The sequence below is a fragment of the Pseudomonas sp. GW821-FHT04D07 genome, assembly GCF_059420225.1.
Genome location: NZ_JBWKTH010000001.1, coordinates 409,828 through 638,308, shown reverse-complemented (window position 1 = coordinate 638,308; position 228,481 = coordinate 409,828). Strand labels below are relative to the sequence as shown.

Here is a 228,481-nt window from a genome sequence, read left to right as displayed (position 1 = left end):
ACATGTCGCGCAGACGCGGCATGTTGCCTTCGAGTGCATCGCGTACCCCGGCGTGGGCGCTGATGAAACTGATCTGCGTCGGCTGGTCGGCCGACATGTTCACCTTGATATCCAGGCGCCCGAGCTCGGCGGGTTGCAACTGGATTTCCGCCGACTTGAGGTTGGCGCTGGAAAGGTACATGACCCGATTGACCACTTCCTCGCTCCAGCCGCTCTGGTGCATCGCCAACGGCTGGTTGACCGGCAGCGCATTCGCGCTCTTGGGCGTGGGCGCCTGGGTCAGGGCCGCCAGACGATTGGCGAAGTCATCGACCCGGGTATCGCTGGAAGCGCTCTTGATATCCTTGAGACCGTCATCGATCAGGGTCTTGAAGGATTTGTCGCCCCCCTGGTCGCTGCTGCCGGGATCGCTCTTCTGATCCAGCATCGTCACGACGTTATTGGCCTGGTTCTGCGCCAGTGTCGAATCAGTGGCGTTGGTGTTGCTGTTGCTGTTGCTGTTGTCGCTGGACTTCGCCGCGGTCTGGCTGCCGCTCGAGACGTGACCGCCCTGCTCCATGGCCAGGCGTACCGCTGGCAGATTGTCCAGCGGGTCCGCGGCCGGATCGAAATCATCGCCCGCGGTCGAGGCCTTCGCGTTAGCCGGTGCGGTCGCGGCGCTGACCGCTGCCGCCAACGGCGCCTGGACCACTGCCGGATCGACCGCTGCCGCCGCGGCGGGAGCCGGAGTCGGCGGGGTCGCGGCAGCCTGGAGCAGCGCCGGGTCCAGGCTCGGGTCCGGCGTCGCCACGGCGACCGGAGTATCGGTCGTGGTGCTGGCGTCAGCGCTGGAAGCGGTCTTGTCGTCGGACTTCGAGGTATCGGTCGAGGCCGTCGTGCCGTCGGTCGCGGTCGCGGTCTTGTCAGAAGCGCCCTTGTCATCGGCGGACGCCGTCTTGCCATCTACCTTGGTGGATTTGTCGGCAGGCAAGGATTTGCCGCTACCGGCAACCGGCGACTGCGCGGCGGCATCCTGGTTGTTGGCGTTACTGGCCGGCGCGTCCGGCTTCGACGGCTGCACAGGGGCCTTGTCCGCCGTCGACTTGAGCGGATTGAAGGCGACCTTGACCGGATTGCTCTGGGTGCTCTGGTAGACCTGCGCAAAGCTGAAAGCATTGTCCTTGGGCGGCGCGAAAGCGGTCGGCGCAGGCATGACAGGGTCTGCCTGCGGCTTGACGGCAGCATTGGCCTGGAGGAGCGAATTAGGGACGAGTGACATTATACGGTCTCCGCTGCACAGGGGTCGTAAGTACAGTGCAAGGAGCAATAGCAAGGTTCGGGCCACATTGCCCGGACGGGTCAGATGCAACCCATCCAGGCACCGGGCCCATGCGGCTAAGGCCGGACCGGAAAGCGCTCGCGCTCGGTTTCGTAATAACGGCGCACCAACTCATATTCATGGTCGATCTGGTGGATCAGTTCTTCGACACCCACCAGCGGCAATTGCCCGGCAAGCTGTTCCAGTTGACGACAAAGCTCGGCCAGGCGCAGCGCGCCCATGTTGCTGCTGCTGCCCTTGAAACTGTGGGCCGCCGCTCCGAGGTCCACGGCATTGCTCGCCTGGTGCAACTGCCCCAGACGTTTTCTCGAATCGTCGAGAAAGGTATCCAGCAACAGCGGATACTCATCCTCCATGATGTCCTGCAATGCACTGAGTGCATCACGGTCCAGATGCTCCATATCGTTGTCCACTTGATCGCTCCCTGCTCCTGACCTGCGAATTATGCCTGAGCCTCCCACGAAAACTCCACGTGGGCACTGCGCCCATTGTCCGACCAGCAGGCATTGCGACCGAGCTGGCGCACCAGCCCGACACCACGCCCGGACAGCCGGTCGACCGCCACGGGACGCTCCATCACCTTCGCCACGTCAAAACCATTGCCACTGTCATCGACCTGTACGCTCAACCGCCCGCCCGCCCCCAGGGGGATCACTTGCAGGCGCACCCGCACAAAGCCTTCCTCCAGTTCGAGCAGACGCCGATTGCGCTGTTCATAGTATTGCGCAAATCCTTTCACATCGCGCTTGAGGCTCGAATCCAGGCCGAGCACACCATGTTCCAGGGCGTTGGAGTAGAGCTCGGCGAGCACGCTGTAGAGCGCGCCGCTCTGCGTACGCAAGCCATGCACTTCCATCAGCAGTTGCAGCATGTAGGGTAATGGATTGAAGCGCTTGAGGCTGGCCGCGCGGAACTCGAAGCTCACCGACCAGTCCAGCGGGCAGGACTCACCGCTGTCGGAGTAGACCATGGCGTTCGGCAACTGCCGCGTCGGTGCCGGCAGGCTGACCTGGACCATGCTGACATCGTCGCGAGCCTCGCCGCGAAAGCGGTGCAAGGCCTCCTGGATATCCTCGAACAGGCGATCCGGCTGCCGATTGGCCGCGAAGACCTCGTGCAGACGCTCCACGCCAAATAACTGCTCGTCGCTGTTACAGGTATCGATCACCCCGTCGGAGAGCAGGAACACCCGGTCACCGTGGGCCATGGGGTAGACATCGGTGCGGTGGTCGAACAACTCGGCTCCCAGCACCCCCAGCGGCAGGTGCTGGGCCACCAGCGGCTGGCGCTCCCCCGTGGCGAGCCGGTGCAGGTAGCCGTCCGGCATGCCGCCATTCCACACTTCCACCACTTGGCGCTGCGGACTCAGGCAGACAAAGGTGGCGCAACAGAACATGTCCACCGGCAGGATGCGCTTGAGCTTGGCATTCATCTCCCGCAGGGTTTCCGGCAGGCCATAACCCTTGGCGGTCATGCCGTAGAACACTTCCGCCAGCGGCATCGCCCCGACCGCCGCCGGCAGGCCATGGCCGGTGAAGTCACCGAGCAGCACATGCATGTCGCCGGCCGGCGTATAGGCCGCCAGCAACAGGTCGCCGTTGAATAGCGCATAGGGTGATTGCAGGTAGCGGATATTCGGCGAGCTAAGGCAGCCGGCGTGGGCCACCTTGTCGAACACAGCCTTGGCCACCCGCTGCTCGTTGAGCAGGTAGTCATGGTGCCGGGCAATCAGGTCGCGCTGTTGCAGGACGGTGTCCTGCAGGCGCCTGAGGCGGTCCATGGCCTTGATCTTGGCGCCGAGAATGACCTGGTTGTAGGGTTTCGCGAGAAAATCGTCGCCGCCGGCTTCCAGGCAACGCACCAGTCCATCGACTTCGGTCATGGAGGTCAGGAAGATGATCGGCACCAGCGACTCGCCGGCCAGCACCTTGATCCGCCGCGCCGCCTCGAAACCGTCCATCACCGGCATCATCGCATCCATCAGCACCAGCTGTGGCCGCTGGGCCTCGAACAAGGCCACGGCCTCCGCGCCGTTGCTGGCGGTCAGCACCCCATGACCCTGGCGCCGGACAATACTCGAAAGCAACAACCGATCAGCCGCGCCATCTTCGGCGATCAGTACCGTCAGCGACTCCGCTCCCGACTGCATGAAGGTCAGCCGATGTCGAAGAGTTTGTCGAAATTGGAGATGGCGAGAATCTTGCGCACATCCGAGTTGCTGTTGATCACTCGTACATCGGAATGATCACCACCGGCGTGATCGCGCAACAAGAGCAACATGCCCAGCGCCGAACTGTCCAGATAGGTCGCTTCCTTCAGATCGACCACAATGGACGACGGTTTCCTGGCAAGCCCCTCATAAGACTCACGAAATTCCTGATGCCGACCAAAATCAAAGCGCCCCTTGATGGAGATCGTCAATTTTGCGCCATCGGGCGATACTACTGCGACTACAGCCATGATACTGCTTCCTTGTCAGTGGCGACGTGTACAAGGTTTAGCACCCCGCCGAAGGTAGGGCAACCGTGAGCGTCAAAATTCCTGCAGATCAATACGGACTCTGCCGCGGCAAACGCTGGGACAACTCATCCAGCAACTTCTGTTCACGCTTGTCTTCCAAATGGCGCGCCTCGTCGACATAACGTTGCACCAGTTTGCGCAAGCCTTCGACCCGGGCATAGGCCTGCTGCCAGGCCTCGCGCGCCTTGTCGAGATTGTTCTGGTGCCAGGCCAGACTCTGGCGCTGTTGGCCAACCGCCGTGTCCAGCTGGGTGAGAAACTGCTGGTAACCCAACAACCATTGGCCGGAGACCCCGAGGCTGCCACGCTGGATCCACTGTTCCTGGTATTCGAGGCGAAAACGCTCGAGATCCTCCAGCTTGTTCTGCGCGACCCGCACCTGGCCCTGGAAATAACCAAGGCGTTGGACTGCCGTGCGCTCGGTACTTTCGGCCATATCGACCACCGGGGCCAGGCGCGCGGCGCGACTCAGGGCCATGATCGATTAACCGCCCGCCGCGGGAGCGAAGATCGACGCCAGATGCGCGCCGCTTTCACCCAGGCTGATATTGTCGTTCAAGCCCTGGCGCAGGTACTGCACCATCGCCGGCTGCAGGGCAATCGCGGTGTCGGTCTCACGGTCGCCGCCAGCCACATAGGCACCGACGCTGATCAGGTCGCGGCTCTGCTGATAACGTGACCAGAGCTGCTTGAAGTGCTGGGCGCGACTCATATGCTCGGGACTGACCACCGCGGGCATGACCCGGCTGATGGAGGCTTCGATATCGATCGCCGGGTAATGGCCTTCCTCGGCCAGGCGCCGGGACAGGACGATATGCCCGTCGAGCACGCCCCGCGCCGAGTCGGCAATCGGGTCCTGCTGGTCATCGCCTTCGGACAGCACGGTGTAGAACGCGGTGATCGAGCCACCGCCGGCCTCGGCGTTGCCGGCACGCTCCACCAGCTTGGGCAGCTTGGCGAACACCGACGGCGGATAACCCTTGGTTGCCGGCGGTTCGCCGATAGCCAGGGCGATTTCCCGCTGAGCCTGGGCGAAACGGGTCAGGGAGTCCATGAGCAACAGGACGTTCTTGCCCTTGTCGCGGAAATACTCGGCAATCCGTGTGCAGTACATGGCCGCGCGCAAACGCATCAGTGGCGCGTCATCCGCCGGCGACGCCACCACCACCGAACGCTTGAGACCTTCTTCACCGAGGATATGCTCGATGAATTCCTTTACCTCGCGACCCCGCTCGCCGATCAGGCCGACGACGATAATGTCGGCCTCGGTGAAGCGGGTCATCATGCCCAGCAGCACACTCTTGCCCACGCCGGTACCGGCGAAGAGCCCTAGGCGCTGGCCGCGGCCCACGGTCAACAAACCATTGATGCAGCGAATGCCCACGTCCAGCGGCTGGCTGATGGGATTGCGGTTGAGCGGGTTGATGGTCGGACCGTCCATCGGCACCCAGTCCTCGGCCTTCATCCCACCCTTGCCGTCGAGGGCACGGCCGGCACCGTCAAGCACCCGCCCGAGCATGCTCATACCCATCGGCAGGCGCCCGGTATCGGCCAACGGCACGACCCTGGCGCCTGGTGCTATGCCGGCCACGCTGCCCACCGGCATCAGAAACACCTTGCCGCCGGAAAAACCCATCACCTCGGCCTCGACCTGCACCGGGTGATAGCTGTCGTCGTTGATCACCATGCAGCGTGCGCCCATGGCGGCGCGCAAGCCCTCGGCTTCGAGGGTCAGGCCGACCATGCGCAACAGGCGCCCTTCGAGGATCGGCTGCCCAGGCAAGTCGATGGCTTCGGCGTAGCCGCTCATGCGCTTGCCGAAGCTGGTGCGCTCAAGACGCATCGGACAGGTCCGCTTCGGAAACCGTGGCCAGCGCTTCCTCCAACTCCAGAGCCATGTCTGGCATCGCCGGGTGCAGGGATTGCTCGTGGAGTTGATCGAACAGTTGTCCGATGGCCTTGCTGATACGGGTTTCGATGGTTGCATCGATCCGGCTGTGCTCGGTTTCGATCCGGCAGCCACCGGCCAGCAGGGCCTCGTCCTCGACAATCCGCCAACTGGCCTCGTGGCGCTCGCGCAGAGCCTTGATCTGGTCGAAATCCTGGGGGTTGATGTACAAGCGCACATTGTCGGCGCCCAGCGGCAACAGCTTGAGGGCTTCGCGCAGGACATGTTCGATCTGGCTGGAATCGGTCTTCAGTTCACGCTGGATGACCTCGCGGACCATGTGCTCGACCAGGCCCACCAGGCTCTGCTCGATCTGCCGGTCCTGCTCGGCGATGGGCGCGAACAGATTGCCCATCAACACTTCCAGGGACTTGAGCTTGGCGCTGAGAGCGACTTCCGCTTCCTGCCGCACCTTGAGCTGGGTACTGTGGAAACCTTCGCGCTCGCCCACGGCGAAGCCTTCGTTGTAGGCTTCCTGGCGAATGCTTTCGAGTTCTTCGAGGGTCAGCGGCTGGACTTCCTCCAGCGGCACTTCCTCCATCTCGAGCGGTGCTTCTTCCACCGGCTCCGGCTCGGGTGCTTCGACATGCGGGTCGAAGCTGGGCAGCGACCAGAGGTCAAAACCACCCACGTCCCGGGCGCGGATCAGATCGGTTGGATCAGTCATGGCTTGATCCTTAGATCATCTCTTCGCCGCCCTTGCCACCGAGCACGATTTCTCCGGCTTCGGCCATACGGCGGGCGATGGTAAGGATTTCCTTCTGCGCGGTCTCCACGTCGCTGACGCGAACCGGACCCTTGGCTTCGAGGTCGTCGCGCAGCAGTTCCGCCGCACGCTTGGACATGTTCTTGAAGATCTTTTCCTTGACGCCTTCATCCGAGCCTTTGAGTGCAAGCACCAGCACGTCGGAAGACACTTCGCGCAGCAGCGCCTGGATACCACGGTCGTCGACATCGGACAGGTTGTTGAAGACGAACATAAGGTCTTCGATCTGGGTCGACAGGTCCTCGTCGACTTCGCGGATCGAGTCCATCAACTGGCCTTCGATCGAGCTGTCGAGGAAGTTCATGATGTCCGCGGCACGCTTGATACCGCCCAAGGTGGTACGGGCCGCGTTGGAGTTGCCGGAGAACTGCTTCTCGAGAATCTGGTTGAGTTCCTTGAGCGCCGCCGGCTGCACCGTGTTCAGCGACGAGACCCGCAGGATGATGTCCAGGCGCACCTTGTGATCGAAGTTGTTCAGTACTTCGCCGGCCTGGTCGGGGTCGAGGTAAGCCACGACGATCGCCTGGATCTGTGGGTGCTCGTAACGGATCACGTCCGCCACCGCCCGCGGCTCCATCCACTTGAGGCTGTCCAGGCCGCTGGTATTGCCGCCCAACAGGATCCGGTCGATCAGGCCGTTGGCCTTGTCTTCGCCCAGGGCCTGGGTGAGCATCTTGCGTACGTAGTCGTCGGAGCCGACGCCCAGGCTGGTCTGGTCGCCGACGATCTCGACGAACTCGCTCATGACCTGTTCGACCTGCTCGCGGTGCACGTTGCGCATCTGCGCCATCGCCACGCCGACCCGCTGGACTTCCTTGGGACCCATGTGGCGCAACACTTGTGCAGCATCAGTGGAGCCCAGCGACAGCAGCAAGATCGCGGCTTTGTCGACCCGGGTCAGCTTCTGGTTGACGGCGGCGTTATTACTCATCGGCGTTAATCCACTCTTTGACGACCTGTGCCACACGGCCCGGGTCTTCGGCTACCAGACTCTTGATGGCGTTCAGCTGTGCGTCATAACCTTCGCTCGGACTCGGCAGCAGGATGCTTTGCGGACCGCCCAGGCTGACCCGGTCGTTGGCCAGCTCGCCATCCAGGCCGCCCATGCCGCCCAGTTCGACGTCGCCGCCGAAACCGGCCAACTGCTTGCCCTTGCCGCCACCGGTGATGTTGTTGAGCACCGGACGCAACACACCGAACACCAGCACCAGGATAAACAGCACACCCAGTACCTGCTTGACCACATCCCAGAACCAGGGTTGCGAGTAGAACGGAATATCGGCGATCACTTCACCGCGCTCGGCGGAGAATGGCACGTTGATCACGCTGACGCTGTCGCCGCGACTGGCGTCGAAACCGACGGCGTCCTGGACCAGGCGAGTGAAGCGCGCCAGTTCGTCGGCGTTCCACGGTGCACGGGTGGTTTCGCCATTGGCCGGGTTGATCTTGACCTGGTCGTCGACCACCACCGCCACCGACAGACGAGTCACGCGACCCTGCTGTTGCTTGGTGTGGCTGATGGAGCGATCCAGTTCAAAGTTCTTGGTCGATTGTTGACGCTTGTCCGCCGGATACGGCGCCAGCATCGGTTGGCCGGTGGCCGGATCCATGATCTGCTGGCCATTGGCATCAAGCAATGGCTGACCAGCAGCAATGGCCCCGGTCGAAGCGCCAGCACCGCCAGTGGTCTGCGGTGCGCTGGCCGGACCTGGCGGCTGGTTGCTCAAGGCCCCCGGCACGCCTTGCGGGCCATTGCTGGCGGTGCGCTGTTCGGTGGTCGATTGCTCGCTGCGCAGCGCCGGCTGGTCAGGGTTGAACTGTTCGGAGGTCGACTCGACGGCGCTGAAATCCACGTCGGCGGAGACTTCGGCCTTGTAGCGGTCGTTACCCAGCACCGGTTGCAGGATGTTGTGCACCCGCTGGGTGAGCATGCTTTCCACACGCCGGCTGTAATCGAACTGCTTGCCGGCCATGCTCAATTCGGAGTTTTGCGCCTGGTCGGAGAGCAGGTTGCCCTTCTGGTCGACGACGGTGACCTGCGACTTGTTGAGCTCCGGAACGCTGGTAGCCACCAGGTTGATAATGGCAACCACCTGCCCGGGTTCCAGGGAACGACCGGAATACAGTTCGACCAGTACCGAAGCACTGGGTTTACGCTCATCGCGCACAAACACCGAGCTTTTCGGGATCGCCAGATGCACGCGGGCACCCTTGACGTTGTTCAGGCTGGAAATGGTCCGGGCCAATTCGCCTTCCAGGCCGCGACGATAACGGGTCGCCTCCATGAACTGGCTGGTACCCAGGCCCTGGTCCTTGTCGAGAATTTCAAAACCGATATTGCCATCGCTCGGCGTCACGCCAGCCGCGGCCAGCTTGAGACGGGCGCGGGAGACGTCATCGGCCTTGACCAGCAGCGCGCCGGAATTCGGCTCGACGGTGTAGGGAATATCCGCCGCCGCCAGGGTTTCCATGACCTGCTTGGCATCCATACCGGCCAGGCTGCCATACAGCGGCCGGTAGTCGGGCTGCTGGGACCACAACACCACGGCAAAGCCGATCGCCACGCTCGCCGCCAGGCCGACCATCAGGCCAACCTGACGGAGCATGGTCATTTCGGAAAGATTTTCCAGAAAGGACAACCCGAACAGCGGCGGTTTACCGTCTGTGGGGCCGGACTTGGCCGGTACGTTATCGGCGAGAACTTCTGCCATGACTGTTTACGTCCCTAACCCTTAAACCGGCATCTGCATGATGTCTTGATACGCCTGGACCAACTTGTTGCGCACCTGGGTCAAGGCCTGGAACGAGACGCTGGCTTTCTGCGAGGCGATCATGACGTCAGTCAGATCGACCCCGCTCTTGCCGATTTCGAATGCGGTGGACAGCTGGCCAGAGGCTTGCTGCACGTCGTTGACCTTGTTGATGGCATTGCCGAGCAAATCGGAGAAGCTGCTACCGCTGACTTCCGGCGCGGCCACGGCCGATTTGGGTTGAGCCATGGCATCCATTTGCATGGAGCGCATGTCCAGCATCAATCGATTAAATTCAACACCCTGGCTCATGAACGTCTCTCTCCGGCGACCTGCAATTTTTTGACACTTGTGCAGCAGTTAGTGAAGGGTTAGCAACAAGGGTGCCAGCTCCTTGTCGTCCTCGAACAAAATCCGATACACGACGCGCGAGCCTGAATCGACTTACGTGGCAAACAGATAGGCTTCGACATCCATTCCGGCATCGCGCATCTGCGCCAGTTTGTAGCGCAGCGTACGCGGGCTGATACCCAGTCGCTCGGCGGCTTCCTTGCGCCGCCCGCGCTCGGCGCGCAGGGTGTCGATGATCATCTGGAATTCACGCCGACGCAGGTCGTCGCCCAGGCCACCCGCCTGCTCCCCCGCCACCGCCTCGGCCCCTACCGGCTCACCGACAGACTGCCTGGCGGTCACCACGAGCCCTGGCATGGACACCGCGCCAACCGGGCCGACCAGGCAGAAATCCTCGGCCTGGATCAACCCGCCCTGTTGCAGGATCAGCGCCCGCTGGATCGCATTGTCCAATTCACGCACATTGCCCGGCCACGGATAACCGATCAGGCAGGCCTGCGCCTGGGGTGACAGTCGAACAGTTGCATGTTTCATTTTGGCGCTGTGCTTGGCAAGTAGACGTTCGGCCAGTGGCAGAATATCGGCGGTACGCTCGCGCAACGGGCGCCAGGCCAACGGAAAAACCGACAGGCGATAGTAAAGGTCTTCACGGAAACGCCCCGCCGCCACTTCCCCGGCCAGGTCCCGGTTGGTGGTAGCCACCACGCGGATATCCAGGCTGATCGGTTTGCGTGCACCGACCCGCTCGACCTCGCGCTCCTGGAGCACGCGCAACAGCTTGGCCTGGAGACCCAGGGGCATTTCGGAAATCTCATCGAGCAGGAGGGTCCCGCCATCGGCTTGCTCGAACTTGCCAGCCTGGGCCGCGATGGCGCCGGTGAACGAGCCCTTTTCGTGACCGAACAGGGTTGCCTCAAGCATGTTGTCGGGAATCGCCGCGCAGTTGATGGCGATAAACGGCTGACTGGCACGCGGCGATTGCTGATGGATATACCGCGCCAGCACCTCCTTGCCGGTGCCGGACTCCCCTGATATCAGCACGGTCGAATCACTGCGCGCGACCCGTGCCGCCAGCTCGAGCAACTGCGCACTGGCCGGCTCCGAAGCGATCGGCCCCTCACCGTCCACCGCGCCCGACTGTCCCAGGGCATGCCGCGCCACCAGGTCGAGCAGGGCCTTGGGCTCGAATGGCTTGACCAGGTAGTCGGCCGCACCCTGGCGCATCGCATCCACCGCCCGCTCCACCGCCCCATGGGCGGTCATCAGCAATACCGGCAACTGCGGCTGGCGCGCGCGCAGCAGGCACAGCAACTGGTGGCCATCCATGCCCGGCATATTGACGTCGCTGATCACCAGGCCGAACGACTCCGCGGCCACCGCCTCCAGCGCTTCCTCGGCCGAACCGACCGCATGGAAGCTATGCCCGGCCAGCAGCAGGGTATCGGCCAGCGCTTCGCGCAAGGCATGATCGTCCTCGACCAGCAGGACCTTGAGCAGCGGTTTCATTCTTGAGCCTCCATGGCGCCGGGAATCAGCGGCAGGCAGACCATCGCACAGGTGCCACGCCCCGGCCGTGAATGTAATTGCATGTCGCCCTGATGCGCCCGGGCAACGGCCTTGACCACGGCAAGACCGAGGCCGGTACCGGTGGTCTTGGTGGTAAAGAAGGGTTCGCCCAGGCGCGCCAGCACCGCCGGCTCGATACCCGCGCCGTTGTCGCTGATGCACAGGCGCAAGGTGCTGCCACGGGCGTATAGGTGCACCTTCAAGCGCACCGCGCCGGTGCTGGCCTGCTGGGCATTTTCGATCAGGTTCAACAGCGCCCCCACCAGGGTGTCGCGGTTGCACAACAACTCGCCGACATGGCTGTCGCACTGCCAGCGCACGACGGCGCCCTGGACATGGGTCTGTGCCGCGGCTTGCAGCGCCTGCATCAGCACTTTGGGTGTCAGCCGGTTGGTTAGCGGCAGTTCGCCACGGGCGAATACCAGCATGTCGCGCACCTGGTGCTCCAGTTCATGCAGGCGCTCTTTCAAGCGCCCGGCAAAACGCTGCTGGGTCTCCACTGGCAAAGCCTGTTCGGTGAGGTGGCTGGCATAGAGCAAGGCCGCCGAGAGCGGTGTGCGGATCTGGTGCGCCAGGGACGCGACCATCCGCCCCAGCGATGACAAGCGCTCATGCCGGGCCAACTGATCCTGCAGGCGACGGGTTTCAGTCAGGTCGTTGAGCAGCACCAACTGGCCCGGCTCCGCATCCAGCGAACGTGTGGAGATCGACAGGCGCCGACCATCCTTGAGGGATATTTCATGACCGTCGTCTTCACGCGGAGCGAAGCAACGGCCGATCACCTGGCGCCAGAGCTCGCCGACCAGTGGCAGGCCGAGCAGCTCCCGGGCCGCCGGATTGGCCTCACTGACAATGCCATGGGAATCGATGACGATGACCCCGCCCGGCAACAGGTCGAGCAGGTTCTGCAGACGATTGGCCAAGCGCTCTTTTTCCGCCAGTTCCGCCATGCGCTGGGCGCTGACCACGGCCAGCTCGCCCTTGAGCTCGGTGACCCGGGCTTCGAGCAGGCTGTAGGAATCGTTGAGCTGCGTCGACATCTGGTTGAACAGCGAGAAGGCCTGCTCCAGGCCCAACCGACCGACCTGCTCGACGGACGACGAGGATCCCGTGGTTTCAGGGACAGGTGACATCGGGGCGGCTTGGGGCATGGTGCTCTCTCGCTTGGCTGACCGTCATTTAAACGGAACGTTACAAGAGACTTAGCAATACCCGTGCCGAAAAAAAATCAGCCACTTTTCAACAGGTTGAAAAACAGGCGTCAATCATCCGCCTGTTCATCGCCCTCGCGACGGCTCATCCCGTACTTGCGCATCTTCTCCACCAGGGTGGTACGACGAATACGCAGGCGCTCGGCGGCGCGGGCCACGATGCCATTGGCGTCGTCCAGCGCTTGCTGGATCAGCCCCTGCTCCAGACCACCGAGGTAGTCCTTGAGGTCCAGGCCTTCGGGCGGCAGCATCGCCGAGGTGGTGAAATCCGGGGTATGGCCATTGATCGCGACCCGCTCTTCGAGGTCACTGCGCAGGCTGTCCACCAGTTGCTCATCTTCGTCATCGACGTAGCGGAATTTCTTCGGCAACTCGGCGACACCAATCACCCCGTACGGATGCATGATCGCCATGCGCTCCACCAGGTTGGCCAGTTCACGGACGTTGCCCGGCCAGGCATGACGGCACAGCGACATGATCGCCGCCGAGTTGAAACGGATGGAGCCGCGCTTTTCGTGCTCCATGCGCGAGATCAATTCGTTCATCAGCAACGGAATATCTTCGACCCGCTCACGCAGCGGCGCCATCTCGATGGGGAACACGTTCAGGCGGTAGTAAAGGTCTTCGCGGAAGCTGCCGACCTCGATCATGCTTTCGAGGTTCTTGTGGGTCGCCGCGATGATCCGCACGTCGATGCTCTGGGTCTTGTTGCTGCCCACGCGCTCGAAGGTGCGCTCCTGCAGCACGCGCAACAGCTTGACCTGCATCGGCAGCGGCATGTCGCCGATCTCGTCGAGGAACAGCGTACCGCCGTTGGCCAGTTCGAAACGCCCGGCACGGCTGGTGATCGCCCCGGTGAAGGCGCCCTTCTCGTGACCAAACAGCTCGCTTTCCAGCAACTCGGCCGGGATCGCCCCGCAGTTGACCGGTACGAAAGGCGCGTCACGACGCTTGGAGTGATAGTGCAGGTTGCGCGCCACCACTTCCTTGCCGGTGCCGGACTCGCCGAGGATCAGCACGCTGGCATCGGTGTCGGCCACTTGCTGCATCATCTGGCGCACATGCTGGATGGCACGGCTGGTACCGACCAGACTGCGGAACAGGTTCGGCTCGCGCTGCCGACCGCGCTCACGGGCCTGGTCGTACATCTCGCGATAGACCTGGGCACGATGCAGGGAGTCGAGCAGCTTGCTGTAGCTGGGGGGCATTTCCAGGCTGGACAACACCCGGCGGCGTTGGTCTTCGGGCAGGTCGGCAGAAGAAATATCACCCAGGAGCAACACCGGAAGGAACTCATCCCAGGTTGAGAGTGTCTTAAGCAAGCCAGTCACTCCGCTCGCGGCGTTGACAGTCCCAAGCAGGACACACAGCACTTCGCGACTGGACGACAAAGAGCCGACCATCTGCTGCCAGTCATCGCTGGTGCAGGAGAGATTTTCTTCGCCGAGAAAATTTAAGATCACCGCCAAGTCGCGGCGGCGAACGCTATCGTCATCGATCAGCAGAATTTTGGTTTCACGCCACATGCAATAGCAACTTCCCTAGTCAACTCGATGCCCGGTATGGGTGGGGCAAGCTAGACATCCGAGGCCGGACAGGGCCTCCAAGGACGACTGAAATCTGGAAACAGCACTAGTTAAGTCAAAAAAGCGTACATAGTCAAATTTATGGCGCAATACGGTTCGATTAACCCAACATTAACCGAACAGATGGTAAACCTTTGCGGCGTTCCTTGCTTGCTGGATCTTCGACATCTCATCGACTATCGACTGACGTTCGCTCATCGCCGCTTCCAGCAGCAGGCGATAGACGTGCAGCAATTCTTCCAGTTTGGCGCGCAGCGCATCCTCATCCAGGCCAGTCTCGCCGAGCACATCTTCCATGCAAGCGCGGCATGCCAGGTCCAGCTGGGTGATGGCCTCCCAATCACGCTCGGCCAAAGCCTTTACCAGGGCTTCGCGGGTTTCTTCGATACGCTGCAGTACGAGACTCATGGTACACTCCTTAGAACTGCGGACCCGGCGCGGTGATGGCGTCCCAACCTTCCTTGACTGTGGTGAGCAGACCGGCGACCTCGTCCAATATCTGAGGGTCCGACTTGATATTGGCTTGTGCCAGGCGCGTCATCATGTAGGCGTACAGATTGTCCAGGTCACCCAGCGAATCCGCCGAGTTCTCCAGATCCAAGCCTTCGCGCAGACCACCGACGATGCCGATGGCCTTGCCGATGGCGACCCCCTTGGCGGCGATGTCCTTGCGCTCGATGGCGCCTTTGGCCTGGGCAATGCGATCCAGGCCACCTTCCATCAACATCTGCACCAGACGATGAGGACTGGCCTCGGAGGTCTGCGCCTGGGCTCCCACCTTCTGGTATTGCCGAAGGGCTAGCATCGGATTCATGTTCTACCTCATTGCCACTCAAGGGTTCGTATAAGCAGTGTATCGCCTTTGAATCAGAAAACTTTAGACCCGAAGAACAAAAACCCGGCACGCGCTGGACGCGGCCGGGCTTTTTCCTGGCACTGACGCTGAGACTTAGCCCGACTTCTGCGCGTTCAACGAGGTAAAGAACGACGTAATGCTGGTGGCGGTCGCCTTCAACTGCCCGACAATCAAGTCCATGGCGTTGTACTTGGCCGTCAGGGTAGCGGTCATGTTGGTGACATGCAGATCCAATGCCGCCTGCTGGCTGGTCAAGTCGGAGGCCTGGGTCTTCAGGCTGTTGCTGCGCTGATCGAGCACCCCGCCGGTCTGGACATAGGGAGTGATTGCCTTGGTCATCCGCGCCAGCAGACCGTCCGCCCCCGCGTTGGCGGTGGTACCGGTAAACAGCGCCTGCACCTGACCGCTCAAGCCATCAGTGGTCATGGCCCGGGTAAACGTAGTGCTGTTGAAGTTCAACTGCCCCGTGGTCTGATCAGTCGCCACACCCAGTTGCGAGAGCACCGCCAACTGACTGCCCGGCCCGGGCGTAGTGAGCACACCGCGTACAGCGGCGATCAGTGAGCGAGGCAGTGAGTCGCCGGTGAAAGCCGCCGAAACGGTTGGCTTGCCATTGGCATCCAGGGTGGCCTTGGTCAGGGTGTTGATCGTCGACATCAGGGTGTTGTAGGCACTCACGAACGTCTGGATCGAGGTCTGCAGACCTGTAGTGTTAGTGCCTACGGAGATGGTGGTAGCAGTGGGCGTGGCGGTGCCGGCACCCGCACTGGGTGCCACCAGGCCGAACGTCAGGCCACTGATCGCATTGCTGACGGTATTGCTCTTGCTGGTTACAGCCAGGCCATCGACGGTCAGATTCGCATCCTTGGCGAGCGCGCTGACCGCTCCCGAACTCGAGGCCAACGGCGGATTGGGCATGACCTGGGTGCCGTCGATCGCCAAGCCCGCGATACCACTGACCACCAGGTCGGACCCCGTCCCCGTGGTCGTCGAACCGATCACCAGGCGCGAACCGTTCGAGTCGGTCACGATGTTGGCCGAGATACCGTTGCCCGACAGCGTCGAGTTGATGGCATCGCGCGTCGTTTGCAAGGTCGCATTGGACCCAATGGTGACGTTGTAGTTAGTGCCATTTTGACTGATAGTCAGGGTACCACTCGGAATGGCACTCGTCGCACCGCCGGCAAAAGAAGCACTGGCAACTTTCGAACTGGTGGCGAGGTTATTGACGACAACGCTGTAGCTACCCGCCACCGCCGAGTTATCGGTGGTCGCAGTCAGGACCGAGGTGGCCGACGATGTCGCGGTAAACCCCGTGAACTGAGGATTGGTCGAACTGTTGAGGTTGGTCAGCGCGGTCTGGAATGTCGTCAGTGCACTCTTCAGCGAGCCCACGCCGGAAAGCTTCAGCGTATTGGTCGATGTCTGGCTATTGATCTGCACCTGCTTGGCCGACTTGTCGGCGTTGACCAGCGCGGTCACGATCGAACTGATATCCAGGCCGGAACCCAAGCCCGTACTCGTTGAAATTGGACTTGCCATGTCTACTGTCTCCTCACAATTTGCTGCCAGTCTTTTGACCTTTGCCAGCGCCCGAAGAACTTGAACACACTATTCATGCCAGCTGTCAGGCTTTCGCGTCGAACAATACGCTACCGGCCGAGCTCAGGCTATCCGCCAGTTTCAAGGCTTCTTCGGAGGGGATCTGTCGAACCACCTCGCCGCTCTCGCTGGCGATCACCTTGACCACGACTTGCCCGGAGTGCTCGTCAATGGAAAATTCCAGGTTGCGCCTGATCGATTGAACGAACTTCTCGATATCCTGTACAGCCTGCTTGAGTCTATCGGAAGAATCCGAATCCTTGCTGGTGGCCGAAACAGCTTTCGCCGTATCCGCCTGAGGCGCCGCAGCTGATTTATCGGCAACAGAGCCCGAACCGGTTGGAGTAACCGCCGGGTAAGACAGATTAAGCTTTACACTCATGTCCATGTCCATCACCTCTCAACGTGAAAAAGCGAGAGAGCGCGGCAAGCACACTCTCCCGCCCAAACTCATTCCAAAATTACTGAAGCAGCTTCAGTACAGAGGAAGGCAGTTGGTTGGCCTGGGCCAGAATCGAGGTGGAAGCCTGTTGCAGGGTCTGGCTCTTAGTCAGCTGAGCGGTTTCAGCAGCGAAGTCGGTGTCCTGTACGCGGCCTTGTGCGGCGGTCACGTTCGCGGTCACGTTCTGCAGGTTGGAGATGGTGCTGGTCAGACGGTTCTGCGAAGCACCGAGGTTGGCGCGGGTAGCACCGATGGCGGCGATTGCAGCGTCGATCGCGGTGATTGCGTTGTCGATGTTCGAAGCGGCGGCTGCCGAAGTAGCACCGGTCAGCATCACAGTACCGCTACCAACCGACAGGCTGACGGCGTCGAACTTGGAGCTCAGGGTCAGGTTGATCTGGTTGGCGGAACCGGTGTTGGAGCCGACTTGCAGGGTAACGACACCTGCCGAACCGTCCAGCAGGTTTTTGCCGTTCAGCTGGGTAGAGGCGGAGATACGAGTCAGTTCGTCCGACATCTGGGCGAATTCGCCGTTGGTCGCGGTCTGGTCAGCGGTACCGTTGGTGCCGTTACGGGCCTGAACAGCCAGTTCACGCATACGCTGCAGGATGTTGGTGGACTCTTGCAGTGCGCCTTCAGCGGTCTGCGCCAGGGAGATACCGTCGTTGGCGTTTTTTACCGCAACGTTCTGACCACGAATCTGGCTGGTCATGCGAGTGGCGATCTGCAGGCCGGCGGCGTCGTCTGCGGCGCTGTTGATTTTCAGGCCGGAAGACAGGCGCTGCATGGAGGTGGACAGAGCACTGGCTGCACTGTTCAGGTTCTTTTGAACATACAGTGAAGTTACGTTGGTGTTTACGGTTAATGCCATGACGAAATCCTCGTTGGTTGGGTACTGCGGCTTTCCGGCCCTGGCAAGCGCCGGGTGTGGCCTAGAGAACCTTCGTAATAGTTATCGTCGGGATAGCAGGTTGCTTGAGGGCTTTTTTCAAAAATTTTGCTAGCACACTGCCACACCTTGGAAAACAAGGGCTTGCGCCCCACCAACGAAAAAAAAATGACGTCAGGGAACTGCCGCTGACTCCAGCAACACCACCAGTTCGTACTCCATCCAGTCGGCCAGCCCCAACCAGTCCTGCGATTCCTGGCAAGCCAGCATGCAGGTCAGCAGTTGCGTCCACTGTTGCCGGGACTCCTGCGAAGCACCTTCCAATACTCCTTGAGCCGCGTCGAAGACCTCGACCATATCCAAGGCCGCCTCCACATCGCGACCCAGACGAAACAACCTGGCGCACCCACGGGCACCTTCGATGCATTGCGCCAGTCGACTCATTGCACGAACTCCTGGTCGAACCCGGCGCCGACGATCCGTGCCCCCGCCCGGCTGCTGTTGAGGAAACTCACGTGCGGATGACGGGCGATATAGCGTTCCAGTTCGACGAGGTAGCGACGGAAGTTCAACTGCGTCCTGACCCGTTGTCCATGGCCGTCCAGCACCCAGTGTCGTGCCAGGTCGACACCGGGGCCGAGGTCGCCATCCTTCCAGCCCGCGTGGGTCCTGTTCATCGGGAAGGCGAAGTCAGCGCCAAACAGCGTGATGCGGGCCGCACCCATCTTCACCGCCAAATCGACCGCCGGGTGCAGGACACTGCCGCCGACGAACAGCAAGCCTCTATGGAGCCGATCGCGCACCGGGGCATAGATCGGGCTGATGGAATAGCCGCCGTAGCGCGGGCCTTTCCAGGCTTGCAGGACCTGGGGATCGCTCATCGGCATATAGACCAGGGGAATACCGTCGGACGCTTCAGGAGGCAAGTGCCGGAAACCGATGCGCCGGTCAATGCTGACCACGATATCGGGCCTGATCCCGTGCTCACGCAGCGGCCGATAGGCAGTGTCGACGCTGATGAGCAATGGCCGGTCCGGTTGCCGGCCAATTGCACGCAACCGCTCGAACTGCTGCTCCAGCGTCGGCCCGGTGCCGATCACATAAACGTGCTGACCCATCCGGGTCGAGAACAGCTCGGCCACATCGCGATCGGCACCAAACACCTCGCGAGTGTCCTGCAGACGTTGAACAATTTCCGCGGACCGCGGATCGAACTCGCGGTTATTGAAGGTCAGGTGCACTTCCCCGACCAGACGATCACGCATCCGCGCATTGAAGTCATCGGCCAGCACCAATTCGGCCGGCAAGGCGAAAAACGGCAGGAGAATCTCGGGATGGTCGGCGGCGTAGCTCAGTTCGACCCGTGGATCACTCAACCAGGACTGCTGGTCCAACAACCCCAGCACCAGCTTGAACAGAGCCCCGTTGAGGACATGAACACACAGACGCTTGAGTGTCGGCAGCTCCAGCAGCACCTGTTGCAGATCGCCCAAGCCCACCCCATACAGGTGCAGCATGGGGCTGTCCGGGGGCAGGCTGACCGCCTGCAGGCGCGCCTCGGCGACACGATCATGCCGGCTGGTGAGCTGAATGCCGCCCACGCTCAGGGTCGAGCCCAGCCCCTCCACCAGCTCGACCGGCAACGACTCGCTGTCCTCGGCCAATAGGCGCGCCAGCAAACCCGGCCAACGGGCACCAATGACTTGCAGGTTCTGCTCGAAACTCTCGCTCATGCCGCCTCACTCAACATCCGCGCAAAAAAAAGGCGCTCAAGGTTATCTCACCTGAAGCGCCCTTTTGCGACCTTATGCAATCAACGCCGATGAATAATCGCCGAGCCCCAGGACAAACCCACGCCAAAGCCACTGAGGGCCACGCGCTTCCAGGTCGAGTCGAGGACATGTTTTTCCAGCAACAGCGGAATACTCGACGACACCGTGTTGCCGGTCTCGACCATATCCTTGATGAACTTCTCGGGCTCGCCCTCGAAACGCCGTGCCACGGCATCGACAATCGCCGCGCTGCCCTGGTGAATGCAGAACGCATCGATATCGTCCGCCTGCAAGCCGGACTCCTCGAGCAACTCGTGCAGGTGCGCCGGAACCTTGAGCAGGGCGAAGTTGAACACCTGGCGACCGTTCATGAAAAATACGCCGTTGCTGACCTTCAGGTGCGGCGCGCCGGACCCGTCGGTGCCGAACTTGGCCTTGCCCAACTGCCAGGGCGCGTCTTCACCCATCCAGGTGGCCGTCGCCGCATCACCGAAGAGCATGGTGGTGTTGCGATCTTCCGGGTCGACAATCTTCGAATACGGGTCGGCGGTCACCAGCAAGCCGTTCTTCAGGCCCGCGGCTTCCATAAAACCCTTGATCGCGTAAATGCCGTAGACATAACCGGAGCAGCCCAGGGAGATATCGAATGCGGCCACGCTGGTGGGCAGGCCAAGCTTGTCCTGGACGATGGCGGCGGTATGCGGCAGGCCTTCCTCATCACCGTTCTGGGTGACCACGATCAACACATCGATGGATTCGCGCTTGAGCTCGGGATTGCGGGCGAACAGCGCGTTCACCGCCTCGACACACAGGTCCGAGGTTTCCTGCTCATCATCCTTGCGGGGCAGGAAGGCCGAACCGATCTTGCCCAGGATGAACGCTTCATCCTTCTCGAATTTTGCACCTTGTGCGTAATTGTCCACGCCGGCTACAGGCACGTAGCTCGCAATGCTCTTTATGCCAATCATTACGGCTTCCCAATAATAAACAGCTGAAAACCCTCGCTCACCAGAACCGAGGGCTGCCGACAAACAGAGATTTGACGCCGCCCACGGAGGGGCGGCTGCCGGAAGAACAAAAGGCTAACACCGGACCGGTCATGAGCCAGGCGCCATCTTCCAGGTCAATACAATACAGTGAAGATGCGCGTTATGACTCGCAGGTCACGCTATTTTGCCGAATCATCCCTACAAAGGCTTATTCAACCAGCGACCACGCCAGTGGCGTGCCGCGCTTGAGGGCCTGCCGGGCGCTGCGTCCGAGCACGGCGTCGAGATGCTTGGGCGCCAGTCCCAGGCCGGGGCGGATCGCCCGCAGATTCTCGGCGCTGAAGGTTTCCCCCGCCGCCATATCGCGGGTGACATACAACGAGCGGCGATACACCAGGGACTTGCGTTCGGCCTCGGTGACGCCATAGTGCACCTGCCCCAGGGCTTGCCAGGCCCGTTCGGTCTCGACGACCAGGCTGGCCAGTTCCGCGGGTTCCAGGGAAAAACTCGAGTCCACACCGCCATCGGCCCGATCCAGGGTGAAATGCTTCTCCACCACCGTCGCCCCCAGCGCCACCGCCGCCACCGCCACCCCCACGCCCATGGAGTGATCGGACAACCCGACCTGGCAGCCGAACAATTCGCGCAGATGAGGAATGGTCCGCACATGGCTGTTTGCCGGGCTGGCCGGGTAGGTGCTGGTGCATTTGAGCAGCACCAGGTCCTGGCAACCGGCGGCCCGGGCGGCGCGTACGCTTTCATCGAGCTCGGCGACGCTGGCCATGCCAGTGGAAATGATCAGCGGTTTGCCGGTCGCCGCCACGCGCCGGATCAATGGCAGATCGGTGTTTTCGAAACTGGCGATCTTGTAGGCCGGCACGTCGAGGCTTTCGAGAAAGTCCACCGCCGTTTCATCGAAGGGCGTGGAAAACGCCAGCATGCCCAACTCCCGGGCGCGGGCGAAGAGCGGCGCGTGCCACTCCCAGGGCGTATGGGCCTTTTCATACAAGGCATAGAGCGACGAGCCGGCCCAGAGGCTGGCCGGGTCCTGGATGAAGAACTCGCCTTCGTCCAGGTCCAGGGTCATGGTGTCGGCGGTGTAGGTTTGCAGCTTGAGCGCATGGGCACCGGCCTTGGCCGCCGCCTCGACAATCCGCAGCGCCACCTCCAGCGACTGGTTATGGTTGCCGCTCATCTCGGCAATGATGAACGGTGGCGCGTCCGGGCCGATCACCCGCTGGCCGATCTTGAAACTAGTCATGGTGCTGATCCTTTACCACACGCTCGAAACGGCAGGTCGACTGGACATAGCCGCCGTGACGGAACAATTCGATGGAAGCCGGGTTGTCCGGCAGTACCTGGGCGTCGATTACCGTCACCTGCGGCCAGTGCTCGCGCACAGCGGCTTCGCCACGGGCCAGCAGTGCCCTGCCCCAGCCCAGGCCGGCACGGTCCGGGAACAGATACAGCGAAACTTCGGCGCGACTGCCCGCCAGATCGTAGCGCAACACACCCACCGGGCCATCCGCGGCCTCGGCGATCAGCAGCAGACGCCCGGGGTCGAGCAGGCTCGCGGCCAGCCAGGCCTGATGCGCTTCCCAGACGATGGGCTCGGGACTCAACGAGGCACGCCGCACCGACTCGGTATTACGGCCGTCAAACAACAGCCGCGAATCCTCCACCGTGGCCGGACGCAAGGCCAGGCTGGTACCGGCCAAGGCCACGGCGAACCGCCGCGCCCCCAGCCCATCCACCAGACGCCGCGACTGTGCGGCCAGGCTGCGCCGCAGGCTGACATTGCCCAGGAGAAAAACGATGGCCTGCCTGAGGCTGTCGACATCAACTTCTTCACTGCGCCCCAAATAGACATGCGCCCCAGCCCCAGCCAATCGCTCGGCATTGGCCTGCTGATTGTCCGCCACGGCGATACACAGGGTCGGCAACCCCAGCGCCGCCCGCTCCCAACTGGTACCGCCACCGGCACCGATAAACAGGTCGGCACGCGCCATCAACGCCGCGAAGTCGCTGACGAATGTCTGCAACCGCCAGTGTGGACGATCCACCACCATGACCTGCATCTGCGCCAACCTCGGGTTGGAGGTCCCGGCCACGAAGTCCACTTCCAGATCCTTGAAGTCCGCGAGAGCCAGCATGGCCTTCCAGGTCTCGCCCACAGCATCCAGCCCGCCGAAGTTCACCAGCAGCCGATTCGGCCGGGCCTTGATTGGCAGGGGATCGCGCCGGAACTCATCGCGAATCAGCGCGTAACGCGGACCGAACAGATGGCGACAGGGTTGCACAGTACGTTGGGCGTATTCGGGATCGTTGGCGGTGAAGTTCTGATCGAACAGGATATCCACCGCATGCCGGCGGTTGTTCAAGTCATCGATGGCCGCAATCTGGCGCGCCCATTGACGAGCGGCGGCCTGCCACTGATGGTCAAGACCGTAGTGATCGACCACGATCCAGTCGAAAGCCGGCTCTGCCGCCAGCCATACGCCCAAGGCGGCGATATCCGCCTGCCAGGGCAAAGGTGCCTCGATACCCAGCGCGAGGTTTTCTCCCGGGTAGCCGGCAGGCAACACGAATGCACGAAATCCTTCCTGGGCAAGGCGAGTCAATGCATTGCCGGGCAATTCCCGACAGGCAAATACCACCTCGGCACCACTGTCGCGCAGGACCCGGGCCAGGGTCAGGCAGCGTGCGACGTGCCCGCTGCCGATGACTGCCGAGGCATCGGCGCGAATCAGCACTCTCATGATTGCAACTCTCCACCCGCCTTCAGCGCGGCGTAGAGATATTCGGCCCGGCGCCAGTCTTCCTCGGTATCGATATCCTGGACCAGATGGCGCGGCAACTGCACCGGCAGGCTTTTCTCGGAAAACAGCAGATCCCCGCGCAACCAGGCCTCGCGGCGTCCCCAGTAGAACTGCCCGGCGTCCTGAAACGCCGGCGGCAGGTCCTGGGAGCGGGTCTGCCGGTATTCGGGATACAGTGACGTCAATGCCCCGTCCCCGGTCAGGGTCAGCGCGCGCTGGATCGGAAAACCGAACTCACAAACCGAAAAGGCGAAAGACTTGTCGGCATGCCGCTCCAGCAACGACAGGCCTTGGCGCAGAAAGCGCGTTTGCAACAACGGTGCGGTGGCGTAGATGCAGCAGGCGTAATCGAATGCCGATCCCGACTGTTCGAGTGTCTCGATGGCATGCACGATCACCGCGGCCGTCCCGGTGAAATCATCGGCCAGCGTCGCGGGCCGCACAAATGGCACCTGCGCACCGTGAGCCCGAGACAGCGCAGCGATCTCCGGGTCATCGGTGCTGACCACCACCTGGTCGAACAATCCCGATGCCAGCGCGACACGGATCGAACGCACGATCATCGGTTCGCCGTGGAACAGCTTGAGGTTCTTGCGCGGGATACGCTTGCTCCCACCCCGCGCCGGAATGATCGCGATTGCGCTCAAGAACGCTTTTCCAGCAGAAACCAGTTCACATCATCGATGGGAAACTGTGGATCACGGTGATAACCGAAGCCATAGTCGAGCAACTGCAGATCAGGGTAGCGATTGAGCATTTCCCCCGCAAAATCACGCTTGAACAACTTGCCGCTGTTGCCGCGGTAAGTCACCTCGACCGGTGCCGGGCTGTAGTACTCGCAAATCAGGATATAACGATGGCTCAGTTCGTAGAGCTGCTCATAGGCGGCCGGCAAGAGCTCCGGCGCCAGATGAATCAACACACCCTTGCTCAAGGTCAGCTGCCAAGTCCGCTCGCGGGGGAAGTCGAACAGCGAACCGAGCCAGATATCGGCGATCTCCAGCGCCCGGGCCTGGGTATGGGCGCTGGCATTGATCTCCACGCCCTGCAACGCACAACCGGGCAGCAGTCGATGCAGCGCCTGCAGATTGTTGCCGGTGTTGGTCCCCAGCTCCAGCAGGCTTTCGATACGATCGGTGCGCGCCAACGCCTTGGCAAACAGTGCCAGGTTGGCAGCGATCAGCGACTGCCCCTGATTGCGGGCCACATATTGATCACCGAAGTCGCCGCGCCAAAAATGCTCTTGTTCACTCAGTTCACGCATGTCTTGCCCTTGAGTTTGCTGATGACGCCTGCCCCAGGACCTGGCTCAACTGCGCCACGACGTAATCCTGCTGTTCTTCGGTCAGGTCAGGGAACAAGGGTAGGCTGATTGCTTCGCCGAAATAGCGCTCGGCTTCAGGAAAGTCGCCCTCGGCAAACCCCTGCTCCTGGTAATAAGGCTGCAGATGCACGGGGATGTAATGCAGGTTGACGCCGATTCCAGCGGCCCTCAAGGCTTCGAACACCTCGCGTTGAGAGCTCTGGATATGCTCAAGCTGCAAGCGCACCACATAGAGATGCCAAGCCGATTCGGCCCCCGGCTGATTGAATGGCAAGGTGAGCGCCAACCCGGCCAGCAGCCGGTCATAGCGTGCCGCCAGTTCACGTCGCTTGGCGACGAACTCATCGATCCGGCTCATTTGCGAAAGGCCGAGTGCCGCATGCAGGTCCGTCATGCGGTAGTTGAACCCCAGCTCCAGTTGCTGGTAGTACCAGAGCCCGTGGTCCGGCACCTTCATCTGTGCCGGCTCGCCCGTGATGCCATGGCTGCGCAACCTGCGCAGGCGAGCGGCCAACTCCGGATCGTTGGTCAGGACCATGCCGCCCTCGGCCGAGGTGACGATCTTGACCGGGTGAAAACTGAAAATCGTCATCACCGCGTGGTCGCCACAGCCCACCGGACGCCCAAGGTAACCAGCGCCTATCGCATGAGCCGCATCTTCGATCAGGGTAAAGCCATAACGCTCGGCGAGCCGGGCAATGCTCTGCATGTCACAGCTCTGCCCGGAAAAAGCCACCGCCACGACCACCTTCGGCAACTGCCCGTTCAACTCGGCAGCCTCGAGCTTGCGTGCCAATAAACCGGCATCGAGGTTCAGTGTCAGCGGGTCGATATCGACGAAATCCACTTCGGCCCCACAGTAACGCCCGCAGTTGGCCGATGCCACGAAGGTATTGGGGCTGGTCCAAAGGCGGTCGCCCGGCCCCAGCCCCGCCGCCAGGCAGGCGATATGCAGGGCGGCCGTGGCATTGCACACGGCAACCGCAAAGTCCGCCTGGCAGTGTGCGGCCACGGCGCGCTCAAACCGCTCGATGGTCGGCCCCTGGGTCAGCCAGGGCGAATTGAGGACCGCAACCACCGCATCGATGTCGGCCTGATCAATATTCTGACGCCCGTAGGGAATCTGATAAGGCATCATGAGCCTGACTCGACACAAGAACCGGCCAACCGACGCCGATAACGGGTGATGAGGTTGAGCATGTCGCACCTCCTTTTGGTTTTTCCGTCGAACCTAAGCCAGCCATTGCGCCCAATCCACACGGCTCTCGCCGCGCAAGACAAAGCCCTTGTCGGTCAAGGCAAGATTCCTGTTGTACGCCTGGTCCCCCTCGAACACATGAGTCCATTTTTCGCGAAGCGCTTCAAGCGCTTGCGGGTCTTGCGGGACGGTCCCAGGATTCAGAATCTGCACCTGCGGCGTCCATACCGTCAGATAGCCTGCGTACCCGGCTTTCAAGCACAGGTCAACGTCACCGAAAGACTCGGCAAAGGCCTCTTCGTCCAGCCCACCGACAGCGCCGTAAACCTCCTGACGAATCATCAGGCAGGCGTAAGAAACGGCACTGTAATTCTGCTCGATCAGCAGACGCTGCAGATACCCTGCAGCCTCTTTGTCTTCTCCGACACCCGGCGAGCCTACCCCGCCCTCGACGCCAAAAATCAATCCGGCCTGGGAGACCTTGCCGTCACGATCAAAGAGCTTGGCGCCCACCACACCGACCTCCGGACGCAATGCCTGATTGAGCAGGGACTCGATCCAGTTCGGATTGACCACTTCGCTCTCGGCCGACAGCAGCACCAGGTATTCACCCTGGGCCTGTTGACAGGCGGCGTTATACAACGCGGATAAGCCCAGGCGCTGGTCAGCCCGCAGAACACGGACTTTAGCGTTTTGCTGCGCCAGACTTTCCAACCAGTCATTCGTCGAGGCGGATTGGCTCTGATTGTCTGCAACCAGCACTTCGTAATGGGTATACCGGGTTCGCAACAGGATACTGGCCAGGCAACGCTGCACGTCGGACACGTTGTCCTGACTGGGCACAATGATCGACACCAGGGGGCGCTCGGTATGGCGATAGTCTACATAGTAGGTCCCCGGTATCGCCGAGGTGACCTGAGCCTTGTAGCCGCGCTTGGCAAGGTGCCGAATCAGCGACTGACGCTCCTGGGCGTTTTCCTGCAGCTCCACCGCCTGGCTGATCACCAGCGGCTCATCCAGGTGGGCCATGCCCGCCATTCCGCCCTGCTCGATAATCCTCAGCAACAGATCGAATTCAAGGGCCTTGCTGAAATCCGCGGAGTAGCCACCCACTTCCAGGAAAACATCGCGGCGAATCAGCCAATGGCGCGCCATCAATGCAGGAACACTTTGCAGCAGGTCAAGGTTGAAGCCGGAGCGGAACACATCCACCAACGCACCATCGGCCTGACGCTGAATCTCATCGGTAGCCACTGCACGGGATTGAACGTCATCCAGCAACTCCAGGCTGGCTCGTAACAAACCGCTGGAGGTAAATTCATCACCGGCCTCGACCAACATCAACCAGTCGCAGGTCGACTGGCGAGCAGACTGGTTCAGCTTGTCGACATAATTACCCTGGGTTACCCGGATAAAGTGCAAGGTGTTTTGCGCCGTTGTCGTTGCCAGGGGTTCGCCGGTGGTCAGTACCACGATCTGGAACGCCTTGCAGTGCCCCTCCAGCAGACTGTCCAGGGTGACCTGCAACTTGGCCACGTCACCCTCGAGATCAAGCACCATAAGACCGAACCGTGGCCCGCCTTGATGCGCTGCCAGCCAGTTTGCACAGGCCTCGACCTGCTCAGCTCCGGGTTCACGCGCCTTCAACCAGTCGAGCAAACGCCCAGAGCGGGTCGACTCGAAAGTCCGACGGTTGTTCGGGTCCGGCAGTGTGCCCAGCCGCTCGGCCCAGAGCGCCATTTTCTGCCCATCTTCTTCCTCCCCCAGTCCCTCCAGCTGCAGGGCCAGGCGCTTGATCAGGTGTCGATCGAATATGTTGCAGTCGTGAGCTTGCCACAAGCGATCAACGACGGTCTCGTCGGTATCGTTATTGCGCGGTCGCATGAGGTCGTACTGACGCCGCCATACACCCTCCAGCCGCTGAAGCTGGACACGTCCTGCCGGCATCGCGTGGAGCAGGAACTCGATATGGCTCAATTGATCGAAAAACACCTGATTGTAGAAAGGCATCTCGACATACTGTTGAGGACCGAAACGTCGATCCGGCTCTTTCGTGGCGCTGTTCCAGTGGGACTCGAAAATGATTTCGGCGGTCAAGGCACGTCGAGAGATGAGACTGTCAGCCATCGCCTCGAAAGCCTGAAGTGCAAATTGCTTGCCCTGCTCCAGATCGAGGCCCGGAATAGCATCGGGCAACGCCGCCAGAAACTCAGCGAAAGACTCTCGTTCAGCCACCGACTTGGCATCGGTATAAGTCAGGGAGAAATAAACGTCGGTCTTGTGCTCTGATTGTATGTAGTTGATTTCACGTACTACATAGGGAATCGGCAAGATCCGCGCCTTGGCTCTGGCCAGCATATAGTAGGAATGACCGATCTCCTGCCACTCGAACTTTGCGTCGCTGGGCATGGACGCGTACCAGTCGCGAAACAATGACGTACGATGCACGGCATAAAAAGGTGGAATGAACTGTCCCATAAAGTCCATGACCCGATCCTGCGGCCGATCGGACGAGTAGTCTTCACAGACTTTCTTGTCACGACGGTAGTACGTCACGCTGTTGGCCAACGCCAGGTACATCAGGCAATAACCATGACACATGCCGTAGTCCGGGTTTTTCTCCAGGAAAGCCACGGACTGCTTGAGGGAGTCATGTATCAGAAAATCGTCATCGGCGGCAAACACGATGTACGGCGTGGTGACCTGGGCGATACCGTACACGACCTTGGCCTGGGCGTCCCAGTAGCCGAACTGCGGCAGGTGCAGGTAGTCGACATTCTCAAAACCATCGGCCACACCGTCACTCGCCTGAACGGACGAGTCCAGCACAATGATCCGGCAAGGCATCGGGCTGTAGAACTCCAGAGCCCTGCGCAGGAACGCAGGCCGGTTGTGAGTGATGAGCACCACCGTCAACAGTTCGTTCAATGGTTGAGCGTGTTCGGAACTGTACTTGCCTTGCATAACTTTCCCCGCAGTCGGTGGGTTGACTGATGAACTGAACGATGGAGCCCTGACCAGGACGGCTGCGAAGCGCTATATGCCCATCACAGGCTCAGGGCGTGCCAGAGAATTGGCTTGGGCCTGAAGTAATGAGGGAGTGATTGCAGGAAACGCGCCAGCTCGTGCGCCGGCAAGGATTCGGGGAGGGGGATCGTGATAGGCAAGTGACGAAAGCACCCCCCTTGTGGGGTGCAGGGTTTCGCGGCGATAGCAATAAGGTTACTTGTGCTACCCGACAGCCGTTTGCTGGCAACTGCCGGGCAGCCTGTGGATCAGTCCGCCAGCCAGCCATGCTCCCAGTACCGTACATTGTCGCCACGCAACATATAGTCGCGCAGCACGATCTCACGCAATTCATCGCCCATGCGGTAGCTGGCGTCGGGATCGGACAGATGCATGCGAATGGCCTTCAACCACTCGTCAGTGGTGTTGGTCTTGATCTTCGTGCACGGCAGATACCCGGTGTAGGCCTTGGTATCGGTACAGATCACCGGATAACCGCAGGCGCCGTACTCCAGCAGACGCAAATTGCTCTTGCAGTCGTTGAAGATATGGAACTCCAACGGCGCCAGGGCCAGGTCCAGGTTCAGGCTCGCCAGCTTCGCCGGGTAGATATCAAGTCCGATGACCCCATGAAATTCATGCATGTAGGGGCGCAACTCTTCCGGACACATACCGAAGAAAACCCAATCCACCTCATTGGCCAGCTCCTTGACGACATCGGCAATGATCGCCAGATCACCGGCGTGACTCGTGCCTCCGCCCCAGCCCACACGCGGCTTTTTCGAGGTACGACGCAGGTTGCGCAACCCGGTCCACAGATCCGTAGCCAGCATGTTCGGCACGACGCGGATATCGCTGTGCATGGAGGACAAGGCATCGGCCAGCGGGGCCGTGGACACCACCACTCGGTCGCACAGGCCAATGCCACGCCGTACCAGACGTTCCATCTCCATGTGATCGGGTAGGTTGCGAATGTGTCCGTTCTTATGCGGAACATTGATCACATAATCATCCAACTCATAGACGCGCCGGGCCTTGCTGTAGGCCTTCAGACCGAGGATTTCATCAATCGGCTGCGCGGCGTAACGACCCTGCAAAACGATAACGTCAGGAGACTGACGCTCGACCTCGAAGATCGACGGCAGGTTGTAGTAGGTACGCCCCACTGCGCGGCCCGCCGCTTCCAGCTCGATCAGCGGTTGGGTGACCCGGTAGTGGCCGACGGCGGAGGCATTCACCGGCAGCGCCATGATCCGCGGTAGGTAGCGGGCGGAAAAAGGAGTCCATCCCGAGCGCAGGCCCGGCTCCAGACTGAAGCTTGAGCCCCCCAGACTGTCCAGCGTCAGGCTCGGGTTATAAGCCGGGTCGCGGGCGACGATCGGTAACCAGCGCTTGTAGAACGTCTCTTCCTCCTGAGTCCGCAGTGCCTGTTGCTCGGGCTCCAACGTTACAACCGGCTGCGCGCCCATGGCCAACTGCGCATAAGGGGTCCAGACCACCAGATGACCGCTTTGACCGACTCGCAGGCAAAGATCAACCTCGTTGAGGGCCTGAGTGAAATGCGCCTCATCCAGACCGTCCAGGCGCTCGAACAGCGCCTTGCGGATCAGCAGGCAATCGGCACCCACCGCACTCAGGTCATGTGCCACTTGCAAACGGTACATGTAGCCGCCGGCCTGCATCGACTCACCATAGAACGGCATGCCTGCCGGGCCGCGCAGACCGAGAATCAGCCCCGCATGCAGTACACGCCCCTCCGGGCTGAACAGTTTGGCCCCCACCACCCCCACTTCCGGACGCTGGCCATGACTGAGCATTTCATCCAACCATGAGGGCTGGGTAATCACGGTGTAGGGGTTGAGCATCAACAGATACTCGCCACGCGCCTGCCTGGCCGCGAAGTTACGAATGGCCGCCGCATTGCCCTGCTGCGAATACTCCAACACACGCAGGCGCTCGCTGCCCAACTGTGCCATGCCGGACAGCCAGATCTTGGCCTCGGCGCTTTCACTGCCATTGTCCACCAGCAACAGCTCGTATTCACTGTAGGCGGTTTTCTCCAGCAGGCTCTCGACACAGCGCTGCAACGCCGCACACTGATCCTTGCTGACGATGATGATCGACACCAGCGGCCGCGCTTCATGCAGATAGTCGATACGATTGAGCAGTCGGCCATCGCTGCGGTGGATCTCGTGCTCGATCCCCAGACGTCGCAGATGCGCCTGCACCACCTGTGGATTGAGTTCGACGAGTTCAGGTAACGACAACCATTTCGACAGCGAGAATGTCGACTCCAGTTGAATCTCGGCAATGTGCTCCACCACCTGCGTACCGTCACTTTCGACCATTCGCCACAACAGGTCGTGGGGAGCCAGCTCGCCGCACTGCACATTGAAGCCGCCGAATGCCAGAAAGGCTTCCTGTTGGAACGCCAGGGCTCGTCCGACATAGGGGTAGCTGCGCATCAGGTCCAGGTTGAAATCCGGCTTGAACACCGGCTCCGTCGACTCCCCCTCGCGCAAACCGCCCTCATCGCTGTAGATGCAGCGGGCATTCGGTGAAATCACGATACGCTCGGCCAACACCAACAAGGCCGGCTCCGGCAGACGATCGCCGGCGCGCAACAAGTAGAACCAATGAGCCTCATCAAGCTGTGGCAGAAGTTCGTTCAACTGTTGACGCCAGTCTTCCTGCAACGGCAGGCTAAATACCCGCCCGTCAAGCGACACCTCGGTGCAGGCACTGGACAACACCAGCGTCAGCTGTGGCGCGTAGAGCTGAGCGGCGAGACTCTGCAACGTCGCTTCAAGGTTGGCGCTGCCACCTGGCTCATCAATGACAACAGGTACGATTTTCGGCTGCCAGGACCAGGCGGCCAACGTGTCCGGCAACAACTTGCGCTGGGTCCCGGACAGGTTACGACACGCTAGCCATTCACCATACAACTGGGCAAAACTCTCACTGGCGACCCCAACCCGCCATTGTTGAGTGGTTTGCCGGGTGCCCAGGGTCCGGCTCAGGGGATACTCTTCCCAGACACGAGGCTCCACACCGGCAGTCACCAAGGGCACATAACGCACCCAGCCGGGGGCCGGCGCTTTCTCACCGCTACGCGCCTTGAGCATTTGCAGTATCCACTGCATTTCCGTCGCAGCGGCGTCCCTCATCGCCTGCTGGCGATTCATACGCTCGGGGTACAGGCGTTCGATACTCAGGACATTGTTCGAAACCACCAGGTTGCCACGCCGGAACAGGCAGATGTACAAAGCCAGGTCCAGCGAAGCGACAAAACAGTGCCCGGGCTGAGTCAGGGCCGGCAGCAACTCGACCAGGTCCGCCCGCCGAAACAGCGCGCTGGTCAGGCCACCGAAGAAATTGACCGGGAAGTTCTCGCAGATGGCCAGCAGGTCCTCAGCCTTGAACAAGCCAGACACTGGAGACAGCGGACCGTTTTCCAGGCGCGCGGGCAACTGGAGGTCGTCGGCATCCCAGAAAAACCGTTGGCCCATTACCAGATTGACATCATCGTGCTCGACGAACACCTGCGCCTGCTGTTCGATAATGCTGGGCAGCAACTGGTCATCATCCAGCAGAAACTTGATGTACTCGCCCCGCGCCAGATCCAGGCACGCCTGCAAGTTGCCGATATAGCCCAGCGGCTGAGGGTTACGCCTGTAGTGCAGGGTCTTGTCGCTCTGCTCGCCGAGTGTCTGCACCGCCGTCTCGATCTCATCGCCGAGACTGTCATCGCACACGATGATCTCCAGGTTGGCATATTCCTGGGCCAGGGCACCGCCCAGGGCCCGGGAGAAAAACCGTGGATTGGAAGCAGGAATGACAAGGCTGACAAGCGGGATCGAGTTCACGGCGGGGCTCTCAAGCAACGGGAGCGCCCCTGTGCGGCAGCGCCCCTGAAACCGCTGGTCACAGCGGCGGGTATACGACAGTTACAGCCATCGGGCGCTTGCACGCCCGACCCGGATCAGATTTTGTTGAACAGACCCAACTGGTTGATTTTGCTGAACGCCAACTGCGCCGCCTGCAACATGGTCTGCTGCAGGGTCAGGCGGGTCATGACCGCCGCCGGGTCGGAATCGCGAATCGCCGATTGGCTGGCGGTGTTGGCCAGGACCAGGCTCTGGTTGGTGGCGCTCTGGTCGTCCAACGCCTGGCCCCGGGAGCCGATCGAGGTCACCGCGCTACCGGCCTGGTTCATCGCACTGGTGATGTTATTGATGCCAGCGTTCATCGTGGCCAGCAGCTTCTGCTGGGCAACCGGGTTGCCATCGGCCGGGGTGTTCAGCGCCGTGACCATCTGGCTCAGCGTATCGAGGATATTCTGGGTCTGGTGGTTGTTGGGCTGAACCACAAACTGGTCACCGGCCGCCGGTGCACCACCGAAAGTCAGGCTGACACCCGCTGCCGTCGCTGTCGAGCCGGCCATGACGCCCGAGGACACCGGCCTGCTGCCGGCCGAGATCGGCGCCGCATAGAGGTCATAGGCCGTGGCGCTGGTGAACTTGAGGATCGCCCCGCCAGCAGGAAAGGTGCTGTTGTAGGCGGCAGCATTGGTGGTCGTGGCCGCAGTCACCACCGCCACCGAAGGATTGCCCGCGCTGCGCGAGGTATTGAAGGTATCCGGCTGCGCGGCCAGGGTGAAGGTATGCCCGGCAATCACCGGGTCCGGCACATCGCCGGGCTTGAGGTTGATGTTCAAGCCCAGGTCCACGCCCCGGAAGCTGACGGTCTGGTTCGCGCCGTTGCTATTGCTGATCACACCGTTCTGGCTGGCTTCGGCCGTGACGTCAATACCACCGGCATCGGTGATCTTGATCTGGGTACTGCTGAGGAAACTGATGGTATACGGCTGGCCGCCGCTGAACTTGGCATCGTAGGTCGCACTGTTGCTGATCAGGCCGTTGGACAGGGTCACCCGCCCGTCGTCCACGGCGGGCGCGGTCATGGTGGACAGGGTACGGCCCGTGTTGATCGACTGCTGGAAAGCCTCCCAACCGGTGATGTTGCTGGGCACCGAGGTGTTCTCGCCAATCGCCAGGTTCAACTGCGACTGATCGCCGTTGTAGCTGTAGGTACCGTCCGAATTGGCGGTGTACGCTGGGGAACTGGTCTTCGAGCCGCCGAACAGGTAGTTGCCGTCGGCGTCCTGGCTGTTCATCAGGCCCAGTATTGTCTGCTGGACCTGACTGAGTTCCTGGGCCGACGCCTGGCGATCGGCATCGGTCTGGGTGCCGTTGTTGGCGGCCAGTGCCAGCTCGCGGGCACGCTGCATAGCGCTTTGAATCGAAGTCAGAGCGGTCTCGGACTGGCTGTATGAACCTTTCAGCGAGCTGATGTTAGTCCCGTATTGGGTCAACGCCGCACTCTGCTGACCCAGTTGCAACAACCGCGCCGCGCCCGCCGGGTCGTCGGCGGCGGTGTTGACCTTGACCAGGCTGCTGGCCTCGGCACTGGTCTTGAGCGTGTCGTTGTAGCCGCGCTGATAGTTGGCGGCCGTGGTTTCGTAATACTGGGCGGTGGAAATGCGCATGGATCACGACTCCTTAAAGGCTGCTGATCAGCGTGCTGAAGATGGTTTGCGCGGCCTTGATGATCTGCGATGCCGCCGTGTAGTACTGCTGGTACTTGACCAGGTTGGCGGACTCTTCGTCCAGGTTGACGCCGGACAGAGAGTCGCGGGCCCCCTTGGCGGTGGTCAGGATCGTCGTCGTGGCCGTGTTATCCGAGGTCGCCGTGGCCGCCTTGGTGCCGACGTTGGAGACCAGCGTACCGTAGGCATCGGAGATACTGCTGCCCTTGCTCGCGGTATTGGTGCCCACGGTCTGCTTGGTTTGCAAGGCGATCATCGCGGCGCTGTTGCGGTTGTCCGAAGAGCCGGCGCCGGTCATGGACATGGTGAAGCTTTCACCGGTTTTCGGGTTGCCGCTGACCGTGGTCTGAACGGTGAAGGTCTTCTGCACGCCGAAGGCGTCCAACACAGGAGTACCGGTGGAGTCGACCATGTTCACTTTCAGGTTCAGGGTGTTGGCCTGCCCCGGCACGATGGTGCCAGCACCCATCACGTTGCCCTGGGCATCGGTCAGGGTGTAGCCCTGAGTGCCCGCTGCGGCAGCACCGAAGACGATCTTGGCTGGCGTTCCATATTTGATGGCATCCTGCAACTGGGCGTTGTTCGTTGCATTGGCGGTGCCCAATTGGTCGACCAGGGTCGGTTGGGTATAAGTGCCGCCATTGTTGGCACTGGTGACACCCGCCAGCGGTGCCGCCGCGGCGATGTTCTGCGCGTTGGTCATCACGGTCTGGATGTCGCTGGCGCCGCTACGGGTCGGGGTCACCTTGAAGGTGTCGCCGGCACTCATTGCACCGCCGCCATTGAGACTCAGGGTGATCCCGTCGATCACCGGTGGCGGCGTGGTGGTGGTGCTGAAGGCGCCCATGGCGGTGCCATCCGAGCGCGTGACGCTGTAGTTGGTCGCGCTACTGAAGGTCACCTGGTAGTCGTTGGTGGTCAACGCGCCGGTATCGGCGATGTTCACGTTCAGGTTGCCGGAACCGGCGCTGTTGTTCGCGCTGGCGATACTGCGCTGGCTGACCAGGGTCGCACTGTTGATATCGTTGAAGATCGCCGAACCGAAGTTGCCGTTCTTGTCGATGCCCTGGGCCTGCTGCTTGTTCATCTGGTCGGACGTGACCATGGCAATGCGCCCCAACTCGTTCATCGACGGGTCGAGCACATCGCTGCGGTAGCGCAGCAGGCCACCGATCTCGCCGCCGGTCACGGTGGAGGTGATATCGACGGTACTGGTGCCACGATCCAGCTGCAACGCCGACTGGCTCGGGTCGTTCTTGCTCGGCACGGCGGACAGGGTGTTGGTGCTGTTGCCCATCACCAGCGGCTGGCCGCTGCCGATGTAGACGTCATAACTCGAACCGCGCTCGACCACCTGGGTCCCGACCAGCTGGGACAACTGGCGAACCGCCTCGGTACGCTGGTCCAGCAGGTCGTTCGGGGCACCGGCGGCGGTGGTCACCTTGGAAATCTGGTCGTTGTACTGGGCGATGGTGGTCGCCAGCTTGTTCACCTGGCCCGCCATGTCCGACAGGTTGGTGTTGATCCCGGTGTTCTGGGCGCTCAACTGCTGGGACAGGGAGTTGAGTTTGTCGCTCAACGCCTGGGCGCTGGTCAGCGTGGTCTGGCGCGACGCATCGTCCGTCGGGGTGGTCGACACGCTTTGCATCGAACTGAAGAACTTCTGCAACGAAGCGGTCATGCCGGTGTTGGTATCCGACAGCATGGCGTCGGTCGGCGTGACCTGGGCCAGGTACGAGGACGAATCACTGTTGAGCGAGGTCGAAGTCTGCAACTGCGCATCCAGGTAGGCGCTGTAGACCCGGCGAACATCCGCCAGGGTCGTACCGGTACCGATGAACACGTTACCGTATTTCTGCGAGGCAGAGCTGGTCTGCACGGTCTGCTGACGTGAATAACCGGCTGTATCAACGTTGGAAATGTTGTTACCGGTGGTGTTCAAAGCCGTCGAGGCCGTGTTCAACCCCGTCATACCGATATTGAGCAAGCTCATGATTCAGACCTTATAAATTCGTGGAAGCGCCCGCCGCAGCGTAGTTCTGGTAGCTCTTCATCTGTTTTGCTATTTGCGAAATCTTGCTGGCGTAGTCCGGGTCGGTGGCATACCCGGCCTTTTGCAACTCGCGTACAAACTGTTCCGGTTTATCGGCCGACTTCAGCACATCTTGATAGCGATTATTGCTTTGCAGCATGGTCACCAGGTCGTGGAAGCTGTCCTGGTAGGAGGCATAGGAACGGAAGTCCGCCGTCTCCTTGACCATCTGGCCATTTTTGAATTCGCTGGTGATGGCGCGGGCCTGCGGCCCCTGCCAACTGCTGCCGGCCTTGATGCCGAACAGGTTGTGACTGCTGCTGCCGTCCTGCTGGCGCATGACCGATTTGCCCCAACCAGTTTCCAGGGCCGCCTGGGCCACCAGGTAACGCGGGTCGACACCGATACGCTTGGCCGCCTGCTCTGCCATCGGCAGCATGGTGGCGACGAACTCGTCGGGCGAGTTGAAGGCGTGCTTGGCCGGCGCCAACGGCGGCTGGGCCACGGCGCGACCGTAGATCTGCAGGTTCGCGGCCGGCACGTTGCTCAAGCGGCGGGTGGCCTGCCCCTGGAGCACGGAATCGCTGGCGGCGCTGTTGCGCGCCGGCAAGGCCTGGGTGTTGAGCGTCGCCAGGCTGCCGTCGGCCGACGGCACCAGCCCGGCGACCAGGCGATCGGTCAGTTTGCTCGGCAAGGACAGGCGGCGCTGATTGATCTTGGCCATATCGTTGCGCAGGCTGCCGTCGCTGCTGTGGATCGGACTGGCGACCCGCGAAGCCCACAACGGCCGCTGACCATTGGAACGCACGAACGGCGAAGCCGAGGTCGCCGTCGTGCTGGTGCCGGCACCGACCGGGGTCTCCACCGGGGTTTCGGTCGCCAGCGTACCGGCCGGCGGCCCGACCTTGAGCCCGCTCTCGGAAGGCCGCGACGGCTTGTTCTTGGACATCTGGCGCACCAGCACATCGGCCAGACCGATACCACCACCCTGGCGCGACATGGTCACGGCCAACTGATGGTCGTACATTTCCTGGTACTGCTTGGTCGCCGGGGTATTGAGCGGGTTGTCCTTGGCCAATACATCACTGGCCGAACGCGCGGACTTGAGCATTTCACCGATGAACAGCGACTCGAACTCCTGCGCCACCTTGCGGATGTTGGCGTCGCTGTCACGCTTGCCGACCTTCAGGCTGTTCAGTCGGTTCAGGTCACTGTAGGCACCGGAGTCGCTGGTACTTGCCAGCCCGCTCTTGCGCATGTCCACCATATCGACGACCTCAAATCACGATCAGGTCGGCTTGCAAGGCGCCGGCCTGTTTCAAGGCTTCGAGAATCGCCATCAAATCGCCTGGCGCCGCCCCCACCTGGTTCACCGCACGGACGATCTCGTCCAGGGTGGTCCCCGGGCCAAACTTGAACATCGGCTTGGCTTCCTGCTGGGCATTGACCCGCGAACGCGGTACGACCGCCGTGGTACCGTTGGACAGCGGCCCCGGCTGGCTGACGATCGGGTCTTCGGTAATGGTCACGGTCAGGCTGCCGTGGGTCACCGCGGCCGGCGACACCTTGACGTTCTGGCCGATCACGATGGTGCCGGTGCGCGAGTTGATGATGACCTTCGCCACCGCTTGGCCCGGATCAACCTCAAGGTTTTCCAGCATCGACAGGTAGTCGACCCGCTGGCTCGGGTCCAGCGGCGCGGTGACGCGGATCGAGCCGCCGTCGATGGCCTGGGCCACGCCCGGGCCGAGCAGGTCGTTGACCTTGTCGACCACCCGCTTGGCGGTGGTGAAGTCGGAACGGTTGAGGTTCAGGGTCAGGCTGTTGCCCTGGTTGAAACCACTCGGCACCGCGCGCTCCACGGAGGCCCCGCCAGGAATGCGACCGGCCGACGGAACGTTGACGGTGATCTTCGAACCGTCCGCGCCCGAGGCATCAAAGCCGCCTACCACCAGGTTGCCCTGGGCAATGGCGTAGACATTACCGTCGATACCCTTGAGCGGTGTCATCAACAGGGTGCCGCCGCGCAGGCTCTTGGCGTTACCGATCGACGAGACAGTGATATCCACCACCTGCCCCGGCTTGGCGAACGCCGGCAGATCGGCGCTGATCGATACCGCCGCGACGTTCTTCAGCTGCACGGTACCGGCATTGCTCGGCACCTTGATGCCAAACTGCGAGAGCATGTTGTTGAAGGTCTGCAAGGTAAACGGTGTCTGGGTGGTCTGGTCACCCGAGCCATTGAGACCGACCACCAGGCCATAACCAATAAGCTGGTTGGAGCGCACGCCGGAAATACTGGCGATGTCCTTCAACCGCTCGGCCTGGGCACCGAAAGCGCTAGACATCAGCAGCACAGCCACCATCAGATGCTTGAGATTGAACATGGTCATAGCACCTAGAAAGGCCAGAGCGGGCTGAGGAAGAAGCGGTCGAGCCAACCCGGTTGGCTCGTATCGGCAAAGGCTCCGGTACCCGAGTAGGTGATGCGAGCATCGGCCACGCGCGTGGACGGAACGGTATTGTCGGTGGCGATATCATCCGCCCGGACCAGTCCGGCGATGCGCACCAGCTCATTGCCGGTGTTGAGGGTCAACCACTTCTCGCCACGTACGGCGATGATGCCGTTGGGCAGCACGTCAGCCACGGTCACGGTGATAGAGCCGGTCAGGCTGTTGCTCTGCGCGGCCTTGGACGAACCGTCGGTGGTCTTGGTACCGCCATAGCCGACACTCAGGTTCGCATTGCCGCTGGTCACCGCCGAGCCGAAGAGCGTGGTCAGGCCAAAGTTGTTGGCATCTTTCTTCGACAGGTCGGAGTTGGCGTTCTTGCTCGCCTGAGTGGCTTCATTAAGGGTAATGGTGACAATGTCACCGACCCGGAAAGCCTTACGGTCGCCATACAAGTTCTGCTCGAAACCGGCCTGATAGATCGAACCGTTGTTCGCCGCCGCGGGCAATGGGGTGCGCGGCATCACCGGGGCGTAATACGGGTCATTGGGCTTGGGCGGCGGGCTCATACAGCCGGCCAACAGCGCCATCGCGCTCAACGCGAGCATGGAAAACAACCGATTCATGACCCTATTACCTCACGGTGTTGCAGGCGCCCTTCAGGCCGCCTCATAGACTTGATTACAGGTTCTGTGCGACGTACTGGAGCATCTGGTCAGCGGTGGAAATCACCTTGGAGTTCATTTCGTAGGCACGCTGGGTGGTGATCATGTTGACCATTTCTTCCACGGTGCTGACGTTGGACGTTTCCAGGGTGCTCTGCTCGGTGGTGCCGAAACCGTTGAGGCCCGGGGTGCCGACTTGCGGCGCGCCGCTGGCGGCAGTTTCCAGGAACAGGTTGCCGCCCTTGGACTGCAGGCCGGCCGGGTTGATGAAGTCGGCGGTCTGGATATTGCCGATCACTTGCGAAGTCGGGCTGCCGGCGACGGTGATAGAGACCGTGCCGTCCTGGCCGACGGTGAAGGTCTGGGCGTTGTTCGGGATGATGATCGCCGGCTGCAGGGTGAAACCGCTGGCGGTGACGATCTGCCCGGTGTTGCTCAGGTGGAAGGTACCGTCACGGGTGTAGGCCGTGGTGCCGTCCGGCTGCAGGATCTGGAAGAAACCGCGGCCGTTGACGGCCATGTCCAAAGGCTGGTCGGTGGTTTGCAGGCTACCGGCAGCGAAGTTCTTCTGGGTGCCGACGATCCGCACACCTGTACCCAGTTGCAGACCCGACGGCAGTTCGCTGTCCTGGGTCGACTCGGCACCCGGCTGACGCTTGATCTGATAGAGCAGGTCCTGGAACTCGGCGCGATCACGTTTGAAACCGGTGGTCGAGACGTTGGCCAGGTTGTTGGAAATAGTCGTCAGGTTGGTGTCTTGTGCCGCCAAACCTGTTTTTGCAACCCATAGAGCCGGAAGCATTCTGTTCTCCTTCGCGCGCCTGTTTTACGGCGCTACGTTCTGGTGATTAGCTGTTCTGCAAGACCCGAGCCATAGCCGTGTCATCTTCTTTGGCCGTGTTCATCATCTTGATGTGCAATTCGAACTGTTTGGACAGGGCCAGCACCGAGGTCATTTCCTCGACGGCATTGACGTTGCTGCCGACCAGGAAGCCCGAGACCACCTTGACGTTGGCATCGACCGGCGCAGTCGTGCCGTCTTTGGTATGAATCACGGCATCCGGCCCCTTGACCATGTTCTTGAGATCCGGATTGACCAGCTTGATGCGATCGACCTCCGCCACCACCCGCGGCCCCTCGCCCATGGCACGGATGCTGATGGTGCCGTCCTCGCCCACTTCGATCTTCGACTCGGGCGGCACGGCAATCGGCCCGCCGTTGCCCATGACCGGCATGCCGTTGCCGGCACGCAGCACCCCGAGGGCGTCAATATTCATGCTCGCGGTGCGCACGTAACCTTCGCCGCCATCAGGTGTCTGCACGGCCACCCAGCCGTCACCGGCCACTGCCACGTCGAGATCGCGACCGGTCTCGACCATCGGACCCGACGCGAAATCCGTGCCCGGGCGCTCGGACATGGCATAGGCACGCGACGGAAAGCTGTCACCGAACACCGGCATCGAACGGGCCTGTTCCAGGTCACGCTGAAAACCGTTGGTCGAGAGGTTCGCCAGATTGTTGGCATGGGCCTTTTGCGCCAGGGCATTCTGCGCCGCACCGGTCATTGCCACGTAAAGGTACTTGTCCACAGTCTTTCCTCTTCCTGACGGACGTTTGCCGCCACCGCTGTACGGCGAGAGGCGCAAGCAATTTCCGAACCAACTTGTTTTTTGACGCCGGACAAGCCGCCAGGGCGGGAGTTTGAGTACCTTTCGCAGGCTTTCAAGGTCTTGAGGGCAGACGAAAAAACGGCGCGGTTATGCCGCTGGCGGCAAATGTCGGTCGCGCTCCCCAGTGCCGCGGACGCCAGAAAAACCACCCTGGAATAGAACTTGCCAGCCAACCCGGCATACGGTGACCAACGTAAAGTTTGTCCAGCGATTGCCTACACCCAGAATTAGCCACAGTATTCAGGAGAGCTGACGCGAACCTGTGCAGCGTCGATTGCCAGATCAACATCTGGATGCCGGTCTACACCATCGCCCCGAACCAGACTATGATGATCAACGTCGGCCACTTCGAAAAGCCGGTGCTCAATACCTCGAAGGACTGGAGCCTGAACGACTGGATCAACAACCAGCGGCACAAGACGTATGCGATCAACCGTTCGATCGTCGGTTTCGACACCTTCGAAGGCTTCACCAGCATCAACAAGGATGAGGACCCGGCCGACATCAACGAGAACATGTTCTCCGACACCGACCAGTCGCTGATCCAGGACATGATCGATGCCAACGACCTGCTGCGTCCGGTCAACCGCATCCCGCGCTGCGAGCTGGTCAAGGGCGACATCTGCAAGACCGTGCCGGAGTTCGTCAAGTCCCGTCCGGACCTGGTGGTGGCCATGCTGATCCTCGACACCGACCTCTACGAGCCGACCAAGGTTGCCCTGGAAACCTTCCTGCCGTACATGCCCAAGGGCGCCATCGTGGTCCTCGACGAGGTTGCCTACCGCAACTTCCCGGGCGAAACCAAGGCCCTGCGCGAAGTGTTCGATATGAACAAGATCGAACTCAAGCGCCTGCCGTTCGACTCGTGCGTGGGTTACTTCCACATCTGACAGCGCCGTGAAAGCAATGCCTGACACTGGCGTTGTTTTCGACGACGTCCTGTACCTGTAGGAGCCGGCTTGCTGGCGATAGCAGTGGTGAATGTGACATCGCCATCGCCAGCAAGCTGGCTCCTACAGGGTTCGCGACCCGTTCAAGATATCCCGCCTACTCGCCCTTGAGTACGTCATAGGCCTTCAGTTTGTTGGCAATGGTCGTATGGGAAACCCCCAGGCGTTTGCCCAGCAAGCGACTGCTCGGGTGCTCCGAGTACAGGCGCGCCAACACCGCCCGCTCGAACCGACCGACAATCTCGTCCAACCCACCTTCCAGGGAAAACTCCCCCAGCGGCTGGCGCACGCCATAGTCCGGCAAGCGGATATGCTCGGCCTTGACCACCCCACCCTCGCACAGGGAAACCGCCTGGAACAGCACGTTCTCCAACTGCCGGACATTACCCGGCCAGTGATAGTGCGCCAGGCGCTCCATCGCCGCCGGCGCCAGCTTCGGCAACGGGCAGCCGATCTGCCGACTGGCCTGGTCGAGAAAATGCTCCACCAGCGGGGTCAGCCCATCCAGACACTCGCGCAAGGGTGGAATATGCAGGGACAAGACGTTGAGACGGTGATACAGGTCCTGGCGAAACTCGCCCCGCGCGCACAGTTCCGAGAGGTCGACCTGGGTCGCGCAGATCACCCGCACATCCAGGTACACCTCCTCGTCGCTGCCGACCCGACGAAAACCGCCATCCTGGAGAAAACGCAATAACTTGACCTGCAAGCGCGAGCTCATCTCTCCCACCCCGTCGAGGAACAAGGTGCCGCCAGCCGTCAGTTCCAGCAAGCCGAGCTTGCCCTCGGCCCGCGCGCCCTCGAACGCGCCGGGACCGTAGCCGAACAGTTCGGTTTCGGCCATGGACTCCGGCAAACCGGCGCAATTGAGTGCCATCAACGGCGCCTGCCCGCGTGGACTGGCCAGGTGACAGGCCCGCGCCAGTAGCTCCTTGCCGGTCCCGGTCTCGCCTTCGATCAGCAACGGTGCATCCAGTGGCGCCATGCGCCGGGCCTCACGGACCACCGCGGCCATGACTTTCGAACTCTGGAAAATACTGTCGAAGCCGCGCAGCTCCTGCTTGCGCACGTTGTAGATGCGCTCGCCGACCTGGTCGGCGCGATGCAAGGTCAGCACCGCGCCGGCCATTGCCTCGCTGTCATCGTGCTCCGACTGCAACGGGGCGATATCCGCCAGGAAAACGTCACCCTTGATCTTGACCCGCAGACCATTGATCCGCGACTTGTTGGCACGGACCAATTCCGGCAAGTCGAAATCCGGCGCATAACGCGCCAGCGGGATGCCCGGCACCTCGTCGACCCGGACCCCGAGCAACTGCGCCGCCGCCCGGTTGGCCGCGACAATCGAGCCGCCCATGTCGATGGACAGCACCGGAAACTCCAAGGCCCCGAGCAAGGCGTTGAGCTCCATATGCCGACGCTCGCTGGGCATCAAGCCGACGCGTTTGACACCAAACACCCCGGCAATGGTTTCGAACTTCGGTCGCAGGGCCTGGAACTGCAGGTTGATCAGATTCGGGCAGTGCAGATAGATGGCATTACCTTGATCGCCGCCGACCTCACCACGGGCGACGTTGATGCCGTAGTCCACCAACAGGTTGAGAATGTCGCGAAGAATGCCGATGCGGTTCTGGCAGTGCACTTTGATACGCATGGTAAGGCTCGAAAAGGGTGATGGCCGGGACACGCATGCTCCTACAAAAAGCAGCACTTTTTTCAGTACCCCGCAGTTAGTCGTAAAGATTATGTTACACAAACTCGCCTTATCGCCACATCAAAACGCTTTACGCATCAACAAAATGCAAATTCGTAACGTTTTATTTACGAAATAGAGCAATCCACCCTGCCCTTGGCCGCCTGACCCCGGATGCGCACCGGCCCTCAACGGGTTAACACTAGGGCCATCGCTGCACATAACAAGAACGAATCCCCTAGCAGGAGAGCTGTATGAAGCAGACGCACTACGTGGCTCGCGAGCCTGATGCGCAAGGTTTTATCGACTACCCGGCCGCCGAGCATGCCGTGTGGAATACCCTGATCACTCGTCAACTGAAAGTGCTCGAGGGTCGCGCGTGCCAGGAATACCTGGACGGCATCGACAAACTGGCCCTGCCCCACGACCGGATTCCGCAGCTCAGCGAGATCAACCAGGTGCTTGGCGCCACGACCGGCTGGCAAGTCGCCCGGGTGCCGGCGCTGATTCCATTCCAAACCTTTTTCGAGCTGCTGGCCAACAAGCAGTTTCCGGTGGCGACGTTCATTCGCACCGAAGAAGAACTCGACTACCTGCAAGAACCGGATATTTTCCACGAGATCTTTGGCCACTGCCCGCTGCTGACCAACCCCTGGTTCGCCGAATTCACCCACACCTACGGCAAGCTCGGCCTGCAAGCCAGCAAGGAACAACGGGTATACCTGGCGCGCCTGTACTGGATGACCATCGAGTTCGGCCTGGTGGACACCCCGCAAGGTCGGCGCATCTATGGCGGCGGCATTCTCTCCTCGCCGAAGGAAACCGTGTACAGCCTGTCCAACCAGCCCGAGCATCAGCTGTTCGACCCGCTGGAGGCGATGCGCACGCCTTATCGCATCGACATCCTGCAACCGCTGTACTTCGTCCTGCCGAACCTCAAGCGCTTGTTCGACCTGGCCCACGAAGACATCATGGGCATGGTCGAGCGCGGCATGCAGTTGGGTCTGCACGCACCGAAATTCCCGCCCAAGGCCGCCTGATCCGCGACTTTGCCTGGTACGTGCGGCTTTCTCGAACCGACGTTTTCGAATAACGTATTCGAACGGCGTCCTTGAATAAAAAAACCATTTCAGGAATCCACCATGAACACCTTGAACCAAGCCCACTGCGAAGCCTGCCGTGCCGACGCCCCCCAGGTCAGCGACGAAGAACTGCCGCTGCTGATCAAACAGATTCCGGACTGGAACATCGAAGTGCGGGACGGCATCATGCAACTGGAGAAGGTCTTCCTGTTCAAGAACTTCAAGTTCGCCCTGGCCTTCACCAATGCCGTCGGCGAGATTTCCGAAGCCGAAGGCCATCACCCGGGTCTGCTGACCGAATGGGGCAAAGTCACCGTCACCTGGTGGAGCCATTCGATCAAGGGCCTGCACCGTAACGATTTCATCATGGCGGCACGCACCGACGAGGTCAGCCACGCCGCCGAGGGCCGTAAATAATGCATTTCGACGCCATTGCGCATGTACCCGGCGACCCGATTCTCGGGTTGCTGGAGGCTTATGCCCAGGACCCCAATCCGCGCAAGTTCGACCTGGGCGTTGGCGTCTACAAGGATGCCCAGGGCCTGACCCCGATCCTGCAATCGGTCAAGCTGGCCGAACAGCGGTTGGTGGACGAACAACGGAGCAAGTCCTATATCGGTGGGCATGGCGACCTGTGCTTCGGCAGCCTGCTCAACGAGCTGGTGCTGGGCGCCGACTCACCGCTGATCGCCGCCCAGCGTGTCGGTGCGACCCAGACCCCGGGTGGCACCGGCGCCTTGCGCCTGAGCGCCGACTTCATCGCCCACTGCCTGCCGGGCCGGGGCATCTGGCTCAGCGATCCGACCTGGCCGATCCACGAGACCATCTTCGCCGCCGCCGGCTTGAAGATCAGTCACTACCCTTACGTCGACAGCGACAACCGCCTGAATGTCGAGGGCATGCTCGCCGCCCTGGAACAGGTACCGCAGGGTGACGTGGTGCTGCTGCACGCCTGCTGCCACAACCCGACCGGTTTCGACCTGTCCCACGACGACTGGTACAAGGTGCTGGACATCGTCCGCCGCCGCGAACTGCTGCCGCTGATCGACTTTGCCTACCAGGGCTTCGGCGATGGCGTGGAGCAGGATGCCTGGGCGGCGCGGTTGTTTGCCCGGGAACTGCCGGAAGTGCTGATCACCAGTTCCTGTTCGAAGAATTTCGGCCTGTACCGCGAGCGTACCGGCGCGCTGATCGTCTGCACCGGCGACGCCGAGAAACTGCTGGATGTGCGCAGCCAACTGGCGGCGGTGGCCCGCAACCTGTGGTCCAACCCACCGGATCACGGCGCGGCGGTGGTTACCAGCATTCTCGGCGACCCCGAGTTGAAGAGCCTGTGGGCCGATGAAGTGGAAGCCATGCGTTTGCGTATTGCGCAACTGCGCAGCGGCCTGGTGGAAGCACTGCAGCCCCATGGACTGGCCGAGCGCTTCGCGCATATTGGCGTGCAGCGCGGCATGTTCTCTTACACCGGCCTGTCACCGGCCCAGGTCAAACGTCTGCGCGACGAGCACAGCGTGTATATGGTCAGCTCCGGCCGGGCCAATGTCGCCGGTATCGACGCGACGCGCCTGGATGCGCTGGCGCAGGCGATTGCCGCGGTCTGCAAGGACTAATGTAGGAGCGAGCTTGCTCGCGATGGTAGCCCAGGCGCCGCGAGGCATCAGGCTCTCCGCGTCATCGTTGACGTCCATCGCGAGCAAGCTCGCTCCTACAGTCCTCGCGATCAAACCAGGCTTGCTGAACGCACAAAGCCCCGCGCCACACTCACACGCCCTTCTCGATCAACTGCCCGAACGCCTCGAGCTCGCCCCTCTCCAGGTCCGAGACCAGGATGAAGCGCAGGTGATCGCGTCGCCACGACACCACGTTGTAGCCCCGCAGCGACAGGCTCTCCCGAGCCCGATCAGCCTCGGCCGTCGGCAGGATAAACAGATTGATGGTGTGCTTGGCATGCCGATACGCCAGCGCGGCGGCGGTCTGGTGTTGCAGATAATCCAAACGACCACCCAGCAGCGGATAGCCCTGCGCCGCATAGTCGAAGACCGGTGGCGCAAAGTCGAGCTTGCCGGTAAACCAGGGTTTCACCGTATGCCGGTCGGACGACACCACATCGTTCAAATGCTCGGCCATCAACGAACGCACATGACTGGACACCGCCTCATCCAGCCAGGGTTGCTCGGCGGACGGCGTCACCACGTAGAGCATCAGTGCCAGGCTCAACACCAGGGTTGAAAACACTGGCGCCCACCAGCGCCCCGATAGTGCCCGCAAGCCCTGAATGAAACCGCTGCCCGCCGAGGGACGCGCCGAGACAGCGCTCAACAGGCCCCGGCTCAAGGCCTCGGGTGCGCGGTAATAGGGAGCCTGCATCTTGACGTCGCCGATCAGTTGACGAGTCTGCTCGTGCAGCCGCGCGCACTCGGCGCAACCCGCCAGGTGCCCGGCCACTCGCGCCGCGGTCGCGGCGTCCAGTTCATGGTCAAGATAGCCATGGATCAATTCATTACAGGTCTTGCAGTCGAGGTCATTCATAAGGGTGCAACTTCAGCAGTTCGCGCTTGAGCATCGCGCGTGCCCGGGCCAGCCGTGACATGACGGTGCCCAAGGGAATATCGACGATTTTCGCTATGTCCTTGTAGGGCATGTCTTCCAACTCCTTCAGGACAATCACTTCACGGAACACCGGCGCCAACGCCAGCAATGCCAACCGGACCTGGGCGGCCTGCTGGGCCCGAATGATCTGCGACTCCGGCGTGCACCCATCGGCCAGCGCCGGGTCGTCCTGCAACCACTCTTCGTCGAGGGCCACCCAGCGCGACCCCATCGAGGCCTTGAGCCAGTTGTAGCTTTCATTGCGGACAATGGTCAGGAACCAGGCCTTGGCATTGCCGTCGATGAAACGGTGCTGAAACTTGAACGCCCTGAAGGCACTTTCCTGGACCACATCCTGCGCGGCGCTCTCACTGTCGGTGAGCCAGCGCGCGAGGTTATAGGCCGCATCCAGATGCGGCGCAAACAGCGCCTCGAATCGCTTCATAGTGGCTCCGATACCTTTGTCCCTATAACGGTGAAAGCACTGGTTTTATTCCCGGAAGATTTTTTTTATTTTCCTGGAATAAAGCCCCGCGTCGCCCGGTTTTACAGATGTGAGCTCAATCACTGTAGACCGCCAGCGAGGGCGTTCCCATGGACCTGCACCCAACACCCCACGACAAACGTACCGACGGCCCGCTCGACCCCGACCGCCGGACCCTGCTCAAATGCTCGGCCTGGGCCGGCGCGGGGGTCCTCTGGGCCCTGAGCGGCGGTATTCCGCGGGCCTTTGCCCTGGACCAGAATGGCCAGCCCACCGATCCGGCCGCGCTGGCCGCGAATTTTCACTTCGTGCAAATCAGCGATTCGCATATCGGCTTCAACAAGGAAGCCAACCCCGAACCGGTGAAGACCTTGCAAGTGGCCATCGACAAGGTCATCGCGCTGCCCAAGCGGCCGGCGCTGATCCTCCACACCGGCGATATCACCCACCTCAGCAAGCCGGAGGAATTCGACACCGCCGCGCAACTGCTCAAGGCCCTGCCCGCGACCGTGCACTACGTGCCGGGCGAGCACGATACCCTCGACGAGGGAGGCGGCCAACTCTATCTGCAGCGTTACGGCAAGGGCACCAAGGGTAACGGCTGGTACAGCTTCGACGACCATGGCGTGCACTTCATCGCGCTGGTCAACGTCTTCAACTTCCAGGCCGGCCATGAAGCCAACCTCGGCGCCGAGCAGATCGCCTGGCTGGCCGATGACCTGCGGGCGGTGGCGACGAGCACGCCGATCGTGGTGTTCACCCATATTCCGCTGTGGACCATCTACCAACCCTGGGGCTGGGGCACCGAGGACGGCGACCAGGCCATTGCCCTGCTGCGCAAATACGGTTCGGTGACCGTGCTCAACGGGCATATCCACCAGGTGATCCAGAAGGTCGAAGGCAATATCACCTTTCACACCGCACGCGGTACCGCCTACCCACAACCGGCACCGGGTGCGGCGCCGTCACCGGGGCCGATGACGGTGGCCGCCGATCAGTTGCGTAATTACCTGGGGATCACCGATGTCCGCGCGACACAAGGCGATCACCCGTTGGCATTGATTGACTCGACATTGATTTAGGAGAACAGGTGAATGAAAAGACTTTTGCACGGGCTGGCACTGGTTTGCCTGACGGTCTCGATCCCGGTGTGGGCGCAAGATGTGAAAATCGATATCAAGGAATTCATGTTCGGGCCCAAGGACGTGACGGTCGCGCTCGGTACCAAGGTCACCTGGGTCAACGACGACCAGATCCCCCATACGGTGGCCGAAACCCACAAGCTGTTCCGCTCGGCCGCGCTGGACACCAACGACAGTTTTTCCTATGAGTTCAAGACCGCGGGCACCTATGAGTATTTCTGTGCCCTACATCCGCAGATGATTGGGAAAATCATCGTCACCCCTTGACCGTGTAGGAGTCGACTTGCCGGCGATGGCGTCCGCAAGATCGATGCAAGACTTGCCGGCCTCATCGCCGGCAAGCCGGCTCCTACAGGATTCGCATTCCACGTTGCCAAAGTACCTGCCCTGACGAATGGCAGTCGAACACGGGGCGAAAAAGTCTTTCTGTCATTTTCACTGCTGTATCCTGCCCAGGCTTTTTTAAAAGCGCGGATCTACCCAGCGATTTAAAAAACAGACCTTGCGAGGAGCGACGACGATGCATGAGATACCCAACTTCCCCTTCCCAAGCCTGCACGAGACTGAGCAGAAAAACCCGCCACAAACCGCTGCCCAGCAGCCGGTAAACAACGAGGCCGCAGACAGCCTCAAGGCCGACAGCGAAGACTGAACGCTTGCCCGACCGGTCGCGTGAAAGCCCGTTCCCTGGTGTTTTTCACGCCGCCGGATATATTCGCCCCTCCCGAGCTTTTTTCGATTTAACTCCCCTGCAACCCACCCCACGCCGTTATCATAAGCCTCCTATCTTTCTTCTCCGCGGCAACGGTGGTTCTTGTCCATGTCAGATACACAGCGCCCCCTGGCGGTCACGCTGCAAGTCGTTTCCATTGTCCTGTTTACCTTTATCGGTTACCTGAACATCGGCATTCCCCTGGCCGTGCTGCCGGGCTATGTCCACAGTGACCTGGGCTTCGGCACGGTGATCGCCGGGCTGGTGATCAGCGTCCAGTACCTGGCGACCCTGTTGAGCCGTCCCTACGCCAGTCGGGTCATCGATAACCAGGGCAGCAAGCGCGCGGTGATGATCGGCCTGGCCGGCTGCGGCCTGAGTGGCGTGTTCATGCTGCTGTCGAGTTTCCTGCAAAGCCTGCCGTTGCTGAGCCTGACCAGCCTGTTTATCGGCCGCCTGGTCCTGGGCAGCGCGGAAAGCCTGGTGGGCTCCGGCTCCATCGGCTGGGGCATCGGCCGGGTCGGTGCGGCGAACACCGCCAAGGTAATTTCCTGGAACGGCATCGCCAGCTACGGTGCGCTGGCCATCGGTGCGCCGTTGGGGGTATGGCTGGTCGGTCAGCTCGGCCTGTGGAGCATGGGGGTGAGCATCCTGCTGCTGGCCGCGCTGGGGCTGTTGCTGGCCTGGCCGAAACAGGCGGCACCGATTGTCGCCGGCGAGCGCCTGCCCTTCCTCCATGTGCTCGGCCGCGTGCTGCCGCATGGCACCGGCCTGGCCCTGGGCTCCATCGGCTTCGGCACCATCGCGACCTTTATCACCCTGTATTACGCCACCCAGCACTGGGCCAACGCGGTGCTCTGCCTGAGCCTGTTCGGCGCCAGTTTTATCGGTGCGCGACTGCTGTTCGGCAACCTGATCAATCGGCTCGGCGGCTTTCGCGTGGCGATCGCCTGCCTGTCGGTGGAAACCCTGGGGCTGCTGCTGTTGTGGCTGGCGCCGGACGCCCACTGGGCATTGGCCGGGGCGGCGTTGAGCGGGTTCGGTTTCTCGCTGGTGTTCCCGGCGCTGGGGGTGGAGGCGGTGAACCTGGTGCCCGCCTCCAGCCGCGGTGCGGCGGTGGGTGCCTACTCGTTGTTCATCGACCTGTCGCTGGGCATTACCGGGCCCTTGGCCGGGGCAATTGCGGCGGGCCTGGGCTTTGCCTCGATTTTCCTGTTCGCCGCCCTGGCGTCGTTTTCCGGGTTGCTGCTGAGTCTTTATCTCTACCGGCAGGCACCGAAACAGCGAGCGGCACGCGACAAGACCTGAGAACTGCTCGTAATCTCAAGAACGCCATAACCCCTGTAGGAGCCAGCTTGCTGGCGATGAGGCCCTTGAGGCTTGCATTGATCATCCGGCCGCCATCGCCAGCAAGCTGGGCTCCTACAAGGAACGTGACAGGATCTAGAAATCGATCTTGCCGCGTCCGGCCTTGATCGCACCGCGCTGGGACTTGCCTTCCAGACGGCGCTTCTTCGAGCCGAGGGTCGGCTTGGTCGGGCGGCGTTTCTTCTCCACCTTGGTGGCACTGAGGATCAGCTCGACCAGGCGCTCCAGGGCATCGCTGCGGTTCTGCTCCTGCGTCCGGTATTGCTGGGCCTTGATCACGATCACCCCTTCGCTGGTGATGCGACTGTCGCGCAGGGCCAGCAGGCGCTCCTTGTAGAACGGCGGCAGGGACGAAGCCGGAATATCGAAACGCAGGTGCACCGCGCTGGAGACCTTGTTGACATTCTGCCCACCCGCGCCTTGGGCGCGAATGGCCGTCCACTCGATCTCGGCATCGGGCAGATGCACATTGTTGGAAATCACCAGCATTTGAAAAGCGTCCGACATCAGGGTGTTCAGGATACCTGATCTGCACTGCGGCGAGCCGGTTCGCCCACGCCCCAACCGTGCAGAAACAACAGACCCGGCGGCCGCCGGGTCTGTTCTTGCAACGGATATGAAACCTACTTCACCGCCAGCAGCGCCTGCTGGGTACTGCGCCGATTCTTGATGCCGTAGCAGACCCACATGAACGCCACCCAAACCGGAATCGCGTACACCGAGACCTGGATGCCCGGAATCAGCAGCATGACGCCAAGGATGAACACCACGAACGCCAGGCACACATAGTTGCCATAGGGGTACCACAGGGCCTTGAACAGCGGGCGCTGTTGGGTCCGATCCATGTGCTGGCGGAACTTGAAGTGCGAGTAGCTGATCATCGCCCAGTTGATCACCAGGGTCGCCACCACCAGGGACATCAGCAATTCCAGGGCCTGTTGCGGCATCAGGTAGTTCATCAGCACCGCGATAAAGGTCACCAACGCCGACGCCAGGATCGAGCGCACCGGCACGCCGCGTTTGTCGATCTTGGCCAGCGCCTTCGGCGCATCGCCCTGCTCGGCCATGCCCAGCAGCATGCGGCTGTTGCAGTAGGTGCCGCTGTTGTACACCGACAGCGCCGCCGTCAGCACCACGAAGTTGAGGATATGCGCCGCGGTGTTGCTACCGAGCATCGAGAACACCTGGACGAACGGGCTGCCGCTGTAGGCGTCGCCCGAGGCGTTGAGCGTGCTCAGCAGGCTGTCCCAAGGGGTCAGCGACAACAGGATCACCAGGGCGCCGATGTAGAAAATCAGGATCCGGTAGATCACCTGGTTGATCGCCTTGGGAATCACGGTTTTCGGCTTGTCAGCTTCAGCGGCGGTAAAACCGAGCATTTCCAGGCCACCGAAGGAAAACATGATGATCGCCATGGCCATCACCAGGCCACTGACGCCATTGGGGAAGAACCCGCCGTGTTCCCACAGGTTGCTGACCGAGGCCTGCGGACCGCCGTGGCCGCTGACCAGCAGGTAGCTGCCCAGGGCAATCATGCCGACGATTGCCACCACCTTGATAATCGCGAACCAGAATTCCGCCTCGCCGAAGACCTTGACGTTGGCCAGGTTGATTACATTGATCAAGACGAAGAACGCCGCCGCCGAGACCCAGGTCGGCACATCGGGCCACCAGTAGTGAATGTACTTGCCGACCGCGGTCAGCTCCGACATGCCCACCAGGATGTAGAGGATCCAGCAGTTCCAGCCCGACAGAAAGCCGGCGAAACCGCCCCAGTACTTGTGGGCAAAGTGGCTGAACGAGCCGGCAACCGGTTCCTCGACGATCATTTCGCCCAACTGGCGCATGATCATGAAGGCGATAAAACCGCAGATGGCGTAGCCGAGGATCATCGACGGACCGGCGGATTTCAGCACCCCGGCCGAGCCCAGAAACAGGCCGGTACCGATGGCGCCACCGAGGGCGATCAATTGGATATGACGATTTTTCAGGCCGCGTTTAAGCTCGCCCGAAGCAAGGGGTGTATCAGGGGTCATGCGTCACCTGTTTGTTTTTATCTGTGACGAAATCGAACCCATCGCGCTTGTGACGCGATGGAGTGAACAAGGCGGGTAGCCTTGAGTGCATGGGCCTTCGGGGCATCGCAAGGCCACCGTCGAAAGCCACAAAAATGCGCGGGTACGCAGTTGAGTCACAGGTAAAACGCCGCGCATTGTACACCGCCAGACCGCCACTGGCAGGCATCCGCGCATCTCACCGTCCCTGGCGCGGGAGGACAAGGGGCGTTTTCGCGACAAAGAAAAATCCTATAGAGCCTCTCGGCAACTATTCCTTACGCCAGCGCAAACCTGGTGTTTATAGGCGCCTTTGCTGTCCAGGTCGTCAGATTTTCCTGACAAACTGTCACGTTTTCTTGCCAATAAAGCCGTGCGCAGCCCTGTTCGAAAATGGACAGACGGCCTGTTTAGCTCGGGCTTTGGCAGGTGAACTCGCCCGCCACCCAGCCCTGGAAGGACTCGACCATCAGCCGGTAGACCTAAGGGGTCGTGGCACATGGGAGCGGGGTTTTGAGCAGTGTCGGCCAGAGCCTGGCCCAATCACTTTCATGGCTCATTCCCGGCACGATTTGGCGCTGCGCGCAGACACCGGCCGTGGCGCTGACAAAACGTTGCGCGATCACATCGGGAACGACGCTGTCATCGGCACCGCTGAAATGTAGCTGCGGGATAGACGCGACCTGGCGCGCAACGTCGATGGCATTGAGCGACTCCGGCATCGCCGACACGTGATGCAGGCGATTGACTTCGGCATGATCAAGGTTGCCGGCCACGGTACGCAACGAGGCGACATCGCTACGCCTGGCCGCAATCAATACCGCCAGGGCACCACCACCGGAGTAACCAATCAGCTGGATACGCTGCCCCGGTACTTGGGCGGCATAGTGCGTCACGGCCTGGTTCATGGCCACGACCACTTCCTCGGCAAAGCGCTTTCGGGTCCAGTAGGCTTTATCACAGCGCGGGTTGAGCGCCAGCGGCGTGAATTGACAGGGGCGTGCCAGGTACACGACGTTGGCCGCCGGGTCCGCCGCCGCCAACGCCAGGCCCTCGGCCTGATGCGGTGTCGGATTTTCCGACGGGACGGTACGCGAGCGCCAGGCCATGCCGTCGCCCTCGATATACACGCTCAGAGGCAAGTCAGGTCGGGTTATCCGGAAGAAACTGGTCAGCAAGAACCCCTCGGCCTTGAACTCTCCATGCTGCAAGTGACCGCTCTGCGCCATGGCGTCGGCATGCCGGTTCGGATCGGCGCAGCCTGCGAGCATTGCCGCCATCAGGCACACACTGACAAACACGGCCGACCGCGGCCAGCGCGCACTTGAATCCCTCATGACGCAGTCATTCCCAGCGCCGCCAGCAGCGGCCCAAGTTGTTCGGCATGCGCGCGCCAGCGACCTTTCGAGGTTTTGTAGAGGGGCTGGCGCACCTGATTGACGCTCGCGGTACGCACCACACGTTGGGTCTTGTGGAAATCCAGGCAGGCCTCGTCCCAGGGCAGGTCAATGAAGTCGATCAAGCGCTTCGCCTGTCCTTCCAGATCGTCAACCACCGCTTCGTAGTCCACTTCAATAAAGGATTCAGCGGGTAGCCATTGGCGCCAGTGAGCCATCAGGGCTTGGTAGTCACGATAGAAATGCCCCAATTCGCTCTGGTCGTAGCTGAACAGCTGCTCACCGCTGAATTGCTTGCTGTAACAGGACAGGCAGGTATCAACCGGGTCGCGACGACAGTGAATGATCCGTGCGCCGGGCAGGATCAACGGAATCAGGCCGGCATAGATAAAGTTGGCCGGCATCTTGTCGACCAGGCGATCCCGACCGTCGGCCAGGGGCTTGATACGCTGAAGATAGTCATGACCGATCCTGGCCAGGTCCTGCGCTGAGCAGTTGAGCAGGCTTTGCGGGAAAGCCCCCTGGTTTTCCACCGCCAGGCGTAACGACGAGAGCTCGCCCGCGCCTTGCACTTGCGGATGGGAGGCCAGGATCTGCTCGACCAGGGTGGTGCCGGAGCGCGGCATGCCGACGATGAAGACTGGCAGCGACGATGCCACGCCCTGCCCTTGGTGCGCAGTCTGAAAAGACTGGCTGAAGACCTCGGCGATGCGCTGCATCCACTGCTGCGTGGCGTGGGAGTCAAAGCTGAAGGTAGAACGCTTGAGTCGGTTTGCCTGATCCAGATGATGGAAGGCTTGCACGGAATCACCCGTGTCGAGATACGCCTTGCTCAGGGCGAAGTGGGCCCCCAGCTTATCGGCCAGTGACAGGCCCTCCCCGCGCACCAGCCCGGCCTCCATGAGCGCGATATCGGCATCGTCGGCCTTGAAGGTTTTGCTGTCCGAGCGACCGGTCAGCGCCCGGATCGACCCCGGAAAGGCCCTCAATACCTGTTCAAAGGCCACCGCGGCCTCTTCCTTGCGACCCACTTCCAGGAGCAGTACGGCCCGCGCAATCAGTGCTTCTTCGGTCACCGAGCCGGGTAATGACGCCGCCTGGTCGAAATGCGCCAGGGCCTGATCGTGCAGACCGACGGCCTGTAGCGCATTGCCCATGGCGTTGTGGACACTGGCGTCGTTGGGCGCCAATGCCAGCGCTTGCCGGGCGCAGTTCAGGGCCTCGTCGAGGAGTCCGCCCTTTTTCAAGACCTCGGCGCGCGCGGTAAGACCGCCGACATGCTGGGGGGCGAAGCTGTGCAGGGTATTCAACCAGTGCAACGCATCGCCGTGGTGCAAGCGCTGCGTTTCGGCTTCGGCGATATTCAGGTACGCATCGATCAGCCGGGGGTTGAGTTCGATGGCCCGTCGTCCGGCCGCCACCGCATCGTCGAAATGCCCTTGTGAACTCAGCAAGAAAGACAGGTTGCTGTATACCTCGGCGTAATTCGGGTCGAGGGTCAACGCCTGTTTGTAATGCCACTCGGCACGGTCCGGTCGATCCAGGCGGCGATAGGTATTGGCCAGATTGTTGTGGGCTTGTGGCGCCTCGGGGCGCAGGGTCACGACGCGTGTCAAACATTCGAGGCTGTCGTTCAGCTTGCCGCTTTCCTGCAGGATGATCCCCAGGTTGCTCCAGGCATCCACCAGCGCGGGATCCAGCGCAACGGCCTGGCGACCGGCCTGTTCGGCCTCGACCAGCAGGCCTTGTTGTCGGCACATTTCGGCCAGGTTACTGAAGTAGACCGCGGGTGCGCTCTGTATCAGGCAGGCCTGGCGCAGGTAGCTGATGGCCAACTGCGGCCGCCCCGTGGCGTGAGCAATCAGCCCGAGCAAATGCAGGGCATCGCTCGATTGTGGCCATTTCGCCACGATGCGCTGACACAGTTGCTCGGCCTGCTGTGCCTGACCCGCGTTCCAGTGTTGATGGGCCAACGTCATGGCTTCGGCAAACGTCAGTTGTGGGGTACCGGAGTCTGTCGGTGTACCGCTCATACGGAACCTTATAAATAGAGAGTGGAAACTGTTGTGCAACGGGTTTTGGTTCCTATCCGCTGCCGACCGAAAGATAAACGCCCATTGTTCATCACTGAACAATGGGCGTTATCCGATCAGCACAATTTAACGGATCAGAAGGTCCAGCGCACCTGCACATCACCGGTATTGGCGGTGTAACCACTCGCCGCCTCCAGGGTGTACTTCGCCGACAGGCTGAGGTTTTCGCTGCGCAGCAGGGTCACGCCCAGTGCCAACACCCCGGTGTCGGCGACCGGTTTCGCCCCCGCGCTGGTGAAGCTGGTGGCGCCCGAGGTATCGGCGGCGTAGTTGGCGACCGATTGCAGGCCGTTGTCGTGGTACTCATGCCGCCAGGTCAGTTGCGCCGAAGGCACTACGCTGCCGTAGGACGTGGCGAAGGAACGTTCCAGCTTGGCGCCGAGGTCGCTTTTCAGCGAGTTGGAATTGCTGGCGTCCAGGTGCAGCGCCGCGCCATTGCCGCCGCTTTCGGTGTAGCTGTCCTGGCGCAAGGTGCTGTAGGTCAAGCCGGCAATCGGTGTCAGGATGACGTTGGCCATCGAGGCGCCGAGGTCGATCGGGTAGCCGGCTTGTGCCGAGGCAATGTACTGCATGCCATCGTGTTGGCCTTTAGCCGCGCCATTGAAACCGCTGAAGCTGATTTCACGCTGGGTATCGTACTGATGCTGGATGGCACCCAGCGACAGGTCCAGGTACCACGGCTGGCCCTGGTAGCTGGCATAACCGAACAGGCCGTAGGACTTCACGTCGGCGGAACTGCCGCTGTTGTCGCCGTCGTTGTTCACCGTGGTCTTGGTGTAGCTGAACAGGCCGCCGGCGCGCCAGCTGTCGTTGAGCGCGGCATCGGCGCCCAGCAGGAAGCCGCTGTAGCGGGCGTGGTAGCCGGCAATATCGTCGCGCTCGCCCAGGCGCGAACTGCCACCGAAGGCCTGACCCCAGAGCCCGGTGTTGCGGGCGCTTTCACCGGTGGCCACACCGCTGCCGGCGCTGTCGTTCTGTGCGGTGCGCAACCCATCGAGGTGCGCCGCGGCGACATTGAGGACTTGCACGGTGGAGGCGGTGGACGCCTGGGTGGCGGCGCTGCTGTTCGCGGTCGGGCTCAACTGGGCCCCGGCGTGGTTGCCGGCGGCCGAAGAGTCGAGGGCCGCGGCGGCGTTGAACAGGTTCATCAGACCGGCATCGACACCGCTGTAATTGAACAGCCCGGTCAGGGGGGCGTTGCTGTTGGCGCTGGAGGCCTGATTGATCGGCGTGGACCCTGAAGAAGCCGTCCCCAACGTCACCAACAAGTCGGCATTGGCACCATCGGCCACACTGGTGCCTGCTGCGTTAAAACCCGCAACCGTGTAGTGCAGGCTGTCGGCGTTGTAGTTCGTCCCCGTGGAATTGGCTTGAATCACCACGTAGCGTTGGCCTTGGGCAAAACCATAGCTGCCCAGCGTCTTCAGGCCGATCGTGGAACCCGAAGCGACGTTCGCGCTGCCGGACACCACCAGGCGCCCGTAGCCGCTGTCGGTCGCGACATTACCGGTGGTCACGGCATTGTTGGCCACGCCGAAGATCAGGCTGGCGTCGCTGCCCTGGGTGTAGTTGCCGTTGATAAGGATAGTGTTATTGACCTGCAGCGTGGCCGCCAGGTTAGACACCGTATGGGTAGGGTCACCCGCAACGTTGATGTTGTCATTGAGCAACAGGTTGCCAGAGCCGAATACCAGGTTCGAGAAACTACTGGTGATCTGACCAATGTTGCTGGCGCTCACCCCCCCGACGCCGGCGCCGGTCAGGATGCCGAACACCGAGCCTGTACCGCCATTGATCGTCAGGCTCTGTGTGGCGTCATTGCGGATCGCGCCGGCGATGGTCCCGGAGTTGGTAATAGTGCCCAGGGTCCCGGTTGAAATGTTGTAAAGGGCGAATTGATTACCCGTGATGGTGCCGCTGTTATTCAGTGTCCCGATGCTGCCGGAGTTGTAAATACCAACGTTGCCACCAGAGATACTACCGCCAGTCTCATTGTTCAGCGAGGTGATGGTACCGTAGTTACCAATACCATTGTAGCCACTGGAGATACTGCCGCTGTTGCTCAGTGTCCCGATTCTGCCGCTAGGGGTGTTGCCAATGGCAGAGGAGCTACCAGCGACAATGGTGCCGCGGTTGCTGAGCGTCCCGATGCTGCCGGAGTTGCGAATAACAGTGCTGCCGGCTGAGATAGTGCCGCCAGTGTTATTGTTCAGCGAGGTGATGGTACCGGTGTTGTTAATGCCAACACTGCCGCCAGAGATAGTGCCGCTGTTGCTCAGCGTCCCGATGCTGCCAGAGTTGAGAACCCCGTTACTGTTGCCATGGAGGGTGGTCCCCACCGGGTTGTCCAGTGTAGGGATCGTACTGCTGTTGTTAATACCATCCGAAGGAACAACGGCACTGACCTGGCCCGCGGCCAATGCCGACCCAATGGCGATGGCCAGGACCGTCAAGCGGCCAGGTGTGCGAAAGGGTGAGTGTTTGAACGAGTGCATGTGATGTTTCCCCCGGTTGTAAGGAACGGGTCGTTGCGACTTTCGGGATCAACCATGCGAACCGCACGTCCTCCTGAATCACGACCTGACTGGCAGCTTTTTAGGCTCTAGGTTTTTTGCTGGCATTTTGCCAGGCGTTACCGGAAGCACTTGACCGTGCGTCTCAGTTTTTGAACTTTTTTTGAACCTGAGAGCCGCGTTGCGCTAACGTGTGGCGATTGAGGTCTTGGCGGAAAGGATTGGATGGATAGCACCACGATCAAAAAGCCTTATGGTGGTCCATTGCCTGCTCTCGAACTCCAGCACCATCACTTCAATGTCAGTGGTGAGTCAGTCCCTCGGCAGTTGCTGGCCTGGCGGGAGCGGGTCAGTCATGTCATCGACGTGCTGCCTTCATTGGCACAAGTCGAACTGCCGTTCCAGGGGGCCATCGATCGATACGATTTCGGCCCTGCACGCTTCACCAACTGCCTCAGCGACAGCCTGCTGCTCGATCGGTCAGTGGCGCGTATCTCCACGGATACCCAGCGCGATTATGTCTTTCAGGTATTCACCACGGGCGGGATCGACTCCGTTGGGAGGGGCGGTCTGTCATGCGGTCGAAAGCATTCGACCGCCAGTATTTTTGCCATCGATCTGAATCAGCCGATACGCATGCAACGTAGCGCTTGCCAGGTGCTGACCTTGGTCGTGCCCCGGCCGGTTGTGGATGCAGTCTTCCCCCATGCGGAAGCCATCCACGGCAGAGCGTTTGAAAACAGCGGGCCCTTGATGCAGTTGTTCATCGAGCAGGTGCTGGCGTTTTCCAGAAACCTTCCCAGGCTAAGTGCACGTGAAGCGGACAGCACCTTCAATGTAAGTGTGCAACTGCTGCTCGCCGCGCTTGGCAAACAGACCAAACTCAGCGGCAATGCACGTGCCGCGGTGCGCGCGGCCATGTTCGACAAAACCCGACGTTATGTTCAGGCCAACCTCCATCGAGACTCACTATCCCCCGAAAGCGTGTTGAAAGCCTTGCAATTACCCCGCCCTACGCTCTATCGCCTGTTCGAACATGAGGGAGGACTCGGCGCCTATATCCGCAATCGCCGGCTGCGCGAGGCGGCCGATGAGCTGGTCAAATTCCCCAACCTGCCGGTGCTGGATATCGCTTATGGACTGGGTTTCAAAAGCGCTTCGGACTTTAGCCGAGCCTTTCGTCGGATCTACGAAATGGCCCCCCAGGATCTGCGGTTCATCGCGGCGCAGCGTCTGCACAATAGTTCGCGGACCTGATCGAACGTAATCGTTGAAGGCTGTCTGGAAACAGGATCAGTGCAAACAGACTGATACACATGACCGCCAACAGATACCAGGCAGGCGCCATTGGATTGCCGGTCACGCCGATCATCCAGGTCACGATAAAGGGGCAAAAGCCGCCAAAAATCAGGGTTCCCAGGCTGTAGATCGTCGAAATGGAAGTCGCCCGATAATGACGCGGAAAGGCTTCCAACATCATCACCGTGGTGGCGGCGTTGCTACACAGCAACAGCAGCGAATAGCCACCGATGAGCAGCAATGAGAGTGGCTCGCCAATCCCTGTCGTCAATAGCAGGAAAACCGGGTAAACCAGCACAATGCTGCTGATCATCGTCAAATACTGGATCGGCTTGCGCAGGCGCTGCCGGTCGGCGATGCGGGCCAGCAGTGGCACGCCGATGAAAACCAGGGTACTCGACAAGCAGGCGGATAGCAGGCTGACGGTCGCCGGCATATGCAGTGTGCCGACCAGATAGATGGGCATGTAAAACACCAGTATATAAATGCCCGCTGTCGGTGTTGCCATCAACAGGATGCCTAGCCAGAACGGCCGCGAGTACCGTACCAGGAGTGTCTTCATAGCCGGGCGACGGGGCTTTTTCATCGCCGCGTCAGGCATTTGCCGACGGAGGTACCAGCCGACCGGTCCGATCAACAGCCCGACAACAAACGGAATGCGCCAGCCCCACTGGAACAATGCCTCGGGGCTCAGCAGCAGCGTGGTAAAGGCACCGACCAGAGCCCCTGCCAGCGCGGCGGCAGCCTGGCTCGCCGCACGCCAGCTGACCCCATAACAACGATTCTTCCGCGCGGTCAGCTCCATCAGCACCACCGAGGAAACACCAATCTCGCCACCCACCGCGAACCCCTGCAGCAGCCGCGCGGCGACGATCAGTAGCGTGGCCGCTGGCCCTATAACGCTATAGGGCGGCGCAAATACCATCAGCGCGGTGCCCAGCGTCATCAACGCAATCGAGCAGGTCAGGCCCGCCTTGCGCCCTTTGCGATCGGCCAGTTGCCCCATGAACAACGCGCCGATCGGACGCATCGCGAATCCGGCACCGAAGGTGAGCAATGACAGCAACAGCGATGCAAATGCGCTGTCGGAAGGAAAAAACAACTTACCGATGGCTACAGCCGAAAAGCTGTAGACCGTGAAATCATAAGTCGCCAAGCCATTACCGATAGCGGCGGCGAGGGCCACGCGCTTGTTGTGCGCACGGGTCTGTGCTGACAACTCAATCAATGACGCTGGAGCCTGTGGAGAGACTGCGGAATTTTGCATTTTCCCTGCCCTTGGACAGCATTGAACATCAGAAAATGCTCACTTCAGCCTCCTTGCCATGAACATACGTGCGGGTGTATGGCGATTGTCCGGGTGATGCCGGTCTTCCCTTGCGAATCAGCTACCGATGCAGCCTGGATACCCGGACGGAAAATAAATGTCAAATTGACATCACCGCCAAAAAAACAAAGCCCCATGACCTCGGTTGGTCATGGGGCTGCGGGCATGCTGGCGATAAGGCCCGTGAGTCTTGCATCGCCTGATCGGCCGCCATCGCCGGCAAGCCGGCGCCTACAAAGGTTGCGGCGTTTCAGGCGTGCGCTTTACTCAGGCTTGCGCCGCCCGAACCCCGGACGCTGGCCGGAACCGGCCGGTGCGCCACGGCGCTTGCCCGACGGCGCGTCCTTGTCCAGCACCAGGCTTGGGCGCCTGGACTTGGGGGCCGGCTTGGCCGGACGCTTGGTGTCCGCCGGGCGATCCGCCACTGGCGTACCACGTGTCGACTCACCACGACCACTCGCCGGACGCGGGGCACGCGGTGCGCGCTCGCCGTCCTGACGCGGTGCCGGCTTGCGTGCTGGACGCTCGCCTTCGATCCGCGGCTCGCGCTCGCTGCGTTCGGCAGGTGCGCCAGCGGCCGGACGCAGGGTCCGCACACGCTCGCCCTTGCCCACCGGACGGGAGGACTTGCGCTGCATACGTTCCAGCTTGTCCTTGCTCTTGGCATTGAGCTGCGGCATGGCAACCGGCGTCAGGCCGACCTCGGCACTGAGGACATCCACCTCGTACTGGGTCATTTCACGCCAGCGGCCCATCGGCAGGTCGGAATTGAGGAACACCGGACCGAAACGCACGCGCTTCAGACGGCTGACCACCAAGCCCTGGGATTCCCACAGGCGACGCACTTCGCGGTTACGGCCTTCCATCACCACACAGTGGTACCAGTGGTTGAAACCCTCACCGCCAGGTGCTTCCTGGATATCGGTGAACTTCGCCGGGCCGTCTTCGAGCATCACGCCGGCCTTGAGCCGGGCAATCATCTCTTCATCCACTTCGCCACGGACACGTACCGCGTACTCGCGGTCCATTTCGTAGGACGGGTGCATCAGGCGGTTGGCCAGCTCACCGTCGGTGGTGAACATCAGCAGGCCGGTGGTATTGATGTCCAGGCGGCCGATATTGATCCAGCGGCCTTCTTTCGGACGCGGCAGCTTGTCGAACACGGTCGGACGGCCTTCCGGGTCGTCACGGGTGCAGATTTCGCCGTCGGGTTTGTTGTACATGATCACGCGGCGAACCGATTCGGACGCCTCTTCGCGCTTGATCACCTTGCCATCGATGGTGATGGCGTCATGCATGTCGACGCGCTGGCCGAGGGTGGCGTCTTTGCCGTTGACCTTGATTCGGCCTTTGCTGATCCAGCCTTCCACGTCGCGGCGCGAGCCGACGCCGATACGGGCGAGGACCTTCTGCAGTTTTTCGCCTGCTGGGCCGATTTCCTGGTCGTCTTTCTGGTTGATATCACTCATCTGGGCACCTCCCGGTGTGTCGATTCAGGCCTTGGCCTGAAGAAATTGAATCTGTTGCCTGGGCGAAGGGATCGCCGCGGGGGCGCGAATCATACGCCGATGTCGGCCATTATGCACTCACCGGATCAATCATCGAGCAGACGGCGTTCCTGTTCGATCGCCTCGGCCAGGGCCAGGGCCTCGGCTTCTTCATCCGTCAGTTGCGGCCGGCCAGCGGCCTTGTCCAGGGCCGCGACCGCCGCGAGCAACTGTTCCCGGGCCTGCTGGGCGCCGACGCGATCCGCCTCCTCGGGGGCTGCGGGCTCTTCGACTATTTCCGCCTCTGCTTCCAGCGCTGCGTCGGCCTCAACTACCTCGTCGGCCTCAACCGCCACACCGGGCTCCACAGGCTCAACCTCTTCAAGCCCAGGTTGCCGAGGCAACAACTCGCCCGCTGGCACCATCGCGCCATCGCGAAGCAAATCATCGAAGTCCGTCTTGATCCCTTCTTCCATGGAGTCCAGCTCCAGCAACAGGGTATGGAAACTGGTCTCCTCCTTCGGCGCCTCGGCACCCTCCGGATCAATACTGGCATCGGCCAGGGCCTGCAGGCTCGCGGGTACCGGCGCGTCCTCGACATCGAGCATCGGCTCGGGCTCCAGCTCCCGCAATTCGGCCAGCGGCGGCAGGTCATCGAGGTTCTTCAGGTTGAAGTGATCGAGAAACGCCTTGGTGGTGGCGAACATCGCCGGTTTGCCCGGCACCTCGCGGTAACCAACGACCCGAATCCACTCGCGTTCCAACAAGGTCTTGACGATCTGACTGTTGACCGCCACACCACGCACATCTTCGATCTCACCGCGGGTAATCGGCTGACGATAGGCAATCAGCGCCAGGGTTTCGAGCATCGCCCGGGAATAACGCTGCGGACGCTCTTCCCACAGCCGCCCGACCCAGGGGGCGAATTTCTCGCGCACCTGCAGGCGATAGCCGGAGGCTACCTCGCGCAGTTCGAACGCCCGGCCTTCGCAGGATTTGGCAAGGATCGTCAGGGCTTTCTTGAAGACCGGCGGCTCGGGTCGCTCGCCCTCCTCGAACAGCTCGAACAGCCGCTCCAGGGATTGCGGCTTTCCCGAGGCCAACAGAAAGGCTTCAAGCAGCGGGGCAAGCTCGCGGGGTTCACTCAGGTTCATGGATTGTGCTCGTTATTCAGCGCGCGCCCGCACATGGATCGCCGTAAAGGGTTCATTCTGCACCAGTTCGACCAGGGATTCCTTGACCAGCTCAAGAATCGCCATAAAGGTCACCACCACCCCCAGCCGTCCTTCCTCGGCGGTAAACAGCTCGACAAAGGGCACGAAGCCGCCGCCCTTGAGGCGCTCCAGCACATCACTCATGCGCTCGCGCGTCGACAGCTGCTCGCGACTGACCTGGTGGCTTTCGAACAGGTCGCCACGGCGCAGGACTTCGGCCATGGACATCAACACCTCTTCCAGGCTCACCTCCGGCAACAGCTTGCGTGCCCGGGCCTCGGGGGCATCGAGCTTGGGCACCAGCACATCGCGGCCGACCCGGGGCAAGGTGTCGAGGCCCTCGGCGGCGCTCTTGAAGCGTTCATACTCCTGCAGGCGACGGATCAGTTCGGCCCGTGGGTCGTCCTCTTCCGCCTCGATTTCAGCCGAACGCGGCAGCAGCATCCGCGACTTGATCTCGGCCAGCATCGCCGCCATCACCAGGTACTCGGCTGCCAGCTCCAGGCGCACCGACTTCATCAGTTCGACATAGCCCATGTACTGGCGGGTGATTTCCGCCACCGGGATGTCGAGGATATCGATGTTCTGCTTGCGGATCAGGTAGAGCAGCAAGTCCAGCGGGCCTTCGAAGGCTTCGAGGAAGACTTCCAGGGCGTCCGGCGGAATATACAGGTCCAGCGGCATCTCGGTGACCGCCTGGCCATAGACCAGGGCGAACGGCAATTCCTGCTGGGCATCGGCCTGGCTGTCGACGATTTCCACGGCGGACATTCAGGCCTCGACCATGAACGGCGCGGGATCGCCACAGCCGACACGGACCACTTCCGGCTCACCATCAGCCAGGTTGATCACGGTCGACGCCTTGATCCCGCCGAAACCGCCGTCGATTATCAGGTCGACCTGATGCTCGAGCAACTGGCGGATCTCATAGGGATCGATCATCGGATCGGTCTCGCCGGGCATGATCAGGCTGACGCTCATCAGCGGCTCGCCCAGCTCTTCGAGCAGCGCCAGGGCAATCGGATGGCTGGGGATACGCAGGCCGATGGTGCGCTTTTTCGGGTGCAGCAACAGCCGCGGGACTTCCCGGGTGGCATTCAGGATAAAGGTGTAGGGCCCCGGCGTATGGGCCTTGAGCAGGCGAAACAGGCCGGTATCGACCTTGGCGAACAGCCCCAGTTGCGAGAGATCGCTGCAGATCAACGCAAAGTTGTGCTTATCGTCCAACTGCCGCAAACGGCGCACCCGCTCGACCGCATTCTTGTCGCCGATCTGGCAACCAATGGCATAGGACGAATCGGTGGGATAGATCACCACCCCACCCTTGCGAATGATTTCCACCGCCTGTTTGATCAGGCGCGCCTGCGGGTTTTCCGGATGAATCTGGAAAAATTGACTCACATTTTCTACCTGTTCAGACGACGGCAGTAGGTTGCTCATGTTTGAAGCGACACCAGAGTGGCGGCAGATCTTCAGGAACCGGGCGGTATTCACCGATTTCGGACCAGCCTCCAGGACCATGGAAATCACTGCCGGCACTGACCAGCAGCCCGAACTCACGGGCAAGGATCGCCAGACTGCCTACCTGCTCGGCGGGTTGATGCCCATTGACCACCTCGATAGCGTGGCCACCTGCTTGAATATAGTCCGCAATCAACTTGCGGCGCTTGCTGCGGGTGAAATCGTAGTGCCATGGATGGGCCAGGCTGACCCAGGCGCCTGACTCGCGCAGGGTTCCGACGGTGTCTTCCAGGGTCGGCCAGTGCAGCTTGACATCCCCCAGCTTGCCCGCGCCCAGCCACTTGCGAAAGGCTTCGGCGCGATCCTTGACGAAACCTTCGCGCACCAGGAAATCGGCGAAGTGCGGACGCGCCGGGGCATTGCCACTATCGCCCAGCGCCTGCTGGATCGCCCGTGCGCCTTCCAGCGCGCCGGGCATGCCCTTGAGCGCCAGCTTGCGGCTGATTTCCTCGGAACGCAGCCAGCGGCCCTCGTGCAAGCGGGCGATGGCCTCGACCAGTGCCGGTGCGTTGACGTCGAAGCCGTAGCCCAGCACGTGGATGGTCGCGCCGCCCCAGGTACAGGACAACTCGACGCCGTTGACCAGCCGCATGCCCAGCGCCTGCGCCGTCGTACGGGCTTCGGCCAGGCCTTCGAGGGTGTCGTGATCGGTCAGGGCCAGGACCCGCACGCCTCTCTCGTGCGCACGGGCAACCAGGACCGCGGGCGCAAGGGCGCCGTCGGAGGCCGTGCTATGGCAGTGCAGATCGATTTCCACGGGAATTGAATAACCTCTAGGCGGCGCTTTCGCTGGCAATGATGTTTGTTATTATGCCGTCACATCCTGCTTCTGGCTGCCACTGTGAAACAATTCATCGATTTCATCCCGCTCTTCCTGTTCTTCATCGTCTACAAAATCGAACCGAGGGTGATGGAGATCGCCGGCCACAGCCTGACCGTGGGCGGTATCTACAGTGCCACGGCGATGCTGATCATCAGTTCCCTGGTGGTCTACGGCACCCTGTTCATTACCCAACGCAAACTGGAGAAGAGCCAGTGGCTGACCCTGATCGCCTGCCTGGTCTTCGGCAGCCTGACCCTGGCCTTCCACAGCGAAACCTTCCTCAAGTGGAAAGCCCCGGTGGTCAACTGGCTGTTCGCCCTGGCGTTTGCCGGCAGCCACTTCATCGGTGACCGCCTGCTGATCAAGCGCATCATGGGCCACGCCCTGAGCCTGCCCGAGCCGATCTGGACTCGCCTGAATCTGGCCTGGATCGTGTTTTTCCTGTTCTGCGGCGGTGCCAACCTGTTCGTCGCGTTCACCTTCCAGCAGTACTGGGTCGACTTCAAGGTGTTCGGCAGCCTGGGCATGACCCTGCTGTTCCTGGTCGGCCAGGGCATCTACCTGTCCCGCCACCTGCACGACAGCGACCCGACCATCCCGAAAACCGAGGACTGACATGCTCTACGCGATCATCGCCACCGACGTCGAAAACTCCCTGGACAAACGCCTGGCCGTGCGTCCGGCGCACCTGGAGCGGCTGCATCAGTTGCAGGCGCAAGGACGCCTGGTCCTGGCCGGCCCGCACCCGGCCGTGGACAGCAACGACCCAGGCGCCGCCGGTTTCAGCGGCAGCCTGATCGTCGCCGAATTCGACAGCCTGAGCGCGGCCCAAGCCTGGGCCGAGGCGGATCCGTTCGCCACCACCGGGGTCTACGCCCACGTGTTGGTCAAGCCGTTCAAGCAAGTCCTGCCATAAATTTCTCTCCTCGCGATGAACCTTCAGGGTTCATCGCGGCCCAATCGCTCATTATTCTCGTTCAGCAGCCGACAACCTGCCCAATGCCGATTGGAATCAGGAGTTTGCGATGCGCCAAGGTCCGTTGTTGCTGCTAGTGGTCATCTTGTCGATAGGGGCCGCCGCCCACGCCGAAGAGAGTCAGGGTTCGAGTAACTCCACACCCCTGTCCTTGAGTGCCGGTAGCCAGATCACCGATTTGCAGCAACGCTTGAAAGAAAGCGAGCGACAGCGAGAAGAGTTGAGCCAACAATTGCAGAGTGCCGACGCGATGCGCGAAAGTGCCCAGCTGAGCCGCCTGCGCCAGGAAAACCAGCGCCTGATGCTGCAACTCAAGGAAGCCCAGGCCAGTGCCGGCCCACGCCTGCTGACCGATCAGCAGCAATGGTTTGTCACCGGTGCGGGAGTTGCACTCCTGGCCCTGCTCTGCGGTATCTTCGCCAGTGGCGGACGTAGACAACGTCGGCAATGGCTGAATTGAGCAGGCCATTAGCGATCCGTAATCGAGAGAGTCATGAGCGACCTGTTACTGATAGACGATGACCAGGAGTTGTGTGAACTCCTGACCAGTTGGTTGAGCCAGGAAGGCTTCCAGGTACGCGCCTGCCACGATGGCCAGAGCGCGCGCAGGGCTCTGGCGGACAGCGCCCCGGCCGCCGTGGTGCTGGACGTGATGCTGCCCGATGGCAGTGGCCTGGAACTGCTCAAGCAGTTGCGCAACGATCACCCTGAGTTGCCGGTGGTGATGCTCTCGGCCCGTGGCGAGCCGCTGGATCGCATCCTCGGCCTGGAACTGGGCGCCGACGACTATCTGGCCAAGCCCTGCGACCCCCGGGAACTGACCGCGCGCCTGCGCGCCGTGCTGCGCCGCAGCCACCCCGCCGCGACCCCGAGCCAGATGGAGCTGGGCGACCTGTGCTTCAGCCCGGTGCGGGGCGTGGTCACCATCGACCAGCAGGACTTCACCCTTACCGTCTCCGAAAGCCGCCTGCTCGAAGCCCTGCTGCAGCAACCCGGCGAGCCCCTGGACAAACAGGAATTGGCGCAGATCGCCTTGGGCCGCAAGCTGACCTTGTACGATCGCAGCCTGGACATGCACGTGAGCAACCTGCGCAAGAAAATCGGCCCGCACCCGGACGGGCGCCCGCGCATCGTCGCCCTGCGCAGCCGCGGTTACTACTACAGCCTGTAAACCCCTACCACCCCGCCTTTGACCACAGACTGTAGGAGCGAGCTTGCTCGCGATAGACGTCAACGATAACGCTGGGCACCTGATTCCCCGCGGTGCCCTGACGACCATCGCAAGCAATCGAGCGTCGACCGGCTGCTCCTACAAGAGTCGGCGTTGCGAGTCAGGCAAGTGTCAACCCGCGACAAAAACGTCTTTACTCAAGCTTTACCCTCCGCTGACCGCCGCTGACCTTGAACTCCTTAATCTGTACTCATCCGGACTGACCGGAATCGAGACAAGGAGAAACACCATGCGCAAGACCCTGATCGCCCTGATGTTCGCTGCCGCACTCCCTACCGTGGCCATGGCCATGCCTGAAGGCAGTGGCCCGATGGGCGGCCCGGAATACGGCCAGCATCATGGCAAAGGTGGCTTCCAAAAACTGGACCTGACCAAGGAACAGCGCCAGCAGATCCGTAAACTGGTGGGTGAACAACGCCATGATCGCAAGGCAATCGCCATCAAGTATCTGGAAAAGCTCTCGCCTGCCGACAAGGCTGCCTTCAAAGGCGAACTGGATGCCGCTCACCAGAAGACCCAAGGCCAGATCCGTGCCTTGCTGACGCCTGAACAGCAGAAGACCTTCGACGAGATGCAGAAAAAGCAGGCCGAGCGCCGTGCCGAATGGACCGAATTCAAAGCCTGGAAGGCGCAGCAACCGCAAAAAGCGCAATAATCCGCTTATGCTCCAGCCCGACGGCCAACGCCGCCGGGCTTTCTTCGTTTGTACTCTTTGGTTGAGGATTTGCTGTGCGATCACTGTTCTGGCGCATCCTGGCCAGCTTCTGGCTGGCCATTGCCCTTGTCGCGGGCCTATCGATTCTGCTCATGCACATCCTCAACCAGGACACCTGGATTCTCAGTCGTCATCCGGGTTTGAACAGCCTGGCCGAAGAGTGGACGCAGACCTATGAAAGCCAGGGCGAAGAAGCCGCCCAGGCGATTCTGGAACAGCGCAAGCAGCGTTATCACATCGATGTGCAGGTGCTCAACGAAGGCGGCGACCCGCTGGTCCGTGGGACTTTTCCACGCCGGGCCGCGGCCTTTGAAGCACGCCAGAACAACGATGACCGCAAGCTGCCCTGGCGCCGCCTGACGGTCGAGTACACCAGCCCGAAAAGCGGCGAAACCTACCTGCTGATCTACCGCATTCCCCACCCGGAACTGGACGCCTGGCACCGCGAAAGCCTGCTGCGCCCCCTCAGCGCCTTGGGGATTGCCCTGGTGGTGCTGACCTTGTTCAGCCTGCTGGTGACCTTGTCCATCACCCGCCCCCTGAGCCGCCTGCGCGGCGCCGTGCATGACCTCGGGCAGACGACTTATCAGCAGAACAGCCTGGCGAAACTGGCGGCGCGGCGCGATGAGTTCGGTGTGCTGGCCAAGGACTTCAACCTGATGGGCGCGCGTCTGCAAAGCCTGATCGGTAGCCAACGCCAACTGTTGCGGGATGTCTCCCATGAATTGCGTTCACCGCTGGCACGCCTGCGCATTGCCCTGGCCCTGGCCGAACGCGCCGGCCCTGAAGAACGCGAGCGACTCTGGCCGCGCCTGACCCGTGAATGCGACCGGCTGGAAGCGCTGATCAGCGAAATTCTCACCCTGGCCCGGGTCGACTCCGACCAGGCCAGTGCCGAAGAGGTCGACCTCACAGCACTGCTCACGACCTTGCAGAAGGACACCAACCTCGGCTGCCCGGAACAGCCGGTGCGCTTCGACGACGAACCGCCGCTGAGCTTCAAGGGGTGGCCGACCATGATCGAACGGGCTGTGGATAACCTGCTGCGCAACGCTCAGCGCTTCAATCCCGAGGGCCGGCCCATCGAACTGCACGCGCAACGTCAGGGTGAACGCATCGAAATCAGCGTGCGCGACCATGGCCCCGGTGTGGAACCCGCGCACCTGGCGCAACTGGGCGAGCCCTTCTACCGGGCGCCCGGACAGACCGCCCCGGGCCACGGCCTGGGACTGGCTATTGCCCGGCGGGCGGCGGAACGGCATGGCGGCAGCCTGATACTGGCGAATCATCCCGAGGGAGGATTTATCGCCAAACTGGATCTGCCTTTGGAACCTGGAGCGCAGGTTTAATTTCAAGCCGACCAGGCGCTGACAAACTCCGTCAGATCGACCTTCGGTGGCTGGCGCAGTTCGTTCTGCGGCGTGCCCAGGTACAGGAAGGCGATCACTTCCTCGTTGTCGCCCAGCCCCAGGCCCTTGGCCACATGGCGCGAATAGGACAGCTCGCCGGTGCGCCACACCGCGCCGATTCCCTGCGCATGGGCCGCCAGCAGAATGCCGTGGGCCGCGCAACCGGCCGCCAGCAACTGCTCGGACTTCGGCACCTTGAAGTGCTCCTGCAAACGCGCCACCACCACAATCAGCAACGGCGCGCGCAAGGGCATGGCGTGGGCCTTGTCGATGGCCGCCGGGGTCGCCTCGCCCTCTTGCAGGCGCACCGCCTCGGCCAGCAGGCTGCCCAATTGCTCACGGGCCGCGCCTTCCACGGTGAGGAAACGCCAAGGCCGCAGTTGCCCATGATCCGGGGCGCGCATCGCGGCGGCGAACAGAATATCGCGCTGGGCCTGGGTCGGGGCCGGATCGAGCAGGCGCGGTGCGGAAACACGGTTGAGCAAATTGTCGAGAGCCTCCATCGGCCACCTCCACTGGAAAATGATCGGGCTATTCTAGCCAGATCCCGGGCGGCCGTGCCGGTTTACATGACCGGGGTCGCGGGTAGAATGGCGCCCTGCCCCTTTCCCGAGCTTATTTCATGGCGATGCCGACCCTGCGCATCATCGGTTTCATCATCGGCATCTTCCTGATTACCCTGGCCGCCAGCATGGTCATCCCCATGCTGGTGCTGGTGGTCTTCGAACGCACCGGTGACCTGCCGGCTTTTCTCTGGGCCAGCACCATCACCTTTCTCGCCGGCCTGGCACTGGTCATGCGCGGTCGCCCGGCGCAGGTGCACCTGCGCCCCCGGGACATGTACCTGCTGACCGTGTCCAGCTGGGTGGTGGTGTGCATTTTCGCCGCGCTGCCCTTTGTGCTGACCCTGCACACCAGCTACACCGATGCCTTTTTCGAAAGCATGTCGGGTATTACCGCCACCGGCTCGACCGTGCTCAGCGGCCTGGACAGCATGTCCCCGGGCATCCTGATCTGGCGCTCGCTGCTGCACTGGCTGGGTGGGATCGGCTTTATCGGCATGGCGGTGGCGATTCTGCCGCTGCTACGCATCGGTGGCATGCGTCTGTTCCAGACCGAATCCTCGGACCGTTCGCAAAAGGTCATGCCGCGCTCGCACATGGTGGCGCGCCTGATCGTCACCGCCTATATCGGCATCACCCTCCTCGGCAGCCTGGCCTTCTGGTGGGCTGGCATGAGCCTGTTCGATGCGATCAACCACGCCATGTCGGCGATTTCCACTGGTGGTTTCTCCACCTCGGACCAGTCCCTGGCCAAGTGGCGCCAACCGGCGGTGCACTGGGTGGCGGTGCTGGTGATGATTCTCGGCAGCCTGCCGTTCACCCTCTACGTGGCAACCCTGCGCGGCCATCGCAAGGCGCTGCTCAAGGACCAGCAGGTGCAGGGTTTGCTTGGCTTGCTGCTGGTGACCTGGCTGGTGCTCGGCACCTGGTACTGGTGGACCACCCACCTGCACTGGCTCGACGCCCTGCGCCATGTGGCGCTGAACGTGACCTCGGTGGTCACCACCACCGGATTCGCCCTCGGCGACTACAGCCTGTGGGGCAACTTCTCGCTGATGCTGTTTTTCTACCTGGGCTTCGTCGGCGGTTGCTCCGGCTCGACGGCCGGAGGGATCAAGGTGTTCCGTTTCCAGGTGGCCTATATCCTGCTCAAGGCCAACCTCAACCAGTTGATCCATCCACGGGCGGTGATCAAGCAGAAATACAACGGTCACCGTCTCGACGAAGAAATCGTGCGTTCGATCCTGACCTTCTCGTTCTTCTTCGCCATCACCATTTGCGCCATCGCCCTGGCCTTGTCGCTGCTCGGCCTGGACTGGATGACCGCCCTTACCGGCGCCGCCAGCACCGTCTCCGGCGTGGGGCCAGGCCTGGGCGAAGTGATCGGACCATCCGGCAACTTCGCCACCTTGCCGGATGCGGCCAAGTGGATTCTGTCCCTGGGCATGCTGCTCGGTCGGCTGGAAATCATCACAGTGTTCGTTCTGTGTATTCCCGCATTCTGGCGTCATTGACCGAAGCCACCGCCCCCAACAGCCGCGCCCGATACTCGCCAGGCGTAACCTCGAACCAGCGGCGAAAGGCGCGGAAAAAGTTGCTCGGATCGGCAAACCCCAGCAGGTAGGCGATTTCCAGCAAGGTCATGCGCGGCTGCGCCAGGTACTGCTCGGCCAGCTCGCGACGGGTGTCATCGAGGAGTGTCTGGAAACTGGTGCCCTCTTCCTGCAAACGCCGCTGCAGGGTGCGCTGGGACAGGTGCAGGGTCTGTGCCACCATTTCGCGCTTGGGCTCGCCCTGAGGCAGCAGGCGGCACAACACCTGGCGCGCCTTGTGGGTCACCCGGCTTTCGGAGAAGCGCGCCAGGTATTCACCGGCGAAACGATCGTGGAGCAAGGCCATGGCCTCGTTGGCGGTCGGCAGCGGCGCCTCCATGTCGGCCTGCTCGAAGATCAGCGCATCGTAGGGTGCGTTGAACACCAGCGGCGCATGGAACACCTCCTTGTAAGGGCCGATATCCTCCGGCTCCGCGCCCTGCACCAGGACCTTGCGCGGCTGCAAGGTGCGCCCGCTCAGCCAGCCACAGAGTGCCAGGGCGCAGGCCAGGGAAGCCTCGGCGCTCTGGCGGGTGGGCGGCAGGTGGTCACCGTGCACCGTCAGGATCAGCGCATAACCTTCAGGCAAAAGACGAAAGCTCAGGTCGGCACTTTCCGCGATGATCCGCTGATAACGCACCAGGCGCCTGAAGCCCTCGGCCAGGGTCTGGCTGGACATCAGCGCATAGCCGGCGACATGAAAGGACGCCGGGCGCACCACCCGGCCCATGTTCAAGCCAATCGCCGGGTTACCGGAAAGCTCCACCGCACGCTGCCACAGTCGCGTAATCGAGTCCTGGGGAAAGCGCGCATCGGGATCGTCGAGCGCCGCGTAATCGAGCCCCAGCTGCCTGAACAGGACACGGCAATCCAGGCCATCCATCTCCAGCGCCTTGACAATCCCCATCGCCCAGCTTGCAGAAGTCGTTCTCTCGCTCATGGCCTTTTCTTGCATGATAAGTCGCATATGACGACTAGTGGCCTAAGGATACTAAAGTGGCGCCTATTGTCACTGGTAGCCGCTGTCAATCACTCTAGACTCAAATAAGCTCCCCGTGGAACCCTCCGTGGGCGAGCTCGCCAACGCGGAGAGTAACCCGTGGAAAACATCAGAAAATTCAACAGCTTCGCAGAATTTTACCCCTACTATCTGAGCGAACATGGCAACAGTACCTGCCGTCGGTTGCATTTCGTCGGCACCAGCCTGGTGATTTTTTTCCTCGCCCTGGCCATTGGTCGCGCCGCGGGAGGGTTCCTGTTGGCGGTGCCGATCGCCGGCTATGGCTTCGCCTGGGTCGGACATTTCTTTTTCGAGAAGAACCGCCCGGCCACCTTTGAACATCCTTTCTACAGTCTGCTCGGCGATTTCGTCATGTTTCGCGACATGATCCTCGGCAAGGTGCCGTTTTAGGCCCGGGAAGCCAGCAAAGCGTCCTGTGCAGCCACTGCCAGGACGCCGGCAAGCCCTAGACTGGGACCGGCATCGATAAAAACCACAAGAGGACAGCCGATGACCGGACAAGCCCGCTTTACCCATATGCAGGACGGCACCCAGGCCGATTGGGCGGTGATTGCCGCTGACTTCAGCGCCTACGCCCGGCAACTGCCGGCGCGGATCCTGACCCACCTGAAGCTGCTGGAAGGTGATTTTGGCGGTTTTCCGGTGGATCGCCTGACCCACTCGTTGCAAACCGCCAGCCGGGCCTGGCGCGATGGCCGGGACGAGGAGTACGTGGTCTGCGCGCTGCTCCACGATATCGGCGACACCCTCGGCTCCTACAATCACCCGGATATCGCCGCGGCGATTCTCAAGCCCTTTGTCAGCGCCGAAAACCTGTGGATGGTGGAAAAGCATGGGATTTTCCAGGGCTACTACTTCTTCCACTACCTGGGGATGGATCGCCATTTGCGCGAGCAATTTCGCGAGCACCCGCAGTACCTGGCAACGATCGAATTCTGCGCCAAGTACGATGCCGCAGCCTTCGACCCAGACTACGAGAGCCTGCCCCTGAGCTTTTTCGAACCGCTGATGGAGCGGGTGTTTGCCCAACCCCGGCAATCGATCTACAAGGCCGCGATGGTGCCCAACCAGACGGCCTGACGCGCCCTACCCCAGCTCGGCAACTTTCTCCAGTTCCAACTTGAGCTGCGCCTCTTTCGCCTGGGCATCGGCCAGACGATACAGCTCGATGGTGCCATCCCAGTGTTCGATCAGGGCGGTGCAGGACTCGACCCAGTCGCCACAGTTGAGGTATTCCACCTCGCCGACCTTGCGGATCTCGGCGTGGTGGATATGCCCGCACACCACCCCGTCGAGCCCGCGTTTCACGCATTCGTGGGCGATGGCCTCTTCGAAGTCGCTGATGAAACTGACCGCGGTCTTGACCTTGTGCTTGAGGTAGGCCGACAACGACCAGTAGCCATAACCGTAGCGGGCTCGCCAATGGTTCAGCCAGCGGTTGAGGGTCAGGGTGAACTCGTAGGCCGAATCGCCGAGAAACGCCAGCCAACGGTGATATCGGGTGATCACGTCGAACTGGTCGCCATGGATCACCAGCAGCTTGCGGCCGTCGGCGGTGGTGTGCACCGCTTCATCGACCAACTGGATATTGCCGAGGATCAGCTTGGAGTAACGGCGCAGGAATTCATCATGGTTGCCGGTGACATAGATCACCTCGGTGCCGCGCTTGCTCATGGTCAGCAAGCGACGGATCACGTTGGTATGCGCTTGCGGCCAATACATGCCGCCGCGCATCTTCCAACCGTCGATGATATCGCCCACCAGGTAGATACGGTCGGCCTGATAGCCCTTGAGAAACTGCGACAGGTGTTCGGCCTGGCAGTCCCGGGTCCCCAGGTGCACGTCGGAAATCCACAGGGTTCGCACACGCTGCTTACGGCTGGGTTTGGCGAGCTCCGCACGGGTCATGGGCATTCTCCGGATTTTTCCTGAGCTTGCACCGGGGTAGTTAATAGTCCATGACAGTCACATGGCAATCCTATGACAACCGCCTGGACGGCAAGCGGTGTAAACTGCGGCGATGCCAAGGAGACCGCGATGGGACCGATCCTGACCCTGCGCCACTACAGCCGCGACCTGATTACCCACAGCCACGCCCATGCGCAGCTGGTGTTCGGCCTGTCCGGACTGCTCGACTTCGAAATCGAGGGCCACGGCAGCCAGGTGGTGCAGCAAAGCGTCGCGGTGATTCCCAGCGAGGCCCATCATGTCTGCGCCAGCCCCAACGGCAGCCGCTGCCTGGTGCTGGATGTGCCGGACCAACACTGGTTGCTGAGCACCCTGGGCGACCACGCCGACGCCAGCCGGCGTCTGCTCGACAGCCCCGGGCCGCGAACCCTCGATGCCGCCCAGAGCCAACTGGTGCAGTGGCTCGCGGCCAGCCCGGTGCAGGACCCGCTGATCGCCCAACAGGGCGCGGTGCTGCTGCTCGCCAGCCTGAACAGCCCCGGCCCCCACCCGCTCGGCGGCAAGCGCCTGCCCCTGGCCGCCCTCAATGCGCATATCGATCGCCACCTGGCCCACCCGCTGCAGGTGGCCGACCTGGCGCGCATCGCCGACTTGTCCAGCGCGCGCCTGCATACACGCTTTGTCGCCGAATGCGGGCAGACGCCCATGGACTATGTGCGCAGTCGCCGCCTGCATAACGCCCTGGGACTGCTGCGCGAATCGGCCCTGCCGATCGGTGAGATCGCCAGCCGCGTCGGCTACCAGTCGCAAAGCGCCTTTGCCGCCGCCGTGCTCCGTGAGTTCGGCCGTACGCCCGGCGCGCTGCGGCGCGAGTCCTGAGACAAACGACAGCAGGCACGCGACAGACAGGCGCAGCGACCGCCCTCTAGACTGCGGTTCTGCCCGTCACTGTATTCAAGGACCGCCATGACTCCCCGTACCGCCCTGGGCGCCCTGCATATCGGCGCATTGATGTTTGGCCTGACCGGCGTGTTCGGCAAACTCGCGAGCGCCGCGCCGGCCATCATCGTCTGCGGCCGGGCCATCTTTGCCGTGCTCGCCCTCAGCCTGTTCGCCCGTCTGGCTCGCAGCCAGCGCTGGCAACCGTTGCAGTCGCGGGACTGGCGGCGCCTGCTGCTCAGCGGCCTGCTGCTGGCCGGGCACTGGGTCAGCTTTTTCATCGCGGTAAAAGTCGCCGGCGTGGCGGTGGCGACCTTGGGTTTCGCCAGTTTCCCGGCCTTTACCGTGATCCTCGAGGGGCTGATCTTTCGCGAACGTATCCGCTTCAATGAAATCTTGCTGGTGGTGCTGGTCAGTATCGGCCTGGTGCTGGTCACCCCCGACTTCGATCTCGCCAGCCAGGCCACCGGTGGACTGCTCTGGGCCGTGCTTTCCGGCCTGTTGTTCTCGCTGCTGTCGCTGGCCAACCGGGCCGGCTCCGGGCGAATTCCCGCGGTGCAGGCGGCGTTGTGCCAGAACCTGGTGGTCGCCGCCTGCCTGCTGCCCTGGGCCGCCCCAGCCCTGGCGCAAGTGCCGGCGCTGGACTGGTTGTGGATCGGCCTGTTGGGGGTGCTCTGCACCGGCTTGGCCCACAGCCTGTTCGTCGCCAGCCTCGCGGTGATCAAGGCGCGTACCGCCGCGGTGGTCTTTGCCCTGGAGCCTGTGTACGGGATCACCGCCGCCTGGCTGCTGTTCGGCGAAAACCCGACGCCGCGCATGTTGCTCGGTGGTGCCCTGATCATTCTCGCCATCGTCGTGTCCAGCCGTCTGGGTGCGGCGGCCGCGCCCCGGGAAAGCCAGGAAGCCGCGCCAGTTCATTGACGAAAAGCCAATCCGCCTATACTGGTGACATCCGCAACAGTTTGCTGTCGTTCACGGAGATCAGGGTTTCTCGACGACAGCGGCAGTGATTCCCCCCTGAATCGACTCGATTCGAGCGGCCCTCCCCATCAACATGTTGGAGGGTTTCATCCATGGACATCGTCAGTCTTTTGATTCAAGCCATCAGCGGCGCCGTGGGCGGGAACGTGGCCGGTTCGGTACTGGAGAAATACAACCTGGGCCCGCTCATCAATTCCATCCTGGGCATACTCGGCGGCGGCCTCGGCGGACAGCTACTCGATCTGGTCACCGGCGGCAGCATAGGCGGTAGCAGCGGCGCACTGGACCTGACCTCGATCCTCAGCAGTATCGCCAGCGGCGGCGTGGGCGGTGGGGTGCTGATGGTCATCGTCGGGCTTATCAAGTCGAAGCTGAGCCCGTCGTAACCGCGCGCCTATCGGGGCCGGTCGTTGTGCCCGAGGTCGCGCTCGGGGTCGATCCGGTCCCGTACCCGCTGCTTGAGCACCTTGGCTTCCGGAAAGCCACCGTCCGCCTTGCGCTCCCAGATCTGCACCTCGTCGCAGGTGATCCGGAACACCCCGCCGGTCCCCGGCTCCAGGGCCACCTGGCCAAGCTCGTCGGCGAAAGTGCTGAGCAGTTCCTGGGCCAGCCAGGCGGCGCGCAGCAGCCATTGGCACTGGGTGCAGTAAGTGATGACGATGTGCGGTTTACCTGCGGTCATGGGAGTTCTCTCTGGACAAGGCCCTGAGCGAAGGACGGAATACCTGGATCCTGGGCGGGCGTGATAGACGCGCCCAGGATCAGGCCGAAGAGCTCACCCCGCGCCTACGCCCAGCAGTATCAGCGAATGCTCGCCAGCAGGGTGCGAGCTGTTTGCTTCAAGGGTTCATCGCCTTCCCGGAGCAGCTCGTGGAGCAGTTGGCTGGCATGGTCCAGGTCGCCGACATTGATGCAGGTTTGCGCCTGCTCCAGCTTGCTGGCCGAGGCGTGCTCAAGCTCCAGGCTGTCGAAATCCACTTCCAGGGGTTCGATGTCCAGGGGCTCGGGGTCGTTCATGAAACCGTCGAGAAACACGTCATCCAGTGAATCCCCGTCCTCCGGCAAGCTTAACTCCACTTCGCGCACAGGTGCAGGCTCTGGCTCGGACTCAAGCTCGGAAAAATCACTGAGGAACTGCTCGTCCGGTATCTCGAACACTTCCGGCAGCTCATTGAAGCTCTTGGTGAATATCGGCTCGGGCTCAGGCTCCAGCTCGACAGGCAAAACCGGCTCGTCAGCGTTCTTGCTGCGGGACTGCGGCGTATTGTCGAACGGGCTGAGCAGGTCCCAGTCGGCGTCCATGGACAGGTCATCGAGGTTGAGCTGGAATTCGTCCTCCAGCGGTTTTTCCGCCGCCGGTGCGCTTGCCGCTGCCGGCTCGGCCGGCTTGTTCCAATCTGCCGCCAATACCGGCGCGGCCACTGCCACGGCACTGACCACCGCCAGAACCGGTGCTGGGGACGCGGCGGCTGGAACTGGGGTGGCGGCAACGGTTTGCAGCTTCGGATACTTGGCGCGCAGCTCCTGCAGAGCCGACTCGCTGAACCCGGCCTCCAGCAGATTGCGCTCTTCTGTCGCATACGCCGCACTGTCACCCTGCTGGGCCAGCACCTCCAGCAAGCGCAGGCGCAAGTCCGTACGCTCGGGCTCCTTGAGCATGGCCTCGCGCAGAATGCCCGCCGCCTCGCTGAAGCGACCGTAGGCGATGTAGATACTCACGCCTTCAAGCGCGTCCGGCACCTCACTGGACTGCCGTGAGGCCGCCGCCACCGGTGCCATCACCGGCTCGATCCGAGTCGACGCGGGAGTCGCCAGCTTGGTCGGCGGGGCCGGCGTTACCACACGACTGACCATCGGTTCCGGAACCGGAGCCGCCTGCGGCACAGCCTCGGGCGCCTGTTCAGCCTGCTGGCGGTTGCGCCGCAGGATAAAGGCCACGGCCAACAGCGCGATCAGCAACAGCACCGCCGCCCACAGCAGCCAGTTCGGACCATCGGAAGTCCCGGCAGCCGGGGTCGGTAGCACGACCGGAGCGGCCACCAGCGCCGGAGCCGGCGCAGCAGCCTTGGCCTTGAGTTCGGCGAGTTGCGTCTGTAGTTCGACGGCCTGTTTCTGGCTGCCGGCAATCAGTTCGTCCTGGGCCTTCAACCTGACCTGCAGATCCTCGACAGTCTTCTGCAACTGCTGGTTTTCCAAGGCGGACTTGGCCAGTTCCTCGGCATTTTGCAGCGTCTCGGCCGCCAGCGCAGCCGGGGTCGGCGGGGTCGCGGCGGCAGTGCCCGTGGTGGCCCCAGGCATCGCGGAAGACGCCGGGGCCGCAACCACTGCAACATCCGGCAGCAACAAGCTCTGGCCGACCCGCAAATGGTCGCTTCCAGGATTGAGCGCACGAATGCCCTGGGACAGTTCATTGACCGAAACCTGGCTGCCGGCGTCACGCAGTCGTTTGGCAATTCCCCAGAGATGATCGCCCTTGACCACGGTGTAGCGCTTGCCCTGCACGGCCGGCGGCGGCGGAATACTCGCCACAGAGGCCGATGGCTCCAGGGCGGCGCTGCGGGCCGGCAGGCTATAGCCCGCTGGCAGGTTACCCGGCGGGTCGAGCAACACGGTGTATTCGCGCAGCAAGCGTCCGTTGGGTCGGTTGACCTGCACCAGGAAATTCAGGAAAGGTTCGCTGACCGGCTTGTTGCTCTGCACTTGGATAACACTGCTGTTACCCCGTAACACCGGGGTAAAGCGCAGGTCATTGAGGAAGAACACCCGCTCGACGCCAGCCCGGGCGAACTCCTCGGGTGTCGCCAGGCTCACCGAGAGCTCGCCTTCGGCCAGGTCGCCCGGTTCGATCAAGGTGATTTCCGCGTTCAGCGGCTGGTTGAGCGCCGAATGCAGGGTGATATCCCCCAGGCCCATGGCCGGGGCCAGCACCGAATACAACAACCCGCCGGCCAGCACGGCCAACAGGCGAGCCCGGTTCAAGGAGGATTTTCCAATGGAGCACCGCAACGCGGACTGCAAACTCTCGAGCATGAGCATCCCTTAACTGGCGTGACGGCCCGCGCGCGCTGGCCGGACACCGACACAATACACAGAACCTGTAACTCTTATAGTCTGCCGCCTGAAGATTCTCCAAGCCCGGCAGCCCGGGAATACCTCAGGATTTTTCCAGATTGGCCAGGATCCGGCTGTGGACCCGCATGCAGATCCGCAGTTCTTCATCGTCGACACCGACGAACAGCTCATGACGCAAGGCCGTGGCGATGGTCTCGATCTGTTCAATCAGGGGCCGTGCCGAGGCACTCAGGACGATTTTCTTCGCGCGCCGGTCTTCCAGCACTGCCTGGCGCTGGACCAGTCCCTGGGTTTCCAGACTGTCGAGCAGGCGTGCCAGGGTCGGCCCTTCAACGCCGACACTCTGGGCCAGCTCACGCTGGGTTGGGGCCTCGGTAAACCGTGCCAGGTGCAGCAAGACCAGCCAGCGCGCCTGGGACAAGCCCAGGCCCGCCAGACGGCGATCCAGTTCCGCGCGCCAGCCTCGGGACATGTGCGCCAACTGCATGCCAAAACGGTGTTCATCGGTCAACGGCATAAAACACTCAGGGTTAGACTTAAAATAGACAAAACTAATTATTAGTCAGCTAAGCATGGCCCATGCCCAGAGGCAAGGTCTGCTCAGCGCTGAATCGTTACTTGTCGTGAATAGAACAATGACCGGGGACAATACCGACCTCACATTTCAAATTCCGCCTGCAAGGCGGCCCGCACGCAATACAGAACCCCTTCCGGCACACGCCCGGCAAACAGCTCGGCAATGGCGGTCACCGGGGGCAATTCGCCTTCGCCGTCGAGAAAGGCGTCCTGGATTTCCCCCAGCAGGTCTTCCGGCAAGTCCAGTGCCTGCTCCAGCGACAGTTGCTGGCGGCCGATGGCTTCGGCCAGCAAGGTGTAGACATTCTTTTCCGAGCACTGCAACTGCCCGGCAATCTGCAACGGCGTCATGCCGGCCCGGGCCAGGCTGATCAATTCGTGACGGATATCGGCCACCGTCTTCGGAGTCTCGGCCTCCCCGCCCAGCACTTCGAGGAACGCCTCGCCGTAACGCTCCAGCTTGCGCGCGCCGATACCGCTGACCTTGGCCATTTCCGCCAGGGAAGTCGGCTGGCTGCGGAGCATTTCCAGCAAGGTGGAGTCGGGAAAAATGACATACGGCGGCACGCCATGTTCCTGTGCCAGCCTGCGTCGCAGGGCGCGCAGGGCTTCCCACTGCTCACGCTCCTCGCCACGCACCAGTTGGCTGGCGGGGCTGGCGGAAACGCTTTTGGCCGTGGTCTGCGGCTTGAGGTCGCGGCGCAGCTCCAGGCTCACTTCACCCTTGAGCAAGGGGCGGCAGCTATCGCTCAGGCGCAGGCCGCCGTAGCCTTCCAGGTCGATATCGGCCAGCCCGCGGGCCACCAGTTGGCGGAACAGGGTGCGCCACTCGCCTTCGGCCAGCGCCTTGCCGACGCCGAACACCGTCAGGTGCTGATGACCGAAACTGCGCACCTTGTCGTTTTCCTTGCCCAGCAGCACATCCACCAGGTGCCCGACACCATAACGCTGGCCAGTGCGGAAGATCGCCGAGAGCGCCTGGCGTGCCGGTTCGGTGGCATCCCAGGTCTGCACGCCATCGACGCAGTTGTCGCAATGCCCGCAGGGTTGCGGCATGTCTTCATCGAAATAGGCGAGCAGGGTCTGGCGACGGCAGCGGGTTTCTTCGCACAGGGCCAACATGGCGTCGAGCTTGTGGTGCTCCAGGCGCTTGTGCCGCTCGTCCCCCTCGGAGTTCTGCAGCATCTGCTTGAGCATCACCACATCCTGCAAGCCATAAGCCATCCAGGCATCCGCCGGCAGCCCGTCGCGCCCCGCCCGACCGGTTTCCTGATAGTAGGCTTCCAGGGACTTGGGCAGGTCGAGGTGGGCAACAAAACGCACGTTGGACTTGTCGATGCCCATGCCGAAGGCGATGGTCGCGACCATGATCAGGCCTTCCTCGTTGAGGAAGCGCTTCTGGTTGGCGGCCCGCACATCGCTGGCCAGCCCGGCGTGGTATGGCAGCGCCGGATAGCCCTGCTCGCAGAGCATCGCGGCGACTTCGTCGACCTTCTTGCGCGAGAGGCAATAGACGATCCCGGCATCGCTGCGCCGTTGCGAAAGGAACGCCAGCAACTGCTTGCGCGGCTGCTCCTTGGGCACGATGCGGTAGAAGATATTCGGCCGATCGAAGCTGGACAGGAAACGCTCGGCATTTTGCAGGTGCAGGCGATTGACGATTTCTTCGCGGGTCCGCTTGTCGGCGGTGGCGGTCAAGGCAATGCGCGGTACATTCGGGAACAGCTCGGCCAACTGACCGAGTTGCAGGTACTCGGGACGGAAGTCGTGCCCCCATTGCGACACACAATGGGCCTCGTCGATGGCGAACAGGGCGATCTCGAGGTTCTGCAGGAACGACAACATGCGCGGCTGCACCAGGCGCTCGGGGGCCAGGTAGAGCATTTTCACCTCGCCACGACGAATCCGCGCAGCCAGGTCGCGTTGCTGCTCGGCGCTCAGGGTCGAGTTCAGCGCGGCGGCAGCCACCCCCAGTTCCTCGAGGGTCGCAACCTGATCGTCCATCAGCGCGATCAACGGCGAGACCACCACCGTCAGACCCTCGCGCAGCAACGCCGGGACCTGGAAGCACAACGACTTGCCGCCACCGGTGGGCATCAGCACCAGGGCATCGCCGCCATTGGCCACGCGCTCAATAATGGCACCCTGGCGACCACGAAAGCTGTCGTAACCGAAGATGTCCTTGAGGACGCGTTGAGCCTGTTCGAGCATAGCCACTCCAAAAAATCACCGAAACGCCTACTCAAAGGCTGGTCGAAGATTCACCAATTTCACGAAAAAATCCGTAAGCAGGCATTTCTTGAACCGCCACAGGGTCAGCAGCGCATCACAAAACGCGGCAGTATACCCGAGCGTCCGACGGCAATGGGCGATGCCGGTCGGTTAAGGGAATTCAGTGCTTGCTGGCCTGAGGGCTCAAGAACGCCTAGAATTGCCTATCGTTTATTCCCAAGGTAGCCTTCAATGTCCTTCGCTGAGCAACTCACCCGCCTGCAAGCCTTCCTCGACGCCGACGAGCTGCACGAAGAAGCGCTGGACTATGTGGCCGCCCACGGCTACCTGACCGCGTTGTCGATCTGCGCCGAGATCGTCCCCGAGCGTGAATGGATCGACGCCCTGTTCGCCGAGGAGCCGCACTACAGCGACGCCGCCCAGCGCGAAGAGATCGAAGCCACGCTGATCCAGCTCAAGGCGCATATCGCCCGCCAACTGGCGTCCGATGAGGAATTCGAACTGCCTTGCGACCTGGACCTGGGCGACGACCCGGACGATTCCGAGCTGCGCGGCTGGTGCATCGGTTTCATGGAAGGCGTGTTCCTGCGCGAAGAAGCCTGGTTCGAAACCGCCGAAGACGAAGTCAGCGAGATGCTCCTGCCGATCATGGTCGGTTCCGGCCTGTTCGACGAACAACCCGAGTTCGCCGATATCGCCGCCGACGCCAACCTGATGGACGACATGATCGTGCAGATCCCGGAAGCCCTGACCGCGTTGTACCTGCTGTGCAACGCCCCGGACGAAAAACCGGCGATCCTCAAGCCACGTCATCACTGACCACTGAGCCGGCGGAATGGAAGCCGGATTCTGTGGGCGCAGGATTTACCGGGACGCCGGACCGCCGCGAAGAGGCCCTCAAGGCCTCCAAAAGCTTCGCGGGCAAGCTCCGCGCCCACAAGTTACCCGGCGCCTTGCAGATTCAAGCATCCCGAATTGTCGGGTGCCCTTGCCCGTGATTGCGTAGAAAAGTCTCCTCGCCCATCGCCCGGATCTGTCCTTCGATCAGCGCCTCGAACGGCCGCAGCAACGCCGCGAACGAAACTGGTGCTTCAAGGGTTTCCAGCGCCTGGACAATCGCCTCCAGCGTCGACAACGCGCCCGGCTCCGGTGCCTTGCGCAATCGATAGCGCGACACCGCCCCCGCCTCCAGCATCACCCGTGGCAACGCCGCCAGCAATGGATTGAGATACAGCATCTTGCGCGCCTTGCGCCAGGTGCCGTCGGGCACCACCAGCAACAGCGGCAGCTCGCTCGACGCGGCCGCATAAGCCTGCAAGGGTTGCACAGCATCTCCCGGAAACAACAATTTCGCCTCGTACCCTGGTTGCCGCAGCCATTCGGCCAGGTCCTCGAACACCTCCCCCACCCGCAACTCGGCATTGGTCAAACCCAGCACCGCCAGCCGGGCGGTGTTCAAGGCATGATTGACCTCACTGGGGTGCTGCAATAGCAGCACCCGGGTGCGGCTGTCCAACTGCGGGATCAGCGCGCACAAGCAATGGCTTTCAGGACGCAGGCAGCGTTCACAACGGGCTCTGGACATTGATAGGTACCGATCAGGGCTGGTTGAGCTGCGCTTTGAGCAGGTCGCGGAAGGTCTGGATCAAGGGTTCGCGACTGCGGCCCCGGCGCAGGATCATCGAGAACGGCGCCTGGTAGCCGAAGGTCGCCGGCAGCAGTACCCGCAGATCACCCTTGTCGGCCCAGGGTTGCGCGTAGTGCTCCGGTAGGTAGCCGATATAAGCGCCGGACAATACCAGGATAAGCTGTGCCTCCATACTTTCCACGGTCGCCGCACTGTGCTTGAAACCGTGGCGCGCCAGCTCGGCCTGACTCCAGTAACCACGTCCGACCATGCGTTGCTGGGTGATCACCTGTTCCGGGATGCGCCGTTCGTTGTACAGCGGATGGCGATTGCTGCAATACAACCAGTGCTGCTCGCGGTATAGCGGCTGGTAGACCAACCCGCTCATGCGCGTGGAGAAAGCGCCGATGGCCAGGTCCAGGCGATTGTCCTGTACACCGAGTTGCAATTCGTAGGGACTCATCACCGACAGGTGCAGGTGCACCGCCGGGTGCTCCTGGCTGTAGGCGCCGATGGTCTCGGCCAGCGGCAATGCTGGCTCGCTGACCGTGGAATCGATCACGCCGAGGTTCAAGGTGCCGCGCAATTCGCCCTTGAGGGCCGCGGCGTATTGCTCGAAACCTTCGAGTTCGCCCAGCAGGCGCAGGGTTTCCTGGTGGAACAACTCGCCCTTGCTGGTCAGGCTGAAACCACCACGCCCGCGATGACACAGCACCAGGCCCAGGGACGCTTCAAGCTGGCTCATGTAGGTGCTGATGGCCGACGTCGAGAGATTGAGCTCCTGCTGGGCATTGGCAAAGCCCTGGTGCCGGACCACGCTGACGAAGATGCGCAATAGTTTCAGGTCGGGTAAAGCGTTGGCCATGGGCACTCCGGTTGTGGGGCGTCAGTTAGGGCCTCATCGCGAGCAATCGAACGTCGACCGGCTGCTCCTGCGAAAAGCAGCGCCAACCACTGTAGGAGCGGGCTTGCTCGCGACAGGTCGCGTGGCGACCGGCAAAAGTCTACCGCCACCTCGCCCATTAGTTTAGAAAAATCTGAACTAACTATTTGCCGTCAGCGATTCTTCCCGGGCGGTGCCTTTCGCAGAATCGCCCCCCTGATAACCAAAATAAATGATGAGGCTTACCCGTGGACAAGATTCTTCACCAACCACTGGGCGGTAACGAAATGCCGCGCTTCGGCGGTATCGCCACCATGATGCGCCTCCCGCACCTGCAATCGGCCGCCGGCCTCGACGCCGCGTTTATCGGGATCCCGCTGGACATCGGCACCTCGCTGCGCGCCGGGACCCGTTTCGGTCCACGGGAAATCCGCGCCGAATCAGTGATGATCCGCCCGTACAACATGGCCACCGGAGCCGCGCCCTTCGACTCGCTGTCGGTGGCCGATATCGGCGATGTAGCGATCAACACCTTCAACCTGCTGGACGCCGTGCGTATCATCGAGGAAGCCTACGACGCCATCCTCGAACACCCGGTCGTCCCGCTGACCCTGGGCGGTGACCACACCATCACCCTGCCGATCCTGCGCGCTATCCACAAGAAGCACGGCAAGGTCGGCCTGGTACACATCGACGCCCACGCCGATGTCAACGATCACATGTTCGGCGAGAAGATCGCCCACGGCACCACCTTCCGCCGCGCCGTGGAAGAAGGCCTGCTGGACTGCGACCGGGTGGTACAGATCGGCCTGCGCGCCCAGGGCTACACCGCCGAAGACTTCAACTGGAGCCGCAAGCAGGGCTTCCGTGTGGTCCAGGCCGAAGAGTGCTGGCACAAATCCCTCGCCCCGCTGATGGCTGAAGTGCGCGAAAAAGTCGGCGGCGGCCCGGTGTATCTGAGCTTCGACATCGACGGCATCGACCCGGCCTGGGCGCCCGGTACCGGCACCCCGGAAATCGGCGGCCTGACCACCATCCAGGCGATCGAGATCGTCCGTGGTTGCCAGGGCCTCGACCTGGTCGGCTGCGACCTGGTGGAAGTCTCGCCACCCTACGACACCAGCGGCAACACCTCGCTGCTCGGCGCCAACCTGCTGTACGAGATGCTCTGCGTACTGCCCGGCGTGACCCACCGCTGAGGAGTCGCCATGAACCACCGTGACCAGGTACTCAAGGCCGCCGCCGAGCTGGTGGCCGCCTTCGCCGCCAACGATCGCGAAGCCTACTTCGCGGCCTTCAGCGAAGATGCCAGCTTCGTCTTCTACACCCTCGAACAGCCCCTGCTGTCACGCGACGCTTACCAGGCGTTGTGGGATAGCTGGCGTGCCGAGGATGGCTTCGAAGTGCTCGCGTGCACCTCAAGCAACGCTTTTGTCAGCCTGCAGGGCGACGTGGCGATATTCATTCATGACGTCGCCACCGAGCTGCGCATGCAAGGCGAGCTTCTCTTTAGCCAGGAGCGCGAAACCATTGTGTTTCGCCAACAACAAGAACGCGGCCGATGGCTGGCCTGCCACGAACACTTATCAGCGACACCCCAAGGACTGCCCTCCTCTTAGCCAACGCTGATAGCCCTCACAGAAGATGAGGACAGCGCAATGATCGGAGCGATCATGAATAAAAACAACAATGAAAAAAGCCTTAGCAACATCGAAACCAACGGGGTCGAACAGATCCCCGACCACGAACGCGATGCCCGACCCAGCGACCTGTTTCGCCTGATTTTCGGCGGTGCCAATACCTTTGCCACCGCCGTGCTCGGCAGCTTCCCGGTACTCTTCGGCCTGTCCTTCCAGGCCGGTGTCTGGGCGATCGTCCTGGGCGTGGTGCTCGGTGCGTTGATCCTCGCGCCCATGGGCCTGTTCGGGCCGATCAACGGCACCAACAACGCCGTGTCCTCCGGTGCGCACTTCGGTGTGCACGGTCGGATCGTCGGTTCGTTCCTGTCGTTGCTCACCGCCATCGCGTTCTTCTCGCTGTCGGTGTGGAGCTCGGGGGATGCGTTGATCGGTGGTGCCAAGCGTCTGATCGATATGCCTGAAACCGACCTGACCCTGGGCCTGGCCTATGGCCTGTTTGCGATCCTGGTGCTGACAGTGTGCATCTACGGCTTTCGCTTCATGCTGTGGGTCAACCGCATCGCCGTGTGGGCCGCAAGCCTGTTGTTCCTGCTCGGGATCTTCGCCTTTGCGCCGACTTTCGACAGCCACTTCGCCGGTACCGTGGCGATGGGACAGGCGGGGTTCTGGGCGGCCTTTATCGGCGCCGCGCTGGTGGCCATGAGCAACCCGATTTCCTTCGGCGCGTTCCTCGGTGACTGGTCGCGTTATATCCCCCGTGAAACCTCGAAAGCCCGGATCATGCTGGCGGTGATCGCGGCGCAGCTCGCCACCCTGATTCCGTTCCTGTTCGGCCTGGCGACCGCCACCATCGTCGCGATCAAGGCACCGGACTACATCACTGCGAACAACTACGTCGGTGGCCTGCTGGCCGTCTCGCCGACCTGGTTCTTCCTGCCGGTGTGCCTGATCGCGGTGATCGGCGGCATGTCCACCGGCACCACCTCGCTGTATGGCACCGGGCTGGACATGTCCAGCGTGTTCCCACGGCTGCTGTCGCGGGTCAAGGCAACCTTGCTGATCGGCGTGCTGTCGATTGCCTTCATCTTCATCGGACGCTTCGCGGCGAACCTGGTGCAGAGCGTGTCGACCTTCGCCGTGCTGATCATCACCTGCACCACCCCATGGATGGTGATCATGATCATCGGTTTGCTGGTGCGTCGTGGCTACTACTGCCCGGATGATCTGCAAGTCTTCACCCGCGGCGAAACCGGCGGTCGCTACTGGTTCAGCCACGGCTGGAACTGGCGCGGCCTCGGCGCCTGGATCCCCAGCGCGCTGGTGGGCCTGTGTTTCGTCAACCTGCCGGGGCAGTTCGTCGGCCCGCTGGGCAACCTGGCCGATGGCATCGACATCAGCCTGCCGATCACCCTCGGGCTGGCGTCGCTGATGTACCTGGCCCTGCTCAGCCTGTTCCCGGAAACGGCAGAGGTTTATGGACCGCTGGATGCGCGCAGCCAGGGTGGCAAAACGTTGAAGCCTGGAATGCGCCAGGCGGCCTGACCCTGTAGGAGCCAGCTTGCCGGCAATGAGGCCCCGGCGCCTTGCCGCGCATGCTTGGCCACCATCGCCGGCAAGCCGGCTCCCACAAAAACCAACGCGCTCAACTACCTATTGCTTCACCATAAAAAAGATAATCGGAGACACGCCTTCATGGCTTTGGATCTATTGGTTGTACTCATTTATGCCGCTGGCATGCTCGTGCTCGGTTACTACGGCATGCGCAAGGCCAAGACCCACGAAGACTACCTGGTGGCCGGGCGTAACCTGGGCCCGACGCTGTACATGGGCACCATGGCCGCCACGGTACTCGGTGGGGCATCCACCGTCGGCACCGTACGCCTGGGCTATGTCCACGGGATTTCCGGCTTCTGGCTCTGCGCCGCCCTGGGTTTCGGCATCATCGCGCTGAACCTGTTCCTCGCCAAACCGCTGCTGAAGCTGAAAATCTTCACCGTGACCCAGGTCCTGGAGAAACGCTACAACCCCATGGCCCGCCAGGCCAGTGCGGTGATCATGCTGGCCTACGCGCTGATGATCGGCGTGACCTCGATCCTCGCCATCGGCACCGTACTGCAAGTGCTGTTCAACCTGCCGTTCTGGCTCTCGGTGCTGCTGGGCGGCGGTGTGGTGGTGGTCTATTCGACCATCGGCGGCATGTGGTCGCTGACCCTGACCGACATCGTCCAGTTCGTGATCAAGACCGTGGGCCTGATGTTCATCCTGTTGCCGATCTGCCTCTACCGCGTCGGCGGCTGGGACCAACTGGTGAACAAGCTGCCGGCGAGCAGCTTCAGTTTCACCACCATCGGTTGGGACACCATCATCACCTACTTCCTGATCTACTTCTTCGGCATCCTGATCGGCCAGGACATCTGGCAACGGGTGTTCACCGCCAAGGATGAGAAAGTCGCGAAATATGCCGGCAGTGTCGCCGGGGTCTACTGCATCGCCTACGGCCTGGCCTGCGCCCTGATCGGCATGGCCGCCCATGTGCTGATTCCGGACCTGGCCAACGTCAACAACGCCTTTGCCGCCATCGTCAAGCAATCGCTGCCCGACGGCATTCGTGGCCTGGTGATCGCCGCAGCCCTGGCGGCCATGATGTCCACCGCCAGCGCCGGCCTGCTGGCCGCCTCCACCGTGCTGACCGAAGACCTGCTGCCGAAACTGCGTGGCGGCAAGCAGTCGAGCCTGGGGATCAACCGCCTGTTCACCTGCCTGACCGGGATCGTCGTGCTGGCTATCGCCCTGGTGGTCAGCGACGTGATCAGCGCCCTGACCCTGGCCTATAACCTGCTGGTGGGCGGCATGCTGATTCCACTGATCGGGGCGATTTTCTGGAAACGCGCCACCACCAGCGGCGCCATTACCAGCATGGCCCTGGGCTTCATCACCGCCCTGGTGTTCATGCTCAAGGACGGCCTGGATGCCAACACCCCGATCTACTACAGCCTGGCCATCGGCCTGATCAGCTTCGTCGTGGTCAGCCTGCTGCCTCCACGTCCGGCCAGCGTAGCCGCCAGCGCCATCTGACAGTGCAGTGACTTCAGCGGGGGCGACGTCGGTTGTCGCACCCGTTTTTTGCCTGTCCCCCCGCACTGAGCAACCCTGCTCCCGCCCAGAAGGATGAACGGTCAAATCCCTCACAGAACTTGTGCTGTACTGGCCTATAGCGACTACTTTCTTGGTTAACAAGAAAGTACAAGGATCGCTAGCGTCAGCCCTGACAGCGATCGCCCTGCCCCAGGAAAGGGTCAAACAATAAGAAAACTTTCCCCGAGGCGTTTATGAACAGACTCGAGATTCATCCGCACAGCTGCCATTCCATCGCGGAGCAGTTGTCGTTGCAATGGCCGCAGGATCCCTCCCAGCCGCCAAAGCAACAGGGGAGACCGCAGGCATGAAAAGAGCCGATATTCGCAAGATCGTGCATGACTTTATCAGCCTGCGGCTCGACGACCCGCAGGCATTCGCTGACGATCAGACCTTGCAGGCATTGGGATTGGACAAACAGGACATTGAAGACCTGATGTTCCATCTTGAAGATGAGTTTGATCTGACGGCGTTTACCGAAGAGGAAGACCGCTTGCTCAAGGAAGCGGTCACAGTCAACGACCTAAGTCGTTTCCTACAGAAAATCGCCCGACATTGAGCGACGCAAACGCCGCTGAACCGGGTTGCCCGCGAAGCCATGGGTAATCTGGAGGGGCGTTTCGCGGCGGTGCGGCGATCCGACCAGCCCCGCGCCCACACCGACCGCGTTATCCAGTCAGAAGACTGCGACCCACCCGCAGGCGCTTACCGACGTGGCTGACGGCGACGGCGATCATCGTCGGTACGAATAGGTACCGGCTGCAGCGGTGGTTCGATCAAGCCAAGGGCAACACCGAGGTCATGGAGCCAAGTTTGCAGTTTGTCTTTCATATAGCCCCCTTCAGGGTAATGCGAGCGACGGAGTTCTGTAGCCGCTTCACACAGATCATAGCCCTAAGTCCTACGCAATGCTGTCCCTTGCAGCAGGATCTTTGATTTAAATCATGGCAAAACGCTTCAAGCCGACGCACGGAACTCTTCGGCACTGTTTGCCAGCGGCAACAAGGCGTTTTTCTGCAGCTCGATCCAGGCCGCCAGATTGGCGCCGACCATCCCCTTGCGCCACATCAACCAGGTGGTGGCGCTGGCAAAAGGCTCGGCCAGTCGATGCACCGACACGCTTTCACGCCCTGGCAGGCTGGCCAGCATCGACTCGGACATCATCGCCACGCCGGAACCGGCGGTGACACAGGCGAGCATCCCGGGATAGGACTCGATCTCGATGGCCCGGCCCATGCTCGCGTGATAGTGGCCGAACCAGGCCTCCAGGCGCAGGCGGTAGGCACAGCCACGGCGAAAGGTGAAGACCGGCTGCCCCTGCACGTCCAGGGCACTGCGCACCGGCGGGTGATCGGCCGGGCAGATCAGCACCAGGGTTTCATCGCAGAACGCAATACCGTCGAGCCCGGCCAGTTGCAGCGGGCCATCCACCAGGGCGGCATCCAGGCGCCCGGAAACCACGCCCTCGAGCAATTCGCCGCTGGGCGCGGACTGCACCTGCAGGTTCACCTCGGGATAAGTACGGTGATAACGCGCCAGCATCGCCGGCAGGTAAATCGCCGCGGTGCTGTACATGGTGCCCAGCACGAAATCCCCCGCCGGCTGCCCGCCGCGCGTGGCGGCCTGGGCCTCGTCATGCAAGGCGAACAGCCGGCTCGAGTAATCGAGCAGGACCTTGCCGGCCGGAGACAGTTGCAGGCGCTGGCGCTCACGCAGGAACAGTTCGACCCCCAGTTGCTCCTCAAGCTGCTTGATCCGCGTGGACAGGTTCGACGGCACCCGGTGCAGGCGCTCGGCGGCGCGGGTGATGGAGCCCTCCTCGGCCACGGCCTGGAAGATCCGTAATTGGCTGAACTCCATGACCATCTCCAAAAATGAACAAGTTACTCACTATTATTCATTTTTAAAGAAAGTCAATCAGTCCTAGCCTGACGGTCATCGCTCTCTGCCTGGAAATGACGCCATGTCCCCCCTGATTCGTCTGACCGCCTGCTTTGTCGCCCTGATGATGGCCATGGGGGTGGGCCGTTTCGCCCTGACCCCGCAATTGCCGCACCTGATCAGCGAGGGCCAGATCGACCTGACCGCCGGTGGCCTGATCGCCGCCGCCAATTACCTGGGCTACCTGCTGGGCGCGGTGGATGCCCTGTTCGCCCGGCGCGCGCAGCATGTTCGCCTGCGTCTGCTCGCCGGCCTGTGGTTATGCGTGCTGCTGACCCTGGCCTCTTCCTGGGCTCACGGGTTCTGGTCGCACTGGCTGCTGCGCTTCGGCACTGGAGTCGCGAGTGCCTGGGTGGTGGTCATGATCACCAGCCTGAGCCAGCCGCTGGCCCACGCCGCCGGGCGACCACGCCTGGGGGCCTGGGTGTTTGCCGGCCCCGGCCTGGGCATCATGCTCACCGGCCTGCTGGCGCTGGGTTCGAACCTGCGGGGACAGAACTCGTCGACCCTGTGGCTGGTGTACGCCGGCGTCGGCCTGCTGATGTTGCTGCTGATCCTGCCCTTCCTGCCGCTGCCGAATACCACGCCCGTGACCACCGCCACAGCCGCCCCCGTGGCCACGGACAGCGAGCAGCAGCCGATCGGTCATCTTGGCCTGCTCTATGCCCTGTATGGCCTGGGCTACATCATTCCGGCGACCTTTCTCTCGCAGATGGCCAATGCCCGCTTCCACGGGCAATGGCAGGCCGATCTGTTCTGGCCCAGCTTCGGCCTGGTCGCGGCCCTCGGCGTGGTGTTGGTGAGCCTGCGGCGCGCCAAACCCGACAGTACCCGGCGCTGGCTGATGGCGACCCTCTGGTTGCAGGCCGCCGGGGTCTTCGCCTGCCTGTTGTCGAGCGGTCTGGGGTTGGTGCTGGGGGTGATTCTCTGCGGCATGCCGTTCCTGGCCTGCATGCAGTTGGTCATGCAGCGCTCACGGGAACTGGCGCCTCACGCCACCCATCGCAATGCCGGGCTGCTGACCGCCTGCTTCGCCATCGGGCAACTCTGCGGGCCGCTGCTGGCAGCCTTGAGCAGCCACTTCAGCGGTGGCCTGCAAGCGGCCCTGATCGTGGCCGGCAGTGGCCTGGTGCTGGCGGGGTTGGTGGTGTTGCGGCCGGTGCCGACCGCGGTGCCAGGGGCGACGCTGGTGCAACGCTGATCATCGCAGGGCCGCAACACCGGGTTGCGGCAGGCAGGACAGCTGCGCTGTCCATCGCCGGCAAGCCGGCTCCTACAAGGATGCTGTTTCAACGCAAAATAACCTCAAGCTCGGTCCTGTAGGAGCCGGCTTGCTGGCGATGGCGTCAACTCGGGCAACACCACTCGTCGGGCCGGGCTCAGCTCAATTCGATGCGATCGGCATGGATCACAATCTGCCCTTGCTTGTAGAGCGCACCAATGGCCTTTTTGAAGTTGCCCTTGCTGACCCCGAACAAGCCACTGATCACGGTTGGATCGCTCTTGTCGCTGACCGCCAGCACACCGTTGTTTTCACGCAACTTGGCGAGGATCTTGCTGTTCAGGCTGCCGGAAGCTTCCTCGCCCACGGGTTGCAGGCTCAGGCTGATCTTGCCGTCGGGGCGAATCTCCTTGATAAAGCCTTTTTCTTCTTTACCGGCTCGCAGGAACTTGAACACTTCGTTCTTGTGAATCAGGCCCCAGTGCTTGTTGTTGATGATCGCCTTGAAACCCATATCGGTCGCTTCAGCCACCAGCAGGTCGACTTCCTGGCCGAGCACGTAGCTCGCCGGAGTCTTGTCCAGGTAGCGATCCAGGCGGGCCGTGGCGGTGATACGACGGGTATGCTTGTCGAGGTAGACATGCACCACGCAATAGTCACCGGCGCTCAACTGGCGCTTCTCTTCGGAATACGGCAACAGCAGATCCTTGGGCAATCCCCAATCGAGGAATACACCGATACTGTTAACTTCCTTGACTTTAAGACTGGCGAATTCTCCGACTTGAACTTTGGGTTTTTCCGTGGTGGCAATCAACTTGTCAGCACTGTCCAGATAAATGAAAACATTGAGCCAGTCTTCATCTTCACTGGGAGTATCCTTGGGGATATAACGGTTGGGCAGAAGAATCTCGCCGTCCGCGCCACCGTCCAGATACAAACCGAAATTAGTGTGTTTAACCACTTGCAAGCTGTTATAACGCCCGACTAAAGCCATTTCCAATACCCTCATTGCGTGGCTGGCATTCTACCCGAGTTTGACGGCGCTGTTTCACAGCGCTTGCCACCTGCTGAAAAGCCCTCTGCAAGGCTTGATTTTCAAGGGTTTGCCGACAAAAGCCTGGCCGTTCGTCAGACCGCCGGCGGCGCTCACCCTTGAAAACCTACCCTTTCGCGGAAAATATCGAGGCCTGGTTGCGAGTTAAAACAGTAGCTTAGCCAACAATAACAAGGCCTACGCGCAGCTATTGCGAACACCCCTTACCTTTGCGCTGGATATTTATCAAGCAATTGTCAAGCCTTTCAGGTAGAATGATCGATCCAGTTAATATCTACACAGGTTAATGGCCGCCATGCGCGTAAAAGCATCGAACAGCAAAGCAAAGCCCGCTCCAGCCGTTGAAACCAGCGATTCGATCAACGAGCAAATTGCAGCTTTCCTGAAATCCGGCGGCGAAATCCAGCAAATTGCCAAGGGTGTCAGCGGCCAGACTTTCGGTCCGTCGAAACAGATCACCCTCGGCAAGAAGTAATTCCCTCCGCGCAACACCCAAGCCACTCTGCGCTTTGAACCTCAAGGCGCAGGGCTGAAGCGACACTCCCGCCCCCGCTGTACACACCGCGCCGCTCGATCCGCGCGCGAGCCGCTGTGCGCGAGCATCCGCCTGTCGTCATCGCTGGTAACCATTGCGCGATTGAACCACTGGCCGCATAAGCGTTCCATGGAGAAATGTCCTCAGCAGGATTCATCCATGTCGCACCGGCTGACCGCCCTCTTCTGGCTGCTGCTTCTGAGCCTGGCACTCGCTGCCTGCTCGCGGGTCAGCCTGGCCTACCGCAACCTCGATGTGATCATCCCCTGGACCCTTGGCGACTACGTGGACATGAACCGCGGACAGAAGGACTGGTTCCGCGAGCGCCTCAAGGAGCACCTGCACTGGCATTGCACCACGCAATTACCGAACTACCTGGACTGGCTCGACCGCGTGCGGCAGATGGTCGAAACCCGTCAGGTCACCGATGCCAGCGTGCAGGCCCGCACCGCCGAGGCCCGCCAGGCCATTGCCCAGGTGGCACGGGCCGTCACGCCTTCGGCGGTCGAACTGCTGCGGGGCCTGAGCGATCAACAAGTGGCCGAGATGAGCCAGGCCTTTGCCAAGGACCAGCGTGAGCATCGAGCACAATACGTGGAGCCGCCCCTCGACGAACAGATCCGCAACCGCGCCGAGCGCATGAGCAAACGCCTCAAGGGCTGGCTGGGGCCATTGAGCCTGAGCCAGCAACAACGCATCACGGCCTGGTCCGCCAGCCTGGGGGAGCAGAACCGGCTCTGGGTGGCCAACCGGACGAACTGGCAGACGCAATTGAGTGAAGCCGTCGAACAGCGCCAACGCGCGGACTTCGCGCAACGGATCGAACAGTTGCTGCAAGATCAGGACAGCCTGTGGACCGCCGAGTACCGTCAGGCCCACGAGCGCTCGGAGCGAGCCACTCGTAGCCTGTTGGTGGAGCTGATGGCCGAGAGCAACGCCGACCAGCAGGAGCGGCTGCTGAAGAAAATCGACGAAATGCGCCGGAACTTCTCGGAGCTCAAGTGCCTGAAAACCGCTCAGGCCAAGTAAAGAAAGACCTCCGCCTGGCAAGCCGGCTCTCACAGCGACCACGCGGATCAGCTGTTCCGGCAGGGGACACTGTTCCTCCCGTCCTCCCTAGAGGCTGTCGCTGGTGGAGAACCCGCCACCGCTCCCGGAGGAACTGGACGAGCTATCGGAATTGGAGCCGCCCGACGAACTGCTCCCGAAGAAGCCGCCTGAGCTACTGTGCGAGCGACTACCCCGACTGCTGCTCGGACTGGTAGTGCTGCGTGGGCTGGGGGCAACCTGGATGAACTGGCGACGGTTATCCACCTCACTCACCACCTGGGAGAGTGATATCGCGCCCTGCATGAACCCGACGAGCAGCCCATCAATATCCACATTCCGATAGTCGTAGCGGGAACTGATCAGCCCCCCCGACTGCAACGCACGCTCCAATTGCCGGGCTCGCTCATAGCTCTCCTCGACGTCCCGGCACTGCCGCTCCAGAGACGGCACGCGCAGCTGTAGCACTTCCAGCTCAGCGCGTAAATCACGCACCCTGCGCACCAGTTCGTCATCCTGCGAACCCTGGGTCTGTCCGGCCAGTTGCTCCAGGCTCACGTCCGTCATCTCGGCCAGTTGCCGGGACAACAGCTCGGACGCCTGGGCGAAAAACTCGTCGCGCTTGCTGGCATATGGCGCCAGACGCTGATGAATCATATTGGCCTGCGCCTTGCCCGCTTCCAACGCCTGCTGCGCTTGCCGCTGACGCTCCTGCAACAGCGGCATATCGCTGGCGGACAGGGCACTTTGATGCAGTCGCGCGCGCTCGGCCTCCTGGGCCGCGCGGTTCGCCCGACGCTCCTTGCCCAGCGCTTCATTGGCGCGCTGCATGGCCAACAGCGTGCGCTCGGCGGCATTGTTCTGGGTGAAATTGCACAGACGCGCCACCCAACGGTCCAACCCACGCCAGACAAACTTGCCGACATAAGCATCGGTACCGAATCCGCGCTCGCGAAGGTAGACATAAAACCGGTCGGCCTGGAAGGCCTGGAGCTTGAGCCAGCACTCATCCCGCAGTTCCTTGTAGGACTGCTCGTCGGCAGCGCAGACCAAGGCGGCCTGTTGCTGGTAGCGGAGGTCTTGCTCGACTTGTTGATCGAGGCCGCCGGCCAAGGTCTCCAGTTCTTCGGCCAAGCTCGCCAGTGCCTGCAACTGCCCGGCAATGCCCTCCTCCACCTGCGTCAGGTCCTGACGCAGAGCGGCCTCGGCCTGCTCGCGCTGGTCGAGCAGGCGCTGGACCTCGGCGGAAAGCGGCGCAGCGCCGGACAACTGATAATTGGCAATATGCGGGAAGGCGTTGCCGATCCCCTGCTGCAGGCGCAACGCCTGATCGTGCGCGGCGGACAACTCAAGCTGCAGTTGGCGCAGCTGGGCCTCATGGTTCCGGGAGTTGTCACGTAGGGAGGCTTCTATGCGGCTCGCGTTCATTACCACTCCAGGATGTAATCAGGTTTGGTTTTGACCGGTCCTTTGACGAATGCAAAGGACAGCGAGTTGGCCGCCTTTTTCCCCATCAGGCGATCATCGACGAGACCATCCGCCAGCTTGTCGTTCCGGGCCGTCTGATAGGTGGCCTGATTGACCCGCACGCCAAACATCGAGGCATAACGCCGCTCTCCGGTCTCGACGCTGCTGATCGGCAGCGCGACCACATTGCCCGCGGCGTCGAGCGCCTCGACCAGCAGGTACCAGCTCTTGCCTCCGGTCGGATCAAAATTGCGTTCAACCATTGATTTCTCACCGGTACGGCTGACCACTTCCAGGGTCAAGGGCGTCGCTGCTACCGTCCGCAGCTGCTCGACCTCCTTCAGGGCCTGCTCGGCAGCCGTTGCATTCAGGTCCTTGATGGCTTGGTCGACCTTGGCAAACAGTAGCTGGAACTGCTCGCCATCGGCCTGGCTCAAGCCCATCTTGCGCACCTGGTCCCGTGCGCCTTGCCGTTGCGTGAACGAGGGCCTGATCGCGCTCGCTTGCGCATTCAGCGCATCCAACTGAGTCGCCAGCGCCTGCAAATCGGCACTGTCCTTCTTCAGACTATCGATCGCCGAGTCGACCCGTTGGGAGTCTTGCCCACGACTCTGCTCAGTGACCTGCAGCGGCAGCGTGACCTGCTCTACCGCGCGGGCCTTCTCCAGCAACGGCCCGGCCTGTTCGAGTAGCCGTTGTGTCGCGGGCATATTCGCAACCAGCGCGTCAGCCCCCAACGTGGAGAGCCGTTTTTCCAGTTGCTCGCGCAACCCGATATGGCCGGCAATCAGCTCCCGAGCCTGATCCACTCGAATCTGCGCACCGCGCACCGCTGCCCGAGCAAAAAACCCCGAGACCGGCGTTGCAATCAGCACCAGCCACAGGCCCACCCCCAGCACAGTCACCGTGGGCAGCAGCCAGCGACCGCGATTAATGTAGGCCCGCGCCAGCAACCTGGCCAACGCACCGATCGGCGCCGAAGCCTGATAAGTCAGGCGGTTGGCAAAAAAGTTGCGAACGCCCTCTTCGACCAGAGCGTCCTCCACCTCGACGCCCTTGGCCCGGTAAAACTCGCGAATCTGCTCGGCCACCCGCAGGCGATGCTTGGGCAGGTCCAGCTGTTTCTGCAGTTCGGCCTGGCTGAAACGCATCTCGTCGATCAGCGCCATGGCCCCCATCTGCTCGGTGAGGGAGACAAGGTTGCTCACTTCAGATCCCCTTTTGCAGGAGCGCGCTGAAGCGACGCTTGCTGTCCTCGGTGATCGACTCGATTTCCGCCGCCGCCGCCGAGGACTCCTTGCGCAGCTCCTGGATCAGGCTCAGGCTGCTGGCCTGGAAGTCCACTACGGCCTCGGCCAGGGCCTTGACCGAACTGGCCTTCAGGGTCGAGCCGTAACCGGCCTTGAGCGCCGCATTCAACTGCTCGCCGCCGACCTTGGCCTGGATCTCGAGGCTGGAGTTGATCCCCTGGTTCATCGCATTCAGGGTGTTGGTCACCTCGGCCAACCCACCGGACGAGGTAAAGCCCGCCGCCAGTCCGGTCAGGACAATCTCGTTGGTGGCGAAAAAGCTGACGGCACGCTGGTACAACCGCTCTTTCACGCTGTGGTACTGGCTCAGGCGCGCGAACACCAGTTCGGCCGCGTTGTAGGCGGTCTTCAGCTGATCGGCGATATCGGTGATGATCTGGTAGCGTTTGTCCTCGTCCTGCAGGTCACGCAAGGCAACATCCCGTGCCAGCTCAAGCTTGGCCCGTTCGCTGGCGTCCAACTCGGCGCCTTCCAGGGCCGCCCCGGCCTCGGTCAAGCCCTGGCGTCCGCTTTCCATCTTCGCCTGGGCGATTTTCTGCACCTCGCAGGCATCCACCTCGGCTGATTTCATCGCCAGGCGGTAGTCCTGATAGGCCTCGAGAATCAGGGTTTCCAGCTGGATCTGCTCATTGGCCGACTTCGCCACATCCAGGTAGTTCTTGCGAATGCTCTCGAAGCGATCCGGAATCGAGCCGCGGCGCATATTCATCCAGCCCAGTTGGATGCGTTCAGAGAATTGCAGCTTGCCGTCGGCCATCCACTCCATCATCTGCCGGGCATCGGTCTGGATCGAATCGAAGCTGGCGGCGATATCGGCATAGCGGGTGCTGACATCCATGCTCTGCAACTTGTCGCGGACCACGGCGTTGAACACCGTGGACTGTTGCAGGGTGGCGGCGATGGCGGTGACTCGGGTGGCGTCATACACCGACACCTTGTCCAGCAGGGCCAGTACCGGGGCATTCTGGTCCGGAAAAGTGATGCCGATGGAGCGCAAGGCAGACATGGAGCGTTCGAGGTAGTTCATGAGCATATCCCTATATGGAGCCTTCCTGGGCTCCAACATCCTGCCGACGTGAGCGCGAAATACTAACAGAGCAGCGTAATCTTTTACCAAAGAGCCATTACCGCCCCGTGGCTTGAAGGACAGTGGCGGGGCGATGCCTGTGGGAAAAAATTCCCTACTTGAGCAAGGTGCTTTTGTGGGAGCGGTGCTTGCCCGCGAAAGGGATGCCACGGTTTTTCAGATACACCGCGTTATCGTTCTTCGCGGGCAAGCACCGCTCCCACAAAAAATGCCAATGCCCCGATCAGTCGGGGCATTGGCAGGGAGGCAACCGCTGTTCTGCGTTCTCACGCAGCCGGTGGCGGGTTATTCGGCAGCCGGCGCTTCCGGCTTACGGCGCTTGAGCGGCGCCATGCCGTCCTTGCTGACCAACGACAGGGCATCGGTCTTCGGTCGGTTGGCGATCTTGCGCTTGGTCGGGGCCTTGGCGGCCGACTTCTTCTTGTCACCCTTGACGTCGGTCTTTTTCTTTTTCACGCCTACAGCCTTGCCCGAAGCCTTGACCTTCTTCGGTCCGCCGTAGGTGCCTTTGACTTCCTTGATGGTCCGGCGCTCGAAGCTCTGCTTGAGGTAGCGCTCGATGCTCGACATCAGGTTCCAGTCGCCGTGGCAGATCAGCGAGATCGCCAGGCCGTCGTTACCGGCACGCCCGGTGCGACCGATACGGTGCACGTATTCGTCGCCGCTGCGCGGCATATCGAAGTTGATCACCATGTCCAGGCCGTCCACGTCCAGGCCGCGAGCGGCGACGTCGGTGGCCACGAGGATCTTCACCCCGCCCTGCTTCAGACGGTCGATGGCCAGCTTGCGGTCCTTCTGGTCCTTCTCGCCGTGCAGCACGAAAGCCTTGTATTCCTGGGCTACCAGGCGGCCATAGATACGGTCGGCCATGGCCCGGGTATTGGTGAAGACAATGGCCTTCTGGTAAGTCTCGTTGGCCAGCAACCAGTTGAGAATCTGCTCTTTGTGCTGGTTGTGGTCGGCAGTGATGATCTGCTGGCGCGTGGTGTCGTTCAGCTGGCTGACCGCATTGAGCTGCAGGTGCTCGGGGTTGTTCAGAACCTTGGCGATCATCTCGCGCAGGCCGGAACCACCGGTGGTGGCGGAGAACAGCATGGTCTGCTGGCGGTTCGTGCATTCTTCCACCAGGCGCTGTACGTCTTCGGCAAAGCCCATGTCGAGCATGCGGTCGGCTTCGTCGAGCACCAGCACTTCGACTTCTTTCAAGTCCAGGTTACCGGCGTTCAGTTGCTCGATCATCCGCCCCGGGGTGCCGATCAGGATGTCCGGCACCTTGCGCAGCATCGCCGCCTGGACCTTGAAGTCCTCACCGCCGGTGATCAGGCCGGACTTGATAAAGGTGAACTGGGAGAAACGCTCGACTTCCTTGAGGGTCTGCTGGGCCAGCTCGCGGGTTGGCAGCAGGATCAGGGTCTTGATGCTCACGCGCACCTTGGCCGGACCAATCAGGCGATTGAGGATCGGCAGGACGAACGCGGCGGTCTTGCCGCTACCAGTTTGCGCCGTCACCCGCAGGTCACGCCCCTGCAACGCCAGCGGAATGGCCGCGGCCTGCACCGGCGTTGGCTCGACAAATTTAAGCTCGGCCACGGCTTTGAGCAGGCGTTCGTGCAGGGCGAATTCGGAAAACACGGGTGCTACCTCGAAGAAATACAAAATATCAGCGGCATAGGGTAACGGTTTCGAGCGCCGAGGCCGAGTTTCTTTGTGAAAAGCGCGACAAACAGCGCGGTTTTTGTGCGCTGAATGCACTGGCGCGACGATATTCGGTCGGGGTCTGGCTCATCTCCACGCGAAAGTGCCGATTGAAATTGGAGAGGTTGCAGTACCCCACCTCGAAACAGATCTCGGCCACCGACATCTGTGTCTGCTGCAACAAACGACAGGCGCGCTGGACCCGGAGCTTGCGCATCAGGTCGATAAAGCCGTGCCCGGTAATACGTTTGAAAAACCGTGAAAAGCCCGGCTCGCTCATCCCCAACTGCCCGGCGATCACCGACAGCCGGACATCGCCGGTCAGTTCTCTGAGCAGGTAATCGAAAGCTTTATGGATACGCTCGGAGCTTTTCGCATCCAGAGCAGGCATATAGCAGGTGCTGGCCAGACAGCACGCCTCAGTCGCCGGCGCACTCGCCAGGGTGTTCAGCAGTTGCAGGAACATCAGCAAACGCGGCAAACCCTGGGCAGGACCGATGGCCTCCAGTAGTCGTGCCGCTTCAAGCGCCGTTTCGCCGGTAAACTCCAGGCCGCGCCGGGCACGCTCGAACAACACCTGCAACTCGCCAAGTTCAGGCAGGGCTTCACGCAGGGCCAGCAGCGCCGCGCCGTCGAATTGCAAAACCACATCGCGCCCCAGCAGTTGCTCTCCCGGCGCCAGGTCGCCCATCCAGTCATGGGGCAGGTCCGGCCCCATCATCGCCACGTGGCCAGCGGCAAACGCACCGATGTAATCACCCGCTACCAGTTTGCCGCTCCCCTGGCGAATCAGGTGGATTTCGTATTCGGGATGATGATTCCAGCGTGCAAGCGCATAGGGGTAGTCGTGCTCGTACCAGCGAAAACTGTGTTCCGGCTGCGGCAGGATGACTTCCAACTCGGCTGGAGGCTGCTCGAATAGCGCGGCGCGGCGATCAGGCATGGTTTGCCCCTTTTTATAGTTCTGAACAGCAACATAGCCGGATCAAACCCAGTTCGCTACTCAACGCATCACCTATAACTGGTACTTTTTTGATCCGGTCGGAGACAGGCCGGCACGATTAAAAAAGTACCGATTTCTCGTCCTCAATGCGTTTGTTGCGCCCTCTGCGAGCTGGTGTAATCCAATCGTCCCCTGCTGCGGTCCATCACGTTTTTGCCCAGCCGCGGCTTACAACAACAATAATAGTTCCGCGCCACCGGCGTGGAGTGGAGAGCATTATGAAGACCCGCCATCACGCGCTCATCCTGTCCGCAGGTTTGTCTTTGGCCTGTGCCGCCCAAGCCGCCGAAAGCATCACCATCGCGACGGTGAATAACAGCGATATGATCCGCATGCAGCGGCTCTCCAAAATATTCGAAGAGCAGCACCCCGAGCTCAAACTGAATTGGCTCGTGCTGGAAGAGAACGTCTTGCGGCAAAGGCTGACAACCGACATTGCGACCCAAGGCGCACAGTTCGACGTCTTGACCATCGGCACTTACGAGACCCCGCTGTGGGCCGCCAAACATTGGTTGGAGCCGATGAAGGACCTGCCGGCAGCCTATGACGTCGCCGATATCTTCCCGGCGGTGCGCCAGGGCCTTTCGCTCAACGACACGCTCTATGCCCTGCCCTTCTACGGTGAAAGCACGGTCACCTATTACCGCACGGACCTGTTCAAGCAGGCCGGGCTGAGCATGCCCGAACATCCGACCTGGACCCAGCTCGGCGAGTTTGCCGCCAAGCTGCACCATCCCGATAAAGAGCAATACGGCCTGTGCCTGCGTGGCAAGGCCGGTTGGGGCGAGAACATGGCGCTGCTGAGCACCCTGGCCAATACCTTCGGGGCGCGCTGGTTCGATGAGCAATGGCAACCCGAATTGACGGGACCGGAGTGGACCGCCGCGGCCAACTTCTACGTCAACACCCTCAAGCATTACGGCCCGCCAGGCGTCTCAAGCAATGGTTTCAACGAAACCCTGGCCCTGTTCAACAGTGGTAAATGCGCCATCTGGGTCGATGCGAGCGTCGCCGGCTCCTTTACCACGGACCCGACGCAAAGCCGGGTCGCCGACACGGTGGGCTTCGCCCCGGCGCCGGTCGAGGTCACGGATAAAGGCGCGTCCTGGCTGTATGCCTGGTCATTGGCAATACCCGCGACCTCCCAGCACAAAGAGGCCGCCAAGGCGTTCATCACCTGGGCCACATCGAAAGACTACATACAACTGGTCGCCGACAAGGATGGCATCACCAATGTGCCGCCGGGCACCCGCATCTCCACCTACAGCGATGCCTACCTGAAGGCCGCGCCCTTCGCCAAAGTCACCCTGCAGATGATGCAGAACGCCGACCCTGCCCACCCGTCGGCCAAGCCCGTGCCGTATGTCGGTATCCAGTACGTGACGATTCCCGAGTTCCAGGCCATTGGCACCTCGGTGGGCAAACTGTTTGCCGCCGCGCTCACCGGCCAGATGTCGGTCGAGCAGGCGCTGAGCGCTGCGCAAATCGCTACGGTCAAGGACATGAAGCGCGCGGGCTACCCGAAAAAATAGAGGCCGACGGTCAGCCGCGGCGCCTGGCAGCGGCTTGATTGAACAACCTGCAATGCCCCACCGGGCAATTCACTTTCGCGAACGGGAAGCACATCTGATGAAACGACTTGAAGGAAAAAGCGCGCTGGTGACAGGGTCGGCCCGAGGCATAGGCCGCTCATTCGCCGAGGCCTACATCCGCGAAGGCGCCAGCGTGGCGATCGCCGATATCAATCTTCAGCGCGCACAGGCCACGGCCGTCGAACTGGGCCCAATGGCTTACGCGGTGAAGATGGACGTCACCGATCAAACCTCTATCGAGGACGCCATTGCCGCGGTGGTTGCCCAGACTGGCAAACTCGACATCCTCGTCAATAACGCCGCGCTGTTTGATTTGGCACCGATCAGCGAGATTACTCGTGAAAGCTACGAGCGCCTGTTCTCAATCAACGTGGCCGGCACTCTGTTTACCCTGCAAGCCGCCGCGAAGCAGATGGTCGGCCAAGGTCATGGCGGCAAAATCATCAATATGGCCAGCCAGGCCGGCCGTCGCGGTGAAGCGCTGGTCGCGGTCTACTGCGCGACCAAGGCGGCCGTGATCAGCCTGACCCAGTCCGCCGGACTGAATCTCATCAAGCATAAGATCAACGTCAATGCGATCGCGCCCGGCGTGGTCGATGGTGAGCACTGGGATGGCGTTGATGCCCTGTTCGCCCAGCATGAAAACCTCCCCCCGGGAGAAAAGAAGAAGCAGGTGGGAGCGCAGGTCCCCTATGGCCGGATGGGCACCGCTGAAGACCTGACGGGAATGGCAATTTTCCTGGCCTCGGCGGAGAGCGACTACGTGGTTGCACAAACCTACAACGTCGACGGGGGAAACTGGATGAGCTGATATCGGCGGCCGCCCTCGATCAACATCCCCTGCTGCAAACCGGGCTGGGCCTGGCGCTGTTGCTGATCGTGGCGTTGCTGCTCGGCCGGGTCGCGCGTTATGTGATCCTGCATGCCGCCCGGCTGCTCGGACGCCAACCGGCGCTGCACTGGGTCAACGATCTGCTGCAGAACAAGGTGTTCCATCGTCTGGCCCAGACCACGCCCTCGCTGGTGATCCAGTTCGGCCTGCACCTGGTACCGGAGTTGAGCAAGAACTGCCTGATCTTCTTCGGTAATATCGAGCTGGCCTTTACCTTCCTGTTCCAGGTACTGGCCATGAGCGCCCGGCTCAATGCCCTGCTGGATATCTACGCACGCACCGAACACGCCCGCACGCGCTCGATCAAGGGTTATGTGCAGTTGGCGAGGATGGTGCTGTTCGTGTTCGGCGCCATCGTCATCGTCGCCACCCTGATCGACCGTTCGCCACTGTTGCTGCTCTCGGGCCTGGGCGCCATGTCGGCGGTGATCCTGTTGGTCTACAAGGACACCCTGCTGTCCTTCGTCGCCAGCGTGCAGTTGACCAACAACGACATGCTGCGGGTCGGCGACTGGATCGAGATGCCCCAGGTCGGTGCCGATGGCGATGTGGTGGACATCACCCTGCACACGGTCAAGGTGCAGAATTTCGACAAGACCATCGTCTCGATCCCGACCTCAAGACCTGGAACGAGGCCCAGGGCGTGCCGCTGGAAATCTACTGCTTCACCCGCACCACCGTCTGGGCCGATTACGAGCGGATCCAGGGGGATATTTTCGACTACCTGCTGGCGGTGCTGCCAGAGTTCGGTCTGAGCCTGTACCAGCAGCCGAGCGGTAACGACCTGCGGGCCGGGATGTTGCCAGCGCTATTGGGCGCCAGCCATATTCCCGAGCCGCGGGAGCATGCGCTCTAGGCCCTGAGCGGACGCGCGCCCAGGCGGCTGACCCACACCGCCGCGAGGATCACCAGGCCACCGAAGAACAGCCGCCCCAACGGCTCATGCTGGTTCCAGATCAACAGATTGATCAGCAGCCCCACCGGCACATGCAGATTGTTCATTACCGCCAGCGTGGCGCCATTGACCAGGCACGCACCCTTGTTCCACCAATACATCCCCAGCGCCGTGCTGACCAGCCCGAGGAACACCAGCACGGCCCATTGCAACGGGGCCTCGGGCAGGTAGTTGGCCTTGCCGAACAACAAAAACGCCGGCAACGCCACCGCCAACGCGCCCAGGTAGAAATAGCCGAAACGCCGGTAATGCGGCAGGTCGCTGGGGTGCCGCGCCACCAGGTGCTTGTAGAGCACTTGCCCGGCGGCATAAGTGAAGTTGGCCAGTTGCAGCAGCAGGAAGCCCATGAAGAAATCCGGATTGATCCGGTCGTAGCGGATCACCGCCGCACCGGCCACCGCCACCAATGCCGCGAGCAAGGCCCAGGGGTTGAAGCGCCGGTTCAAGGCATCTTCGATCAGAGTCACGTGCAAGGGCGTGAGAATGGTGAACAGCAGCACCTCCGGCACCGTCAGCACCCGGAAGCTCAGGTACAGGCAGACGTAGGTGACGCCGAACTGCAAGGCACCGATCAGCAGCATGCCGCGCATGAATGCCAGCTCCACCTGGCGCCAGCGGGTCAAGGGAATGAACACCAGGCCCGCCAGCAGCACCCGCACCAGCACGGCGAAGTAGCTGTCGACATGACCGGCCAGGTACTCACCGATCAGGCTGAAGGAAAATGCCTGGAGCAGCGTGACGAAAAGTAGATAACCCATGAATGCCTCACCAATGTTGTCGCCCGCCCCGCCGTCTTGTAGGAGCCAGCTTGAACTGGCGAGGGCGATTGTCCAGGCGAGGGCGATGTCGGCCATCAGATCGCATCGCCAGCAAGCTGGCTCCTACAGGTTACGTGGGGATTTCAATATTCCATGCGGGCTTGCCGCTGAATGGCCGCGACCTTAGCGACTTTCCGCCGCACAAGGAATCCGGGGCGAAAAAAAACCCGATCGGGCTGGGCGGCCGGATCGGGTTGCATGCACTCAGGGAGCAACCAGTGCAAAGGGAGGTTCGCGCGTACAACTTGAAGGGGCTACTTGAAGATCTGTTGCTGACCACACTAAAACAATCGGCGATTAGCTGAACATTAAGCCTTCAAGCCACCTGGGCGATCCGCGCCTTGGCCTGGTTCAGGCCTTTCTCCTGGAAGTCGCCACCCATGTTCAGGCCTTCGGCGTGAATGAAGGTGACGTCGTGGATACCGATAAACGCCAGTACCTGGCGCAGGTAGGGTTCCTGATGATCGTTGGTGCCACCGGCATACAACCCGCCCCGCGCGGTCAGGACATAGGCTCGCTTGCCAACCAGCAGACCTTGCGGGCCGGTGTCGGTGTACTTGAAGGTCAGGCCGGCCCGCAGCACATGGTCGAGCCAGGCCTTGAGGGTGCTCGGGATCGCGAAGTTGTACATCGGCGCGGCCAGCACCAGCACGTCCGCCGCCAGCAGCTCGTCGGTCAGGTGGTTGGAGCGCTCCAGCGCCGCCTTCTCGATGGCCGTGCGCTGCTCGGCAGGCTTCATCCAGCCGCCCAGCAAGTGGCTATCCAGATGCGGCACCGGATCGCTCGCCAGGTCACGGACGCTGATCGGATCGCTCGGGTGGGCGGCCTGCCATTGACCGATGAACTGCTGGGTCAACTGACGGGAAACCGAGTCTTGCTGGCGGGCGCTGCTTTCGATGATCAGTACGCGGGACATGGGATGTAGGCTCCATCGCTAAGGGTTGTAAGTCGATGGAGTGAAGATTAAACAGCACTTAGCCGATAAAAAAGCCGAAAAAATGACTACAACCTATCTATAAATTTGTTGATAGGCGGAGCATGCTTGGCAGAGTGCTCCTCCGGTTTCATTTCGCCGTGCAGGTCAGGTCCAGGCGCAGCCGGATAATGCTGCGGGTGAATTTGACGCTGGCATTCTTGCTCTGCCCGGCCGCCAGGTCGAGCTTACGGGTCCGCGGGGCTTCGGGCCCATTGCGGAAGACCACCGTGCACAGGGCATCGGTTTTCCCGTAGTTGTTCACCTCAATGGTGCCGATATCCGTATCGGTATCGAAGGTCTTGTAGTCGATAGCGAGACCGTTGAGTTGTTTTTCGACTTCGATGGGATAAGCCCATGCCGTCAAAGGCAGCATGGCCAGCAACACACAACAGATTTTTCTCATTCGGCAGTCTCCATTAAGGACCGCCAGCTTAGGACAAGAGGAGCCCAACTTGAAAGCGCCCCGCGTGACCCTTGATCAATGGCGAACGCTGCAGGCCGTGGTCGATCACGGTGGCTTCGCCCAGGCCGCCGAAGCCCTGCACCGTTCGCAGTCGTCCGTCAGCTACACCGTGGCCCGCATGCAGGATCAGCTCGGCGTGCCGCTGCTGCGCATCGACGGGCGCAAGGCCGTGCTCACCGAGGCCGGCGGCGTGCTGCTGCGACGCTCCCGGCAACTGGTGAAACAGGCCAGCCAGTTGGAAGACCTGGCCCACCATATGGAACAGGGCTGGGAAGCCGAAGTACGCCTGGTGGTGGACGCCGCCTACCCCAATGCCCGCCTGGTCCGGGCGCTGACCGCGTTCATGCCGCAGAGCCGTGGCTGCCGCGTGCGCTTGCGCGAAGAAGTGCTGTCGGGGGTGGAGGAAGTCCTGCTCGAAGGCGTCGCCGACCTGGCCATCAGCGGCTTCAATATCCCCGGCTACCTGGGCACCGAGATGAGCGCGGTGGAATTCGTCGCCGTCGCCCACCCGGAACATGCCCTGCATCGCCTGCAACGTACGCTGACCTTCCAGGACCTGGAAAGTCAGCTGCAGGTGGTAATCCGTGACTCCGGCCGCCAGCAACCGCGCGATGTCGGCTGGCTCGGCGCCGAGCAGCGCTGGACCGTCGGCAGCCTGGCCACCGCCGCCACCTTTATCGGCAACGGCCTGGGCTTCGCCTGGCTGCCCCGACACATGATCGAACGGGAAATCCGGGAAGGCCTGCTCAAGGTGCTACCGTTGGATCAGGGCGGCAGCCGCCACCCGACGTTCTATCTGTACTCGAACAAGGACAAACCCCTGGGGCCGGCCACGCAGATTCTTGTCGAACTGCTGCGCACCTTCGACACCGCGCCGCTGGACGCCCCCTTCGCCGCTCCCCAGCAAGCCTGACAGGACATTGACCGATGGCCTATTTCGAACATGAAGGTTGCACGCTGCATTATGAGGAGTACGGCCAGGGCACGCCGGTGCTGCTGATACATGGTCTCGGCTCCAGCACCGAGGACTGGGAAATGCAGGTGCCGGCACTGGCCGCGCAGCACCGGGTGATCGTCATGGACATGCGCGGCCACGGTCGCTCCGACAAGCCCCGCCAGCGCTACAGCATCGCCGGGTTCAGCGCTGATGTAATAGCCCTGATCGAACACCTGCAGCTGGATCATCCGCACTTGGTGGGCCTGTCCATGGGCGGAATGATCAGTTTCCAGCTGGCGGTGGATCAGCCGCACATGTTCAAGAGCTTGTGCGTGGTCAACAGCGCGCCCGAGGTCAAGGTCCGCAAGCCCGGCGACTACCTGCAATGGGCCAAGCGCTGGAGCCTGGCCCGGCTGCTGGGCCCGAAGCGCATCGGCAAGGCCTTGAGCGTGATGCTGTTTCCCAAGCCCGAACAGGCGCCATTGCGGCGCAAGATGACCGAGCGCTGGGCAAGAAACGACAAATGTGCTTATCTCGCCAGCTTCGATGCCATCGTCGGTTGGGGTGTCCAGGAACGACTTGCACGGATCCTCTGTCCAACCCTGATCGTCAGTGCAGACCATGACTACACACCGGTCGCCCTGAAGGAAAGCTATGTCAAACTGATGCCCGATGCGCGTCTGGTGGTGATCGCCGATTCACGCCACGCCACGCCACTGGATCAACCCCAGGTCTTCAACCAAACCCTGCTTGAGTTTCTAAGCGCAGTCGAAACCACCACCCAGGATCACTGAACCATGCTGAAAAAAATCGCCCTGTTCACCGGCTCCGTATTGTTCGCCGCCAACCTGATGGCCGCCACCGAAGCCGTCAAGGCGCCCCATGTGCAACTGGTGACCACCAACGGCACCATTGAGATCGAGCTGGACCCGGTGCATGCGCCGATCAGCACCAAGAACTTCCTCGCCTACGTGGACAGCGGTTTCTATAACAACACGATTTTCCACCGGGTGATTCCGGGCTTTATGGTCCAGGGTGGTGGCTTCACCGCGCAGATGGCGCAGAAGCCGACCCAGGCGCCGATCAAGAACGAAGCCAGCAACGGCCTGCACAACGTGCGCGGCAGCTTGTCGATGGCGCGGACCTCGGATCCGAACTCGGCCACCAGCCAATTCTTCATCAACGTGAAGGACAATGACTTCCTCGACCCGGGCCGCGATGCCGGTTATGCGGTATTCGCCAAGGTGGTCAAGGGCATGGATGTGGTGGATATCATCGTCAATTCGCCGACCACCACCAAGCAAGGCATGTCGGACGTGCCGTCGGACCCGGTGTATATCAAGTCGGCCAAACGGATCGACTAATGGCAGGCGCAAGCTTCAGGCCGGCTGCCTGTGGCTTGCGCCGCTTCATCTTCAAGGAGAGCCCGCCTGACGGGCGTCAGAACCCATGCTCTATCGTCGTTTTGAACAACTGATCGATATCTTTCGCGACGCCCCCACTGCCGCTCCGCCGAACACCGTTCTGCCCTTCTACCTGTATTACCTGCGCCAGGTCTGGCCGAGCTTCGCCGCGCTGTTGATCGTCGGCTTGTTCGCCGCGCTGATCGAAGTGGCGCTGTTCAGCTACCTGAGCCGGATCATCGACCTGGCCCAGGGCACGCCCAATACCGAATTCTTCCAGGTCCATGGCCGCGAGCTGCTGTGGATGGCCGTGGTCGCCCTGATCCTGCGGCCGATCTTCTTCGGCCTGCACGACCTGCTGGTGCACCAGACCATCAGCCCGGGCATGACCAGCCTGATTCGCTGGCAAAACCACAGCTATGTGCTCAGGCAGAGCCTGAACTTCTTCCAGAACGACTTCGCCGGGCGCATCGCCCAGCGCATCATGCAGACCGGCAACTCGCTGCGTGACTCCGCCGTCCAGGCCGTCGACGCGCTCTGGCATGTGCTGATCTACGTCATCAGTTCCCTGGTGCTGTTCGTCGAGGCGGACTGGCGCCTGATGATCCCGCTGCTGATCTGGATCGCCGGCTACATCGGCGCCTTGTACTACTTCGTGCCACGGGTGAAGGCACGCTCGGTGATCTCCTCCGAAGCCCGCTCGAAACTCATGGGCCGAATCGTTGATGGCTACACCAACATCACCACCCTGAAGCTGTTTGCCCACACCCGTTTCGAGCAGCAATACGCCCGTGAAGCGCTGGTCGAGCAGACCGAGAAAACCCAACTGGCAGCCCGCGTGGTGACCAGCATGGACGTCGCCATCACCAGCCTCAACGGCCTGCTGATCGTCACCACCACAGGGCTGGCGCTGTGGCTGTGGACCCAGTCGCTGATCTCGGTCGGCGCCATCGCCCTGGCCACCGGTCTGGTGATCCGTATCGTCAACATGTCCGGCTGGATCATGTGGGTGGTCAACGGCATTTTCGAAAACATCGGCATGGTCCAGGACGGCCTGCAGACCATCGCCCAACCGGTCAGCGTCACCGACCGCGAACAGGCCCCACACTTGGCGGTCAGCCAGGGCGAAGTGCGCTTCGAGCATGTGGACTTCCACTACGGCAAACGCAGCGGGGTGATCGGCGACCTCAACCTGACGATTCGTCCGGGGGAGAAAATCGGCTTGATCGGTCCATCGGGTGCCGGTAAGTCGACCCTGGTCAACCTATTGCTGCGGCTCTATGACCTGCAGGGCGGGCGGATCCTGGTGGATGGCCAGAACATCGCCGAAGTCACCCAGGAAAGCCTGCGCGAACGCATCGGCATGATCACCCAGGACACCTCGCTGCTGCACCGTTCGATTCGCGACAACCTGCTCTACGGCAAGCCCGACGCCAGCGACGCCGAACTCTGGGAAGCGGTGTGCAAGGCCCGCGCCGATGAGTTCGTCCCGCTGCTGTCGGATGCCGAGGGCCGCACCGGCTTCGATGCCCATGTCGGCGAACGCGGGGTGAAACTGTCCGGCGGCCAGCGCCAACGCATCGCCATTGCCCGGGTGCTACTCAAGGATGCACCGATCCTGATCATGGACGAAGCGACCTCGGCCCTCGACTCGGAGGTGGAAGCAGCGATCCAGGAGAGCCTGGAAACCCTGATGGAAGGCAAGACCGTGATCGCCATTGCCCACCGCCTGTCCACCATTGCCCGCATGGATCGACTGGTGGTCCTGGAAAATGGCCGGATCGCCGAAACCGGCAGTCATGCCGAGCTGCTGGCCCATGGCGGGCTGTATGCCCGCTTGTGGCAGCACCAGACCGGCGGGTTCGTCGGCATCGATTGAACCCTGGCCGGCCTGGAGAGGACGGGTGAGCGATCAGGCCTGCCGGTAAGGCAGCGCCGCCCTCGCCTCTTCGGCGTAGGCCAGAATCCCCAGCCGTTCCTGCGCGAGGAAGTCCTTCACCGCTGTCCGCAGCCCCGGATGACGCAGGTAGTGCCAGGAGTGGGTGATCACCGGCTCGAAGCCGCGAATCAGCTTATGCTCGCCCTGGGCACCGGCATCGAAACGTTGCAGGCCCTGGGCGATGGCGTAGTCCATGCCCTGGTAGAAGCAGGTCTCGAAATGCAGTCGGTCGAACTCCGCCAGGCAGCCCCAGTAACGCCCGTAGAAACTGCCGTCGCCGATCAGGCTGAAAGCCATGGCCACAGGTCGTCCGCCCTGCTTGGCCAGGACCACCCGGATCGACCCGGGCATACGCTCGGCCAGCAGGCTGAAGAACTCCCGGGTCAGGTAGGGCGCCTGGCGGCGCACGGCGTAGGTATTGGCATAGCAGGCGTAGACAAAGTCCCACTGCGCCTCGCTCAACTCACGGCCTTCCAGCCATTGGAAATCGAAGCCCTGCCCGGCGACCTGCTCGCGCTCCTTGCGCATCTGCTTGCGCTTGCGCGAGCTCAGGGTATCGAGGAAGTCCTGGAAATCGCGGTAGCCGCGGTTCTGCCAATGAAACTGGCAACCGTAACGCTGCAGCCAGCCGGGTTGTTCGCCCAGGGCCGCATCGGCCAGGGTATCGGTGAAGTTGATATGGGCGCTGGAGAGTTCTTCGATCTCCAGGTAACCCGGCAGGGCGGCCAGCAGTTCGAAACCATCCTCGGCCTTGGCCGCCAGCAACCGCGCGCCGCTGACCGGGCTGAACGGCACGGCGGTCAGGAGCTTGGGGTAGTAGGCGATGCCCGCCCGCTCACAGGCCTCGGCCCAGCCGTGGTCGAACACATACTCGCCATAGGAATGCCATTTGCGATAACTCGGCAAGGCCGCCAGCAGCCGACCGTCTTGCACATGCAGCAGATGCTCCGGCTGCCAACCCGAGTGCGGGCCGAGACTGCCGCTGTCCTCCAGGGCGCTGAGGAACCCATGGCTGAGAAATGGCTGGCCATCCGGCACCAGCGCATCCCATTGCTCGGCAGCGACCTCAGAGAGGCTTTGCAGACGTTGTAACGACATCGATATCCCCAGGCAGGTGCAACACGCAGAGCGAGTATCGCGCAAGTGAGGCAGGAAGGGCGACCGGTAGAACGGAAAACCGATATCGACCGCGGAGGCTGTCGGGAAAGGAATATTAAAATCTATTTCATTGGACTTGAAAGTCGCCTGGGAACACCATTCCGGAAGGTTCCAGAACAGCGGCCGGGCTGTATTGCTGGGGCCTGGAGCCATACCAGTCAGTCAAGGTCGAGCACGGTTTCTGTAGGAGCTGGCTTGCCAGCGATGGCGGCGGCGAGTCTTGCATCGTCATCGCTGGCAAGCCAGCTCCTACAGGTTAGGTGGCGTTTTCAACAGGTGCAGTTTCTTATCCTGGCTATCGTTGGAAAATCGGAGAACGCAGAACCGCTGGGCGTGTCCAAAAGCCGGACAAAAAAAACGCCCCGCGCGACAGAGCGTCGAGCGGGGCGCCAAAAGAGCGGAGCTTACAACAGTGGAATCGTGTAGCTGACGATCAGGCGGTTTTCGTCCTGGTCGGTGGAGGCAACGGCGGTGCTGGTACGCCACATGGCGTTTTTCCAGGCGAAGCCGAGGTTCTTGAAGGTGCCTTCAGGAATCACGTAGGACAGGCTGATATCGCGTTCCCACTCGCTCTGGTTGCCAGCGGTGTTCTGGATATTGTCGCCGTGCAGGTAGATGATACCGGCGGTCAGGCCAGGTACGCCGACCTTGGCGAAGTCGTAGGCGTAGCGAGCTTGCCAGGTACGCTCGCCGGCACGGGCGAACTTCTGGATCTGCATGTCGGTGATGGTGCTGTTCGACGAGCCGTCACCCTGGTTCAACCATGGGAAGTCGCTGTCGCCTTTGGTGTACTGATAACCACCACCGAAGGTGTGACCGGCAACCGAGTACAGGGCCAGGTAGCTGTACAGGTCGTTGTCGACCTTGCCAGCGGTTTTGGGGGTGTTGTCTGGGAAGTAGCCGGAGGTGAAGTAGCCGGAAGTGTTGCCGTTGGCACCGTTGTCGCGGCTACGGTAGTAGCGCAGGTCGCTTTTCAGCACGCCAGGACCGATCGCCCAGTTGTGTACCAGACCCAGGAAGTTCTGCGAGTAGAAGTCTTTCAGCTCGCCGTAGTAGTACGAAGCGACCAGATCTTTGGTGATCTTGTAGTCGGCACCCGCGTACAGGAACTTGTTGCTGAACTTGCCAGTGTCGTAGTTGGAGCTTTTGTTGGCGCCAGCGATGGACAGGTCCGCGTCGTTACTCGAGTTACGGCCCTTGGCCTTCTCGACTTGGCCGAGAGTCAGGGTCAGGTCCTTGATCTCGTTCGAAGTGATCTGGCCACCGGTGAAGGTTTGTGGCAGCAGACGACCGTCGTTGTACTTGATTACCGGGTTGTTCGGCAGCAGCGTACCGATCTTCAGTTCGGTCTGCGAGACTCGGGCTTTACCGGTCAGACCCAGGCTACCGAAGTCATTGACCGCCTTGACAGGGTTTTTACCGCTGGTGGCTTCGGTCGGGAATACTGTACCGCCCGAGGAGCCCGTGGTCGCACCGTTGGAACCGCCACCGGTATCCAGTCGAATACCTTCCAGGGCGATCACATCAAGGCCGAAACCAACGGTGCCTTGGGTGTAACCGGAGTTGAAGCGCAGATCGAAACCTTGACCCCATTCCGAGGCCAGGCTCTGAGCGGGTTTATTGCTACGGTTATCGGTGTTGATGTAGAAGTTACGGATACCCAAAGTCGACGTAGCGCCGTCAATAAAGCCTTTCGCATCAGCTTGCCCGTCGGCATACGCCTGTTGGGACAAAACCCCTACGGCCACTGCCAGGGCCAAGGTGCACTTGTTCATTGTTTCGCTCCTCTTGGATTCAAACTTTTTCGGGTCTTTTCGTGGCGTCCGTTGCCATCACGCGGGTGCGCAGCCATTGCCGGGGCCTGACCTGCTTTGTTGGGAGGGAATCTTGGCGTGGGGTTATTTCAGCGCAGTTGCCAGGAGATTAAGGTTTTGTGACAGCGGAACTTTTTTCACCTCGCACAACCTCGTGCAAAGCCCCGGTCTAAGGGGCTTTGGCGAAAAAATAGTGGCTTTTTAGTACTAGGACTTTCCAGCATCCTGGCGCTGTGCGGCCAGTTGTGCGGACAAGGCTTCGAGATTTTCGACCGGCGGTTCGGGCATTTGCTTCAGGGTGGCCTGCATCAAACGCATCTGCCGGATAAAACGCCGGCAATTGGGGCAGAACATCAAGTGATGGCGCACCATCAGGCGCTCGCGAAAGCTCAACTGGCCATCGAGATAGTCGCTGGAACGCGCCACTTGTTCCTTGCAGGTCAGCATTCGCCGGTCTCCTCAAAATGCTCCACGGTCGCGAAAACCTTCAGGCGTGCCCGGTGTAGCAGCACCCTGACATTGGAGAGCGAGATCCCCAGAAGATTACAGATCTCCTCCAGCTCCAACCCTTGGCGTTCACGCAACAACAGGACACTGCTCTGCAGCTCGGACAAGCTCAACAGCGTATGTTCCAGGCACTGGCGCAGCTCATCCTCGCTGAGCAGGGCCTCTGGGGTGTCCTCGTGCCAGGCGTGTGGCGCCAGGGCCCAGTGGCCGTCAGCGGCAAAGCGTTCGTCGCCGATGGTGCCGTGGGGCGACGGCAGGTCATCCAGCAGCACTTCACGACGGTTCTGCTTATAGCGATTCTTCGCCGCATTGGCCGTGATGGTCAACAACCAGGTCTTGAGGCTGGAGCGCCCCTGGAAACCCGCCAGGTTGCGCACCACCGCCAGCCAGGCATCCTGGACCGCTTCATCGGCCTGGCGGCTGCCGACAATGGCATAGGCAACTGCCCGCATCGCACTCTGGTAGGTACTGACCAACTCCTTGTAGGCCCGTTGTTCGCCTGCCAGCAAGCGCTCAAGCAGTTGAGTATCGTCCATCGCCGCCATTCACAACCTCGTTTTCAAGATCCACGTCAACTCAGTCATGCAGCAACGCACTCCTGCAGGAGCAGAGCCTGCCGGGGCGCCGGACCGTCGCGAAGGGGCCATTGAAGCCGCTAAAAGCTTCGCGGGCAAGCACCGCTCCCACAGTTAGGCGGCGTTCTCAATATTCCACGTCCAATTGGCCGGCATGGGCAAGCCCAGATCCTGCAATCAACGCTTGCGCAGGATCACGCTACCGATCGAATAACCGGCACCGAACGAGCTGAGCACGGCCAGCGAGCCCGCCGCCAGGTCGTCCTGGTTCTTGTGGAAGGCAATTACCGAACCGGCCGAGCTGGTGTTGGCGTAGGTATCGAGAATCACCGGCGCTTCTTCCTCCGTGGCCTCGCGTCCCAGCAGCTTCTTGACGATCAGGTGGTTCATGCTGAGGTTGGCCTGGTGCAGCCAGAAGCGCTTCACATCGGCGATGTTCAACTGCTTCTCTTGCAGGTGCGCGGCAATCAGTTCCGCCACCATCGGGCAGACGTCACGGAACACCTTGCGACCCTCCTGGACAAACAGCTTGTCCGGGGCACCGATACCCTCTTCCGCCGCGCGGTTGAGGAAGCCGAAGTTGTTGCGAATGTTATTGGAGAACTGGGTCAGCAGCTTGGTGCCGACAATGTCGAATTGATAGGGCGAAGTCGCCAGGTCAGCCCGTTCCAGGATCACTGCCGTCGCCGCATCACCGAAAATGAAATGGCTGTCGCGGTCGCGGAAGTTCAAGTGACCGGTGCAGATTTCCGGATTGACCATCAGGATCGCCCGGGCCTGGCCCAGTTGGATGCTGTTGCTGGCAGCCTGGATGCCGAAGGTCGCCGAGGAGCAGGCGACGTTCATGTCAAAGCCGAAGCCCTGGATACCGAGGGCTTCCTGGACCTCGATGGCCACCGCCGGATAGGCCCGTTGCAAGTTCGAGCAGGCAACGATAACACCGTCGATGTCCGCCGCAGTCTTGCCGGCGCGTTGCAGGGCCTGTTCGGCGGCCCCGACGGCCATCTGACAGAGGATCGACCACTCGTCATTGGGGCGCTCGGGCAGACGCGGACGCATGCGCCGCGGATCGAGAATGCCGTCCTTGTCCATGACGAAACGGCTCTTGATACCGGACGCTTTCTCGATGAACGCGACGCTCGACTCGGTCAGCGCCTGAACGTCGCCGCACTCTATGGCGGCGGCGTTTTCAAGGTTGAACTGCTGCACATAGCTGTTGAAAGACTGCACCAGCTCCTCGTTGGAAATGCTGTTGGCCGGGGTGTACAGGCCGGTGCCGCTGATGACGACGTTATGCACGCTCGTTCCTCTATTCTGTTCAGGCAGAAGGCATTGGCACATTCGTACCAATACATAAAAGGGCCAATCCCGTCAAAACGGCAAAGGGCCTGGAGTCGTTTTCTTCCGACCCGGTCGGGCAAGCAGCGCTCGAACCGTGGAATCGGCATTTATAGCCGTCAAGTGTGCCATAAACATTGGGATTTGGCCCCTAGGGCCGAGATCAATGAAATACAACCGAGCTCCCGCGAACCCGGTCGAAAAAACCGCGCGTCAAGCGTCGACCTGGCTCCATTGCTTGCCCAGGCGCTTGTCCGAAATCGGCGCCTTGGTTCCCAACTGCTGGGCAAACAGCGACACCCGATACTCCTCCAGCCACCAGCGATACAGCTCCAGTTGCGGGTCGCGCTTGCCTTCCTGGGCATGCTTGGCCGCGCGGGCCTGGTACTGGGCCCAAAGCCCTGCCAGTTCAGTGCTCCAGACCCGGTCCTTCTGCACTTGGGCCGGCAGTTTTTCCAGGCGCAACTCGATGGCCTTGAGGTAACGCGGCAACTCCTTGAGCCAGGCACCCGGCGTCTGCCGGACAAAACCGGGATAGACCAGTTGGCTCAACTGCTGCTTGATGTCATTGAGTGCCACGGCCTGGGCCAGGTCGATCTTGCCCTTGAAGCGTTTTTGCAGGCCGTGCCAGAGCTTGAGCGTCTCCAGGGTCAGGCGGGCCAGGCGCTCGGCATGCTCGGTCCAGGCGCCACGCTTGCGTTCAGCCAGCGACGCCAACCCGACGCCATCACGCGGCAGGTTGTCTTCACCTTCCAGTACGCAACTGTCGAGACTCGCCAGCAGGATATCTTCGACCAGGGCCTCGACCCGGCCCAGCTCGCGATAGAGCAAGCCCAGCTCGGTCAGCCCCGGCAACTTGCCACGCAGGAACTTCGCCGGTTCGGCCAACTGCTGCACCAGCAAGCGCTGCAGCGCCCGGCGATGCTGGAACTCGGCTTCTGCCGGCGTGGAGAAACGCCCTTCCTTGACCGTACCGCCCTCTTCCACCAGCGCCGGGTACACCGTCATCGACAGCCCGGCGATCTTCTGCTGGGTGCTCTGGGCCACCGCGGCGAATTCCTTGGCCTGTACCGGCTGCTGGCTTTTCGCGGTCAGCGGTACGGCCAGGGCCGCCTGGCTGGCTTCGGCAAACCGAGCGGTCAGTTCGACCAGGTCACGACCTTCGCCGAGGAACTTGCCCTGGGCGTCGACAATTTCCAGGTTCATCCGCAGATGGTTTTCCACCTGCTGGGCCGCCTCGGCCCAGGCTTCATCACTGACCCGCGCACCAGTCATGCGCAGCAGCTCACGGCCCAGCGCCTGGGGCAGCGAGCCGGCGGCAAATTCGATCCGTTGCAGCGCCGCCTTGACGAAATCCGGCACCGGCACGAAGTTCTTGCGCAAGGCCTTGGGCAGGTTGCGTACCAGGGCGATGCACTTGGCCTCGATCACCCCCGGCACCAACCACTCCAGGCGCTCGCCGGGCAGGGCCGGCAACAGCGGCGCCGGCACCCGCAGGGTCACGCCATCACGCGGGTGGTTGGGTTCGAAGTGATAACTCAAGGTCAGGGCCAGGTCGCCCAGATGCAGCGTGTCCGGATAGTGCGCGGCAGTGACTTCGCTGGCTTCGCGGGCGAGCACATCCTCTTCACGCATAATCAACAATTGCGGGTCTTTCTGGCTGTTGACCCGGTACCAGCTGTCGAAGGTCGCGGTCTGGTGAATTTCCGCTGGCAGGCGTGCGTCGTAGAAGGCGAACAGGGTTTCTTCGTCAGCCAGGATATCGCGACGGCGGGCCTTGGCCTCCAGTTCGTCGAGTTGTTCGAGCAATTGCTGGTTGGCGCTCAGGCACTTGGCTTTCGACTGAATCTCGCCGCGCACCAGCCCCTCGCGGATAAACAGCTCGCGGGAGGCGACCGGCTCGATGGGACCGAAGTGCACCGGACGGCGGCCGACCACGATCAGGCCGAACAGGGTGATCTGCTCGAAGGCCACCACCTGGCCACGCTTCTTCTCCCAATGCGGCTCGAAGTGGTTTTTCTTGATCAGGTGCCCGGCCAGGGGTTCGATCCAGTCCGGCTCGATCTTGGCGACCATCCGCGCATAGAGCTTGGTGGTTTCCACCAGTTCGGCGGCCATCAACCATTGTGGCCGCTTGCGCCCCAGGCCCGAAGACGGGTGGACCCAGAAACGCCGCTGACGTGCCCCCAGGTAGTCGCCGTCTTCGGTCTTCTGGCCGATCTGACTGAGCAGCCCGGACAATACCGCCTTGTGCAGCTTGGGATAGTCCGCCGGCTCCTTGTTGACGCTCAACTGCAGGTCGCGGCAGATCAGGCCCAATTGCCGGTGAGAATCACGCCACTCGCGCATCCGCAGGTAATTGAGGAAGTTCTTCCGGCACCAGTTGCGCAACGCACTGGCGCCCAGGGCCTGGCGCTGCTCCTCGAAACCACGCCAGACATTGATCAACCCGGCAAAATCCGAATCCACGTCCTTCCACTGTGCGTGGGCCTGGTCGGCGGCCTGCTGGCGCTCCGGCGGACGTTCACGCGGATCCTGCACCGACATGGCGCTGGCGACGATCAGTACTTCCTGCAGACTGCCGAGGGTGGCCGCCTCCAGCAACATGCGGCCCATGCGCGGGTCCACCGGCAGGCGCGCCAGTTGCCGGCCCAAGGGTGTCAGCTGGTTCTCGCGATTGACCGCCGAGAGTTCCTGCAACAGGTTGAAACCGTCGCTGATGGCCTTGCCATCCGGCGGCTCGATAAACGGAAACGCAGTGATTTCGCCGAGCCGCAGGTGCAGCATCTGCAGGATCACCGCCGCGAGGTTGGTGCGCAGGATCTCCGGGTCGGTAAATTCCGGACGGCCATTGAAGTCGTCCTCACTGTACAGACGGATGCAGATACCCGGCTCGACCCGCCCACAACGGCCCTTGCGCTGGTTGGCGCTGGCCTGGGATACCGCTTCGATCGGCAGGCGCTGGACCTTGGCGCGGTAGCTGTAGCGGCTGATCCGCGCCGTGCCGCTGTCGATCACGTAGCGGATCCCCGGTACGGTCAGCGAAGTTTCCGCGACGTTGGTCGCCAGCACCACGCGCCGCCCCGGATGGGACTGGAAAATCCGCTGCTGCTCGGCCGGCGACAGCCGTGCATATAAAGGAAGAATTTCGGTGTGCTTGAGCTGGGCCTTGCGCAGCATGTCCGCGGCATCGCGAATTTCCCGCTCGCCGGGCAGAAACACCAGCACATCCCCTGGGCTCTTGCGCTCGCTACGCTCGAACGCGGCGATCTCGTCGAGCGTGGCGATAATCGCCTGATCCACGCTCAGGTCTTCCTCGACGCTGTTGCCCTCTTCATCCTGTTGCGAGGTCAGTGGGCGATACCAGGTGTCCACCGGAAAGGTCCGTCCGGACACTTCGACAATCGGCGCATCGTTGAAGTGTTTGGAAAACCGCTCCAGGTCGATGGTCGCCGAGGTGATGATGACCTTCAGGTCCGGGCGCCGGGGCAACAGGGTTTTCAGGTAGCCGAGCAGGAAATCGATGTTCAGGCTGCGCTCGTGGGCTTCGTCGACGATGATCGTGTCGTAGCGTTCCAGGTAGCGGTCGTTCTGGGTTTCCGCCAGGAGGATACCGTCGGTCATCAGCTTGACCAGGGTATTGGCCTCGCTCTGGTCCTCGAAGCGCACCTGATAGCCAACCAGCGCACCGAGGGGAGTGGCCAACTCGTCGGCAACCCGGCTCGCGACACTGCGCGCAGCGATCCGGCGTGGCTGGGTGTGACCGATCAGGCCATGCTGGCCACGGCCGATTTCCAGGCAGATCTTCGGCAACTGGGTGGTTTTACCCGAACCGGTTTCGCCGGCGATGATCAGCACCTGGTGCTTGAGCAACGCCTCCTTGATCTCGTCGCGCTTGGCGGCGATCGGCAGGCTGTCGTCATAACGAATCAACGGCACGCTCTTGGCGCGGGCCGCGACCTGGGCACAGGACGCCTGCATCCGCTCGACCCACTGGGCCAACTTGCTTTCGTCGGGCTTTTTGCGCAACTCAAGCAACTGCCGCCGCAACCGGTGGCGGTCGGCAATCATGGCCTGGTCGAGGTTTTTCAGCAGCTGGTCGATAGCGGGCGATTCGTCAGTCATCAGGTACGCAAAGGTCGTCTATTTAGGCAGGCGCGGATTGTCGCAGATTTGCGCTGAAAAATGATGCCAACTGCGTTCCCGAACACTCCCGACGGCTTATTCGTTATCCCAGTCCTTGCGCCGGTACGGAAACACATCGATCACCTTGCCCGCCCGAATCGCCTCTTGCAGGCTTTTCCAGTAGTCGGCGTTGTACAACTCACCATGCAACTGGTCGAACAGCCGGCGTTGCGCCATGTCGGCGAACAGGAAGGGCGGGAACTCCTCGGGGAACACGTCCAGCGGCCCGATGGAGTACCAGGGCTCCGAGGCCATCTCATCCTCGGGCGTTCGCGGCGCGGGAATATGCCGGAAGTTGGCTTCGGTGAGAAAGCAGATCTCGTCGTAGTCGTAGAACACCACGCGGCCATGGCGGGTCACGCCGAAGTTCTTCAGCAGCATGTCGCCGGGAAAGATATTCGCCGCGGCCAGCTGCTTGATCGCCAGGCCATAATCCTCCAGCGCCTCGCGAACCTGGGCGGCATTGGCGTTTTCCAGATAGAGGTTCAGCGGGGTCATGCGCCGTTCGGTCCAGCAGTGGCGGATCAACACCGTGTCACCTTCGACCTGCACCGTGGACGCGGCCACCTCGAGCAATTCCTCCAGGCACGCCGGCTCGAACTTGCTCAGGGGAAAGCGGAAATCGGCGAACTCCTGGGTATCGGCCATGCGCCCGACCCGGTCGACGCTTTTCACCAGGCGGTACTTCTCGATCACCGTGGCGCGGTCGACGTTCTTCGACGGCGAGAAGCGGTCCTTGATGATCTTGAACACGGTGTTGAAGCCCGGCAGGGTAAACACGCTCATGACCATGCCGCGCACGCCCGGGGCCATGATGAAGCGGTCGTCGGTGTTGGCCAGGTGATTGATCAGCGCCCGGTAGAACTCCGACTTGCCGTGCTTGTAGAAACCAATCGAGGTGTACAGCTCGGCAATATGCTTGCCTGGCAGGATACGCTTGAGAAAGCCGACAAACTCCGCCGGCACCGGCACATCCACCATGAAATAGGAACGGGTGAAGGAAAAGATGATCGACACCTCGGCTTCGTCGGTGATCAACGCATCGATCTGGATACCACGCCCTTCACGGTGCAGCACCGGAATCACCAACGGCCATTGTTCATCATGGGTGTAGATGCGCCCCACCAGGTAGGCGCCCTTGTTGCGATAGAGCACAGAGGAGAACAGTTCGACGCTCAGTTCAGGATCCTTGCACACCCAGTCCGGCAGGTTTTCCCGGAGCTGCGCTTCCAGGCGCCGCAGGTCACCCGGCAAATCAGCATAGGCCTCGCTGAAGCGGTAGTCGGCGAAAATCTGTTCGAGCATGCCCGACAATTCGCCCTGGGGCCGGTAGGTCCGGGTCTGCGCCGCCCGCGCCCGATGCAGCGAGGGCCGGGTGGTGTGGATAAACATGCAACCGTCGCTGATCAGGTCGTGGCTGAACAACCCGCAAAAGGTCGAGTTGTACCAGGTCTCCGCCAGCTCATCGTCGAAACGCAGGTCGATCAGGCTGATATAGGCGCTTTTCACCAGGGGCCAGAGCGTGACATCGAGCAAGGTACTTTCATCGAAGCCGGCGCGTAGCCGCGCATTGACCTCGCCCACCTTCTCTTCGTACAGGCTGATGCGCGCCGCCGAAGCCACCTGCGCTTCCTGCCAGCGGGCGCCTTCGAAACGGCTGCGGGCACCGTCGGTGATCTGGCGAAAGTGCTCGCGGTAATCGTCGAAGCCATCGAGGATCATGTGGGCGATATCAGCGGCCGGCCATGGCTGCGGCATAGTGGAACCCCTGCGCTATTGTTCGAAATTGTTCTCTCGCGACGCGCTTGAGCTTAGAGGCCAACCCTCGGGCAACGCAACCATTGCCTTGCCAGTTACATGCGGTGACACTTGCCCGCCCAACCCTGCCAAGGAAGCCACCGTGAGACCCGTCGATATTCTGCGCATGTTCATGCTGGCCGCTGTCTGGGGCGCCAGTTTCCTGTTTATGCGAATCATTGCTCCGGTGCTCGGCGCCTTTCCCACCGCCTTTTTCCGTGTCTCGATTGCTGCTGTCGGACTGCTGGTGATCCTCACGCTGATGCGGGTCAATTGGGACTTCAAAGGCAAGTTCAAGGTCTGCCTGATGCTCGGTGTGATCAACTCCGGGCTGCCGGCGACGCTGTACTCGGTCGCGGCGCAAGTGCTGCCGGCCGGCTATTCCTCGATTTTTAACGCCACCACACCGCTAATGGGCGTGCTGATCGGCGGCTTGTTCTTCCATGAAAAACTGAGTCTGAACAAGCTGCTCGGAATTTTCCTCGGGTTGTTCGGCGTGGCGGTACTGACCCGTGCGGGCCCGGTGACCTTCAACCTGGAATTGCTGATGGGCGCCGCGGCGTGCCTGCTGGCAACCACCAGTTACGGCTTCGCCGGGTTCCTCACCCGCCGCTGGCTCGACCATCAAGGTGGCCTCGATCCACGGCTTTCGGCCATGGGCAGCATGTTTGGCGCGACCTTGGTGATCTTGCCGTTCTTCGGTTACAGCGCCATCGCCCATCCGCCGGCGAGCTGGGGCGGGATGAGCGTGTGGCTGTCGCTGCTGGGCCTGGGCCTGGTGTGTACGGCGTTTGCCTACATCATGTATTTCAAGCTGATCAGCGATATCGGCCCGGTCAGGTCGATGACCGTGACCTTTATGATTCCGGCGTTCGGGGTGTTGTGGGGCGCGCTGTTTCTCGATGAGCCGCTGTCGATGGCTCATGTGTATGGTGGGGTGTTGATTGCGCTGGCGTTGTGGCTGGTGTTGAAGCCCGGGGCGGCGTTGAAGGCGGCCAGTGGGGCTGAGCGCTAGTCATCTGACGATCTCCAGGTCCCCTTCGCGGGCAAGCTCCGCTCCCACAGGATCGCGTCACGCCGCAAATTCTCGGTCAGACACGGACACTGTGGGAGCGGAGCTTGCCCGCGAAAGGGCCGGAACCGGCGCAGCAGCATCCGGCCACCGCACCCATTAGCGGCGTTTAGCCAGCCCTGCGGAACACAAACACCAACCCGACGATAATCAGCCCCATCCCGAGCATGCTCAGCAGCGCCAGGCGGTTGCCGAAGATCAGGTAATCCATCACCGCCGTCACCGCCGGCACCAGATAGAACAGGCTGGTGACATTGACCAGGTTACCCCGGGCAATCAGTCGATACAGCAACAAGGTCGCCAGCACCGAGACCACCAGCCCCATCCACAGCACTGGCAGGATAAAGCCGCTGCCGGTTTCGAAGTGGAACGGCTGGAACGGCACGAAAACCCCGCACAGCAACAACCCGGCCAGATACTGCACCGGCAGCGTGCCCAAAGGGTTATCGGTGATGCGCTTCTGCATGATCGAGCCCAAGGTCATGCTGGCCAGGGCCAGCAGACCGAACAGCATCCCGGCCAGGGACATGCCGGCCAGACCGATCCCCTGGTAAACCACCAGGATCAGCCCGACCAATCCCAGTCCCAGGCCGAACATCCGACTCCAGGAACGGCGACGCTCCATCAGCACCGCCGTGAGGATCGGTTGCACCCCCATGATCGTTGCCATGACCCCGGGCGTAACCTTCAGGTCCAGGGCCAGCAGATAGAAAATCTGATAGGCCCCCAGCAACACCATCCCGGTCGCCGCCGCATAGAGCAGCGGCTTGCCCCTGCGCGGCAACTTGAGTTTGAACAGCGGGACCAACAACACCAGCCCCAGCAGGGCGATGGAAAAACGGATCAACAGGAAAGCGAACGGCGAGGCGTGGGCCAGCCCCCATTTGGAGAAAATCGCCCCGCTACTCCAGAGCAGGACAAACAGACTCGTCGAGGCCGCCGCGGTTGCGGATTGTTTGGAAAAAGCCAACATGGATACCACCCGTGATTCAGGCAAAAGCCGATTCAGCGCAAGGCTGAACATTCAGTAGTTTTTTTCAGGCGGGCACAGGGGAACGGCAAATGCTGCCGATCAGCCCAAAAAGCCAACACCCGGCGGTGATACGACTGCGTACACCGGCGTGCTACTGACAGGTGGGGGGTAATGACTGATCTGCGCGGGCTGTTGGTTCCCACACGGCACGACCACAGCGTTGACCGCTGAATCGACTACCGCATTGACAAAGGAAACCGGCATGGGCTGATCTTTTGCTGAGGAAGGTGAATCGATTGAAACACCGAGCGCCGACTATAACCAGCGCTCGGCTGCCATTGCAACAGGTTAGCCGAACAACCAATAACCGAGGGCAGCGAACACCACCACCGCCAGCACGGGACGCATGACGCGATAGGCCTTGGGATTGGCGCGCTTGAAGCGCTTGACCACACCGCTGATGCGGTCACTGAAACGCTTGCTCCAGGCATAGGCCTGGTTGATCCCGCCGACCCGCTCGTCATCGAGGTTCTGCGGTGCCGTGGCACGACCGAGGAAGGCGCTGACCCGGCGGTTGACCGCGGTCATCAAGCGGCTGCTCAACGGGCGCTCGATATCGCAGAACAGAATGACGCGGGTCTGCTCGGTTTCATTCTTGACCCAGTGCACATAGGTTTCATCGAACATCACGTCTTCACCGTCGCGCCAGGCGTAGACCTGGCCATCGACGAAAATCCGGCAGTCGTCGGAGTTCGGCGTCGACAGGCCCAGGTGATAACGCAGGGAGCCGGCAAACGGGTCACGGTGCGGGTTGAGGTGACTGCCGCCGGGCAACAGGGCGAACATCGCGCCTTTGACGTTGGGGATCGCGTTCACCAGCTCCACGGTTTTCGGGCAGAGCAACTCGGCCGATGGCAGCGCCTTGTCGTACCACTTGAGGTAGAAACGCTTCCAGCCTTTCTTGAAGAACGAACCGAAACCGGCATCGTTGTTCTTTTCGGCGGCGCGGATATAGCCCTCATCAAACAGATGCATGGCTTCTTCGCGGATCACTTCCCAGTTGTCCTTGAGCACATCCAGCTCGGGAAATTTGCTGCGGTCCAGATAAGGCTTGGACGGTACGCTGGAAAACAGGTACATCAAGGCGTTGTACGGCGCGAACGCGGCGGAATGGTTGACGAACTGGCGCAGCAGCGGCAAGCGCGCCTTGCCGCGCAGATGCACGTAAAGCGTACTGCCCAGGAACAGCAGCAGGACTGCGGCCTTGGCGGCAAAGGAAAAGCTCATTCAACACTCCTCGAAAATGGGCAACGCGCGGGTGCGCCTGTAGCGCTCGACTCACCCGACGTGGCAGCCGGCAATGATAAACATTACCGGCGCCGGGAAAAACCCATGACGTCACAGATTCAGCGTTACCGATGCGGCAATAAAGCCTCTGTTTAACAAGAAACGCCTGAACGGTAGCTGATCCAGGTCAGCGGATCTCGAACTCCGTGGGAGCAGCCGGTTGACGCTCGATTGCTCGCGATGAGCATTAACGCGGTCGATCTGAAACACCGCGTCGCCTGCATCGCGAGCAAGCTTACGCCTACAAAAGCTCCTGTTCGCTGAACAAGTCGCTGAACAACATGCTCGACAGATAACGCTCACCGGAGTCCGGCAACACCACGACGATAGTCTTGCCCTGCATTTCCGCAGTCTGCGCCAGTCGCACGGCAACCGCCATGGCGGCGCCGCAGGAAATCCCGCTGAGAATCCCCTCTTCCTGCATCAGCCGCAGGGCCATGGCCTTGGATTCTTCGTCGGTGACCAGTTCCACCCGGTCGACCATGGTCAGATCGAGGTTCTTCGGCACGAAACCGGCACCGATGCCCTGGATCTTGTGCGGGCTGGGCTTGACCTCGACCCCGGCCAGGGTCTGGCTGATGACCGGTGAAGTGGCCGGCTCCACCGCCACCGAGAGGATCGGCTTGTGCTTGGTCAGCTTGATATAGCGCGAAACCCCGGTAATGGTCCCGCCCGTGCCGACGCCGGCCACCAGTACGTCCACCGCGCCGTCGGTATCGTTCCAGATTTCCGGGCCGGTGGTCTTTTCATGAATGGCCGGGTTGGCCGGGTTCTCGAACTGCGCCGGCATGAAGTAAAGGGCCGGATCGCTGGCGACAATCTCCGTGGCCTTTTCGATGGCGCCTTTCATGCCCTTGGCCGGTTCGGTCAACACCAGCTCCGCGCCCAGTGCTTTAAGCACCTTGCGCCGCTCCAGGCTCATGGAAGAGGGCATGGTCAGCAGCAGCTTGTAGCCCCGGGCGGCCGCCACAAAGGCCAGGCCGATGCCGGTGTTGCCGGAGGTCGGTTCGACGATGGTCATGCCCGGCTTGAGCTTGCCGCTGCCTTCGGCGTCCCAGATCATGTTGGCGCCAATCCGGCATTTCACCGAGTACCCAGGGTTACGCCCTTCGATCTTGGCCAGAATCGTTACGCCACGGGGCGCGATACGATTGATCTGAACCAGCGGCGTGTTACCGATGGAGTGCGCGTTGTCTGCAAAAATACGGCTCATGACGGGGTCCTTTTATGCAGCGTTGACGGGAATCTTCAAGGTTATGCCTCAGGGTTGCAGGCGTCCAGTCATGACAAACGGCCGGCTGATGGCCCGCGACGGACCGGGTCAGGATCTGACGCCCCATTCAGAGACTGAATAAGCCGTCTGCGTTCACACTCGACCGGGCGCCGCGTTATAGTCAGGCATGATTTTTTTCCGCCCGCCCTCAAACCGGCCGGCGTTATCGTCCGAGGAATTGCAGATGAAGTTCGAAGGCACCCAGGCCTACGTTGCCACCGATGACCTGAAGCTGGCCGTGAATGCCGCCATCACCCTGGAGCGTCCGCTGCTGGTCAAGGGCGAACCCGGCACCGGCAAGACCATGCTGGCCGAGCAACTGGCCGAATCCTTTGGCGCCCAGCTGATCACCTGGCACATCAAATCCACCACCAAGGCCCACCAGGGTCTCTACGAGTACGACGCGGTCAGCCGCCTGCGCGACTCGCAGCTGGGCAACGAGAAGGTCCACGACGTTCGCAACTACCTGAAAAAGGGCAAACTCTGGGAAGCCTTCGAATCCGACGAGCGGGTGATCCTGCTGATCGACGAAATCGACAAGGCCGATATCGAGTTCCCCAACGACCTGCTGCAAGAACTCGACAAGATGGAGTTCTACGTCTACGAGATCGATGAAACCATCAAGGCGAAGAAACGCCCGATCATCATCATTACCTCCAACAATGAGAAAGAGCTGCCGGACGCCTTCCTGCGTCGCTGCTTCTTCCACTACATCGCCTTCCCGGACCGCGTCACCCTGCAAAAGATCGTCGATGTGCACTACCCGAACATCAAGAAGGACCTGGTCAGCGAAGCCCTCGACGTGTTCTTCGACGTGCGCAAGGTTCCGGGGCTGAAGAAAAAACCCTCGACCTCGGAGCTGGTGGACTGGCTGAAACTGCTGATGGCCGACAATATCGGCGAAGCGGTACTGCGCGAGCGCGATCCGACCAAGGCCATTCCGCCCCTGGCCGGCGCCCTGGTGAAGAACGAACAAGATGTTCAACTGCTTGAGCGCCTGGCGTTCATGAGCCGTCGTGGCAGCCGTTAAGCACGCTTTTTTTAACAAAAGCGGGGGCAATTGCCATGCTGCTCAACCTGTTCAATGAAATGCGCGCCGCCAAGGTACCGGTGTCGGTGCGCGAGCTGCTCGACCTGATCAACGCGCTGAAACAACGCGTGACCTTCGCCGACATGGACGAGTTCTACTACCTCGCCCGGGCGATCCTGGTGAAGGACGAGCGGCATTTCGACAAATTCGACCGGGCTTTCGGCGCTTATTTCAATGGCCTGGAAAAACTCGACGAGCACCTTCAGGCGCTGATTCCCGAGGACTGGCTGCGCAAGGAGTTCGAGCGTTCGCTGAGCGCCGAGGAGCGCGCGCAGATCCAGTCCCTCGGTGGCCTCGACAAGCTGATCGAAGAGTTCAAGAAACGCCTGGAAGAACAGAAGGAGCGTCACGCCGGCGGTAACAAATGGATTGGCACCGGCGGCACCAGCCCGTTCGGCTCGGGCGGCTTCAATCCTGAGGGCATTCGCGTTGGCGATGCCGGCAAGCGCCAGGGCAAGGCGGTCAAGGTCTGGGACCAGCGCGAGTACAAGAACCTCGACGACCAGGTCGAACTGGGTACGCGCAACATCAAGGTGGCCTTGCGCCGCCTGCGCAAGTTCGCGCGCCAGGGCGCGGCGGAAGAGCTGGATATAGACGGCACCATCGACCACACCGCTCGCGATGCCGGCCTGCTGAATATCCAAATGCGCCCGGAGCGGCGCAACACCATCAAATTGCTGCTGTTGTTCGACATCGGCGGCTCGATGGACGCCCACGTGAAGATCTGCGAGGAGCTGTTCTCGGCCTGCAAGACCGAGTTCAAGCACCTGGAGTACTTCTACTTCCACAACTTCATCTATGAGTCGATGTGGAAGAACAACCTGCGCCGGGGCTCGGAACGCACCTCGACCCAGGATCTGCTGAACAAGTACGGGGCCGACTACAAAGTGATTTTCGTCGGCGATGCAGCCATGGCGCCGTATGAAATCACCCAGGCCGGCGGCAGTGTCGAGCACTGGAACGAAGAAGCCGGTTATGTGTGGATGCAGCGCTTCATGGCCAAGTACAAGAAGCTGATCTGGATCAACCCATATCCGAAGGACACCTGGAACTACACCGCGTCGACCGGGATTGTTCGCGATCTGGTCGAGGACCAGATGTATCCGCTGACGTTGCGTGGGTTGGAGGAAGGGATGCGGTTTTTATCCAAGTAGAACGGTGTCGGCTGGACCGACGCATGCCCCACTGTAGGAGCGAGCTTGCTCGCGATGATAGCCCAGGTACCGCGGGGTATCAGGTGCCCGCGTCATCGTTAACGACAATCGCGAGCAAGCTCGCTCCTACAGGGGGAGCGGTGTCAGGCGAACCTGCGCATGAACTCGACCTGCTGCCGATGCGCCGCCTCCTGCGCTACCGGCGCCAGCCTGACCGGGGTCCCCGGCAGGCATTGCGCCAAGCGGGCCAGCGACAATGGCGTCAGTGCCCCCAGGCGTGGATAACCGCCAATGGTCTGCCGGTCGTTGAGCAACACGATCGGCTGGCCGTCCGGCGGTACCTGGATCGCCCCCAGGGGAATGCCCTCGGAAATCATCGGCTCACCCTGGTACTTCAACGCCGGCCCCAACAGCCGAATCCCCATGCGATCCGCACGGCTGTCCAGGGTCCAGACACTGTTGAACGCATCGAACAGGCTTTGTCCGCTGAACTCACCGATCTGCGCCCCAAGCACCACCTGCAACGGCGCACTGGTGCTGAAATCCGGCACCTGCGCACCTGACAAACCTCTGGGCGTCGACGCCTCCCCGCGATATTCCAGCCGCCCACCCTTGGCCAAAGGCCGTCCCATACCATCCAGTCCACCGAGCTCCTCGCGGACCACACAGGCGGCACTGCCAAGGACTTTAGGCGCGATAAAACCGCCCGGCGCCGCCAGATAAGCCCGCGCCCCCGACAGCGGCTGCGTCAATTGCAGGCGCTGGCCCTTCCTCAAGACAAAACTGCACCAGGGCGCCAGCGCCTGACCATCCACCCGCGCCCCCAGATCGGCGCCGGTCAGAGCCAGGCAGCAATCCTCTTCAGCCATCAGCGTCAACCCGCCGAGAGTCACCTCCACCACGACAGCATCCGGCGCATTACCCAGCAAATGGTTGGCCCAGAACATCGATACCCAATCCAGCGCGCCGCCCTGAGTCACGCCCAGATGACGCACGCCGAACCGCCCAGCATCCTGCAACAGGCACAGAGGCGTACTCGCCTCGATCGACAGATGGCTCATGCCAAGCCCTCCAGCGGCGTGTCATCGCCGCCCAACGTAATGAATTCAGCGTGGTCGATCGGGGCAAAACGCACCGTATCGCCCGGCTGCATCAAGCTATAGCCGTCGCGCTCACGGTCGAACAACTTGCTCGGTGTCCGTCCGATCAGGTTCCACCCCCCCGGGGAAACCACCGGGTAAGCCGCGGTCTGGCGCTCGGCAATCCCCACGCTCCCCGCCGCCACCCGCTTGCGCGGGGTACTGATACGTGGTGCGGCCAGCCGTTCGTCGACCAATCCCATAAAGGCGAACCCCGGGGCGAAGCCCAGGGCAAACACCTGGTACTCGCGCTCGCTGTGACAGCGGATCACCTCGCTGACCGACCAACCGCCGCGCTCGGCCAACAAGCCCAACTCCGGACCGACACTCGGGTCGTACCACACCGGCAACACATGACATTGGCCGCCAGCACCGCTGCTCGGCGCCAGGTCGGTCAAGGCCTCGGCAATCAGCTCCCGGGCCTGGGAAGGACTCAACGCCAGCAGGTCGTAATGCACCATCAAGGTGGTATAGGACGGCACCAGGTCGATCAGGTGCCCGGCAAACCCAGCCCGCAAACGCTCGCCGGCGGCAAGCATCCAGGGCATGTTTTCCTCGGCGATCACCTCGAACAGCCGCACCATCAGACAGTCGATCCCGACCACTTCGATCCGTGGCTTCATACGGCGGACTGCCGGTCCAGGGCCTCGCGGATACGCTGCACCGCAGCCACCGAACTGGCGTTGTCGCCGTGCACGCACAGGGTATTGGCCTGCAGGCGCAGCGCGCTGCCATCACTGGCGATAAGGTTGTCACCACGGGCAATGGTCAGTGCCTGTTCGACGATCAGCGCAGGCTCGTGATGCACGGCACCGGGCAACTGGCGCGACACCAGGCGCCCCGCGCTGTCGTAGGCGCGGTCGGCAAACGCTTCGAACCACAGCTCAACGCCGTACTCATCACCCAGGGCCTGGGCCGCGCTGTTGTCGCGCATGGCCAGCAGCATCAACGGCAGTTCCCGGTCATAGGCGGCAAGCGCCTGGATCACCGCCCGCAGTTGCTCGGGGTTGGCCATCATGTCGTTGTACATTGCGCCGTGCGGCTTGACGTAACTCACCCGGGCACCTTGCGCCCGGCAGATACCGTCCAGCGCGCCGATCTGGTAATGCAGCAGGTCCTGGATTTCCTGGGGGGTGCAGGCCATGGAGCGGCGACCGAAACCCACCAGATCGGGATAGGCCGGATGGGCCCCGATACGCACGTCGTTGGCCAGGGCCAAGGTCACCGTCTTGCGCATGATGCTCGGATCGCCCGCGTGATAACCGCAGGCCACATTGGCGCAATCGATAAACGGCATGACCTGCGCATCCAGACCCATGGTCCAGTTGCCATAGCTTTCGCCGATATCGCAATTCAATAACAAGCGGCTCACGGTGGTTGCTCCTGTGGGCTTTTAACTTTTCTTAATGTGGGACTTGTCGCAAGTACCCACAGATTACTGCGCTTCGAGTGCCTTGCCACGGGTTTCCGGCAGGCTCAGGGCCGCGAGGATCACCACGCCGTAGGACACAGCGGCAAAAGCGCCAATCCCCAGGCTCAGGGAAACTTTCTGGCTGAGCAGGCCGATCAGCAGCGGAAAAAACGCCGCCAGGGCCCGGCCGATGTTGTAGCAGAAACCCTGGCCGGAACCACGAATGCGCGTGGGAAACAGCTCGGTGAGAAACGCGCCCATGCCGCTGAAAATCCCCGAGGCGAAAAAGCCCAGGGGCAAGCCCAGCCAGAGCATGACCTCGTTGCTGACCTGCAGCTGGGTGTACAACAGCACAATGATGAAAGAGCCGACGGCGAACAGAATGAAGTTCTTCTTGCGCCCCAGCAGATCGGTCAGGTAGGCGCTGATCACATAACCGATGTAGGAACCCGCGATAACCATCGCCAGGTAACCGCCAGTGCCGAGCACGCTCAAGCCGCGCTCGGTCTTCAGATAGGTCGGCAACCAGGCGGTGATCGCGTAGTAACCGCCCAGCGCACCCGTGGTCAGCAAGGAGGCCCGCAAAGTGGTGCTGAGCATGCCCGGGGCAAAAATCTCGTAGAAGTGCGCCGGGTTGCTCGGCGCTTCCTGGCTCTTGGCCTGGCGATAGACCTCGGGGTCCTTGACCAGGCGGCGAACGAAAATCACAAAGATCGCGGGCACGATGCCCAACACGAACAGCGCGCGCCAGGCGTCTTCCGGCGGCAACAGCGAAAACAGCAATGCATAGAGGATCGCCGTCAGCCCCCAGCCCAGGGCCCACCCGGACTGCACCATGCCGACCGCCTTGCCGCGGTCCTTGGCGCGGATCACCTCGCCCATCAACACCGCGCCGGCGGTCCACTCGCCACCGAAACCGAAGCCCATCAAGGTCCGGGCCACCAGCAATTGGTGGTAGTTCTGGGCGAAGCCGCAGAGGAAGGTGAACACGGCGAACCAGAGCACCGTCAGTTGCAGGGTCCGTACCCGGCCGATGCGGTCGGAGAGAATCCCGGCAATCCAGCCGCCAAGGGCCGAGGCAATCAGGGTGCTGGTGGAAATCAGCCCGGCCTGACCGGTGGTGAGGCCCCAGAGAGCGATCAGCGTCGGAATGACGAAACTGAGCATCTGGGTGTCCATGCCATCCAGGCCATAACCGATCTTGCAACTCCAGAACGTACGACGCTCCTGCTGATCGAGGTTGCGATACCAGGTAAACGGCCCGGGTGGGCCCTCGGCGTGGGTGACATCCAGCGAGCCGGGCGTAGTCATGGGGGAAATCTCCGCATAAAGCTTATTGGTATTGTTCTGGCGACCAGCGGGGCTTAGGCTTAGCGTGCCTGACCGGTCGAAGGCCATTTTTGGTTGACCGTGCCCTCTGCGTCCAACTAATTAAAGTCCTGCCCTGGCATAAGAAAAAGTTGATTGCATGAACCTCAAATTTCTCGAAACCTTCGTCTGGGTAGCACGATTGAAAAGTTTTCGCCTGACGGCGGACAAGCTCTTCACCACTCAGGCGTCCATTTCCAGTCGTATCGCGGTGCTTGAAGGCGAGCTCGGGGTGAAGTTGTTCCTGCGCGATTCGCGCGGCGTCAGCCTGACCCCCGAAGGACTCAAGGTGCTCGACTATGCCGAGCAGATGATGGACACCATGCAGGCCCTCAAGCATGCCATCGAAATCAGTTCGACCAAGGTCGGGCGCCTGCGCATCGGTGTGATGGACACGGTCATCCATACTTGGCTCAGCCCGCTGGTGGCGCAGATGTCGGACCGTTTTCCGCTGGTGGAAATCGAGCTGGTGGCGGATACCGCGCTGAACCTCTGCGATCAGCTGCAAAAAGGCTTTCTCGATCTGGTGCTGCAAACCGACCTGCTGCGCCAGGAATCGATTCGCAGCCTGAAGCTGATCAGCCACCCGATGGGCTGGGTGGTGGCCAGCAACTCGATCTATAACCGTGAATACGCAAGCCTGGCCGAGATTGCCCGGGAGCGCATCGTGACCTTCTCGAAAAACTCGCGGCCGCACCAGGAAATTCTCGGCCTGATGCAAGTCCATGGCGTCCCGACGCCGCGGCTGAACTGCGTCAACTCGGTGTCGGCGATTACCCGGCTACTGCGCGACGGCTTCGGTATCGGCGCCCTGCCGTCGGTGTTGGTCAGGGAAGAGTTGATGCGCGGCGAGTTGACCTTGCTGGCCCTCGACGTACGCCCGCCGAACCTGGAAGTGGTGGTGTCCTGGCGGGTCGGCGTGGAGCTGGTGGAGGAGATTGTCGCACTGTGCCAGGAGGTATTGCGCAGCTATGCGGACAAGCTGGGCGAGGAGTATGTGGTCCTGAGCAAGCCCACCCTCCCCGGTCAATAACCCCGTTCGCGCCGGGCCAGGCGTTCGCGCTGGCGCTTGCCACCCAGCACCACCCAGTCCACCAGGCGGAAGAAGCCTTCGATCACGAACGAGAACAGCAGCGCCGCGCCCATCGCCCAGCCGATCGCCTCGGGCGACAGCAGGACCTGGTAGGTGTAGCCCTGCAAGGTTTCCTGACGGATCGCCGGATCGGCCGCATACGCCACCTGCAACGCCCGCTTGTACCAGGGGCCTTGCATCGCCTGAAACTGGTCATCCAGCAGACGCTGGCGGTTGAGCAAGGTGCCGAGGCTGTCGGCATCGCTGCGGAACACCGGATCGTCACTGGCGCGGTAATGCGCCACCAGCGCCTGCAGGTCGCCGTTGAAGAACTGCTCGGCGGTTTTCTGGAAGCCCTGCAGGCCGGCCTGCGCCTCAATCAGGTGCGCTTCGACCCGCTTGGCGTAGTCGTTGATAAAGCCCGGCACCTGGACGCCGATCAACAGACCCAGGGTAAACAGAATCAGCCGCAGGTAACTCAACCACATAACGGACTTCCTTATTCGGTCTGGCCCTGGCTGACGCATTCGCCGCGCCGCCACAGGCTCCATTGGCCCGGTTCGTAGCGGGTCCAGGTTTCGTTTTCAGTCAAAGGCTCGGTGGCGATCACCGTCACCACGTCATTGGGCGTGGTTTCGGCCTGGAAGTCGACGATCACATCGACATCCTTCAAGCGTGCCGGGCCGAACGGCGCGCGTCGGGTGATCTGCGCCAACTTGGTCGAGCAATAGCAGAACAGCCAGTCGCCATCGCTGAGCAGGCCGTTGAACACGCCCTTGCCCCGGTACTCGGCACAGGCCTGGACCAGGGACGGCAGCAACGCCTCGATGTCCACCGGTTCGGGAAAGGCCTGGCGCACGCGGTTGAGCAGGTCGCAGAACGCCGCTTCGCTGTCGGTATCGCCCACCGGACGGTAAAAGCCGGTCGGCGGCCGGAAATCCGCCAACTGGCCGTTATGCGCGAAACACCAGTTGCGCCCCCACAGCTCACGGACAAAGGGATGGGTATTGGACAAGCAGACCTTGCCGACATTGGCCTGACGGATATGCCCGATCACCACTTCGCTCTTGATCGGGTAACGCTGCACCAGCTGCGCGACCTCGGACTCGCAGCTCGCCGCCGGGTCCTGGAACAGGCGCAAACCACGGCCTTCGTAGAACGCGATGCCCCAGCCGTCACGATGGGGGCCGGTACGCCCCCCACGCTGCATCAGGCCGGTAAAGCTGAAAACGATATCGGTCGGTACATTGGCGCTCATGCCCAACAATTCACACATGCTCGGACTCTCGCTTCAATGCAGGGACGCGGTTACAGACGCGGCTCGACCCGTGAACGGCCATTGCCACCGGTCGGCGGCTGACGGCCATAACGCTCGTTGCGCTCGGCCGCGGTGAACGGTTGATCGTCCTCCTCCTCGGGCTCGGCCGCCGGGGCGGTGCCGGCCGCTACGGACTGCGGACGACGGGCCTTGATGGAGCGTTCGATGGGCCAGCGGATCAACGCGAAGAGCAGATAGACGCCCACGGCGATCATCAGGTACATGAACAGATCGGAAACCGCGCGCCAGGCGTTGTTGCCGACCTTGAACATCAGGTCCAGGGCCGTAATGGCCACCGCCGGGGCGAATTTTCCCTTCACCGGGTCGATAATGGTCGGGCTGAACAGCAGCACCGCCATCACCACGCGCAGCGGCTCGCGCAGCCAGCGCCAGATCCAGCGGGTCAGGCGAAACCACACCAACAAGCAGCCCAAGGCGGCGAAGGCGTAGCAGCCCCAGGCGATCAGATAGTCGTTCTCGGTCATGGTGTCCATGGCAAGGCTGGCAAATAGATGCTTATGATAACGGCTTTTCGCCGGTCCGGCTGCCCCGCCGTCAGCGATCCGCCCACAGAGAGTTGCCCATGCCCCTCGATAACCGCGTCAACAGCGCCCCGATTGCCCGCCACGACGCGGGCGCGGACCCTTACGCCTGGTTGCAGGAGCGCGACAGCGATGCCGTGCTCGACTACCTCAAGGCCGAAAACAGCTACCAGGAGGCGCAACTGGCCGGGCAAGGCAAGCTGCGCGAAAGCCTGTTCGAGGAGATCAAGGCACGGATTCTCGAAACCGACCTGTCCCTGCCCTCGCCCTGGGGACCGTTCCTGTATTACACCCGCACCACCGCCGGCGACGAATACCCGCGGCACTACCGCTGCCCGCGTCCGGCCGACGACAGCCTGACGGTGGACGAAAGCGCCGAAGCCCTGTTGCTCGACCCCAACGTGCTGGCCGACGGCGGCTTCTTCTCCCTCGGGGCCTTCAGCATCAGCCCGGATCACCAGCGCCTGGCCTACAGCCTCGACACCAGCGGCGAAGAGGTCTATCGCCTGTACATCAAGGAGCTCGACAGTGGCGCGGTCAGCGAGCTGCCGTTCGACGACTGCGACGGCAGCATGACCTGGGCCAACGACAGCCAGACGCTGTTTTTCGCCGAACTGGACGACACCCATCGCCCCCACAAGCTGTACCGCCATCGCCTCGGCGACAACGCCGCCGAGGAAGTCCTGCACGAAGCCGACGGACGTTTCTTCCTGCACTGCTACCGCAGCAGTTCCGAACGCCAATTGGTGGTACTGCTCAACAGCAAGACCACCAGCGAAGCCTGGGCCCTGGATGCCGATACCCCGGCCCAGGCCTTTACCTGCCTGGCGCCACGGGTCGAAGGCCACGAGTACTTCGTCGACCACGGCCAGTACCAGGCGCAGTGGAGCTGGTTTATCCGCAGCAACCAGGACGGCATCAACTTCGCCCTGTTTCACGTCCCGGACCACGGCGTACCGAGTCGCGGCGACTGGCAATTGCTGGTGCCCCACGACGATCAGGTGATGCTCGAAGGCCTGACCCTGAACGCCTCGGCCCTGTGCCTGAGCCTGCGTGAAGGTGGCCTGCCGATCATCGAAGTGCGCCCCCAGGGCCTGCCGAGCTATCGCGTGCAACTGCCGGATGCCGCCTACAGCCTCTACGTGCAGGACAGCCTGGAGTTCACCAGCCAGACCATCCGTCTGCGCTACGAAGCACTCAATCGTCCGGCCCAGATCCGCCAGTTGACTCTGGCCAGCGGTGAGCAGAGCGTGCTCAAGCAAACCCCGGTGCTGGGCGACTTCGACCCCGATGCCTACGTCAGCCAGCGGCTCTGGGCCACGGCCGCGGACGGCACGCGAGTGCCCATCAGCCTGGTGGTCAAGCGCGAACTGCAGGGCCAGGCCACGCCGCTCTATCTCTACGGCTACGGCGCCTACGGCGAAAGCCTCGATCCGTGGTTCTCCCACGCCCGCCTGAGCCTGCTGGAGCGCGGCATGGCCTTCGCCATCGCCCATGTGCGTGGCGGCGGCGAACTGGGCGAAGCCTGGTACCGCGCCGGCAAGCAGGCGCACAAGCAGAACAGCTTCGACGACTTTATCGCCTGCGCCGAGCACCTGATCGCCGAGGGTCTGACCACGTCCAAGCAACTGGCTATCAGCGGCGGCAGTGCCGGCGGCCTATTGATCGGTGCCGTGCTCAACCAGCGCCCGGAACTGTTCCAGGTCGCCATCGCCGAAGTGCCGTTCGTCGACGTGCTGAACACCATGCTCGACCCCGACCTGCCGCTGACCGTCACCGAATACGACGAATGGGGCAACCCCGAGGAGCCCGAGGTGTACGCGCGGATCAAGGCCTACGCACCGTATGAAAACGTCCGCGCCCAGGCCTACCCGGCGACCCTGGTGATCGCCGGCTACAACGACAGTCGCGTGCAGTACTGGGAGGCGGCCAAGTGGGTGGCAAAACTGCGCGCCACGAAAACCGACGAGCATCTACTCTTGCTCAAGACCGAACTGGGTGCCGGCCATGGCGGCATGAGCGGTCGTTACCAGGGATTACGTGACGTAGCCCTCGAATACGCCTTCGTGTTCAAGGTTCTCGACCTGGTCTGAGGAACTCTGCCCGGCGCCCTTGTCTTAACTCTGGGCCGCCGGGCTTCAATGTCCGCACAGAACAACAGGCAACAAGGAAAGACCGTGAGCCATGTCAGAACCGACCTTACTGAATAACGAAATCCGCGACATGCTGATGGACTGTGGTTTGTTCGCCAGCTTGCTGCCAGCGGATTTCCTCGCCGCTGCCGGCTACTTCAGCATCAGCAGCGTTGCCAAAGGCGCAGCCATCTTCAACGAGGGGGATGCCGGGACCTTCATGTGCATCATTCATCACGGCAGCGTGAACGTGCAGAAGAGCAACTCCGAGGGTCAAGCGGTGGTGATCGCCACCTTGCGCGCCGGCCGGGCCTTCGGCGAGATGGCGGTGCTCGATGGCGAGCGGCGCTCGGCCAGTTGCGTGGCCGCCAGCGATTGCCAGTTGCTGAACCTGGGCAAGGATTCCCTGGAAAAGATGCTCAACGATGCGCCAAAGATCGCCGCCAAGATCATTCGCGCCATCGCCATTGCGCTGTCCAAGCGACTGCGCATGGCGGACGGCCAACTGCTCTCGCAACAGATCTAGCTGGAGGTTTCCTTCGCCTTATCGGCTTTGTCGGTCTTGTCGTTCTGCTCCGGGCCCGGCAGGGTCTGGTCCTTGGGTGGCTGCGGCAATTCGATGCTCGGCAGCGGCTCGCCAGGCTTGGGCGGCGTGCGCGGGGTGATCTGCGGGGACGGCGTGGGGGTGGCCGTGCTCGGCGCTCCCGGTTTCGGCGTGAGCGGTACCGGCGAGAGATCCTCGGCCCGTACCGTGGTAATGGTGAGCGCGGTCAAGGCAATGACCGCTACAATAGCGCGTTTCATCAATGGCTCCGTTGCCAGACTTCTCTGTCTGCCATCAGGCTACTCGCAACGCGGCTATTTTGCCCCTCCCAATGAGATTTCCATGAAACGTTTCGTTCTGCTGGACACCACTCCGATTCCCGAAAACGGCGGTGCCCTGTGCCTGTTCGAGTATGGCGAAGACTTCGTGATCAAGATCCAGGGCGGTGACGGCGGGCAGTTGATGAACACCCGCATGCACGGCTCCGAGGATGCCCTGGCGGAAATCCCCTGCCGCAAAGTCGCCGGGCGGCCGCAATCGCGGGTGCTGATCGGTGGCCTCGGGATGGGCTTCACCCTGGCCGCGGCCCTCAAGCACCTGGGCAAGACCGCCGAGGTGGTGGTCGCCGAACTGGTACCCGGCGTCGTCGAATGGAACCGCGGCGCGCTGGGGGAAAAAGCCGGCCGACCACTGGATGACCCGCGCACGCTGATTCGCCTGGAAGACGTGGCCAAGGTCCTGCAAGCCGAGCCCAACGGCTTCGATGCGATCATGCTCGATGTCGACAACGGCCCCGAAGGCCTGACCCAGAAAGCCAACAGCTGGCTCTACTCGACCGGCGGCCTGAGCGCCTGCGCCAAGGCTCTGCGGCCCAAGGGCGTGCTGGCGGTGTGGTCGGCCAGTGCCGACAGCCATTTCTCCGACAAGCTGCGCAAGGCCGGCTTCAAGGCCGAGGAAGTCCAGGTCTACGCCCACGGCAACAAGGGCACGCGCCACACCATCTGGATCGCCGAGAAGCTCAAGAACTGAGCTAGACTTTGCCACATAACCGTCAATAACCCATTCGACAAGGTGACCCCATGAGTTCGGCCAACCCTCCCTCCCATACCGCCAAGCTGGACCGTATCCTGGCCGACGCGAAACGCGATAAAGAGATGGGCTATCGTGACAAGGCGCTGAAAATGTACCCGCACGTCTGCGGTCGCTGCGCCCGGGAGTTTTCTGGCAAGCGCCTGAGCGAGCTCACCGTGCATCACCGCGACCACAACCATGACAACAACCCACAGGACGGTTCCAACTGGGAACTGCTGTGCCTGTTCTGCCATGACAACGAGCACTCGCGCTACACCGACCAGCAATACTTCGGTGACAGTTCCCTGAGCAGCCCGAAGATCGCCAAGGCCACCCACAACCCGTTCGCGGCGCTGGCTGGGTTGATGAAAAAAGACGAGTAACGGCTACACCGTGAATCGCTGGACCAGCACGTTCAGATCGCCGCCCAGGCGCGATAGCTCCAGACTCGCCGATGCTGTGCGCGCACTCGACTGCGCCGACTCGTCGGCAATATCGCGCACGCGCGCCAGATTGCCGCTGATCTGTTCGCAAGCGCGGGTTTGCTGGTCGGCCGCCGTGGCAATCTGCGAATTCATCGACTGGATCAACGACGCCGACTGACGAATTTCGCTGAGCACACCGCCGGCCTCGCGTGCCAGGGCCACACTGGACAGGCTCATGTCCTGGCTCTGGCGCATGATCGCCGTGGCCTGCTCGGTGCCGCCATGCAGGGCCGCGATCAGCCCCTCGATTTCCTCGGTGGAGCGCTGGGTGCGCTGGGCCAGCGCGCGCACTTCATCGGCCACCACCGCAAAGCCGCGCCCTGCTTCGCCGGCACGCGCCGCTTCGATGGCCGCGTTAAGGGCCAGTAGATTGGTCTGTTCCGCCACCTCGCGAATCACCCCGAACACCCCGCCGATCCGTTCGCCATCTTCACGCAGACGCTCCATCGCCAGGGCGGAGCGATCGACATTGAGTACCAGGGCTTCAAAGTGCTCGATCGCCTGGGTCACCACGCGGTTGCCCTCGACACTGCGCTGCTCGGCCGCCTGTGCCGCCTCCGAGGCCTGCTGGGCATTACGGGCGATATGCTGGGCGCTGTCGACCATCTCGGCCATGGCGCCGGCGACCTCTTCGGTCTGCTGGCGCTGTTGCGAGACTCCCGCACTGCTGTGGGCCGTGACCGTCGACAAACCTTCGGCCGCCAGGGTCAGTTGACGCGTGCCATCGCCGATGCTGCCGATCAGTTGACGCAGATGCCCGGCCATTTCCCGCATGGCGGTCATCATCTGCCCCAGTTCGTCACGCCGATGGCTTTCCAGGTTACCGGTCAGGTCGCCCGAAGCGATCTGCCGGGCCAGGGTCAAGGTCCGCTTGAGCGGCGGAACGATCTGCCGGGTCATGGCCCAGGCCGACAGCAAGCCCAACAACAGCGCCAGCCCTCCCGCCAGCAACAACTCGCCACGGGCCATCCGCACATCATGACCACGCCCTTGCAGTTGCAGTTGGTAGACCGCCGCACTCAGTTGCTGCAAGTCCCCCGCCTGCGCCAGCATTGCCTGCTTCGCCTGCTGGCTCTTGAGCACGCTGTCGCGAAAGTCCACGACCCGATCCTGGTAGGTCACCGCCGCCTGCAACGCTCCGAGCAACGGCGTCTGCAAGGCGTCACCCGGCAGTTGCCCGTACAAGTCGTTGCCCTGCACGCGAATCCGGTCGGCCATCTGCGAAACGCGCAACTGCGCCTCGGGCTGGGGATCGGCGATATACAAACGCACCTGATCGCGCAATTGCGCCATCAGCCATTGCAGCTCTGCGACCGACTGTGCCTGATCAATGCTGACCGCCGGATCGCTGCGCATTTGCTGGAAGAGTTGAGTACGCAACCGCGTCAGCTGCTCGGCGATATTCTCCATCACCGGCACCATGGCCTTTTCCGCATCCCGGGCCTGGCGCCGGGCCGCGACAAACTCGGCAAAACTCTGTTGATAAGCCCGGGCCACCTCGCGGATACGCACGAGGGTCGTCTGTGCGTCGGTGTCCAGACTCATCTGCAGCTTGTCGACACCGGCATACAACGCCTGCATCTGCCCGGCATAGGCGTCGACCGCCGCGCTTTGCCCGGTGCGATCGAATTCGTTTTCCTGCAAGCGCACGGCGGCGATCTGCGTGTCCAGCGAGACACTGTCCACCAGCGCTTCGCTGCGCATCGTCAGTTGCCCGATGCTGTACCAGGCGATGCCGCTCAACAGCGCCGTGAGCAGCAGCACGATGCCAAACCCCAGCGTCAACTTGCGACGTACCGAAGCGCCCATCAACCAGTCGGCGACCATAACGAACTCTCCTGTGAGGCCGTCAGCCGGCCGAGGCAATGCGCCAAAAGCCTTGAGGCACGTTGAGATGACTGGCATTCTAAATCGATCGATCTAAAACACAAGGTCAAGATTTTTTCCAACAGCTGTAATTTAAAGCCCTATACCTTCTCAACAAGGCAAAGTGCCAGTGTGTGCGCCCCCTCCTTCTTCCTGTACCGAGAACGCCATTGATGAAGCTGAACCAATTGATTCAAAACCTGCTGGGCGCCCGTCAACCGGCACAGGTTTCGCGCCCGGAGCAGGAACTGCTGTCGAGCCTGCTGGTGATGGCCTGGGTGGTAGAGGCACGGGATCCCTACACCGGCGGGCATCTGTGGCGGGTGGCGCAGTTCTGCGAGTTGCTGGCGCAGAAGGCCGGCTTCGCGGTGGAGGAAGTGGCACGGATTGCCCTGGGCGGCTTTATCCATGACCTGGGCAAGGTCGGCATTCCCGACGCGGTGCTGCGCAAGGCCGGGCCCTTGAGCGACGAGGAGTACGCCGTGATCAAGACCCACCCCGACATCGGTTTTCGGTTGCTGCATGCCCACCCGCTGGCCGCGCTGGTGGAGGACGCCGTGCGCCTGCACCACGAGATGCCCGATGGTCGGGGTTATCCCCTGGGGCTCAAGGCCGGTGAGATTTCGCACCTGGCGAGCATCGTCGGCATTTGCGATGCCTTTGATGCCATGACCAGCACCCGCCCTTATCGTGCGGGCATGCCACAGGCGCAGGCACTGCAGATCATCGGCAAGAACCTGGGAACCCAGTTCGACGCGCACTTCGGCGCCTTGTTTATCCAACTGGGGGAGTCGGGGGTCTTGAGCCCGATCATCGGCCATACCGACCAGGGCATTCCCTTGCGGCATTGCGGTATGTGCGGGCCGACGGTGGTACTCAAGCGCGCGCACCGCGCGGGCGATCATGTGTTCTGCGGCAATTGCGGCGCCGACTATCTGCTGCAGCAGAAGGCGCCGGACAGCCCGCTGGAACTGCAAGCCACCGGCGCCGCCGGCAGCGCAAAAGACCTCAGCCCCGAGGCCGATGTCGAGTTGATCGAGCGCCTGGTGCAGCGCCAATTCGCCCAGGTCCTGCAGGTGCGAGCCAGCTAATACATACAGCCATCCAGCGACGTCCCTAGTCAGGACAGACTATTTCAACAACCCAAAGACGGGTCGTACCAGCCCTTCCAACAATTCCCGTTCAGGCCTTGAACGGGCCAGCACCCGCAGCCCCATCAACACCCCCAGGCACAGGCGCGCCAGATCGTCCGCCGACTGCGAGGCATCGATACTGCCCTGGACCTGGCCGGCACTGATACAGCGCCGGAAAAACCCCTCCATCCCCTCTTGGACCGTGGCCAATACCGCCTTGAACTCCGGATCGTGGGGCGCCATCTCAAGGGCCGCGTTGACGATAAAGCAGCCCTTGTGCTCAGGGTCGCCCAGCGACAGTTCGATGATCTCGTTGAAGAACGTCAGGATGGCTTCGCGGGGGGGCAACTGCTGCTCCAGGCGCGTGGAGCGTTCGCAGAAGCCGCGCTTGATGTAGTGATCGAGGGCCAGGCCGAAGAGTGCGCGCTTGCCACCGAAAGCGTTGTACAGGCTGGCCCCGGTGATCCCCATGGCCAGCGCCAGATCCCGAACGGAAGTGGCCTCGTAGCCGCGCGCCCAGAAGCAGCGGATCGCCGCCTCTACTGCACTGGCCTCGTCAAATTCTCTGGGTCGCGCCATAACTCACACTGGGTTTCAAATTGAAGTGGCGGCGATACTCCTTGAAACAAACGAGAATTGCCACGCCACCGGGCTTGGCCTATTTTATAACACTCGATCCAAAACATCAGCCAGGACCTTTCGACATGATCCGTTTCTTTTTCCACCCGACGCCCAATCCGGCCAAAGTCGCCCTGTTTCTTGAAGAAGCGGCGCTGCCCTATGAACTGGTTCCGGTCGATACCAGCAAGGGCGAACAGCACAGCCCGGAGTTCCTGGCGATCAATCCCAACGGCAAGGTTCCGGCGATCCTCGATACCGAGGGCGCGGACGGTCGCGAAGTCCGAGTGTTCGACTCGAACGCGATCCTGCTGTACCTGAGTGAAAAGACCGGGCTGCTCGGCGGCGAGCCCGGCGATCGGGGCGAACTGTTGTCGTGGCTGATGTTTATCGGCACGGGCCTGGGGCCATTTTCCGGTCAGGCGGTGCACTTCCAGCATTCGGCCCCGGAAAGCCTTCCCTACGCAATCAACCGCTATCGCCGTGAAGCCGAGCGGCACTACCGGGTACTGGACCGGCATCTGGCCGGGCGCAGCTATATCGTCGGCGACAGCTATACGATTGCCGATATCTCGGCCTGGGGCTGGATCGACCGGGCTGCGCGTGTAATGAAAGGCGAAGAATCGCCATTGGCCGCCTACCCCCACCTGTCGGCCTGGTTCCAGCGCATCGACGCGCGTCCGGCCGTGGTCCGCGCCCGTCAAGTGGGCAAGAGCCACGCCTTCAAGCAGGTCAACGACGAGCAAACCCGCCGCGCGCTGTTCCCTTCGAACTATCCCGACACCACGAGCTGACGGAGATGCCGGTATAATCGCGTCTTTTTCCTGGAAGGCACCCGGCTCGTGGCAAACAAAAGGTACAGCTGCATTGGTTTGTATAACCCCAAGTCACCGGAGAACGTCGGCTCGGTGATGCGTGCGGCTGGCTGCTACGGCGTGGCCTCGGTGTTCTACACCGGCAAGCGCTACGAGCGGGCGCGGGACTTCGTCACCGACACCAAAAAAGTCCACCAGGACATTCCGCTGATCGGCATCGACGACCTGAAGAAAATCCTGCCCCTGGGCTGCGTGCCGGTGGCCGTCGAACTGGTGGAGGGTGCGCGCTCGTTGCCCGAATACACTCACCCGGATCGAGCGCTGTATATCTTCGGTCCGGAAGATGGCTCGCTGGACAAGGACATCCGCGACTGGTGCGAGGACGTGGTGTATATCCCGACCACCGGCTGCATGAACCTGGCGGCAACGGTCAACGTGGTGCTCTACGATCGCCTGGCCAAGGGTAATAACACCCGTTCCGGTCCAAAATTCTAGTCTTGCAGCGCCGGCAAGATCGCATCGCCAGCAAGCCGGCTCCCACAGGTGTGATGCCGTACGATAGATTGGAGTACGGCGAAATACTGTGGGAGCCAGCTTGCTGGCGATGGCGGCCTGACAGACGCCCCTTACTTCAGCAGATTGCTCGCCAGCACCTTCGACGGCTCAGCCATCACGCTCTCGCATAGCTGGATAAATTCCTCGGTGCTGACGGTATCCAGGCGCATCGCCGCCCGGCTGACATCGTCCAGGGAACGCTTGCCATGGGTCTGCTGGCGAATCTCGCGGTCCAGCGCCTGCAACAGCAACACCGCCCGTGCCACCGTCGCCCTATCCACCTGCTCACCTCGCAATGTGCTGACCTTGCCACTGACCCGGGTCAAGTGCACCTGCAACGCCTGGTAGCGCTCCTCGCTCATGCCGCCGGCGCGCCGCAGCAATTCGATCGCGTAGTACTGCGCCAGGCCTTCGCCAATCCAGTCACTGCGCTGGCGGTCATTGATCCGCCCGAACACGTGAACCAGCTCGCGCACCAGGGCACTTTCCCCGGACTCGCCGATCAGTGGGGCGGTACTGTGCAGGTAGATCGAATCCCGTGCCGCCCGGCTGCCATGGGCCATCGACTCAGCGGCACCGACCACCAGCAATTTGCCGGGATTACGCGGAAACACTTCCTGCAGCTTGGGCCAGACGAACGTCAGCAGCGTCAGCACATCCATGCGCCGCATACCCTCGCCCCGAGGCGCCGTGACCGTGACATAGGTTTCACCCAAGCGGGTCCGCCGGCTGCCCAGGTCGCCGGCCAGTATCCATCCCACAGGCCGGTCGAACAGGCGTGAGACGTTGTCGATACGAAAGCGCTGCTTGCCGATGCGCGGCCAGGCCGTCTCGACACTTTTCCAACCGGTGGGTAATTCGAATGCCAGGCGCGAGACCAGGTCAGTGCCATCCTGCTGATCCAGATGGGCCGGCGGCACCAGGTCCTCGCCACGCAACAGCGCCCAGGTCGGCGTCATGCGGGTCTCGAACGTGCCGTTGCCGCGAGGATGGTTGAGGCTGACCCGATAGCTCAGGCTGGCCTTGCCCGGCGCCGGGCGCCAGACACCGCGGCGGCTGTCCGGCGTCGAGCCGGGGCTCAGCTGCCATTGCCCGTCGGCCATGAAGTCACTGTAATAACCCTGGCTGCCGAGATCGAAATCCAGGCTGCGCACCGCCGAACCCTGGGCCAGGGTCAGACGCACCTCGGCCTGCTCGCTCTGGGGCAACAGGCGCACCTGATAGTCCAGGTCGACCTTCTTTCCGGCCCAACCCAGGCCGCTGAACAACATCAGCAACAGGAACACCGGCAGCCTGCAACGTAACGACATGGAGCTCCTTGGGATTTGCGGAAATCAGCCGGCGCGGAAAATCAGATGATCTTCCCAGTCCTCTTCCGGCACGCTGCCTTCGGCGAGCATGCGCCCGGACTGGGAAATCCGCTCGTGGTGCACCGCATCGCGGTCACCGCAAACCAGATGATGCCAAAGCGGCAGGTCCTTGCCTTCGCTGACCAGGCGATAGCCGCAGGTCGGCGGCAACCATTTGAACTGGTCGGCCTGGCCCGGGGTGAGCTGGATGCAGTCCGGCACCGTGTCGCGACGCTTGGCGTAGTCGGTGCACTGGCAGGTTTTCAGGTCCAGGAGTTTGCAGGCAATGCGTGTGTAATACACGCTGTTGTCGTCTTCGTCCTCGAGCTTTTGCAGACAGCACAGGCCACAACCGTCGCACAGCGACTCCCACTCCTCCTGATCGAGTTGCTCGAGGGTCTTGCGTATCCAGAAGGGTTCGACTTTCGCGGCCATGGTTCAGACATCTGCATCGGGGAGTGAAAAGGCCGCCAGTCTAGTGCCCCGCGCCGTTGCGGCCAAGCGTCGGCGACTGTCGGTTGAACAAGACTTGTCAGACCGCCTGCGGCGCAGTAGCTTTCTCGCTAATTTCCCCAGTCAGGACCGCGCCATGAGCAGCAACCCACGCATCGCCGATCACCCGATCGATCCCCAGTTCACCCAGCGCTGGTCGCCGCGCGCCTTTACCGGCGAGAGCATCCCGGAACAAACCCTGTTGAGCTTTTTCGAAGCGGCCCGCTGGGCACCTTCGGCCTATAACTCGCAACCCTGGCGCTTTCTCTATGCCCGTCGTGATACGCCGAACTGGGAACGCTTCCTTGGCTTGCTGAACGAATTCAACCGTGGTTGGGCGCAGCACGCCTCGGCCCTGGTGATCGTGATTTCGAAAACCAGCTTCACCGCTCCCGGTGCCAGCGAAGAAACCCCGGCTTTGTGGCACACCTTTGACACCGGCTCGGCCTGGGGCCACCTGGCGCTGCAAGCCAGCAACAGCGGCTGGCACAGCCACGGCATGGCCGGCTTCGATCAGGAACTGACCCGCCGCGAGCTGAAGATTCCAGAAGGTTATGCACTGCATGCGGCAGTGGCCATCGGCAAGCTGGGCGACAAGGCCAGCCTGCCGGATTACCTGCAGGCCCGTGAAACCCCGAGCCCACGCCAGCCGCTGAGCGCGCTGGTGGCCGAGGGTGATTTCAGCCTGTAACCCAGAGGCTGTTCACTGTCACAAAGAAAATGAACAGCCCCTACTGTGGGAGCGGAGCTTGCCCGCGAAGGGCGCGCCGCGGTTTTCCTGACAAACCGCAGTGTCCCATTCGCGGGCAAGCTCCGCTCCCACAACGATCTCGCCCGACTCAATAGCCGCGTTCGAAATCCACTTCCCCGCGCAACGCTTCCCCGGCCTGATAGGCCCGCAGGTTCTCGACAAACAGCTGCACCATCATCGCTGGCGACGTCGGTGCCGAACTGTGGCCGGTCAACAACAGCCCCCAGGCCGTCCAGAATGGATGACGCTGTGGCAACGGCTCCTGCCGGCAGACATCGATCACCGCCCCCGCCAGATGCCCTTCCTTCAAGGCTTCCACCAGGTCCGCATCGACCACCGCCACACCGCGCCCGACGTTGATAAACAGGCCAGTAGGTTTGAAGCGCTTGAACAGCGCCGCGTCATACAAGTCATGGGTATTGGCCGTGTTCGGCAACAGGTTGATCACATAATCCACCTTGCCGACCCACTCACCCAGCGCTTCGAGCGCCGCCACCTCGATAAACGGCGCCTGCTCCCGCGCAGTGCTGGCAATGCCATACAACTCGACACCAAAGGGTTGCAGGAACTGCGCAACGCTCTGGCCGATATCTCCGGCACCGACAATCAACACCTTGCGCCCCGCCAGGCTCTGGCCCGCACGGTTATCCCACTTGCGCTCGACCTGGCTGACCAACCGGGCCAGGACCTCGCGCTCATGCCCCAGCATATAGGTCAGCACATACTCAGCCATCACCTGGCCAAAAATCCCCACCGCCCGGGTCAGGCGATAGTCACGGGGCAAGCCCTCGGCCAGCAGCGGCGTAACACCGGCCCAGGTCGATTGCAGCCACTGGGGTCGGTGCCCCTGACGCAGCAGGGTCGCCAGTAGATCCGGCTGCCCCAGCCAGACCGGACAGTCGGCGGCCATGCTCGACAGCGTGGCCGAATCGCCACTGGTCATGACTTCAAGTTCAGGGACCACCTGGCCCAGTAGGCGGGCATAGACAGCGTGGTCGTGTTCGGCAATCAGAACGCGCATGGTTCAAACCTTTCAAAAACAGTGCAGGCAGCCGCCGACGGAGTTCGCTCCATCGTCATCGGCCACTGCCAGAAAATACAGTCCATTTGAATCGAGCACTCCGGTCAGAGCACTCAGGGGTAGCCATTACATCGGATCATTGCGCCGCAACAGTTCTTCGGGCAAATGTTCGATGTATTCGTCTTCGGCCGGCGGCATCTGCAGGTGATAGCCCTGCTTCTCGAGGTTCTCCAGCACCTGGTGGATATCTTCGCGCGACAGCGTGCGCTCAGGTGTCAGGACCAGGTCGAAGGCATGGTGCGGTTTACCGAAGGCCAGCAGCAGATTCTCCGGAACACGCTCAAGGGCATCGCTCTTGAGCACGTAGAGGTACATTTCGTTCCGGCGCGGGCTTCTGTAGATGGAGCAAATACGTTTCAAGGCTGTTCTCCGGCAGTCGCCAGGCTGTCGAGCAACGCCTGGCCCATCAACTCGCGGCGCCAGCCACGCAGCGAATCGGGCAATTGGTAAGGTCCAGCGGGGAAGCCACTCTTGATCAGCGCTTCCAGGGTTTTCTTGCGCAACATCAACTCCGGCGCGACGTCCAGGCGCTCGGCTTCGGCCTGGCCGAGGGCACGCAGGCGCTTGACCAGTGCCGAGGCTTCGATCGGCAACGGCTCGGGCACCGCCGGCGGCCATTGGTCCATCGACGCACTGCCGGCCCGCTTGATCAGCTCCAGCAGGAACTCGCCGTCCTGGCGCACGGTACGCGGGTGCATATCCTCGATGCGGGCCAGTGCCACCAGGTTGTCCGGCTGGCTCTTGGCCAACGGCCACAAGGAGTGTTCACGGACGATCCGGTTGCGTGGCAGATCGCGGGCGCGGGCTTCGCGCTCACGCCAGGCGCACAGCTCGCGCAGCACCACCAATTGCGCGCGGGACAGCTTCCAGGCCAGCTTCGCCTCGCGGTAAACCTCGTAGGGGTCGACCTCGCGACGCAGATTGGCCACCAGTTCCGCGCCGTCTTCCAGGACCCAGGCGTACTTGTCGTCCGACAGCTTCGGACGCACGCGGGTGTAGACCTCGGCCAGATGCACGGCATCTTCGGCGGCGTAGCTGACCTGGGTTTCCGACAGGGGGCGCTGCAACCAGTCCGAACGGGTCTCGCCCTTGGGCAGCTCGATACCGAGAACTTCCTGCACCAGGCGCGAATAGCCCATGGAGAAACCCAGGTTCAGGTACGCGGCGGCGAGCTGGGTGTCGAACAGCGGCACCGGCAGGCTGCCGGTCAGGCGCAACAGCACTTCGAGGTCTTCACTGCAGGCGTGCACGACCTTGACCACCGCGGAATCTTCGAGCAATGCCGCCAGAGGCTGCCACTGGTCGATGGTCAGGGGATCGATCAGGTAGGCGCGTTCGCCGTCACCGATCTGAATCAGGCCGGCAATCGGATAAAAAGTGTCGACCCGCATGAATTCGGTGTCGAGGGCAACAAAGGGTAGCTGTTGCCATTGGGCGCAATGCCGACCGAGGCTATCGTTGTCGCGAATCCAGTGAATATCGATGGCCACACGGCTCTCCCTTGAAGAATGGCACGCAGTATATCTCGCCACCGGGCTTTGCGAGCACTCACTCTGCAAGTGCCATAGCGAAAGAACTGACTAAGCAACAAGAATAGTCCCACTCAAGGTCTTGAAGTGCTCAGGCCAGGATCAGCTGTTCTTGCGCAGCACATAGAGGCGTCGCATGGCGTAACCCGGAAAGAAATCGCGGTGACCGACGATGTCGAAACCGGCCTCGCGAAACTCGCCTTCGACCAGTGCCTTGCCGAACAGCATGCGCTGCGAGTCCTGGCCGCGTGCCTGAGCCTGGCGCCGCCGATGCCAGGCCATGACTTTGCCGTCCATCCATAACGAGAGGATCAGCGTGTCGCGGCTGACCCGATGGAATTCACGCAGGATCGCCAGCCGGTGCTCGCGGTCGCCAAGGTGCTGGAACAATGGCATGCAAAAAATGCAGTCCACCGCATTCTCCGGCAAGCCAATGGCAAACACCGAGCTCTGAAAGGTCCTGACCCGCTGGAACAGATCGGCAGGATGATGGAGCGCGCATTGATCCAGTATCTCTTGCGAGGGATCGGCTGCGAGGATCACCCGGTTACCGCGCTCGGCCAGTACCGGCCAGAAACGCCCGACACCGCAGGGCAGGTCAAGGACCAGGCCGGGCTCGCCGGCCAGCTTCAGCGCCTGGCGCACCCACTGCTTTTCTCGCGCCAACCCCAGGCGCCGGACCAGGCTGTCGGGAGCCTGCTCCAGCCGAGCCCGGGCACGCTCGCGCGCGCGCTGACGGGCAAGTTCAAGCTCAACGGTTGAAGGTGGTTGCGCAGGCATGACTCGCGAACTCTCGACGGGGAACCTGTGTCGGGTGGATCGAACACACGGAATCGGTTTGAGGGATTGCAGGGAGCCCAAAAGCTCCACTCGGCAACGTTTCAAACCTTAGTCAGGCGCACATCAATATTTTGTGAAAAATTCCCGCCCAAGTTGTTCAACAGGTTACCGGGCGTTCAGGCGATTGCATTCAGTTTTGAAGAAGCGTGCATACGCACGGGCTAAACACTCCGCCACTCTCCCACCAGCGCCGCGAACGCCTCGCAGGCGGCGCTGCGCCAGGCGCCCTTGCGACTGAGCAGGGCCACCGTGCGCTGCGGTAGCGCCGGTGTCAGCTCCAGCGCGACCAGCCCCGGCTGCTCGCGGGCAATGGCCGCGGGCAGGATTGTCGCCAACTGACCACGGCGGACCAGCTCGACAATCGCACTGATGGAATTGGCCTCGACAGCGATACGCGGCACGATACCGTGCTGGCGGCAGTAGAGGTCGATGTGTTGGCGGGTGGCGAAATCCTGGCTGAGCAGGACCAGCGACTGCCGCTCCAGATCATGGCCAGTGAGAACCTTGTCAGCCGCCTGCGAATGGCTCGCCCCCACCATCAGGCTCAAGGTTTCACTGAACAGCACCTCACTCTGGATATCCACCAGGTGCATCCCGGTAAAGGCAATGCCGATATCCAGCAGGTCCTCGGCCAAGGCGGCCTCCAGGCGATCCTGGGTCATTTCCTGAACACTCAGGGTGATGCCCGGATAGAGGCTGTTGAAGCGATGCAACAACGGCGCGATGAGATAGGCGGTAAAGGTCGGTGTCATGGCCAGACGCAGGCCACCGCGACTCAGGTCCCGCACATCGTGCATCGCCCGCTTGCCCGCTTCCAGGTCCTGCAGGGCCAAGCGGGCAAACCGCACATAAGCCTCGCCAGCATCGGTCAGGCGGATGCTGCGTCCCGAACGATCGAACAGCGTCGCCCCCAGGCGCTCTTCCAGTTGCCTGATCTGCTGGGACAGCGTCGGCTGCGAGACATGCAAGGCCTCGGCGGCCCGGGTGAAATTGCGCTGTTCGGCGACGGCCAGCAGATAACGGATATGACGCAGCAGCATCGGGCACTCAACTATAGGCAGGACTTATGGCTTTCATAATAAGCCGGTCTTGGACGCTATGCCTGAAAACTTCCATCCTTGCCCCATCAGCCACACGCAAGGAGAAGCCCCATGCAAGCCATCATCGACGGATTCCTGAAGTTCCAACGCGAAGCCTTTCCGACCCGCAGCGCCCTGTTCAAGCAACTGGCAACCACCCAGAACCCCGGCACCCTGTTCGTCACCTGCTCGGACAGCCGGGTGGTGCCGGAACTGCTGACCCAGCAAGAGCCCGGCGATCTGTTCGTGATTCGCAATGCCGGCAACATCGTGCCCTCCTACGGCCCGGAGCCGGGCGGCGTCTCGGCCACGGTGGAGTATGCGGTGGCGGTGCTCGGGGTGCGCGATATCGTGATCTGCGGCCATTCCGACTGCGGTGCGATGACCGCCATTTCCACCTGCAAATGCCTCGACCACCTACCGGCGGTGGCCAACTGGCTGCGCCACGCCGAATCGGCCAAGGTCATCAATGCCGCCCGCAACCATGCCTCGACCGAGGCCCGGCTGGACGCCCTGGTCCGAGAAAACGTGATCGCCCAGTTGGCTAACCTGAAGACTCACCCCTCGGTTGCCCTGGCGCTGGAACAAGGTCGGCTGAACCTGCATGGCTGGGTGTACGACATCGAGAGCGGTTCCATCGCCGCCCTCGACGGCAGCACCGGTCGCTTTGTCTCACTTACCGAACAGCCGCAGGCCTGCGCGCTGTCGACACAATTTTCACAGGTCGCCTGACCTGAATCCTACTGACGAAAACGAGGAAATCACCATGTTGCAGTCCCAATTCGCACAAGCTCCACGCCTGGCCCTGGCTGATACCATCATCGACGCCAAGCAACGCCTGAACCTGTCCTGGCAGGACCTGACCGACGGCACCGGCCTGAGCCTGGCCTTCGTCACCGCCGCCCTGCTCGGCCAGCACCCGCTGCCGGCCAGCGCCGCCAACGTGGTCTGTGAAAAGCTCGGCCTGGACCAGGACGCCAGCCGCCTGCTGCAAAGCGTGCCATTGCGCGGCAGCATTGGCTCCGGCATCCCGACCGACCCGACGATCTATCGTTTCTACGAAATGATCCAGGTCTACGGCACCACCCTGAAGGCCCTGGTCCACGAACAGTTCGGCGACGGCATCATCAGTGCCATCAACTTCAAGCTGGACATCAAGAAGGTCGAGGACCCGGATGGTGGTTCACGCGCGGTCATCACCCTGGATGGCAAATACCTGCCGACCAAACCGTTCTGATCAAGGTCTTTCCCGCTGAAACACCGCACCTGCAGGAGCCAGCTTGCTGGCGATAAGGTCCTTGCGCCTTGCAGCGTCCTTGCGCACGCCATCGCCGGCAAGCCGGCTCCTACAGGGTTTGCGGTGTTGTCAGGAGCGGGTTTGCTGCCGGATCAGAGCGTCACCTTGGCGTAAGACTCGCGATCCAGGTCCACCACTTCCACCGACAGTTGTACTTCGATACCTTCCGGCCAGTCACCGAGATCCTTCAATCCCGTCAGCAGGCTCTCGGAAAGTTGTGTCTTGATCTGTGCCGAGCGCCCGCTCAACAGCGCCAGCTTTACATGCACAAACCCCCGCTCGCCCAACCCCGTCCCCACACGAAACGCCCCCAGTTGCGTGGCCCGGCTCTTGATATCGAACTCGGCACCAAACTGACCGGAGGCCACCAGCGCATGGTTGATACGCAACAACGCCTTGTCGGCGTCGAAGTCAGTCAGGTTGGGGGTGTACTCCAGGAAAACGTGAGGCATTGGCAGGCTCCGAAACAGCGGAATGGGAAGGCGCACAGATATAGCACGCGGCCTTCGGGAAAGATCATGAAACGATAACGCATTGGCGCAATGGCCGCTCCTGGACCAAATACAAAGAGGTCTAGGTAAAAAAATAGCGTGGCCACTTTGAAAATCGTATCCGAACTACTACACTCAAAACCAACACACACCCTCATCACTACCGAGGTGTTTGACCATTGGCTGCGGCGACTGAAGGCCCCCCATCGCCAAGGCACGCATTCTCTCCCGCTTGATCTCGGCACAATTTGGTGCCCTGGGGGATACGAGGAGAGTCACCGACGGGGTGAGTGAGATGCGTATTCATACAGGCCCCGGCTATCGCGTCTATTTCGCTCGCCGGGGTGAGATTCTGATTTTGCTGCTGTGTGCGGGCGACAAGTCATCGCAAAAACGTGATATCCAACACGCCAGGCTGATCCTGAGCGAGATCGAACGAGGTGATCGAACATGACCACGCTGAAACCCTTTGAAGCCAGTGACTATCTGAGCGACGAGGCGACCATTGCCGAGCTGCTCAACGTGGCCCTGAAAGACAAGAATCCCGACGTATTTCTCGCGGCACTGGCCGCCGTCGCCAAGGCCCGTGGCATGACCCGGGTTGCCCGCGACTCCGGCATGGGTCGCGAGAGTCTCTACAAGGCCCTGGCTCCCGGAGCCAAACCCCGCTACGACACCCTGCTGAAGCTGGTTGACGCCCTGGGCGTGGAACTGGTGGTGCAGCCCACCTGAGCCAACCCCGTCAGGGCGCCTCACACCGCCACCATCAAGGCGCCAGGGGTTGCCGATCACTCATGAAATGCTCAAGCCGCGAGCGCAACCACCGTTCGGCCGGATCGGTATCGACGATACCGAGCCAGACCATCGACAAGTCCAGGTTGGGCACCTTGAACGGCAGCGGTTCATCAAACAGCAGTCCCGACGCGGCCATGGCCTTGGCCGTGTAATCCGGTAGGCTGGCGACCAGATCGGTGCCCGCGAGCAAGGCCGGCAAGGCGCTGTATTGCGGCACCGAGAGCACCACATGGCGCTTGCGGCCGATTTCCGCCAGCCACTCGTCGGCCAGGCTGCTGATATTGGCGGTGTGGGACACCAGGACATGCGGCCGCGCGCAGTACTCATCGAGGGTCAAGGGCGTCGTCGAGGCGTCGGCGCGCAGGATCATCGGCTGGATATGACGCAACAGCTTGCGCTTGGCATTGGCCGGCAGGCCCCGGGTCTGGCTGATGCCCACGGTAATATCGCCGGAGGCCAGCAGGTCGGGAATGCGCCAGTAGTCAACATGCTGAACCACGATCACCACATTCGGCGCTTCCTGGCGCAAGGCTCGCAGCAGCGTCGGCAACAAGCCGAACTCGACATCGTCCGACAGGCCGATGCGAAAGGTCATGGTGCTGCTGGCCGGGTCGAAGTCGTGGGTCAGGCTCAAGGCATTCGACAGCGAATCCAGCGCCGGCGACAGGTGCAGGATGATCTCCTCGGCCCGCGCAGTGGGCTCCATGCGGTGCCCGACGCGGATAAACAGCGGGTCATTGAACATTGCCCGCAGGCGATTGAGCGCCGAACTGATGGTCGGCTGACCCAGAAACAGCTTCTCCGCCACCCGCGTCACATTGCGTTCGAGCATCAGTGTTTCGAACACCACCATCAGATTGATGTCGGCTTTACGCAGTTCGTTGCGGTTCATCTATGGCCCCAGCTCCTCGATTGCGCCTCAGTGTAGGAAGGCAAGAACGGACGTGTCCAGACGACGAAGGGACGGGTTGTGCGGACAAACAACGGTACCCACGAAATAGCTGAGCATTGTAGCGTCGTTACCCTCTATTGGCTGATTAACAAACAAGCCCGATACAAGGACCGGGCTTGTTTGAAGGCACCGCACCGAAACGACTAAGTGCCCAGCCATGACGGCAGACTCATCCAAAGTGTTTCTCAGCACCGGGGAACCCCAGGCTCCACGGTTGCGCCCGGGATATCGCAGTGGTAGTTGAATTCTTCATTGGGGAGCGCTTGACCGTTGGGGCGGTCAAGAACACACCTTACCGAACGTTCCCTTTCCGAGGCATCAAGCGGGGGGAATTTCTCTCCGGCTATCCGCACAGCCGTCGGCCGATATTCCTCGGCCTTGCGGCCAATAATATCCTGGGTAAGACCTTCCGGGCTGAACAGACCGTGAGTGTATTGAAATATACGCCCAGTCATCACTCGACTCGGCTGACCGTCACCACCTATGTACCTCATGGTGCACAGCCACTGAAAACCTATACCCGCAGGCAGCTCAGCAGAAGCCACTATCGGCCAAAGAGAGAGCACTGAAACGATAATTGCCATTTTGACAAGCGGCCTGGTCAATCCATAAATTGCAGACATGGGGTTTATCTCCGTTTATTCCTATAAACGCATCCACCGTCAGTAACGGTCATGCGTGTATGAATCGCGGAAGATAACCCACGGCTTGGCGACAGCCCTCAGGCGACAGGGTGAGTATAGATTAGCCTTTGGCGGAAACGGAAAAGCCCCTGAAATCTCGCGACTTCAGGGGCTTTTCTATGTATGGCGGAGAGATAGGGATTCGAACCCTAGGTACCGGTGAAGGTACAACGGATTTCGAATCCGTCCCATTCGGCCACTCTGGCATCTCTCCAACGGCGCGCATCATAACAACACTTTTGCCGGAAGCGAAGCCCCAATTGCAAAAAAATTACGTGCTATCAGATGCTTGCGTCGATTACAGCGGTACGCCCAGACGCTTGGCGACTTCTTCGTAGGCTTCGATAACATCACCGAGGCCCTGGCGGAAGCGGTCCTTGTCCATCTTCTTGCGTGTTTCCTTGTCCCACAGGCGGCAGCCGTCCGGGCTGAACTCGTCGCCCAGCACGATCTGGCCGTGGAATACGCCGAACTCCAGCTTGAAGTCCACCAGCAGCAAGCCGGCTTCGTCGAACAGCTGGCTCAGCACTTCGTTGACCTTGAGCGACAGCTCTTTCATCTTCGCCAATTGCTCGGCAGTGCCCCAACCGAATGCCACGACGTGGGATTCGTTGATGAACGGGTCGCCCTTGGCGTCGTCCTTGAGGAACAGTTCGAAGGTGTAGGGATTGAGCTTCAGGCCCTCTTCCACGCCCAGGCGCTTGACCAGGCTGCCGGCCGCGTAGTTACGCACCACGCATTCCACCGGGATCATGTCGAGCTTCTTCACCAGGCATTCGTTGTCGCCCAGCAGCTTGTCGAACTGGGTCGGAATACCGGCCGCTTCGAGCTTCTGCATGATGAAGGCGTTGAACTTGTTGTTCACCATGCCCTTGCGGTCCAGCTGTTCGATGCGCTTGCCGTCGAACGCCGAAGTGTCGTTGCGAAACAGCAGGATCAAACGGTCGGCGTCGTCGGTCTTGTACACCGACTTGGCTTTGCCGCGGTAGAGTTCTTCACGTTTTTCCATGATGGGCTCCGCTTGTTAAGTTGTTGGGCCAGGCGATATGTCGCCAGTCGAGCCCTGAATCTTGATCGGCCAATTGCAGCCAGTCCGGGTCGCACCCAAGGGTGTCGACAAAACATTGCCGGGCCAGCCGCGGCAGGTTGTTCTTGCTGCTCAGGTGGGCCAGTACCAGGTGTTGCAGGTCTTGCCAGCCCAACTCGGCCACCAGGCTCGCGGCCTGGTGGTTGTTCAAATGTCCCAGTTCACCACCGACCCGTTGCTTGAGAAAGGCCGGGTAATGCCCACGCCCCAGCAGGTCGCGACAATGGTTGGACTCGATCATCAAGGCATCGAGACCGCTGTAGCTGTCCATGACCCGGCCACAATAGGAACCCAGGTCGGTCAGCAGGCCGAAACGCCGCCGACCGTCACTGAATACGTACTGCGTCGGCTCAAGGGCATCGTGAGCCACCGACACCACCTCGATGCTCAAGCCGCCAATCCGCAAGGTCTCGCCGCCAGCCACGAAACCCGCCGGCTCGATGGGCTTGCGCAAGCCGCGCAAGGTGCCACGGCTCAGATACACCGGTAGATTGTAGCGCCGAGACAGCAAACCCACGCCATGCACGTGGTCGGCATGTTCGTGAGTGACCAGAATCGCGCTCAACTGCGTCGGACTCACCCCGAGGCGGGCCAGACGTCGCTCGGTTTCCCGCAGCGAGAAACCACAATCGACCAGGATCAGCGTGTCTTCACTGGCGATCAGCGTGCCGTTCCCTTGGCTACCACTGCCGAGAACGGCAAACCGCACCGGATCAGCCCAGGTTGTCTTGAATCACGCCCAACACCCGACGGGCCACATCGGCCGGTGCCACGGTGTTGATGTCCTTCTCGACGGTCACCTGGACGTTGTCGCCGACCTTGCTCAGGCGAACCTGATAACGCACGGCACGGGTTTCGATCTCTTCCTTGCTCGGCTTGCTGCCGAACAGACGACCGAAGAAGCCAGGCTCGTCGTTCTTCTTCTCGGCTTTTTCCGCCAGGTTGATGTAGTACAGGCCCAGGCTGCGGTTGATGTCTTCCACGCGCCACTCACCCTGCTCCAGCGCACGGCCGACACTCGACCAGGCACGGTCGAGGTCTTCACCGACGTTGAGCACCGGGTTGCCGCTACCGTCCTGGCTCAGGCTGACACGGCTTGGGGTATCGAAATCACGCGCGGCCAGCAACGACACCGAACCGCCCTTCTCGGCGCTGCGACTCATGCTCGAGAGCATTTCGTCGACCAGCGCCGAATCCAGGCCGAGATTGACCGAACGCGGGGTGAAATCGACGTTGGCGGTGCTGCCGGCCGGGCGCTGGGCACTGACCACATAGACTTCACTGGTATTGCGTTGCACGCCCGGCTCGATCCGGACCCGCACGCGGGTTTCGTTGTCACCCGCCGCCAGGCGCTTGCCCATCACCGCCGAGAGCTCATCGGAGCGCTGCCAGGCCGTGGTGAACTCACCGGTCTGCGGGCGTTGCGCGTCGATCCGGAAACCGTTGTCCTGGAAGAACTGCAAGGCCACTGGCCAGACTTCGGCCGGGGTATGCTGGGCCATTACCCAACGCGAATCGCCGCTTTTCTGCAGGCTGTAGTCGCTGGCGCTGGCCGCGACCTGCAAAGGCAGCGGACGCGGCACTTCGTACGGGCCCTTGGCGGTGTCGTCAGCGACGTTGCGCGGAATCGGCAGCAAGGGGTCAAGACGCTTGCTGGTGGTGACATCCGCCGGCAACTGCATGGCCGGTGTCTGTTTCGAATCCAGGTAATCGCTGCCGCGGTCGCGGAAATATCCTTCCGGGCCCCACAGCCAGGCGCAGCCACTGGTGCTGGAGATAATCAAGGCAAGTGCAGAAAGTCCGGCCAATCGCTTCATGCGGGGTATTTCCTCAATTAAACCAGGACGCCGGACTGGCGCATGGCCTGCCGCAGCGGTTCGTGACAGGGCGCACTGAGCCAGGTGAGCGGCAGACGGATACCGTCCGGCATCAAGCCCATCTCATGCAGTGCCCATTTCACGGGGATAGGGTTGGATTCGATGAACAGGGTCTTGTTCAGCGGCATCAGTTTTTCGTGAATCGCCCGCGCCTCGTCGGCCTTGCCGGCCATGGCGGCGGCGCACAGGTCGCTCATTTCACGGGGCGCGACGTTGGCGGTCACCGAGATATTGCCCTTGCCGCCGAGCAGCATCAGCTCGACCGCGGTGGCGTCATCACCGGAGTACACCAGGAAATCGCTGCTCACACCGGCCAGGATCGCCTTGGCTCGCTCCAGGTCGCCGGTGGCTTCCTTGATACCGATGATGTTCGGTACGCTCGACAGGCGAATCACGGTCTCGGCCTGCATGTCGCACGCGGTACGACCCGGAACGTTGTAGAGGATCTGCGGGATATCGACCGCTTCGGCGATGGTGCGGAAATGCTGGTACAGGCCTTCCTGGGTCGGCTTGTTGTAATAAGGGGTCACCAGCAGGCACGCATCGGCGCCAGCGTTTTTCGCGTTGGTGGTCAGTTCGATCGCTTCACGGGTCGAATTGGCGCCCGTACCGGCAATCACCGGGATACGCCCCGCCACCTGGTCAACCACGCGACGAATCACTTCGATATGTTCGTTCACATCGAGAGTGGCCGACTCACCAGTGGTGCCGACCGCGACAATGGCGTTGGTGCCGTTTTGCAGGTGGAAGTCCACCAGTTTGCTCAGGCTGTCCCAGTCAAGACGACCCTGTGCATCCATGGGTGTGACCAGTGCCACCATACTGCCCGCAATCATGCAACCGCTCCTGCCGGAAAAAGAGAGCGGTAATGGTACTGGCGCCATCAGGCTTGTACAAGCGAAGTACTGTCTATGAGCATTCCCCTGAGCGCAGGTTTTCGCTACCCTTCAGACTTTGATCGGTACTGAGTCGCTCATGTGCCGGGTTCCAGCCTCCATTTTCGCTGCCCGAAGCCCGTTCCGGCCTGGCCGCCGCCCGTCCTCTGCGAGGCGGAACCCGGCACCAGCGCTCGATTCCAGGCCTCGCCATCCGCATCCGGATACCCGAACCCAGCCCCTGACCGCCCCCAAGGTACCGACCGCTCATCGCTTTAGGAATGCTGCATGTCCACCCCCACAGTCCGCGAACAATTCCTTGTTATCAGTGCCCTCGGCGCCAACCCCATGGAGCTGACCAACGTCCTGTGCCGCGCCAGCCATGAAAATCGCTGCGCCGTCGTAACCTCACGCCTGACCCGCCACGGCGAGTACAGTGCGCTGGTCCTGCAGATTTCCGGTAGCTGGGACGCCCTGGCGCGCCTTGAAGCCGGATTGCCGAACCTGGCGAAGAAGCATGCCTTCATCGTCAGCGTGGTGCGCAGCGGTGCCCTGGAGAGCCGTCCCCAGGCGCTGCCGTACGTCGCTTATGTCAGCTCGGCCTACCGCTCGGACATCATCAACGAGCTGTGCCAGTTCTTTATGGACCATAACGTCGAGCTGGAAAACCTGACCTGCGACACGTACCTGGCGCCCCAGACCGGCGGCACCATGCTCAACGCCACCTTTACCGTGACCCTGCCTGCCGGCGTGCAGATCAGCTGGTTGCGCGATCAGTTCCTGGACTTCGCCGACGCGATGAACCTCGACGCGCTGATCGAACCGTGGCGCCCACAGAACCCAATGTAAGGAAACCTCCATGGCCGTCGTTATCGATCAACCCGTCGCCGATTTCCAGGCACCGGCCACCAGCGGGCAGACCGTCAGCCTCGCGGGCCTCAAGGGCAAGCAGGTGGTGATCTATTTCTACCCCAAGGACAGCACCCCGGGCTGCACCACCGAGGGCCAGGGCTTTCGTGACCAGTACCCGGCCTTCCAGGCCGCCAACACCGAGGTCTTCGGCGTGTCCCGCGACAGCCTGAAGGCCCACGAGAACTTCAAGGGCAAGCAGGCGTTCCCGTTCGAGCTGATCAGCGACAAGGACGAGGCCGTCTGCCAGCTGTTCGACGTGATCAAGCTGAAGAAGCTCTACGGCAAGGAATACCTGGGCGTGGACCGCAGCACCTTTTTGATCGATGCCCAGGGCGTGCTGCGCCAGGAATGGCGCGGCGTGAAAGTCCCCGGCCATGTCGACGCCGTGCTCGCGGCGGCCCAGGCCCTGCACCAGGCCTGAGCCGACGCGCTGCGTCAGGCTTTACGCAACCAGTAACGATAAACGCCGGACGCTTCCTCTTCATGAATCAGGATGTGTCCGGCGAGCCTGGCGAAAGTCCGAAAATCGCGCTGCGATCCGGCATCGGTGGCAATCACCTTGAGCACCGCGCCACTGGCCAGGCGATTGAGTTCCAGCTTGGCCTTGAGCAACGGCAGCGGGCAGTTCAGGCCACTGGCGTCCAGCTCGGCGTCGTGCTCTACAACTTCGGTCATTGCTTCACTCCTGGCGCGCGCCGGATGGTCGATTCGAAGCGCTTAGAATACCTCAAGTGGAAGCGGCTCTGGTGGCAAGCCCAGTGTCCGGCTACAGTAAGGACTTTGCCGACTCAGAGCCCTGTGCATGACCTTTCTGCGCCCCACCCTGTTGACGCTCGCCTGCCTGCTCGCCTCCCCCGGCTTCGCCGACGACCTGCCGTCACTTGGCGACGCCAGTTCCGCCATTGTCTCCCCGCAACAAGAGTTCCAGCTGGGTCGTGCCTGGCTGAGCCTGTTGCGCAGCGAGGTCAAGCAACTCAATGACCCGCAGCTCAAGGATTACGTCGAGAGCACGGTCTACAAACTGGCGGAAAGCAGCCAGGTCCAGGACCGGCGCCTGGTGTTCATCCTGATCGACAGCAACCAGCTCAACGCCTTCGCCGCCCCCGGCGGGATTGTCGGGATCAACGGCGGCCTGTTCCTCAACGCCCAGACCGAGGGCGAATACGCCGCGGTACTCGCCCACGAACTGGCGCACTTGTCGCAACGTCACTTCGCCCGCGGCGTGGAAGCCCAGCAACGCATGCAACTGCCGATGATGGCGGCCCTGCTGACCGGGATCGTGATCGCGGCGGCGGGCGGCGGCGACGCCGGTATTGCCACCATCGCCGGCACCCAGGCCGCGGCCTTCCAGGAGAAACAGCGGTTCTCCCGTCAGAACGAACAGGAAGCCGACCGCATCGGCATCCTCACCCTGGAAAAAGCTGGTTACGATCCACGCTCGATGCCAACCATGTTCGAGCGACTGATGCGCATCTACCGCTTCGACGCCAAGCCGCCAGAATTCCTCCTGACCCACCCGGTCACCGAGTCGCGGATCGCCGACACCCGCAACCGCGCCGAGCAATCCAAGCCCGGCGGCATCGAGGACAGCCTGCGTTATCAGTTGATCCGGGCCCGCGTGGTGCTGTCCTATGAAGACTCCCCGGGGCTGGCGGCCAAGCGTTTTCGGGCGCAGCTGGACGAGAACCCCAAGTCCGAGGTGGCGCGCTACGGTCTGGCCATCGCCCAGGTCAAGGGCACGCAGTTGAACGAGGCGCGCGCGACCCTCAAGCCGCTGCTGGACAAGTCGCCCAACGACATCACCTACAACCTGGCCCAGATCGATCTGGACACCGCAGCTAGTCGGTTCCCCGAAGCGCTGCAACGGACCGACAAGATGTTGCTGCAATATCCCGCCAGCTACCCGCTGAAGCAGGAGCGTATCGACCTGCTGATCAAGCAGAATCGCCCGGCCGAGGCGGAAAAGGCCCTGGACGACTTGTTGAAGACGCGCCAGGACGATCCGGATGTCTGGTATCAGCTCGCCGAAACCCGTGGCCAGTCCGGCAATATCATCGGCCTGCACCAGGCGCGGGCCGAATACTTTGCCCTGGTGGGCGACTTCAAGCAGGCGATCCAGCAACTGGACTTCGCCAAGCGCCGCGCACCGAACTTCCAACTGGCCTCACGCATCGATGCGCGCCAGAAGGAATTGATTGATCAGGAACGCATGGTCAAGGATCTGATGGGCGGCTGACAACATCAGCCCCCTGTAGGAGCGAGCTTGCTCGCGATGGTAACCCAGGCACTGCGGGGTATCAGGTGCCCTGCGTTATCGTTGACGTCCATCGCGAGCAAGCTCGCTCCTACAGGGGTGAGCCGTCGCCAAATGCCTCTCAGGCATTCCCCGCCAGTTTCAGGCGCGCCGCCTGGGTGAAATCCAGCATGCGCTTGAGTGGGCGAACCGCGCGGGGAATCACCGCCGCATCAACGAAGATCTCGTTGCTACCCTCGCGCAGGCACTGCAAGGTGCGCTCCAGGGTGTTCATGGCCATCCACGGGCAGTGCGCGCAACTGCGGCACGCCGCGCCGTTACCGGCGGTCGGCGCTTCGATGAAGACCTTGTCCGGACACAGCTGCTGCATCTTGTAGAAAATGCCGCGGTCGGTGGCCACGATAAAGGTCTTGTTCGGCAGGCGCTGCGCCGCCGCGATCAACTGGCTGGTGGAACCCACCGCATCGGCCAGCTCGATCACCGACTCCGGCGACTCGGGGTGCACCAGGATCGCCGCCTCGGGATACAACGCCTTCATGTCCTCCAACTGCTTGGACTTGAACTCCTCGTGGACGATGCAGGCCCCGTCCCAGAGCAACATATCGGCGCCGGTTTCCTTCTGGATATAGCGCCCCAGGTGCTTGTCCGGTGCCCAGATGATGGTTTCGCCGTTGTCCATCAGGCTTTCGACGATCTCCAGTGCACAACTGGAAGTCACCACCCAGTCGGCCCGCGCCTTCACCGCCGCCGAGGTGTTGGCATACACCACCACCGTGCGCTCGGGATGCTGGTCGCAGAACGCAGAAAACTCATCCACCGGGCAACCCAGGTCCAGCGAGCAGGTCGCTTCCAGGGTCGGCATCAGGATGCGTTTTTCCGGGGTGAGGATCTTGGCGGTCTCGCCCATGAAACGCACCCCGGCCACCAGTACGGTCTTGGCCGGATGGGCGGCACCGAAGCGGGCCATTTCCAGGGAGTCGGAGACACAGCCGCCGGTTTCCTCGGCCAGCGCCTGGATCACCGGATCGCAATAGAAGTGGGCCACCAGCACGGCATCCTGGGCCTTGAGCTCAGCGGCGATCTGCGCACGTAGCTGCGCCTCTTCGGCGGCACTCAGGGGTTTGGGGTGCTTGGCGTCAAGGTGGGCTTGAACCAGAAGGCGTTCGGAAATCTGCGTCATGTTCGCAAGACCTGCAAGCGCGAGAGCGCGAAAGTCGAGTATACCCCGGCCCCCGCCCCTTTCCGAGACGGGATATTCAGTGCAATGTACGGGCCGGGAAAGTGAATCCATCAGGCATGGACTGCTTTGCAGCGCCGCAAGGCTACAGAATATCCAATGAATTCAAAAGATTATTCTGATCTTCGGACAAGTGGGGGCAAAGCGTTGGATAATCCGCCCATTGAAGAGGCCTGGATGGCAACCGATGAGATCCGATGAGTACCTCGTAATGACCCGCAACGAGTGGGCGGAACTGCGTGCCAGCACGCCGTTGACCCTCTCGGAAGAAGATTTGTCGGCATTACGCGGCGTAAACGAAGACGTCTCCCTGGAAGATGTCGCCAACGTCTACCTGCCCCTGTCGCGGCTGATCAACCTGCACATCGGCGCAGCCCGCCAACTGACGGGCATCCGCGATACCTTTCTCGGTCGCCCAACCCACCGCGGCCCGTATATCGTGGCCATCGCCGGCAGCGTCGCGGTCGGCAAGAGCACCTTTGCCCGCGTACTGCAGGCGGTCATGGCGCGCTGGCCGGATCACCCGAATGTCGCCCTGGTCACCACCGACGGCTTTCTCTACCCCAACAGCAAGCTGGTGGCCGATGGCATCATGCACCGCAAGGGTTTTCCGGAGAGCTACGATCGCAAGCATATGGTCAAGTTTCTCGCGGCCGTGAAAGCCGGCGAACACAATATCGAGGCGCCGATCTACTCCCATGTCAGCTACGACATCGTGCCCGACCAGTACCAGGTAATCGACCAGCCGGACATCTTGATCTTCGAAGGCCTCAACGTGCTGCAGACCGATGGCGTCGACGGGCAGAAACCCTCCACCATCGTCTCCGACTTCTTCGATTTTTCGGTGTACCTGGATGCCGATGAACAAGATATCGAGCAGTGGTACGTGGCGCGTTTTCTGATGCTGCAGAAAACCTCGTTCCGCGCCCGCGGTGCGTACTTCCGCAAACTGGCCGACCTGACGCCCGAGGAGGCCCCCGAAGCCGCGCGCCAGATCTGGCGGGATATCAACCGGGTCAACCTGCTGGAAAACATTCTGCCGACCCGCGAACGGGCGGATCTGGTGCTGCGCAAGGCGGCGGACCATTCGGTCAGCGAAATCTGGTTACGTTGAGGCTGAGTCCCCATGAAGCTCCTCAGAGCATTGTTGAGCGTCACCTTGCTGAGCATCCCGGTCATGGCACTCGCCGAAGGCGGTAGCAACCGAGTGATCGCCCGCGCGCAAGCCCAGCGCGACGAGTCGATGGCACGCTTCCTCGAGCGTCAGGATGCCAAGGCGATTGTCAGCGCCCAACAAGCCGCCAAAGCTCGCCTCGCGGCTCGGATAGCAGGCTCGGCGCCCGTGGAAAAATCTGTAGACCAGCCCTGAACCGCGCGCCCGTGGCAACAGGCTCGGGTTACGCTGAATCCAGCGCCTGCTCGGCTTGCCATTGCCGTCGCCGCACTTCAGCGTGCGCCAGCCAGGCCAGGGTATCGGCGAAAGCCACCGGACGACTGAAGAAAAAGCCCTGCACCTGCGTACACCCCAGGCTACGCAGGGCCTTGAGTTCATCCTGTGTCTCGACCCCCTCGACCACACACTCCAAGCCCATGTCCAGGCTCAAGGCCACCAGCGACTTGACGATCTTGTAGCTCGCGGGATTGACATGAATATCGGTGACGAAGCGGCGATCGATCTTGAGCTTGGTCAGCGCCAGGGCGTGCAACTGACTCAGACTGGAATAGCCGGTGCCGAAATCGTCCAGCGAGATACCGCAGCCCAGCTCGCGAAACTGCTCGATCGCCCATTGCACCTGGAGAATGTCCTGCATGACCACGGTTTCAGTGATTTCCAGGTCCAGGTGCGCGGGATTGAAGCCACTGGCGTTGATCACATCGATGATCGACCGCACGCTGTCATGGGAGCCGCAATCGTGGACCGACAGATTGAATGAAAGCCGTATGCCTTCCGGCCAGGACCGCGCCATCTCCAACGCCTGCCGCAACAACGGTAGCGTGAGGCGATTGATCAGGCCGATGCGTTCGGCAATCGGAATGAACCGCACCGGGGAAACCAGGCCCAGCTCGGGGCTGTCCCAGCGGGCCAATGCCTCGAAGGCGACCGTCTCGCGACTGCAACTGTCGAGAATCGGCTGAAACAGCACGAAAAACTCCTTGTCCAGCACAGCCCTGCGCAACGCCTGCTCGGTGATGGCATCGCGATGCAGCTGCTCGCGATGGCTGGTCGAGAACAGGCACACCGACCCCGGACTATGGTGCTTGCCTTGATACAGCGCATAGTCCGCGTATTCGAAAAGCTCCTTGGTATTGGCGGCCCCCTGGGGAAACGTGGCGATGCCCAGAGTGCCGCCGATCTGGATCGGCACATCCACCAGCAAAAATTCCACGTGCAACTGCTCGCATACGGTCTTGCCGAATACCTGCAGCTCCTCGTCGCTGAGATCGCCTTCGAGCACCAGGGCGAACTCATCGCCACCCAGCCGCGCCACATGCACCGTGGCACCGGCCAACTGCAGCAACCGCCCACCGACCATGGTCAGAATCTTGTCGCCTACGCTATGGCCGTAGAGATCGTTCACCGGCTTGAATCCATCGAGATCGAGGATCCCTACCGCGAGGCGCGTTTCCTTGGCGAGCGCCTGGCTCATGGCGCTTTCCAGGGTGGTGAAAAACTGGCGCCGGTTGGGCAACCCGGTCAGGCTGTCCTGATTGGCCAGCCGCAGGTTCTCGTTGCTCAGCCGTTCGGTTTGCGCCTGCACATTCACCAAACGGGTGAAGTCGCGATAGTGATGCTGCAGGATGATCAACATCGCCAATGACACCAACAGGATGTTCACCGCCGTGGCAATAAAGGCCGGATTGTGGGTGGAGGCGAAAAAAATCACGAAGGCGACGTTGACCAGCAGTGTGGCGGTCAGCGCCGCGGGGCGCAGGTGCATCATGCAAAAAATGCAGACGATCACCGTAATCCCCATGAAAAAGGCGATTTGAGACTGTGAATAGGCGTCGCCGTAGGGATACAGGGCCAGGGACCAGGCGGTGAAAGCACTGGCCATAATCGGCACCAACTGATTGGTTCGCCGCAGGGACGCCAGGATTTGCGCATCGGCCGGCAAATGTCCGGAACAACGTAACCACATGCGTGCGCGCAGTACACAGATCAGCGTCATGATCAGTGGGATGACGAACGACAGCCAAAAAGGTGCGGTGCTCAGATGAGTGACGGCAAGCGCCCACATGTTGAGCAGCAAGACCAGGTACATCAGCGGCAGCTGCCGCGACAAGGCAACGTACTGGGCCTGAAGCAGCTTGGGGTTGTCATGGGGGACGGACAACAAGGTCCGCAGCGTATCCAGGAGCGTTCTTATCATTACAATGCCTCTCTGTCTGCGCAGTGAAGGCGTGCAGCGCTCGTCCGTTTCAGGTAGCTGACCAAAAATGAAGGCTTCCTCCTTACAACTGTCGGCGCTGGCGTTTCTTTCTTTAGAACCAACGGAGGATAAGCGTGTGGAAACGGACGAACGCACATTTCAAGAGACCGCTTGGGCGGTTCTCCTACGGAAGGCCACGATTCGTGGCAGGATCACTGTCCCCGCACTGACCGGGTTTGGCGACCACATCCAGTCGCTCAACTTCATCCAGCAAGCCGCAGAAGAGATCCACCAGCTGCGGGTCAAAATGCCGGCCAGCCTGTTCGCAGAGATATTCCCTTGAACGCTCGACGCTCCAGGCCTGCTTGTAGGGACGCGGCATCCTGAGAGCATCATAGACATCACAAATCGCCACGATCCGGCCCGACAACGGGATCGCCTCGCCTCGCAAACGGCTGGGGTAGCCGCTGCCGTCCCAACGCTCGTGATGGGCCAGGGCAATCTCCGCCGCCAGGTCGGTGACAGGAGAGCCATTGCTGTCATGCAATATTTCATAACCAATGCGCGGATGTTCCTGCATGACTTCGCGTTCCAGCGCTGTCAGCGCCCCGGGCTTTTGCAATATCGCGTCTTCTATGCCGATTTCCCCGACATCGTGCATCGGCGCCGCCATGCGGATCAGTTCACACCATTGCCGGGGCATACCGACAGCCTTGGCCAGCATGGCCGCGGAGTCGCCGATGCGACGGATATGACTGCCGCTATCGTGGTCACGGTAACTGGCGGCCCGGCTCAGGCTCTTGATGATCGCCTGGTAGCCGGCCTCCAACTGGGCGGTACGTCGTTCGACCTTGCGCTCCAGTTCGCCATTGGTGTCGCGCAACAACCGGGTGGCCTGGGCCAGTTCCAGGCAACTACGTACGCGCAACAGTACCTCCGGCAGATCGATGGGTTTGCAGATAAAGTCGTTGGCCCCCATCTCCAAGCCTTTGCGACGGTTCTTCGGATCATTCAGGGCCGTCACGATAATAATCGGCGATTCGATCCGACTGCGCTGCTTGAGCCGCTCAAGAATCTCGAAACCATCGGGTGCCGGCATATACAGGTCCAGCAGCAACAAGTCCCAAGGGTTGGACTGTAGCCAGGCAAGCCCTGAGGTGGAGTCGGAGAAAGTTCTGATGTTATTGAGTCCCGAGGCCCGCAAACACGAATCCAGCAGCCGGAGATTGAGCGGAACATCATCGATGATGACGATTTCACTTTCAGCGTTGACTTTGGAAAACATAAATCCGTCACTCCCATGGCCAGTGTCCCGTCGGAAGGAGCGCTGTCGATACCGGCAAAAGCACAGCAGATCCCCCGGGGCGGGATGATCCTGTGAAGCGGGGCGGTTTTCTTCGAAATGTTCGACGATATGGCATCAGCAACATAGCATCATATTGATATCATCCTATTCATACCTTAGACGTTTGTCCAAGCGGCCAACCGTCCTTCCGTCGGCAGAGGGGTCAAGACGCAATCGAGCCACTGGGCCCGCCTGGATCAGGCGCTGACCGGCGACCCCATGCCCCCAACCGAGCGGCTGTTCATACTATCGGGGGCTTACGCTATGCTCCAGACAGGATAACCGGGGGAAAGGCGAATGGATTCAACCGTGACACCTGAGGTCGCTCCCACGCCAGGCGCGGAGGAAACCGATGCCCTGCTGCCGGGCCCCGCCGAGCAAGACTATCGCCTGGCCTTCGATTCCGCCGGTACTGGCCTGGCCTTGCTGCGCCTGAGCGGCGAATGGATCGCCGCCAACCAGATGCTCTGCCGGATGCTCGGCTACACCGAAGCAGAGCTGCGCCGCACCTCGTTCCAGCAACTGACCCACCCCGATGACCTCCAGGTCGGCAGGGATGAAGTACCCAGGCTGGTCCAGGGCCAGCGCGCGAGCCTGACCCTGGAAAAGCGTTACCTGCGCAAGGACGGCAGCCTGCTCTGGGCGCGCTTGACCATCGGCGTCGCGCGCAACCCGCAAGGCGAAGCCCTTTACTACGTGTCCCAGCTCGAGGACATCAGCGAGCACCTGGCCTTGCGCCAGGCGCTGCTGAGCAACGAACAGAAGTACCGTTCCCTGGCGCAAAACTCGCCCAACATCATCCTGCGTTACAACCGGCTCGGACAACGTATCTACGCCAACCCCGAGTTCGAACGCACCCGCGGTTTTCCCGATGTTCCCGGCATCGAGCGCACGTCGTCCCAGGGGCCCCACACACAACCGATCGACGAGGATTTCCGCGCGCAGTTGCAACACACCCTGTCCACCGGCATCCCGGCCACCCAGTTGCTGGAAAGCAAGGATCCCTACTCCGGACGCTCCGTGGCATTCCTGTGCAGCCTGACGGTGGAACACGAGGATAGCGCCGAAATCTCCGGGGTCCTGGTCATGGCCCAGAATGTCAGCTCGTTGCGGCAACAGGAACGCGCGGAGAACGCCCGCTCGGCGATTTTCCAGGTGATGATCATCGACGGTGCGCTGCAGACAGTGCTGCCGTTGTTGAGCACCTACCTGGAGGTGCTGACACCCGAGTTTCGCCATGCCATCGTGTTCAAGACAGAGCCCGGCAGCAGCAACCCGCCCCTGCCGCCCGATGACCCGCGGTCGCTTCAGGCCTGCCTGGCCGCGGACCTGAACCGCTTTCCCGGATTCTTCGAGCAACGCCGGTTGATCGACGACCTGAGGACCGATGCCGCGCACCAGAGCTTCAGCGCCCCCGCCCTGCTGGCCGGCTATCGGGGCTGCTGGCTGGAGCCGGTGGTCAATAGCAGCGGTCGGACGCTGGGAGTCATCGTACTGCTGATCAACGCGGAACAGGCCCTGCATGACCAGGACCGCAAGTATGCACAAATGGCCAGCCATATAGGCTCCATTGCCTGGGAACGTTGCTCGGCCCTGGATAGCCTGGCGCAAAGCGAACGCCGCTACCGCGAAGTCTTCGATCACACCCAGGACATGCTTTGCCTGCTGGCCATCGATGCCGACCAGCAACTCAGTTGCCTGGAGGCCAATCCGATGCTATGCCAGATGCTCGCCAGGAAACATGCGGACCTGATCGGGCAAGCCCTGGACCAATGGCTACCGGGCGAAGCCGCGCAAGTGGTCGAAGCCATCTGCCAACACTGCATCGCGGTCGGTGCCCCCATCGAGCTCGATGCCCACCTGCCCTGTGGTGAGCGCTCGCTCTTTATCCATTTCAACCTGGTGCCGGTCGCCGACGCCAACGGCCGCCTGCACCGAATGGTGTGCATCGCCCGAAACATCACCGACCTGCGGGAAATCCAGCGTAACGAACGGGCCCGCCAACAGGAAATCGGCACCCTGGTGGAAAACTCCCCGGATGGCATCGCGCGCCTGAGCCCGTCCGGCAAGCTGCTGTTTATCAATCCGGCGCTGGAACGCTGGCTTGACCGGCCCAAGGCCAGGTTGCTGCATAAACGCCTGCCGCAGGTTCTGCCCCGCAACCTGCAAAGCCAGCTGCTCCAGGATGCGCTGATCGAAGCAGTGGAAACCGGCCAGCCGCTGGAGCACGAGTATGTGCTCAGCGGCCAGCGACGCTTGCAACGGGTCTACCACATCAGCCTGGTTCCGGAACAGGACGTCCAGGGGCGCATCGGCACCGTGCTGGTGGTGGTCCGTGATATTTCCAAACTGCGGGTGGCCGAGCGGCGCCTGGTCACGCTGAACAATCAACTGCGGCAACTGATGTCCAGCCGGGAAAGTGCCCGGGAAGAGGAGCGCAAGCTGATCGCCCAGGAAATTCATGACGAACTGGGGCAGCACCTGACGGCGATCCGCATGGGCACTTCGCTGCTGCGCTTTCAGTATGGCGAGCAAGTGCCGCAACTCAGTGAGCAGGTCACGCGCCTGCTGCAACTGATCGATCAGACCGTCCAGGTGGTGAGAAACATTTCCACCAGCCTGCGCCCGTCGATCCTCAATATGGGACTGGTGCCCGCCCTCGAGTGGCTGACCGACACGTTCAGACAACAATGGGGCATCGTCTGCGACTTGCAGATCCCCCGACAACCGGTGCAACTGGAGGATGCCGCCGCCACCGCGGCCTTTCGGATCGCCCAGGAATCGCTGACCAATATCGCCCGTCATGCCGAGGCCAGCCGCGTCAGGGTGACGTTGGAAAAAACCGTCAGTGGCTGGTCGCTGGAAATCACCGACAACGGCAAGGGCTTCGAGCAACGCGGGTTATCCGGCAAGACCCTCGGACTGCTGGGCATGCGCGAACGTGGCCTGACCCTGGGCGGCACCACCCAGATTTCCAGCAAAATCGGCGGCGGCACCACCGTGCAGCTGAAGGTACCCGACTCAAGGACCCACGACTCATGATCCGACTGATGGTAGCCGACGACCACCGAATAATGCGCGAAGGCCTCAAGCAGCTGTTCGCCCTGGTCAAGGACTTTTGCGTGGTCGCCGAAGCGGAGAATGGCGCCCAGGTCCTGGACCTGCTGCGCCACACCGAGATCGACGTCTTACTGCTCGACATGACCATGCCCGGTAGCAGCGGCGAGGATCTGATCGGGCGTATCCACGCCCACTACCCCAAGCTGCCGATGCTGATCCTGAGCATGCACAACGAAGCCCATATCGCTCAGCGGGCCCTGCGTGCCGGGGCTTCGGGCTACATGACCAAGGACCACGATCCGGAGACCCTGCTGGCCGCCATCCGCAAGGTCGGCGGCGGCGGTCGCTACCTTGATCCGGAACTGGCCGAACAGATCGCCCTGCAAAGCAGCGGCTTGTCCCCCGAAAGCCCGTCGCAAGCGCTTTCGGCACGGGAATTCCAGATTCTGCGCATGCTGGCACAGGGCCTGAGTGTCAATCAGATCGCCGAACAACTGGTGATCAGCAACAAGACCGTGAGCACCCACAAGACCCGGTTGATGGAGAAGATGTGCTTCACCACCAGCACCGACCTGGTGCGCTATGCCCTGAGCCAGGGACTGGTCTGAGCCGGTCCCGGGCTCCTCAGCGAGCGTGTCCGCAGATGCCGAGGATCGCCCCGGCAATCTGCTCCAGCGGCAACTCCCGCTCGACCGCCCCCAGCTTGAACGCCTCCCGCGGCATGCCGTAAACCACACAAGACGCCTCATCCTGGCCGAGGGTCCTGGCGCCGGCCTCGCGCATTTCCTTCAACCCCCGGGCGCCGTCATCGCCCATCCCGGTCATGATGATGCCCAGGGCGTTGCTGCCGGCGCCACGCGCAACCGAACGGAATAGCACGTCGACCGAAGGCCGGTGCCGGCTGACAGGCGGACCTTCGACAATCTCCACCTGATACTGCGCACCACTGCGTTTGACCAGCATGTGATGGCCCCCCGGGGCGATCAACGCACGCCCCGGCATCACCCGGTCGCCGTGCCTGGCCTCACGGACTTCGATCGCGCAGACCTGGTTAAGGCGTTCGGCAAAAGCCTCGGTAAATTTTTCCGGCATGTGCTGGACGATGACAATCCCCGGGCAAACCCGCGGCAACACCCGCAGCACCTGCTCCAGGGCCTGGGTGCCACCGGTGGAAGTACCCATGGCCACGATGCTTTCGGTCGTGCGTAGCATGGCCGTGCTGCCCGCGGGCAGGATGGCGTCGGCCGTGAGCCTGGGTGGGACCTCGGGAGTCAGGACCCGCTTCATATTGGCCTTGGCCGCAGCCTTGACCGCGTGTATCAGTTCTTCGGCACTCTCGGTCAGGAACTGGCGCAGGTTGGACTGGGGTTTGCTGACGATACTCACCGCTCCCGCCGCCAGGGCCTGCAAGGTGGTCTTGGCGCCCTTCTCGGTCAGGGTCGAGCAGATCACCACCGGGGTCGGCCGTTCAGCCATGAGTTTTTTCAGGAAGGTAATACCATCCATGCGTGGCATCTCCACATCCAGCACAATCACGTCCGGCCATTGCTTGCTCATCTTTTCCATGGCGAAGAGCGGATCGGCCGCGACACCGATGACTTCGATCCCGCTGGCCTGGCCCAGGGTCGCGCTCAAGACCTGACGCACCACCGCCGAGTCGTCGACAATCAACACCTTGATATCCGTCATCTGGCGCGACTCCTCGGGGGCTCGGTCGGGCTTGGGGCCGAGTCGGTATGGTTGAGTTGCAGACGACCGCTGGCGACATCGAACACCAGGCTGCGATAACCCTGGCCACCCACGTGATACACCTCGCAGCGCAGGCCATGGGCCTGGATCAGACGCCGGGCGGCATTCACATTCAGCTCGCCGATGCCGACACCACCCTGCCGCCGGACACTGGGAAACATGTCGCCGCCGCCAAAGACACTGACGACGAACTGCTCGGGCCGCGCCTCGGCCTGGCGAATGAAGGTGAACAGCAACGCCAGCGCGTCGCTCGCGTAACGACCGTTGAGGTCGCCCGAGCCCCGTCCATGGCGCAGGGGCAACATGTAATGACACATCCCTCCCAGTAACCGCTGCGGATGCCACAGCACCAGGGCTACGCAGGACCCCAACAAGGTCCGCAAGCGCAGTTGCCGTCCGCCGAACACCACTTCGCCGGGTTGCAGGAAATGCTCCACCACCTCAGGCGCTTCACGCTGCGGGCTTGCGGTAGACGGAGGGTTTGACCAACTGCACATCATCGGTAATTCCATTCAGGCTCTCCGAATGGCTAATGACGAAGTAACCACCGGGTTTGAGGTGCTTGAGCAGACGCTGCACCACCTGAGACTTGGTCTGGTTGTCGAAATAGATCATCACGTTGCGCAGGAAAATCACATCGAACTGACCCACCGCGGGTATCGGGTTGTTCAGGTTGAGCGCGGTGAAATCGATGCGCGATGTCAGCGCCGGATCCACCATGAAAATGCCGGAGTTACTGCCGACACCTTTGAGGCAGTACTTGTTCAACAGCGCTTCGGGAATGCCCTTGATGGCATCCAGCGGGTAGCGCCCGGTGCGGGCCTTGTCGAGGACCCGGCTACTGATATCCGAAGCGAGGATCTCCCACGGCCGCGTGCCCAGGCTATCGGCCAGGACCATGGCCAGGGTGTAGGGCTCCTCGCCAGTCGAGCAGGCGCCACTCCAGACCCGCACCGGAGCCGGCCCCCGTAACTCGGGGAGAATGACCTCCTGGAGGAATTCGAAGTGCCTGGGCTCGCGGAAAAAATAGGTTTCGTTGGTGGTCAACAGGTCCACGGCCATCTGCAGTTCGGCCTTGTCTTTCATCAGCAGGCGATAATAGCCACCATAGGTGGTCAGCTTGAAAAACTGCAGGCGCTTGGCCAGACGGCCACTGATCAACTGTTTCTTCGCATCGGACATGCTGATGCCCGCGATCTCGCGGATCATCGAGCGAAACTGCTGGAACTCATTGTCTGAGAGAATCACATTCATGACGCCAGTCCTTGTGCCAGCGCACCCTGGGGTTGCAACACCGACCAGTCGTCCGCGCTGAGAATCTGCTCGATGTCCAGTAACAGGACGAAGCCACTACTGAGCTTGCCAATGCCCAGGACAAAGGCCGGGCTCAGGCGCCCATTGAGCGCTGGCGCGGGTTCGATCTGGTCCCGGGCGATCTCCAGCACCTCGCTGACCGCGTCGACAATGATGCCCACCAGACCGGAGCTGCCCGCTCCACGGGTTTCCAACATGACGATGCAGGTGCGTGCACTCTGCTGCGTCAGGCTGCCACCGAAACGCAGCCCCAGGTCCAGCACCGGAATCGCCGCGCCACGCAGGTTGGTCACCCCGCGAATGCTCGGCGGTGCCAGCGGCAGCGCGGTAATCGGCCCGTACTCGACGATCTCGCGGACACTCAAGGTGCCAACGGCAAACATCTCCTGGCCCAGGCTGAACGTCAGGTACTGGGTCGGCACCGCATCCCGTGGGGGCCGCAGCGGCGAATTGGATTCAGACATGGCTCACTCCCGGGGGCCGGCCGTGAACGGCCGGTCCCTTCTCAAGATTGGACAGAGGCACCCGCTTGCCCGGCGCCCGATCGACAGCACTCAGTGCAGTTGGCCGGCGATTTCGCTGACGCAGAGCACCTGGTCGACTTGCAGCAAGGTCAGGAACTCACCCCGGACCCGGACCATGCCGCGGATGAAATCCCCACGGATCCGGTTGCCGATCACCGGGGCCGGCTTGATGTCGCCCAGGTCGATCTCGATCACCTCGCTGACCGAGTCGACGACGATGCCCAGCACCTGCGCGTCGCCCTCCTGGTACACCTCGAGGATCACGATGCAGGTACGACTGCCCTGTTGCGTGGTGCCTTTGCTGAAACGCGCCTGCAGATCGATCACCGGTACCACAGAGCCTCGCAGGTTGATCACCCCACGGATAAAGTCCGGCATCATCGGCACCTGGGTGACCTGGCCGTACTCGATGATCTCGCGCACGCACAAGGTATCGATGGCGTAGGCCTCCCTGGCCGAGGTGAATGTCAGGAACTGCGCGGGCTCGCTCGCTCCCGGGTTCTGCGCCTCCGGTTCGAGGACGCTGGCGGCGACTGGGTTCATGGCTTAACTCCCGAAGCGAATGAAACCGCCCTCATGGGCATGCTCGCGGTCCTGCATGCCCCGCTGGCTGGAAGGGGCCACTCGCAGCGCCGGGGCGACCGTCGCACCGCCCTGCAGGGTGAAAAAGCCCATCAGTTCCTGCAACTGCTCGGCCTGGCTGCTCATTTCCTCGGCCGTGGCCGCCAGTTCCTCGGAGGCCGAGGCATTCTGCTGGGTAATCTGGCTCATCTGCGACATGGCCCCATTGATCTGTTCGGAGCCAATCGACTGCTCCTCGGAAGCGGCGGCAATTTCCTGGACCAGGTCGGAGGTCTTGGTGATCGAGGGCACGATTTCATCCAGCAGGCTGCCCGCGCGCTCGGCCAGGGCCACGCTGTTTTTCGCCACCTGGCCGATCTCCTGGGCCGCGATCTGACTCCGTTCGGCCAGCTTGCGCACCTCGGCCGCGACCACGGCAAAGCCCTTGCCATGCTCACCGGCGCGGGCCGCTTCAATCGCCGCGTTGAGCGCCAGCAGGTTGGTCTGATAAGCAATCGAGTCAACGATGCCGATCTTCTCGGCAATGGTTTTCATCGCCGAGACAGTGTCTTTCACCGCCTGCCCTCCTTCGCTGGCTTCCTTGGTGGCCTTGCCCGCCATGCCGTCGGTGACTTTGGCGTTCTCGGTGTTCTGGGCAATCGAAGCCGACATCTGCTCCAGCGACGCCGAGGTTTCCTCGACCGAAGCCGCTTGCATCGACGCCGACTGGCTGATGCTTTGCGCGGTGGCGGAAATCTCTTCCGAAGCACTGGACAGCGAATCGGCGGAACTGCGCACTTCACCGATGATTTGCGAGAGCTTGCCGACCGTCTCGTTGACCGAGTTTTTCAGGTCTTGCAGGCTGCCCTGATAATGCCCCTTGACGCTGCGGGTCAGATCGCCGCCGGACAGCGCCGCCATGACTTCCATCGCCTCGCTGAGCGGGGCGACGATCGAGTCCAGAGTGCTGTTGACGCCCTCGACGATGCGGCGGAAGTCGCCCTGGTGCCGAGCGCTGTCGGCGCGGGTGTCGAGTTTGCCGACCACGGCATCCTCGCTCAACCGGCGAGTGTCTTCGACCAGCGCCTGGATATTGCTGCGCAACTGCTCGATGTGCTCGTTGATAAAGGCTTTCTTGCCGGGGAAACGGGCCAGGGGCGCCGACAGATCGCCCTCGCCGAACGCGCGGATACAGGCCATGGCTTGTTTCTTCACGCTGATGTGGCCGTTGACCATATCGTTGATGCCCTGGGCGATCTGACGGTAGGAACCCTGGAATTTCTGCGCATCGATCTGCACATCGATGTCGCCTTTCTCATGCTCGTCCGACATCCGGCGCATCTCTTCGATCAAGGTCATGATCGTGCTGCGCAGGTGTTCGATGGTGACATTGATAAAGGCTTTCTTGCCGGGGAAAGCCTGGAGCGGCGCGCCCAGATCGCCCTCGCTGATCGACTTGATGCAGGCCATGGCTTGTTTCTTCACGCTGATATGGCCGTTGACCATAGTGTTGATCCCCTGGGCCATCAGTCCGTAGCTTCCGGCGAAACGGCCGGCCTCGATCTGCACCTCAATGTCGCCTTTATCGTGCTCGGCGGACATGTGGTTCATTTCCGTGATCAGCTGGTTCAGGGTGCCGCTCAGTTGCTGCATGGAACCCAGCAAGCCCGAAGCGGTTGCAGCATTGCCACTGGTCATGGCTTCCAATTGACCGGTGACCAGGCGATCGGTCAGAACCCGGACTTCATCCGGCTCCCCCCCCAGGGTGCGCAACAAGCCTCGAGCCAGGAAAACGCCCAGCAGGATGGTGACCAGCAGGGTGACGCCCCCCACCAGGACCACGGTATAGAACGCGGTCTGCTCCGTGGCGGTCGCGGCCTGGGCCGCCTTGCTGCCCAGCTCCAGGTTGTACTGGCGCATATCGCTCAAGGCCGCGGTGACTTTATCCAGAGCCGCTTCGCTGTCGAGCAACAGGCCGCGCGCCGCTGCCTGATCACCCCCTTTGAGCAGGCTGTCGAAACGTTCCAGGCCATGGTTATAGCCATCGATGCGACTGCGCAGGCTATTGAGCAACGCCGTGTCATGATCGTCGGAAATCAACTCTTTCTGATAGCGATCCAGTGCCTGGGTCACCGACGCCTGAGCCTTGTCGAGCGGCGAAGAGCGGCTGTCGAGCGGCGCGGAAAGACTCTGCCACTGATGAACGTGGCTATCGGCCAGGGTCTCGGCCACCTGGTCCAGCAAGACCACACTGGGAACCGTATTGACTTGGGCATAGCTGGCCATGGTTCTGACCCCGCCCATCAGGTAGAGGCTGACGGCCCCCAGGATCAGGATGCCCAGCAGGGCGGACGCGACCAACAGCGAGATATTCTTTTTGACGGTCATGAGGCTGCACTCCAGGGTGAAGGCTATTGAGTCAGTTCAGGGCTGAGGGTCGTGCCGTGCTTCTGCTGGCTGGCGACTTGCCCAAGTAAGTTGGGAATATCCAGGATCAGCGCCACCGCGCCGCTCCCTAAAATGGTGAAACCGCCCAATCCATGGGCCCTGCCGAACAGCTTGCCCAGCGGCTTGATCACGGTCTGGAATTCACCCAACAGTTGATCAACCACAAGCCCCACCCGAACGCCGGCGTAATGCACTACCACAATGTTTTCACGGCCATGGTGCGGCTCGTTGATGGCAAACATCTCCCGTAGCCGCAGGACCGGCAGCACCGAGCCGCGCAGGTCCAGATAGTCTTGGTTGTTGCGATCATCGGCGCTCAGCTCGATACACTCCTCGACCATGTCCAGGGGCACCACATAAGAGGCCTTGCCGACCCCGATGAGAAAGCCATCGATGATCGCCAGGGTCAGTGGCAGACGGATGCGCACCGTGGTGCCGACGCCCTCCTCGCTTTCCAGATTGACGCTGCCGCGCAGCGCAAGGATGTTTCGCTTCACCACATCCATGCCCACGCCGCGTCCGGAGAGGCTGCTGACCTGCTCGGCGGTGGAAAAACCCGGCTCGAAAATCAGGTTGAGAATGTCCTTGTCCGCCAGCACCTGCCCTTCGGCCAGCAGCCCCCGCTCCCGGGCCTTGGCCAGAATCCGTTGTTTGTTCAGGCCACCACCGTCGTCGGAGACTTCGATGACAATGCTGCTGGCCTCGTGATAGGCGTTGAGGCGAACGCAGCCCTGCGCCGGTTTGCCCCGCTCGCGGCGCAGTTGCAGGGCTTCGATGCCGTGATCCATGGCGTTGCGCACCAGGTGGGTCAGGGGGTCGCCAATGCGCTCGACCACGGTCTTGTCCAGTTCGGTTTCCGCACCGTTGACCTCCAGGACAATGTCCTTGCCCAGTTCCTTGGAGACATCGCGGACCACCCGCTGGAAGCGGTTGAAAGTGGCGCCGATCTGCACCATGCGCAGGGTCAGGGCACTGTCGCGCACCTCCTCGACCAGACGCGACAGGGAACTGGCGGCCTCGATCATCTCGCCGATACCGCTACGCACCGCCACCAGGTTGGCACCGGCGCCGGCGATAATCAGTTCGCCCACCAGATTGATCAGTTGATCCAGCTTGCCGGCATCGACGCGAATCAGGTTGCCCTCGACCGCGCGCGCCTCCCTCGGAGCCTTGGCACGGGACTGCCCGTCAGCTTGAGGTAGCGGTGGGTCCAGCACGGCTTCGGGAGCCGCTGCTTGAGTCGCCTGCAGCCAGTCCTCCCGGGTCAGCGAGCCACAAGCGATGAACGCCTCCAGCAAAACCTCCGGGTCGCTGCCCAGGCGGCCGATCAGCGCCTGGAAGTCCGCGACTTGGCGTGTGGGCGGCAGCACGCAGATCTGGCTGTCTTCACGAACGAAGTCGAAGGCGCTTTCGATAGTCGCCTGATCGGCCTCACTGACAAACCCCAACTCGAACCCCAGGTAGCAGCTTTCCGGGTCCATGGCCGCGACCTCGGGCAGGCGGTCGGTCATGCAGACGACCCCGGTGATCTGCCCGAAACTCTTGAGGTAACGCAGAAAGGACAAGGGATCCATGCCATTGCGCAGCACATCGGCGCCGAAACGCAGCGACAGGTGCCAATGACGAAATCCATCCGCCGAATCGCTCGCCGGCGTGTCCACGGGCGCCGCTTGTTCCGGCGCCAGCGACGGCTGTAGGTAACGATTGAGCCGGGCAACCAACGCGCTGCCCTGCCGCTCGTGGTCGGCGGTGAGACCTTGCAGGTCGCCATGGCTGGCGAGCAGGTCGATGAGTTCGCCCAGGTGGTCGCGAACCTGCAGGAACAACGCACTGAGTGCTTCGTCGACCCGTAGCTCATTGCCGCGGACCCGGTCCAGCACGCTTTCCGCCACATGGGTGAAGGCGACGATGGGGGTCAGGCCAAACAGGCCGGCAGAGCCCTTGATGGTGTGGGCCACGCGAAACAACGCATTAATGGTGTCAACGTCATCGGGGACCTGCTCGATCTGCAGCAGTGCATCCTCCATCAGCAACAACAGCTCCTGGCTTTCGGCGATAAAGGTCTGCAGCACATCGTCCAGGTTCATCGGCGAGGTCATGGCGTCAGCCTCTCTGCGCATGAGCGGCAAGCGGCTCAGCGAAATAGTGGTGCAAGCCGCTCAAGTCGAAGGCCTGGAGTACCGCGGCGCTGTGATTGCTCAGGATCAGGGTGCTGCCCTGACGGATCGACTCCTGCTTGGCCAGCACCAGCAACTGCAGGCCGGCGGTGTCCAGTTCGTCGACACTGCCCAGGTCCATCTCCACCTCTTGCGCCAGGGGAAACAGTTCCAGCAACAGGTCCCGGCGCTCGGTCGCGGTGTAGATGGTCAGCGGTCCCTCAAGAACCAGGATCCGGCGCAGGCAAGGCATGGTGTGTGGCATGACAATCTCCTTTCCAGGGCGTCCCGGACGGCTACGGCATGATCAATTTGGACACGGCACTGAGCATCTGGGCCGGCTGGAAGGGCTTGACCATCCAGGCCTTCGCGCCAATGGCCTGGCCCTGCTGTTTCATCGATTCCGAAGCTTCGGTGGTCAACATGATTACCGGCGTGAACTTGTAGGCCGGCAGCTGCTTGGCGGCCTTGACGAAGCTGAGGCCGTCCATGTTCGGCATATTCACGTCGCTGACGATCAGGTGGATCTTGCGACCGTCAAGCTTGCTCAGCGCATCTCTGCCGTCACAGCCCTCGATCACGTCGTAACCGGCGCCCTTGAGGGTGATGCTGACCACCTGGCGAATGGAGGCGGAGTCATCGACGATCAGAATGGTTTTGTTCATGGGGGATACTCCCTAGAAAAAGGTGATGTCGGATGAAGCATTGCCAGCCAGGGACTTGCCGTGATGAATCGCGTGCTGCTCTGGCATGGTGTAGGTACTGGCCAGTTGCTCGAGCCAGTCATGGGCGCCGATTGGCGGCGGCGTGACGCCGGCCTGGCTGAGTTGTTGACGTTGGTTCATCTGCTCATGCAGCTTGCCGAGGTCGTTGTTGACCAGGTTGAGCATCTGGCTGACCCGATCCTGAAACTGCAGCGCCACCAGCACATCGGCAATCTCGCTCGCCACGTTTTCGCTCTGCTGCTGCAGGGAGCTGCTGGTGTCGACGATGGCCTGGGCGTTGTACCGGAAATGCTCGATGACCTGGGACACCAGTTGTTCGGAATGGGCCAGGGTTTGCGAGTCCTGCTGCGCCTGATGCCGGGACAGCTCGACCGTCCTGGCGATCGCCGCATTGACCGTGTTGACTGTTTCGCTGATTTTCAGACCGGTATCACCGGACAGGCTGGACAGCTTGCGCACTTCATCCGCCACCACCGCGAAACCGCGGCCGGCTTCACCGGCGCGGGCCGCCTCGATGGCCGCGTTAAGCGCCAGCAGATTGGTCTGCCGGGCGATATCACCGACAAATTTGGCCATCTCCTGCAACTGCGAGGTGAAGTCGGACAGCATCAATACTTCCTTGAGCTCCGACTCCTTGCGCAGGAGGGCGCCGCGCAACGCGACCATAATCGCGTCCAGGTCACGTTGACCGACCTCGAGGATCGCCACCAACCGGGTCCCGGAAGTCTGCCCGGCGTCCCTGGAAGCTGAAGCGCTGATGTCACCCGACAAGGTGGCGAAACGATTGCTGAGCTTGAGAATCGACTCTTCGCTGAGGCCACGGGCCGCGTCGATCTGACGGCACCAGATCGGCAGGACCTGGCTGCATACCTCGCCCAGTCCCTCATCCGGCGACACCGGCGCTGGCTTGCGCCATTGCTCAAGTTCCTGTTCCTGGTGGCGTTGCCCGGCGCTCAGGGCACGCAAGGCAAGCGTGCCCATCAACAGCGCGCCCAACAGCACGGCGACACAGCTGCCGATGGCCAGACCGCTCAGGCCCATGCCGAGCAGGATCGCCAGGCAACCGAGCGCACCGCTCAAGACCGCAGGTAGCAGAGTCAGATTCACAGGGGAAGATAGCGTCTGTCCTTTCACCTTCGTCTCTCCAGATCAGGGCGGGTCAGAAAACCGGAAGACCGGTCGCGCATCAGGTAAAAGCGCTGTGCCGGTATTTCTGGTGGCCTGGAGAAAGAGTGGCCCAGCGACATCAGCGCAACTATCGGAGCATCCCTATTTCAGGGTAGGGATGATGGGGAACGGGGTAGGAAAATCCCTAGCCCCGTTGAAACGGAGCAGGTTCGGGGTTCTGCCGATTCAAAACCTTTATTCAGGCATTCCCTGTCGACGGATGGTTTTCATTGTCGGCGTTTCGGAAACTGCCGGGGGTGACACCGACTACTTTCTTGAACGCCCGGCTCATATGGCTTTGATCGAAGAAACCGCAGGCCAATGACGCTTCGGCGAGGCTCGCCCCAGTGCGCAGCAGGCCCTGGACCCGGGCAATTCTTTTCTGGATCTGATAGCTGTGCGGGGAGACGCCAACGTGCTTCTTGAACACCCGGATCAGATAGAGCGGCTCAAGATTCACCCACCGGGCTAGTTCTTCCAGGGAGATCGGCTGGTCGAACTCGTCTTCGAGTTTCTGCTTGAGTCGTTTCACCGCGTGCTGCTCAGCCGCACCGACCGATGCACTGGCCGCGTCGCAACGCTCGAACAATTGAGCCAGCAAGTCCAACAGGATAGTTTCCCGCTCCAGGCCGGGAGGGGACTTTTCAATGATTTGATGTTGACGCAAAAAGGTTCGGGCAAAGTCCGAGGCCGGACCCAGGGCTGTTTGAAACAGGTGGATGTGATCGCTCGCATAACGCCCCTGGAACACCACCCGATTGAGCCATTGCGGGTCGATGTAGAGCATTCGGTACATCCAACCCTGGTCGTACCCTGGCAAACCGTCATGAATCTCGCCGGGGGTAATGGTGACCAGACTGCCGGCGCCCCCCAGGGAGTGGCTGCCACGGTAGAAAAGCTTTTCAACACCGCCACTGATCACGCCAAGGGCATATCGATCATGGGAATGCCGGCCGAAGGATTGAGTGCTGTAGCGTGCGGATAACAGCTCGCAACCACCTTCAGCGATGCGCCAGAACCGAACAAAGTCTTTGTCATCACCAGGGGCTTGGTGACACGGCGTTTCATGCATGGCCTGTCCAGTTTTGTACAAGACGGTGGAAAACCCGGCGGCCAAACTTAGCACCTCGTTCATCACACAAGCTAGAGGGAACAATGTCCATCAAACTGGTTATTGGCGACTTCAATAAATCGTCGTGGTCATTACGCGCATGGCTGGCTCTTGTGAAGGCCGATATTTCATTTGAAACCCTTCAGGTCAAATTGGAACAGAGCACGACCCGGCAACATATTCTTGAGTATTCGCCCTCCGGCAAGGTGCCGGTACTGCTGCTCGATGACCTCGCGATCAACGACAGCCTGGCCATCTGCGAATACATTGCCGAGACCTACCCTACTGCCCGGCTATGGCCCGAGGAACCTCGGCTCAAGACTTTGGCACGGGCCGCAGCGGCGGAAATGCACGCGGGCTTCAGCGACCTGCGCACTCAGATGTCGTTCGGCCTGAACACCGGCGATATCCCTGAAGAGCTGAGCGCTGATACCCGGGAGGATATCCAGCGGGTTTTCGCCATCTGGAACCATCTACGCGAGGTCAGTGGTTCAACACAATTCCTCTGTGGTGACTTCGGTATTGTCGATGCGATGTTTGCTCCGGTGGTCTTCCGTTTCCGCCGTTATGGGATTGCCGTGCCCACCACTTTGCAGGGCTATGTAGACAATGTATTGGCTTACCCGCCGATACAACAATGGCTGGCGTTGGCCGCAGAAGAAGCTGCCTACCCCTGATCGACGCTTATATCTTCACCAAGTTGATAACAGACAACGGACCAAACGGAAGTTCAAACAACCTCCCGCCCGACTCCAGCGACCCCAGCGACCCCAGGTCGATGCCCGTCAGGTCCAGTTGCCCTATCAGCTTGGCGACATCCGCCTTGGCATCGGCATCGTCACCGGCGAGAAAAAACACCCGCTGGCCATTAGGCACGTCCAGATTGGCCAGCACCTTTGCATCCAGGTGATTGAACGCCTTTACCACACGGGCACCGGGCACCAGTTCCGAAAACACCACGCTGGAGGATTTGCCACCGATATCCAGGGCCTTGATGCCCTCAGCGACTCCGGCCCCCGGCTATTGGCAATCAACGCGGGGATACCCTTCTTGGCCAGTGCCCGAGCAAATCCACCGCCCAAGTTGCCTGCTCCAATGATGCCTATGCTCATGCCAACACCTCACAAGTATGTTACCAACACAGTTACATTTATCAGTAAAAACTCACCACGCCAAAGGAATGGTGAATTTGCCCAGCCGTGCCACTTCCTCGGCGATGTCGGCAACGCTGACCTTCGCCAATTCCATCTCAAGCGCCTGACGCGCGCGATCCAATGAAGGTTGTATCGCCGCCAGGATATTTCCGCCAACCGCGCAGCTTTCGCAGGGAGGCGTGCGGTGCAAGGAAAAAAGCTCCGGAGCTTCTACCGCTCGATACACGTCCAGCAACTTGATCTGCGCCGCCGGCTTTGCCAGCAGCGCACCGCCGCCAGCGCCCAGTTGAGAGGTCGTAAGTTTTGCCGCGCTTAGACGCGAAAGCAGTCCACGGATCACCACAGCGCTGGTGTTGGCGCTATAGGCGAGGTCTTCAGAGCGCATAGGCCTGCCACCACTCACGGCAATGGCTGCAAGTGTGTGAATCGCGACGGCAAAGCGTGTGCTGGTAGGCATCGCGGACATCCAAACTGTGTGTAACCAACACTATTACATTTATATTTTTTGCCGTCAATTTCTAACTCAGCCTCAGCCGTCATCGGTTTTTCATTGCCAGCAAGACAACTCGCTTTCCCTTGACTGAAATTTCCTAGAAAATCCTGACCGCTTGCGCGTGCCTTCTCCGCTGGCTAGTCTCCTGTCTGGTAGGGGCAAGTCCAGCCTTTATGGTCTCATCTCCATCCTGTGGTTCTTGGTGCAACGAATTGGGCCAAGTAACCCGCGCATTTAATGCTCTCGGCTGAGGCCACTTTGCTAGATAGCGCTCGCTACCGAAGCCCAGGTGTCGCCCTGAAGGATCAGCTCGATCAGGGAAGAGTGGTTTCGCTCGCTGTATTCTCGAAGACAACAGGCACCGACTTGAGCGCTCCGTCCAGGTTGCGATAGCGGTGGTATCCATCGGAAGAAGGCAGCAGTTGTCCACGCTCGACGATGCGCTGGCCATCAAGTACGTAACGGATGGTCTCCTCGCGGCTGAAATGGCTATCGGTGACATTTAAATCCTGCGTCAACACACGCATGGCTTCGGCAATGCACACTTGCAGCTGCTCATTCACCCTGGCCTGATCCAGGTGCCCGTCATCCACGCACTGCTCGCCGCAACGACGGAATGGCTTGCCCAGGACCTCGATCCGCCGCTGATAGAGAACCGAACCCGCAATGTCCTGAACCTGTGTTCGGCTGACCAGGACAAAACGGCTGCGATCAGCGCTGAGCACCAGTTGCGCGGTAATCAGCAACCGTGCGCTGACCAGTCCTTGTGCTTGCCTGAGTCCGGCAGCCTGACTCGCTTCTCGATAACGTCGCTGCAGGACGTCTTGCAGGCCCTGGTCGTCAAGCAGCGCGGCCATGGGCCGAGCGTCATTCTGTGCGCTGGCCCTGGCATCGCGCTCGAGTGCACCGACACCGGTTCGGGTATTGATGGCGCTGGCCGCCAGCAGGCCTACCAGACCACCGGCATTGACCGCACTTCGCGTCAGGGTGTCGCTAGTTTGCATGGCGTTTTGCGCAGTCTTGGCGTCAATGACCATGCTCGCGGTGACAAAGCCCTCGGGCGGCAGCTGCACCTCCACACTCACACCGTGGGCATTGACGTAAGGCAGTGCGGATGGATCGTCGAAATCGGGTTCGGAAACTGAATGTTCGACACATCCCGTCAGCAGCACGCCGCCGGCCAACAGGAATGCGCAATACCAGATCTTCATTGTGCGAAAGGAGTAATCACCAGTTGGCGACTGCTGTCCACAGCTTGATAGAACGCGTTGGACAAGTTGCTGTAGTTCGGTTGGTCCCATTCGCCTTGAGCGGGGTGGACAACAGCGAAGGGTTTGTACCAGAGCAGGTGATTGTCATGCAGATCTACCACCGCGCCGATGCCGCCTACTTGCGGAGTGGGGACACTTGTGGGAACTATGCTGTAGTAACTGCGAAAGGCACCGCTTGCGGTGTAGGAAATAAGCAGCAAGCGATCCACGCCAAACTTTGCTTGAAGCGGGGTCAGGTCGCGTCTGAAAAAACCATCGTGAAACGCAGTCTCCTTATAGACCTTGAGGTCGACTACCTCGTCCACTTTCTTGGCTTTGTAGCCCTTGGCCAGCAGCTTGGCAACGATTTCGTCGGGAATGGTAGCGGCATCATTCAGTTTCCAGGTAGCAACCTGATCGCTGAGCTTGCTGTTGATGCCTTTGTTGATCGCCAGATCCAGCAGCCCTTGATTGCCTACCAGGGCCAGTTCCGAAGGTGGCAGGGTCGTCATAGCCACACCGATGCTCTGGCTCTTGTCGCCCCAGAACTGCTGGTCAAGCTCGATGGGCTTCTGGAGGGTGGAGGCGCAACCTATCAAGCCGAAGCAAACGAACAGCAAGGCAAGGGAACTCAGAGCGACGCGTAGCGACATTGGCAAATCCTTTTGAGGGTGAAGTTCGACTTTCTACAACGGCTGATCACACTCGCGAGAGCGAGAGTACGTAGCAATAGGCTCAGCGGCAGCGTCTTGTGGAGTGCTTACTCAAACAGCTCTCGCCGCGAGGCCCGCCAGCAACAGATGTCATAATGACATCATTGCAGCGGGGCATGCTAGATCGTTTGAAAAATGGCGTCAAGATTCCTGCGAAAGAAAACATCGCCCGCTAAAGGCTGAACGCGAAAACCGGGCCAACTGCTGACCGACCCTGCACAGACATCAAGGAAACATTCACGCAGACGAAAAAAAATCCGGAAACCCTCACTTTCGTGGGTTTTCCGGATTTTCTTCTACTGCAAATATGGTGGGTCGTGTGGGATTCGAACCTACGACCAATTGGTTAAAAGCCAACTGCTCTACCAACTGAGCTAACGACCCGCTGTGTGGTGGCGCGTATAATACTGATTTCTAACGGGAATTCAACACCTTAAATGAAAAAAATCAAAAATAACGTGTCGGATCACTGATTCCAGCCGCGGCGAAGCCTTCAGCACGCAGCCGGCAGCTGTCACATTTCCCACATGCAAAGCCGTTAGCATCCGCTTGATAGCAGGATACCGTCAGTGAATAGTCGACTCCCAGCTTGATCCCGGCCTGGACGATATCGCCCTTGCTGAGGTTCTGCAGCGGGGCCTGGATACGGAAACCATTGCCCTCGACACCGGCTTTGGTCGCCAGGTTAGCCAGGGTTTCAAAAGCCTCGATAAACTCGGGACGGCAATCCGGATAACCGGAATAGTCCACCGCGTTAACGCCGATAAAGATGTCATGGGCGCCGAGCACCTCGGCCCAGCCCAGGGCCAACGACAGGAACACCGTGTTGCGCGCCGGCACATAGGTCACCGGAATGCCTTCGCTCGGCGCCTCGGGCACATCGATGCTGCTGTCGGTCAAAGCCGAGCCACCGATACCGTTGAGATTCAGGCCGATAACCTTGTGCTCGATCACCCCGAGATCACGTGCCACCCGCTCGGCCGCCTGCAACTCGGCACGGTGCCGCTGGCCGTAGTCGAAGCTCATGGTGTAGCAGCTGTAGCCCTCGGCACGCGCCATGGCCACTACGGTGGCCGAGTCCAGGCCGCCGGAGAGAAGGATTACCGCTTTCTTGTCAGTACTTGCTTGGGTGGTCATATCAGCGCCCCGGCTCGTCATTCCATAGATATTTGTGCAACTGCAGCTGCAGGCGCACCGGCAGATTGTCCGCGACGATCCAGTCGGCCAGCTCACGAGCCGACAGATCATGGTGGCTCGGCGAGAACAGCACTTCACCCGCGCGCTTTTCCAGACCGTACTGAATCAGCTTGGACACCGCCCAGTCATAGTCCTCCCGCGAGCAGATCACAAACTTGACCTGATCGTTGGCGGTCAGCAACTCGATATTCTCGTAGCGGTTGCGGTGCGATTCCTTGGAGCCCGGCGTCTTCAAATCGAGCACGCGGCTGACCCGGGTATCCACTGCCGAGATATCCAACGCCCCACTGGTTTCCAGGGATACGCTGTAACCGGCATCACAGAGCCGCTTGAGCAAGGGAATGGCATTGGGCTGGGCCAGCGGTTCGCCGCCCGTCACGCAGACATAACGCGGACGGTAATCGGCGACCTGCTTCAGCAGGCTGTCCAGGGTCATGAGGGTGCCGCCGCTGAAGGCGTAGGCACTGTCGCAGTACTGGCAGCGCAGCGGGCAGCCGGTCAGGCGTACGAAAACGGTGGGCAGCCCAGCCGTTCGCGTTTCACCCTGCAACGAGTAAAAAACTTCGGTGATTCTCAATGTGTCTTGCATAGTCGCCACGGGCGTAACAGCTAAACAGGCCGTCCGCCTCAGTCAGGCACTGCAATGAACCTGCAATCGCACAGTCCAGAACAGCGTGTTTCATAAAAAAGGGGATGAATTCTAACGAAAAAACCCGCGACAAGCGCGGGTTTCTTCAAGCAGGCCATCGGCCGTCACATGCGCTGCAGATCACGCTGTGCCAACTGCGCGGCGGAAGTCCCCGGATATTGGGAAACCACCTGCTGCAGAATGCCTTTGACCTTGTCGGTATGACCCAGGCGACGCTCGACATCCGCCAGCTTGTACAGCGAATCCGGCACTTTGGCGTGCTTGGGATAGAGCTGGCTGACCTTGGCAAACGCCTGACCGGCACCTTGCAGGTCGCCTTTGGCCAGGTTCACTTCGCCCAACCAGTACTGTGCGTTACCGGCGTACTGGCTATTGGGGTACTTGCGCAGGAAAGCGCTAAACGCCTGACTGGCCTTGTCAAAATCCTTGGCCTTGATCAGGTCGAAGGCCGCATCGTAGTAGAGCTTTTCCTTGGCCGGATCACCCGGCTCGCTGCTGGCCGCGGGGGCCTGGGCAGCAGGTGCAGCACCGGCGGCGGCATTGACATTGCCACCGGCTGAAGAATTATCAGGAGCCGCAGCCGCCGGAGCGCCGCCACTGCCTATGCGCCGATCAAGATCCTGGTATCGTTCCAGGTTTTCCTGCTTCATGCGCGCAATATCATTTTGCAGAACTTCGATCACGCCTTGTTGCTGCGCGAGTTGTTCCTGCATGCGTTGCAATTGATTGAACAGCTCGCCCTGTGCCGAGACAGGGGCCGAAACCCCTCCCCCGGCATAGGCGCCGTTCGTACCGTAACCCGCAGGCGGATAACTCCCACCGTTATTGCCGGAGTTGTCATCGACCACAGGAACCGCAGCCCACGCCGCAAGCGGCATAAGGCTGAGAGCCAGAACAGTTACAGCACGACGGCACGTTCGCATGACGAATTACTTACGCAGTTCGACGCGACGGTTTTGAGCCCAGGACTGCTCGTCGTGGCCAGTAGCTACTGGACGCTCTTTACCGTAGGAAACCAGTTCCAGCTGAGCTGGGGCAACACCTTGCAGTACCAGGTAGCGTTGAACGGCTTTCGCACGACGCTCGCCCAGTGCCATGTTGTACTCGCGAGTACCACGTTCGTCGGTGTTACCTTCCAGAACGACTTTAGTGCCGTTAGCTTTCAGGTCCTTGGCATGAACGTCCAGGGAGCGCATGGCTTCTGGCTTCAGGTCCGAACTGTCGTATTCGAAGTAGAAAGTAGTGATAGCGCGCAGAGCAGCTTCTTCGCTCAGGGAGCCGTCAACTGCACCAGTGTTAGCGCCGTAACCAGCGTTTGGGTCTACAGCGCCTTGACCGGCATTGTCGCCGCCTTTGGACGAGCAACCTACAGCTACAGCCATGGCCAGAGCCAGCGCAGCAAATTTACCAAACTTCAGCATTTCCATCGTAAAACTCCTAATGAACCCCAGTGTGTTAAGCAAAATCGTAAAGCGCCGCGTCAGTTCAGGTAAGGGGACCAGGAAGGTTCTCTGACTTCGCCTTGAGCGGTAGGAAGCGGGAGCCTTACGCGTCCATTGATGGACACGAGCATCAAGACTCCCCGGCCCTGCTGGGCGGTGGCGTAGATTACCATGGTGCCGTTGGGTGCGACAGTGGCTGACTCATCAAGGTTGGTGTCTGTCAGTATTTTTACTGTCCCACGCTGCAAATCCTGAGCGGCCACACGGAAATTGGTGAAGCCATCCTGGCGGTGAATCATCACCAGGGTCTTCTCATCCGCCGACAGTTTCGGGTTGGCGTTGTAGTTACCGATGAAGGTCACGCGCTCCGCACCGCCGCCATTGACGTTGGTCTTGTAGATCTGTGGCTTGCCGCCGCGATCGGAGGTGAAGTAGATGGTCGAGCCATCCTTGCCCCAGAACGGTTCGGTGTTGATGCCCGGGCCGCTGGTGACGCGACTCATCTGGCGCGTGGCCATGTTCATCACGTAGATGTCCGGATTGCCGTCCTTGGACAGCACGAATGCCAGGCGGTTACCGTCCGGCGACCAGGCCGGCGCACCGTTGAGGCCTTCGAAGTTGGTGATCTGCTCACGGCGACCGGTGTCGATGTGCTGGACGAAGATGCGCGGGCGCTTCTGCTCGAACGACACATAGGCGATACGCTTGCCATCCGGGGCGAAACGCGGCGACAGGATCGGCTCGCGCGACTGCAGCAGGGTCACCGCGCGGGCACCGTCATAGTCCGAGCGTTGCAGGGTGTAACGGGTATTGTTCACCGAGAAGCGTTCAGCCGTGACATAGAGCATGCGCGTGGAGAACGCACCCTTGATGCCGGTGAGTTTTTCAAACGACTGGTCGGCAATGTAGTGCGACATGTCGCGCAACTGCTCGACCGTGCCCGAGACGCTGCCGGTCAGCACTTGCTGCTCGGTGGAGACGTTGAACAGCGCGTACTGCACCTGCAGGCGACCGCCCGAAGGAACGATGCTACCGACCATGATGTACTGGGCGCCCAGGGCTTTCCAGTCACGGTAGATGACTTCGCTGGCCTGGGTCGGCAGGCTGATCATGTTCTGTTTCGGAATCGGCGAGTAGTAACCGGAGTTACGCAGGTCGTCGCCGATGATCTGGCCCATGTCGTCCGGCAGGACGCTACCGCCCTGCCAGCCGAACGGAACGACCGCGATGGGCGTGGCCCGATCGCTGCCGCTGGTGACCAGAATGTTCTTTTCATCCGCCATCGCCATCCCTGCCAGGCAGCAGATCACGACAAGCATTGTTCGAAGAAGGTTTCTCACAAGGCTAGATCCTCAGGTGTGAATGTCATCTTGAAGGAACGATAGGGCGCAAAGTCGCTCGGTTTCATTCCCTGCATTTCCGTCAAACGACCAATATTCTTGACCGCAGCTACCGCCGAGGCATCAAACGGGCCGTCGCCACTGGTCTTGGCCACCGAGACCGTGGTCACGGTACCGTCCGGCAACATGCCGATTTGCAGCACCACCGTCATGCCTTTACGCGCCGAAGGAGGACGTGCCCAGCCTTCCGCCGCCCGCGAACGAATCAGATCATCAAAACTGCCCGCCGTTTCATCACCCTGCTCATCGGCCAGGGCTTGTTGGCGTTGCGGCGTATCGGAAAGCAAGTCTGCCAGGGCCTGGGCCTTTTTATCTTCGGCGGACTTACGCGCCGCATCCTGCGATTTCTTCTTCGCAGCATCGGCAGCGGCTTTCTTCTTCGCGTCTTCGGCGACTTTCTTCTTCGCCTCGTCCGCTTCGGATTTCTTCTTCGCGTCTTCCGCGGCTTTCTTCTTGGCGTCTTCGACGATTTTTTTCTTCGCGTCTTCAGCGGCCTTCTTGGCCTCTTCTTCAGCGGCCTTCTTGGCTTCGTCGTCGGCTTTCTTCTTGGCTATATCAGCCAATTCCTTTTTCGCCTCGGCAGCCTTCTTCGCGTCGTCGGCTTTCTTGGCCTCTTCGGCCTTTTTCGCCTCGTCCGCTTTCTTGGCTTCGTCTGACTTCTTGGCTTCGTCGGCCTTTTGAGCCGCTTCCTCTTTCTTTTGTTCCGCAGCCTTTATCGCTTCCTGCTCGACCTTTTTCTGTTCCATCTGTTCGACTTCGGTCTGGCGCGCGGCGGATTTCTTCGCCTCACCCGCAATCTTCTGATTGGTCTGGGTGGTCGCCTGACTTTTCGATTTCAGCTGATACAGGGTCGCCTGGACAATCGGCTTGGCCTCCGGCAATTCCGGCGTCATGGCAAAACTGACGAACAGCATGCCAAAGATCAGGATATGCAGGCCAATCGCCCAGACGCTGGGCCAGAAGTAGCTTTCCGAAGCGGACGGCTCTCGCTGTTGGTGCATCAGGGGGCCTCGGTAATCAAGCCAACATTACCGACGCCGGCCTTCTGCAGACCGCCCATGGCACCCATGACGGAGCCATAGTCGACGGTCTTGTCACCCCGAATGAACACTTGGGTACGCTTGCCGCTGTCGGTGCCGGCGCGAATGATCTTGGTCACCGCGTCGGTCATCTGCGGCAGAGTCATGGCCCTGTCCTGCTGTTTTTCGGTGTCGACTTCGCTGCCAAGGTTCCAGTAGTAGGTCTTGTCAGCCTTGATCGAAATGGTCAGGACCTGGGTGTTGTTGTCCTGCGGCAAGGCTTCACTGGAAACCTTGGGCAGATCAACCTTCACGCCCTGATTGAGCATCGGCGCGGTCACCATGAAGATAACCAGCAGCACCAACATCACGTCGATGTAGGGCACCACGTTCATCTCGGCGACCGGCTTGCGTTTGTGGCGAACTCGGGCCATGGGGATTTACCTGCTCACTCTTCGCTGGTGTGCACTTTACGGTGCAGGATCGCCTGGAACTCATCGGCGAAGGTGTAGTAACGGCTGATCAGGGTCTCGCCACGGGCCGCAAAACGGTTGTAGGCGATAACCGCAGGAATCGCCGCGAACAGGCCGATGGCGGTGGCCACCAGGGCTTCGGAAATACCCGGGGCCACGGTGGCCAGGGTCGCCTGCTGGGCGGTGGCCAGGCCACGGAACGAGTTCATGATCCCCCAGACGGTACCGAACAGGCCGATATACGGGCTGACGGAACCGACGGTGGCGAGGAAGGGCAGGCTCTGCTCGAGCTTTTCTTCTTCACGGGAGATGGCCACGCGCATGGCACGGGATACCCCCTCCATGACCGCTTCCGGGTCAACGCCCGGTTGCTGGCGCAGACGGGAGAACTCCTTGAAGCCTGCGCGGAAGATCTGCTCCACGCCCGAGTCCGGATCCGGGTTGCTGCCGGCCTGACGGTAGAGCTTGGACAGGTCGATACCCGACCAGAAGCGCTCTTCGAAGCTCTCCAGGGCGCGGCGACCGGCGCGCAGCAGGTTGCTGCGCTGAAAAATCATGATCCACGAGGTGACCGAGGCGGCCACCAGGATCAGCATGACCAATTGCACCACGATGCTGGCATTGCTGACCAAGCTCCACATGGAGGAATGGTCGACGACGTTAGCTTCCACGCTTTATCTCCTGCTCTAAGTGAGTACCCGCGCCGCTTGTGTCGGCAAAGGCCGAACGCAAGGCTTCTGGAATGGCCCGGGGTTTTAAACTATCGGCGCGCACACAGGCCACCAGGAACCGCCCTTCACAGAGCAGCGTTTCATCATCAGCCCGCCTGACCTGCTGCTTGAAGCGCAGGCTCGCACGGTTCAGCTCAATCACCTCGGCGCTGATCAGCAGTTCGTCGTCCAACCGCGCCGGCACGTGGTAACGCGCTTCGCTGGAATGCACGACGAACAACAGGTTCTCCCCTGCCAGCGACGATTGAGCAAAGCCCAACTCCCGCAGCCGCTCGGTTCGAGCCCGCTCCATGAACTTAAGGTAATTGACGTAATACACGATGCCGCCGGCATCGGTGTCCTCGTAATAAACGCGACAGCGATGTGCGAACGACTGAACCCCGTTTTGCGCGCGCATACTCTAGTGCTTACTCCTCAGGTTGCCAATCCGGCCAGGCAACTGTTTTTCATCCTTCGACGACTTTTTGCATGAAGATTCGTGACACGTGCCCATCGGACAACGCAAACCGCGAATAAATCAGCCCCAATCCTGCTTTTACTCGTCCAGCGCATCCAGAAACTCGTCTACCACGGGCATTTCACCCAAGCGCGACGGAATGTTCAAACCGAAATGCAGATAGGCATGCCGGGTTACCACCCGTCCACGCGGGGTGCGCATGATGTAGCCCTGTTGGATCAGGTAAGGTTCGAGCACATCTTCAATGGTGTGCCGCTCCTCGCTGATCGCCGCCGCCAGGCTGTCCACGCCCACCGGACCGCCGTCGAATTTCTCGATCATGGTCAAGAGCAGGCGCCGGTCCTGGTGGTCAAAACCGTGTTCGTCGACATCCAGCAGGTTCAAGGCCAGGTCCGCCACGGCCTTGGTGATATGGCCCTTGGCCCGCACTTCGGCGAAATCACGTACCCGGCGCAGCAGCCGGTTGGCGATCCGCGGCGTGCCGCGGGCCCGCCGGGCAATCTCGAATGCGCCTTCCGGGTCCAGCGGCAAGCCGAGAATCCCCGCCGAACGGGTGACGATGGTCGCCAGGTCCGCGGTGTTATAAAACTCAAGACGCTGGACGATACCGAAGCGGTCACGCAATGGGTTGGTCAACATGCCGGCGCGGGTCGTCGCACCGACCAGGGTGAAAGGTGGCAGGTCGAGTTTGATCGAGCGCGCCGCCGGTCCCTCGCCGATCATGATATCGAGCTGGAAGTCCTCCATCGCCGGGTACAGGACTTCTTCGACGACGGGCGACAGACGGTGGATTTCATCGATAAACAGCACATCGTGGGGCTCGAGATTGGTCAGCAGCGCCGCCAGGTCTCCGGCCCGCTCCAGTACCGGCCCAGAAGTACTCTTGATCGACACGCCCATTTCCTGGGCGATGATATTGGCCAGGGTGGTCTTGCCCAGACCCGGTGGGCCGAAGATCAGGGTGTGATCAAGGGACTCGCCGCGCCCGCGCGCCGCCTGGATAAACAGCTCCATCTGCTCCTTGACCGTCGGCTGGCCGATGTACTCGGCCAGGCTCAACGGGCGGATGGCGCGATCCTGGACTTCCTCGCGGTCACGCCCGCCGGAGGCGGTTATCAAACGATCAGCTTCAATCACTTAGATCATTCCCTTCAGGGCGCGACGAATCATGTCTTCGCTGCTCAGGTCTTTATCTTTGATTGCCGACACCGCCTTGCTCGCTTCCTGGGGCTTGTAGCCCAGGGAAATCAGCGCACTGACCGCATCGGACTCGGCGCTGGCCAGCGGCAGCGCAGGCGCACCGTCCGGCTGGTTGGGCACCAGGGCAAACATGCTCGGCACGGTTTCCCAGGCCTTGAAGCGGTCCTTGAGCTCCACCAGCAGGCGCTCGGCGGTCTTCTTGCCGACACCGGGCACGCGCACCAGCGCCGAAGTGTCCTGGGCCTGCACGCAACGCACCAGTTCATCGACCTCCAGGCTCGACATCAGCGCCAGGGCCAGCTTCGGCCCAACACCATTGAGCCGGATCAGCTCGCGGAAAAAGTCGCGCTCGCGCCTGCCGACAAAGCCATAGAGTAACTGGGCATCCTCGCGCACGACCAAATGGGTGTGCAGGGTCAGCGGCTCGCCGACCGACGGCAGGCGATAAAGCGTGGTCATCGGCACTTCCAGTTCGTAGCCGAGGCCATTCACATCAAGGATGAGGTGCGGCGGCTGCTTTTCTGCCAGGGTGCCGCGCAAACGTCCAATCACGTATCAAATCCTTATTTCTGGCCAGACCGTTGGCTGACGACTCGGAACGATAGCGCACTACCTTATCCGGCGTGACGCTATCGGCAAGCAAAATTGTTTGAGGCGATGATGCTATCAGAGACGCAGGCGACCGCCACGGCTACGTGCAGCGCCCAAGCCATGAGGCAAGAGACTGGAGCGGGTATGTGCGTGGCACAGGGCAATCGCCAGGGCATCCGAGGCGTCGATTTGCGGTTTGGTGGTGAGCTTGAGCAAGTGCATGACCATCATCATCACCTGTTCCTTGTTGGCGCCGCCCGTGCCGGCCACGGCCTGCTTGACCTGGGTCGCGGTGTACTCGGCGATCTCGAGGTTTTCCTCGGCCCCGGCGACAATCGCCGCGCCCCGCGCCTGTCCGAGCTTGAGCGCCGAGTCGGCGTTTTTCGCCATAAACACCTTTTCGATGCCCATGGTCACCGGACCGTAGGTCTGGATCACTTCGCGCACGCTGCGGTAGACGATCTGCAAACGCTCATGCAACTCGCCGCTGCCGGTGCGGATGCAGCCCGAGGCGACGTACACGCAGCCACGCCCGGTATCGCGCACCACGCCATAGCCGGTGATGCGCGAACCGGGGTCGATACCAAGAATTAAAGTCATAGCGCCTGCGTTTGGGTCAGCCGAGCTGTTCGGCTACCGATTCGGGAATATCGGCATTGGAGTAGACGTTCTGCACATCATCCAGGTCCTCGAGCATATCGAGCAGCTTGAGGACCTTTTCCGCGCCCTCCAGATCGAGTTCGGCACTGGTGGTCGGCAACATGACGATTTCCGCGTCAGCCGCCTTGAATCCCGCCGCGTCGAGGGCGTTACGCACCGTATAGAAGCCGGCAAACGAGGTGAACACGTCAATCGAGCCGTCTTCATGGGTGACCACGTCATCGGCGTCGGCTTCCATCGCCGCCTCCATCAGCGCGTCTTCATCGATGCCCGGGGCGAAGGACAACTGCCCCTTGCGTTCGAACAGATAGGCCACGGAACCGTCGGTCCCCAGGTTGCCACCACACTTGCTGAACGCGTGGCGCACGGCCGCCGCGGTGCGGTTGCGGTTGTCGGTCATGCATTCAACCATCACCGCCACGCCACCGGGGCCGTAGCCTTCGTAGCTCAGCTCGACCATATCGTCGGTATCGGCCGCACCGGCACCGCGGGCCACCGCGCGATCAATGATATCGCGGCTCATGTTCGCGCCGAGGGCCTTGTCCAGCGCCAGGCGCAGACGTGGGTTGGAGCCTGGATCACCACCGCCCTGACGAGCGGCGACGGTCAGCTCACGAATCCACTTGGTGAAGATCTTGCCCTTCTTGGCATCCTGACGTTCTTTGCGGTGCTTGATGTTCGCCCACTTGGAATGACCTGCCATAACTCGCTCCGAATTCTCTTTGTGCTCTTTGAAACGTTGCCCGCCCTGCCCTGTGGCAGCGGCCAGCAATAAAAAGTCTCGACCTTGAAAAAGGGCGCATCCAATGGATGCGCCCTTGGGTCAGTCTTACTCTGCCTTCGGGGTTTCGCGCAGGCGGATATGCAGCTCGCGCAGTGCCTTGGCGTCCACCAGCCCTGGCGCCTGGGTCATGACACAGGCCGCGCTCTGGGTTTTCGGGAACGCGATCACTTCACGAATCGACTGGGCGCCGGTCATCAGCATCACCAGGCGATCCAGGCCGAAGGCCAGGCCACCATGGGGCGGAGCACCATATTTCAGCGCATCGAGCAGGAAGCCGAACTTCTCTTCCTGTTCCGCTTCGCTGATTCCCAGCAGACGGAACACCGCCTGTTGCATTTCCTTGCGGTGGATACGGATCGAACCGCCACCCAGCTCGGTACCGTTCAAGACCATGTCGTAGGCGCGGGACAGGGCGGTGGCCGGGTTGGCCGCCAGCTCTTCAGGCGAGCACTTCGGCGCGGTGAACGGGTGATGCAAGGCGGTGAAGCTGCCGTCTTCGTTCTCTTCGAACATCGGGAAGTCGACGACCCACATCGGCGCCCATTCACAGGTCAGCAGCTCGAGGTCGTGACCGACCTTGATCCGCAGCGCGCCCAGGGCCTCGCTGACGATCTTGGACTTGTCGGCACCGAAGAACACGATATCGCCATCGACCGCGCCGACGCGATCGAGGATCACGTTGAGGTTGGCCTCAGGAATGTTCTTGACGATCGGCGACTGCAGGCCTTCGACGCCCTTGGCGCGCTCGTTGACCTTGATGTACGCCAGGCCCTTGGCCCCGTAGATGCCGACGAACTTGGTGTACTCGTCGATCTTGCTGCGCGGCATGCTTGCCGCGCCCGGGACGCGCAAGGCGGCCACACGGCATTTCGGGTCATTGGCCGGGCCGCTGAACACCTTGAATTCAACGTCCTTGAGCTGGTCGGCAACGTCCACCAGTTCCAGCGGAATACGCAGGTCCGGCTTGTCGGAACCGTAACGACGCATGGCCTCGTCCCAGGTCATGTGCGGGAATTCGCCGAATTCCAGATCCAGCACTTCCTTGAACAGGTTGCGGATCATGCCTTCGGTCAGGCCCATGATGTCTTTTTCATCGAGGAAGCTGGTCTCGATGTCGATCTGGGTGAATTCCGGCTGGCGATCGGCCCGCAGGTCTTCGTCGCGGAAGCACTTGGCGATCTGGTAGTAACGGTCGAAGCCGGCCACCATCAGCAGTTGCTTGAACAACTGCGGCGATTGCGGCAGGGCGAAGAAGCTGCCGGCGTGGGTGCGACTCGGCACCAGGTAGTCACGGGCACCCTCGGGGGTCGCACGGGTCAGGATCGGCGTCTCGACGTCGAGGAAGCCGTTTTCGTCCAGGTAACGACGGATGCTGGTGGTCATGCGCGAACGCAGACGCAGCTTCTCAAGCATTTCCGGACGACGCAGGTCGATAAAGCGATAGCGCAGGCGGGTTTCTTCGCCGACGTCGGAATATTCGTTGAGCGGGAACGGCGGGGTTTCCGCTTCGTTCAGCACTTCCAGCTCATAACCCAGCACTTCGATGGCACCGGAAGCCATGTTGGCATTGCCGGCACCGGTCGGACGCAGGCGGACCTTGCCGGTGATCTTGACCACGTACTCGCTGCGCACGCGATCGGCGGCGGCGAAGGTGTCGGCGCGATCCGGGTCGAAGACCACCTGGGCCAGACCTTCGCGGTCACGGATATCGAGGAAAATCACCCCGCCATGGTCGCGACGACGGTGGACCCATCCGCAAAGGGTGACTTCCTGGCCTTCCAGGCTCTCGTTCAGTTGGCCGCAATAATGGCTGCGCATCATGGTCGTGGTTCGCTTCTAGTCATTCGAATTCGGTGGAGGTCTTGTCTTTGCAACGCGACAAGCGCCCGCTCGTGTCGCTTATTTCAGTCGGCTTTATCGCCACCGGCCAGGTTTTTCTTGCTGCCGGTCTTGAAATCCGTCTCATACCAGCCGGTGCCGCTGAGGCGGAAGCCTGGCATGGAGAGCATTTTCTTCAATTGCGGTGCCTGGCAGGCCGGGCAGTCGACCAGCGGTGCATCACTGATCTTTTGAATGGCTTCCAGTTGATGAGCACAGGAAGCGCATTGGTAGTCGTACATGGGCATGGGGCGTCTCGGCACTCAGATAACGGCATCACTGCTGCCCGAGCCCGGGACGGGCCATGCAGCAAAGAGCGGGATTATATCCGTTAAATCGAGCCTTTGCAGCCGTGGACCGGTCAGCGCCCCAGCCCATGCCGTCTCGCCAATCCATCGAGACGCCCGGGCAAGCCTAGAGGGCCCGGGACAAACCGCCCAACGTCAGCAGATGAACGACACAGACCACCCGAATCAAGCCGCTGAAATTTTTCACCCCGCCATAACGCAGGTGAACCTCCATATCCACATTGGACAGCAAGGCATTGACCGTACATTCATGGGTATTGGCTATATCGGCCAGTACCTTCCAGTAAACCTCCTCCAGACGCAAGCAGGTGGCAAAACCATTCAAACGCACCGAGCGCGAAACTGGCTTCGCCAACCCAATATCGAAATCCAGTAACAGGGGATCCACCCGGGTCTTGCGCAAACAACCGGAACTCCCCACCTCATGCCCTACCCACTGAACCATTTTCATCGCACTCCGTCGCTGCACACCTTTGAATAAAGGCGCTCCTGGCAAACCTCCTGACATAAAACATTAAGTAAAAAACCCTATCCAGCAGACTGCACTACAGCCTCCGTAGGAAGAGTCCATTAATAAGGAAGAACAACGAAAAGCCTGGGGCCGGGCCTGGGCGAAGGCCTGCGCCGTCGCGAATACCACGGGCTCGCTGGTGCCCACGGTTCGAGCTGCCATGGCGACTGCGACAAATCCGCCACGCCCCCCCCCCTGCCAGGTGTCTGGCCCGCGGGCTGTGTCGACACGGGCCCCGCCCCGCCGCAAGTTCTCCAACAGTGGCCTGGCGTCGAAGTTTGAGAAGGCAGGGGCTTTGCTGTTAAATAGAGGCTGTGTCGTGACTGTCGAATCTCTGACAGTGACGCATAGGCGGATGCCCACACGTGCCCAACGCCTCACCTTTTTTCCAGAAGCGAACCGTGTGCCACCCGCTCTTCCTTGTGATCTGTCTTGAGTGAGTCAATTAAAATGTTGAAAATCGTCCACCTGCTAACGGGCGCCGTTGCCCTGCTGCTGTCCTTTATCCCCAGCCTGCGATCCGAAGCCCTGCCTTACCTGCAACAACCCGACGCGCTGTACCTGGCATTCTTCGGCTTGCTCAACCTGACCCTCGCGCCAGTCATTCCTTACTGGAACAAGGGTCCACGGCATCAACTGCAAATCCTGGTCAGTATCCTGCTGATCGTCGCCGTGGCACTGCAAATCCTCACCCTGCTTGCCCCCCTGACTCTGATCGGCGGTCAACCCGCCGTGCTTCCGAGTCTGCTGGCCGCCGTGCTTGCCGTGTTGCTGCACCTGGCGGTGAGTTTCTACAAGAAATCTTCCCCGGCGGCGGCTTCCCACAGCTACGACATGAGCAATCGCGATACCGGTACCGTGAAGTGGTTCAACACCTCCAAGGGGTTCGGCTTTATCTCGCGGGATTCCGGCGATGATATTTTCGTGCACTTCCGCGCCATCCGTGGCGAAGGCCACCGCGTCCTGGTCGAAGGCCAGCGCGTGGAGTTCTCGGTGATGAACCGGGACAAGGGCCTGCAAGCCGAAGACGTGATCGCGGCCCTGCCGCGGCGCTGATCGGCCACAAAAAAACGCGAGACAGCTTGGCTGCCTCGCGTTTTTTTATGGTCGAAAACCTGTAGGAGCCGGCTTGCCGGCGATGGCGTCCGGATGGACGCTACAAGGCTCACCGGCCTCATCGCCGGCAAGCCGGCTCCCACAAATCTGCGTATCACCGCAAAATATCGTGAGGCCTTCAATAATGCGGCGGCGGAGCTTCTTCCTCGAAGGAATCGAACTGCCCCATCATTTCTTCATGACGCTTGAGCAAAGCCGCCATCTGCAGTTGCAGGCGCTCGACCACCCGCTGTTGCTCCACCAGCACATCATTGAGGGCCTGAATGGTGTCATCCTGAAACGCCTGGCGACTTTCCAGTTCGGTCACGCGATCTTCAAGATTCATACGCCCACCTGCACAAAACGCGGGTCATGCCGGAACGCCAGGCGCAATTGCTCGCGAATCACCCCGACTTCCCCATCGGTATAAGGCCGCGCCGGCTGCTTGCCCCAGACCGGTGCCGGCCAGGCCGCGTCGTCACGGCGACGCACGATCACATGCATGTGCAACTGGCTGACCACATTGCCCAAGGCCGCGACATTCATCTTGTCCGCCTCGAAGGTGACCTGGAGCAACTGCGCCAGCTCCGTGGTCTCGCGCCACAATTGCTGCTGATCGGCCGCCTCCAGCTGGAACACCTCACTGATATCCGCGCGCCGTGGCACCAGAATGAACCAGGGATAGTTCGCATCATTGGACAGCAGCACGCGGCACAACGGCAGGTCGCCCATCGGCAAGGTGTCTTGTTGAAGGCGCGAATCGAGAACGAACACCGTGAATACTCCTGCGTGACGGATAGGTTTGCGCCCGGCGAACGCCCGGCGACAGGCGATCAGGATACCCGTGATCGGTCGCCGGTTCACGGGCCACGCAAGCGCCGGACGCAAATGCGCGAATACGGAGCACGCACTGCGCCAGAATGGAACAAGCGGTGCTTTTTCATCGCCACAAAGACCACAAAATTACACACTGGCAATAAAAAACCCATGTAGCCACAAAAATGTCACCTTTTTCTGAAATCCTTGACCTACATCATCGACGGTGAAAGCTGACTCAAGGGATAAGAGAAGACTTCTTGCCAGTACCCGATGCCCGCATCGAAACTGTTGATCAACTTTTTGCACCAAAACCGCACACTGCGGCTACTATCAGTGCACGTTTCAGCCACGACTACCCAGTCGCAGTGTGGACCGGTAACGTTTTTGGCTTTTCATGGATTTTCAATGGATTAGCAGCACAAGGAAAAGCACTACGTCAAGCCCCGGCGCAAACGCCAACCGCCCTAGGTTTCATAAGGGTTTCAGCGTGATGACGGAGGCGGATAAAATTTTTCTCACGAATTTTTCACTTTGTGCATGCTTGTTGCATTGGTGAGTAAATAGTCGCGACAGAGGGTCAGCCCGGACGCTGAAGCCCCTGCGACACCGTAACAACGCAGCACAGTGCGCCCATGGAGAGTTCAGGGCTTGAACATAGACGATTTGTTTCTATGCTCATGCCCTTGAAAACAGCGCTGAAGTTGTGCAGCCGCGGCACAAAGGCTGTGAATTTGCGACATGGAGCTAGCTTTTTGCGACAGGCTCGTAAAGAAGCCGCAAGGATAGGTGTGCAAGTATCGCCAAGTTTGTCAGCGTGATATAAGTTTGCGCCGACACAAAAAAGAAAGAGCCGCCCAGACAAAAATACAGGTGGGACGGCAGTACTCTTCCTAAAACCAAAGGAGCAAATCACGATGCGCGTGATGAAGTGGAGCATGATCGCCCTGGCTGTTTACGCAGCAGGTTCGCAAGTGGCTATGGCCGACCCGTTCGTAACCCCTCAGTCTGACGCCAAGGGTTTCGTTGAAGGTGCTTCGGCTGGTGTGGTTCTGAAGAACTACTATTTCAATCGTGACAAGACAATCGGTCACGACCAAGTCGACTGGACCCAAGGTGTTCTCGGCAAATTCAGTTCGGGTTACACCCAAGGCACCGTCGGTGTAAAGGTTGAAGGCTTCGGCGATGCTGGCTTCAAGCTGGACGGCTCTGACGGCAAAACCGGCAGTGGTAACATGACCACCTCATCAACCGGCGAAGAAAACAACAGCTTCGGCAAAGCTGGTGCCGACGTTGCAGTTCGAATCTCCAAAACCGAGCTGAAATTCGGTGACTTCAGCCCGAGCACTGCACCCGTATTCGCCGTGGGCGGCAGCCGTCTGTTCCAACAGACAGCTCGTGGCTTCCAGCTGCAGAGCAGTGAGATCAAAGACCTTGACCTCGAAGCCGGTCATTTCTATGCAGGTAGCAGCCAGGACAAAACATCGCTGCAAGGCGGCCTCTGGACGCAGTATGGCGGTACGAAGGTTGAGAGCGCCGACTACGTGGGTGGTAAATACGCCATCAATGAAAACCTGACCGCGTCCCTCTATGGCGCCAAGTTCCAGGACACCTGGAACCAGTACTACACCAACGTGAACTACACCCTGCCAGTGGCGACTGACCAGTCCGTTAACTTCGACTTCAACCTGTATCGCACAACCGATACTGGTGCGGCGAAGGCAGGTAAAATCTCCAACACCGCTTTCTCGCTGGCAGCCGCCTATTCGTTCCTGAAGGCACACACCGTTACTGTGGCGTTCCAGAAGGTCAACGGCAACGAGCCATTCGACTACGTCGGTGTGGGTGACAACAACCGCGGTGGCGACTCGATCTTCCTGGCGAACTCCATCCAGTACTCCGACTTCAACGGCCCAGGTGAAAAATCCTGGCAAGCCCGTTATGACATTAAAATGGCTGAGTACGGCGTCCCAGGCCTGAGCTTCATGGCTCGTTATGTCCATGGTGATGGCATCGACGGCACCCATATGAACGCTGCATATGCTGCCAATAACGGTTATGGCGATGACGGTCATCACTTCGAAACCAACCTGGAAGCTAAGTACGTTGTCCAGTCTGGCCCTCTGAAGGACCTGTCCTTCCGTGCACGCCAAGCTTGGCATCGTGGTAACGCTGCAGATGGCGATCAGAACATCAACGAGTTCCGCCTGATCACCGAGTACCCAATCACCATCCTGTAATCACCTGATTACTTGCTTGATGATGTAACACTCGTTTGAAGAAAGGCCCATCCTGGTGATGGGCCTTTTTTTGTGCACCCAGTATGGATGCAATCTTGTGGCTGAACGTCCCGCCAACGGCTGAAAAAGTCAAAAAACATCGTTCGGAACAGCTCTTAGTACCAAGAACAGTTCGCTGAGTATGAACTCGTTGAGTTCCTGCCGCCCGCACCTACCCCGCTTCTTGCCAACTTCAAAGCCTCATAACCTTATTGCGTCACAAGGATGGCTTTGCGCAGTGTAGCCATCAATCAAATCATATGGCCTCTGCCTGACACCTGAAGTCAAGAAACAGCTCAAATACCAGCTCAAGCTCAACAGCCAAAACAGGGCTTCCAAAATGAATCGGACAACCTCGTTTTCCTACCTCCAACGGCAATGAAGCTCTATCTGGAACACCGACAATCTCGGTGCCTACGCGAGGGTTGGACCTCACACCCATTTCAGCCCGCACATTGCCATTTACGACCAAATTGTCGCGAAAGAGTCATAAATCGCCACTACGATTGCGCAGGCGCAGCGCCGACAGTAGTATGCAATTGAAGTTCTGAAAGTTACATTTCTTTCCTGTACCGCCAGCCTAGGCTAGGTGTCGGCTGATTGTTTACATAATAGATGTAATGACCTTGCCATTGCGCCAAGGTGATTCGCTGTGCCCTGATCTTCCGCCGTCAAACTCCCATCTACCGGACACCGAAAAGGAAGTGATATGCCACGTCAAACATTCAAAGTCCTTGCTCTAACAGCAGCCATCCCCGCGGCTCTAGTCTGCGCACAAAATGCATCGGCCGCATCGGCGGAACTTGTCGCAGCAGCCAAGGCAGAGGGCGAGCTGACAGTTATCGCCCTGGCGAACTCCTGGTGCGGTTATGGCGACCAGATCAAGAACTTCAAAGCCAAGTATGGCATCAAGGTCAACGAACTGAACCCTGACGCCGGTTCAGGCGACGAACTCGAAGCCATCAAGGCGAACAAGGACAACAAGGGCCCGCAAGCACCTGACACCATCGACGTGGGACTGTCTTTCGGCCCCCAGGCCAAGGCTGCCGGCTTGCTGCAGCCCTACAAAGTAGCCAGTTGGGCGACCATCCCTGACTCGGTGAAAGATCCGGAAGGCTACTGGTATGGCGACTACTATGGCGTGCTGGCTTTCGAGGTCAACACCGACCTGATCAGCTCGATACCGGCCGACTGGAGCGACCTGCTCAAAGCTGATTACAAGAACTCCGTGGCATTGGCGGGCGACCCGCGTTCCGCCAACCAGGCCATCCAGGGCATCTATGCCGCCGGTATTGCGACCGCTGGTGGCGATCCCGCCAAGGCCGCCGCCGCCGGCCTGAAGTTCTTCGGCGATCTGAACAAGGCCGGCAATTTTGTGCCGGTGATCGGCAAGGCCGCCTCCCTGGCACAAGGCACGACCCCTATCATCATCCGCTGGGACTACAACGCCTTGGCCGACCGCGACGCACTCAAGGGCAACCCCAATGTGCAAGTGGTGGTACCCAAGTCGGGCGTGGTCGCGGGCGTGTATGTGCAGGCCATCAGCGCTTATGCACCACACCCGAATGCCGCCAAGCTGTGGCTGGAATACCTGTATTCGGACGAAGGCCAAGTGGGCTGGTTGAATGGCTACTGCCACCCGATCCGCTTCAACGACCTGGTCGCGAACAACAAGCTGCCCAAGGCCATGCTCGACAAGCTGCCACCCGCGGAAGGCTATGCCAAGGCCGTGTTCCCGACTTTGGACGAACAGAACTCGAGCAAGGAAGCCATCACCAAGCAGTGGGACAGCCTGGTTGGCGCCAGCGTGAAGTAACCGGCCTTCGAGGGCTTCGCACTGGCATGGCCTTCACCGGTCATGCCAGTCATTTTATGGCTTGGATGGTTGCTTGAAAGGCGGGCTTCACTTGACTGATTCCTTGAGCTCTGCAAAACCCGTGGCACCGTCCATACCGGGCCGGTCGCTCAATTGGCACTGGCTGGGTGTGCTGCCATTTCTGGCTTTCGCCGTCCTGTTTTTGATTTTGCCCACCGGCTATCTGATGGTGGGTGCCTTCCAGGACGCGTCCGGCCATTTCACCCTGGCCAATATCGCCGGCTTGGCGGACCCGAACGTGGTCAGCGCCTACTGGATCAGCTTTCGCATCAGTGCGGCGTCGGCCCTGGGCGGTGGAATCATCGGCTTCCTGCTTGCCTGGGCGGCAGTCCAGGGCAAACTGCCCGAGTGGATTCGCCCGACCTTGATGACGTTCTCGGGCGTGGCCTCCAACTTCGCCGGCGTGCCGCTGGCCTTCGCTTTCCTGGCCACGCTGGGACGCGTGGGTCTGGTGACGGCGCTGATGAACAAGTACCTGGGCTTCAATCTCTATTCCACCGGTTTCAACATCCTCAGCTTCACCGGATTGACGCTGACCTATCTGTACTTCCAGATCCCCTTGATGGTGCTGATCGTGTCCCCGGCACTTGAAGGACTAAAACGCGAGTGGCGCGAAGCTTGCGATTGCCTGGGCGGTAACGCCTACCACTACTGGCGTTATATTGCGTTACCGGTGCTGTGGCCCAGCATCATGGGCGCCATGCTGCTGCTGTTTGCGAACGCCTTCGGCGCGGTGGCCACGGCCTATGCGCTGACCGGCAGCTCGCTGAACATCGTGCCTATCCTGCTGTATGCGCAGATCCGTGGCGACGTGTTGCACAACCCGAACCTGGGCTACGCGCTGGCGCTGGGCATGGTGGTGATTACCGGGGTATCCAACGCGGGCTATATCTGGCTGCGCAGCAAATCGGAAAAGGCTCGCAAATGAAACCCACCTCTCGCTTGGGTGCCTGGATCGCCATCGGCGTGGGCACCAGTTATTTCCTGATTCCACTGCTGGCCACCTTTGAATTCAGCCTGCGCATGCTGCGCGGCGAATACAGCTTCGAAGCCTACCGGGTGGTGTTCAGCGATCCTCAGTTCCAGGCCACGTTTGGCTATTCGATCCTGATGGCGATCGTCACCATTGTGGTTGGCGTGCTGCTGGTCGTGCCCACCGCCTATTGGGTGCAATTGCGTCTGCCCAAGCTGCGCCCACTGGTGGAGTTCATCACCTTGCTGCCACTGGTGATCCCGGCCATCGTCATCGTGTTTGGCTATCTGCGCATCTTCGGCAGCAACTCGTGGATACCGCTGACCGGCAACGAGCGGGCGACCGACTTCCTGCTGGTGTGCAGCTACGTCACCTTGTCGCTGCCCTATATGTACCGTTCTATCGATACCGGCTTGCGCACCATCGATGTGCGCACCCTGACGGAGGCCGCCGAGGCCCTGGGCGCGGGCACTTTCACCATTCTGTTCAAGGTGATCTTCCCGAATCTGCGCTCGGCGATTCTCTCGGGGGCGTTCCTGACCTTTGCAGTGGTGATCGGCGAGTTCACCATGGCCAGCCTGTTGAACCGTCCCGCGTTCGGGCCTTACCTGCAACTGGTGGGTGCCAACAAGGCATACGAGCCGTCGGCGCTGGCGGTGATGGCCTTCATGATTACCTGGGCCTCCATGGGTTTGATCCAGGTGTTCGGGCGCAATGCCAAGAACGCGAAGCCTTAAGCACATTCCCGGGTGGCATGCGTTCTGGCTACTGAGCCGAGTAGCAACCCCTACATTGACGGAAAAAAACATCCCATGGCCTTCCTTGAAATCTCCCACCTGAAAAAAGCCTTCGGTGTTCAGACCGCGGTGCATGACTTCACGATGGACATCGCCCGTGGCGAGTTCATCACCTTTCTGGGCCCATCGGGTTGCGGCAAGACGACGATTTTGCGCATGCTGGCCGGATTCGAGAGCCCCTCGGGTGGCACCATCAAGTTCGATGGCAAGGATGTGACCCACACGCCGACCAACCAGCGCAACATCGGCATGGTGTTCCAGTCTTACGCGCTGTTCCCCAACATGACGGTGGCCGAGAACATCGGCTTTGGTCTGAAGGTGGCCAAGATGCCTGTGGAGCAGATCCATGAGCGGGTCACCGAAATGCTCAAGCTTATCGGCCTCGCGGCCCTGGGCGCGCGTTATCCCTCGCAGCTGTCGGGCGGCCAGCAACAGCGTGTAGCCCTGGCCCGCGCGCTCGCCGGCAAGCCCCAGGTGCTGCTGCTGGACGAGCCCTTGTCCGCGCTGGACGCCAAGATCCGTGTCTCGCTACGGGAAGAGATCCGCGCCGTACAACGCGAGCTGGGCATCACCTCGGTCTTCGTGACCCATGACCAGGAAGAGGCCTTGTCGATCTCGGACCGTATCGTCGTGCTGAGCGAAGGCCGGGTGGAGCAAATCGGCACGCCGAGCGAGGTCTACAACTTCCCGCGCACCCGCTTTGTGGCCTCGTTTGTCGGAACGCTGAATCTGCTGTCCGGCGTGGTGGTGGATGCCGCTGCGGGCCAGATCTCCGTGGGCGGTCAGTCTTTGGTGACATCGAACCCTATCGTTGATGCCGCCGCAGGCCAAACCCGTGCGTTGGCGATCCGACCCGAGGCCATCGTGCTGGAGCCGCCGACATCGGGGCGCAACTCGCTGGCGGCGACGGTGGAAGACGTTGATTTTCTGGGCGCCGTAGTGCGTATCCGGGTGCGCATGGGCGAGGTGGTGATCTCACTCGACGTGTTTAACGATCCACACCATGCGCTGCCCCAGCGCGGCGAGGACATCACCCTGGGCTTCTCATACGATAATCTTTTGGTACTGGAAGAAACGGCCTGAGCATGACGATCGACAACTTTGTATTGCCTGCGGAACCCGCGGGCTGGTCTGCAGCCAACCGGCGGGCGATCAACCAGCTGCTGCAAACCCGGGGCTGCGCCAGTAGCGATTACAACCCTGCCCAAAAACCGTATGCGGTGTTCGACTGGGACAATACTTGCATCATGAACGACACCGAGGAATCGCTGTTGTTATACCAGGCCGAAAACCTGCTGTTCAAGCTGACGCCGGCCGAGTTTGCCGAAGTACTGCGCCAGGATGTCCCAGGCGGCTTGTTCCACCCGGACTACACCAATCTGGACGGCCAGCGTGTCTCGATGGAAGACCTGGTGGCTGACATCAACGACGCCTACCAGTGGCTGTACACACACTGCGCCGTGCTGGGTGGCACGCAGCCCCTGGAGGTCATCCGTGCCAGCGCGCAGTTCCAGAACTTCCGCGCCAAGTTCTACTTTTTGTACGGTGCGCTGTGCGATACCTACCCGATGGAAGTGGGCTACAAGTGGATCATTTATTTCTATAAGAACTTCACCACGGCCGAGCTCCAGGCGATGGTGTCCGACTCCATTGAATACAATCTGGCCGAGGAATTGCGCCAGGCGCCTATCCACAGCAGCGCGCAGCTGCCTGGTCGCGCCGGCCGGGTTGCTCCGGTGCACTTCTACGGCATGCGCGTGCATGCCGAAATTGTGGTCTTGATGGCTACCCTGCGGACCAACGGTTTCGATATCTACATCTCCACCGCATCAATCGACGACGTGGTGCGTGTTTTTGCCTGCGATCCGAAATACGGCTACGGGCTGCCGCCGGAAAATATCCTCGGCCTGAAGCTGGAAATGGTCGATGGAAAATACGCCAATGTGTATAAAAAGGACTGGCACTTCAACTGGGGACCGGGCAAGACCGTCGGCATCCAGAATGTGTTTGTAGCCCAAAAAGGCTACGGCCCGACCCTGGTGTTCGGCGACAGCGATGGCGACGCCTGGATGATGAAGGACTTTGCCGATACACGCCTGGGGGTGATCATCAACCGCCTGCAAAAAGGTGTAATTGGCGACAACAGCCAGCAGGCGGCCGCCACCTTGGGCCGTTCGGACGCCCGCTTTGTGCTGCAGGGCCGGGACGAGCACACCGGCCGCTTCAACGCCGATGAAAAAACCCTGCGCTACGGCCACAGCGAGGCCCGGCTGCTAGCCTGAGCTCAGGTTGATTGAACAGTCCCTTTGACCACGGTTGTAAAAAAGGGGGCTCTGGCCCCCTGTATCACCCGAATTCTCGATCCTTGATGCCCGCCCCACCGGCCAGGCACCAAGACCTCGCTTACGTCGCCGACTCTTGCGCGAACATCCGCACCACCTGCTGCGGAAGCGGAATATCGATCCCCGCCGCTTTCAGGCGATCGCGCACCTGCTCATTGAACATGAACAGCACATCCCAGTAATCCGCGGTATTGACCCACACCCGCAAGGAAACCGTGATCGAATGCGCCCCCAGCGCGGCAACGACCACCGCCGGCGCCGGGTCGCTCAACACCCGCCCATCCTTGGCCATTTCCAGCAACACCTCGCGGGCTTCCTGCAGATTCGCCTGGAAATCCACCCCGACATCGAACACCACCCTGCGGGTGGCCTGACGGTTGATATTGGTAATGATGCCGTTCGACAGATTGCCGTTGGGCATGATCACCGTCTGGTTGTCGCCGGTACGCAGGATGGTGTGGAAAATCTGGATACTGTCGACCGTCCCGGTCACCCCTTGCGCGGTGATCGTGTCACCGAGCCGAAATGGCCGGAACAGCAGGATCAACACCCCACCGGCAAAATTCGCCAGGCTGCCCTGCAACGCCAGGCCAATGGCCAGCCCCGCCGCACCGATGGCCGCGACAAAGGAGGTGGTCTCCACACCGATCATCGAGGCCACGCTGACAATCAGCAGCACCTTGAGGATGATGTTTGCCAAGCTGCTGATAAACCCCTGCAGCGCCAAGTCGGCATTGCGCAATGCCAGCAACTTGCCCACGCGGTGGGTCAGGTTGTTGATCAACCACCAACCGATGCACAGGGTGACGATAGCCAGCAGCACACGGCTGCCGTATTGCATGATCATCGGGATCCAGGCCTCGGAGGCCTTCACCAACTGATCCACTTGTGCGTTCAAATCCATTGTTCTCTCCGGTTACCATGCGATGAGCCGGCGAAACGACTGGCGCACCGCGCCACCCATCGTTTCACCGTGGCTGGGCCCTCCGACGCCGATAACTCCCAGAGGTTCCCTGACAGACTAGACTCAGTCGCGGAAATTGTTGAATTGCAGGGGCACGTCGAATTCCTTGGCCCGCAGGTTGGCAATGGCCTCCTGCAGGTCGTCGCGCTTCTTGCCGGTGACCCGCACCTGCTCGCCCTGGATGGCGGCCTGGACCTTGAGCTTGGCATCCTTGATATGCGCGACGATTTTCTTCGCCGTATCCTTGTCGATACCTTCCTTGAAGGTCGCTTCCTGCTTCATCAGCTTGCCGGACGCATAGGCATCCTTGATTTCCAGGCACTTGACGTCAATCTTGCGCTTGACCAGAGCCATGCGCAGGATCTCCAGCATGGCTTCGAGCTGGAATTCGGCTTCGGCGGTCAGGGTGATGGTCTGCTCTTTGTCCTTGAACTCGAAGGTGCCTTTGCCCTTGAGGTCATAACGGCGATCCAGCTCCTTGACGGCGTTCTCGACGGCGTTGGTGACTTCGTGCTTGTCCAGTTCGGATACCACGTCGAACGACGGCATCGTATTTCTCCAAAATAAAATCGGCGCGGCTCAATACCGATGGAGCGCGCCCGGTTTGACGGTTAAAATCCGCGAGCATTATAGCGGTTCTTCCCACTCATTCACTTGTGAGTCACCCATGCCGAACCCGGATCTGAGCATTTTGCTGGTGAGCGATGAGAATCTGGCCAGCAGTACGCTGGGCGGCAGCCTCCAGCGCGCGGGTTATCAGGACATTCGTCAGGCCAATGACGGCGTCCTGGCACTGGAACAACTCGACCAGCGGGCCGCCGGCCTGCTGATCTGCGCGGGAAGCGCAGGTCTGGCGCTGGCCGCCAAGGTCCGACAAAGGGACGAGATGAACGATCACTACACCTACGTGATCCTCATCAGCGAACAATCGCCCTCGGTCCTGCTGGACGAGACCTCGGACAACGACATCGATGATCTGCTCGCCCCCGTCGATGTCGAGCGTCATCTACTGACTCGCGTGCTCGCCGCCGATCGCCTGTGCAACACCTTGCAGCGCCTGCGCCAGGAAAACCGCCTGCTGCGCCAGAACATTGCCAGCCTCGAGCAGCGCAATCAGGTGGACTCCCTGACCGGACTGGGCAATGCCCGCTACCTGCGCCAGAAGCTCAGCGACAGCCTGCGCCAGGTCCAGGCCCGTGGCGGTGCCATCTGCTACTTGCTGATCGGTATCGAACAGGCCGATTCGCTGCAACGCCAATATGGCAACGACCTCTACGACGAACTGCTGCAGGCCATCGCCCGCCGCCTGCAACAACTGGTGCGGCCACTGGATGTGCTGGCGCGCCTGGACGAGCGGCACTTCGTCCTGATGACCTTGCCGGCCGACCTGCAGGAATGCGCCCCGAGCAGCTTCAAACGCCTGCATGAAGGCCTGAACCTCAAGACCTTCATGACCAACGCAGGTCCCATCGAGCTCAAGGCCGGCATCAGCCTGATCGGCCTGGACAGCAAGTGCTTCCCGCTGGATCCGCAAACCTTGTTCGACGAGTCCGAGCGTCTGCTGCTCGATTCCTATGCCGAAGGCGTGGTCAGCGCCAAACGCCTGCCGGCGCGCAGCTGATGAGTACCCACTGGCATGTACTGGGCGCGGGCAGCCTGGGCAGCCTGTGGGCCTCCCGGTTGGCCAGGGCCGGCCTGCCGGTCACATTGATTCTGCGCGATGCGGCGCGGTTGGCGGCGTACGCAACGGCGGGTGGCCTGACCCTGGTGGAACAGGGTCGCGAGCAACACTTTGCGATACCCGCCCAGAGCCTCGACGCCGACACGCCCATCGAGCGCCTGCTGGTCGCCTGCAAAGCCTACGACGCCGAAGCCGCGGTCGCCCGCCTCGCCACGCGACTCAGCCCCGGTGCCGAGCTGGTACTGCTGCAAAACGGCCTCGGCAGCCAGGACGCGGTTGCGGCCCAGGCGCCGCATGCGCGTTGCCTGTTCGCCTCCAGCACCGAAGGCGCCTTTCGCGACGGCGACTGGCGGGTGGTGTTCGCCGGGCACGGCTTCACCTGGCTCGGGGACGTCGCCCATCCGCAACCGCCGTACTGGCTCGATGACCTGACGCTGGCCGGCATTCCCCACGAATGGAACACCCAGATCCTTACCCGCCTCTGGCGCAAGCTGGCGCTCAACTGCGCCATCAACCCGCTGACGGTGCTCTACGACTGCCGCAATGGTGGCTTGCTGGAACATCATTGCGAAGTCGCCACGCTCTGTGCCGAGCTGGCCGAACTGCTCGAATGCTGTGGTCAGCCGACTGCCGCCAAAGACCTGCACAGCGAAGTACAGCGGGTGATCCAGGCCACGGCGGCGAACTACTCCTCCATGCACCAGGACGTCGCCCAGGGCCGGCGCACCGAGATCGGCTACCTGCTGGGTTATGCCTGCGCGGCGGCGGCACGCCATCATCGCAACCTGCCGCACCTGAGCCGTCTGTACAACCGCCTGGTGGCCCATCTGATGGCAAAGGGCTTGCCGAGCACCTGAGTGGGTCACCATAAATGGGGGAGCGGTGCCTGGTCCGGGCGGTGTTCCGACGAAGCTTTTGGCGGCCTCAAGAGCCTCTTCGTGGCGGTCCGGCGTTCCGCTAAATCCTGCTCCCACAGTTTGGTACACTCATAGATGGCGCGGCGGTCGAATTCCGCGCGCCGCCATTCGTCTCTCGAAACAGGACAACCGATGCCTCTGCGCCAGCGTCTCGAAAACCTGCCGGTCGGCCAGAAACTCCTCGCTGCCCTGCTGGTCCTGCTGACCACCGTGCTGCTGGTCGCCAACCTGACGTTCATCAGCGCCGCCTACTGGATTTCCCAGGAGAGCATGGCGCCCCAGGCCCTGCAGACCATCGGTCGGCTGGTGGCGAGCCCGAACCTGGTCAGCCAGGCCCTCGACTCACCGCAAGCCGCCGAAGCCCTGCTCAAGGAACTCGACAGCTACTCGCCGTTGCGCGCCGCCGCCATCTATGACGGCCCAGGCAATCGCATGGCACAGCTGCAACATGGCGATCAGTTGAAACTGCCGGAACGCTTTCGCCATATCGAAGCCTGGCGCCTGACCGAGTTTCGCAGCAACCAGGTCATCGAGATGCCGCGCCCGGGTGCCGCGCCCGGGCACCTGCTGCTGGTCGCCAGCAGCGAACTGCCAGTGGCCTTCTACACCGGCACCCTGACCGCCAGCCTCGGCATCCTGATCTTCAGCATCCTGCTGTGGCTGATCATCGCCCGCCAGATCAAGCGCCTGATCACCCGGCCGATCCACGAACTCGAAGAACTGTCGCGTCAGGTCACCCGCGAGGAGAACTACGCACTGCGGGCCTCGCGTGGCAACCACGACGAAATCGGCAGCCTGGCCGAAGCCTTCAACACCATGCTGTCGCGGATCGAGGCCCGGGAGCAGCAGCTCAAACGCGCCCGTGACGACTCCCAGGCCGCCTACGACCAGGCCCAGGGCCTGGCCGAGGAAACCCGCCACACCAACCGCAAGCTGGAACTCGAAGTCCAGGTACGCAGCAAGATCGAGAAAAAGCTCACAGGTTTCCAGAACTACCTCAACAGCATCATCGACTCCATGCCCTCGGCCCTGATCGCCCTGGACGAGCAGCTCTACGTCACCCAGTGGAACCAGGAAGCCAGTGCCCTTTCCGGCACGCCGCTGGACGAAGCGCTGAACCAGCCGATCTTCCTCGCCTTCGAACCGCTCAAGCCGTTCCTGCCGCAGCTCAAGGAAACCGTCGAGCAACACAGCGTGGCGAAGATCGAGCGGGTAACCTGGATCAAGGACGACGAAGCCCGCCACTATGCCCTGACCTTCTACCCGCTGATGGGCGGGGCCGGACGCGGCGTGGTGATCCGCATCGACGATATCTCCCAGCGCCTGTCGCTGGAGGAAATGATGGTGCAGTCGGAAAAGATGCTCTCGGTCGGCGGTCTCGCCGCCGGCATGGCCCACGAAATCAACAACCCCCTGGGGGCGATCCTGCACAACGTGCAGAACATCCGCCGGCGCCTGTCCGCGGAGCTGCCGAAGAACCTCGAATACGCCCAACAAGCCGGTATCGACCTGGATATCGTCAACCGCTACCTGCAAAGCCGCGAGGTGCCGCAACTGCTCGACGGTATCCAGCAGGCCGGTGCGCGGGCGGCGAAGATCGTCACCCATATGCTCAGTTTCAGCCGACGCAGCAACCGCGAGATGGCCCCCTGCGACCTGCCGGCTCTGATCGACCAGGCAGTGGAAATCGCCGGTAACGACTTCGACCTGACCATCGGTTTCGACTTCAAGGGCCAGGCGATCGTCCGCCAGTTCGACCCGCAGCTGGGCCCGGTTCCGGGCACCGCCAACGAATTGGAGCAGGTGCTGCTGAACCTGCTGAAAAACGCCGCCCAGGCCATCCACCAGCGCGAGAACGACAGCGAACCCGGGCGCATTACCCTGCGCACCCGCTTGAATCCGCCCTGGGCCGAGATCCAGGTCGAGGACAACGGTGTCGGTATGCCGGAACACATCCGCAAGCGCACCTTCGAACCGTTCTTCACCACCAAGGAAATCGGCCAGGGCACCGGGCTGGGCCTGTCGGTGTCCTACTTCATCATCACCAATAACCATAAAGGCCAGATGGAAGTGCAATCGGCACCGGGCGCGGGGACCTGCGTCACCCTGCGCCTGCCGCTGGCCGGCAGCCAGGCGGCGCTTCCCGAACTGAGCAAAGCGGAGTCTTGAGCATGGGTTTTCGTCTGTCGAAGATTTACACACGCACCGGCGATGCGGGGGAAACGGGACTGGGCGATGGGCGTCGGGTGCCGAAAGACCATCCACGGATCGAAGCCATCGGCGAAGTCGATATGCTCAACAGCCAAGTGGGGTTGCTGCTGGCCGGGCTGGCGGAGCTGGTGGTGATTCATCCGGAGCTGAATGAACTGATCGAGGTACTGGCACCGGTTCAGCATCGTTTGTTCGACCTGGGGGGTGAATTGGCGATGCCGACCTACCAGGCCCTCGATACGGCCGAGATCCAGCGTCTGGAAACCGCCATCGATCGCTGGAACGAAGAGTTGGGGCCACTGGAAAACTTCATCCTGCCGGGTGGTTCGATGCTGATTGCCCAGGCGCATATCTGCCGCAGCCAGGCCCGTAGCGCCGAGCGGCGTTGCCAGCAGTTGAATGCCGTTGAACCTTTGAGTGGGGTGGGATTGGCCTACATCAATAGACTGTCGGACCTGCTGTTCGTCGCGGCACGGCTGATTGCGCGGCGCGAGAAGATTGCCGAGATCTTGTGGGAAGCTGCGAAAAAGCCGGTCTCTCATTGAGGGACGAACACCACACTCTGTAGGAGCCTGGCTTGCCAGCGATGAGGCCCTCAAGTCTTGCATCGACTGTCCGGCCGCTATCGCTGGCAAGCCAGCTCCTACAGGGGGATGTATAAGCCGTAATTATTGCGGCCAGAACGCCCGAATACCGGCCACGCCCTGCGCGCCGGTTTCCCAGGCACGTTGCAACTCGTTCGGCCCAACCCCGCCCAGCAGATACACCGGCTTGTTGAAACCCACGATCAACTGCCCGGCCTGCTCCCAACCCAAGGGCTGCGCCTCAGGATGGGTCTGCGTCGGCTGCACCGGCGACAGCGTGACAAAATCCACGCCCATCTGCTCAGCCAAGGCCAGCTCTTCAGCGTTATGGCACGAAGCCGCCAACCAGCGCTCCGCCGGCAACGGACGCCCGGCACTGGCGTACTTGCGCAACTGCGCGGATGTCAGGTGCCAGCCCGCCGACGGGAAGTCTCCCAGCCATTCGAAGGGGCCCTTGAGCATCAGTTGCGCCTTGCCCGCGCACAACCCCACCGCATCCACCGCCAGATCGCGGTATTGCGGGTCATAGCCGTTCGGCGCCCGCAGCTGAACCAGCTTGATCCCACCGGCAATCGCCTTCTGGATCCCCTTGAGCAACTGCGGGGTCTCCAGGCCGTCCGGGGTAATCAGGTACCCCGCCGGCAAACGCGCAGCCGCGACAATCGGTTGGTTGGCCGCCGGAAATTCGTAGTCCGCCAACTCCCGCGCACTGACCCAGGCCAGCGGTTGCCCTTCGGCACCGTGGGGTTCGCCAGTAAAGGCCGAAACCTCCCAGACATCCAGCAACACCTGTTTGTCCGGGTAATCGTGGCGAACCTTGATCAACGGACGGGCGGCACTGACCACAATGCCCAGTTCTTCCTGAAGCTCGCGGGCCAGGGCCACCTGGACGGCTTCGCCGTCCTCGACCTTGCCGCCGGGAAACTCCCAGAGACCACCCTGGTGCTGGGTGTCCGCCCGACGGGCAATCAGGATGCGACCGTCAACACCACGGATAACCGCCGCCGCCACATGGATGCGTTTCACGTTGCAACCTCCTGCTGGAACCTGTGGATCAAGTGCGGTATTCCGCGTTGATCTTCACGTACTCGTGGGACAGGTCGGTGGTCCAGATGGTTTCGCTGCACTGGCCGCGACCCAGTTCGATACGAATGGTGATCTCTTCCCGAGCCATCACCGCCGAACCCTGCTCTTCGGTGTAGCTCGCCGCGCGGGCACCGCGGCTGGCGATGCAGACTTCGCCCAGGAACACGTCGATCTTGCTCACGTCCAGGTCCGGCACACCGGCACGGCCGACCGCGGCGAGGATACGACCCCAATTCGGATCGGAGGCAAACAAGGCGGTCTTGATCAGCGGCGAATGCGCCACGGTGTAACCGACATCCAGGCATTCCTGGTGGTTGGCGCCGCCGTTGACTTCGACGGTGACGAACTTGGTCGCACCCTCGCCGTCGCGAACGATGGCCTGGGCCACGTCCATGCAGACTTCGAACACGGCCTTTTTCAGCGCGTCGAACAACGGACCGCGAGCCTCGGTGATTTCCGGCAGCCCGGCCTGGCCGGTGGCGATCAGCATGCAGCAATCGTTGGTCGAGGTGTCGCCGTCGATGGTGATGCGGTTGAACGACTTGTTGGCGCCGTCCAGCATCAGGCTGTGCAAGACCTCGCGGGACACCTTGGCGTCGGTGGCGATGTAGCCGAGCATGGTCGCCATGTTCGGACGGATCATCCCCGCGCCCTTGCTGATTCCGGTGACGGTGATGGTCACGCCGTCGTGCTGGAACTGACGGCTGGCGCCCTTGGGCAGGGTGTCGGTGGTCATGATCCCGGTGGCGGCAGCGGCCCAGTTGTCCACCGACAGGTCATCCAGGGCAGCCTGCAAGGCGCCTTCGATTTTTTCCACCGGCAACGGCTCGCCGATCACCCCGGTGGAGTACGGCAGCACTGCGCTGGCGTCGACACCGGTCAGTTCGGCCAGCTTGGCGCACGTCCGCTCAGCGGCGGCCAGGCCAGGTTCGCCGGTACCGGCGTTGGCATTGCCGGTGTTGGTCAACAGATAACGCACGCGGCCCTGGACACGCTGCTTGGCCAGGATCACGGGCGCGGCGCAAAACGCGTTGAGGGTGAACACCCCTGCCACCGTGGAACCTTCGGCACAGCGCATTACTACCACATCCTTGCGCCCCGGGCGCTTGATGCCAGCCGAGGCGATACCGAGTTCAAAACCGGCAACCGGGTGCAACGTGGGCAAAGGACCAAGACCAACAGCCATGAATGCGCTCCTTTCAATGTGATGTCTGCACTGCCGTCACAGGGGGCAGTGTTTCAAATGGAAAAACGCCGCGACGGCATGCCGGTCGCGGCGCGGGTATTTCAAGGTTCAGACCCGCAAGGACTTAGCTGATCTGACCATGGCAATGTTTGTACTTCTTGCCCGAACCGCAGTAGCACAGTTCGTTACGGCCCAGCTTCTGCTCGTTGCGCACTGGCGCGGCGGCCAGGGCGACATCGACTTCTTCACCGAGAATTTCCGGCGCGTCCAGACCGGGTGCTTCAGCGTGCTCGAACTGCATGCGCTGGGCCAAAGCTTCGGCTTCCTGACGCAGGCGTGCCTCTTCTTCGGCCGGGTCTTCGCGACGCACCTGGACATGGGACAGGACGCGAATCGAATCGCGCTTGATCGAGTCCAGCAGTTCGGAGAACAGGGCGAACGACTCGCGCTTGTATTCCTGCTTCGGGTTCTTCTGCGCATAACCGCGCAGGTGAATGCCGTGACGCAGGTGATCCATGGTCGACAGGTGGTCTTTCCACAGGTCGTCGAGCACGCGCAGCACAATCTGCTTCTCGAAGGTGCGCAGTGCTTCGGCACTGGCTTGCTCTTCTTTCTCGTTGTAGGCCAGCAGCAGTTCGTTGAGCAGCTTCTCGCGCAGGGTCTCTTCGTACAGGTGATCGTCTTCATCGAGCCACTGCTGGATCGGCAGTTGCACGCCGAAATCGTTCTGCAGGGCCGACTCCAGGCCGGCCACGTCCCACTGTTCAGGCAGCGACTGTGGAGGAATATGGGCGCTGACGGTGGCGTTGAGTACGTCCTGGCGGAAGTCGGCGATGGTTTCACCGATATTGTCGGCGGCCAGCAACGTGTTACGCATGTGATAGATCACTTTACGCTGTTCGTTGTTGACGTCGTCGAACTCGAGCAGCTGCTTACGGATGTCGAAGTTACGACCTTCGACCTTGCGCTGGGCCTTTTCGATGGCGTTGGTCACCATACGGTGCTCGATCGCTTCGCCAGGCTGCATGCCCAGGGCCTTCATGAAGTTTTTCACCCGGTCCGAGGCGAAGATGCGCATCAGGCTGTCTTCCAGGGACAGGTAGAAACGGCTGGAACCAGCGTCACCCTGACGACCGGCGCGACCGCGCAACTGGTTGTCGATACGACGGGACTCGTGACGCTCGGAGGCGATCACCTGCAAGCCGCCCGATTCGAGCACCTGCTGGTGACGCTTCTGCCAGTCGGCCTTGATCTGAGCGATCTGCTCAGGCGTCGGGTTTTCCAGGGCCGCCACTTCGACTTCCCAGTTGCCGCCCAACAGGATGTCGGTACCACGACCGGCCATGTTGGTGGCGATGGTCAGGGCGCCAGGGCGACCGGCCTGGGCGATGATTTCCGCTTCCTTTTCGTGGAACTTGGCGTTCAGGACCTTGTGTTCGATGTGCTCCAGGTTGAGCAGACTGGACATGTGCTCGGAGGTTTCGATGGTCGCCGTACCCACCAGCACCGGACGGCCCTGGGCCAGGGATTCCTTGATGTCGGTGATGATCGCCGCGTACTTCTCTTCGGCGGTGAGGAACACCAGGTCGTTGTAGTCCTTGCGCGCCAACGGTTTGTTCGGCGGGATAACCGTCACCTGCAGGCCGTAGATCTGGTGGAACTCGAAGGCTTCGGTGTCCGCGGTGCCGGTCATGCCGGACAGCTTGGTGTACAGGCGGAAGTAGTTCTGGAAGGTGGTCGAGGCCAAGGTCTGGCTTTCTGCCTGGATATTGAGGTGTTCCTTGGCCTCGATGGCCTGGTGCAAACCCTCGGACAGGCGACGACCGGGCATGGTCCGGCCGGTGTGTTCGTCCACCAGGACCACCTGGCCTTCCTGGACGATGTATTCGACGTTGCGGTTGAACAGCTTGTGCGCGCGCAGGCCGGCATACACGTGGGTCAGCAGGCCCAGGTTATGCGAAGAATAAAGGCTCTCGCCCTCGGCCAGCAGGCCGACCTGGGTCAGCATCTCTTCGATGAACTGGTGACCGGCTTCGTTCAGCTCGACCTGGCGGGTCTTCTCGTCGACGGTGAAGTGACCTTCTTTGGTCACCACGCCTTCCACTTCCTCGATGTGCAGCACCAGGCGCGGGATCAGCTTGTTGATCTCGGTGTACAGCCGCGAGCTGTCTTCGGCCTGGCCGGAGATGATCAGCGGAGTACGGGCTTCGTCGATCAGGATGGAGTCGACTTCGTCGATCACGGCGAAGTTCAGCTCGCGCTGGAACTTCTCTTCCATGCTGAACGCCATGTTGTCGCGCAGGTAGTCGAAACCGAACTCGTTGTTGGTGCCGTAGGTGATGTCGGCGGCGTAGGCGGCACGCTTCTCTTCCGGCGGCTGGAACGGCGTGACCACGCCGACCGTCAGGCCGAGGAACTCATAGAGCGGGCGCATCCAGTTGGCGTCGCGGCGGGCCAGGTAGTCGTTCACCGTCACTACGTGCACGCCCTTGCCGGACAGCGCGTTGAGGTAAACGCCGAGGGTCGCCACCAGGGTCTTACCCTCGCCGGTGCGCATTTCCGCGATCATGCCTTCATGCAAGGTCATGCCGCCGATCAACTGCACGTCGAAGTGGCGCATGCCCATGACCCGCTTGCCGGCTTCGCGGGCGACCGCAAAAGCTTCGGGCAGGAGTGTGTCGAGGGTCTCACCTTGGGCTATGCGGGCCTTGAACTCTCCGGTCTTGGCACGCAGCTGCTCGTCCGAAAGGGCCACCATTTGCTCTTCGAAGGCATTGACGATCTGTACCGTCTTGAGCATGCGTTTGACTTCACGCTCGTTCTTGCTTCCAAAAAGTTTCTTTAACAAAGGCGCAAACATATCGGCAGGTTCTTCCACACATAGGGATGGAGGGCGGCCCCGTGAGTCGCCCGAGCAGCCCTCATGGCCGCATGCGAACGAGTATTCTACCCGGAAACGATGGTGAGGAAAGTGGCGTTAATCCACGATGCTGGCACAGCGTTGTGACGGGGCCACTCTAAAATAAGGTCTTTTTCCCGAACTTCAAGCCATCGGGTACAGACGTTAACCGCGGACTTTAGGGCCAAAGACGATTCACATCAATGGCCGCAGGTAGAGCGAGCGCTTCTGCTACCATGGCGACTCTGTTTCTTCAGGTGTCTGAATCATGGCATTTCGCCCTCTCACGGCCCGGGCGCCCGCCGCCCTGCTTCGCGAAGCCAAGCCGCTGAAAGCCATTTTCAGTCATGCCCAACGCCTCGCGCATTTGCAGCGTCTGGTGGAAAGCCAGCTGCAACCCGCCGCCCGCGAACACTGTCATGTGGCTTCGTGGCGAGAAGGCAGCCTGCTGCTGATTGTCACCGACGGGCATTGGGCGACTCGCCTGCGCTACCAGCAAAAACGCCTGCAACGGCAATTGCAGGCGTTCGACATGTTCGAAGGCCTGACCCGCATCCTGTTCAAGGTGCAGCCGCCGACCGTGCCGCAGGGTGCGGTGGGGCACACCATGGACTTGTCCGTGAATGCGGCGCAAACCATCCAGGACACCGCCGACGGCATCAGCGACCCGAACCTGCGCGCCGCCCTGGAGCGCCTGGCCAGCCACGCCAGACCCAAGGCCTGAGCCACCAGCCGCGCCCTTGAGATATTGAAAAACGCCATCTACCTGTAGGAGCCGGCTTGCCGGCGATGGCGTTTGCATGGGCGCCGTAAGGCTCAAGGGCCTCATCGCCGGCAAGTCGGCTCCTACAAGGGCATTGCCCGTCCGGCGGGACGCCGGTTCCCTGGACACCCAAAATCTCAGCGGACCTCGAACGCAATGAACAAAAACCTCAAATTCAGCCACAAGATCCTGCTGGCCGCATCGCTGATCGTGCTCGCCGCCTTCTCGCTGTTCAAGCTGTACAACGATTACCTGTAACGCAATGCGATCCGCGATGACCTCAACAGCTATCTGCATGAGATGGGTGGCGTCGCCGCCAATAACATCCAGACTTGGTTGACCGGCCGCAGCCTGCTGGTCGAAAACCTGGCTCAGTCGGTCGCCCTCAACGCCGACCCGACCAACGTTTCCAACCTGCTGGAACAGAAAGCCATCACCTCGACTTTCATGGGCGCCTACCTGGGCAACAAGGACGGCAGCTTCATGATCCGCCCGGACAGCAAGATGCCCGACGGCTATGACCCACGCGCGCGTCCCTGGTACAAGAGTGCCGAGAACAGCAATGGCTCGGCCCTGACCGAGCCCTATATCGACCTGGCGTCCGGGCAGTTGGTGATTTCCATCGTCAATACCGTGCGCAAGGCCGGCCAAGGCATCGGCGTGGTCGGTGGCGACCTGAGCCTGCAAGCCATCGCCGACGGTGAAGGCGACCTGACCCGGCGCCTGACGATCGAATCACAGGACGAGTTCGGGATCCTCGGCACCGCCTTCAACCGCTTCGTCGAGCGCATCCACACTTCGATCCGCGAAGTCTCCTCGGCGACCCAGCAGGTCAACGAAGTGGCCCTACGGGTGGTCAGCGCCTCCAATTCGTCGATGCTCAACTCCGATGAGCAGGCCAGCCGCACCAACAGTGTCGCCGCGGCCATCAACCAGCTGGGTGCCGCCGCCCAGGAAATCGCCCGCAATGCCGCCCAGGCCTCGACCCAGGCCTGGCCGCGGACGGTCAGCAGGTAGTGGAACGCAGCATCAAAGCCATGCACCAGTTGTCGGAAATGCTCGCCACCTCAAGCACCAACATCTAATCGCTGAACAGCAAGACGGTGAATATCGGGCAGATTCTCGAAGTGATCACCAGCATTTCCCAGCAAACCAACCTGCTGGCCCTCAATGCCGCCATCGAGGCCGCCCGGGCCGGCGAGGCCGGACGCGGGTTTGCGGTGGTCGCGGACGAGGTGCGCAACCTGGCTCACCGCACCCAGGAATCGGCACAGCAAATCCAGACCATGATTGAAGAACTGCAGGTCGGTGCCCGGGAGTCGGTCGGCACCATGGGCCATAGCCAGCGCCACAGCCTGGAAAGCGTGGAAATCGCCAACCTGGCCGGCGAGCGTTTGAGCAGCGTAACCCAGCGGATCGGCGAGATCGACGGCATGAACCAGTCCGTCGCGACCGCGACCGAGGAGCAAACCTCGGTGGTCGAGTCGATCAACATGGACATCACCGAGATCAACACCCTCAATCAGGAAGGCGTGGAAAACCTGCAATCGACCCTGCGCGCCTGTGCCGACCTGGAACAGCAGGCTGCACGATTGAAGCAGCTGGTGGGCAGTTTCAGGATTTAAGCGGCGCGCAATCCCTGTGGGAGCGGGGGGGGGGGGGGGGGGGGGGGGGGGGGGGGGGGGGGGGGGGGGGGGGGGGGGGGGGGGTGGA

The 228,481-nt window shown here is 61.5% G+C and carries 213 protein-coding genes, 2 tRNA genes and 6 pseudogenes (1 of these 221 cut by a window edge); 74 read left to right on the top strand and 147 right to left on the bottom strand.

Annotation, left to right across the window (positions count from 1 at the left end; all coding sequences use genetic code 11):
- From AC07T0_RS03005 to AC07T0_RS02835, 35 genes are all read right to left on the bottom strand, one after another.
- A protein-coding gene (locus tag AC07T0_RS03005; protein WP_494999784.1) for a flagellar hook-length control protein FliK crosses the window boundary here: on the bottom strand, nt 1-1,258 show its 5' portion. 236 nt of this gene lie to the left of the window's left edge; only the first 1,258 of its 1,494 coding nucleotides appear in the window; its start codon is at nt 1,256-1,258; its stop codon lies beyond the left edge, outside the window.
- A 116-nt stretch (nt 1,259-1,374) separates the two neighbouring features.
- Nucleotides 1,375-1,719 (bottom strand): Hpt domain-containing protein, encoded by a 345-nt coding sequence (locus tag AC07T0_RS03000; RefSeq protein WP_494999878.1) that lies wholly within the window; start codon nt 1,717-1,719, stop codon nt 1,375-1,377.
- A gap of 41 nt (nt 1,720-1,760) precedes the next feature.
- Nucleotides 1,761-3,467 (bottom strand): ATP-binding SpoIIE family protein phosphatase, encoded by a 1,707-nt coding sequence (locus tag AC07T0_RS02995; protein ID WP_494999783.1) that lies wholly within the window; start codon nt 3,465-3,467, stop codon nt 1,761-1,763.
- 5 nt (nt 3,468-3,472) lie between these two features.
- On the bottom strand, nt 3,473-3,778 hold the full coding sequence (locus AC07T0_RS02990; protein WP_494999782.1) for an STAS domain-containing protein: 306 nt from the start codon (nt 3,776-3,778) through the stop codon (nt 3,473-3,475).
- Nucleotides 3,779-3,866: 88 nt separating this feature from the next.
- Nucleotides 3,867-4,316: a flagellar export protein FliJ gene (fliJ, locus tag AC07T0_RS02985; protein WP_103495957.1), complete on the bottom strand. Its 450-nt coding sequence runs from the start codon at nt 4,314-4,316 to the stop codon at nt 3,867-3,869.
- A gap of 6 nt (nt 4,317-4,322) precedes the next feature.
- Nucleotides 4,323-5,681, bottom strand: coding sequence for a flagellar protein export ATPase FliI (gene fliI / locus AC07T0_RS02980; RefSeq protein ID WP_494999781.1), 1,359 nt, complete (start codon nt 5,679-5,681; stop codon nt 4,323-4,325).
- Nucleotides 5,671-6,453, bottom strand: coding sequence for a flagellar assembly protein FliH (gene fliH / locus AC07T0_RS02975; RefSeq protein ID WP_494999780.1), 783 nt, complete (start codon nt 6,451-6,453; stop codon nt 5,671-5,673). The genes fliI and fliH overlap by 11 nt, the downstream gene beginning before the upstream one ends.
- A gap of 10 nt (nt 6,454-6,463) precedes the next feature.
- A complete protein-coding gene (fliG, locus tag AC07T0_RS02970; RefSeq protein WP_100939016.1) occupies nt 6,464-7,483 on the bottom strand; it encodes a flagellar motor switch protein FliG in 1,020 nt (339 codons plus the stop codon).
- Nucleotides 7,476-9,263 (bottom strand): flagellar basal-body MS-ring/collar protein FliF, encoded by a 1,788-nt coding sequence (gene fliF, locus AC07T0_RS02965; RefSeq protein ID WP_494999779.1) that lies wholly within the window; start codon nt 9,261-9,263, stop codon nt 7,476-7,478. The genes fliG and fliF overlap by 8 nt, the downstream gene beginning before the upstream one ends.
- Before the next feature lie 21 nt (nt 9,264-9,284).
- Nucleotides 9,285-9,614, bottom strand: a complete 330-nt coding sequence (gene fliE / locus AC07T0_RS02960) for a flagellar hook-basal body complex protein FliE (protein WP_103495961.1) — start codon at nt 9,612-9,614, stop codon at nt 9,285-9,287.
- A gap of 132 nt (nt 9,615-9,746) precedes the next feature.
- Nucleotides 9,747-11,159, bottom strand: a complete 1,413-nt coding sequence (locus AC07T0_RS02955) for a sigma-54-dependent transcriptional regulator (protein ID WP_494999778.1) — start codon at nt 11,157-11,159, stop codon at nt 9,747-9,749.
- A complete protein-coding gene (locus tag AC07T0_RS02950) occupies nt 11,156-12,352 on the bottom strand; it encodes a sensor histidine kinase (RefSeq protein WP_494999877.1) in 1,197 nt (398 codons plus the stop codon). The genes AC07T0_RS02955 and AC07T0_RS02950 overlap by 4 nt, the downstream gene beginning before the upstream one ends.
- Before the next feature lie 128 nt (nt 12,353-12,480).
- Complete coding sequence (locus AC07T0_RS02945) at nt 12,481-13,956, bottom strand: sigma-54 dependent transcriptional regulator (RefSeq protein WP_494999777.1); 1,476 nt, start codon at nt 13,954-13,956, stop codon at nt 12,481-12,483.
- Nucleotides 13,957-14,127: 171 nt separating this feature from the next.
- Nucleotides 14,128-14,424 (bottom strand): flagellar protein FliT, encoded by a 297-nt coding sequence (gene fliT, locus AC07T0_RS02940; protein WP_494999776.1) that lies wholly within the window; start codon nt 14,422-14,424, stop codon nt 14,128-14,130.
- A 10-nt stretch (nt 14,425-14,434) separates the two neighbouring features.
- Nucleotides 14,435-14,830 carry a flagellar export chaperone FliS gene (gene fliS / locus AC07T0_RS02935; protein ID WP_494999775.1) on the bottom strand — a complete coding sequence of 132 codons (396 nt, stop codon included), beginning with the start codon at nt 14,828-14,830 and terminating at the stop codon, nt 14,435-14,437.
- A 135-nt stretch (nt 14,831-14,965) separates the two neighbouring features.
- Nucleotides 14,966-16,414, bottom strand: coding sequence for a flagellar filament capping protein FliD (gene fliD, locus AC07T0_RS02930; RefSeq protein WP_494999774.1), 1,449 nt, complete (start codon nt 16,412-16,414; stop codon nt 14,966-14,968).
- Between the two features lie 85 nt (nt 16,415-16,499).
- Nucleotides 16,500-16,862, bottom strand: coding sequence for a flagellar protein FlaG (locus AC07T0_RS02925; protein ID WP_494999773.1), 363 nt, complete (start codon nt 16,860-16,862; stop codon nt 16,500-16,502).
- A gap of 73 nt (nt 16,863-16,935) precedes the next feature.
- Nucleotides 16,936-17,787, bottom strand: coding sequence for a flagellin domain-containing protein (locus tag AC07T0_RS02920; RefSeq protein ID WP_494999772.1), 852 nt, complete (start codon nt 17,785-17,787; stop codon nt 16,936-16,938).
- A 192-nt stretch (nt 17,788-17,979) separates the two neighbouring features.
- Entirely contained in the window at nt 17,980-18,249 is a 270-nt protein-coding gene (locus AC07T0_RS02915; RefSeq protein WP_494999771.1) for a hypothetical protein, read from the bottom strand.
- On the bottom strand, nt 18,246-19,538 hold the full coding sequence (locus AC07T0_RS02910) for a motility associated factor glycosyltransferase family protein (protein WP_494999770.1): 1,293 nt from the start codon (nt 19,536-19,538) through the stop codon (nt 18,246-18,248). Before AC07T0_RS02910 ends, AC07T0_RS02915 begins: the two co-directional genes overlap by 4 nt.
- Before the next feature lie 80 nt (nt 19,539-19,618).
- Nucleotides 19,619-20,545, bottom strand: a complete 927-nt coding sequence (locus AC07T0_RS02905; RefSeq protein WP_494999769.1) for a ketoacyl-ACP synthase III — start codon at nt 20,543-20,545, stop codon at nt 19,619-19,621.
- 229 nt (nt 20,546-20,774) lie between these two features.
- Nucleotides 20,775-21,827 carry a pseudaminic acid synthase gene (pseI, locus tag AC07T0_RS02900; RefSeq protein WP_494999768.1) on the bottom strand — a complete coding sequence of 351 codons (1,053 nt, stop codon included), beginning with the start codon at nt 21,825-21,827 and terminating at the stop codon, nt 20,775-20,777.
- Entirely contained in the window at nt 21,820-23,325 is a 1,506-nt protein-coding gene (gene pseG, locus AC07T0_RS02895) for a UDP-2,4-diacetamido-2,4,6-trideoxy-beta-L-altropyranose hydrolase (RefSeq protein ID WP_494999767.1), read from the bottom strand. The genes pseI and pseG overlap by 8 nt, the downstream gene beginning before the upstream one ends.
- Entirely contained in the window at nt 23,322-24,032 is a 711-nt protein-coding gene (gene pseF, locus AC07T0_RS02890) for a pseudaminic acid cytidylyltransferase (RefSeq protein ID WP_494999766.1), read from the bottom strand. Before pseF ends, pseG begins: the two co-directional genes overlap by 4 nt.
- Nucleotides 24,029-24,649, bottom strand: coding sequence for a pseudaminic acid biosynthesis-associated methylase (locus AC07T0_RS02885; protein ID WP_494999765.1), 621 nt, complete (start codon nt 24,647-24,649; stop codon nt 24,029-24,031). The genes pseF and AC07T0_RS02885 overlap by 4 nt, the downstream gene beginning before the upstream one ends.
- Nucleotides 24,642-25,847 carry a UDP-4-amino-4,6-dideoxy-N-acetyl-beta-L-altrosamine transaminase gene (gene pseC / locus AC07T0_RS02880; RefSeq protein WP_494999764.1) on the bottom strand — a complete coding sequence of 402 codons (1,206 nt, stop codon included), beginning with the start codon at nt 25,845-25,847 and terminating at the stop codon, nt 24,642-24,644. The genes AC07T0_RS02885 and pseC overlap by 8 nt, the downstream gene beginning before the upstream one ends.
- A gap of 93 nt (nt 25,848-25,940) precedes the next feature.
- A complete protein-coding gene (locus AC07T0_RS02875; RefSeq protein ID WP_494999763.1) occupies nt 25,941-28,871 on the bottom strand; it encodes a TIGR00180 family glycosyltransferase in 2,931 nt (976 codons plus the stop codon).
- A 311-nt stretch (nt 28,872-29,182) separates the two neighbouring features.
- Nucleotides 29,183-32,779, bottom strand: a complete 3,597-nt coding sequence (locus AC07T0_RS02870) for a glycosyltransferase (protein ID WP_494999762.1) — start codon at nt 32,777-32,779, stop codon at nt 29,183-29,185.
- Nucleotides 32,780-32,895: 116 nt separating this feature from the next.
- Nucleotides 32,896-34,461 carry a flagellar hook-associated protein 3 gene (locus AC07T0_RS02865; protein WP_494999761.1) on the bottom strand — a complete coding sequence of 522 codons (1,566 nt, stop codon included), beginning with the start codon at nt 34,459-34,461 and terminating at the stop codon, nt 32,896-32,898.
- Between the two features lie 13 nt (nt 34,462-34,474).
- Complete coding sequence (flgK, locus tag AC07T0_RS02860; RefSeq protein ID WP_494999760.1) at nt 34,475-36,514, bottom strand: flagellar hook-associated protein FlgK; 2,040 nt, start codon at nt 36,512-36,514, stop codon at nt 34,475-34,477.
- Nucleotides 36,515-36,524: 10 nt separating this feature from the next.
- Entirely contained in the window at nt 36,525-37,820 is a 1,296-nt protein-coding gene (gene flgJ, locus AC07T0_RS02855) for a flagellar assembly peptidoglycan hydrolase FlgJ (RefSeq protein WP_494999759.1), read from the bottom strand.
- A gap of 10 nt (nt 37,821-37,830) precedes the next feature.
- Nucleotides 37,831-38,940, bottom strand: a complete 1,110-nt coding sequence (locus tag AC07T0_RS02850) for a flagellar basal body P-ring protein FlgI (protein ID WP_494999758.1) — start codon at nt 38,938-38,940, stop codon at nt 37,831-37,833.
- 11 nt (nt 38,941-38,951) lie between these two features.
- Complete coding sequence (gene flgH, locus AC07T0_RS02845) at nt 38,952-39,629, bottom strand: flagellar basal body L-ring protein FlgH (RefSeq protein WP_494999757.1); 678 nt, start codon at nt 39,627-39,629, stop codon at nt 38,952-38,954.
- 55 nt (nt 39,630-39,684) lie between these two features.
- Complete coding sequence (gene flgG, locus AC07T0_RS02840; RefSeq protein ID WP_494999756.1) at nt 39,685-40,470, bottom strand: flagellar basal-body rod protein FlgG; 786 nt, start codon at nt 40,468-40,470, stop codon at nt 39,685-39,687.
- A gap of 46 nt (nt 40,471-40,516) precedes the next feature.
- The gene (locus AC07T0_RS02835; protein WP_494999755.1) at nt 40,517-41,257 is read right to left on the bottom strand and encodes a flagellar basal body rod protein FlgF; all 741 of its coding nucleotides are present in this window, start codon (nt 41,255-41,257) and stop codon (nt 40,517-40,519) included.
- A gap of 503 nt (nt 41,258-41,760) precedes the next feature.
- Here AC07T0_RS02835 and AC07T0_RS02830 point away from each other — a divergent pair.
- Nucleotides 41,761-42,228: pseudogene (locus AC07T0_RS02830) on the top strand (TylF/MycF/NovP-related O-methyltransferase); the annotation flags it as partial.
- A 157-nt stretch (nt 42,229-42,385) separates the two neighbouring features.
- On the opposite strand, the gene AC07T0_RS02825 reads toward AC07T0_RS02830, so the two are convergent.
- Complete coding sequence (locus AC07T0_RS02825; protein ID WP_494999754.1) at nt 42,386-43,942, bottom strand: sigma-54-dependent transcriptional regulator; 1,557 nt, start codon at nt 43,940-43,942, stop codon at nt 42,386-42,388.
- A gap of 293 nt (nt 43,943-44,235) precedes the next feature.
- Here AC07T0_RS02825 and phhA point away from each other — a divergent pair, with 293 nt between their 5' ends.
- From phhA to AC07T0_RS02810, 3 genes are all read left to right on the top strand, one after another.
- Complete coding sequence (gene phhA, locus AC07T0_RS02820) at nt 44,236-45,021, top strand: phenylalanine 4-monooxygenase (protein WP_494999753.1); 786 nt, start codon at nt 44,236-44,238, stop codon at nt 45,019-45,021.
- Between the two features lie 102 nt (nt 45,022-45,123).
- Nucleotides 45,124-45,480 (top strand): 4a-hydroxytetrahydrobiopterin dehydratase, encoded by a 357-nt coding sequence (locus AC07T0_RS02815; protein ID WP_100938979.1) that lies wholly within the window; start codon nt 45,124-45,126, stop codon nt 45,478-45,480.
- A complete protein-coding gene (locus AC07T0_RS02810; RefSeq protein WP_494999752.1) occupies nt 45,480-46,676 on the top strand; it encodes an amino acid aminotransferase in 1,197 nt (398 codons plus the stop codon). The genes AC07T0_RS02815 and AC07T0_RS02810 overlap by 1 nt, the downstream gene beginning before the upstream one ends.
- A 151-nt stretch (nt 46,677-46,827) precedes the next feature.
- On the opposite strand, the gene AC07T0_RS02805 is transcribed toward AC07T0_RS02810, so the two are convergent.
- Together AC07T0_RS02805 and AC07T0_RS02800 are read right to left on the bottom strand one after the other, a co-directional pair.
- Complete coding sequence (locus AC07T0_RS02805) at nt 46,828-47,595, bottom strand: anti-sigma factor family protein (RefSeq protein WP_494999751.1); 768 nt, start codon at nt 47,593-47,595, stop codon at nt 46,828-46,830.
- Nucleotides 47,588-48,100, bottom strand: a complete 513-nt coding sequence (locus AC07T0_RS02800) for a sigma-70 family RNA polymerase sigma factor (protein ID WP_494999750.1) — start codon at nt 48,098-48,100, stop codon at nt 47,588-47,590. The genes AC07T0_RS02805 and AC07T0_RS02800 overlap by 8 nt, the downstream gene beginning before the upstream one ends.
- 149 nt (nt 48,101-48,249) lie before the next feature.
- Here AC07T0_RS02800 and AC07T0_RS02795 point away from each other — a divergent pair, with 149 nt between their 5' ends.
- From AC07T0_RS02795 to AC07T0_RS02780, 4 genes are all read left to right on the top strand, one after another.
- Nucleotides 48,250-49,221 (top strand): metallophosphoesterase family protein, encoded by a 972-nt coding sequence (locus AC07T0_RS02795; protein ID WP_494999749.1) that lies wholly within the window; start codon nt 48,250-48,252, stop codon nt 49,219-49,221.
- 12 nt (nt 49,222-49,233) lie between these two features.
- Nucleotides 49,234-49,548, top strand: a complete 315-nt coding sequence (locus AC07T0_RS02790; protein ID WP_494999748.1) for a cupredoxin domain-containing protein — start codon at nt 49,234-49,236, stop codon at nt 49,546-49,548.
- A 253-nt stretch (nt 49,549-49,801) separates the two neighbouring features.
- The gene (locus AC07T0_RS02785; protein WP_494999747.1) at nt 49,802-49,933 is read left to right on the top strand and encodes a hypothetical protein; all 132 of its coding nucleotides are present in this window, start codon (nt 49,802-49,804) and stop codon (nt 49,931-49,933) included.
- Nucleotides 49,934-50,101: 168 nt separating this feature from the next.
- Nucleotides 50,102-51,301: an MFS transporter gene (locus AC07T0_RS02780; RefSeq protein WP_494999746.1), complete on the top strand. Its 1,200-nt coding sequence runs from the start codon at nt 50,102-50,104 to the stop codon at nt 51,299-51,301.
- Between the two features lie 135 nt (nt 51,302-51,436).
- Here AC07T0_RS02780 and arfB read toward each other — a convergent pair whose 3' ends face one another.
- The 5 genes from arfB to AC07T0_RS02755 all read right to left on the bottom strand — a co-directional run bounded on the left by arfB (nt 51,437) and on the right by AC07T0_RS02755 (nt 59,400).
- Nucleotides 51,437-51,850, bottom strand: coding sequence for an alternative ribosome rescue aminoacyl-tRNA hydrolase ArfB (gene arfB, locus AC07T0_RS02775; protein ID WP_191488724.1), 414 nt, complete (start codon nt 51,848-51,850; stop codon nt 51,437-51,439).
- A gap of 134 nt (nt 51,851-51,984) precedes the next feature.
- Nucleotides 51,985-53,397, bottom strand: a complete 1,413-nt coding sequence (locus AC07T0_RS02770) for an amino acid permease (protein WP_494999745.1) — start codon at nt 53,395-53,397, stop codon at nt 51,985-51,987.
- 500 nt (nt 53,398-53,897) lie between these two features.
- Nucleotides 53,898-54,752 (bottom strand): alpha/beta hydrolase family protein, encoded by an 855-nt coding sequence (locus tag AC07T0_RS02765; protein ID WP_494999744.1) that lies wholly within the window; start codon nt 54,750-54,752, stop codon nt 53,898-53,900.
- Nucleotides 54,749-56,845 (bottom strand): tetratricopeptide repeat-containing sulfotransferase family protein, encoded by a 2,097-nt coding sequence (locus AC07T0_RS02760; RefSeq protein ID WP_494999743.1) that lies wholly within the window; start codon nt 56,843-56,845, stop codon nt 54,749-54,751. Before AC07T0_RS02760 ends, AC07T0_RS02765 begins: the two co-directional genes overlap by 4 nt.
- A 134-nt stretch (nt 56,846-56,979) precedes the next feature.
- Nucleotides 56,980-59,400 carry an autotransporter outer membrane beta-barrel domain-containing protein gene (locus AC07T0_RS02755; protein ID WP_494999742.1) on the bottom strand — a complete coding sequence of 807 codons (2,421 nt, stop codon included), beginning with the start codon at nt 59,398-59,400 and terminating at the stop codon, nt 56,980-56,982.
- Between the two features lie 243 nt (nt 59,401-59,643).
- On the opposite strand from AC07T0_RS02755, the gene AC07T0_RS02750 reads away from it, so the two are divergent.
- On the top strand, nt 59,644-60,675 hold the full coding sequence (locus AC07T0_RS02750) for a helix-turn-helix domain-containing protein (RefSeq protein WP_494999741.1): 1,032 nt from the start codon (nt 59,644-59,646) through the stop codon (nt 60,673-60,675).
- Here AC07T0_RS02750 and AC07T0_RS02745 read toward each other — a convergent pair.
- The 6 genes from AC07T0_RS02745 to AC07T0_RS02720 form a co-directional block, all read right to left on the bottom strand.
- The gene (locus AC07T0_RS02745) at nt 60,635-61,984 is read right to left on the bottom strand and encodes an MFS transporter (protein ID WP_494999740.1); all 1,350 of its coding nucleotides are present in this window, start codon (nt 61,982-61,984) and stop codon (nt 60,635-60,637) included. The genes AC07T0_RS02750 and AC07T0_RS02745 overlap by 41 nt on opposite strands.
- A gap of 323 nt (nt 61,985-62,307) precedes the next feature.
- Nucleotides 62,308-63,513, bottom strand: coding sequence for a 23S rRNA pseudouridine(2605) synthase RluB (gene rluB / locus AC07T0_RS02740; RefSeq protein ID WP_494999739.1), 1,206 nt, complete (start codon nt 63,511-63,513; stop codon nt 62,308-62,310).
- Nucleotides 63,514-63,638: 125 nt separating this feature from the next.
- Nucleotides 63,639-64,685: an SMC-Scp complex subunit ScpB gene (scpB, locus tag AC07T0_RS02735; protein WP_494999738.1), complete on the bottom strand. Its 1,047-nt coding sequence runs from the start codon at nt 64,683-64,685 to the stop codon at nt 63,639-63,641.
- Nucleotides 64,686-64,697: 12 nt separating this feature from the next.
- Nucleotides 64,698-65,516, bottom strand: a complete 819-nt coding sequence (locus AC07T0_RS02730) for a segregation and condensation protein A (RefSeq protein ID WP_494999737.1) — start codon at nt 65,514-65,516, stop codon at nt 64,698-64,700.
- Nucleotides 65,517-66,146, bottom strand: a complete 630-nt coding sequence (locus tag AC07T0_RS02725) for an L-threonylcarbamoyladenylate synthase (RefSeq protein ID WP_494999736.1) — start codon at nt 66,144-66,146, stop codon at nt 65,517-65,519.
- Between the two features lie 13 nt (nt 66,147-66,159).
- The gene (locus AC07T0_RS02720) at nt 66,160-67,023 is read right to left on the bottom strand and encodes a PHP domain-containing protein (protein WP_494999735.1); all 864 of its coding nucleotides are present in this window, start codon (nt 67,021-67,023) and stop codon (nt 66,160-66,162) included.
- An 84-nt stretch (nt 67,024-67,107) separates the two neighbouring features.
- Between AC07T0_RS02720 and AC07T0_RS02715 the strand changes: the two genes are divergently transcribed.
- The 6 genes from AC07T0_RS02715 to AC07T0_RS02690 all read left to right on the top strand — a co-directional run bounded on the left by AC07T0_RS02715 (nt 67,108) and on the right by AC07T0_RS02690 (nt 71,360).
- Nucleotides 67,108-67,704 (top strand): septation protein A, encoded by a 597-nt coding sequence (locus AC07T0_RS02715; protein WP_248800514.1) that lies wholly within the window; start codon nt 67,108-67,110, stop codon nt 67,702-67,704.
- 1 nt (nt 67,705) lies between these two features.
- Nucleotides 67,706-68,005 carry a YciI family protein gene (locus tag AC07T0_RS02710; RefSeq protein ID WP_494999734.1) on the top strand — a complete coding sequence of 100 codons (300 nt, stop codon included), beginning with the start codon at nt 67,706-67,708 and terminating at the stop codon, nt 68,003-68,005.
- 109 nt (nt 68,006-68,114) lie between these two features.
- Nucleotides 68,115-68,525, top strand: a complete 411-nt coding sequence (locus AC07T0_RS02705; RefSeq protein ID WP_494999733.1) for an SH3 domain-containing protein — start codon at nt 68,115-68,117, stop codon at nt 68,523-68,525.
- Between the two features lie 33 nt (nt 68,526-68,558).
- Nucleotides 68,559-69,236, top strand: a complete 678-nt coding sequence (locus AC07T0_RS02700) for a response regulator transcription factor (protein WP_494999732.1) — start codon at nt 68,559-68,561, stop codon at nt 69,234-69,236.
- A gap of 289 nt (nt 69,237-69,525) precedes the next feature.
- Nucleotides 69,526-69,951: a Spy/CpxP family protein refolding chaperone gene (locus tag AC07T0_RS02695; RefSeq protein WP_494999731.1), complete on the top strand. Its 426-nt coding sequence runs from the start codon at nt 69,526-69,528 to the stop codon at nt 69,949-69,951.
- A gap of 74 nt (nt 69,952-70,025) precedes the next feature.
- Nucleotides 70,026-71,360: a sensor histidine kinase gene (locus tag AC07T0_RS02690; RefSeq protein ID WP_494999730.1), complete on the top strand. Its 1,335-nt coding sequence runs from the start codon at nt 70,026-70,028 to the stop codon at nt 71,358-71,360.
- Nucleotides 71,361-71,362: 2 nt separating this feature from the next.
- Here the strand turns inward: AC07T0_RS02690 and AC07T0_RS02685 are convergent, their stop codons facing one another.
- Nucleotides 71,363-71,923: a nitroreductase family protein gene (locus tag AC07T0_RS02685; protein ID WP_494999729.1), complete on the bottom strand. Its 561-nt coding sequence runs from the start codon at nt 71,921-71,923 to the stop codon at nt 71,363-71,365.
- A 119-nt stretch (nt 71,924-72,042) separates the two neighbouring features.
- Here AC07T0_RS02685 and AC07T0_RS02680 point away from each other — a divergent pair, with 119 nt between their 5' ends.
- Nucleotides 72,043-73,497: a TrkH family potassium uptake protein gene (locus tag AC07T0_RS02680; protein WP_494999728.1), complete on the top strand. Its 1,455-nt coding sequence runs from the start codon at nt 72,043-72,045 to the stop codon at nt 73,495-73,497.
- Here AC07T0_RS02680 and AC07T0_RS02675 read toward each other — a convergent pair.
- Nucleotides 73,454-74,515, bottom strand: a complete 1,062-nt coding sequence (locus AC07T0_RS02675) for an AraC family transcriptional regulator (protein WP_494999727.1) — start codon at nt 74,513-74,515, stop codon at nt 73,454-73,456. The two genes, AC07T0_RS02680 and AC07T0_RS02675, sit on opposite strands and share 44 nt — an antisense overlap.
- 159 nt (nt 74,516-74,674) lie before the next feature.
- On the opposite strand from AC07T0_RS02675, the gene AC07T0_RS02670 reads away from it, so the two are divergent.
- Both AC07T0_RS02670 and AC07T0_RS02665 read left to right on the top strand, forming a co-directional pair.
- Complete coding sequence (locus AC07T0_RS02670; RefSeq protein ID WP_494999726.1) at nt 74,675-74,986, top strand: Mpo1-like protein; 312 nt, start codon at nt 74,675-74,677, stop codon at nt 74,984-74,986.
- A 99-nt stretch (nt 74,987-75,085) separates the two neighbouring features.
- A complete protein-coding gene (locus AC07T0_RS02665) occupies nt 75,086-75,676 on the top strand; it encodes an HD domain-containing protein (RefSeq protein ID WP_494999725.1) in 591 nt (196 codons plus the stop codon).
- Nucleotides 75,677-75,682: 6 nt separating this feature from the next.
- Here AC07T0_RS02665 and AC07T0_RS02660 read toward each other — a convergent pair whose 3' ends face one another.
- Nucleotides 75,683-76,504 carry a UDP-2,3-diacylglucosamine diphosphatase gene (locus tag AC07T0_RS02660; protein ID WP_494999724.1) on the bottom strand — a complete coding sequence of 274 codons (822 nt, stop codon included), beginning with the start codon at nt 76,502-76,504 and terminating at the stop codon, nt 75,683-75,685.
- A 129-nt stretch (nt 76,505-76,633) separates the two neighbouring features.
- Between AC07T0_RS02660 and AC07T0_RS02655 the strand changes: the two genes are divergently transcribed.
- From AC07T0_RS02655 to AC07T0_RS02645, 3 genes are all read left to right on the top strand, one after another.
- Nucleotides 76,634-77,383 carry an AraC family transcriptional regulator gene (locus AC07T0_RS02655; protein WP_494999723.1) on the top strand — a complete coding sequence of 250 codons (750 nt, stop codon included), beginning with the start codon at nt 76,634-76,636 and terminating at the stop codon, nt 77,381-77,383.
- Between the two features lie 87 nt (nt 77,384-77,470).
- Complete coding sequence (locus AC07T0_RS02650; protein WP_494999722.1) at nt 77,471-78,364, top strand: DMT family transporter; 894 nt, start codon at nt 77,471-77,473, stop codon at nt 78,362-78,364.
- 152 nt (nt 78,365-78,516) lie between these two features.
- A complete protein-coding gene (locus AC07T0_RS02645) occupies nt 78,517-78,810 on the top strand; it encodes a hypothetical protein (RefSeq protein WP_494999721.1) in 294 nt (97 codons plus the stop codon).
- A gap of 8 nt (nt 78,811-78,818) precedes the next feature.
- Here AC07T0_RS02645 and AC07T0_RS02640 read toward each other — a convergent pair whose 3' ends face one another.
- The 4 genes from AC07T0_RS02640 to recQ all read right to left on the bottom strand — a co-directional run bounded on the left by AC07T0_RS02640 (nt 78,819) and on the right by recQ (nt 84,283).
- The gene (locus AC07T0_RS02640) at nt 78,819-79,106 is read right to left on the bottom strand and encodes an Rdx family protein (protein WP_494999720.1); all 288 of its coding nucleotides are present in this window, start codon (nt 79,104-79,106) and stop codon (nt 78,819-78,821) included.
- Between the two features lie 119 nt (nt 79,107-79,225).
- Nucleotides 79,226-81,403: a motility hub landmark protein FimV gene (locus AC07T0_RS02635; protein WP_494999719.1), complete on the bottom strand. Its 2,178-nt coding sequence runs from the start codon at nt 81,401-81,403 to the stop codon at nt 79,226-79,228.
- 175 nt (nt 81,404-81,578) lie between these two features.
- A complete protein-coding gene (locus AC07T0_RS02630; protein ID WP_218224036.1) occupies nt 81,579-82,013 on the bottom strand; it encodes a MarR family transcriptional regulator in 435 nt (144 codons plus the stop codon).
- Between the two features lie 140 nt (nt 82,014-82,153).
- A complete protein-coding gene (recQ, locus tag AC07T0_RS02625; protein ID WP_494999718.1) occupies nt 82,154-84,283 on the bottom strand; it encodes a DNA helicase RecQ in 2,130 nt (709 codons plus the stop codon).
- A 252-nt stretch (nt 84,284-84,535) separates the two neighbouring features.
- Between recQ and AC07T0_RS02620 the strand changes: the two genes are divergently transcribed.
- Nucleotides 84,536-85,123, top strand: a complete 588-nt coding sequence (locus AC07T0_RS02620; RefSeq protein WP_248800494.1) for a UPF0149 family protein — start codon at nt 84,536-84,538, stop codon at nt 85,121-85,123.
- Between the two features lie 142 nt (nt 85,124-85,265).
- Here AC07T0_RS02620 and AC07T0_RS02615 read toward each other — a convergent pair whose 3' ends face one another.
- Both AC07T0_RS02615 and AC07T0_RS02610 read right to left on the bottom strand, forming a co-directional pair.
- Nucleotides 85,266-85,889, bottom strand: coding sequence for a tRNA-uridine aminocarboxypropyltransferase (locus AC07T0_RS02615; RefSeq protein ID WP_494999717.1), 624 nt, complete (start codon nt 85,887-85,889; stop codon nt 85,266-85,268).
- Nucleotides 85,890-85,902: 13 nt separating this feature from the next.
- Nucleotides 85,903-86,796 (bottom strand): LysR family transcriptional regulator, encoded by an 894-nt coding sequence (locus AC07T0_RS02610; RefSeq protein WP_121137834.1) that lies wholly within the window; start codon nt 86,794-86,796, stop codon nt 85,903-85,905.
- Nucleotides 86,797-87,062: 266 nt separating this feature from the next.
- On the opposite strand from AC07T0_RS02610, the gene speB reads away from it, so the two are divergent.
- The 5 genes from speB to AC07T0_RS02585 all read left to right on the top strand — a co-directional run bounded on the left by speB (nt 87,063) and on the right by AC07T0_RS02585 (nt 92,148).
- On the top strand, nt 87,063-88,013 hold the full coding sequence (gene speB, locus AC07T0_RS02605; RefSeq protein ID WP_494999716.1) for an agmatinase: 951 nt from the start codon (nt 87,063-87,065) through the stop codon (nt 88,011-88,013).
- A 9-nt stretch (nt 88,014-88,022) separates the two neighbouring features.
- Nucleotides 88,023-88,433, top strand: coding sequence for a YybH family protein (locus tag AC07T0_RS02600; protein ID WP_494999715.1), 411 nt, complete (start codon nt 88,023-88,025; stop codon nt 88,431-88,433).
- Nucleotides 88,434-88,487: 54 nt separating this feature from the next.
- Nucleotides 88,488-89,996, top strand: a complete 1,509-nt coding sequence (locus tag AC07T0_RS02595; RefSeq protein ID WP_494999714.1) for a purine-cytosine permease family protein — start codon at nt 88,488-88,490, stop codon at nt 89,994-89,996.
- Nucleotides 89,997-90,146: 150 nt separating this feature from the next.
- Nucleotides 90,147-91,529 carry a sodium:solute symporter family protein gene (locus AC07T0_RS02590; protein WP_494999713.1) on the top strand — a complete coding sequence of 461 codons (1,383 nt, stop codon included), beginning with the start codon at nt 90,147-90,149 and terminating at the stop codon, nt 91,527-91,529.
- A 367-nt stretch (nt 91,530-91,896) separates the two neighbouring features.
- Entirely contained in the window at nt 91,897-92,148 is a 252-nt protein-coding gene (locus AC07T0_RS02585; RefSeq protein ID WP_494999712.1) for an acyl carrier protein, read from the top strand.
- Between the two features lie 146 nt (nt 92,149-92,294).
- Here AC07T0_RS02585 and AC07T0_RS02580 read toward each other — a convergent pair whose 3' ends face one another.
- Together AC07T0_RS02580 and ptrR are read right to left on the bottom strand one after the other, a co-directional pair.
- Nucleotides 92,295-92,420: a PA1414 family protein gene (locus AC07T0_RS02580; protein WP_017903325.1), complete on the bottom strand. Its 126-nt coding sequence runs from the start codon at nt 92,418-92,420 to the stop codon at nt 92,295-92,297.
- A gap of 126 nt (nt 92,421-92,546) precedes the next feature.
- Nucleotides 92,547-93,449: a putrescine utilization regulator PtrR gene (ptrR, locus tag AC07T0_RS02575; protein WP_494999711.1), complete on the bottom strand. Its 903-nt coding sequence runs from the start codon at nt 93,447-93,449 to the stop codon at nt 92,547-92,549.
- Between the two features lie 103 nt (nt 93,450-93,552).
- On the opposite strand from ptrR, the gene AC07T0_RS02570 reads away from it, so the two are divergent.
- Nucleotides 93,553-94,731: a YbfB/YjiJ family MFS transporter gene (locus AC07T0_RS02570; RefSeq protein ID WP_494999710.1), complete on the top strand. Its 1,179-nt coding sequence runs from the start codon at nt 93,553-93,555 to the stop codon at nt 94,729-94,731.
- A 178-nt stretch (nt 94,732-94,909) separates the two neighbouring features.
- Here AC07T0_RS02570 and AC07T0_RS02565 read toward each other — a convergent pair whose 3' ends face one another.
- On the bottom strand, nt 94,910-95,746 hold the full coding sequence (locus AC07T0_RS02565; RefSeq protein WP_494999709.1) for a CvfB family protein: 837 nt from the start codon (nt 95,744-95,746) through the stop codon (nt 94,910-94,912).
- 346 nt (nt 95,747-96,092) lie between these two features.
- Here AC07T0_RS02565 and AC07T0_RS02560 point away from each other — a divergent pair, with 346 nt between their 5' ends.
- Both AC07T0_RS02560 and AC07T0_RS02555 read left to right on the top strand, forming a co-directional pair.
- Entirely contained in the window at nt 96,093-96,281 is a 189-nt protein-coding gene (locus AC07T0_RS02560) for a PFL_1563 family small protein (RefSeq protein ID WP_176987101.1), read from the top strand.
- Nucleotides 96,282-96,500: 219 nt separating this feature from the next.
- On the top strand, nt 96,501-97,370 hold the full coding sequence (locus AC07T0_RS02555; protein ID WP_494999708.1) for a DUF6279 family lipoprotein: 870 nt from the start codon (nt 96,501-96,503) through the stop codon (nt 97,368-97,370).
- An 87-nt stretch (nt 97,371-97,457) separates the two neighbouring features.
- On the opposite strand, the gene AC07T0_RS02550 is transcribed toward AC07T0_RS02555, so the two are convergent.
- The 5 genes from AC07T0_RS02550 to AC07T0_RS02530 form a co-directional block, all read right to left on the bottom strand.
- On the bottom strand, nt 97,458-98,816 hold the full coding sequence (locus tag AC07T0_RS02550) for a hypothetical protein (protein ID WP_494999707.1): 1,359 nt from the start codon (nt 98,814-98,816) through the stop codon (nt 97,458-97,460).
- The gene (locus tag AC07T0_RS02545; RefSeq protein WP_494999706.1) at nt 98,816-100,063 is read right to left on the bottom strand and encodes a DUF6384 family protein; all 1,248 of its coding nucleotides are present in this window, start codon (nt 100,061-100,063) and stop codon (nt 98,816-98,818) included. Before AC07T0_RS02545 ends, AC07T0_RS02550 begins: the two co-directional genes overlap by 1 nt.
- 1 nt (nt 100,064) lies before the next feature.
- Nucleotides 100,065-101,192 (bottom strand): merozoite surface protein 3b, encoded by a 1,128-nt coding sequence (locus AC07T0_RS02540; RefSeq protein WP_494999705.1) that lies wholly within the window; start codon nt 101,190-101,192, stop codon nt 100,065-100,067.
- Nucleotides 101,193-101,537: 345 nt separating this feature from the next.
- Entirely contained in the window at nt 101,538-102,884 is a 1,347-nt protein-coding gene (locus AC07T0_RS02535; RefSeq protein ID WP_494999704.1) for a DEAD/DEAH box helicase, read from the bottom strand.
- Nucleotides 102,885-102,912: 28 nt separating this feature from the next.
- Nucleotides 102,913-103,890: an AraC family transcriptional regulator gene (locus AC07T0_RS02530; RefSeq protein WP_494999703.1), complete on the bottom strand. Its 978-nt coding sequence runs from the start codon at nt 103,888-103,890 to the stop codon at nt 102,913-102,915.
- A 278-nt stretch (nt 103,891-104,168) separates the two neighbouring features.
- On the opposite strand from AC07T0_RS02530, the gene AC07T0_RS02525 reads away from it, so the two are divergent.
- The 3 genes and pseudogenes from AC07T0_RS02525 to AC07T0_RS02515 form a co-directional block, all read left to right on the top strand.
- Complete coding sequence (locus tag AC07T0_RS02525) at nt 104,169-105,482, top strand: ABC transporter substrate-binding protein (protein ID WP_494999702.1); 1,314 nt, start codon at nt 104,169-104,171, stop codon at nt 105,480-105,482.
- Nucleotides 105,483-105,579: 97 nt separating this feature from the next.
- Entirely contained in the window at nt 105,580-106,353 is a 774-nt protein-coding gene (locus AC07T0_RS02520; protein ID WP_494999701.1) for an L-iditol 2-dehydrogenase, read from the top strand.
- Nucleotides 106,341-107,057: pseudogene (locus tag AC07T0_RS02515) on the top strand (mechanosensitive ion channel domain-containing protein); the annotation flags it as partial. The gene AC07T0_RS02520 and the pseudogene AC07T0_RS02515, both read left to right, overlap by 13 nt.
- A 229-nt stretch (nt 107,058-107,286) precedes the next feature.
- Here AC07T0_RS02515 and AC07T0_RS02510 read toward each other — a convergent pair.
- From AC07T0_RS02510 to AC07T0_RS02500, 3 genes are all read right to left on the bottom strand, one after another.
- On the bottom strand, nt 107,287-108,147 hold the full coding sequence (locus AC07T0_RS02510) for a carboxylate/amino acid/amine transporter (RefSeq protein ID WP_494999700.1): 861 nt from the start codon (nt 108,145-108,147) through the stop codon (nt 107,287-107,289).
- Between the two features lie 376 nt (nt 108,148-108,523).
- Entirely contained in the window at nt 108,524-109,123 is a 600-nt protein-coding gene (locus AC07T0_RS02505; RefSeq protein ID WP_494999699.1) for an FMN-dependent NADH-azoreductase, read from the bottom strand.
- A 148-nt stretch (nt 109,124-109,271) separates the two neighbouring features.
- Nucleotides 109,272-109,586, bottom strand: a complete 315-nt coding sequence (locus tag AC07T0_RS02500) for a 3-phosphoglycerate kinase (RefSeq protein WP_494999698.1) — start codon at nt 109,584-109,586, stop codon at nt 109,272-109,274.
- A 49-nt stretch (nt 109,587-109,635) separates the two neighbouring features.
- Between AC07T0_RS02500 and AC07T0_RS02495 the strand changes: the two genes are divergently transcribed.
- From AC07T0_RS02495 to AC07T0_RS02480, 4 genes are all read left to right on the top strand, one after another.
- On the top strand, nt 109,636-110,559 hold the full coding sequence (locus AC07T0_RS02495) for a PA3225 family LysR-type transcriptional regulator (RefSeq protein WP_040065166.1): 924 nt from the start codon (nt 109,636-109,638) through the stop codon (nt 110,557-110,559).
- Nucleotides 110,560-110,573: 14 nt separating this feature from the next.
- Nucleotides 110,574-111,377, top strand: a complete 804-nt coding sequence (locus AC07T0_RS02490) for an alpha/beta fold hydrolase (RefSeq protein ID WP_494999697.1) — start codon at nt 110,574-110,576, stop codon at nt 111,375-111,377.
- Nucleotides 111,378-111,380: 3 nt separating this feature from the next.
- Nucleotides 111,381-111,947, top strand: coding sequence for a peptidylprolyl isomerase (locus AC07T0_RS02485; RefSeq protein ID WP_494999696.1), 567 nt, complete (start codon nt 111,381-111,383; stop codon nt 111,945-111,947).
- Between the two features lie 85 nt (nt 111,948-112,032).
- Nucleotides 112,033-113,865, top strand: coding sequence for an ABC transporter ATP-binding protein (locus AC07T0_RS02480; RefSeq protein WP_494999695.1), 1,833 nt, complete (start codon nt 112,033-112,035; stop codon nt 113,863-113,865).
- 33 nt (nt 113,866-113,898) lie between these two features.
- Here the strand turns inward: AC07T0_RS02480 and AC07T0_RS02475 are convergent, their stop codons facing one another.
- The 7 genes from AC07T0_RS02475 to aceK form a co-directional block, all read right to left on the bottom strand.
- Entirely contained in the window at nt 113,899-115,023 is a 1,125-nt protein-coding gene (locus AC07T0_RS02475) for a GNAT family N-acetyltransferase (RefSeq protein ID WP_494999694.1), read from the bottom strand.
- A gap of 464 nt (nt 115,024-115,487) precedes the next feature.
- Complete coding sequence (locus AC07T0_RS02470; protein WP_494999693.1) at nt 115,488-116,858, bottom strand: OprD family porin; 1,371 nt, start codon at nt 116,856-116,858, stop codon at nt 115,488-115,490.
- A gap of 246 nt (nt 116,859-117,104) precedes the next feature.
- Nucleotides 117,105-117,344 carry an anti-sigma factor family protein gene (locus AC07T0_RS02465; protein ID WP_494999692.1) on the bottom strand — a complete coding sequence of 80 codons (240 nt, stop codon included), beginning with the start codon at nt 117,342-117,344 and terminating at the stop codon, nt 117,105-117,107.
- Nucleotides 117,338-117,949, bottom strand: a complete 612-nt coding sequence (locus AC07T0_RS02460) for an RNA polymerase sigma factor (RefSeq protein WP_494999691.1) — start codon at nt 117,947-117,949, stop codon at nt 117,338-117,340. The genes AC07T0_RS02465 and AC07T0_RS02460 overlap by 7 nt, the downstream gene beginning before the upstream one ends.
- 207 nt (nt 117,950-118,156) lie before the next feature.
- Complete coding sequence (locus AC07T0_RS02455; RefSeq protein ID WP_494999690.1) at nt 118,157-119,278, bottom strand: beta-ketoacyl-ACP synthase III; 1,122 nt, start codon at nt 119,276-119,278, stop codon at nt 118,157-118,159.
- Between the two features lie 252 nt (nt 119,279-119,530).
- Nucleotides 119,531-123,442, bottom strand: coding sequence for an ATP-dependent RNA helicase HrpA (gene hrpA / locus AC07T0_RS02450; protein ID WP_494999689.1), 3,912 nt, complete (start codon nt 123,440-123,442; stop codon nt 119,531-119,533).
- A gap of 96 nt (nt 123,443-123,538) precedes the next feature.
- The gene (aceK, locus tag AC07T0_RS02445; protein WP_494999688.1) at nt 123,539-125,260 is read right to left on the bottom strand and encodes a bifunctional isocitrate dehydrogenase kinase/phosphatase; all 1,722 of its coding nucleotides are present in this window, start codon (nt 125,258-125,260) and stop codon (nt 123,539-123,541) included.
- A 142-nt stretch (nt 125,261-125,402) separates the two neighbouring features.
- On the opposite strand from aceK, the gene AC07T0_RS02440 reads away from it, so the two are divergent.
- Complete coding sequence (locus AC07T0_RS02440) at nt 125,403-126,314, top strand: DMT family transporter (protein WP_494999687.1); 912 nt, start codon at nt 125,403-125,405, stop codon at nt 126,312-126,314.
- A 166-nt stretch (nt 126,315-126,480) separates the two neighbouring features.
- Here the strand turns inward: AC07T0_RS02440 and AC07T0_RS02435 are convergent, their stop codons facing one another.
- The 3 genes from AC07T0_RS02435 to cysK form a co-directional block, all read right to left on the bottom strand.
- A complete protein-coding gene (locus AC07T0_RS02435; RefSeq protein ID WP_494999686.1) occupies nt 126,481-127,344 on the bottom strand; it encodes a DMT family transporter in 864 nt (287 codons plus the stop codon).
- 348 nt (nt 127,345-127,692) lie between these two features.
- Entirely contained in the window at nt 127,693-128,631 is a 939-nt protein-coding gene (locus AC07T0_RS02430; RefSeq protein WP_494999685.1) for an aspartyl/asparaginyl beta-hydroxylase domain-containing protein, read from the bottom strand.
- A gap of 301 nt (nt 128,632-128,932) precedes the next feature.
- A complete protein-coding gene (cysK, locus tag AC07T0_RS02425) occupies nt 128,933-129,904 on the bottom strand; it encodes a cysteine synthase A (RefSeq protein WP_494999684.1) in 972 nt (323 codons plus the stop codon).
- A gap of 244 nt (nt 129,905-130,148) precedes the next feature.
- Here cysK and AC07T0_RS02420 point away from each other — a divergent pair, with 244 nt between their 5' ends.
- Both AC07T0_RS02420 and AC07T0_RS02415 read left to right on the top strand, forming a co-directional pair.
- Nucleotides 130,149-130,994 (top strand): AAA family ATPase, encoded by an 846-nt coding sequence (locus AC07T0_RS02420; protein ID WP_494999683.1) that lies wholly within the window; start codon nt 130,149-130,151, stop codon nt 130,992-130,994.
- 35 nt (nt 130,995-131,029) lie between these two features.
- The gene (locus tag AC07T0_RS02415; protein ID WP_494999682.1) at nt 131,030-132,208 is read left to right on the top strand and encodes a vWA domain-containing protein; all 1,179 of its coding nucleotides are present in this window, start codon (nt 131,030-131,032) and stop codon (nt 132,206-132,208) included.
- Between the two features lie 143 nt (nt 132,209-132,351).
- Here the strand turns inward: AC07T0_RS02415 and AC07T0_RS02410 are convergent, their stop codons facing one another.
- The 4 genes from AC07T0_RS02410 to AC07T0_RS02395 form a co-directional block, all read right to left on the bottom strand.
- Complete coding sequence (locus tag AC07T0_RS02410; protein WP_494999681.1) at nt 132,352-133,269, bottom strand: 5-oxoprolinase subunit C family protein; 918 nt, start codon at nt 133,267-133,269, stop codon at nt 132,352-132,354.
- Entirely contained in the window at nt 133,266-133,970 is a 705-nt protein-coding gene (locus AC07T0_RS02405) for a 5-oxoprolinase subunit B family protein (protein WP_494999680.1), read from the bottom strand. The genes AC07T0_RS02410 and AC07T0_RS02405 overlap by 4 nt, the downstream gene beginning before the upstream one ends.
- On the bottom strand, nt 133,967-134,719 hold the full coding sequence (locus AC07T0_RS02400) for a 5-oxoprolinase subunit PxpA (RefSeq protein WP_494999679.1): 753 nt from the start codon (nt 134,717-134,719) through the stop codon (nt 133,967-133,969). The genes AC07T0_RS02405 and AC07T0_RS02400 overlap by 4 nt, the downstream gene beginning before the upstream one ends.
- 63 nt (nt 134,720-134,782) lie before the next feature.
- Nucleotides 134,783-136,069 carry an MFS transporter gene (locus AC07T0_RS02395; protein ID WP_494999678.1) on the bottom strand — a complete coding sequence of 429 codons (1,287 nt, stop codon included), beginning with the start codon at nt 136,067-136,069 and terminating at the stop codon, nt 134,783-134,785.
- A 157-nt stretch (nt 136,070-136,226) separates the two neighbouring features.
- Here AC07T0_RS02395 and AC07T0_RS02390 point away from each other — a divergent pair, with 157 nt between their 5' ends.
- Nucleotides 136,227-137,159 (top strand): LysR family transcriptional regulator, encoded by a 933-nt coding sequence (locus tag AC07T0_RS02390; RefSeq protein ID WP_494999677.1) that lies wholly within the window; start codon nt 136,227-136,229, stop codon nt 137,157-137,159.
- Here the strand turns inward: AC07T0_RS02390 and AC07T0_RS02385 are convergent.
- From AC07T0_RS02385 to AC07T0_RS02375, 3 genes are read right to left on the bottom strand one after another with little or no spacing between them, the layout of a single operon-like run.
- Complete coding sequence (locus tag AC07T0_RS02385; protein WP_494999676.1) at nt 137,153-137,686, bottom strand: DUF2937 family protein; 534 nt, start codon at nt 137,684-137,686, stop codon at nt 137,153-137,155. The two genes, AC07T0_RS02390 and AC07T0_RS02385, sit on opposite strands and share 7 nt — an antisense overlap.
- 11 nt (nt 137,687-137,697) lie before the next feature.
- Complete coding sequence (locus AC07T0_RS02380) at nt 137,698-138,474, bottom strand: class II glutamine amidotransferase (RefSeq protein ID WP_494999675.1); 777 nt, start codon at nt 138,472-138,474, stop codon at nt 137,698-137,700.
- A 32-nt stretch (nt 138,475-138,506) separates the two neighbouring features.
- The gene (locus AC07T0_RS02375) at nt 138,507-139,079 is read right to left on the bottom strand and encodes an MFS transporter (protein WP_494999876.1); all 573 of its coding nucleotides are present in this window, start codon (nt 139,077-139,079) and stop codon (nt 138,507-138,509) included.
- 20 nt (nt 139,080-139,099) lie between these two features.
- Between AC07T0_RS02375 and AC07T0_RS02370 the strand changes: the two genes are divergently transcribed.
- Nucleotides 139,100-141,151, top strand: a complete 2,052-nt coding sequence (locus AC07T0_RS02370) for a S9 family peptidase (RefSeq protein ID WP_494999674.1) — start codon at nt 139,100-139,102, stop codon at nt 141,149-141,151.
- 91 nt (nt 141,152-141,242) lie between these two features.
- A complete protein-coding gene (locus tag AC07T0_RS02365; RefSeq protein ID WP_494999673.1) occupies nt 141,243-141,716 on the top strand; it encodes a cyclic nucleotide-binding domain-containing protein in 474 nt (157 codons plus the stop codon).
- On the opposite strand, the gene AC07T0_RS02360 is transcribed toward AC07T0_RS02365, so the two are convergent.
- On the bottom strand, nt 141,713-141,994 hold the full coding sequence (locus tag AC07T0_RS02360) for a hypothetical protein (protein ID WP_494999672.1): 282 nt from the start codon (nt 141,992-141,994) through the stop codon (nt 141,713-141,715). The two genes, AC07T0_RS02365 and AC07T0_RS02360, sit on opposite strands and share 4 nt — an antisense overlap.
- Nucleotides 141,995-142,076: 82 nt before the next feature.
- Here AC07T0_RS02360 and AC07T0_RS02355 point away from each other — a divergent pair, with 82 nt between their 5' ends.
- Both AC07T0_RS02355 and AC07T0_RS02350 read left to right on the top strand, forming a co-directional pair.
- Entirely contained in the window at nt 142,077-142,763 is a 687-nt protein-coding gene (locus AC07T0_RS02355; RefSeq protein WP_494999671.1) for a spermidine synthase, read from the top strand.
- A 50-nt stretch (nt 142,764-142,813) separates the two neighbouring features.
- Nucleotides 142,814-143,188: a YajD family HNH nuclease gene (locus AC07T0_RS02350; RefSeq protein WP_017124556.1), complete on the top strand. Its 375-nt coding sequence runs from the start codon at nt 142,814-142,816 to the stop codon at nt 143,186-143,188.
- A gap of 3 nt (nt 143,189-143,191) precedes the next feature.
- Here AC07T0_RS02350 and AC07T0_RS02345 read toward each other — a convergent pair whose 3' ends face one another.
- Both AC07T0_RS02345 and AC07T0_RS02340 read right to left on the bottom strand, forming a co-directional pair.
- The gene (locus AC07T0_RS02345; protein WP_494999875.1) at nt 143,192-143,905 is read right to left on the bottom strand and encodes a methyl-accepting chemotaxis protein; all 714 of its coding nucleotides are present in this window, start codon (nt 143,903-143,905) and stop codon (nt 143,192-143,194) included.
- 141 nt (nt 143,906-144,046) lie between these two features.
- Nucleotides 144,047-145,099 (bottom strand): annotated as a pseudogene (locus AC07T0_RS02340) (methyl-accepting chemotaxis protein); the annotation flags it as partial.
- A gap of 230 nt (nt 145,100-145,329) precedes the next feature.
- Between AC07T0_RS02340 and AC07T0_RS02335 the strand changes: the two are divergent.
- Nucleotides 145,330-146,247: an HD-GYP domain-containing protein gene (locus tag AC07T0_RS02335; RefSeq protein ID WP_494999670.1), complete on the top strand. Its 918-nt coding sequence runs from the start codon at nt 145,330-145,332 to the stop codon at nt 146,245-146,247.
- A 39-nt stretch (nt 146,248-146,286) separates the two neighbouring features.
- Here AC07T0_RS02335 and AC07T0_RS02330 read toward each other — a convergent pair whose 3' ends face one another.
- Nucleotides 146,287-146,868: a TetR/AcrR family transcriptional regulator gene (locus AC07T0_RS02330; RefSeq protein ID WP_494999669.1), complete on the bottom strand. Its 582-nt coding sequence runs from the start codon at nt 146,866-146,868 to the stop codon at nt 146,287-146,289.
- A 125-nt stretch (nt 146,869-146,993) separates the two neighbouring features.
- Here AC07T0_RS02330 and AC07T0_RS02325 point away from each other — a divergent pair, with 125 nt between their 5' ends.
- Both AC07T0_RS02325 and AC07T0_RS02320 read left to right on the top strand, forming a co-directional pair.
- Nucleotides 146,994-147,701 carry a glutathione S-transferase family protein gene (locus tag AC07T0_RS02325; protein WP_494999668.1) on the top strand — a complete coding sequence of 236 codons (708 nt, stop codon included), beginning with the start codon at nt 146,994-146,996 and terminating at the stop codon, nt 147,699-147,701.
- Nucleotides 147,702-147,749: 48 nt separating this feature from the next.
- Nucleotides 147,750-148,217 (top strand): RNA methyltransferase, encoded by a 468-nt coding sequence (locus AC07T0_RS02320; protein ID WP_007926908.1) that lies wholly within the window; start codon nt 147,750-147,752, stop codon nt 148,215-148,217.
- A 131-nt stretch (nt 148,218-148,348) separates the two neighbouring features.
- On the opposite strand, the gene AC07T0_RS02315 is transcribed toward AC07T0_RS02320, so the two are convergent.
- Nucleotides 148,349-149,587, bottom strand: a complete 1,239-nt coding sequence (locus AC07T0_RS02315) for a hypothetical protein (RefSeq protein ID WP_494999667.1) — start codon at nt 149,585-149,587, stop codon at nt 148,349-148,351.
- 24 nt (nt 149,588-149,611) lie between these two features.
- A complete protein-coding gene (locus AC07T0_RS02310) occupies nt 149,612-150,061 on the bottom strand; it encodes a YcgN family cysteine cluster protein (RefSeq protein ID WP_494999666.1) in 450 nt (149 codons plus the stop codon).
- A 154-nt stretch (nt 150,062-150,215) separates the two neighbouring features.
- Here AC07T0_RS02310 and AC07T0_RS02305 point away from each other — a divergent pair, with 154 nt between their 5' ends.
- A complete protein-coding gene (locus AC07T0_RS02305; RefSeq protein WP_494999665.1) occupies nt 150,216-150,809 on the top strand; it encodes a nitroreductase family protein in 594 nt (197 codons plus the stop codon).
- A 148-nt stretch (nt 150,810-150,957) separates the two neighbouring features.
- Here AC07T0_RS02305 and AC07T0_RS02300 read toward each other — a convergent pair whose 3' ends face one another.
- The 5 genes from AC07T0_RS02300 to cynR all read right to left on the bottom strand — a co-directional run bounded on the left by AC07T0_RS02300 (nt 150,958) and on the right by cynR (nt 155,359).
- Nucleotides 150,958-151,890, bottom strand: a complete 933-nt coding sequence (locus AC07T0_RS02300) for a D-2-hydroxyacid dehydrogenase (protein WP_494999664.1) — start codon at nt 151,888-151,890, stop codon at nt 150,958-150,960.
- A 126-nt stretch (nt 151,891-152,016) separates the two neighbouring features.
- Entirely contained in the window at nt 152,017-152,310 is a 294-nt protein-coding gene (locus AC07T0_RS02295) for a YcgL domain-containing protein (RefSeq protein ID WP_494999663.1), read from the bottom strand.
- On the bottom strand, nt 152,307-153,440 hold the full coding sequence (gene rnd / locus AC07T0_RS02290) for a ribonuclease D (RefSeq protein ID WP_494999662.1): 1,134 nt from the start codon (nt 153,438-153,440) through the stop codon (nt 152,307-152,309). Before rnd ends, AC07T0_RS02295 begins: the two co-directional genes overlap by 4 nt.
- 141 nt (nt 153,441-153,581) lie before the next feature.
- Complete coding sequence (locus AC07T0_RS02285; RefSeq protein WP_494999661.1) at nt 153,582-154,259, bottom strand: class I SAM-dependent methyltransferase; 678 nt, start codon at nt 154,257-154,259, stop codon at nt 153,582-153,584.
- A gap of 221 nt (nt 154,260-154,480) precedes the next feature.
- Entirely contained in the window at nt 154,481-155,359 is an 879-nt protein-coding gene (gene cynR, locus AC07T0_RS02280) for a transcriptional regulator CynR (RefSeq protein WP_494999660.1), read from the bottom strand.
- A 111-nt stretch (nt 155,360-155,470) separates the two neighbouring features.
- On the opposite strand from cynR, the gene AC07T0_RS02275 reads away from it, so the two are divergent.
- Both AC07T0_RS02275 and cynS read left to right on the top strand, forming a co-directional pair.
- Complete coding sequence (locus AC07T0_RS02275) at nt 155,471-156,130, top strand: carbonic anhydrase (RefSeq protein ID WP_494999659.1); 660 nt, start codon at nt 155,471-155,473, stop codon at nt 156,128-156,130.
- Between the two features lie 34 nt (nt 156,131-156,164).
- On the top strand, nt 156,165-156,635 hold the full coding sequence (gene cynS, locus AC07T0_RS02270; RefSeq protein WP_494999658.1) for a cyanase: 471 nt from the start codon (nt 156,165-156,167) through the stop codon (nt 156,633-156,635).
- A gap of 152 nt (nt 156,636-156,787) precedes the next feature.
- Here the strand turns inward: cynS and AC07T0_RS02265 are convergent, their stop codons facing one another.
- The gene (locus AC07T0_RS02265; RefSeq protein ID WP_494999657.1) at nt 156,788-157,147 is read right to left on the bottom strand and encodes a 5-carboxymethyl-2-hydroxymuconate Delta-isomerase; all 360 of its coding nucleotides are present in this window, start codon (nt 157,145-157,147) and stop codon (nt 156,788-156,790) included.
- 271 nt (nt 157,148-157,418) lie between these two features.
- Here AC07T0_RS02265 and AC07T0_RS02260 point away from each other — a divergent pair, with 271 nt between their 5' ends.
- Nucleotides 157,419-157,640 carry a type II toxin-antitoxin system RelE/ParE family toxin gene (locus AC07T0_RS02260; RefSeq protein ID WP_494999656.1) on the top strand — a complete coding sequence of 74 codons (222 nt, stop codon included), beginning with the start codon at nt 157,419-157,421 and terminating at the stop codon, nt 157,638-157,640.
- Nucleotides 157,637-157,918 (top strand): addiction module antidote protein, encoded by a 282-nt coding sequence (locus tag AC07T0_RS02255; RefSeq protein ID WP_100938869.1) that lies wholly within the window; start codon nt 157,637-157,639, stop codon nt 157,916-157,918. The genes AC07T0_RS02260 and AC07T0_RS02255 overlap by 4 nt, the downstream gene beginning before the upstream one ends.
- 34 nt (nt 157,919-157,952) lie before the next feature.
- On the opposite strand, the gene AC07T0_RS02250 is transcribed toward AC07T0_RS02255, so the two are convergent.
- From AC07T0_RS02250 to dapA, 6 genes are all read right to left on the bottom strand, one after another.
- Entirely contained in the window at nt 157,953-158,873 is a 921-nt protein-coding gene (locus AC07T0_RS02250; RefSeq protein ID WP_494999655.1) for a LysR family transcriptional regulator, read from the bottom strand.
- A gap of 867 nt (nt 158,874-159,740) precedes the next feature.
- Nucleotides 159,741-159,830 (bottom strand) — tRNA-Ser (locus AC07T0_RS02245).
- A gap of 84 nt (nt 159,831-159,914) precedes the next feature.
- On the bottom strand, nt 159,915-160,625 hold the full coding sequence (purC, locus tag AC07T0_RS02240; RefSeq protein ID WP_248745063.1) for a phosphoribosylaminoimidazolesuccinocarboxamide synthase: 711 nt from the start codon (nt 160,623-160,625) through the stop codon (nt 159,915-159,917).
- Nucleotides 160,612-161,412, bottom strand: coding sequence for an MBL fold metallo-hydrolase (locus AC07T0_RS02235; RefSeq protein ID WP_177099987.1), 801 nt, complete (start codon nt 161,410-161,412; stop codon nt 160,612-160,614). The genes purC and AC07T0_RS02235 overlap by 14 nt, the downstream gene beginning before the upstream one ends.
- Before the next feature lie 4 nt (nt 161,413-161,416).
- Nucleotides 161,417-162,520 carry an NlpB/DapX family lipoprotein gene (bamC, locus tag AC07T0_RS02230; RefSeq protein ID WP_494999654.1) on the bottom strand — a complete coding sequence of 368 codons (1,104 nt, stop codon included), beginning with the start codon at nt 162,518-162,520 and terminating at the stop codon, nt 161,417-161,419.
- Between the two features lie 17 nt (nt 162,521-162,537).
- Complete coding sequence (dapA, locus tag AC07T0_RS02225) at nt 162,538-163,416, bottom strand: 4-hydroxy-tetrahydrodipicolinate synthase (RefSeq protein WP_494999653.1); 879 nt, start codon at nt 163,414-163,416, stop codon at nt 162,538-162,540.
- Nucleotides 163,417-163,743: 327 nt separating this feature from the next.
- Here dapA and AC07T0_RS02220 point away from each other — a divergent pair, with 327 nt between their 5' ends.
- Both AC07T0_RS02220 and AC07T0_RS02215 read left to right on the top strand, forming a co-directional pair.
- A complete protein-coding gene (locus AC07T0_RS02220; protein ID WP_100938862.1) occupies nt 163,744-164,304 on the top strand; it encodes a glycine cleavage system transcriptional repressor in 561 nt (186 codons plus the stop codon).
- Nucleotides 164,305-164,314: 10 nt separating this feature from the next.
- Nucleotides 164,315-164,788 (top strand): peroxiredoxin, encoded by a 474-nt coding sequence (locus tag AC07T0_RS02215; protein WP_494999652.1) that lies wholly within the window; start codon nt 164,315-164,317, stop codon nt 164,786-164,788.
- Between the two features lie 14 nt (nt 164,789-164,802).
- On the opposite strand, the gene AC07T0_RS02210 is transcribed toward AC07T0_RS02215, so the two are convergent.
- Complete coding sequence (locus tag AC07T0_RS02210) at nt 164,803-165,042, bottom strand: sulfurtransferase TusA family protein (protein WP_103498659.1); 240 nt, start codon at nt 165,040-165,042, stop codon at nt 164,803-164,805.
- Between the two features lie 127 nt (nt 165,043-165,169).
- On the opposite strand from AC07T0_RS02210, the gene AC07T0_RS02205 reads away from it, so the two are divergent.
- Nucleotides 165,170-166,603, top strand: coding sequence for a M48 family metalloprotease (locus AC07T0_RS02205; protein WP_494999651.1), 1,434 nt, complete (start codon nt 165,170-165,172; stop codon nt 166,601-166,603).
- Between the two features lie 139 nt (nt 166,604-166,742).
- Here the strand turns inward: AC07T0_RS02205 and nadA are convergent, their stop codons facing one another.
- A complete protein-coding gene (gene nadA / locus AC07T0_RS02200; protein ID WP_494999650.1) occupies nt 166,743-167,801 on the bottom strand; it encodes a quinolinate synthase NadA in 1,059 nt (352 codons plus the stop codon).
- Nucleotides 167,802-168,069: 268 nt separating this feature from the next.
- Between nadA and coaA the strand changes: the two genes are divergently transcribed.
- Nucleotides 168,070-168,972, top strand: a complete 903-nt coding sequence (gene coaA, locus AC07T0_RS02195) for a type I pantothenate kinase (protein WP_494999649.1) — start codon at nt 168,070-168,072, stop codon at nt 168,970-168,972.
- Between the two features lie 12 nt (nt 168,973-168,984).
- Complete coding sequence (locus AC07T0_RS02190) at nt 168,985-169,227, top strand: co-regulatory protein PtrA N-terminal domain-containing protein (RefSeq protein WP_494999648.1); 243 nt, start codon at nt 168,985-168,987, stop codon at nt 169,225-169,227.
- Nucleotides 169,228-169,255: 28 nt separating this feature from the next.
- On the opposite strand, the gene AC07T0_RS02185 is transcribed toward AC07T0_RS02190, so the two are convergent.
- Nucleotides 169,256-171,229 (bottom strand): putative bifunctional diguanylate cyclase/phosphodiesterase, encoded by a 1,974-nt coding sequence (locus AC07T0_RS02185; RefSeq protein WP_494999647.1) that lies wholly within the window; start codon nt 171,227-171,229, stop codon nt 169,256-169,258.
- A 184-nt stretch (nt 171,230-171,413) separates the two neighbouring features.
- Nucleotides 171,414-172,514, bottom strand: coding sequence for an HD domain-containing phosphohydrolase (locus AC07T0_RS02180; RefSeq protein WP_494999646.1), 1,101 nt, complete (start codon nt 172,512-172,514; stop codon nt 171,414-171,416).
- Nucleotides 172,515-172,871: 357 nt separating this feature from the next.
- On the opposite strand from AC07T0_RS02180, the gene AC07T0_RS02175 reads away from it, so the two are divergent.
- Nucleotides 172,872-175,616: a sensor histidine kinase gene (locus tag AC07T0_RS02175; RefSeq protein ID WP_494999645.1), complete on the top strand. Its 2,745-nt coding sequence runs from the start codon at nt 172,872-172,874 to the stop codon at nt 175,614-175,616.
- Nucleotides 175,613-176,242 carry a response regulator gene (locus AC07T0_RS02170; protein WP_494999644.1) on the top strand — a complete coding sequence of 210 codons (630 nt, stop codon included), beginning with the start codon at nt 175,613-175,615 and terminating at the stop codon, nt 176,240-176,242. Before AC07T0_RS02175 ends, AC07T0_RS02170 begins: the two co-directional genes overlap by 4 nt.
- 16 nt (nt 176,243-176,258) lie before the next feature.
- On the opposite strand, the gene AC07T0_RS02165 is transcribed toward AC07T0_RS02170, so the two are convergent.
- The 11 genes and pseudogenes from AC07T0_RS02165 to AC07T0_RS02115 all read right to left on the bottom strand — a co-directional run bounded on the left by AC07T0_RS02165 (nt 176,259) and on the right by AC07T0_RS02115 (nt 187,350).
- Complete coding sequence (locus AC07T0_RS02165; protein WP_494999643.1) at nt 176,259-177,323, bottom strand: protein-glutamate methylesterase/protein-glutamine glutaminase; 1,065 nt, start codon at nt 177,321-177,323, stop codon at nt 176,259-176,261.
- A complete protein-coding gene (locus AC07T0_RS02160; protein ID WP_494999642.1) occupies nt 177,320-177,895 on the bottom strand; it encodes a chemotaxis protein CheD in 576 nt (191 codons plus the stop codon). Before AC07T0_RS02160 ends, AC07T0_RS02165 begins: the two co-directional genes overlap by 4 nt.
- Nucleotides 177,834-178,637: a CheR family methyltransferase gene (locus tag AC07T0_RS02155; RefSeq protein WP_494999641.1), complete on the bottom strand. Its 804-nt coding sequence runs from the start codon at nt 178,635-178,637 to the stop codon at nt 177,834-177,836. Before AC07T0_RS02155 ends, AC07T0_RS02160 begins: the two co-directional genes overlap by 62 nt.
- A complete protein-coding gene (locus AC07T0_RS02150) occupies nt 178,634-179,161 on the bottom strand; it encodes a chemotaxis protein CheW (protein WP_494999640.1) in 528 nt (175 codons plus the stop codon). Before AC07T0_RS02150 ends, AC07T0_RS02155 begins: the two co-directional genes overlap by 4 nt.
- A 90-nt stretch (nt 179,162-179,251) precedes the next feature.
- Nucleotides 179,252-179,764 carry a chemotaxis protein CheW gene (locus AC07T0_RS02145; protein ID WP_494999639.1) on the bottom strand — a complete coding sequence of 171 codons (513 nt, stop codon included), beginning with the start codon at nt 179,762-179,764 and terminating at the stop codon, nt 179,252-179,254.
- Between the two features lie 3 nt (nt 179,765-179,767).
- A complete protein-coding gene (locus AC07T0_RS02140) occupies nt 179,768-182,170 on the bottom strand; it encodes a methyl-accepting chemotaxis protein (protein ID WP_494999638.1) in 2,403 nt (800 codons plus the stop codon).
- A 23-nt stretch (nt 182,171-182,193) separates the two neighbouring features.
- A complete protein-coding gene (locus tag AC07T0_RS02135) occupies nt 182,194-184,329 on the bottom strand; it encodes a chemotaxis protein CheA (RefSeq protein ID WP_494999637.1) in 2,136 nt (711 codons plus the stop codon).
- A 4-nt stretch (nt 184,330-184,333) separates the two neighbouring features.
- Nucleotides 184,334-184,651: an STAS domain-containing protein gene (locus tag AC07T0_RS02130; RefSeq protein ID WP_494999636.1), complete on the bottom strand. Its 318-nt coding sequence runs from the start codon at nt 184,649-184,651 to the stop codon at nt 184,334-184,336.
- A gap of 31 nt (nt 184,652-184,682) precedes the next feature.
- On the bottom strand, nt 184,683-185,051 hold the full coding sequence (locus AC07T0_RS02125; protein WP_494999635.1) for a response regulator: 369 nt from the start codon (nt 185,049-185,051) through the stop codon (nt 184,683-184,685).
- Nucleotides 185,052-185,063: 12 nt separating this feature from the next.
- A pseudogene (locus AC07T0_RS02120) lies at nt 185,064-185,666 on the bottom strand (methyl-accepting chemotaxis protein); the annotation flags it as partial.
- 811 nt (nt 185,667-186,477) lie between these two features.
- Nucleotides 186,478-187,350 (bottom strand): helix-turn-helix domain-containing protein, encoded by an 873-nt coding sequence (locus AC07T0_RS02115; protein ID WP_494999634.1) that lies wholly within the window; start codon nt 187,348-187,350, stop codon nt 186,478-186,480.
- A gap of 83 nt (nt 187,351-187,433) precedes the next feature.
- Here AC07T0_RS02115 and AC07T0_RS02110 point away from each other — a divergent pair, with 83 nt between their 5' ends.
- Nucleotides 187,434-188,066: a glutathione S-transferase family protein gene (locus AC07T0_RS02110; protein ID WP_494999633.1), complete on the top strand. Its 633-nt coding sequence runs from the start codon at nt 187,434-187,436 to the stop codon at nt 188,064-188,066.
- Nucleotides 188,067-188,073: 7 nt separating this feature from the next.
- On the opposite strand, the pseudogene AC07T0_RS02105 reads toward AC07T0_RS02110, so the two are convergent.
- The 21 genes and pseudogenes from AC07T0_RS02105 to AC07T0_RS02005 form a co-directional block, all read right to left on the bottom strand.
- Nucleotides 188,074-188,501 (bottom strand): annotated as a pseudogene (locus AC07T0_RS02105) (NAD(P)-binding domain-containing protein).
- Nucleotides 188,502-188,553: 52 nt separating this feature from the next.
- Nucleotides 188,554-189,000 (bottom strand): Rrf2 family transcriptional regulator, encoded by a 447-nt coding sequence (locus tag AC07T0_RS02100; RefSeq protein WP_494999632.1) that lies wholly within the window; start codon nt 188,998-189,000, stop codon nt 188,554-188,556.
- Nucleotides 189,001-189,350: 350 nt separating this feature from the next.
- Nucleotides 189,351-190,247, bottom strand: coding sequence for a hypothetical protein (locus AC07T0_RS02095; RefSeq protein WP_494999631.1), 897 nt, complete (start codon nt 190,245-190,247; stop codon nt 189,351-189,353).
- Nucleotides 190,244-190,939 (bottom strand): hypothetical protein, encoded by a 696-nt coding sequence (locus AC07T0_RS02090; protein WP_494999630.1) that lies wholly within the window; start codon nt 190,937-190,939, stop codon nt 190,244-190,246. Before AC07T0_RS02090 ends, AC07T0_RS02095 begins: the two co-directional genes overlap by 4 nt.
- Before the next feature lie 368 nt (nt 190,940-191,307).
- Nucleotides 191,308-191,383: transfer RNA gene (locus AC07T0_RS02085), tRNA-Lys, on the bottom strand.
- A 63-nt stretch (nt 191,384-191,446) separates the two neighbouring features.
- Nucleotides 191,447-192,136, bottom strand: a complete 690-nt coding sequence (gene queC, locus AC07T0_RS02080) for a 7-cyano-7-deazaguanine synthase QueC (protein ID WP_494999629.1) — start codon at nt 192,134-192,136, stop codon at nt 191,447-191,449.
- 1 nt (nt 192,137) lies between these two features.
- Complete coding sequence (gene queE, locus AC07T0_RS02075) at nt 192,138-192,785, bottom strand: 7-carboxy-7-deazaguanine synthase QueE (RefSeq protein ID WP_494999628.1); 648 nt, start codon at nt 192,783-192,785, stop codon at nt 192,138-192,140.
- Between the two features lie 164 nt (nt 192,786-192,949).
- Entirely contained in the window at nt 192,950-193,768 is an 819-nt protein-coding gene (ybgF, locus tag AC07T0_RS02070) for a tol-pal system protein YbgF (RefSeq protein ID WP_494999627.1), read from the bottom strand.
- A gap of 6 nt (nt 193,769-193,774) precedes the next feature.
- Nucleotides 193,775-194,272 (bottom strand): peptidoglycan-associated lipoprotein Pal, encoded by a 498-nt coding sequence (gene pal, locus AC07T0_RS02065; protein WP_494999626.1) that lies wholly within the window; start codon nt 194,270-194,272, stop codon nt 193,775-193,777.
- A 53-nt stretch (nt 194,273-194,325) separates the two neighbouring features.
- Complete coding sequence (gene tolB, locus AC07T0_RS02060) at nt 194,326-195,576, bottom strand: Tol-Pal system beta propeller repeat protein TolB (protein ID WP_494999874.1); 1,251 nt, start codon at nt 195,574-195,576, stop codon at nt 194,326-194,328.
- Between the two features lie 47 nt (nt 195,577-195,623).
- Nucleotides 195,624-196,688 carry a cell envelope integrity protein TolA gene (gene tolA, locus AC07T0_RS02055; RefSeq protein ID WP_494999625.1) on the bottom strand — a complete coding sequence of 355 codons (1,065 nt, stop codon included), beginning with the start codon at nt 196,686-196,688 and terminating at the stop codon, nt 195,624-195,626.
- Nucleotides 196,688-197,140, bottom strand: coding sequence for a protein TolR (gene tolR / locus AC07T0_RS02050; protein ID WP_248799847.1), 453 nt, complete (start codon nt 197,138-197,140; stop codon nt 196,688-196,690). Before tolR ends, tolA begins: the two co-directional genes overlap by 1 nt.
- Before the next feature lie 14 nt (nt 197,141-197,154).
- Nucleotides 197,155-197,850, bottom strand: a complete 696-nt coding sequence (gene tolQ / locus AC07T0_RS02045; protein WP_103033137.1) for a protein TolQ — start codon at nt 197,848-197,850, stop codon at nt 197,155-197,157.
- Complete coding sequence (gene ybgC, locus AC07T0_RS02040) at nt 197,840-198,307, bottom strand: tol-pal system-associated acyl-CoA thioesterase (RefSeq protein WP_494999624.1); 468 nt, start codon at nt 198,305-198,307, stop codon at nt 197,840-197,842. Before ybgC ends, tolQ begins: the two co-directional genes overlap by 11 nt.
- 138 nt (nt 198,308-198,445) lie before the next feature.
- A complete protein-coding gene (gene ruvB, locus AC07T0_RS02035) occupies nt 198,446-199,504 on the bottom strand; it encodes a Holliday junction branch migration DNA helicase RuvB (protein ID WP_121137597.1) in 1,059 nt (352 codons plus the stop codon).
- Nucleotides 199,505-200,119 (bottom strand): Holliday junction branch migration protein RuvA, encoded by a 615-nt coding sequence (gene ruvA, locus AC07T0_RS02030; RefSeq protein ID WP_494999623.1) that lies wholly within the window; start codon nt 200,117-200,119, stop codon nt 199,505-199,507. It lies immediately after the preceding gene.
- A 114-nt stretch (nt 200,120-200,233) separates the two neighbouring features.
- Entirely contained in the window at nt 200,234-200,758 is a 525-nt protein-coding gene (ruvC, locus tag AC07T0_RS02025; RefSeq protein ID WP_100938827.1) for a crossover junction endodeoxyribonuclease RuvC, read from the bottom strand.
- A 16-nt stretch (nt 200,759-200,774) separates the two neighbouring features.
- On the bottom strand, nt 200,775-201,521 hold the full coding sequence (locus tag AC07T0_RS02020) for a YebC/PmpR family DNA-binding transcriptional regulator (protein ID WP_494999622.1): 747 nt from the start codon (nt 201,519-201,521) through the stop codon (nt 200,775-200,777).
- 126 nt (nt 201,522-201,647) lie between these two features.
- Entirely contained in the window at nt 201,648-203,423 is a 1,776-nt protein-coding gene (aspS, locus tag AC07T0_RS02015) for an aspartate--tRNA ligase (RefSeq protein WP_494999621.1), read from the bottom strand.
- An 83-nt stretch (nt 203,424-203,506) separates the two neighbouring features.
- Nucleotides 203,507-203,728, bottom strand: a complete 222-nt coding sequence (locus AC07T0_RS02010; RefSeq protein ID WP_191487164.1) for an FmdB family zinc ribbon protein — start codon at nt 203,726-203,728, stop codon at nt 203,507-203,509.
- Nucleotides 203,729-203,894: 166 nt separating this feature from the next.
- Nucleotides 203,895-204,233 (bottom strand): ribbon-helix-helix domain-containing protein, encoded by a 339-nt coding sequence (locus tag AC07T0_RS02005; RefSeq protein WP_100939203.1) that lies wholly within the window; start codon nt 204,231-204,233, stop codon nt 203,895-203,897.
- A gap of 516 nt (nt 204,234-204,749) precedes the next feature.
- On the opposite strand from AC07T0_RS02005, the gene AC07T0_RS02000 reads away from it, so the two are divergent.
- Complete coding sequence (locus AC07T0_RS02000) at nt 204,750-205,355, top strand: cold-shock protein (RefSeq protein WP_318654859.1); 606 nt, start codon at nt 204,750-204,752, stop codon at nt 205,353-205,355.
- Nucleotides 205,356-205,533: 178 nt separating this feature from the next.
- On the opposite strand, the gene AC07T0_RS01995 is transcribed toward AC07T0_RS02000, so the two are convergent.
- Together AC07T0_RS01995 and AC07T0_RS01990 are read right to left on the bottom strand one after the other, a co-directional pair.
- Nucleotides 205,534-205,740, bottom strand: a complete 207-nt coding sequence (locus AC07T0_RS01995) for a SlyX family protein (RefSeq protein ID WP_103496682.1) — start codon at nt 205,738-205,740, stop codon at nt 205,534-205,536.
- Nucleotides 205,737-206,168 carry an HIT family protein gene (locus AC07T0_RS01990; protein WP_494999620.1) on the bottom strand — a complete coding sequence of 144 codons (432 nt, stop codon included), beginning with the start codon at nt 206,166-206,168 and terminating at the stop codon, nt 205,737-205,739. Before AC07T0_RS01990 ends, AC07T0_RS01995 begins: the two co-directional genes overlap by 4 nt.
- 959 nt (nt 206,169-207,127) lie before the next feature.
- On the opposite strand from AC07T0_RS01990, the gene AC07T0_RS01985 reads away from it, so the two are divergent.
- From AC07T0_RS01985 to AC07T0_RS01960, 6 genes are all read left to right on the top strand, one after another.
- On the top strand, nt 207,128-208,450 hold the full coding sequence (locus AC07T0_RS01985) for an OprD family porin (RefSeq protein ID WP_494999619.1): 1,323 nt from the start codon (nt 207,128-207,130) through the stop codon (nt 208,448-208,450).
- 748 nt (nt 208,451-209,198) lie between these two features.
- Complete coding sequence (locus tag AC07T0_RS01980; RefSeq protein WP_494999618.1) at nt 209,199-210,305, top strand: ABC transporter substrate-binding protein; 1,107 nt, start codon at nt 209,199-209,201, stop codon at nt 210,303-210,305.
- A 91-nt stretch (nt 210,306-210,396) separates the two neighbouring features.
- Entirely contained in the window at nt 210,397-211,293 is an 897-nt protein-coding gene (locus AC07T0_RS01975) for an ABC transporter permease (RefSeq protein WP_494999617.1), read from the top strand.
- Nucleotides 211,290-212,075, top strand: a complete 786-nt coding sequence (locus AC07T0_RS01970) for an ABC transporter permease (protein ID WP_494999616.1) — start codon at nt 211,290-211,292, stop codon at nt 212,073-212,075. The genes AC07T0_RS01975 and AC07T0_RS01970 overlap by 4 nt, the downstream gene beginning before the upstream one ends.
- Before the next feature lie 75 nt (nt 212,076-212,150).
- Complete coding sequence (locus AC07T0_RS01965; RefSeq protein ID WP_494999615.1) at nt 212,151-213,218, top strand: ABC transporter ATP-binding protein; 1,068 nt, start codon at nt 212,151-212,153, stop codon at nt 213,216-213,218.
- A 2-nt stretch (nt 213,219-213,220) separates the two neighbouring features.
- The gene (locus AC07T0_RS01960; RefSeq protein WP_494999614.1) at nt 213,221-214,417 is read left to right on the top strand and encodes an HAD family hydrolase; all 1,197 of its coding nucleotides are present in this window, start codon (nt 213,221-213,223) and stop codon (nt 214,415-214,417) included.
- Between the two features lie 121 nt (nt 214,418-214,538).
- Here AC07T0_RS01960 and AC07T0_RS01955 read toward each other — a convergent pair whose 3' ends face one another.
- Both AC07T0_RS01955 and AC07T0_RS01950 read right to left on the bottom strand, forming a co-directional pair.
- Nucleotides 214,539-215,381 carry a mechanosensitive ion channel family protein gene (locus tag AC07T0_RS01955; RefSeq protein WP_494999613.1) on the bottom strand — a complete coding sequence of 281 codons (843 nt, stop codon included), beginning with the start codon at nt 215,379-215,381 and terminating at the stop codon, nt 214,539-214,541.
- Between the two features lie 123 nt (nt 215,382-215,504).
- Nucleotides 215,505-215,990, bottom strand: coding sequence for a YajQ family cyclic di-GMP-binding protein (locus AC07T0_RS01950; protein ID WP_494999612.1), 486 nt, complete (start codon nt 215,988-215,990; stop codon nt 215,505-215,507).
- Nucleotides 215,991-216,108: 118 nt separating this feature from the next.
- Between AC07T0_RS01950 and AC07T0_RS01945 the strand changes: the two genes are divergently transcribed.
- From AC07T0_RS01945 to AC07T0_RS01930, 4 genes are all read left to right on the top strand, one after another.
- Complete coding sequence (locus AC07T0_RS01945) at nt 216,109-217,062, top strand: diguanylate cyclase domain-containing protein (protein WP_494999611.1); 954 nt, start codon at nt 216,109-216,111, stop codon at nt 217,060-217,062.
- Nucleotides 217,062-217,979 (top strand): putative 2-dehydropantoate 2-reductase, encoded by a 918-nt coding sequence (locus AC07T0_RS01940; protein ID WP_494999610.1) that lies wholly within the window; start codon nt 217,062-217,064, stop codon nt 217,977-217,979. The genes AC07T0_RS01945 and AC07T0_RS01940 overlap by 1 nt, the downstream gene beginning before the upstream one ends.
- 192 nt (nt 217,980-218,171) lie before the next feature.
- Nucleotides 218,172-220,208: a sensor histidine kinase gene (locus tag AC07T0_RS01935; protein WP_494999609.1), complete on the top strand. Its 2,037-nt coding sequence runs from the start codon at nt 218,172-218,174 to the stop codon at nt 220,206-220,208.
- A gap of 2 nt (nt 220,209-220,210) precedes the next feature.
- A complete protein-coding gene (locus AC07T0_RS01930) occupies nt 220,211-220,795 on the top strand; it encodes a cob(I)yrinic acid a,c-diamide adenosyltransferase (RefSeq protein WP_494999608.1) in 585 nt (194 codons plus the stop codon).
- A gap of 123 nt (nt 220,796-220,918) precedes the next feature.
- Here the strand turns inward: AC07T0_RS01930 and AC07T0_RS01925 are convergent, their stop codons facing one another.
- The 3 genes from AC07T0_RS01925 to secA form a co-directional block, all read right to left on the bottom strand.
- Nucleotides 220,919-221,860 (bottom strand): Nudix family hydrolase, encoded by a 942-nt coding sequence (locus tag AC07T0_RS01925; protein WP_494999607.1) that lies wholly within the window; start codon nt 221,858-221,860, stop codon nt 220,919-220,921.
- Nucleotides 221,861-221,888: 28 nt separating this feature from the next.
- Nucleotides 221,889-223,106 (bottom strand): bifunctional glutamate N-acetyltransferase/amino-acid acetyltransferase ArgJ, encoded by a 1,218-nt coding sequence (gene argJ / locus AC07T0_RS01920; protein ID WP_494999606.1) that lies wholly within the window; start codon nt 223,104-223,106, stop codon nt 221,889-221,891.
- Between the two features lie 124 nt (nt 223,107-223,230).
- On the bottom strand, nt 223,231-225,966 hold the full coding sequence (gene secA, locus AC07T0_RS01915) for a preprotein translocase subunit SecA (protein WP_494999605.1): 2,736 nt from the start codon (nt 225,964-225,966) through the stop codon (nt 223,231-223,233).
- A 307-nt stretch (nt 225,967-226,273) separates the two neighbouring features.
- On the opposite strand from secA, the gene AC07T0_RS01910 reads away from it, so the two are divergent.
- A complete protein-coding gene (locus AC07T0_RS01910; protein ID WP_494999604.1) occupies nt 226,274-226,729 on the top strand; it encodes a DUF721 domain-containing protein in 456 nt (151 codons plus the stop codon).
- A 195-nt stretch (nt 226,730-226,924) separates the two neighbouring features.
- Nucleotides 226,925-228,393: pseudogene (locus AC07T0_RS01905) on the top strand (methyl-accepting chemotaxis protein).
- The last annotated feature ends 88 nt before the right edge of the window (nt 228,394-228,481 follow it).

Coding starts and splice junctions, on each gene's coding strand:
- queE (WP_494999628.1), bottom strand. CDS start 192,785: ATGCAAGACACATTGAGAATCACCGAAGTTTTTTACTCGTTGCAGGGT.
- AC07T0_RS02265 (WP_494999657.1), bottom strand. CDS start 157,147: ATGCCTCACGTTTTCCTGGAGTACACCCCCAACCTGACTGACTTCGAC.
- phhA (WP_494999753.1), top strand. CDS start 44,236: ATGAAGCAGACGCACTACGTGGCTCGCGAGCCTGATGCGCAAGGTTTT.
- arfB (WP_191488724.1), bottom strand. CDS start 51,850: ATGCTGGTGATTTCCAACAATGTGCATCTGCCCGATGCCGAGATCGAG.
- AC07T0_RS02430 (WP_494999685.1), bottom strand. CDS start 128,631: ATGAGCTTTTCCTTTGCCGCCAAGGCCGCAGTCCTGCTGCTGTTCCTG.
- AC07T0_RS02465 (WP_494999692.1), bottom strand. CDS start 117,344: ATGCTGACCTGCAAGGAACAAGTGGCGCGTTCCAGCGACTATCTCGAT.
- AC07T0_RS02885 (WP_494999765.1), bottom strand. CDS start 24,649: ATGCGTGAACTGAGTGAACAAGAGCATTTTTGGCGCGGCGACTTCGGT.
- AC07T0_RS01930 (WP_494999608.1), top strand. CDS start 220,211: ATGGGTTTTCGTCTGTCGAAGATTTACACACGCACCGGCGATGCGGGG.
- flgJ (WP_494999759.1), bottom strand. CDS start 37,820: ATGGTGGACATGCGCAAGAGCGGGCTGGCAAGTACCAGCGACTCCGGT.
- tolR (WP_248799847.1), bottom strand. CDS start 197,140: ATGGCCCGAGTTCGCCACAAACGCAAGCCGGTCGCCGAGATGAACGTG.
- AC07T0_RS02140 (WP_494999638.1), bottom strand. CDS start 182,170: ATGACCGTCAAAAAGAATATCTCGCTGTTGGTCGCGTCCGCCCTGCTG.
- AC07T0_RS02810 (WP_494999752.1), top strand. CDS start 45,480: ATGCATTTCGACGCCATTGCGCATGTACCCGGCGACCCGATTCTCGGG.
- AC07T0_RS02130 (WP_494999636.1), bottom strand. CDS start 184,651: ATGCCACACACCATGCCTTGCCTGCGCCGGATCCTGGTTCTTGAGGGA.
- fliJ (WP_103495957.1), bottom strand. CDS start 4,316: ATGGCCCTGAGTCGCGCCGCGCGCCTGGCCCCGGTGGTCGATATGGCC.
- AC07T0_RS02645 (WP_494999721.1), top strand. CDS start 78,517: ATGGACATCGTCAGTCTTTTGATTCAAGCCATCAGCGGCGCCGTGGGC.
- AC07T0_RS02345 (WP_494999875.1), bottom strand. CDS start 143,905: ATGGCCGAGATGGTCGACAGCGCCCAGCATATCGCCCGTAATGCCCAG.
- bamC (WP_494999654.1), bottom strand. CDS start 162,520: ATGAAGCGATTGGCCGGACTTTCTGCACTTGCCTTGATTATCTCCAGC.
- AC07T0_RS02095 (WP_494999631.1), bottom strand. CDS start 190,247: ATGAAGATCTGGTATTGCGCATTCCTGTTGGCCGGCGGCGTGCTGCTG.
- AC07T0_RS02925 (WP_494999773.1), bottom strand. CDS start 16,862: ATGGACATGAGTGTAAAGCTTAATCTGTCTTACCCGGCGGTTACTCCA.
- AC07T0_RS02155 (WP_494999641.1), bottom strand. CDS start 178,637: ATGAATGTGATTCTCTCAGACAATGAGTTCCAGCAGTTTCGCTCGATG.
- AC07T0_RS01995 (WP_103496682.1), bottom strand. CDS start 205,740: ATGAATCTTGAAGATCGCGTGACCGAACTGGAAAGTCGCCAGGCGTTT.
- AC07T0_RS02160 (WP_494999642.1), bottom strand. CDS start 177,895: ATGGAATTACCGATGATGTGCAGTTGGTCAAACCCTCCGTCTACCGCA.
- AC07T0_RS02355 (WP_494999671.1), top strand. CDS start 142,077: ATGAAACGTTTCGTTCTGCTGGACACCACTCCGATTCCCGAAAACGGC.
- AC07T0_RS02915 (WP_494999771.1), bottom strand. CDS start 18,249: ATGAGTCGACTGGCGCAATGCATCGAAGGTGCCCGTGGGTGCGCCAGG.
- AC07T0_RS02405 (WP_494999680.1), bottom strand. CDS start 133,970: ATGAAGCCACGGATCGAAGTGGTCGGGATCGACTGTCTGATGGTGCGG.
- AC07T0_RS02530 (WP_494999703.1), bottom strand. CDS start 103,890: ATGCCTGATCGCCGCGCCGCGCTATTCGAGCAGCCTCCAGCCGAGTTG.
- AC07T0_RS02610 (WP_121137834.1), bottom strand. CDS start 86,796: ATGGCCAACGCTTTACCCGACCTGAAACTATTGCGCATCTTCGTCAGC.
- dapA (WP_494999653.1), bottom strand. CDS start 163,416: ATGATTGCGGGCAGTATGGTGGCACTGGTCACACCCATGGATGCACAG.
- AC07T0_RS02825 (WP_494999754.1), bottom strand. CDS start 43,942: ATGCGTATCAAAGTGCACTGCCAGAACCGCATCGGCATTCTTCGCGAC.
- AC07T0_RS02325 (WP_494999668.1), top strand. CDS start 146,994: ATGATCCGTTTCTTTTTCCACCCGACGCCCAATCCGGCCAAAGTCGCC.
- AC07T0_RS02205 (WP_494999651.1), top strand. CDS start 165,170: ATGACCTTTCTGCGCCCCACCCTGTTGACGCTCGCCTGCCTGCTCGCC.
- AC07T0_RS02555 (WP_494999708.1), top strand. CDS start 96,501: ATGTCGCACCGGCTGACCGCCCTCTTCTGGCTGCTGCTTCTGAGCCTG.
- argJ (WP_494999606.1), bottom strand. CDS start 223,106: ATGGCTGTTGGTCTTGGTCCTTTGCCCACGTTGCACCCGGTTGCCGGT.
- AC07T0_RS02660 (WP_494999724.1), bottom strand. CDS start 76,504: ATGACCCGTGCGGAGCTCGCCAAACCCAGCCGTAAGCAGCGTGTGCGA.
- AC07T0_RS02780 (WP_494999746.1), top strand. CDS start 50,102: ATGTCAGATACACAGCGCCCCCTGGCGGTCACGCTGCAAGTCGTTTCC.
- rluB (WP_494999739.1), bottom strand. CDS start 63,513: ATGAGTGATATCAACCAGAAAGACGACCAGGAAATCGGCCCAGCAGGC.
- AC07T0_RS02165 (WP_494999643.1), bottom strand. CDS start 177,323: ATGACGGATATCAAGGTGTTGATTGTCGACGACTCGGCGGTGGTGCGT.
- flgH (WP_494999757.1), bottom strand. CDS start 39,629: ATGAATCGGTTGTTTTCCATGCTCGCGTTGAGCGCGATGGCGCTGTTG.
- AC07T0_RS02215 (WP_494999652.1), top strand. CDS start 164,315: ATGGCCGTCGTTATCGATCAACCCGTCGCCGATTTCCAGGCACCGGCC.
- queC (WP_494999629.1), bottom strand. CDS start 192,136: ATGACCACCCAAGCAAGTACTGACAAGAAAGCGGTAATCCTTCTCTCC.
- fliI (WP_494999781.1), bottom strand. CDS start 5,681: ATGCGTCTTGAGCGCACCAGCTTCGGCAAGCGCATGAGCGGCTACGCC.
- AC07T0_RS02850 (WP_494999758.1), bottom strand. CDS start 38,940: ATGTTCAATCTCAAGCATCTGATGGTGGCTGTGCTGCTGATGTCTAGC.
- AC07T0_RS02315 (WP_494999667.1), bottom strand. CDS start 149,587: ATGTCGTTACGTTGCAGGCTGCCGGTGTTCCTGTTGCTGATGTTGTTC.
- AC07T0_RS02475 (WP_494999694.1), bottom strand. CDS start 115,023: ATGTCGTTACAACGTCTGCAAAGCCTCTCTGAGGTCGCTGCCGAGCAA.
- AC07T0_RS02585 (WP_494999712.1), top strand. CDS start 91,897: ATGAAAAGAGCCGATATTCGCAAGATCGTGCATGACTTTATCAGCCTG.
- AC07T0_RS02525 (WP_494999702.1), top strand. CDS start 104,169: ATGAAGACCCGCCATCACGCGCTCATCCTGTCCGCAGGTTTGTCTTTG.
- AC07T0_RS02500 (WP_494999698.1), bottom strand. CDS start 109,586: ATGAGAAAAATCTGTTGTGTGTTGCTGGCCATGCTGCCTTTGACGGCA.
- AC07T0_RS02480 (WP_494999695.1), top strand. CDS start 112,033: ATGCTCTATCGTCGTTTTGAACAACTGATCGATATCTTTCGCGACGCC.
- AC07T0_RS02655 (WP_494999723.1), top strand. CDS start 76,634: ATGGGACCGATCCTGACCCTGCGCCACTACAGCCGCGACCTGATTACC.
- AC07T0_RS02600 (WP_494999715.1), top strand. CDS start 88,023: ATGAACCACCGTGACCAGGTACTCAAGGCCGCCGCCGAGCTGGTGGCC.
- AC07T0_RS02815 (WP_100938979.1), top strand. CDS start 45,124: ATGAACACCTTGAACCAAGCCCACTGCGAAGCCTGCCGTGCCGACGCC.
- AC07T0_RS02135 (WP_494999637.1), bottom strand. CDS start 184,329: ATGACCTCGCCGATGAACCTGGACGATGTGCTGCAGACCTTTATCGCC.
- AC07T0_RS02310 (WP_494999666.1), bottom strand. CDS start 150,061: ATGGCCGCGAAAGTCGAACCCTTCTGGATACGCAAGACCCTCGAGCAA.
- AC07T0_RS02110 (WP_494999633.1), top strand. CDS start 187,434: ATGTCCATCAAACTGGTTATTGGCGACTTCAATAAATCGTCGTGGTCA.
- AC07T0_RS02505 (WP_494999699.1), bottom strand. CDS start 109,123: ATGTCCCGCGTACTGATCATCGAAAGCAGCGCCCGCCAGCAAGACTCG.
- AC07T0_RS02550 (WP_494999707.1), bottom strand. CDS start 98,816: ATGAACGCGAGCCGCATAGAAGCCTCCCTACGTGACAACTCCCGGAAC.
- AC07T0_RS02420 (WP_494999683.1), top strand. CDS start 130,149: ATGAAGTTCGAAGGCACCCAGGCCTACGTTGCCACCGATGACCTGAAG.
- AC07T0_RS02540 (WP_494999705.1), bottom strand. CDS start 101,192: ATGAACTACCTCGAACGCTCCATGTCTGCCTTGCGCTCCATCGGCATC.
- AC07T0_RS02665 (WP_494999725.1), top strand. CDS start 75,086: ATGACCGGACAAGCCCGCTTTACCCATATGCAGGACGGCACCCAGGCC.
- pseG (WP_494999767.1), bottom strand. CDS start 23,325: ATGAGAGTGCTGATTCGCGCCGATGCCTCGGCAGTCATCGGCAGCGGG.
- AC07T0_RS02755 (WP_494999742.1), bottom strand. CDS start 59,400: ATGCACTCGTTCAAACACTCACCCTTTCGCACACCTGGCCGCTTGACG.
- AC07T0_RS01910 (WP_494999604.1), top strand. CDS start 226,274: ATGGCATTTCGCCCTCTCACGGCCCGGGCGCCCGCCGCCCTGCTTCGC.
- cynR (WP_494999660.1), bottom strand. CDS start 155,359: ATGCTGCTGCGTCATATCCGTTATCTGCTGGCCGTCGCCGAACAGCGC.
- AC07T0_RS02350 (WP_017124556.1), top strand. CDS start 142,814: ATGAGTTCGGCCAACCCTCCCTCCCATACCGCCAAGCTGGACCGTATC.
- AC07T0_RS02745 (WP_494999740.1), bottom strand. CDS start 61,984: ATGCAAAATTCCGCAGTCTCTCCACAGGCTCCAGCGTCATTGATTGAG.
- pseC (WP_494999764.1), bottom strand. CDS start 25,847: ATGATGCCTTATCAGATTCCCTACGGGCGTCAGAATATTGATCAGGCC.
- AC07T0_RS02000 (WP_318654859.1), top strand. CDS start 204,750: ATGTTGAAAATCGTCCACCTGCTAACGGGCGCCGTTGCCCTGCTGCTG.
- AC07T0_RS02490 (WP_494999697.1), top strand. CDS start 110,574: ATGGCCTATTTCGAACATGAAGGTTGCACGCTGCATTATGAGGAGTAC.
- AC07T0_RS02650 (WP_494999722.1), top strand. CDS start 77,471: ATGACTCCCCGTACCGCCCTGGGCGCCCTGCATATCGGCGCATTGATG.
- AC07T0_RS01955 (WP_494999613.1), bottom strand. CDS start 215,381: ATGGATTTGAACGCACAAGTGGATCAGTTGGTGAAGGCCTCCGAGGCC.
- AC07T0_RS01950 (WP_494999612.1), bottom strand. CDS start 215,990: ATGCCGTCGTTCGACGTGGTATCCGAACTGGACAAGCACGAAGTCACC.
- AC07T0_RS02905 (WP_494999769.1), bottom strand. CDS start 20,545: ATGATTGGCATAAAGAGCATTGCGAGCTACGTGCCTGTAGCCGGCGTG.
- aceK (WP_494999688.1), bottom strand. CDS start 125,260: ATGCCGCAGCCATGGCCGGCCGCTGATATCGCCCACATGATCCTCGAT.
- AC07T0_RS02185 (WP_494999647.1), bottom strand. CDS start 171,229: ATGATAAGAACGCTCCTGGATACGCTGCGGACCTTGTTGTCCGTCCCC.
- AC07T0_RS02100 (WP_494999632.1), bottom strand. CDS start 189,000: ATGCCTACCAGCACACGCTTTGCCGTCGCGATTCACACACTTGCAGCC.
- cynS (WP_494999658.1), top strand. CDS start 156,165: ATGTTGCAGTCCCAATTCGCACAAGCTCCACGCCTGGCCCTGGCTGAT.
- pal (WP_494999626.1), bottom strand. CDS start 194,272: ATGGAAATGCTGAAGTTTGGTAAATTTGCTGCGCTGGCTCTGGCCATG.
- AC07T0_RS02520 (WP_494999701.1), top strand. CDS start 105,580: ATGAAACGACTTGAAGGAAAAAGCGCGCTGGTGACAGGGTCGGCCCGA.
- secA (WP_494999605.1), bottom strand. CDS start 225,966: ATGTTTGCGCCTTTGTTAAAGAAACTTTTTGGAAGCAAGAACGAGCGT.
- AC07T0_RS02570 (WP_494999710.1), top strand. CDS start 93,553: ATGTCCCCCCTGATTCGTCTGACCGCCTGCTTTGTCGCCCTGATGATG.
- AC07T0_RS02580 (WP_017903325.1), bottom strand. CDS start 92,420: ATGAAAGACAAACTGCAAACTTGGCTCCATGACCTCGGTGTTGCCCTT.
- AC07T0_RS02360 (WP_494999672.1), bottom strand. CDS start 141,994: ATGAAACGCGCTATTGTAGCGGTCATTGCCTTGACCGCGCTCACCATT.
- AC07T0_RS02005 (WP_100939203.1), bottom strand. CDS start 204,233: ATGGTTCAGTGGGTAGGGCATGAGGTGGGGAGTTCCGGTTGTTTGCGC.
- AC07T0_RS02565 (WP_494999709.1), bottom strand. CDS start 95,746: ATGGCTTTAGTCGGGCGTTATAACAGCTTGCAAGTGGTTAAACACACT.
- AC07T0_RS01935 (WP_494999609.1), top strand. CDS start 218,172: ATGCCTCTGCGCCAGCGTCTCGAAAACCTGCCGGTCGGCCAGAAACTC.
- AC07T0_RS02370 (WP_494999674.1), top strand. CDS start 139,100: ATGCCCCTCGATAACCGCGTCAACAGCGCCCCGATTGCCCGCCACGAC.
- AC07T0_RS01940 (WP_494999610.1), top strand. CDS start 217,062: ATGAGTACCCACTGGCATGTACTGGGCGCGGGCAGCCTGGGCAGCCTG.
- AC07T0_RS02250 (WP_494999655.1), bottom strand. CDS start 158,873: ATGAACCGCAACGAACTGCGTAAAGCCGACATCAATCTGATGGTGGTG.
- AC07T0_RS02485 (WP_494999696.1), top strand. CDS start 111,381: ATGCTGAAAAAAATCGCCCTGTTCACCGGCTCCGTATTGTTCGCCGCC.
- fliH (WP_494999780.1), bottom strand. CDS start 6,453: ATGACTGATCCAACCGATCTGATCCGCGCCCGGGACGTGGGTGGTTTT.
- AC07T0_RS02560 (WP_176987101.1), top strand. CDS start 96,093: ATGGCCGCCATGCGCGTAAAAGCATCGAACAGCAAAGCAAAGCCCGCT.
- AC07T0_RS02945 (WP_494999777.1), bottom strand. CDS start 13,956: ATGTGGCGTGAAACCAAAATTCTGCTGATCGATGACGATAGCGTTCGC.
- AC07T0_RS02275 (WP_494999659.1), top strand. CDS start 155,471: ATGCAAGCCATCATCGACGGATTCCTGAAGTTCCAACGCGAAGCCTTT.
- AC07T0_RS02090 (WP_494999630.1), bottom strand. CDS start 190,939: ATGTCGCTACGCGTCGCTCTGAGTTCCCTTGCCTTGCTGTTCGTTTGC.
- AC07T0_RS02910 (WP_494999770.1), bottom strand. CDS start 19,538: ATGAGCGAGAGTTTCGAGCAGAACCTGCAAGTCATTGGTGCCCGTTGG.
- AC07T0_RS02685 (WP_494999729.1), bottom strand. CDS start 71,923: ATGGAGGCTCTCGACAATTTGCTCAACCGTGTTTCCGCACCGCGCCTG.
- cysK (WP_494999684.1), bottom strand. CDS start 129,904: ATGAGCCGTATTTTTGCAGACAACGCGCACTCCATCGGTAACACGCCG.
- AC07T0_RS02955 (WP_494999778.1), bottom strand. CDS start 11,159: ATGAAACCGCTGCTCAAGGTCCTGCTGGTCGAGGACGATCATGCCTTG.
- AC07T0_RS01965 (WP_494999615.1), top strand. CDS start 212,151: ATGGCCTTCCTTGAAATCTCCCACCTGAAAAAAGCCTTCGGTGTTCAG.
- AC07T0_RS02640 (WP_494999720.1), bottom strand. CDS start 79,106: ATGACCGCAGGTAAACCGCACATCGTCATCACTTACTGCACCCAGTGC.
- AC07T0_RS02300 (WP_494999664.1), bottom strand. CDS start 151,890: ATGCGCGTTCTGATTGCCGAACACGACCACGCTGTCTATGCCCGCCTA.
- AC07T0_RS02365 (WP_494999673.1), top strand. CDS start 141,243: ATGTCAGAACCGACCTTACTGAATAACGAAATCCGCGACATGCTGATG.
- AC07T0_RS02210 (WP_103498659.1), bottom strand. CDS start 165,042: ATGACCGAAGTTGTAGAGCACGACGCCGAGCTGGACGCCAGTGGCCTG.
- nadA (WP_494999650.1), bottom strand. CDS start 167,801: ATGACGCAGATTTCCGAACGCCTTCTGGTTCAAGCCCACCTTGACGCC.
- AC07T0_RS02790 (WP_494999748.1), top strand. CDS start 49,234: ATGAAAAGACTTTTGCACGGGCTGGCACTGGTTTGCCTGACGGTCTCG.
- AC07T0_RS02750 (WP_494999741.1), top strand. CDS start 59,644: ATGGATAGCACCACGATCAAAAAGCCTTATGGTGGTCCATTGCCTGCT.
- AC07T0_RS02700 (WP_494999732.1), top strand. CDS start 68,559: ATGAGCGACCTGTTACTGATAGACGATGACCAGGAGTTGTGTGAACTC.
- AC07T0_RS02180 (WP_494999646.1), bottom strand. CDS start 172,514: ATGTTTTCCAAAGTCAACGCTGAAAGTGAAATCGTCATCATCGATGAT.
- AC07T0_RS02190 (WP_494999648.1), top strand. CDS start 168,985: ATGAAGCTCCTCAGAGCATTGTTGAGCGTCACCTTGCTGAGCATCCCG.
- AC07T0_RS02990 (WP_494999782.1), bottom strand. CDS start 3,778: ATGGCTGTAGTCGCAGTAGTATCGCCCGATGGCGCAAAATTGACGATC.
- flgG (WP_494999756.1), bottom strand. CDS start 40,470: ATGCTTCCGGCTCTATGGGTTGCAAAAACAGGTTTGGCGGCACAAGAC.
- AC07T0_RS02710 (WP_494999734.1), top strand. CDS start 67,706: ATGCTCTACGCGATCATCGCCACCGACGTCGAAAACTCCCTGGACAAA.
- scpB (WP_494999738.1), bottom strand. CDS start 64,685: ATGAACCTGAGTGAACCCCGCGAGCTTGCCCCGCTGCTTGAAGCCTTT.
- AC07T0_RS02285 (WP_494999661.1), bottom strand. CDS start 154,259: ATGCCTGCGCAACCACCTTCAACCGTTGAGCTTGAACTTGCCCGTCAG.
- tolB (WP_494999874.1), bottom strand. CDS start 195,576: ATGGCGATGGCGGATGAAAAGAACATTCTGGTCACCAGCGGCAGCGAT.
- AC07T0_RS02335 (WP_494999670.1), top strand. CDS start 145,330: ATGAAGCTGAACCAATTGATTCAAAACCTGCTGGGCGCCCGTCAACCG.
- AC07T0_RS02150 (WP_494999640.1), bottom strand. CDS start 179,161: ATGTCTGAATCCAATTCGCCGCTGCGGCCCCCACGGGATGCGGTGCCG.
- purC (WP_248745063.1), bottom strand. CDS start 160,625: ATGGAAAAACGTGAAGAACTCTACCGCGGCAAAGCCAAGTCGGTGTAC.
- AC07T0_RS02920 (WP_494999772.1), bottom strand. CDS start 17,787: ATGGCATTAACCGTAAACACCAACGTAACTTCACTGTATGTTCAAAAG.
- AC07T0_RS02220 (WP_100938862.1), top strand. CDS start 163,744: ATGTCCACCCCCACAGTCCGCGAACAATTCCTTGTTATCAGTGCCCTC.
- tolA (WP_494999625.1), bottom strand. CDS start 196,688: ATGCACCAACAGCGAGAGCCGTCCGCTTCGGAAAGCTACTTCTGGCCC.
- ruvC (WP_100938827.1), bottom strand. CDS start 200,758: ATGACTTTAATTCTTGGTATCGACCCCGGTTCGCGCATCACCGGCTAT.
- ptrR (WP_494999711.1), bottom strand. CDS start 93,449: ATGGAGTTCAGCCAATTACGGATCTTCCAGGCCGTGGCCGAGGAGGGC.
- AC07T0_RS02760 (WP_494999743.1), bottom strand. CDS start 56,845: ATGAGCGGTACACCGACAGACTCCGGTACCCCACAACTGACGTTTGCC.
- AC07T0_RS02800 (WP_494999750.1), bottom strand. CDS start 48,100: ATGAAGCGATTCGAGGCGCTGTTTGCGCCGCATCTGGATGCGGCCTAT.
- AC07T0_RS02020 (WP_494999622.1), bottom strand. CDS start 201,521: ATGGCAGGTCATTCCAAGTGGGCGAACATCAAGCACCGCAAAGAACGT.
- AC07T0_RS02950 (WP_494999877.1), bottom strand. CDS start 12,352: ATGTCACCTGTCCCTGAAACCACGGGATCCTCGTCGTCCGTCGAGCAG.
- AC07T0_RS02785 (WP_494999747.1), top strand. CDS start 49,802: ATGCATGAGATACCCAACTTCCCCTTCCCAAGCCTGCACGAGACTGAG.
- AC07T0_RS02620 (WP_248800494.1), top strand. CDS start 84,536: ATGTCCTTCGCTGAGCAACTCACCCGCCTGCAAGCCTTCCTCGACGCC.
- AC07T0_RS02675 (WP_494999727.1), bottom strand. CDS start 74,515: ATGAGCGAGAGAACGACTTCTGCAAGCTGGGCGATGGGGATTGTCAAG.
- hrpA (WP_494999689.1), bottom strand. CDS start 123,442: ATGACTGACGAATCGCCCGCTATCGACCAGCTGCTGAAAAACCTCGAC.
- AC07T0_RS02410 (WP_494999681.1), bottom strand. CDS start 133,269: ATGAGCCATCTGTCGATCGAGGCGAGTACGCCTCTGTGCCTGTTGCAG.
- AC07T0_RS01970 (WP_494999616.1), top strand. CDS start 211,290: ATGAAACCCACCTCTCGCTTGGGTGCCTGGATCGCCATCGGCGTGGGC.
- AC07T0_RS02115 (WP_494999634.1), bottom strand. CDS start 187,350: ATGCATGAAACGCCGTGTCACCAAGCCCCTGGTGATGACAAAGACTTT.
- AC07T0_RS02010 (WP_191487164.1), bottom strand. CDS start 203,728: ATGCCCATGTACGACTACCAATGCGCTTCCTGTGCTCATCAACTGGAA.
- AC07T0_RS02380 (WP_494999675.1), bottom strand. CDS start 138,474: ATGTGTGAATTGTTGGGCATGAGCGCCAATGTACCGACCGATATCGTT.
- AC07T0_RS02795 (WP_494999749.1), top strand. CDS start 48,250: ATGGACCTGCACCCAACACCCCACGACAAACGTACCGACGGCCCGCTC.
- AC07T0_RS03000 (WP_494999878.1), bottom strand. CDS start 1,719: ATGGAGCATCTGGACCGTGATGCACTCAGTGCATTGCAGGACATCATG.
- AC07T0_RS02730 (WP_494999737.1), bottom strand. CDS start 65,516: ATGTCCGCCGTGGAAATCGTCGACAGCCAGGCCGATGCCCAGCAGGAA.
- AC07T0_RS02595 (WP_494999714.1), top strand. CDS start 88,488: ATGAATAAAAACAACAATGAAAAAAGCCTTAGCAACATCGAAACCAAC.
- pseI (WP_494999768.1), bottom strand. CDS start 21,827: ATGACTAGTTTCAAGATCGGCCAGCGGGTGATCGGCCCGGACGCGCCA.
- fliS (WP_494999775.1), bottom strand. CDS start 14,830: ATGAATCCGATGCTAGCCCTTCGGCAATACCAGAAGGTGGGAGCCCAG.
- AC07T0_RS02125 (WP_494999635.1), bottom strand. CDS start 185,051: ATGAACAAAACCATTCTGATCGTCGATGACTCCGCCTCCATTCGCCAG.
- AC07T0_RS01980 (WP_494999618.1), top strand. CDS start 209,199: ATGCCACGTCAAACATTCAAAGTCCTTGCTCTAACAGCAGCCATCCCC.
- AC07T0_RS02435 (WP_494999686.1), bottom strand. CDS start 127,344: ATGTTGGCTTTTTCCAAACAATCCGCAACCGCGGCGGCCTCGACGAGT.
- AC07T0_RS02390 (WP_494999677.1), top strand. CDS start 136,227: ATGAACCTCAAATTTCTCGAAACCTTCGTCTGGGTAGCACGATTGAAA.
- AC07T0_RS02805 (WP_494999751.1), bottom strand. CDS start 47,595: ATGAATGACCTCGACTGCAAGACCTGTAATGAATTGATCCATGGCTAT.
- ybgC (WP_494999624.1), bottom strand. CDS start 198,307: ATGCGCGCGCAAAACGGGGTTCAGTCGTTCGCACATCGCTGTCGCGTT.
- AC07T0_RS02865 (WP_494999761.1), bottom strand. CDS start 34,461: ATGCGCATTTCCACCGCCCAGTATTACGAAACCACGGCCGCCAACTAT.
- coaA (WP_494999649.1), top strand. CDS start 168,070: ATGACCCGCAACGAGTGGGCGGAACTGCGTGCCAGCACGCCGTTGACC.
- AC07T0_RS02995 (WP_494999783.1), bottom strand. CDS start 3,467: ATGCAGTCGGGAGCGGAGTCGCTGACGGTACTGATCGCCGAAGATGGC.
- fliG (WP_100939016.1), bottom strand. CDS start 7,483: ATGAGTAATAACGCCGCCGTCAACCAGAAGCTGACCCGGGTCGACAAA.
- recQ (WP_494999718.1), bottom strand. CDS start 84,283: ATGCTCGAACAGGCTCAACGCGTCCTCAAGGACATCTTCGGTTACGAC.
- AC07T0_RS02875 (WP_494999763.1), bottom strand. CDS start 28,871: ATGCAAGGCAAGTACAGTTCCGAACACGCTCAACCATTGAACGAACTG.
- AC07T0_RS02385 (WP_494999676.1), bottom strand. CDS start 137,686: ATGTGGTTGAGTTACCTGCGGCTGATTCTGTTTACCCTGGGTCTGTTG.
- AC07T0_RS02590 (WP_494999713.1), top strand. CDS start 90,147: ATGGCTTTGGATCTATTGGTTGTACTCATTTATGCCGCTGGCATGCTC.
- AC07T0_RS02695 (WP_494999731.1), top strand. CDS start 69,526: ATGCGCAAGACCCTGATCGCCCTGATGTTCGCTGCCGCACTCCCTACC.
- flgK (WP_494999760.1), bottom strand. CDS start 36,514: ATGAGCTTGCTCAATATCGGTATGACGGGGTTGAACACGGCCTCGACG.
- AC07T0_RS02510 (WP_494999700.1), bottom strand. CDS start 108,147: ATGGGTTATCTACTTTTCGTCACGCTGCTCCAGGCATTTTCCTTCAGC.
- fliF (WP_494999779.1), bottom strand. CDS start 9,263: ATGGCAGAAGTTCTCGCCGATAACGTACCGGCCAAGTCCGGCCCCACA.
- AC07T0_RS02415 (WP_494999682.1), top strand. CDS start 131,030: ATGCTGCTCAACCTGTTCAATGAAATGCGCGCCGCCAAGGTACCGGTG.
- AC07T0_RS02615 (WP_494999717.1), bottom strand. CDS start 85,889: ATGTCCAGAGCCCGTTGTGAACGCTGCCTGCGTCCTGAAAGCCATTGC.
- AC07T0_RS02305 (WP_494999665.1), top strand. CDS start 150,216: ATGAGCAGCAACCCACGCATCGCCGATCACCCGATCGATCCCCAGTTC.
- AC07T0_RS02630 (WP_218224036.1), bottom strand. CDS start 82,013: ATGCCGTTGACCGATGAACACCGTTTTGGCATGCAGTTGGCGCACATG.
- AC07T0_RS01960 (WP_494999614.1), top strand. CDS start 213,221: ATGACGATCGACAACTTTGTATTGCCTGCGGAACCCGCGGGCTGGTCT.
- AC07T0_RS02170 (WP_494999644.1), top strand. CDS start 175,613: ATGATCCGACTGATGGTAGCCGACGACCACCGAATAATGCGCGAAGGC.
- AC07T0_RS02330 (WP_494999669.1), bottom strand. CDS start 146,868: ATGGCGCGACCCAGAGAATTTGACGAGGCCAGTGCAGTAGAGGCGGCG.
- AC07T0_RS02460 (WP_494999691.1), bottom strand. CDS start 117,949: ATGGCGGCGATGGACGATACTCAACTGCTTGAGCGCTTGCTGGCAGGC.
- AC07T0_RS02770 (WP_494999745.1), bottom strand. CDS start 53,397: ATGACCCCTGATACACCCCTTGCTTCGGGCGAGCTTAAACGCGGCCTG.
- AC07T0_RS01985 (WP_494999619.1), top strand. CDS start 207,128: ATGCGCGTGATGAAGTGGAGCATGATCGCCCTGGCTGTTTACGCAGCA.
- AC07T0_RS02680 (WP_494999728.1), top strand. CDS start 72,043: ATGGCGATGCCGACCCTGCGCATCATCGGTTTCATCATCGGCATCTTC.
- fliD (WP_494999774.1), bottom strand. CDS start 16,414: ATGGCAAGTCCAATTTCAACGAGTACGGGCTTGGGTTCCGGCCTGGAT.
- AC07T0_RS02145 (WP_494999639.1), bottom strand. CDS start 179,764: ATGAACCCAGTCGCCGCCAGCGTCCTCGAACCGGAGGCGCAGAACCCG.
- AC07T0_RS02175 (WP_494999645.1), top strand. CDS start 172,872: ATGGATTCAACCGTGACACCTGAGGTCGCTCCCACGCCAGGCGCGGAG.
- AC07T0_RS01945 (WP_494999611.1), top strand. CDS start 216,109: ATGCCGAACCCGGATCTGAGCATTTTGCTGGTGAGCGATGAGAATCTG.
- AC07T0_RS02705 (WP_494999733.1), top strand. CDS start 68,115: ATGCGCCAAGGTCCGTTGTTGCTGCTAGTGGTCATCTTGTCGATAGGG.
- AC07T0_RS02395 (WP_494999678.1), bottom strand. CDS start 136,069: ATGACTACGCCCGGCTCGCTGGATGTCACCCACGCCGAGGGCCCACCC.
- ybgF (WP_494999627.1), bottom strand. CDS start 193,768: ATGCGAACGTGCCGTCGTGCTGTAACTGTTCTGGCTCTCAGCCTTATG.
- fliE (WP_103495961.1), bottom strand. CDS start 9,614: ATGAGCCAGGGTGTTGAATTTAATCGATTGATGCTGGACATGCGCTCC.
- AC07T0_RS02255 (WP_100938869.1), top strand. CDS start 157,637: ATGACCACGCTGAAACCCTTTGAAGCCAGTGACTATCTGAGCGACGAG.
- aspS (WP_494999621.1), bottom strand. CDS start 203,423: ATGATGCGCAGCCATTATTGCGGCCAACTGAACGAGAGCCTGGAAGGC.
- AC07T0_RS02470 (WP_494999693.1), bottom strand. CDS start 116,858: ATGAACAAGTGCACCTTGGCCCTGGCAGTGGCCGTAGGGGTTTTGTCC.
- fliT (WP_494999776.1), bottom strand. CDS start 14,424: ATGAGTCTCGTACTGCAGCGTATCGAAGAAACCCGCGAAGCCCTGGTA.
- AC07T0_RS02765 (WP_494999744.1), bottom strand. CDS start 54,752: ATGAGGGATTCAAGTGCGCGCTGGCCGCGGTCGGCCGTGTTTGTCAGT.